The following is a 230004-nucleotide window of genomic DNA, read 5'->3' on the forward strand; positions in this document are numbered from 1 at the left end:
GAGCCTCCCCATGAAGCATCACGATCAGGTTGCCGACGCCTTCGGCTCGACCGCCGCTGCCTATTTGACGAGTCAGACCCACGCCACCGGCGCCGATCTGCGGACGCTGGCCGAATCGATCGCCGCGACGCCGGGGGCGACGGTGCTCGACATGGGTTGCGGCGCGGGGCACGCGAGTTTCGCGGTTGCGCCGCACGCCAAAGAGGTCGTCGCGTACGACATCGCGCCGCAAATGCTGGCGACCGTCGAAGGCGCGGCGAAGGATCGCGGCCTTGCCAATATCCGCACGCAGCAGGGCGCGGCCGAAACGCTGCCGTTCGACGATGATTCGTTCGACTGGGTCATCAGCCGGATGAGCGCGCATCACTGGCACGACGTGCCGCTCGCGCTCGCCGAAGTGCGGCGGGTGCTGAAGCCGGGCGGCAAGGTGCTGTTCGTCGATATCGCGGGCATCGACCATCCTTTGCTCGACACGCATATCCAGGCGATCGAAGTGTTGCGCGACGGCTCGCATATCCGCGATTACCGCGCCGACGAATGGGTCGCCTTGTTCGAAGCGGCGGGATTCAACGCGTCGATCCGCGAGCGCTGGCGGATCGACATCGAGTTCAGTTCATGGGTCGCGCGGATGCGCACGCCGGAGCCGCGCGTGGTGGCGATCCGCTCGCTGTGGAGCAGCGCGCCGGACGAAGTGCGCGAGTATTTCGACGTGCAGGAAGACGGCTCGTTCAAGCTCGACGCGTTGATGGTCGAAGCGCATTGAGCGCGTTGCGCGAAAGCGCGGCGGCATGAAAAAACGGCGGGGTACCGAATCCGGTAGCCCGCCGTTTTAGCGTCGAACGCGTGGACTTCATTCAGCCCGCGCGAAACAAGGCGCGCTGATTGAAGCCACCAACAAAGCTCAACCCGTATTGCGCAACCCCGCCGCAATCCCGTTGATGCTCAGATGAATCCCGCGTCGCACGCGCACATTGTCATCACCTGCGCGGTGACGCTTGAGCAATTCCACCTGCAGGTGATTCAGCGGATCGAGATATGGGAAGCGATTCTTGATCGACCGCGCGAGCAGCGGGTTCTCCGCAAGTCGTTCAGCCTTGCCGGTGATCTCCGACAACACCTTCGACGTGCGCTCCCATTCCGCGACGATCCGCTCAAACACGTGCTTGCGCAGCTTCTTGTCCGACACCAGCGCCGCGTAACGCGAAGCGACGGCCAGGTCGGTTTTGGCGAGCACCATGTCCATGTTCGACAGCAGGTTCGAGAAGAACGGCCACGACTTGTGCATCTTCTTTAGCAGCGTGAGACGGCGCGCGCGTTCGGCGTCGCTCGGCGCGCTATCGAGATGCGCGGCCACCGCGCTGCCGAAACCGTACCAGCCGGTCAGCAGCAGACGGCATTGCCCCCACGAGAAACCCCACGGAATCGCGCGCAGATCTTCGATCTTGCGTTGCTTCGGGTCCTGCAGTTTGCGCGAAGCGGGCCGGCTGCCGATGTTGAGTTCGGCGATTTCCGCGATCGGCGTCGACTCGAAGAAGTACTCCTTGAAGCCCGGCGTTTCGTACACCAGCGCGCGGTAGGAGGCCATCGCCGCGTCGGACAGCTGCTGCATCGTTTCTTCGAACGCGGGCAGGTCGGACGGCGCGTTGCCGTGCGGCAGCAGCGACGCTTCGAGCGTGGCGGCCACGACCGTTTCCAGATTGCGCCGGCCGATGTCCGGGTTGCCGAACTTGCTCGCGATCACTTCGCCTTGCTCGGTCAAGCGGATCTGACCGTCGACGGTGCCCGGCGGCTGCGACAGGATCGCCTGATACGTCGGACCACCGCCACGGCCGACGGTGCCTCCGCGTCCATGGAACAGTCGCAGCGTTACGCCGCGTTCGTTGAACAGCGAGACCAGCGCGAGTTCGGCACGATACAGCTCCCAGTTCGACGTAAGGAAGCCGCCGTCCTTGTTGCTGTCCGAATAGCCGAGCATGACTTCCTGCTCGTTGCCCTGATGTTCGATCAATGCATCGACACCCGGCAGCGCGATCAGGTCGCGCATGATGTGCGGCGCGTTGCGCAAATCGGGGATCGTCTCGAACAGCGGAATCACCATCAGGCCCGCACGCGCCGGGTCGTTCGCATCGCCCAGACGGCCGTGCAGCAGACCGGTTTCCTTTTGCAGCAACATCACTTCGACCAGATCGCTGACCGTTTCCGTGTGCGAAATGATGTAGTTGCGCACCGCGCGCGCACCGAACTTCTCGCGCGTGACACGCGCTTCTTCGAGCACGCCGAGTTCGCTCTTCACGAGATCGGAATACTCCGCGTACGGCAGACGCAACGAGCGCGGCTGCGCCAGTTCCGCGAGCAGCACGTTGAGCTTGTCCTGTTCGGAAAGCGCCGCGTAGTTTTCTTCCACGCCCGCGCGCTTGAGCAGCTCCGCAATCACCGCCTCGTGGATATCCGAGCTTTGGCGCAAGTCGATGCTCGCCAGATGGAAGCCGAACACTTCGGCGGCACGCGCGAGCGGCGACAGACGCGGCGCCGCGAGCGGCGCGCCGTGATGTTCGGCAAGCGAATCGATCAGCACGTGCAGATCGCGGACGAATTCCGCCGAGTCGTCATACGGCTTGGCGCGCACCGGCGCAGCGCCGCGACCGGCGCTGCGTACCGGCACGCTGCCTTCGCCCAGACGCACGCGCGCGCTTGCCGCGAGCCGCGTGTACATGCCGATCAGCGCGCGTCGATACGGCTCGTCCGTGCGATGCGGCGACTGGTCGGGGGAGATGTCAGCGAGTTCTTTCAGCGCGTCGCTCGCGCCCGCCAGCAGGTTCGACACGGACAACTCCGCGCCGAGCTTGTGCACCTGCTCCATGTAGTGCTCGAAAATCACCGCGGCCTGGCGGGTGATCGCGTTCTCCAGCGTTTCGGCGGTGACGTTCGGATTGCCGTCGCGGTCGCCGCCAATCCAGCTACCCATCTGGAAGAACGGCGGAAGACGCGCGTCGATGCCGTGCTCCTTCAGCGCTTCTTCGATATCGGCGTACAGCGCGGGAATTTCTTCGAGGAAGGTCGCGCGGTAGTACGACAGCGCGTTCTCGATCTCATCGGCGACCGACAGACGCGAATCGCGCAGCATGCGGGTCTGCCACAGCGACGTGACGCGTGCGCGCAGCATCGCTTCGTTGTGCGCGCGTTCGCGTTCGGTCAACTGCTGGTCACGCTCGGCGAGCAGACGCGCGACGTCGTGCTCCGCGTCGAGAATGCTTTTGCGCTGCACTTCGGTCGGGTGCGCGGTGAGCACCGGCACGATCAGCGCGTCGTTGAAGAACTGCTGCAACACGGGCGTGGCCGCCGCGTTCGCTTCGACGAGCCGTTCGAGCGCATGGGCGATCGTGCCCGGTTGCGAGGTCGAACCGGCCAGCGCATGAATCCGGTGACGGCGATTGCGGTGACGGTCTTCAGCAATATTCGCCAGATGCGAGAAGTAGCTGAACGCGCGCACCACGCTGACCGTTTGCTCGGGGCTCAGCGAGCGCAGCTTCTTGTCGAGCGTCTGCGCGGCGGCGTTGTCGTCTTCACGACGGAAGCGCACGGCGGTTTGACGAATCGTTTCGACGACGTCGAACACCTCGTCGCCTTCCTGTTCGCGCAGCACGTCGCCGAGCAGGCGTCCCAGATAGCGGATGTCCTGGAACAGCGGGTGATCCTTGTCCTCGCGCGTGCGGCCATTGCCCTTCGGCGCGGCGGCGGACAAAGGCGCGGCGCTTTCCGTCGACACGGCCTGCAGCTTCGGCGCTTTCGCGGCCTTGGGCGCGGCAGCGGCGTTCGCGACGGCTTGGGTCTTCGTCGATGCGTCGGCTTTAGCCGGTTTCTGTGCTTTCACAGCCTTCTCGGCTTGCGAGGCTTTCACCGCCTTCACCGCTTTAGCGGGTTTGACGGCTTTGGCAGGCTTGGTCGTCCTGACCGGCGTGGAGGTTTTCGCGGCCTTGGGCGCTTTCGCAGCCTGGGCATTTTTACCCGTCCGTTTGACGGGTGTCGAAGCGACGTCGGCCGCCTGGGCAGCGGCGGAAGCGGAGGGCGCTGCGGCGGCGTCGGCCGCGCGAGCGTTGGGCGATGCAGTGTTGCGGCGGGCAGGGCGCGCCGATCCGGAAGACGTCACGATGGGTTTCCTCGGGGAAGCCAGGGTCTGTTAAGTGATGAACTGCTACTGCGGAACTGCACTATGAACTGCAATAGGGACTACACCAGGAACAGCATGACGCGGAAGGTGACGATGGCGTGAAGCCGGAGAGGGGTTGTCGTGCCTGCATGCAGCGCGTGCACACAGGGCGGGACGTCAAGCAGGACCAAACCGCGTGACCTGCTGCACATGCTCGCGTGCGGCGCTTTGCGTATTCACGCAACGCGCGCCGCATTGCATCATCCCGCCTGCTGGAGCCCGGTGCGCGAACGACCGTGCGTGAACAGACCGGGATGGGGCACGCGCATGCTGCGCGAGGCCCGTCTCCTCCATCGATACCGCGCCGGCACGGCGCTCCGCTGTGTCTTCGGACACAAGAGCGCGTGCTAACATTGATTGTTATTACATCCCGTCATTCGATCAGCAAGCTAATGAACACCGAGACGTTTTCTACGCCACCCCACACGCTTGTGATTGCGTCGCGAGAGAGCCGCCTGGCCATGTGGCAAGCGGAGCATGTGCGATGTGCGCTGCACAAATTATATCCATCTTGTGACGTAAAAATCCTCGGAATGACGACACGCGGCGATCAAATTCTCGATCGCACGTTGTCGAAGGTCGGCGGCAAGGGCCTGTTCGTCAAGGAACTGGAAGCCGCACTGGCCGATGGCCGCGCCGATCTCGCCGTCCATTCGCTGAAAGATGTGCCGATGGAACTGCCGCCCGGCTTCGCGTTGTCCACCATCATGGAGCGCGAAGACCCGCGCGACGCATTCGTCTCCAATGAGTACGACTCGCTGGCCGCGTTGCCGGAAGGCGCCGTGGTCGGCACGTCGAGCCTGCGCCGTGAAGCGATGCTGCGCATGCGTTATCCGCACCTCGAAGTGAAGCCGTTGCGCGGCAATCTGGATACGCGTCTGTCGAAACTCGATCGCGGTGATTACGCGGCGATCATTCTGGCGGCGGCTGGTTTGAAGCGTCTCGGTCTGGGCGAGCGCATCCGCGCGTTGATCGATCCCGAAGACAGCTTGCCCGCTGCCGGTCAGGGCGCGCTCGGCATCGAGATTCGCGCCGATCGCGCGGACCTTGCCGCATGGCTCGCGCCGTTGCATCACGAACACACGGCGGCTGCGGTCGAAGCGGAGCGGATGGTGTCGCGCTCGCTCGGCGGCAGTTGCGAAGTGCCGCTCGCCGCGTACGCGAGTTGGCATGACGGCGCGCTGCATCTGCGTGGCATCGTTGCGACGACCGATGGTCAACGCGTGTTGAGCGCGCAGGCATCGGCGCCTGCACCGACCGTCGAACGTGCGCTCGCGCTCGGCAAGGAAGTGGCGGACGCGCTCGAACAGCAAGGCGCGATGGACATCGTCCGCGCACTCAGTACTGCCAGCGGTCCCGCTGCGGCGTCCGGCGAGTGATGGCGGCCAATCCTCCAGGCAACACCGCATCCTCCGCGAGCCGCGCGGCGTTCACGGTCGTGATTACGCGACCGGCCGGTCAGTCGAGCGAACTGATCCGGCAACTGAACGCGGCCGGCGTTGCCACGCTCGACTTCCCGCTGATCGACATCGCACCCGTCGCCGACGACGCGCCATTGCGCGCCGCGCTCGCCTCGCTCGAACGCTATGCGCTGGTCGTGTTCGTCTCGCCGAATGCCGTCGATCAGGCGTTTGCCCGCAGCAACGAAATCTGGCCGCACGCGCTGCCGATCGGCGTAGTCGGTCCGGGCAGCGTGCAGGCGCTCGCGCGTCATGGCGTGGCCGCGCCCGCGCATCAGATCATCAGCCCGGCTTCCGGTTCAGAAGACGAATCGGCGAGCTTCGACTCCGAAGGCCTGTTCGCGGCCATCGACGCGTCGCTCGGCGCGGCGAGTCTCGAAGGCAAGCGCGTGCTGATCGTGCGCGGCGACGGCGGCCGCGAATGGCTCGCTGACCGTCTGCGCGAAGCGGGCGCGGAAGTCGAAGCCGTCGCGGCTTACCGGCGCCTCGTGCCGGAACCGTCGATCGGCGGCTGGGCGCGCGTCCACGAATTGCTGGCCGGCGCGCCGCACGCGTGGCTGCTGACCAGTTCCGAAGGCGTGCGCAATCTGCACGAACTCGCGCAAGACCATCTCACCGCCGACGAAATCGTCCAGTTGAAGCACGCGCCGCTGGTTGCGCCGCATCCGCGAATCGCACAGACCGCGCGGGCATTGGGTTTTGATAGGATGACGGTGTCCGGCGCAGGCGACGAGCGCATTGCCCGCGCACTGCTTGCCGCTGTTCCGCCTGCTGCTGATCCATCCGTTGCTCCGCCCGTCATTCAACCGGTATCGTCCGACCCGGCTCATTCACCGGCTTATTCACCGGCTCATTCACGCATGACTGAAACGAACGCATCCACGAACGCTTCACCCCAGCCGGCCGCAACCACTCCGTTGCCGCCGAATCAACCCTTCACTCCCTACGAAGCGCAAACGCGCCGCAGCGCGAGCGGACCGCTGCTGTGGGCTGTCGTCGTGATCCTCGCTTGCGCGGCGGGCGGCGGCGGGTTCGTGCTGAACCGCAAGCTCGAACGTGCCGAGCAGCAACTCGCGCTACGCCAGCAAGCCAACGACACGCAAACCAACGAACTGCGCATCAAGACCGATCAGGCGCTGGCCACCGTGCATCAATCGGATTCGCAGGTCGCGCAACTCGAAGGCAAGCTCGCCGATGCGCAGACCGCGCAGCAGGCGCTGCAACAGCAATACGCCGATCTCGCACGTAATCGCGACGACTGGACGCTCGCCGAAGTCGGGCAGATGTTGTCCGCTGCGAGCCAGCAGTTGCAACTCACCGGCAACACGCAACTCGCGCTGTTCGCGCTGCAAAGCGCGGACACGCGTCTCGCCGCGTCGGACAGCCCGCAGGCGGTTGCGGTGCGCAAGGCGATCGCGCAGGACATCGACAAGCTGAAGGCTGCGCCGTCCACCGATCTCACCGGTATGGCGATCAAGCTCGACAATGCGATTGCGCAGGTCGACAGCTTGCCGCTGTCGGGCGAAGCGCAGATCGCGCATGCGACGCCGCACGCGGCGACGTGGGCCGATACCGCGAAGGTGGCGGCCGCCACCGGCAAGCCGCGCTGGGAAGTGTGGTGGCATGAAGTGACGTCGGGCATCGGCGAGCAGATCACGAGCCTCGTGCAAGTGCGCCGCATCGATAACGCCGACGCGATGCTGGTCACGCCCGATCAGGGCTATTTCCTGCGCGAGAATCTGAAGCTGCGTCTGCTGTCGGCGCGTCTGGCGCTGCTGTCGCGCAACCAGGACACGCTGAAGTCCGACCTGCAGAGCGCGCAGAACTCGTTGACCCGCTACTTCGACAACTCGTCGGCGCAAACCAAGACTGTGCTCGATCTGGTCAAGCAGGTGGATGCCGGTTCGGCTGCGGTCCAGTTGCCCGATCTGAGCACGAGTTTGCAGGCGGTCAGTCAATACCGGAGCCGAGGTTAATCATGGCGATCCGGGGACTCTTATGGCTGGCGTTGCTGTTCGCGATTGCCGTCGCGCTGGCGGTGGTCGGACGCTTCGACACGGGGCAGGTGCTGCTGATCTATCCGCCGTACCGCGTCGACATTTCGTTGAATCTGTTCGTGGTCGGGCTGGTGGTGCTGTTCATCCTGCTGTATGCGCTGTTGCGCATCGTCCGCAATATCTGGCGCATGCCGCAGCGCGTGGCCGCTTACCGTGCGCGCTCGCGGGTCGCCAAGGCGCACGCGGCGCTGCGTGATGCGATCGGCAATCTGTACGCGGGGCGTTTTTCGCGCGCTGAAAAAGCCGCGAAAGATGCGCTCGCGAATGGCGACAACAACGGTGCAGCCGGTTTGATCGCGGCGACGGCCGCGCATCGTATGCATGAATATGCGCGGCGTGATGAGTGGCTGTCGCAGATCAATGAAGCCGACTGGCAGGATGCGCGTCTGATGGCCACCGCCGACATGCGCGCCGATGGCCGCGACGCGGACGGCGCACTGATTGCGCTGACCGAAATGCAATCGCAGGGCTCGCGGCGCATTCACGCGCAGCAGATCATGTTGCGCGCGCAGCAGCAATTGAAGAACTGGGGCGAAGTGCTCAAGCTCGTCAAGACGCTGGAAAAGCGCGAGGCGATTCATCCGGCGGTGGCGGTGCGGTTGCGTCAACTGGCGGCGGAAAATCTGCTGCGTGACCGTCGACATAATGCGGATGCGCTGCTGGAATTGTGGAACTCGCTGTCGGCGACCGAGCGTCATTCGCCGCGTCTGGCCGATCTCGCTGCGGAATTGCTGGTGGCGCTGAATCGACCGCAGGAAGCGCGCAAGATTGTCGAGGAAGCGCTGGCGCAGAACTGGGACGCGCGCCTGTTGCGCCGTTATCCGGATACGACTGGCGGTGATGCGTTGCCGCTGATTCAGAAGGCCGAAGGTTGGCAGAAGGATCGTCCGGAAGATGCTGATTTGCTGTTTGCGTTGGGGCGGTTGTGTCTGCATCAGCAGTTGTGGGGCAAGGCGCAATCGTTCCTTGAGCGCGCGCTGAAGCTGGCGGATAACGAGACGCTGAAGATTCGCTCGCATCGTGCGTTGGCCCGGTTGCATGAGCAGCTTGGGGATAGCGATAAGGCTAGCCAGCATTATCGTGAGAGTGCGTTGGCGATGAATGTGGTTTGAGTTTTCAGGTTTTGAGGTTGGCGAATTGCGAGTTGATTTGCTGATTCTTTGATTCGTTATTCAGTTGATGGGATGGCCGCAGCGGGTGCTGCGGCCATTTTTTTTGTGCATTTGGTTTTGCGGTTATTGGCTTTTCGTTTGCTTGCTGTTTGCTGTTTGCTGCTTGTTCTGTCGCGCTTGATGGATCGCTTAGTGCTGCGCGGTGGACGGTTGTTGCACGGGCGAGGAGGGCAGCTTGATCGCGCGTTTCGCGGACGGCTTTTTGTTGAGCGAAGCGTTCGTGTCTTCGATGGACGCTTTGGCAATCTTCGATGCGTCGGCCAGCAAGTTTGTCGCTTGATGCGCCGTGAGACGGCTGCGCGGGACGCCCTTCGCGTCGAGCGCAATCACCTGGAACAACTCGCGCTCGCATTCGAGATCCCGCTGATACTGTTCGGCCGTGTCCACCAGTAATTCGAGCAAGGTCTGACGACGTTTTCTTTCGTCGTGTGTGAACGCAGGATTTCTAACTATCGATGACGCAAGTGTGATCAACGTGTCCAGTTGACTCAACTGCCGGTCGCATAAATCGAATGCGGACAGGGCGAGTTTCTCGTATTGGATGGCGTCGACTGGCGGGCGTGAAGCGGGTTGATTCTTGACGGACCTGGACATGGTGCGATCTCCCTGTTGCTTCGATGGGGAGCCCGGACACTGGCCTTGCTTTTGTGGGAAGAAGGGGTGAGCGGGCACGAAGTAGGGTTAGCAGACCGGCGTTCCAACATCCCGGCGAGCCTTGCGGCTCCCCCACCAAGGCCCGCCCATTGAAATATAGACGTGCAGAGGTAGACGCACGACCTGCCTGGGCAGGTGTGCGGTTGGAACGTCAGGCTGCTAAACCTGGTCGCTGGGTGTTTCCCGACGACTTGGTAATTATAAGGGAATGGATCTGTCTTAAATTTAGTCGAGGGCGCTAAATGTTGGGATTGGCCGATTGGATGAGGGGGAATGGGGCGGCGAGGGAGATTGGTCGGGGCGTTGCCTATCTCTTCCGCAATTTCGCAGATGGCTTAATGCCTTTTGTGACTCGGGGCAATCCATCCGTATCGACTTGTTTAGTGCTAGGGATCGGCCAACACGGAGGACCGACGTCGACCCGTTGCGGCCGTCCGGGTTTTTTGAGCAACGTCTGCTCTGCAGCGGAAGCGGTCGTCAGCTAGTTGTGATGACAGGGCGCGCGCACGCATAGCATGATCCGTTGACGGCGCCCTCTGGCCGACTGTCCCCATATTCTGCGACAATCGGTCCATCAATGGAGGGTTTCAAGTGGCAGACAAACATCCGTACATGTCGGGCTCCGGTGGGGTCACCCAGCTTACGACCCAACTGCGACGTAGCTTTCCCGCAGTCGTTACGGCCGACACACTGAAGAAGTTGGGAATCGCGCCTAACAACGAAACGTACGTCCTGAACATCCTCAAGTTCATCGGCGTGCTCGATGCAGAGAATAAGAAGACGGCAGCAGCGACGCCCATCTTCAACCAGCACAACGACAGCGACTTCCAGGAGCAGTTCTCCAGGCTGGTGGGACAGGCATACCACGAGTTGTTCGACCTGCATGGTCCTGATGCCTGGGGGTTGCCGATCGACAAGCTCATCGCGTTCTTCCGAAATCACGACGGGACGAGTGACATCGTCGGAAAGAGGCAAGCATCCACGTTCCAAGCTTTGGCGCGCATCTCCGGCAGGGCCGTGGATGAGTCGGAGCCAGCCAAATCATCGGGTTCCGGAGCCGCGAAAGTTGTAAAGAAGGTGGCTCCTGCGAAGAAGGCCACCACTTTCACTGAGAAGACCGCAGCGCCGCCACCTGCACCGGCTGGTGCCCACTCGTCGGCCTCCGCTCCAGCACTGAACGGCGGTGCCTTCAACAACGCTAACGTAGGGCTCACGGTGCGCATAGAGATCAATTTGCCACCTGGCGGAGATCAGGACACGTACGACGCTATCTTCAAGAGCATTCGCGCAAACCTGCTGAACGGGCAATGACAACGGCATTTGAGATATTCGAGCAAATCGTTCGGCGCACCAAAGCGCCAGCGATCACTGCACCCACAGACGCGACCGAGCAACCCATGAGCCCGCTTCATCCTTTCGAACTGCGCAACGTCCATCCGGGCATGCCAGCGAAGGTTCGGAAGCTGTTCGATGATGGGCATGGCGCCGAGGCGACTTTCCATGCCTTTAAGTTCGTCGAGAAAGTTGTTCAGAAGCACAGCGGCTCCCGGGAGATCGGGCGCAAGCTAATGATGAACGTGTTCGGCAAAGCGACCCCTATGATCAAACTCAATGGGCTTGCCAACCCGAGCGAAGAGGACGAGCAAGAGGGCTATCAATTCATGTTCGCAGGTTCCGTTGCAGCGATCAGGAACCCAGGCGGACATGAGATCACCCTGAGCGACGATCCAGATGTCTGCTTAGACCATCTGGCTTTTGCTTCATTGTTGCTCCGGAGACTTGAACGAGCGGGGTACAAATGAGCGTAGGCAATGGACGCCGTGTTGATCCTGTCATGGCTCGTTGCGAACTTCCTCGCATGAAGACGCGAGACGAAGGATGTGGGTCTTCTCCTATTTCCGGAGCGATCGTTTTAAGCCGCTGCGCCGATCAAGGGCAAACAGCCTATAGCGGATACTCGGATTTTATTTTCCAATGAGGGTGCTTATCGAAACCGAGCGTTTGAAGGCGGTAGGTGAGTCGCGGTTTTAAACACGAACCGAGAGCCCAGCGGCAAATCACCGAAGGGCCGACGATGCAACTTTACTTGTTAGCCATCCTCCCTGACACACTAACCGCAAGCAACCCCCCAAGCACCATAAACGCAGCCAACGTAAACATCCCCGAATCATTAGCCTATGTAGCTTGCTTAAGCCACCCCACCGCATAAGGACTCAAAAACCCCGCCAGATTGCCAATCGAATTAATCATCGCAATCCCAGCCGCCGCGCCTGTCCCTGCCAGAATCGCCGTCGGCAGATTCCAGAACAGCGGCAGGGTAGTCAGAATGCCCATCGTCGCAAGCGTCAGCGAGGCCATCGCCAGCACGGTGTTATGCGCCCACACGACCGACAGCACCAACCCCACCGCCCCAGCAAACGCAGGCAAAGCAATATGCCAGCGCCGCTCGCACCGCCGATCCGCACTACGCGCCACCAGCACCATCGCGACAACCGCCGCCGCAAACGGAATCGCGGACAACAGTCCGATCATGAACGCATCGGTCACACCCGTCGCCTTGATGATCGTCGGCAGCCAGAAAGCTCATGCCATACAAACCCATCACGAACGAAAAGTACGTGAGACTAAACATAAGCACCCGCCCATTCGTGAGCACCTGACGAACCGGCATGTCATGCGTGGTCGATTCCTCTGCCGACACATGACGCTCGAGCATTTTCTGCTGTTCCTTCGTTAGCCACTTCGCGTTCGCGATTCGGTCATCGAGCATCGCAAACACCAGCACGCCGACGATGATCGACGGAATACCTTCGTCAGTCTCCGCAGCGGGTATTGCTTGGCCTGCTATTGCCGTTTCGTTGCTTGCAAATTCTATGTATCTATCGATCTTACGTGCCTGAAGTCAACACGGTGTTTAGGAGTTATCCGATAGGTAAAGCAGGAATGTACCCAATAGGATGCTTGAAAAACATTCAAGTAGAAAAATTGGGATAGCTATGAAAAGAAATAAAAATTTCAAAGTAGCAATAAGCCTCGCAACACAACTGCAGGCCGCATCCGTGCTTTTCACGATTGCGTTAGGAGCAAGTGCAGATACAACTTGCTTCCCACTTTACGCAAAGTCTGGCGCCACACCGGGTACGCCGAGTTGCAAGCTCACCGTTGCCAGTAATACGCCAGTTGGGTTAGGCAACTATAACTGCATCGATGACCTTGCGTTGATAGATCAATGGTGCAACACCCCTCCAACACCAATTGACGAATCTACGCCCGATGACTCCTGTCCGGTGGCGGATCCAGTGCTGCCAGCCAAAGGAGTTGTCGCGCTTTCCGAAGTCGATTTCCAAAGTGGCGGCGCATCACCCATCGTGTTCTCGCGAGTCTATCTTTCGCAGCCCTACGACAAGAATCAGACGCTGATGGGGAGCAACTGGGTTAGCAACTGGCAACGACGGATTGATCTGACTGGCGCCAATGCGAGTGTGCCGCATATCGTCGCCTATCGAGGATTCTGGCAACCTGTGACCTTCAAGTTGAGCGGGGGAGCGTGGGTTGTACCAGGAAATCCCGGTCTCACTCTCACGAAATCCGACGACGGATTCTATTACTTGAAAGACGAGCAACGTGGTACGACAGAGGGTTACTCGGACACCACGGGCATGTTCTATACCGAGACAACACGCACGGGCGAGCTTCGCGAGGCTTATTACGATGGACCGCGGTTATCGGAGATTGTCCAGCGACCGGTCGATAGCGCAACAAGCACAGCACAAAACAGATTGGTGCTCAGTTTCGCCTACGACACGAGTGGCCACATCATTGCTGTAGTGCCTCCTAGCGGGAACGCGGTACATTATTCGTACGATGCGAAAGGGAATCTTGCTTCGGTTACTCCACCCTACGGGACGCTCCGTCAATATTTCTATGAAGACGTGCGTTTTTCTAATGCACTGACAGGCGTAACGGACGAATCCGGTTCTCGAATTGCAACGTGGAATTACGATGCCAGCGGTCGCGTAGCCTCGGTCACGCATCCGGATACCACTCGCAATGCTTCGCTGAGCTATGGTTCTGGCACGACAACAGTGACAGACCTGTCTGGTACCAGTACGTATAGCTTCAGTACTTCAGATACGTTGCGCCCGATTTCGATTACCACGCCTGGCGGTGCCGTATCGCGCGCGTGGGATACAGCGGGCAATCTGAAGCAGCGAACGACGCCTGACGGCAACACGCAGTACACATGGGACAGCGCTAACCGGCCAATCAAGGCATTTGCTACGGTCGCTGGGGTGAAAACCGTCACGACAATCGAATATTCTGATGGCAGTTCCCTGCGCCCTCATTTGGTCGCTACGCCAGGCAAAGTACGCGCGTTCGTCTATGACTCAAACGGTAACGTCACGGGTTATGCAGAGCGACAAACAACTGACCTGACAGGCGAACAGGGGATGCAGGCGATCGCGACGGGCAGCCAGTTGGTCGTTGGCGCACGCTACGACGGTGCAAACCGCCTTTTGTCGGCTACGGTAACCCAGGACGGCAAGACAGTAGAAGACTGGACCTACACGTACGACGCAAGGGGCAACATTGCATTAACCCGGGATGCCGTGTCGGGTTGGCAGATGAAAACGGTGGACCGCAGCAACGAAGATCGCGCGAAAACTATCGCGAGTAGTAGTGGTCAGGCAGACATTACTTACGATCCCCGCGGTCGCGTAACGAGTTTTACCTATGATGAACCGGCCGGCATTATTAATGGCGGTCTAGCTCGCAAGTTGCAGGTGGATTACGAATATGGTCCGGACGGCGGGGTGTCAACACGCACTGGGAAGGTGTCAACGAACGGAGGATGGTGGCAAACGATTAGCGATGCCGAATTAGACGCATGGCTCACTAACTGGGAATTGGGTAATGATCCCGTTTCGCCGCAGGCTAACCTCACAGGAGTCCGATCAAGCGCTGATGCCTATGTTCCAAGCCTCTGCGTTGAGTGCTATATGGCGTGGAAAGCTAACTTGACGGGCAAACTTTATAGTGGGGAGTTAACCGAGGTGCTTCCGCAGTGGGGCGAGAAAACGGAACTGATGCTGAGCGATCAGTCGCAGGTGCCATATCCGACTCTTATGCCAGATGTGGCCGCTTCCGCAAAGCGGTCAATGCTTTACAGTTCGCTCTTCCAGGGAGGAAGCACAGCGGGCGGGATGGTAAAGTGCAGCGGTCGAGAATCTCACGAATCACGATGTTTTGACCAATACGAGACGGATCTGGATTTTTGTAGACTGGTGGCTAAACCTAGAGGCGATCGAAACTACGCGCTGTGTAAAGCCAATGCTTTTGACAGATATCAACAATGCAGGGGATATTAATGGTTAATCACCCGCCCTATACAGTGGTTCTAACGTACGCTGACGAGCCCCATCAGTTGACGATTCAAGCGGTCGATTCGGCTTTGATAGCTCCGCTCGTCTCGGGGAAAATGGCAGTGCCGTTTTTTCTCGATGAAGAAGAATTTGGCTTCGATGACGAATTGGCTCGGCAGCTAGGCGTTGCAATGCTTAATCTGATTGCGGCAGGCCGACCCGAAGTCCAAAAGCATCTGAAGCTGACGCAGCATCCAATCGAGAGGCCGTCGAAAGAGTGATTGGCCGTTGGTCGCGCTCGCCGGAAGGAACTCGGTGAGCGCGACGGTATAGCTGGATGTTTGCAGTTACGACGAACGTGTCAGGATGTACGCTAAAAAGCTCGCAACAAGTACGACTCCAGCACAATAGAAGATTGGCTTGTTGCGAAGAAAATCCAGACTGGAACGAGGCTGCCTGTTCTGGCCATCAAGGTCCCAATAGTCGATTCCTGGATCGCCCGTGATGTTAATCACAATCAAAATCGCAGACCCGATAAACAGCACAGCGACAATTATTAGCAAAGGGGTCGACATTCAGTGCGCTCAGCTAGTTTCTGATCCAATCAATAAAAACGGGAATTTCTTCCTGGTAGGCATCGTTGACGCTTTCGCCAACCATACCACCGATGTTGCTTCCGATGAGCACTACAGCCGCAGCGCAGATCGGCTCCGCAGGACCGCAAACAAACGACGCGGCCAAACTGGCAACCGTCCCCCCAATCATCCCGCCTGCAATGATGCTTCCTTGACGAGCTGCTTCGCGCACGCGGTCCTTTGCACCGACTATCTCGCCTGTTGCAAGAATTGCCGTGAATAGAATGGCTACCCTTGCCTGAACCTGCAACTTGCGAACTTTCGCAGTGACTTCAGTATTTCCACCGCCGGCCTTCGATAACGTCGTGTAATAGACCGCCGCTCGCTGTTCATCCGTCAACTGACTGAAGTTTTTACCGTAAAGCGACTGCGCGTATTTATCGAGGTAGTAGTCGAACCCTCGCGACTTGAGCTTTATCACCTCAGCCTTTGCGACGCCTACAGCGGACGTATACTTTCGGTACTCAACGAAGAGTTTGTCGCGCAGTTGGCTGCAATACTCCGCACCTTCCTTGACAGTCATGTGGCCACTTTCAACTTCTTGTCGGACCTGGTTCGAAATCGCACGGATGTGTCGAGTGTATTGTTGACGCACGCTATTGTCGCTGATGGCATTGGCAGCAAAGGTCGTTGCGATCGCTTCGTAGTCCGATATCGCGGCGTCAAGGATAGCGCTTGTAAGATCGTGCGTTTTATTCGTCTCAAACGAGCCGTTCGCAACGTTTTGATTATTCTCTTTGTCCACGGTGAGTTATCCAAGAATTGCGGCTAGCAATTTTTCTGTCACGGCGGACCCGCCGTTGCTATCGTTTTCTAACAGTACGTCGAGTGTTTTGCAGGCTGAGGCGTTAGGTCGATGGAAAACGATGCGATTCTGGGAATCCACGACGCCCTTTGCGACAGAACCATCCGAGAATTGCGCCCTGCATTTCAGACCTTCACAGCTACCGCGATCTTTGAGCTCGAAGCGGACCCAGTGTTCGCTTCCATGTCCGCTATCGATAGGCGTTGCAGATGCAGGAACCGCCCCACCGTTCGACTCAAAGCCCATGTGCATCGCGCTTTGCCCTGCCACCATGATTGGCAGCGGATAGCATTTGCACACGCACAGGTCGTCCTCGAGTGCGAGCTGTTTGCCCATCACCTCACCTGGCCAACGCTGCCCCTTCGCGGCGATTTTTCCAGTGCTCTTGCACGCAGGGCAACTCACGGCTGCACCGACAAAGGATACTTGTTTCCCATCCTGCAAAATCTGCGGTATGCCTTCGACAATAGTCCCGCCGACCGATGATTTATCGCCGATTCTAAGATAGTGACGGTTCATGGTTCGAAATATCTTATTAAAACGGAATCAATACCACCGTTGGAACCCATAGGCAATGAAACGCTCTATTTCGCGTGGAGAATATGCGAACTGGTTATTGATATCAGGCGCTTGCGTTTGAACAAATCGAAAAGATGTGGCGAGCCGATCACTTTGGACGCGGTTTTTAGAATGGCAGCCGTTGACGAGATGGTATGCGCGCCGTCGGCCAAGACGAAGTAGGCCGATTCGACCGACTGTTGACGACTAACGCGCCGTTCAAACGTGATGCTGTAATTGAGAGCGGAAGTTCTTTACGGCCGAATCTTCTTTGATGCGTTTTGGCTCAGTTCGACAGTGGTCATTCGAAAAACGAATTTGCGAGCAACAATGGACGCGGTAAGCTAGAAGACGCGCGAGACAGAGTTTCACTTAAGCTAAGAAGCTTTACGTCAAAAGGATAATTGTCTTCGATCCTGCTCGCAGTTGGGTGGAATGGATTCCTGACGAATTACGATCAATCGAGAGCTTTTTTGTGTAATAAGGAGATTTTAATTTATGGCGGAGCGAAAACGCGGAACGTCTATCTATTCCGACGCGGACATTTACAAATGGTTGGCCGATCAGAAAGAGTCTGTCCGCCTTCTCGACAAGTTTGGTCTTGAGTTTGAGCGGCGAGTTCTGACGGATGGGCGAACAACTGCGCGGATGTCTATTTCTTACGTCTCTCCGCACACAGAGGGGAAATGGCTTGGGAAGGAGCGGCGCTATAGCTGTGGGACGTTTCCGACTGATTCGATCGAAGGTGCGCATCTCCAGATTGGAAAGATGGACGCGCTACTAGCGGAGGGCATCGATCCGAATGATGAACGGGATGGCGGCCGTCCCAGAGTGGGCGACGGAATGGGCCCAGAGGGGAAGAGGGGCGGAGGCTCTGGCGAGTGATAACGTCTGGGGCGTATGACCTCTCGCTGTTGTGTAGCCGTTACGGGAATGTCTAAAAGCCGCATCCTAAGAAGGTCATGTCACGGCCGACTGCTGCCTCATGCCTTTGACGGGAATAGGTCGGCATTCGTTAAAGTCAATGTCGCAACAAGTGGTCGTTCTTTCGGCACACCAATGGAGAACTTCGGCAGAAGATTACCGCCGCTGCCCGCGACTCAACCCTCTCTTCTGTGTCTACCATTCAACTTTCTCTCGGTTTTTCGCCGCTTGCATAGCCGACATATCCGCCCAAAATTGAGGCAACTACTGTCAATGCAAACCAAGCAATGAAGAATGTGTTTTCTGCCGTACGGGAAGCATCGAACAGGCTCCCTTCTCCATGCAAAACGAAAATACCGAACAGATACAGGCCAACCCACGCAAAGGCGGTAGTCAAGACTGCTCCTACGGCGATACCTACGACGATTTTTACCAGTTTCATTTCAAGCGAAAGAGAGGAATCGTTTTTTGATCTTCGGAAATCTAATTTGCGAATTGAACTCGCATCAACGCAGAGCCTCTTCGGGGAAGTACTCGCGGAGCGCGTGCGTTAGCCCCCTCACTTATTAACCATCCGCGCCGGCACGCTAACCGCAAGCAACCCCCCAAGCACCATAAACCCCGCCAACATAAACATCCCCGAATCATTAGCAGCAGTAGCCTGCTTCAACCACCCCACCAGATAAGGACTCAAAAACCCCGCCAGATTCCCAATCGAATTAATCATCGCAATCCCAGCCGCCGCGCCCGTCCCCGCCAGAATCGCCGTCGGCAGACTCCAGAACAGCGGCAGGGTAGTCAGAATCCCCATCGTCGCGAGCGTGAGAGAGGCCATCGCCAGCACGGTGTTATGCGCCCAGACAACCGACAACACCAATCCCAAGGCACCAAAAAAAGCCGGCAAAGCAATATGCCAGCGCCGCTCGCGCCGACGATCCGCACTCCGCGCCACCAGCACCATCGCCACAACCGCCGCCGCAAACGGAATCGCCGACAACAGCCCAATCATGAACGCATCGGTCACGCCCGTCGCCTTGATAATCGTCGGCAGCCAGAAGCTCACGCCATACAAACCCATCACGAACGAAAAGTACGTGAGACTGAACATCAGCACACGCCCATTCGTGAGCACCTGCCGAACCGGCATGTCATGCTTGGCCGATTCCTCCGCCGCGACATGACGCTCGAGCATCTGCTGCTCTTCGCGGGTGAGCCACTTCGCGTTCGCAATCCGGTCATCGAGCATCGCAAACACCAGCACGCCGACGATGATCGACGGAATGCCTTCGAGCAGAAACAGCCACTGCCAGCCATGCCATCCGTTCAGCCCGTTAAAGCTCTTGAGGATATAACCGGACACCGGTCCGCCGATCACCCCCGATAACGCAATCGCCGTCATGAACCAGGTGGTCATGCGCCCGCGCCGGTGTGACGGGTACCAGTAGGTGAGGTACAGGATGATGCCGGGGAAGAAGCCCGCTTCGGCGAGACCGAGCAGGAAGCGCATCACGTAGAACATGGTCGGCGTGGTGACGAACATGGTCAGCATCGAGATGAGGCCCCACGACACCATGATCCGCGCGATCCACACGCGTGCGCCGACCTTATGCAGAATCACGTTGCTCGGAATTTCGAAGATGAAATAGCCGACGAAGAAAATGCCCGCGCCAAAGCCGTAGACCGCGTCGCTCAGACCCAGGTCGCTGGTCATCTGCAGCTTCGCGAACCCGACGTTCACGCGATCCAGATACGCGACGATGTAGCAGAGCATCAGCAACGGCGCGAGCCGCCACGTGACCTTGCGATAGGTCGCCTCTTCGAAAGAAGAAGAGGGCGCGCCCGCCTCGGGACGGTGCAGCGGATTGGCAGGACTAGCCATGGTGTCTCCTCATGCAGGATGAGTGATTTTTATGGAATGGACCGACCGCAGTCGATCGATTCTAGCCGCGCTGGGTGATTTGGATCACGAATCGAGAGTGGGGGAAAACACTGAGGTAGACGAGCGCGGCGCAAAGGGGAACTCGCTCGGGATTCTGTGTGGATGGATAGGAAGCGGTGGGTTTCGTCGTTAGCCGGTGCGGGTCCGGTACTTCTCGCCTATCCGATAGGCAGAAAAGATGCCGCTCGCTGCTCGGCAGCCCGGCCCCCGACTTGTGGCGACTAGAAGGTCGATCGTCGGAGCAACGTCCAACGACCGAAAGTAGAGTGCATGTGCGCGAGCGGGCGATCCATGCGTCGCCTGTCAATGCGCCTGGGTCGCTCCCGGTTGCGCCGCGGTCGCCTGATGAGCCATTTGCGGCAGGTCCAGCGACGACGCGCCAAACTCGCTGACACACGACTCGGCATAGCTGCTCAACTTCGCCTTTGTCCATGCGGCGCCGTTGCCAGTGAGCGTGTCGTAGTCGGGCATATCCGGCGAATAATCCGGCACCTGCTTGCACAGCCCTTCCGCGAGCACAGTTTTGGTATGCGCGTCGATGAGGCGGATCCTGGCCGCGTAGATCAGCCGATAGGTACCCCAGTGGTCGGGGAAGTAGGCGTATGCCCAGTTGACCGTGTGGCTATCCATGATCAGGTCGCTGTCGGGATACTGCGCGACGATGGCGTCGATCGCATCCGTCGTGAGCGGTTTGACGTCGCTGGTCGCCTTGACTACGACCGCGTATTTCGTCGCCATCTCTTGTGCGAGGCCATTGCCGATTGCGACTGCCGGGTCGGCGATCTGGTTGCCGTGAATGAAACTGCGGCCTTCACTGATCATGAGACCCGCGCCGATTAGGCCCAACGCGGCCTTGCCCGGCGTCATCGCGGTGAAGCCGGGGCTTTCGTAGGCATCGACGACGACCGTCTTGCCGTGCAGTGCCGCCGCGCTGTCCTGCGAAATGCTTTTTGGCTGCACTGAAACGCAGCCAGTCAATGCGGCTAAAGCGGAAATGGAAACCATACAAGCTGCGAAGCGCCCTTTCATCGAGTTTTCCTTGTTGTCAGTGTGTTGTTGTCCCCAGCGCGGGCATGGTCGAGTTAAGCACCACGCTCGATAAGTCGAACCTTCATACCGATAGTGATTACGGCATGCCATCGCTAGTCTTGAGAAATAAGCGGAATGCATTGCGATGAGAGTCGAGTAAATACAAGCGTCCGCACCAGAGAATTCAGCGCGTCCGTGTCGTCCAGCATTCCAGCAGCGGACTCAACGATCAGCAGAAAAAAACGGCGGCGAGATGCAAATCGTTGCGACGAATGGAAGCGACACCTCACGCTTTATGCCATTCCGATACGAAGCTTCCCAGGCAGAGTTAAGCGGGGATCCGGCAAAACGGGTTGGCGACTGGATGGGGATGTATAGATTTATGTTCTTCGGCTCAGATGTGTTCGGGGTGAAAATAGGCGATTGCCTTAAGGACTTGGCAGTTGGCTGACGTGCCCGTTGTTCTGGACGAATAAGGTCGCTTGATTGGCCCGATCGCTCTAGCGCGGCGCATTCCTATTGCTCGTGGCGCTCGGCCCAGGAATGGGCCGACTGCAGTCGATCCATTCAAGCTACGTTGACTGGTTTGGATCACGAATCAACAGCGAAAAAAACGACCGAAAAAAAGCAAGGGCGGCACAAAACATCACCACCCTCACACGACCTCTGTAGAGCGCTAAACGCACCGCCCCCCATCCACTTCAAGACACACACCCGTAATAAACTCCGCCTCATCCGAAGCCAGATAAAGCGCCGCATTCGCAATATCCTGCGGCGTCGAAAATCTTCCGAGCGGAATCCCCGCCAGAAACTTTTGACGATTCTGCGGCGTGTCTTCAACGCCCATGAATTCGGATAACAGCGCGGTTTCACCAATCACCGGATTCACGCAGTTCACGCGAATGCGGTCCGGCCCAAGTTCTACAGCAAGCGACTTGCTCGCGATAATCACCGCGCCCTTGCTGCCGTTGTACCAGACGAGCCCCGGCCTCGGCCGCACGCCCGCCGTCGACGCAATATTGATGAAGCTGCCGCCGCCTTGCTGGCGGAAATACGGCACGAACTCCTGCACGCTCCAGTAAATGCTTTTGACGTTCACCGCATACACGCGGTCGAACTCGGCTTCGCTCACTTCGAGTACCGGCTTGTTGCGATGCGTGGTCCCCGCATTGTTGACGACGATCTGCACGCTGCCGAAGTCGTCGAGCGCGGCCTCGCGCAGCGTGCGCCAGTCCGCCTGCTGCGCGACGTTGCCCGCCACCGCAATCGCCTTGCCGCCAGCCAGCGCAATCTCGCTCGCCACGCGCTCGGCGGCCGCGCCGTTCAGATCGTTGACCACGACGTTCGCCCCCTCGCGCGCATAGGTCTTCGCGATGCCTTCACCGAAACCCGAGCCGCCACCCGTGACGATGGCCGTTTTACCTGTCAACCGCATGATGTCTCCGTTGTTTGTTGTGGATGGTGCTGCGTTGCTTCACGTTACGTCGAACCGCGCGCGCGTTTAGCCGTGCCGGATCGCGATAGTCTTCAACACGGTGAATCCGTACAGCGCTTCAAAGCCTTTCTCACGCCCATGGCCCGAATGCTTGACGCCGCCGAACGGCAATTCGACGCCGCCGCCCGCGCCATAGTTGTTGATGAACACCTGCCCCGAGCGCAAGCGCCGCGCGAGCCGCATTTGCCGCGCACCGTCGCGCGTCCAGATGCCGGCGACCAGGCCGTACTGCGTGCCGTTGGCTAACGCGAGCGCTTCGTCTTCGTCGCGGAAGGACATCGCGGCGAGCACCGGGCCGAACACTTCGTCGCGTGCGAGACGGTGGCTCGCAGGCACGTCGCGCAATAACGTGGGCGCTTGATAGAAACCGCTTTCCGGCGCGTCGGCAATCACTTCGCCGTGAGCCGCCATGGCGATGCCGTCGTGCTGCGCGTCGGACAGAAAATCCCACACGCGTTGTTGTTGCTTGGCGTTGATCAACGGCCCGCAGTCGAGATCGGCTTTCGATGGGCCCACACGCAACGCATGAAACGCGTTGCCCAGGCGGTCGAGCAGCGGTTCGTAAATGGCCTGGTCGATCAGCACGCGACTGCCCGCCGAACAGGTCTGCCCGGCGTTCTGCACGATGGCCGAGATCAGCACGGGCAGGGCGGCGTCGAGATCGGCGTCGGCGAAGACGATTTGCGGGGATTTACCGCCCAGTTCGAGCGTGACCGGCACATGGTTCTCGGCGGCCATTTGCGTGACGAGCTTGCCGGTTTCTGGCGATCCTGTGAAGGAAATGTGGTCGATGCCGGGATGCTTCGCGAGCGCCGCGCCCGCTTCATGTCCGTAGCCGGTGACGATGTTCAGCGCGCCCGCAGGCAAGCCTGCTTCGGCGGCCAGTTCGGCGACGCGCAACACGGACAGGCACGCATCCTCTGCCGGTTTGACGACGCACGCATTGCCGGTGGCAAGCGCCGCGCCGACGCTGCGGCCGAAAATCTGCATCGGATAATTCCACGGCACGATATGGCCGGTCACACCGTGTGGCTCGCGGATGGTCAGCACCGTATAGCCGGTCTGGTAGGGCAGCGTTTCGCCGTGCAACTTGTCGGCGGCACCTGCATAGAACTCGAAATAGCGGACGAGGGCGGCGGCGTCGGCGCGTGCCTGCTTGAGCGGTTTGCCGGTGTCGCGTGCTTCGAGTTGGGCCAGTTCTTCCTGGCGGGCGGCGACCAGCATCGAGAGCCGGTAGAGGATCCGCCCGCGTTCGGCGGCGCTCGCCGCGCCCCACGGACCTTCGAACGCGCGGCGCGCGACGTGGACCGCGGTGTCGATATCGGCGGCGGTGCCGCGTGCGAGTTGCGCGAAGACCTGTCCGTCGGACGGATCGAGCACGCCGATCGTCTCGCCGCCCGAGGCGGCACACCACTCGCCGCCGATGAAGTGTCGTGCTTCTTCCATGCTTGCTCCTTGAGTGTTGCGGGTAGCGCGCAGCGGGGTTCAGCCGCGCGATGTTCACAAACCAGAGGCACAATCGAGAAAAGCCGTGCAAAAAAGCTGTCGGAAACGCTTAATGATTATCGGCCGATCCCGCGACGGATGCCATCGGCCGATTGGCTATAATGGCGTGTTCCGCAATGTCCGGCCGCCACGCTGCTGTTCGCCGCAACATCGAGTCTGGGCCCCGCCCGCTTCAGGTTTGCCCGAACGCACGCGCAGCAAGCCGTGTTCCGATTTTCATCTTCTGATCAGAGAGCGCTCATGAGCTTCAATAACGTACCCGCAGGCAAAGACCTTCCGCAAGATTTCAACGTCATCATCGAAATCCCGGCGCAAAGCGATCCGGTCAAGTACGAAGCTGACAAGGAAACGGGCCTGCTTCATGTCGACCGTTTCATCGGCACCGGCATGCGCTATCCGGCGAACTACGGTTACATTCCGCAAACGCTGTCGGGCGACGGCGACCCGGTCGACGTGCTGGTGCTCACGCCGTTCCCGCTGCTGGCAGGCTCGGTGGTTCGCGCACGCGCGCTCGGCATGCTGCAAATGACCGACGAATCGGGCGTGGACGCGAAGCTCGTCGCCGTGGCGCACGACAAGGTCTGCCCGATGACCGCCGACCTCAAGTCGATCGACGACGTCCCGGCGTACCTGAAAGACCAGATCAAGCACTTCTTCGAGCAATACAAGGCGCTGGAGAAGGGCAAGTGGGTGAAGGTCGAAGGCTGGGCAGGCATCGAAGCCGCGCACAAGGAAATCACCGAAGGCGTCGCGAACTTCAAGAAGTAAGCACGCGTGAGGTTGGCCGAATGGCCGACTAGCAAAGCGATCTAAAAAGCCGCACGATTCCGCAACGGACGTGCGGTTTTTTCATGGCGTTTTCAACGTGCTCATCTAACCTCGTTCGTGTCCAAAGCAGGCTGCCGGCATGAGGAGTGCGCGTGCATAGACGCCATGCATAAAGAAGATGAACCGAAGGCATTTTTATATTTAGGGGTTAACCCTTAATATATGCCGCACAGCCATGCGGAGTCGTGCGCGGCTGATCAAAACATAGCAACAACGCCAAACGCAGCGCCCATGCAGCGCGCGATACGGCTATCAGGAGAACACTGTCCGGATGATGAACCGAAAGCTTCACCCGTCGTCGCCACGCTGGTCGAACCGGCTGTACAGGATTGCGACGACGATCTATCGCAAGCGTCCGGTATGGATGGTGTCGTTCTCCGCGAGCGAGGCGAGTCTGTCTGAAGGGCTGAGAGCCGCGTGTGCGTCGACGGCCATGCTCGCGGTGGGCAATGTGCTGCACGATCCGATCTTCGCGTGGGCCGCGATCGGCGCGTTCTGGACCTGTCTCGCCGATGCCGCCGGTTCCAACCGGGCCCGTTTCGCGTCGATGATGGGCTTTGCGCTGCTGTCTACGTTGTGCGGCGGCATCACCTCTTTTGCGTCGGGCTCGAGCGCTGTATTCGCGGCACTGGCGGTGCTCGCGTTCACGACACTCGGCGCATTCGGCCGCATCTGGGGTGCAGCCACCTCGCAGGTGACGATCCTCGCGGCGACCGCCTGCGTGGTCATGGTCGACCGGCCGATGCACAGCGTTCGCGCGGGCCTCGCGTTTCTCGGCGTGTATCTGGTCGGCTGCCTGTTTGCGATCGCGCTGAGCCTGACCGTGTGGCGCATTCATCCGTTCGGCGCGAGCCGGTCGTCGTTGCGCACGGTGTATCTGCGGCTCGCCGACATTGCACTCGACAGCGCGCGTCTGCTCGAACAACGCGCTATTCCACGCGATTGGGCCACCCACGCCGCCAAGTTCCGCGCCGATGCCCGTGCTGCATTGGAGCGGTCGCGCAAGTTACTGGCAAACGTGCCTCCATCGAGAACAGGCAGTCGCGAAACCTACGACACCTTGCTCGGTCTTCTCACCGACAGCGAAGCGCTGTTCGCGTATCTGATCGCCGTCTCGGGCGCATGCGAACGCGCTCCCGCCGACGCATGGCGCGCGAAACGCGCAGCCCGATTGCTGGGCGCGATTGGCGAGGTGCTGCGCGGTATCGGCGCGGCGGCGGGTGAAGGCCGCTTCGAGCGTCTAGCCGATTTCCAGCGACGTCTGCGCCGACTCGCGCAACGGCTCGAAAACGCGTTGATGGAACCGGTAAAGCTGAAGTCCGACTTCGAACTGGTCGACTTCGCGCCCGCTTACGAGCAGCCTGCGAAGTGGACGGAGAGCGCCGCCCGCCTGATGACGTGGATCGTCTCCACGCTCAAGGCCAATCAGTCGTGGCAATCCGTCGGCTTGCGCCATGCGGCGCGCGTCGGCGTGACGACCACCACCGGCTTTCTCGTGATCCGCGCGCTGGGGTTGCCGTTCGGCTACTGGGCGACCATGGCGACGCTGCTGATCCTGCAGCCGTCGATTGCGGCGACCTGGCCGCGCAGTATCGAGCGCGCGGCGGGCAGTATTGTCGGCGGTGTGCTGGCGGCGGCAATCGGTTACGCGATTCATTCGCCGCTCGGCATTTCGCTCGCCGTCTTCCCGCTGGTGATGGCGACGATGGCGCTGCGTCCCGTCAGCTACAGCCTGTTCGTGCTGTTTCTCACGCCGACCTTCGTGCTGGTCGCCGACTTCGCGACGCCAGGCGCGAGCGAATTCTCGTTTGCAATCACGCGGCTCGGCAATAACGTGCTCGGCTGCGTGCTCGCTTTGCTGGCCACGTTCTACCTTTGGCCGACGCGCGAGAAAGTCGACTACCGCGCGTATCTGGGCAAAGCGGTACGCGCGAATCTCGCGTATCTGCGGGCTGCGCTGGAGTCGCCGCGCCGCAGTGAGAAGGAGATGGAGCAGTTGCGTCGCGCGGCGGGTCTTGCCAGCAACAACGCGGAAGAAGTCATCGGACGGATTCGTTTGGAGAAGCTCGAAGATTCGATGGTCGATACGGTGACGCTGACGGTGTTGAGCCTGTCGCGCCGGATGGCGGGGACGGCCACGCAATTGCGTCTGACTACGACGCGGCGCGAGCGTCACGATGAACTGATGGCATGGGTCGCGGCAATGAGTGCCGATATCGACGCCGCGTTGAACCGTACGCTAAAACCGGTCCGGCACGAGCTTCCGGCACGTGAGAATCTGACGTCGCTCGAAGCGGATGCAGTGGGCGAAATGGCGCGGATGCACCGCTTGCTTACCGAGCGGATGCGTGAGGCGAGGGGGTAAGGTTGAGCGGCGGCAGGGGTGTTGCCGCAGCGTCATGATGCGCGGGGGCGCTTCCGCGGTTTTTCAGTTGCCGGTGCTTCAACACACTCCCTGTGCTTTGACTCGCTTCCGCGTTTTGATGGGCGCGGGTGCTTGACAAGCGCTGTCGCTTCGAGCGGCGCCAATGCATCAACAGGCTCTGCCGCTTCGTCAACCTCCGCGACTTCAACAACCTCAGGCGCAGGCAACACCGACTCCAACGTCCTCAACCCCGCCGCCAGTGCGCGCTTATCGACCGCCGTCAGCCGCTTCACCCAATACTCCGCGGTCGACGCCTTCGACCGGTCCGCGAGTTCAAACGACGCCAGCACCCGCACCGGCTTGCGCGAGCGCGTATAACGCGCGCCTTCGCCGCTCGCGTGTTTATCGAAACGCGCCTGCACGTCGGTGGCGATGCCCGTATAGATGCTGCCGTCCGAGCATTCGAGCAGATAAAGAAACCACGCCATAAATGCGCTTCAGCCTTTGAACGGATTGTGTTCGCGCAGCTCGTCCACGTACGCGTGGATGCTGTTCTTTTCGTTATCGAGGAAGTGGCCCACCGCATCGGCGAAAGCGGGATGCGCGAGCCAATGCGCGGAACGCGTCACCGTGGGCAGGAAACCTCGCGCCATCTTGTGCTCGCCTTGAGCGCCGCCTTCGAACACCCCAAGCTTTTCCTCGATGCAGAATTCGAGCGGCTGATAGTAAGCCGTTTCGAAGTGCAGACACGGTACATGTTCCAGCGCGCCCCAGTAACGGCCATACAACGTGCCGCCGTTTTTCCCATCGCGCTGATACACCACGAGCGAACTCGCAATCGGCTTGCCCTCGTATTCCGCGATCACGAGCAACAGGTTTTCCGGCATCGACGCACCGATCATCCGGAAGAAGTCGAGGTTCAGATACGGACTCGAAAAGTGCTCGCGATAAGTCTGCCGATAACACTTGCTGAAGAAGCGCCAGTCCGCGTCCTGAATATCTTCGCCGCGAATCCGGCGCATCGTCACGCCCGCTTCCTGCACCTTGCGACGCTCCGCGCGAATGTTCTTGCGCTTCTTCTGTTCGAGCGTCGAGAGGAAATCGTCGAAGTTGCGATAGCCGTCGTTGAGCCAGTGAAACTGCACGCCTTCACGCTGCATCATGCCGAGACCGGTCAGCGCGTTCGCTTCGGTCTCAGTCGGAAACAGCACATGCAGCGACGACACGTCGGCCTGTTCGGCAAACGCCATCAGCGTGGCCGCGAGATGGCGCAATGCATGCGTATCCGCGGACAGTAACCGGTTGCCTTGCACCGGCGTGAACGGCACTGCGCACAGCAGCTTCGGGTAGTAGGGCAGACCGTTGCGTTTATATGCATCGGCCCAGGCCCAATCGAACACATACTCCCCATACGAGTGCCCCTTCAGATACACGGGCGCGGCCGCTACGAGCTTGTCCGTGCGCGGATCGGTGAGCGTGACGAATTGCGGCGCCCAGCCGGTATCGGCGACCGCGCATCGGGTCGCGTGCAGCGCGCTCAGGAACTCGTGCCGCAAAAACGGCGTGGGTTGCGACTGTTGCGCGAGGAGGGCGTTCCATTCGGCGGCGTCCACCTCGGAGGGCGACGCGAGAATGCCCGTGCGATAATCAAAGCGTTCCTGGTTCAATCTGTGTGACTGTTCCGAATGAGCGACGCGGTGCGTTTCAGGCCTTTCAGGGGCCATCAAATGCTGCGTCGTTTGTTTATCCGATTTGTCCGTTCCTTCGAACTAACCAGCTGCGGTACTCGCAAGCCTGTGTCGCTTGCCCGTCGATCCTGCCATGAAGACCCGAATCGCTCTTGCTCAAATCAATGTCACCGTCGGCGATTTCGCCGGCAATGTCGCGAAGATTGTCGCTGCCGCGCGCTTAGCGCACAACGATGGTGCGAAGCTGCTAGTTGCACCTGAACTCGCGCTGTCCGGCTATCCGCCCGAAGATCTGCTGCTGCGCCCCGCGTTCTACACCGCGAGCGCCGCCGCGTTGGCCGACCTCGCCGTGCAACTCAAACCGTTCACCGGCTTGCATGTGATCGTCGGCCATCCGCTCAGAGACGTAGCGCACGGCCATGGTAATGCAAACGCGCCGATCGAGCGCGGCGTGCCGCCGGTCGACACGTTCAATGCGGCGTCGCTGATCGTCGACGGGGAAGTGAAGGGCACCTATCGTAAGCAGGATTTGCCGAATACCGAAGTGTTCGACGAGAAGCGCTATTTCGCGTCCGACCCGCAGCCGTTCGTGTTCGAACTCGACGGCGTGAAGTACGGCGTGGTGATCTGCGAAGATGCGTGGCATGCATCGGCCGCGCAAATGGCAAAGGCGGCCGGCGCGCAAGTCGTGCTGATTCCAAACGGCTCGCCTTATCACCTGAACAAGGAAGCGGTGCGCTTCGACATTCTGCGCGCGCGGATTCGCGAGACCGGCCTGCCGATGGTCTATGTGAACATGGTCGGCGCGCAGGACGAATTGGTGTTCGACGGCGGTTCGTTCGTGCTCGACGCACAAGGCGAGCTGGTCGCGAAGATGGCGCAGTTCGAAGAAGCGACCGCGATTGTCGAATTCGACAACGGCACACCGCTGCGTGCGGGAATCGCGCCGGAGCAGTCGCTCGAAGCGCAGGTGTACGCCGCGCTCGTGATGGGCGTGCGCGACTACATCAACAAGAACGGTTTTCCGGGTGCGTTGATCGGCCTGTCGGGCGGCGTGGATTCTGCGCTCGTGCTCGCGGTCGCGTGCGACGCGCTCGGCGCGGATCGCGTGCGGGCGGTGATGATGCCGTCGCGCTATACCGCCGACATCTCGACCACCGACGCCGCCGAGATGGCTCGCCGCGTCGGCGTGCGCTACGACGAAATCGCGATTGCGCCGATGTTCGACGCGTTCCGTGGCTCGCTCGCCGAAGAGTTCGCTGGCCGTGCCGAAGACGCTACCGAAGAGAACATCCAGGCCCGCATCCGCGGCACGTTGCTGATGGCGCTGTCGAACAAATTCGGTTCGATCGTTCTGACCACCGGCAACAAGAGCGAGATGGCAGTCGGCTATTGCACGCTTTACGGCGACATGGCGGGCGGCTTCGCGGTGATCAAGGACATCGCGAAGACACTGGTCTACAAGCTGTGCCATTACCGCAATCAGGCCACCACGTTCAGCAAGCAGGACGTGATCCCCGAGCGGATTCTGACGCGCGCTCCGTCGGCGGAGTTGCGTGAGAACCAGACCGATCAGGACAGCTTGCCCGAATACGACGTGCTCGACGCGATCATGCGCATGTACATGGAAGAAGATCGCTCGCTCGCGGAAATCATCGCGGCGGGCTATGCGGTCGACGACGTGAAGCGTGTCACGCGGCTCATCAAGATCAACGAATACAAGCGTCGTCAGGCGCCTATCGGCATTCGCGTCACGCATCGCGCGTTCGGACGCGACTGGCGTTATCCGATTACTTCGCGCTATACCGAACCGGTTGAATGAGCGTCGGCATTACGCGTACCGCGCGTGAAGCCAAACTCGAAGCAAACCCGAACCACGCGCCGGATTGCCGCAATGTATCCGGCGCGGCGTAGAATAAAAATCATCCATTTTCCTTTCACTCTTCCTATCACGAGACGAGGTTCGCCATGAAGCGCATCACTGCAGTCATCAAACCGTTCAAACTCGACGAAGTGCGCGAGGCGCTCGCTGAAGTCGGCCTGACCGGGCTGACCGTTACCGAAGTCAAAGGCTTTGGCCGCCAGAAAGGGCATACCGAGCTCTATCGTGGTGCAGAGTACGTAGTCGACTTTCTGCCGAAGGTGAAGATTGAAGTCGTAGTCGCAGACAACCAGTGCGATCAGGTGATCGACGCGATCATCGGCGCAGCGCGTACGGGCAAGATCGGCGACGGCAAGATTTTCGTCGCGGAAGTCGAGCGCGTGATCCGTATTCGTACGGGCGAAGAAAACGAAGCAGCGGTTTGAAGCGCCTGACTTCGCAATAGCGTTAAAGCAAAACAGACGCACGGTTTATTTTCGCCGATACGAACTCCCGCGCACCGATCCGGTGCGGTGAATTCAAAGTCGGCGGAATAGTGGAATAAAACCGTGCGCTGAAATAAAAAACGGTGCAATACCCTTGCGGACATTGCACCGATACGCGCCTCTCGCAGCAGCGTGAAAAAGATTCTTCTTGAAGAAGTCTTGATTGTGGTGCCCCGAAGAAACTTTCTTCGGGGCCCATCGTTCGATTAGAACGAGTGTTGGATACCTGCGTACACGCCGGTTTGAGCGTGACCCGGCAGCGGGTTGTCCGTTGCAGCGTTCGTGCCCGGATTGTTCGCGTTCAGGCCGAAGTTTGCATTGCGGCTGTTTTGTGCCGTAGCAACCTGGATGTCAAGCAGCGTGCGCTTGGACAGGTTGTACGAACCGCCGACCGTATAGATCGTCGCATTGCCGCCGCCATTGTTCGCGTTCACGTGGTACACCGCTGCGATAAGAGCTGCAGCCGGCGTTGCTTGCCACGTCACACCGCCCCATTCGTGGTCGAGGGTAGTCGGTTGGCCCGGCAGAACACCGGTAGCACCCGCCGAACGGACAGCCTGGTAAGCAGCCTGAACCTTGAACTGGCCGAGGAACACGTTGACCAAAGCCGAGTATTCACGCGATGCCGAGAACACGCCGCCGCCTACGTTAGCCGCGTTGATGTCGCCGACTTGCGGGCCATACAGACCGCCGTTGGCCGGATTGCGGATTTCGTCATACAGACCGCGAACCTGGAACAGCGAGTTCGTGTAGGTGATCTGTGCGCCAGCTTCGCGACCTTGAGCGGTCGAGCCATTGCCGTTCCAGCTCGTTGCGTTCGACAGAGCGTATTGACCGTAGAAGTCAAAGCCTGCGATCTTCGGCGACTGGTACGCGAAGTTGTTGCTCGATTGCGGCCAGTTGCGGCCACGAACCAGCGATGCCGACGACCAGTTGGATTGACCGAACGGGTCAAAGTCCCACACGCCGTTCGAGATGAAGAGCATGCGGCCCATCGTGAACGTACCGTATGCGTCGTTCGACAGACCAACAGTTGCCCAACGATTGAAGAGACCGCCGCCGCCAGGACCTGCGCCCGTCATCGTGTTGAACGAGCCTTCCAACTGGAACAGAACCTTGTTGCCGCCACCGATGTCTTCAACGCCCTTCATACCCCACAGGCTCGTACCCCAGTCGCCGCTTTCTGCTTTCCAACGGTTGGTGCTTTGAGTTGCCGCACCAGTACCGCCGCCGCTCGGAACACCCGACATGTACTCGATGCCTGCATCAAGGCGGCCATACAGCGTCACGCTGCTTTGGGCGTGTGCAACAACGCCAGCTGACATCAGCGCCGCGGCGAGCAAAGCTTTCTTCATCTTCTCCTCCATACCCTGTCAAAAAGTAAACCCAGTACTGCGAATGGTGCTCGGACGCAAACAACGCCGAACAGAAATCGGTACGTACCAGGGAGATTAGCGGGTGGATTGGGTCTCCTGCCGTGACGTGTAGCCTTGGGGCTATCTAGTCGTCATGCCGATCCCTCGCCGACCGGTTCTCCTCTGTGCTTTGAAGTAAAACTACTTTTAATCAACTTTGTTTTGCTACTTTGGTTACTAATTTATCAAAAATACACTTCTATGGGAGAAGAAATTAGTACCTGTCGGAGAGGGTGTCTCCAAATTGCAATAGGAATGTGCGCAATGACCCGTTGCCACATCCCCGGAAAGCGCTTAAATCCTTATCCAATAAGGGATTGATGCTTCTGGGATGGCAATCTTAAGGATTGTCACTATTGACGCTTCCGAAACGGCGGAGTAAGGCGGGGAGAGGGTAGAAAAGGTTCGCGAGGAGCGATTTTTGGGCATCGAAATACCCAGAATGCATAGGGAAACGAAACAAAAAAGGCGCTCGAAAGCGCCTTGTAATACTACTTCGACTACAGCCCAAATAGCGGGCTTGTAGTCATATTCGAGTCGATTTTATTTGAGGCTGCCGGAAAGGAATTGCTTAAGGCGTTCGCTTTTCGTGTTGCCGAATACTTCGTCAGGATGGCCCTGTTCTTCAACGCGGCCTTGATGCAGAAACATCACGTGATTCGATACGTTGCGCGCGAAAGCCATCTCGTGCGTGACGACGATCATCGTGCGGCCTTCTTCGGCGAGCGTCTGCATGACCTTCAATACTTCGCCGACCAGTTCGGGGTCGAGTGCGGAAGTCGGTTCGTCGAACAGCATCACGTCGGGTTGCATCGCGAGCGCGCGCGCAATCGCCACACGCTGCTGCTGGCCGCCCGACAGATGCGACGGGTACTGTTTTTCCAGACGCGGCGCGAGTCCCACTTTCTCGAGATATTCGCGCGCGCGTTCTTCGGCTTCCTTGCGCTTCAGACCCAGCACATTGATCGGCGCCTCGACGATGTTCTCGAGCACGTTCATGTGCGACCACAGGTTGAAATGCTGGAACACCATCGACAGCCTGGTGCGCACGCGTTGCAACTGCTTCGGGTCCGACACGCGCAGCGCGCCGTTCTTGCCGATCTGCGTGCGGACTTCCTCACCGTCGACGAAGATGCGGCCCGAGTTCGGCTGTTCGAGAAAGTTGATGCAGCGAAGCATCGTGCTCTTGCCCGAACCGGACGAGCCGATCACGCTGATCACATCGCCGGCATTCGCTTTGAGCGACACGCCTTTGAGCACTTCGTTATCGCCGTATTTTTTGTGAAGCTCGTCGACGAAGAGCTTCTGCTTCTTGGTGTTCATCAGGGTCCTTGACGAGCTTACTTGCAGAGGGCTTATGGCCCAGGGTTACTTGCCTTGCGGCCGCAGGTAAGCGAGCCAGCGACGCTCGGCGCGGCGGAATAGCCACACGAGCGCAAAAGAAATACAGAGATAAAGGAGCGCGGCGAGACCGAATGCGTTGAACGACTGATACGTAGCCGAGTTCACGTCGCGTGCAATCTTGAGGATGTCCGGCACGGTCGCGGTGAACGCAACGGTGGTGGCGTGCAGCATCAGGATCACTTCGTTGCTGTAGTAGGGCAGTGCGCGGCGCAGCGCCGACGGCAGAATCACACGGCGGTACAGCGTGAACGACGACATGCCGTACGCACGGGCCGCTTCGATCTCGCCATATGGCGTGGCCTTGATCGCGCCGGCGAAAATCTCGGTGGTGTATGCGCAGGTGTTCAGCGTGAACGCGAGCAGCGTGCAATGCATGCCGTCGCGGAAAAACGCATTGGTCAGTTCGTTATTGCGGATGATTTCGAGGCTGTACAAACCGGTATAGCAAAGCAGCAACTGCACGTAGAGCGGCGTGCCGCGAAAGATGTACGTATAGAGCCACACGAGGCGGGAGAGCCACTTCTTCTTCGACACGCGCGCCACCGCGAGCGGCACCGACAGGCAGAAGCCCAGTCCGATCGACACCACCAGCAGCCACATCGTGATCGCGAGGCCGGTGAAGCGGTAGCCGTCGGTGAAGAGATAATTGCGCCAGTATTCCTGGATGATCCCGATCATAGATCCGCCTTTCGCACGCCGGTCGAATAACGCTTTTCGAGGTACATCAGCACGAAGTTCGACACTGTGGTGATGACGAGATAGATCGCCCCGGCAAACAGGGTGAAGAAGAAGAACCGCAGCGTGCCCTTTCCGGCGTCCTGCGACGCCTTGACCACGTCGGCGAGACCGATGATCGACACCAGCGCCGTGGCCTTGACCATCACCTGCCAGTTATTGCCGATGCCGGGCAGCGCGAAACGCATCATCTGCGGGAACATCACGCGGGAGAACACCTGCCAGTTGGTCATGCCGTACGCCGCGCCCGCTTCGAGCTGACCGCGCGGCACCGCGAGAAACGCGCCGCGGAACGTCTCGGTGAAGTACGCGCCGTAAATGAAGCCGAGCACCGCGACGCCGGCCACGAACGGGTCGATGTCGATCTGGTCCCAGCCGAGCAGGTCGGTCAGGTTGTTCAGCCAGATCTGGATGCTGTAGAACAGCAACAGCATCAACACCAGATCGGGCACGCCGCGCACGAGCGTGGTGTACACCGTACCGATGCCGGACGAAATTCGATTCTTCGACAGTTTCGCCGCCGCGCCGAGCAGGCCCAGCACGAAAGCGAACACCAGCGACAACACCGCCAGTTTGACGGTTTGCCAGGTGCCGTTGAGAAGCAGCGGGCCGTAGCCTTGAAGGAACATAGGGGGTCCTTGACGATGCGTTCGCGACACACCGCGAAAGACGCGGCCAGCTCTGCGCCGCGTGGGCGGCGAGCCGGGGCTCGCGTGCTTCGCGGCGCACAGCGCACCGCTGTGCAAATCATGACTGCATGGACGTTGCCGGCCTTGCAGCGCGCTTGGTGGACTCTCGTCCCGAACCTGGTTTGAATCTACTGCTGACGACTGTATTACGAAGCCCCGGGAAAGCCCATGCGGGCGAGCCCCGAGTGTCGCGGATGCTGCGTGTTACCTGTCACGTGCTGCTGTCGCCGGAGTTGCGCCTGGCCGGTTTGCGAGCGGACGCTGCCGGTGGCGAAGGCGCAATCTCCAGGTTCACCGTCCAGGATAAATATCGAAGTCGAAATACTGCTTCTCGATCTTCTTGAACGTGCCGTCCTGATGAACCTGAGCCAACGCCTGATTGAACATCGCCTTCAGGTCGGTATCGCCCTTGCGCAAGCCGATGGCCGTGCCTTCGCCGATCGTCTTCGGGTCCTTCACTTCCGGGCCGGCCCACGCGAAGCCTTTGCCGCGCGGCGTTTTCAGGAAGCCGGCGTCGGCCTGCACTTCGTCCTGCAACGCAGCGTCGAGACGGCCGGACGCGAGGTCGGCGTACACCTGATCCTGATTCTGGTAGGGCACCACGGTCACGCCCTTCGGTTCCCACCAGGCTTTTGCGTAGGCTTCCTGGGTCGAACCCTGCTCGACGCCGACGGTTTTGCCCTTCAGCGATGCAGCGGTAGGCAGCAACGGCGAGCCTGCTTTGGCGATCATGCGGGCCGGGGCGTCGAACAGCTTGTCGGAGAAGTCGATCTGCTCACGGCGCTTGTCCGTGATGGTCAGCGACGACACGATCGCGTCGAACTTCTTGCCCTTGAGCGCCGGGATGATGCCGTCCAGATCCGATTCGACCCAGACGCACTTCACGTTCATTCGTGCACACAGTGCGCGGGTCAGATCGGCGTCGAAGCCGACCACGTCGCCGCTCGGCGCCTTCGATTCAAACGGCGGGTAGCTGGCGTCCACGCCGATGCGCACGGTTTTCCACTCTTTCGCCATCGCGCTGGTGGCCACGAACGCAAGCGCCACGCACAGTGCGAACTTCTTCATGTTTCTCCTGGATCAAACTGATCGTCGTGATGGCTCGAACTCGACGACCGCCGGCGTTTCGCCGACCGTCGCTATTCTAGGCGGTCAAAATTGTCGTGCCGCGCGGGATGCGCCCGGGTGCCGCCGACGGCTTTCCGATGCATCAAGGAAGCCTGGGGTGGGTCGCAAAGCCCGGTGCGATAAGGCTGCGCCGCCGCTGCGATGTTGCTGCGATCTCGTCGCGACCGACCTGGCTAGACTCCGTCGGCGCGCGGTGAGCGCCCACGCGTATCGAAAAGCGCGGTATTTTACCCGAAGAGCGGCGGGGCGCCAGTCTGGTGCGCGGGCGATGGCAAACTCGTGGCCGCGCTCGTTGTGTATGCGCGACGCCGGGCGCTTTGCGGCGGCTATCGGGGCGTCTCTCGGGGCGGCGTTTTGTCCGCAGCCGTGACGCCGGGGGCCGCGAGGTGTCGGCAACCTTGTCTGCGTTTGAGACCGTTTTCGACCGGACAAGCGAAGCGGCCCACTAGCCGCCGCCCGATTGCACGGATTTATAGGACGGTCCGGTGCGTTCTCGCCCGATTGTTTAGCGCGGCCGCTGCCCCTACATTCTCGACATCGCTATTTAACTATCAGATTGGGAGCCCCACCATGATCGAGATTCGCCGTTCCGAAGACCGCGGCCACGCCAACCACGGCTGGCTCGACTCGTATCACAGCTTCTCGTTTGCCGATTACCGTGATCCGCAGCACGTTCATTTCGGGCCGTTGCGGGTGATTAATGAAGACCGTATCGCCGGTGGCGAAGGTTTCGGCACGCACGGCCATCGTGACATGGAGATCGTCACGTACGTGCTCGAAGGCGCGCTGGCGCACCGCGACAGCATGGGCAACGGTTCGACCATCCGTCCCGGCGACGTGCAGCGCATGAGCGCGGGCACGGGCGTGCAGCACAGCGAGTTCAATGCGCTGCCGGACGACACCACGCACCTGCTGCAGATCTGGGTGATTCCGAAGCGCGCGGGCGACCAGCCCGGCTACGAGGAAAAGCGTTTCGATGCCGCAGACAAGCGAGGCCGCCTGCGGGTCGTCGCTTCGCCCGACGGCCGCGAAGGCTCGGTGACGATTCACGCGGACGCGTCGATTTATGCCGGGCTGATCGACGGTACGGAAAGCGCCACGTTCACGTTGCCGAAGGGACGTCTCGCGTATGTGCACGTGGCGCGCGGCGCGCTGACGGTGAACGGCCAGGCGCTCAAGGCCGGCGACGCCGCCAAGCTCAGCGAAACCGATCTCGTCACGCTGGAGAAGGGCGAGGACGCGGAAGTGCTGCTGTTCGATCTCGGCGAGCTTAACGGCTGAGCATGCCGTTCATCGCGTGAGCGATGAACCATGACGCTAAAGCGGCGCGAACCCCGGCCTGCCGGATCGATGCACAAACAGAAACGCCACGGAAAATTCCGTGGCGTTTTTGCATTCGCCGGACGGCTGCGGAAGCCCGCCCGGCGTTGCAGGAAAACCGCTTATTAGTTCGCGGCCGGCGCCGACGCTGCGCCCTTATGATCACGATGTTCCCAGCGTTCGCGCATATGCTCGTGACGCGATTCCATCTTCGCAAAGCGCTGCTTCAACGCCGTGCTGACGGTAGTCTTCTGCTGGTCGTTCAGGCCGTTGTAGAACTTGAGCCACGCGTCGGTGGTTTGCTGGCGCAGTTGCGCATCTTTCTGCTCGACCTGCTGATGCGCGGCGGCCATGGCGTTCAGATCCAGGATCGGCTGTTGCTGCGCAGCCTTAAACTGGTCCTTGATCTGCTCGTGATTGGCGCGCATGGCTTCGTGACCCTGCTTCATCGTGTCGAGCGCCGCTTGCCACTGCTTTTCCTGATCGGCGTTCAGCTTCAGCTGGTCGTGCAACTGGGTCAGTTGCTTCATGAAGTGGCCGTGCCAGCCGCCGGGGCCGCCGTGACCCGCCTGACCGGCAGGCTGGGCGGCATAGGCGGCGCCAGCGCCAATGGCGAGGGCGGTGGCGGCAACGGCGAGAACGCGCGACATCTTTTTGGTGGACATGTAAGGCTCCTTGTAATGGAATAGCCGACGATGCAACCGGTAATGTGTTTCGGCCTGCATTCGGTAAGACACAGCGTAGAGAAGCCCGGTCATCGCTGTGTTACGCGGCGTGCCACCGCTATTACGGAGAATTACGTGCGCCTTTCACCGTAACACCCGGTAACCCTTGAAGGGTGCTGGTTAACAAAAACCATTCCTGCTGCGCGTTAAACTTCAATCCATGGCTACTCAAATACTTGTTGTCGACGACGACGTCGAATTGCGCGATCTGCTGCGCGACTATCTGGCCCGTCAGGGCATCGAAGTGTCGGTGCTGCATGACGCGGGCTCGCTCGAGCGCAGGCTCGAACGCGAGCGCCCGGATCTGATCGTGCTGGATCTGATGATGCCGGGTGTCGACGGCCTTACGGCGCTGCGCAAACTGCGCGCGTCGGGCGACGATATCCCCGTCATCATGCTTACCGCGCGTGCGGACGACGTCGACCGGATCGTCGGGCTGGAACTCGGCGCCGACGACTACCTCGGCAAGCCGTTCAATCCGCGCGAGCTGCTGGCGCGCGTGCAGGCAGTCTTGCGGCGGCGTCGCACGTTGCCGTCGGCGGCGGCGCCGGAACAGCGCGAGCCGTTCAACTTCGGCCGCTTCACGCTCGACTTCCAGTCGCGCACGCTGCATCTGGAAGACAAGCCGCTCACGCTGTCGGGCAGCGAATTCGCGCTGCTGAAGATCTTCGTCAATCACCCCATGCGCACGCTCACGCGCGAACGCCTGCTCGAACTGCTGCACGGTCCCGAATACGACGGCACCGACCGCGGCATCGACGTGCAGGTGTGGCGACTGCGCCGCATTCTCGAAACCGATCCGTCCACGCCGCGCTTTATTCAAACTGTGCGCGGCCGCGGTTACGTGTTCGTCCCTGACGGCGAGCAGCATGCGTCGGCCCATTGATTCGCTGTTCGGGCGGCTGGCGCTATTAGTCGTCGCTGTATTGCTGCTGTCGCATTTCGCGTGGTTCTCGCTGATGCGCCTCGAGCGTTCCCAGCAGCAGACACGCTACGCGGTCGAAGAAGCGACTTTTCTCGTCGAGGCGGTGCGTCAACACGTGGTCCGTTCGCCGGATCTGCCGTTGCCGTCGCGAGTGAAGCTGGTCGATCCGGCGAGTGCCGAGGTGCCACCGGAGGGCTTGGAGATGCCGCCGCCGCTCGAACGTTTCGTCGAGGACGTGCGCGATCGCATGCCGGCCGGCACGCAGGTGCGGGTTGGTCAGCCGGGCAAGCCCCCTGAGTTGTGGGTGCGCGCCGCGACCGATCACAGCTGGATCGTCGTGCCCATGCAGCCGTTGCGCATGCCGCGTTCGCTCGACCGCACGGTGTTGTGGCTCGTCATCATTTTCTCGTTCGCGGTCATGGCGGCGCTGTTCGCCGCGTGGGCGTTACAGCAGCCGTTGCGTAATCTGGCTCAGGCGGTGGCGCGTTTCGGCCGTGGTTTGCCGGTGCCACCGGTGCCGGAACGTGGTCCGCGCGAACTGCGTCAACTGACGCATGGCTTCAATCAGATGGTCCAGGAAGTGGCGCGCACGGAAAACGACCGCGCCGTGATGCTGGCGGGCGTCGCGCACGATCTGAAAACGCCGCTCGCACGTTTGCGGCTGCGTGCCGAAATGATGGACGAAGTGAAGATGCGCGACGGCGTGGTGCGTGACGTCGATTCGATGACACATATCGTCGAACAGTTTCTGGTGTTCGCACACGACGGCGCGGATCGCAGCGAGGCTGTCGAAGTGGATGCGCAGTGTGAACGCGTGGTGCGTAGTTATCGCGCGGTCGCGGCCGGTGCGCCGACCGTGCTGACCAGGCTCGATGCGGGACCGGGGTTTCTGTTGCCCGCCGCCACGCTCGACCGGATTCTGTCGAACCTGCTCGACAACGCACATGCGTATGGCGCTCCGCCTGTGACGGTCGCCACGGCGCGCACATCGCAAGGTTTTACGCTGTCGGTGAGCGACAACGGCAAGGGCATTGCTCCGCAGGATCTGATCAACGCCAGCCGGCCTTTCGTGCGGCTTGACCCGGCGCGCGGCGGCAATGGACATAGCGGGCTGGGTCTTGCCATCGTCGAGCGGCTGGTGCGGCGTGCGGGCGGGGAGTGGGAGATCGGTAACCACGACGGACGTGGTCTGCGAGTCCTGATGAGCTTTCCGTTCGAGGTGGTGCCGCGAGTAACGGCTGCGTCGGAAAATGCCTGGTAGGTCAGGTTGCCTATTGGCGGCGGCAGCCAAGGTATCAAATAAAACCGTACCTGAAACCTGTTAGATGCCGACTGGTGCAGGCGCTACGCGTCTGCACCTTTTCACTCGATATCCGGACGCAACGTCCGGATGTTTTTCACCGGGCCGGGCCCAGTGCGTCAGTCTGAAAACAGCGTATTCAACGCGTTTGCCGCGTCGCTATCTACCGTATTCCACGTCACTGTTTCGGCCTCGAAAATATAGTGCGTGGTGTATTTGCCGAGGCGCGCCAGTATCTCCTCCTGAATCAATTCCGGCGCGACGGCCAGTTTCAGATACCACGCCGTCGACGACAGGCGCGTCTGGAACGCACCATATTCAGCCAGCAGATGGTCGAATGCGTCGGCGTCCTGATCGCGACAGACGATCACCAAATTTCCCTTCATGCGAATCTCCCGTTAGAGCGGTAGCGGCAACCTCGATATCAAGGTCGATGATACCTGCTTCATTACGGGAAGCCCGGCGCGGATGCCTGCTTTGTGTCAGCTTCTGCACCAAGCGGAACTCCGCCCGCGCGCAAGGATATCTTGCGGTGAACGTAGCCTCACCATACGCTCGCCGCCGTGCGGGCGGGCGGGGCGGTGTCGTCGGGCGGCAGCGCTTCGGTGCGGTCGCGGCCGCCCGTCTTGGCCGCGTAGAGGGCGGTGTCGGCGCGGCTCATGATCCGCTCGGGCAGATCGTCGGGCGACAGTTCGGTGATGCCGATGCTCACGCTCAAGCCGACCGACGGCGGCAGCTTTGGCGAAGGATTCGCCTTCAGACGCAGCCGCAAGCGTTCGACCACGTCGCGGCCGGCGGCGAGATCCGTGGCCGGCAGCAGCAGGCCAAACTCTTCGCCGCCCAGCCGCCCGATCGAGTCGGCGCTGCGCAGCTCCGCCCGGCAGGTGTCGACGAAATGTTCGAGCGCGCGGTCGCCGGCGGCATGGCCGAAGCGGTCGTTGATCTGCTTGAAGTGGTCGAGGTCGGCAATCGCCATGCACAACGGCTCGTGGTTTGCCCGCGCGCGCTCGATCTCCCGGCGCAACAGGTCGAGAAAATAGCGCCGTGACAATGCGCCGGTCAGCGCGTCGTGACGCGCTTCCGCTGCAAGCAGCGTGTTGGCCGATTGCAATTGTTCCGCAAGATCGCGGGTCGCGCGATGGTGGCGGCGCTCGCGCACGTACGACACCGTGATCACCCACGCCAGCGCGACAGTCCCGGCCAGCGTCAGGAAAACCAGCAAATGATCGCGCTTATGATTGCGCAGCAGTTCAGGCCAGGCCGCGAGCGGATCGACCAGGTGCGCCGAGAGCCCCGAGTTCAGGCCGCTGCGGGTTTGATACAGCGACGGCGCGGGCTGCTCGGTCATGCCGAACAGTTGCCCGGCGACGGCCGCGGGCACCCACGGTGCCTCTTCCCGAACCTGCGTGTCGACACGAATCTCCATGTCGGGGAACACGTCGCGGCGATAGATCAGCTTGCGTTCGGCGGCGCTCATCTGCGTGACATGTGAGTGAGGCAGCATGTGGCCTTCGAGTTCGCTGTCGTGCGCCATGATGATCACGCCGTTGTCGTCGGAGACGAAGGTGCCCTCGTGCGCGACCCAGTGGCGCAAGCGGGCGATGCCCACCTTCGCGACCACCACGCCGACCAGCAGACCCTCCGCATAGACCGGCGCGGCGATGAAGATACCCGGCTCGCCGCTCGCGCGGCCCACGCCGTACGCCTCGGAAAACGCGCCGAGCAATGCATTCGTCAGGTAGGCGCGCGTGCGCATGTCGATGCCGACGAACGAGCGCTCGGCTGCCTGCGGATTGTTGATCGAGTCGCTCGACGCCACGCAGACGCCGTTGGCATTGACGAGCCAGATCTGGTCGAGTCCGGAGAAGCCCTGCGCGTCATGCAGAAAGTTGCTGACGGTGGTCATCTGCCGGTCTTTTAACAACGCGGCGCGCAGAGCGGGTTCCGCCGCCTCGTTGTTCACGGCATAATTCTGGGATTGCACCAGGGCCCGCTGGACCACGTCCATTTCGGCCATGGTTGCGGGGATGGCGCGAGACATGGCGAGGTCGCTGGCAATCACCTCTCCCATGTTGTCGACAACCGACGTGGACATTTGCCGCTGCGTGCGCAAGGCGGCGTCCAGCTCTTGCTGTACCATCCGGTCCGCGACCATGCCCGCCACGAACCAGCAACCCAGCACGATCAGCACGAAGCTGATCGGACCGGTTACCTGGCGCAAGGTTGTCCTGTTCATCGACCCTCTGATCCGTCTGGCTGTGACATGCAACAAGCTCAATCGTGGCAGCGCGCTGGCGCTGTGCCGACTCTGTGGAAGCGGCTGACCATACGCCGCCGCCGTGGCCCCGGATAACTGCTGGAAGAGGCGCATCGTTTCGTGATTTTAACCGCCATGGGGCCAGACGCCACCGTTATTGCGGGAATGCGAACTATCGTTGGCGCGTCTATATAGACATCAACGGCAGTCTGGCCGTCCGGCTGAAGGCCGGTGAGTGTCGCGGTCAGCCGGTCGTGGCTTTCGCGCTAGCCGCGAGATCCGGCAATGTGGCTGACGCGCCACGCTCCATGCATCGCAGAGTGATTCAGCGACGCGGCTCCAGACCGGTTTGCCGGACGTAGCCCGCGATTTATCGCGATTTGCCGCGAAAGGTTGTGCCTGAAACATAGGATGGTGTAGTGTCGTGCCGTCCAAAACGAGGAAAGCTCGCCGGCCTACGGGCGGCGCCTGCGGCGACAGTAGCCCGGGGTGATGGAGTGGTGGCGTGACCGGCTTGAACAGCCTGTTGCGCGTCCGTCCGTGACCGGTCCACGTGTCTCCAACGCTAACGATTTACCGCGCACACGCGTTTTGCCATGCATGATTTCAGCTTTCCGGACCGATCTTCAGACCGCCGCGCCAAAGCCGCGGGCTCCTTCGACCAGAACAACACCAGCACCGAAGGGGAGGGCCTCTGATGGATTTCAGTTTTAACCTGAAGCGCACCGCGAATGCGTCGGCATGGCGGGTGTTGCCCAATCGCTGGGACTTCGTCGCCTTTCCGCTGATCATCTGCATTATTGCCATGGCGGCGATCGGCTTTCACGAGACGCTCGCGCCGATGTCGGTGCTGAAGACCCAGGCCATTTCGCTCGATCCGTCGAACCTGCCTGAATATGCAATGCGCACCACGCTGCGCATGCTGGCGGCGATGGTCGCGTCGCTGATCTTCACGCTGATCTACGGCACGCTCGCTGCCAAGAGCCGCCGCGCCGGGCTCGTGCTCGTGCCGATTCTGGACATCCTCCAGTCGGTGCCGGTGCTGGGCTACATTTCGTTTACGGTCACGTTCTTCCTCGCGCTGTTTCCGGGCCGCGTGCTAGGCGCCGAGCTCGCGGCGATCTTCGCGATCTTCACGAGTCAGGCGTGGAACATGACGTTCAGCTTCTATCAGTCGCTGCGCACGGTGCCACGCGATCTGGACGAAGTGTCGCGCGGCTTTCATCTGACTTCGTGGCAGCGCTTCTGGAAGCTCGAAGTGCCATTCTCGATGCCGGGCCTCATCTGGAACATGATGATGTCGATGTCGGGCGGGTGGTTCTTCGTGGTCGCGTCCGAAGCCATCACGGTCGGTAACAACACGATCACGCTACCGGGCATCGGCGCGTATCTGGCGCAGGCGATCGAGGTCAAGAATCTGCACGCGATCGGCTGGGTGATCCTCGCGATGACCGTCGTGATTCTCGCGTACGACCAATTGCTGTTCCGTCCGCTGGTCGCGTGGGCCGACAAGTTCCGCATGGAAAACACCAGTTCGGGCGACGCGCCGGAGTCGTGGCTGCTCGACCTGATCCGCCGCACGCGTCTGATTCACCGTCTGCTGGTGCCGGTCGGCTGGATGTTCGCGAAAGCGGCGCGAGTGCGCTTCCAGTTGCCGGCGTTCAGCGCGCCGCGCTTCCAGATTCCGCAACGCGAGAAAAGCTCGAAGCTCGGCGATATCGTCTGGGCCGCGCTGGTGCTGCTCGCCACGGTCTATGTGGTGTATCGCGTGGTGCTGTATGTGCGTACCGGCGTGTCGCTCGAAGAAGTCGGCCATGTGCTGGTGCTCGGCCTGATCACGCTGCTGCGCGTCGTGGTGCTGATCGCGATTGCGTCGGTGATCTGGGTGCCGATCGGTGTGCTGATCGGTCTGCGTCCGGCGCTGGCTGAAAAGATCCAGCCGCTCGCGCAGTTCCTCGCCGCGTTCCCGGCGAACCTGCTGTTCCCGGTGTTCGTGATCGTGATCGTGCGATTCCATCTGAACCCGGACATCTGGCTGTCGCCGCTGATCGTGCTCGGCACGCAGTGGTATATCCTGTTCAACGTCATTGCCGGTGCCAGTTCCTATCCGAACGACTACCGCGAGGCGGCCAAGAATTTCCACATTCGCGGCTGGCAATGGTGGCGTCAGGCGATGCTGCCGGGCATTTTCCCGTACTACGTGACCGGCGCGATCACCGCGTCGGGCGGCGCGTGGAACGCGAGTATCGTGGCGGAATTCGTCCAGTGGGGCGATACCAAGGTGGCGGCGCACGGCCTGGGCGCGTACATCGCGCAGACCACGGCGGCCGGCGACTATCCGAAGATCATTGTGGGCATCGCCGTGATGTCCCTGTTCGTGACGCTGTTCAACCGTCTGCTGTGGCGCCCGCTGTTCGCGTACGCCGAAGCCAAGCTGCGGCTTGATTGAGCGTCTCTGAACCTGTCGCTTGGCGCCAGGCTACCCGAGCGAGTTGAGACGCGAAGGCAGCCTGGCGTGTTCATGAGAAATATGAAGGCATAACGCGATGCAAAATCCTAAAGCTGCTATCACCGCCGCGCCGATCCAGACGCCGCCGAAGCCGCCGCGCCTCGGCGAAGAGATCCTGCGCGTCAAGGACGTGTGCCGTGGTTTCAACAAGACGCAGGGCGAACTGCTCGTCCTCGACGACGCGAATCTGTCGTTGCGCGAGGGCGAGATCGTCGGTTTGCTGGGCCGCTCCGGCTCGGGCAAGTCGACGCTGCTGCGCATCATCGCCGGTCTGATCGAACCGACCGACGGCGAAGTCACATATATGGGCAAGCCGCTCGACGGCCCCGCGAAGGGCGTCGCGATGGTGTTCCAGACCTTCGCGCTGTTTCCGTGGCTGACCGTGCTGCAAAACGTGGAAGCGGGTCTTGAAGCGCAGGGTGTCGGCGCTGCCGAGCGGCGCACGCGCGCACTGGCCGCGATCGACCTGATCGGTCTGGACGGGTTCGAAAACGCGTATCCGCGCGAGTTGTCGGGCGGCATGCGTCAGCGCGTCGGCTTTGCGCGCGCGCTGGTGGTCGATCCGACGCTGCTGCTGATGGACGAACCGTTCTCCGCGCTCGACGTGCTGACCGCCGAAACGCTGCGTACCGACCTGCTCGATCTGTGGACGCAAGGTCGTATGCCGATCAAGTCGGTGCTGATCGTCACGCACAACATCGAGGAAGCGGTGTTCATGTGCGACCGGATTCTGGTGTTGTCGTCGAATCCGGGGCGGGTGGTGGCCGAGATCAAGGTGCCGTTCAAGCATCCGCGTAACCGTCTCGACCCGGCGTTCCGCAAGCTGGTCGACGACATCTACGCGAAGATGACCGCGCGTCAGACCGACGAAAAGACCAAGAAGGGTCTCGAACTGCACAGCTGGCTGCCGCATGTGTCGACCAACCTGATGGCCGGTCTGATCGAAACGCTGGCTGCCGCGCCGTACCACGGCCGTGCGGACATGCCGGAAATCGCGCGTTCGCTGCATCTCGAGGTGGACGATCTGTTCCCGGTGGCCGAAGTGCTGCAACACCTCGGTTTCGCGGATATCCGCGAGGGTGACATTTTCCTGACGCCGCCCGCGCGCGTGTTCTCCGAGTTCGGCACGCAGGAACGGAAGATGATGTTCGCCGAGCATCTGCTGCGGCACGTGCCGCTGGCTGCGCGAATCAAGAAAGTGCTGAACGAACGGCCGGGGCATCGCGCGCCGCGCGTGCGCTTCGAGCAGGAACTGGAAGATTTTCTGTCCGACAGCGCGGCGGAAGAAACGCTGGACGCGGTCATCAACTGGGGCCGTTATGGCGAGATTTTCTCGTACAACGACCAGACCGAAATCTTCAGCCTGGAAGACGTGGAGTCTTAACCGCTGAATTAGCGAGAGCGGCTGAGCGCGCCTCGCGAAGAAACTGCGAACGATAAAAAAAGCGGCAAGGGAAACCTTGCCGCTTTTTTGTTGCACACCGCTTATTGCAGATTGCCCCAGCGTTCGACCGCCGGTTCGGCGGACGCCCACTTCCAGCCCTTGTCCTGCTGACACGCAGCGGCCGTGAACCAGGCTTCGTGCGCATCGGGGCCGTCGCCGTCGCGTACTGAGAACACGAACTCCTTGCACAGCGCGAGCGACGAACCGAACGCGCGGATCACCCGCACTTCGCCGTGGCCGTTCTCGATCGGCAACGTGTGCTTGACCGACCACGGACGCGTTTCGCCGACCGGCATGTCGCCCGCGAGCGCCGCGATCAGGTCCTGCTGGTCCTTGTGCATGCTCTTCATATAGCGCGCGACCGCTTCGTCGGTTGCCGCCTGCACGGCAATGCCGACGCCGATCGCGACGGCCGGATTCGACGTGAAGATGCCCGACGCGACACCCGCCGCCGCACCGCTGGCTGCTCCGATCGACGTGCAGCCGCTCGTCATCAGGCTTGCACCGACGCAGATCGCGCCCGCTGCGATAAGCCGCAGCCGGTTGCCGGAGATCCCGGCGAGCCGGGCATGCGCAGCCCGGAATGGGCCGCCGAAAGAAGACTCAGGTGAGTTGCCCCGCGAGTTCCCGAACGACTCTCTGAGCGATTGCCGAAGCGAAAGCGCCCTCATTGCAGCGCACCCCAGCGTTCGGTGGCCGGTTCGGCCGACGCCCATTTCCAGTTGTCGCCATCGCGGCAGATCGATGCGACATAAAACGCGCTGCTGGCCGGCACATTCTTGGTGGCGGTCGTGTCGACCGAGAAGACGATTTCCTTGCAGTCGAGCGCGCCGGTGCTGATCGCGCGGCTGACGGTGACGCGGCCATGCTCGTCGTCTTCGATCGGGAAGCTGTGGGTCACGCTCCACGGCGCCACTGCGCCCACGGCGAGCGGACCCGCGATCTTCGCGATGCCGTCCTGAGTATTGCGATGGACCACGCGCTCCGAATACTGCACGCCCGCCCGCGCGGCCGCTACTGCGCCAAGGCCGATGCCGGTCGCCACGGCTGCGTTGCTGGTGACCTTGCCCGCCACTGCCGCACCGGCGACACCCGCGCCCGCCACGGCGCCTTCCGAATAAAGCGAGCTACATCCGCTCAATGCCGACGAGAGCGCCAGCACTGCCGCGACGACCAACGTTGCATTGGGACGTCCGCGTTTGGCCGTCTGATTTGTCCAGCCGGCCCACATCATCTTTTTTTGCATTTCCCTGTCTCTGCCCGTGCAAGTGCCTTTCAATTCACGCCGCGCTAATCTGTGAATGAGCGGCACATCGATCCAATACGCTGCCGCATTTTGCAGCATGCGATTTGTAATTGGCAGAAGAAAAATGCAAAAAATTGCAAAACATAATGCGGAGAAAATCGGTTTCTGTTTATGTCCGCGAATATTGCCTAGTGATGCGAAGCAATTTCCTGGCTACCGTTTTTATCCGTAAAAGCTGCAATATTGTGATGAGAGTACGCTGTACTCGCGCGGGGAAATCGCGCGAGCACTCAGTAGAGTTGACCGCCTTGAACTGATTTTCCGAGTATTTGCCGCTTATTGTTCGGCTTCTTCTTCGGCGCCTTCATCGCCGTATGCGCTCAATCTGTTGTAAAGCGTTTTCAGACTGACGCCGAGCGCTTTGGCCGCACGCCGTTTATCGCCACCGCAATATTTGAGCGTGCCGAGAATAATCTGCTTTTGCGCATCGGCGAGTGGCGTGCCGATCCAGACGCTCATTGCGTCGCCTTGGGTCACGGCTTTTTTCACGCGCGACGCCAGGTGCGGATGCGGCAATTCAACGGTTTTTTCCGCGAGAATGAACGCGCGATAAACCGCGTTTTTCAATTCGCGAACATTGCCGGGCCACGACCAGGTGCGCAGCGTTTCGATCGACCGTTTGCTGAAACTCTTGCTGGCGCCTTCCTGTTGATTCAACTGCGCCAGGAAGTGTTGCGCGAGCAGTTCGCGGTCGCTTTCACGTTCGCGCAATGGCGGCGCGCGCAACGGGAAAACCGCGAGCCGATACATCAAATCTTCGCGCAGACCATTCTCTTTCACGGCGACGGCCGGATCGCGATTGGTCGCGGCAATCACGCGCACGTTGCCGCTAATGAGTTCGTTGCCGCCGACCCGATAGAACGTGCCGGTTTCCAGCGCGCGTAAAAGTTTGACCTGACGCACGGGCGCCATTTCGGTGATTTCATCGAGGAACAGCGTGCCGCCGTTCGCGTGTTCGAAGTAGCCGACGCGCCCTTGAACCGCGCCGGTGAAGCTGCCTTTTTCATGGCCGAAAAGTTCGGCTTCGATGAGTTCGTCGGGAATCGCGCCGCAATTCACGGCGACGAATGCCGCGTCCTTGCGGCTGCTTTGATCGTGAATCGTGCGGGCAATCAGTTCCTTGCCGGTGCCTGATTCGCCGATGATCAACGCGGTCGCGTCGGTGCACGCGACGCGCTCGATCTGCTCGTACAGATCCAGCATCACCGGCGACGAGCCATACAGCAGACCGTATGATTTCAGTCCCGCGATGCCGTCCGCGACGCGCTGCTTCGCCTTTGCCGGGCCATTGTCGCCGGCGGAGACGGTGGGCGAGTCCAGATCGATTGACGCCATAAACGGGGAGTCCTGTGCAAATAAATGTCGTTGTTGCGGCGCGCAGGCCTTGGAAAGAGACGAGTGACCTGTGCAGCCAATATCTCACAAAAGTTGATTTAACCACTTCGATGCGGTTTCCGGCAATCGAAGTCACGATCGACGAAATACATTGCTGTGCGATCGGTCGAAAGTGCCGGATCGGGGTTTTGAGCCGCAATTCAGTGACGTATTTACCGGGCACGTCGTTTGCGTGATCCACCCGACACGCGTGTGCTTTTTCGCTTGCCTAAAGCGAACAGGTACAGGGCAAACATGCATCACTGCGAGTTGCCTGCACGCACGCTGACCCTGCTGAACCGGATAAGGAGCGAATGATGACTGACACCACGCAACAGCTCGCACTCGGAGGCCAGAAAATTGTCGAGGATTTGCGGGTGCTGCTGAAGGACTCGGAAGAAATGCTGCGGCTCGCCGCGAACGTGCCGGGAGAGGGCGTCGGCGTGTTGCGCGACAAGCTGGGCACGCACGTCGAGACGCTGCAGTCGGCGCTCGGCGATGCACAGGAGAACGCGCAGCGCCGCTATCGCGCGGCGACCATCACCACCGAGCGCTATGTGCGGCACAACCCGTGGCGCGCGATCGGCATCGCGGCGGGCGTCGGCTTTGTGCTGGGCGTTCTGACTGCGCGCTGAGGCGCCGTTCGGCACCTACCGGCTTCCCGCTTCACGACCTTAAGGAGTTCACGATGGCACGACCCAAAATTGGCATCTTCGGCGCGTTGATGGCGCTCGGCGGCTTTCTGGCGGTCCGCTACGTGCAGCACAAGCGCGCGGCTCACTATCCCGTCGCGCGGGAGTTGAACCGCTGGGAGGGCGAAGGCGGCGCGGTCGCAGCACCGGCGCCGTCCGCACCGGCGGCTAGCCTGACTGCGGAAAGCGCCAGCCCCGGCGCACATGGTGCCAACGGGTCGGCGCATGCGAACGGCGACGGCCACGCGTGGCCATTTCCGCGTAGCTGATCGGGTGCCTTCGGGCGGCGCTCAACATGCAGACGTGCTGCGCTCCGTCGATTGTAAATTTGACGCCTGTCGGCTGATATGCATTGCTGATTTATCTCAATAAGGCCGTATAATGGGTAAATAGACAACAATAAGGCGAAAATAGCCGAGTGTTTCCCGGTTATTGTTGCAATATTGGATTAAGTCGACGGCTTGGCGAAGTGCGGTTCGATCACTATGCATTTGTTTTCCTGAGCGCATCCAGGACCCGCGCGACGCCGCCGCTCCCGCTTTTGAACATGCGAGTTCGCATGTTTTCCACCCACGCTTGCAGGCTTTCGAGACGCGATGCCACATGTACTGATTGTCGATGACGATGCCGGTACCCGCGAGGCGCTTTCCGCCATCATCGGGGAAGACGGTCTGACTACCGCCACCGCGGGCGATTTGCGCGAAGCGCGCATTCAACTGGTCCGGCAGATGCCGGATGTTGTCTTTACCGACCTGAAGCTGCCCGACGGCAGCGGGGTCGATCTGTTCGAAGATCTGGACCCGCGTTCCGGCGTGGAAGTGATCGTGATTACCGGCCACGCGACCGTGGAGTCGGCAGTGAACGCGCTGAAGATGGGCGCCACCGACTATCTGGTGAAGCCGATCAACATGCAGCGCGTGAAGGCGATCCTGTCGCGCCTGCCGCGTGCCGGCGACCTGAAGGCGGAAATCGGCACCTTGCGCGGCGAGCTGCGCCGCATGGGCCGTTTCGGTCTGATGCTCGGCAATTCGCCGGCGATGCAGGAGGTCTACGACCAGATCGGCCGCGTCGCGCCGACGGCGGCCTCGGTGATGCTGGTCGGCGAGTCCGGCACCGGCAAGGAAGTCGCCGCGCAGACGCTGCACGAACTGAGCTTGCGACGCAAGCATGCGTTCCTCGCCGTGAACTGCGGCGCGATTTCGCCGAATCTGATCGAGTCGGAAATGTTCGGCCATGAGCGCGGTTCGTTCACCGGCGCGGATCGGCAGCACAAGGGTTATTTCGAGCGCGCGAACGGCGGCACGCTGTTCCTCGACGAAATCACCGAAATGCCGATCGAATTGCAGGTGAAACTGCTGCGCGTGCTCGAAACCGGCATGTTCATGCGGGTCGGCACGACCAAGGAAATCGAAACCGACGTGCGTCTGATCGCGGCGACCAACCGCGATCCGGAGCAGGCGGTGCTGGAAGGCAAGCTGCGTCTGGACCTGTATCACCGGCTGAATGTGTTTCCGATCAGCCTGCCGCCGTTGCGCGATCGCGGCAAGGACGTCGAACTGCTCGCGCAGGCGTTCCTCGACGAACTCAACGAGCGCCACAGCACGAAGAAGCATTTCCCGGCGGCCGTGAAGGACATGTTGATGTCGTATCCGTGGCCGGGCAATGTGCGCGAACTGAAGAATTACGTGCAGCGCGCGCACATCATGTCGGGGACGGATTCGGACAGCACCGCGACCGTGCCGTTGCAGATCACGCTGTCGAAGCCCGCTGCAGGCACGGCAATCACGATTCCGTTCGGCACCTCGCTCGCCGAGGCGGATCGTCAGCTGATTCTGGCGACGCTCGAACAATGCGGCGGCGTGAAGACGCGAGCTGCGGAGATTCTCGGCATCAGTCTGAAGACGCTGTACAACCGCTTGGTGGAATACGGCAACGACGCGCGTGAAGACGGCGAGTCCGCCGAGGAATCGCGAGCGCTGTGAGGCGCTGACATTTCACGCGCGCTGCGTTAAGTCTTCCGCCGTGCCCCGCTGCCGGGGCGGCATCGTAACGGCACACGCCTTGCTGCGTTTCAGTGGAACGCAAAGACGAGGATAAACAATATGCCGGACTACGCTGCCGCTCCCGCGCTTCCCCTTTCGAAGCGCGCCCATCGTCCTGAACCGGTTGAACCGCCGTCGGAACCGCCGGTTCCTGCTGAGCCCGACACCTTCCCCGGACCCGCGCCGGTACCTATCGAACCGCCGGGACCCACCCCTCCGCCGATCGGCGATCCTCCGCCGCAGCCCACGCAGACACCGCAAGCCGGTGCGCGTCCGTCAAGCCGAATGCAACTCTGACCTGTCAGCTTCGCTGCATCGCGATTTGATGCAGCGAATTTATGTATTTGTTACAAAGCCGGCGCATCTTTTACCGGCAATTTACCGTCCGTATTTCTAGACTGTATTGATGCCGCTAAATCTGCGGCGGGCTTCCCGTGGAGGCATCGATCATGAGACATCCCGCACTGCGACGCTCGGCGCGCCATTCGAAGCGCGACTCCCGGCCGGGCAGCAGCAAGACCGAACCGGCCGCGTCGCCGGACCCGGCCATGCAGAACCGCGTCGCGCCCGATGCGCCGCCCGACGGCGAACACAATCAGGGCGGCGTCCGTCCTGAAGGGCTGGAGTACCAGCGCGACCTTGGCTCGGAACAGGATGCCTGACGCCGTTCAGGCGTTCGCCGGGCGGTTTTGACGAACGGTGAGCCGGCCAGTTTCAAGGCTCCTGTTTTCGTCATACAAAGCAGAAAAAACTTCTTCGCGATCTGACGATGTCGCGCGTTTTTGCTCGCCCGTCACATTTGCATACATTTTTATTTCCAATATCTCAATAAACGGCACGCGACTTGCATGCACCTTTTTGGCACATATCCGAATGCAACGAAACAACTGAACTAGGTGGAGCACCAATGAGCAGACTGATCGTGGTATCGAATCGTGTTGCGCCGACCCAGGAAGGGCGTCCCGCCGCGGGCGGCCTGGCGATTGGCGTGCTGGACGCGCTAAAGGAAACCGGCGGAGTCTGGTTCGGCTGGAGCGGCGAGACGGTCAGCGAGCCGACCGCACCGGTGATCGAAAAGCAGGGCAACGTGACGTACGCGACCGTTGGCCTGACCAAGCGCGACTACGACCAGTATTACCGCGGCTTTTCCAACGCGACGTTGTGGCCGACTTTCCATTACCGCAACGACCTGTCGCGTTATGACCGGCAGGAATATGCGGGCTATCAGCGCGTCAACGCGACGCTCGCGAAGCAGCTCAAGGAGTTGCTGAAGCCCGATGACATCATCTGGGTGCACGACTATCACCTGCTGCCGTTCGCGCGATGCCTGCGCGAGCTGGGCGTGAAGAATCCGATTGGCTTTTTCCTGCATATTCCGTTTCCGGTGCCGGAAGTGCTGCGCACGATTCCGCCGCACGAAGAGCTCGTGAAGGCGATGTGCAGCTACGACGTGATCGGCTTTCAGACCGAGGCGGATCGTCAGTCGTTTGTCGATTTCATCGAGCGCGGACAACACGGCACGTCGAGCGAAGACGGCATGGTGCACGCGTATAACCGCTTCCTCAAAGTGGGCGCGTATCCGATCGGGATCTATCCCGACGCGATTGCGAAGGCCGCCGAGCAGTTCACCGACCGCAAGCCGGTGCGCAGCCTGCGCGACGGCATGCGCGGACGCAAGCTGATCATGAGCGTCGACCGGCTCGATTATTCGAAGGGATTGGTGGAGCGCTTCCAGGCTTTCGAGCGCCTGCTGCTGAATGCACCGGGTTGGCACGGACGCGTATCGCTTGTGCAGATTGCGCCGCCGACGCGCGCGGACGTGACGACCTATCAGCGGATTCGTCAGACGCTGGAAGGCGAAGCCGGGCGTATCAACGGACGCTTCGCGCAACTCGACTGGACGCCGATTCAGTATCTGAACCGCAAATACGAGCGCAATCTGCTGATGGCGCTGTTCCGTCAATCGCAGGTCGGCTATGTGACGCCGCTGCGCGACGGGATGAATCTGGTCGCGAAGGAGTACGTTGCATCGCAAGACCCGGCCGATCCGGGCATGCTGGTGCTGTCGCAATTCGCGGGTGCGGCCGAGCAGTTGCCGGGCGCGCTGGTGGTCAATCCGTTCGATCTGTCGCAGATGGCCGAGGCGCTCGAACGCGCGCTGTCGATGCCGCTCGCCGAACGTCAGGCGCGGCACGCGGACATGATGGCGCCGATGCGGGAGAACAATCTCTCCGTGTGGCGCGATACGTTCCTCGCCGACCTGCGCAATGTCGCAACGGCGTCTTCGGTGGCGGCTAAAGCGGTAAAGCTCGCTGACGTGACGGCATCGTCGTAACGGAGTTCGCGCCGGTCGCTGTGGGATGGCGAGCGGCGCGCATGCTGTCACGTCTTTAGCAAAAAGAGAAGAAGGGCGCGAATCGTTTTTAGCGATTTCGCGCCCTTCTTTTATCTGTGTGCCGCGGATCGGGGCGAACGCTTGTCAGGCGGCTCGCGTTTTACCTTGCTGCACGATGCGCATCATGCTCACGACCGCCGCCACGGCCGAAAATCCTGCGGCCACATAGAGCGCAATGAAGGTGCCGTTTTTCGGCGCAATGCCGAAGATCAACGCGACCAGCGCCGCGCCGAGCGTCTGTCCGGTCAGGCGCGCGGTGCCGAGCATGCCGCTCGCGCCGCCGCTGCGCTCACGCGGCGCCGACGACAGAATCGTGCGATTGTTCGGCGACTGGAAGATGCCGAAGCCCACGCCGCACAACGCCATGCGCCACGCAATCTGCAACGGCTCCGGGTGCGGGCCGAGCATCGCGAGCAGTAGCAGGCCGACAGCGAGCGCGGCGAGCCCTGCGCCGCCTAGCCAGCCCGATGAAATCCGGTCCGACAGCACGCCCGCAATCGGCGCCGCGATGATGATGACCGCAGGCCACGGCGTCATCAGCAGACCGGTTTCCACTTGCGACATGCCGAGCGTTTCCTGCAACAGAAACGGCAACGAAACGAAGGCCAGCATCTGCGCGCAAAACGAACACACCGACGTGCCGATCGATAACGCGAACACGGGAATCTTCAGCAGGTCGATCGGCAGCAACGGCGCGGCTTGCGTCAATTGACGCCGCACGAAGAAGTAGCCGATCACCAGCGCGGCGATGAACGCGATGGCGATCAGGCCGAGACGCTCACCGTGACCGAGGCCGTCGATGGCGAAAATCAGCAGCCCGAACACGAACGCATTCATGACCGCGCTGAGGTAGTCGTACGGCGATTCGTGACCGGGGTTCATCGGCAGCGCCTTGAAGCCGCCGATGATCGCCGCGATGCCGATCGGCACGTTGATCGCGAACAGCCACGGCCAGGTCGCCACCGCCAGCACGCCCGACGCGACCGTGGGTCCGATTGCCGACGACACGGCGACCACCATCGCGTTGATCGACACGCCGCGTCCGAGTTGCGCGGGCGGGTAGATCATCCGCACCAGCGCGGTATTCACGCTCATGATGCCCGCCGCACCGAAGCCCTGAACGACGCGCGCAAGTGCAAGACTCTGCAGCGACGTGGACAACGCGCAGCCGAACGATGCAGCCGTGAACAGGATCAGCCCGCCCAGATAGATGCGCCGGTAGCCGATCCGGTCGCCGAGCGAGGCGAGCGGCAGCAGCGAAATCGTGATCGCCAGTTGATAGGCGTTGACGACCCAGATCGAACTCGCCGAGCTGGCGTTCAGCGTGCGCGCGATGGTTGGCAGTGCGACGTTGGCGATCGCGCTGTCGAGCACGGCGAGCGTCAGCGCAAGGGCAATGACGAGCATCGCCCAGTAGCGTTGCGGAACGGGCAGACCCTGTTCGCTATGGTCGGGCGGTGCGTCGGCGGAGGTGGCGGCTGACGTGTCTCTGGCGTCGTTGCGCGAAGGTTGGGCTTGCATCGATTGTTTGATTTGTGATGGTACGGTTCGACGCTCGGGCGACGGGCGGCGCGCATTGCCCGTCGTGGTGAAAGCGCAGCGTTGTTGCGGATGAAGCTGCCGGCCGGGTTATTCGCGCAGGCTGGCGTGAGGAAGCCTGCGAGATGTGCGTGATGTCCACACGCCGGCAACTTGCGTCACGTTTCTACTTCAATTCGTACAACCCGGTGTGGGTGGTCGAATCCAGTTCGTTCAGATGCGTCATGAAGCGCGCCACCGCATTGGTGGTCTCCGGATTGACCGGCAGATGCGGCACCTTCAGCGCATGCAGCCGGAAGATGTAGCGATGCGCCTTGTCGCCACGCGGCGGCGCGGCGCCGCCAAAACCGACCGTGCCGTAATCGTTGTGCATTTGCAGCGCGCCTTGCGGCAGTAGCGAACCGTCTGCTTTGCCCGCGTTGCGCGACAGCGAGCGGGCGTCGGCCGGGATGTTCACCACGACCCAGTGCCAGAAGCCGCTGCCGGTCGGCGCGTCGGGATCGTGAACGGTGAGGGCGAAGCTTTGAGTGTCGGGCGGCGGTGCGTCCCACTGCAACGCGGGCGAGATGTTTTCGCCATCCACGCCGAATGCCTTGTCGTGATATTCGTGGGCTTTCGGCATGAAGCCGTTGGTGGGAAATTCGTCGGACCAGAGACGGAAATCAGCCATGATGTGCCTCCCTTGTTGATTGGTTCTGGGATCGTCGGGGCACAGCGGATTTGCAGTGGGCCAGCGTCGCGTTGGCGATTGTGGCGTCGCGCAAAAGTGCTCCGAATTAGCCAATCGAGTGTATCACCAGCGGCTTTCGGAGTCGCTCCAGATGGGCATTCACGACAGCGACGCGCGGCGCAAGTCGGCCACCGGTTATGCCGCTGTGTTCAGCCGCGTTCCTCGAACTCCGGCGCGTCGCTTCTTAGCCATTCGACGAGTCGCTGCAATACTCCTTCGATATCGCGATTGGCGCCCCGCAATGCGCATTCCCACACGACGCCGACGCGCCAGCCGTCAGCGAGCAATGCGTGGTGAACCTTGTCGTCGTTAGTGCGGTTGCGGCCGATCTTGTCGCGCCAGAACTCGGGCCGCGTCTGCGGCCATTTGAAAAGACGGCAATCGTGACCGTGCCAGAAACAGCCATGCACGAGCACCACGGCACGATAGCGCGGCAGCACGATGTCGGGCCGTCCCGGCAGATCTCGCACGTCGAGACGAAAGCGGAAGCCCTGCCGATGCAGCAGGCTGCGGATCAGGATTTCGGGCTTGGTATTGCGTCCGCGAATGCCGGACATCATCCGGCTGCGGGTCGCGCTATCGACGATATCGACCATGTTCAGCGCCGCGATAACGCATGGCCGCGTTCAGTGGCAGCGACGGCGGCGAACCGCTCACGCGTACAGCGACAAAGCTTGCTTCGAACCATGACGGGTTTCCTCGGCGAGCAGGGTTTGCACATGCGGCAGCATGATGCGCGCCACTTCGCGCATCACCGGCATCACGACGCTGTTGCCGAACTGCCGGTACGCCTGCGTATCGCTGACGGGAATCCGGAAGGTGTCGGGAAAGCCCATCAGCCGCGCGCACTCACGCGGCGTCAGGCGGCGCGGACGCGCCGACTCGCCTTGATACACCAGGATCTCGGAGCCGTCCTTGTGATAACGCGCCGACAGCGTACGCGTGACGCTGTCCGGGTATGCCATACCGAAACCGAAGCCATTGCCCGCCGCGCGATGCTTCGCGGCGTAGTTCTGCAGATACGTCCAGAGGTTGGCAGTGAGCGTGTACTTCGGCTGCACACGCCGGGCGGCGTGGTCGAAGAAGCGGTCGTGGTCCCACGGCAGCACGGGCTCGCTGCCATCCGTGCGATGCAGGATCGAACCGAGACGCGGGCCGCTTTCCGGCAGTTGCAGGTCGTCCCACGAGAAATCCGTCTTGCCGCGAAAGCCGACGATGATGATCCGCTCACGGTGCTGCGGCGTGAAATGCTGGCCATCGATCACGCGGTAATGCACTTCGTAGCCGAGTTCGTCGCGCAGGGTTTGCACGATCACGTCGAAGGTACGGCCTTTATCGTGCGAGAGCAGGTTCTTCACGTTCTCCAGCAGGAACGCAGCGGGACGCTTCGCCGCGATGATCCGCGCGACATCGAAAAAGAGCGTGCCTTGAGTCGTGCATTCGAAACCATGCGGGCGGCCCAGCGCGTTTTTCTTGCTGACGCCCGCAATCGAAAACGGCTGGCACGGGAAACCGCCGAGCAGCACATCGTGGCTCGGCACTTCTTCGGCGGGAAACGAAACGATGTCGCCGATCAGCGCGTGTTCGTCGCCCGCGGGGTAGTTCTCGCGATAGGTGCGGGTGGAAAAATCGTTCCACTCGCTAGTGAAGACGCACTCGCCGCCGTGCGCTTCGAAGCCCATTCGGATTCCGCCGATGCCCGCGAACAGGTCGATAAAGCGGAATTGCGCGTTGCCGTTGCTGTCGCCCTTTGCGCGCGCGCCCTGATAAAGCAGATCGCGCAACGCGGGTTCCAGCATGGCCGGGCACGGCGTTTCGCCTTTTTCCCAGCGACGCACCGTCTTGATGTCCTTGCCGACGTGCGCGGCGATTTCGCGTTGGGTAAAGCGGGTACGCGCTTGCCGGAGCAGGTTGAGCGGGGAGGCGACGGTCACAGAAGTCCTTGCTGGGAATTTTTGCGGACATTATGACCTAAGGTCGTCCCGTTTTCTGTTTTTTCAGGGCAAGGCGGCAGAAAATTTCCCGTAAAACTCGGTGAAAAAAGGGGCAGGGCGACTAAACCGGCTTGTCACAATTGCGCGTGTACGCTTGCGAGGTGACGCGAATCCCTGCGTTGCGACGTGTTAAGGCCGCGACCTGGATCGCGGCCTTCTTTTTATACGGGGCAAATGGCTGGGGAAGGGCGGCAGGTCGACGCGCAGAGACCGGCGACGCAGCATCGCGCCGCCTGAAATCAAGCGTGGAAGTCAGTCCGCAAACCCGCCTGAAAATCAGGCAGGATGGCGCGCGCTCGATGAGAGCTGCGGCGCAAGTGCCGACGCAGCGGGCGGAGGCAGCGTGTCCCATCGAGGCTCGGGCTCCGCTTCGAACTGGCGCAGTTGAAGCAGGAGGCTGTCTATCGCGCAGAGTTGCGGATGCGAGAGGTGGCAGGCGTCGAGCAACTGGAACAGACGCTGGCGCCAGTAGGCGACCGGCAAGATCGGGCCGCCCAGGTCACCGTGTAAAGCTAACCGCATCACACGCGTAATGTGCGCGATGTCGTGATCGATCAGCGCGATTTGGGACGACCCGGCAAGCGTATTGAGTTTGCGATCCATAGCTCCTCCATCGCTGTATTACGGCACTGCCCGACGGGACTTTAGGCCCTATTTAAATTTTTTTTGAGGCCTGCCGTGGCCGATAAATCCGCGGTGAACGAGCCATCAAAGAGGCGCGGGCACAGCCGTTGCTCGATAGGGATACTGGCGTAATGTCGCGCTGGCATTCCAAATAGTGGAGCCGAACATGAACAAGGACCAGGTGAAGGGCGTGGCCGAACAGGTCAAGGGCAAGGTCAACGAAGCGATTGGTAAGGCTACGGACAACCCCGGCAAGGAATTGAAGGGCGACTTGCAGCAAGGCGCGGGCAAGGTGCAGAAGGCCTACGGCGATGCGAAGGAAGACGCGAAAGACAACGCGAAGCGCAACGCGCCGTAATCGGGCTGGCGATCGTCGGGCGCACGCTTAGTGTGATCGCCCGTGATCGAAGCCGGTCGCCCAGGGCGACAAAAGAGGTGCTTCGGCACCTCTTTTCTTTTTCGCGCGATCGCGCAACGGTGCAATGGATAGCCTGATGCGCATTGGATAGTTTTCGGGTCGCGACGCCTGGGAGTAACCCGGCATTGGCTTGGGGAGCATTCCTTGTGCGGTGCGTCGCCCTTTAGACTTGGCGCATCCCACACGGAGGTAGCGCCAATGACACCCGAAAAAGTGCTTTCGATGTTCGAACGGCAGTACCTGGAGGGCAAAGCGCCCGTCGATCTTGAACCGACCTGCGCGAGCTATGCCACGTGGTTGTCGGTGGCGTGGGAGCTGCTCGACGGCGAGCAGAAGACGCTGCTGCTGACGGTCGGCGCGGCGTTGTGGCGTGAAGGCTATAACTCGCGTGCCGGGACGGCGACTAAAGATTTGTGGTGATGCCCGCTATCGGCGGTGAGCCGGCCGCGATTGGCTGGCGGGTAGCGCGTGGAATATTTTTGCAAAAATTCCAGTGCGGATTCCAACGCGGCACGTGCGCCGTGCATTGCCGGAAGCAGTCTCCGACGCGTTGCGCCAAGTCGGTTTATATTGGGCGATTCCGTTTTTACCCGCACAACTCACGCTCAAAGGTGCCCCCGTCTCATGACCGATTTATCCGCGTTTCCGATCACGAAGAAGTGGCCTGCCGCCCATCCTGACCTGCTTCAGCTTTACTCGCTGCCGACGCCGAACGGCGTGAAAGTGTCGATCATGCTCGAAGAAACCGGTTTGCCGTATGAACCGCATCTGGTGCGCTTCGACACGAACGATCAGATGACGCCGGAGTTTCTATCGCTGAATCCGAACAACAAGATTCCGGCGATTCTCGATCCGAACGGGCCGGACGGTAAGCCGCTCGCGCTATTCGAATCGGGCGCGATTCTGCTGTATCTGGCGGAAAAAAGCGGGCAATTGATTCCGCAAGATACCGCCGGGCGCTATGAGGCGATTCAGTGGGTGATGTTCCAGATGGGCGGCATCGGTCCGATGTTCGGCCAGCTTGGCTTCTTCCACAAATTCGCAGGCAAGGAGTACGAAGACAAGCGTCCGCGCGACCGTTATGTGGCTGAATCGAAGCGTCTGCTCGGCGTGCTGGATCGGCAACTCGAAGGGCGTGACTGGATTCTCGGCGACGCGTATTCGATCGCCGATATCGCGACTTTCCCGTGGGTGCGCAACCTGGCGGGCTTTTACGAAGCGGGCGAACTCGTCGGCATTCAGGACTTTCCGAACGTGACGCGTGTGCTGGCGAAGTTCGTTGCGCGTCCGGCGGTGGAGCGGGGTTTGAATATTCCGCGACGTCCGGCCTGAGCGGTCGGTTCAGTCGCGCGGATCACCCTGATTCCGCGCGACGCTCGCATGCCGGTCACTCGCCGCCGCCACGCAATGTGCGGCGGTTAGCGCGAATCAATGACATCTTTGTGACCGGCTCGAAATAAAAGCGATCGTCCGAATCCGGCGATCCATTCCCCGGCGCGCCGGAAAACAGTGGGTTAACCTTCTTTCGACTGGCCGCGATATGCTCAGGCATTTTCGTTCCAGCGCAGTCCGTGCGGTGCGCGATGCCGGCAAACGCGCGGCCATCGTCACGATTTCATTTTCGACGGATACATTGCTGAATCCGCGAATCGGGACGGGAAGCGAACCTTCAATGATCTATGAAAGCTGATCTGCTATTGCAAACCTACGGTGCGGATTCGACCGGTATGGTGTGCGGCTTCCTCTTTACTCCCACGCTCGCCGGGCGCGCGGTCGACGCCGACGAGGTCGCCGAATGGCTTCGCGAGCAGGAAGCGAACGGTACGAGCGGCGTGAACGGCCCGGCGAACGAGACCGGCGAATTCTTGTGGCTGCACTTTAATCTGGCCCACAGCGCGAGCGAGCGCTGGATGAAAACGCAGCTCGAATTGCCCGAGGGTTTTTACGACGCGTTGCGCGAAGGCTCGCATTCGACGCGTATCGAACACGCGGACGGCGCACTGCGCGCGGTCGTCAACGACGTGATGTTCAATCTGGAATTCATCCCGTCCGACATCGCGACATTATGGATTTACGCGAATCAGCGGATCATCGTCACCGCGCGTCTGAAGCCGCTGCGTTCCGTGGACCGCCTGCGCGCGTCGGTCCGCGAAGGCGAGGTCTTCAGATCGCCGACCGAACTGCTGGTTCATCTGATGCGCGATCAGGCCGACCTGCTGGTGCAGATCGTGCGGCGCACCAGTACCGATGTCGACCGGATCGAAGACCGCTTCCTGTCGCAGCGTCCGACGCAGAACCGTCTCGATCTCGGCGCAATGCGCCGGACGCTGACCCGTCTGCAACGCATGCTCGCGCCCGAGCCCGGCGCGATTTTCCGGCTGCTGGCGAGGCCGCCGCGGTGGCTTCATCCCGAGGACGTGCAGGACTTGCGCGAATCGACGGAAGAGTTTTCGGTCGTGCTGTCGGACGTCGCCGGGTTGATCGAGCGGGTCAGGCTGCTGCAGGAAGAAATCATTTCGCGGCTCGAAGAGCAGAACAACCGCACGCTGTTCACACTCACGCTCGTGACTGTTCTGGCGATGCCGATCAACATCGTCGCGGGATTTTTCGGCATGAACGTCGGCGGCATTCCGCTCGCGGAAAATCGCCACGGCTTCTGGGTGATGGTGCTGCTGGTCGCGGGCTTCACCGGGCTGGCCGGCTGGTGGGCGTTTCGCCGCCGCAAGGAACAGTAGGCGCATGACGCGGCACGTCTGAGTTCCGGCACGGTTTGCATTCGCGCGCAACGTCAAACTCGCGGCGCTGGCACAATCGACAGGATCTTCGTTCCGTCCGGGAATCTTCATGTCAACCGCCGCCCCGCGTTCGTCGCGTATCGGTCCGCTGTTCGCGCTGTTTCCATTCATGCGCCCTTACGCCGGGCGCTGGGTGCTCGCATTCATCGCGCTCGTGACATCGGCGGGCGCGACGCTCGCATTGCCGGTGGCGTTCAAGTATCTGATCGATCGCGGCTTTGCCAGCGGCGACCGGACTCACATCGACCGCTATTTCATCGCGCTGTTCGCGGTGTCGCTGATTCTCGCGGCCGCTACGTCGGTGCGTTTTTACCTCGTGTCCTGGCTTGGCGAGCGCGTGACGGCCGACTTGCGGCGAGCGGTCTACGACCACGTGCTCGGCATGAGTCCGCAGTTCTTCGAAACGACGCAGACCGGCGAGGTGCTGTCGAGGCTCACCACCGACACCACGCTGATCCAGGCGGTAGTGGGCACCAGCCTCTCGCTGGGGCTGCGCAATTTCTTTCTGCTGGTCGGCGGCGTCGCGATGCTGGCGGTGACGAGTCCCGTGCTGTCGGCCTACATCATCGTCACGTTGATCGTGGTGATCGCGCCTATCGTCATCTTTGGACGGCGTGTGCGACGGCTCTCGCGTGCCAGCCAGGACAAGGTGGCGAACGCGAGCGCGCTGGCCGGCGAGGTGCTCAACGCGATGCCGACCGTGCAGTCGTACACGCAGGAGCCTTACGAATCGAAGCGCTTTGCGGGCGCAGTGGAGGTCGCGTTCGACACGGCGCTCACGCGCATCCGGGCGCGCGCGTGGCTGACGGCCGTAGTGATCGTGCTCGTGTTCAGCGCCATCGTGTTCGTGCTTTGGCTTGGCGCGCAGGCCGTGCTGGCCGGACGCATGACGGCGGGGCAGTTGTCCCAGTTCATCCTGTACGCGGTGTTCACGGCAGGCGCGGTAGGTGCGGTTGCCGAAGTGTGGGGCGATCTGCAGCGGGCCGCCGGGGCGACCGAACGACTGCTGCAATTGCTGGCGGCGCGCTCGCCGGTCGTCGAGGCCGACACCACGATCGCATTGCCCACGCGCGGACATGGCATCCGCTTCGACAACGTCGGCTTTTCGTATCCGTCGCGCGCGGGCATTGCGGCGCTCTCCGCGCTTTCACTCGATGTCCGCGCCGGTGAACATGTGGCGCTGGTCGGGCCGTCCGGTGCCGGCAAAACCACGTTGTTCCAACTGCTGCTGCGCTTTTTCGATCCACAATCGGGGACCATTCTGATCAACGGTGTGTCGACGCGTGACGTGCCGCTGGTCGAGTTACGCCGCGAGATCGGCGTCGTGTTGCAGGAGTCGGTGATCTTCTCGGGCAGCGTGCTCGACAACATTCGCTACGGCGCGCCCGATGCCACTTTCGAGCAGGTACAGCAGGCCGCGTCGATGGCCGCGGCGGCGGGCTTTATCGAAGAACTGCCGGAGGGCTACGACACGTTTCTCGGTGAGCGTGGTGTGCGTCTGTCCGGCGGACAGCGTCAACGCATTGCGATTGCTCGCGCCATCCTGAAGAATCCGCCGATCCTGCTACTCGACGAAGCCACCAGCGCGCTCGACGCCGCCAGCGAGCGTCTCGTGCAGAAGGCGCTGGACAATGCCGCGCAAAATCGCACGACGCTGGTTATTGCGCACCGACTCGCGACAGTGCAGCAGGCCGATCGCATTGTCGTGCTGGAGCATGGGCGTATCGTCGCGCAGGGGCGTCATACGGAGCTTCTGCAAAGCTCTCCGCTGTATGCGCAACTGGCTGCGTTGCAATTCGGCGAGCCGCTCGTGCGTACGGAGCAGGGCGGCACCGTGCCCGATCACGCCGACTCGGCTTGATAGAAGATTTTTAACGCGTTTATCACACCACTCGATATGTCCACGAAAGATCAAACATTCTCCGAGAACCTTTTTTCGTACGGCACGCTGCAACTCGAACAGGTGCAACTGGCGACCTTCGGCCGGAAGCTCAACGGCCGCGCCGACGACATGCCCGGCTACTCGCTCACCCTGCTGAAAATAGAAGACCCCGACGTCGTTGCGACTAGCGGCAAGACGCATCATCCGGTGGTTGCTTACAGCGGCAATCCGGGCGACAAGGTGAGCGGCACGGTTTTCGCGATCACGCCCGAAGAACTTCAACATGCGGACGACTACGAAGTCGACGCGTATCGGCGCGATCGCGTCGTACTCGCGTCGGGCGTATCGGCATGGGTTTATGTCGACGCTGCATCGCCGCGTCGGGAATAGTCGATCGGGTTGGCTGCGGCAGGGCGGGTTTGTTTAAAGGAATCTACGTCACCGATTGCGGTTCTGCCGTATTACGAGATACATGTTTGTGCGCGTGCGCTGAATACCGCGAATCAGAATTAAGGTGCTGTACCATGAGGCCTTTCGAATTTTGACGGGTGGAAAGGCGTGGTTGGTTTCAGACGGTTCGAATCTATTCAGGCGCTGCGCGCGCTCGCGGCGCTGGGCGTGGTCGCATTCCATACAAACGGTAACGTCCTCGCTTATGGATGGCTTCCACATTTCTTCGCGCGCGTTTCACGTTTCGGCGAAATAGGCGTCGACGTGTTCTTCGTGATCTCCGGTTTCATCATGGTGTTTGTGACGCATGAGCAGCCTGCCGGGATTGCTTCTGCCAGATCATTCATCGCCGCGCGCATTTCCCGAATCGTTCCGCTTTACTGGCTACTGACATTACTGTTCATTCTGCTGCTCGTTATTGTTCCCAATGCTTTTGGTAATGCGCACTTCAATGCGTGGAATGCATTAACGTCTTTCGTATTTTTTCCGTCGCTCAATTGGGAAGGCATTACCGCGCCGGTAGTCGGAGTCGGCTGGACGCTGAACTACGAGATGTGGTTCTACCTGGTGTTCGCCATCGCGATGTGCGCAACGCGACATCGCGTGCTCGCCGCAGGAACATTTCTCGCGCTGACTTCGTCGTTGCGATTGCTGCCGGATGGTGGCGTGGTCCACCAGTTCTATACGAATCCGATCGTTCTGGAGTTTGTGTTCGGTTGCTGTGTTGGCGTGTTCTATACGTCGGGACGCACGATCCCGTTGCCGGTGGCGCTGGCCTTTTTGTTTGTCACCGCGGCGGCGGTTACGTTGTTAGCACCGACTTTGACGGAGACCAACCGCTTTCTCAAGTTCGGTTTGCTTGCACTCGCCGTGTTTATCATGGGGCTGTCGCTGGAAAGCAGAGTGCGTTGGAACGCGTGGCTCGAACGTATCGGCGACTCGTCTTATTCGCTGTATCTCACGCATGTTTTTTCGGTGCCGATTGCGGTCAAGGTGCTGAGGATGGTGGATCAGCAGCACCGGATATCGGGCGACGTTATTTGCGTCGTCGTGGTGCTGATTTCGACGGTTGTGGGGTTGGCGTCGTATCGCTTTCTGGAGCGGCCGTTGGGGAGGTTGGTGCGAGGGGGAATGGGATTGCGGAAGGGGAGGGCTTGAATGTGCGAAAGCCCCTTAAGCGTGAAGGAGGACGTGAACCTGTCCTTCATTTCGTATAGTGCCGTAACGCGAGCCGAAAGCGGCGCGGACGAAAAGTCCAATGTTGAAAATCATTGCATTGCCGACTCCGCCATTGCTGCACTCACGTCAACATAGGTGCCCGCTGCCAGTAATTGTCCCTGCCACGCTTACGGTGCAATCGGGGAGCACGACTTTATTGCGGGACCTGCAGGCGTAAGATCAAACCCGGTCTCACTGCAAGGCCCGCCGTTAATTGTCTCTTCCCGCTCAATTCGACGCGGACTTCGTTGCCTCTGTTATTGGGGATGAGTGTGAATGCGTTGATTGGGACGGACGCGAGTGGTGCGGTTCACAAAATCTTTCCATTCGGGTCAAACTCATCAAGATCTGCCGCCGCCTTCATCCGGTCGATAGATCTCGCCGCCAGCGTTAGTTCTTGTCGCGCAGCGGCCAATTTATTTCCGCTCATACGTCTCTCGGTGATCACGAACACGCAAACGTCAGTTCCGCCTCTTGCGGCGTCCACCCCCGGACGCCGTGCGTCTGCATGTTTATCTGATGCATCTGCTTACCTTGGCCGGTGCAGTATTCGTCCGCGCGCTTCAGGCTAGTCGCTTTGATCTCTCCCCACGGAGTCATGCCTCCGCGGACTTGCGTCGTGACGGTGTAGCGCCCGTCGCCGGCCGGCGTCACGTCAGTGATGGTCGTGCATGCTGTGAGTATAGTCAGGCTCGCGAGAGCCATTTTTGTTTTCATGGTGGTCCTTCGAATTGCTCGACTCCGAGGGCAAGCCTCCCCCTGGATGCGTTAAGCGCTTTGCGGCGTGCCGCCCCTTATTTACGCTTCTCGTAGTGATCGTGTGTGCGCGGGTTGCTGTAGTGGCCGCCCTTGTGCGATGAGCCATGACCGCCGGCATAGTGCCCACCTCGGGCATAAGCGACTGTAGAAGTCACGCAGGCGATAGCGATAAATGCGGCGATGATTTTTTTCATTGGTCTCTCAGCGTTGTTATTTATATGCGTTATTCTTCGGCCGACGCTGACAAAACTTTAGCGGGCGAATTACAAACTCCTCGCGCGCATTACAACTGTCTCGATTCCGCGGGGGAAACGTCGCGCTCCCGGGCATTGCCTATCAAGTTATCAAGTTTCCGATCGCGCTGACGATAAGCCTCGACATGACCCAATTTTTCTCCAACGGCGTAGCCGAGAGCGTGGGCTACGGCATCGCAACCGAAATAGCGACCGTCGCGGCCGACCTTCAAACCGATTCGAAGCGGATGATCGGAGCAGGAATTCCTGATTTGCCTTCGATGGGTCGGTGAGACACCAACCTGGTCATCACTAGCTGGAGTGCTGGAGGTTTCGGGAAATTCTCCGGCAACGACTCATTGTCCAGCCCCGCGGTTCGTGGGTGCAAGCCAACGGAAAGATGAGAGCGACTTTCCATTGAACCGGCACTCAGCCTGTGCGGATACAACGGTCGAATTGCGCTGATCTTCCATCTTGCCGCTCACGGTAACAGTGCTTCCGTCCGGCGATGTCTCGATGTGCGTTACAGACACCAGCGCCGGCTCAGCATGCGCCTGCATTGTCTGCTCACACTGGTCAGTATTCTTCTCGGCCACTGTCGCGCAGCCGCTGACCAAGGCGGCAACGAACGTCGCAGCGATTACCATAGTGCCGGGCCTTCTCATTTCTGATCCTTTCAATTTGTACGGGTTTTCGTGATTACGCCGAATTCTGGCGCTGAGATGATGCCTCAGTGCAGCGGCCAGTGCCACGGGTAGTAAGCCTGAGCAATGCGTGTGGACGGGGAATTTTTCGCTATCGCCCGTCGCTCACAACCCGAAGTCAGGAAGGAATGAGAGCTGAAATCTCAGGATGGACGATGCCGGTGATATTTGAACCGCGCCTCTGCCGGCTGGGCGTTCGAAGACTGACCCTTGACGTTTCCGAGGCAGCCGTCGTAGTTGGTTTCCGGAGGGCGCCAGATTGTTAATCGATGGGCGCCGTTAGGCATCACCTCGAGATACAGCCTCTTGCCGTCGGCGAGGCGATATGTTTTTTCCGCTGGCTTCGCCTTGCGGATTTAGAGCTCATTTAGCGGGGCGATCTGCTTGGGCATCGTTTGGGAGCATCGGAAGGATGGCCGCACCGATGCCACCAAGAAGTTTGGTTTGTATTGGACAACCTTGGCAACGACGACAGCAAAAAGCCCCGCAGCGCAAGGCATACGGGGCTTTTCTGGGCAAACTTGGGAGAGGCTGGGAAGGTAGTTGGTCCCCCTGACAGGAATCGAACCTGTATCTAGCGCTTAGGAGGCACTTGTTCTATCCATTGAACTACAGGGAGATGGACCAAACCGGAACAATCACCGCATCCCGACGCGAGACAAAGACTGCGAGGACGGGCAACTCCGGATTCACCAGCGAGCGCAGAGTATATCAAACGAGCCTGAGCGCGAGGAGGGCCGGAAAGTCCTGCGCCCACTACTCGCAACCATCGCCCAAAAAACAAACGGCCCAGAGGCTTGCACCTGCTGGACCGTACCGACCGACCTCCGCGACACGCCATTCACCCGGCGCGCCCGTTCAAGTCAAGCCAGATCAGAACTCCACGACGGCAAATTCCGCCTTGCCCACGTCGCACAACGGGCAGCGCCAGTCTTCCGGAATCGCGGCGAAGCGCGTGCCCGGTGCAATGCCTTCTTCGGGCAAGCCTTCTTCCTCGTTGTAGATCCAGCCGCAAATCAGGCAGACCCAGCTCTTATATTCAATCAAATCAATTACATCGCTCACGGCGTACTCTTCTCTAGTCAATGCATGGCCCGCATAATCTGCCCCTTTTTTGGGCAACGCGGCAACCCGCAATATTACCGGAATTTGTCAATTCGACCGCAAACTGCCGATGCGGCACCGCCGCAACGCGTCCTCGACAACTCCGACCCACTGGACGAATCTCGCCATACACACCGTGTATGCTTTGATCCGCAGCTATTGGTTGGACAGGCGCGGGCCGCGCCTGGCATGCATTGCGACCATCGGTCCCAGGCAGCGGCAAGGTCGGCGGCCGAACCGGTCCGCGCATGACTTTCGTTTCCCAAAGGAGAAAAACGATGTTTAAAAACAAATGGTTGGCTAGCGCAGCATTGGCCGGACTGCTCGCCGTCTCAGGCGTGGCGCAGGCGGCAGGCGTGTCTTTTGTGCAGCCGGCAGACGGTGCAACGGTCAGCAATCCGGTACACGTCGTGTTCGCGGTCGAGGGCATGAAAGTCGCGCCGGCCGGAACAGTGACGGAAGGCACGGGCCATCATCATCTGCTGATCGACGGTAAGGGCTTGCCCAAGGGCGAGGTCATTCCCGTTAGTGACAAATCGCTGCACTTCGGCAAGGGTCAGACCGAAACGGATCTGACGCTGCCGCCGGGCGACCACACGCTGACGCTGCAATTCGGCGACGGCGCGCATCGGTCGTATGGTCCCGAAATGAGCAAGACCATCACGGTGCACGTGAAGTAAATCGCCGGATTCAACGGCCGGGCGGGTGCAAACGCCGGCTGGCTGTGCTTTGCGTCAAGACAGACAAAGCCGCTGTCGCGCTGATTGCGCGGCCGGTTCACGCTTCTCAAGCCGGCCGTCGGCCTATATCTTCCGGCAGACAGGCACCCGGGCGCGCGCCCGGTACAATGAGCAGTTCCGATTCATCGCTGTCTTCTGCCAATTTCTCCATGTCGCTTTACACCATTACCGGGGCCCAACTGGCGTTCGGTCACGTCGCGTTGCTCGATCACGCGGATTTTTCTCTCGAAGCGGGCGAACGCGTCGGGCTGATCGGCCGCAACGGCGCGGGCAAGTCGTCGCTGCTGACGATCGTCGCCGATCTGGCGAAGCCCGACGACGGCCTCGTCACGCGTCAGCAGAATCTGACCACGGTCTACGTACCGCAGGAGCCGGAGTTCGATAAGGACGACACCGTGTTCGACGCGGTCGCCGCCGGTCTGACGCACGCCCGTGCTTTGCTGGACGAATTCGACGTGGTTGCCAACCAGCTCGCGGACGAGCCGGAAGGCGCGGAACACGACGCGCTGATGTCGCGCATGAACACGCTGCAATCGTCGCTGGACGCCGCAGATGCGTGGAACTGGAGCACCCGCGTGGCCACCACGCTGCAGCAGATCGGCCTGAATGGCGAATTGCGCGTCGGCTCGCTGTCGGGCGGCATGCAAAAGCGCGTGGCGCTGGCGCGCGCGCTGGTCGTGCAGCCCGACGTGCTGCTGCTCGACGAGCCGACCAACCACCTCGATTTCGACGGCATCCGCTGGCTCGAAGAATTGCTGGTGTCGCTGCGTACCGGCCTGCTGTTCATTACCCACGACCGCGCGTTTCTCGACCGCGTCGCCACGCGCATCGTCGAACTGGATCGCGGACGTTTGCTGTCGTATCCGGGAAATTTCTCGGCGTACCAGGAGCGCAAGGCGCAGCAACTGGAAATCGAGCGCGTCGAAAACGACAAGGCCGACAAGCTGCTCGCGCAGGAAGAAGTGTGGATTCGCAAGGGCGTCGAAGCGCGCCGCACGCGCAGCGTCGGCCGTATTGCGCGGCTCGTGGAGATGCGCAATCAGCGCGCCGAACGCCGTAACGTGCAGGGCAACGTCAAGCTCGACGTCGGTCAGGGCGAGAAGTCGGGCAAGATCGTCGCCGAGTTGACCGATGTCACCAAACGCTACGGTTCGCGCACGGTGGTCGACAACTTCACCGCCACGGTCATGCGCGGCGACAAGATCGGCTTCGTCGGTCCGAACGGCGCGGGTAAAACCACGCTGCTCAAGATGATCCTCGGCGAACTTCCGCCGGACGAAGGCACGGTGCGCGTCGGCACCAATCTGCAAGTCGCTTATTTCGACCAGATGCGCGCGCAGCTCGATCTGGAAAAGAGCCTCGCGGACACGATCAGCCCCGGCAGCGAATGGGTCGAAGTCAACGGCCAGAAGAAGCACGTGATGAGCTATCTCGGCGACTTCCTGTTTGCGCCGGAACGCGCGCGTTCGCCGGTCAAGTCGCTGTCGGGCGGCGAGCGTAACCGTCTGCTGCTCGCACGTCTGTTCGCGCGTCCGGCCAACGTGCTGGTGCTCGACGAACCGACCAACGACCTCGACATTCCCACGCTCGAACTGCTCGAAGAACTGCTCACCGAATACGACGGCACGGTTCTGCTGGTCAGCCACGACCGCGCGTTTCTGGATAACGTCGCGACGTCGGTGATCGCGTCGGAAGGCGAGGGCAAGTGGCGCGAGTACGTCGGCGGCTTCACCGACTGGCAGATTCAGCGCGACCGCTCGCAGAAAATGGCGGTGGAAGCGCAGAAGGAAGCCAATAAGGAAGCGGTCAAAGAGTCGGCGCCCGCCAAGGATGCTGGAGCAGGCCGCAATGTGCAGCGCGGCGCGAAGCTGTCGTTCAAGGAGCAGCGCGAACTGGAGGCTCTGCCCGGGCAAATCGCTGCGCTGGAATCCGAGCAGAAAACTATTGGTGCTCAACTCGAGGACGGTTCGGTTTTCGCCAAAGACCCGAAGGAAGGCACGCGGCTGACCGAACGCTACGCCGCGATCGACGAAGAGCTGCTGATCGCGCTGGAACGTTGGGACGAGCTGGAAAAGCGGCGCAAGTGATGTAGACGGCGCGTGGGTGGCCCTGCGCGCGAATCGAGTGGCGAAGGTGGGTTGTAGGCAGAGTGGTGTTGGCGCGGCCCGATTGCAGGTTTGCAGTCGGCGCTGCGAAAGCTGACGCAGTGTGCTGGCGTCGTAGCAGGCATCTGGTTGGTGCAGAGACGCGCGAGCACAGCAGCGGCAGTTGAACAGCGGGCGAACGACGGCACGCGGCTGCGAGGCCACTCAGCGAAATCCGGCAAAGGTCTACGCCCCTAAAAACGGCAATGCGAAAGAGCAAGGGGCAACAACACGCACGTTGCAAGCGTAGCGACACGCCCCGCAAGACAGCGCCGAAAGACCGCACAACCTTTGCCGTCAAACCCGTATCCGAAATCGCAAATCAAGCCGCCCGGAGCGCCATTCGACCCACCGGGCCTTATCCAAACGGCTAATTCCGCGCATCGTCAATTGCCGCCTGATTCGAAATCAGTAAAATACCCCGCGAACAGGCTTCCCCGGCGTTCGCACCGATTGTCGGCATTCGACGATTGCCGCTCGGCCCGAGTCGACGTTGAACGGGCGCACACCGGTTCCACTTCGCCGTCGAGCGCGCCAACGGGAAGCCGCGCGACAAACAGTTTGCCCGCACTGCGGGCACTCCACCTAACCCCGTTGTTTCGTTTCGCTTTTTTTGAAAACTCAACGCATTGTCCACGGACTTATGAACAGGACCTGTGGACAACGATGAACCGACGCACCCGAGTCAACCATGTCTACGAAAAAGCCAAACGCCGCGTATAGCGAAGCGTCGATCAAGGTGTTGAAGGGCCTCGAGCCGGTCAAGCAACGGCCCGGGATGTACACCCGCACCGAAAATCCGCTGCACATCATTCAGGAAGTCATCGACAACGCGTCGGACGAGGCCCTCGGCGGCCACGGCCGGCAAATTACCGTCACGCTGCACGCCGACCATTCGGTCTCGGTCGAAGACGACGGCCGTGGCATTCCGTTCGGCCTGCATCCCGAAGAGGGCGTGCCGGTCGTCGAAATCGTTTTCACGCGCCTGCATGCAGGCGGCAAGTTCGATAAAGCCGCCGGCGGTGCCTACACGTTCTCGGGCGGCCTGCACGGCGTCGGCGTGTCGGTCACCAACGCGCTGTCCACTCGCCTCGACGTCACCGTGTGGCGCGACGGCAAAGTGGCCGCGCTGAGCTTTGCCAATGGCGACGTCGCCAAAGAACTCGAAGTTCGCGCCGCCGCGAAGGGCGAAAAGAAATCCGGCACGCGCGTCACCGCGTGGGCCAATCCAAAATATTTCGACTCGCCGAATCTGCCGCTCGGCGAACTGCAACGTCTGCTGCGCTCGAAAGCGGTGCTGTTGCCGGGCGTCGAAGTCACGCTCATCAACGAGAAAACCGGCGAGCAGCAAAGCTGGAAATACGAAGACGGTCTGCGCGGCTATCTGCTCGAAGGCATGAACGGCAGCGATCTGCTGATCCCGCTGTTCGAGGGTGAGCGTTACGCGGAAAGCTCGCGTTCGAGCGAAGAAACCTTCGCCGAAGGTGAGGGCGCGGCATGGGTTGTCGCGTGGAGCGAGGAAGGCACGCTGATGCGCGAGTCGTACGTGAACCTGATTCCGACGCCTGCGGGCGGCACGCACGAATCCGGTTTGCGCGACGGTCTGTTCCAGGCGGTCAAGAGCTTCGTCGAGTTGCACAACCTGCAGCCGAAGGGCGTGAAACTGCTCGCCGAAGACGTGTTCGCGCGCGTGTCGTTCGTGCTGTCGGCGAAGGTGCTCGATCCGCAGTTTCAAGGGCAGATCAAGGAGCGTCTGAATAGCCGCGACGCGGTCAAGCTGGTGTCGTCGTTCGCGCGTCCGGCGCTGGAGTTGTGGCTGAATCAGCACGTCGAGCACGGCAAGAAACTGGCTGACCTCGTCATCAAGCAGGCGCAGGCGCGCACGCGCGCCGGGCAGAAGGTCGAGAAGCGCAAGAGTTCGGGCGTGGCCGTGTTGCCGGGCAAGCTGACCGATTGCGAATCGACGGAAATCGGCCGCAACGAACTGTTCCTCGTCGAGGGCGACTCGGCGGGCGGCTCCGCGAAAATGGGCCGCGACAAGGAATATCAGGCGATCCTGCCGCTGCGCGGCAAGGTGCTGAACACGTGGGAAACCGAGCGCGACCGGCTGTTTGCGAACAACGAAGTGCACGACATTTCGGTGGCGATCGGCGTCGATCCGCATAGCCCGGACGACAAGGTCGATCTGTCGAATCTGCGCTACGGCAAGATCTGCATTCTGTCGGACGCGGACGTCGACGGCTCGCACATTCAGGTGCTGCTGCTCACGCTGTTCTTCAAACACTTCCCGCAACTGATCGAGCGTGGGCATGTGTGCGTCGCGCGTCCGCCGCTGTTCCGCGTCGATGCGCCCGCGCGCGGCAAGAAGCCCGCGCAGAAGCTCTACGCACTCGACGAAGGCGAACTCGAAGCGATCCTCGACAAGCTGCGCAAGGACGGCGTGCGCGACACGCAATGGTCGATCAGCCGCTTCAAGGGCCTCGGCGAAATGAGCGCGGAACAACTGTGGGACACGACGATGAACCCCGACACGCGCCGTCTGCAACCGGTCGCGCTGGGCGATCTCGACTACGACGCGACGGTCGCGCGCATGACGATGCTGATGGGCAAGGGCGAAGCGGCGTCGCGGCGTAGCTGGCTCGAAGAAAAGGGCAACGAAGTGGAAGCGGATATCTGAGCGTGGTTTTTTAGCGGGCCTCGAAGCCCGCTCCCCGCACTCAAATTCAAACCAGACTTCAAGCCAAACACGGATACGGAATCTAGATGGACGACGATAACTCTCTCGACCTTTTCAACGAGCCACCGCCCCCGGAAGGCGACTTCCTGACGCTCGGCAACTACGCGGAACGCGCGTACCTCGAATACGCGGTCAGCGTGGTCAAGGGCCGCGCGTTGCCGGACGTGTGCGACGGCCAGAAGCCGGTGCAGCGCCGCATCCTGTTCGCGATGAACGAGATGGGCCTCGCCGACAACGCGAAGCCGGTCAAGTCGGCGCGCGTGGTCGGCGACGTGCTCGGTAAATATCACCCGCACGGCGACCAGTCGGCGTACGACGCACTGGTGCGTCTCGCGCAAGACTTTTCGATGCGCTATCCGCTGATCGACGGCCAGGGCAATTTCGGCTCGCGCGACGGCGACGGCGCGGCGGCGATGCGGTACACGGAAGCGCGTCTCACGCCGATCGCAAAACTGCTGCTCGATGAAATCAACCAGGGCACGGTCGATTTCATGCCGAACTACGACGGCTCGTTCGAGGAGCCGAAGACGCTGCCCGCGCGTCTGCCGTTCGTTTTGCTGAACGGCGCATCGGGTATCGCGGTGGGCCTGGCGACGGAAATCCCGTCGCACAATCTGCGCGAAGTCGCGGCTGCGGCGGTTGCGTTGATCCGCAATCCGAAGCTGTCGCACGCGGAGTTGATGCAGTTCGTACCGGGTCCGGATTTCCCGGGCGGCGGTCAGATCATTTCGAGCGAAGCGGAAATCTCGGCGGCGTACGAAGCCGGTCGTGGCAGCCTGAAGGTGCGTGCGCGCTGGAAAATCGAAGACCTCGCGCGTGGCCAGTGGCAACTGGTGATCACCGAATTGCCGCCGAACACGGCCGCGCAGAAGGTGCTCGAAGAAATCGAAGAGCAGACCAATCCGAAGATCAAGCTCGGCAAGAAGACGCTCACGCCCGAACAGTTGCAGACCAAGCAGACCATGCTCGGTCTGCTCGACGCCGTGCGCGACGAGTCCGGCAAGGACGCGCCGGTGCGCCTCGTGTTCGAGCCGAAGTCGAGCCGTATCGATCAGACCGAGTTTGTGACCTCGCTGCTCGCGCATACGAGCCTGGAGTCGAACGCATCGCTGAACATGGTGATGGTCGGCGGCGATGGGCGGCCGCGTCAGAAGGGCTTGAGCGAGATCCTCAACGAGTGGATCGCGTTCCGCTTCGCGACGGTCACGCGTCGCACGCGTCATCGTCTGTCGAAGGTGGACGACCGGATTCATATTCTCGAAGGGCGGATGATCGTCTTTTTGAATATCGACGAAGTCATCCGCATCATTCGCGAATCCGACGAACCGAAGGTTGCGTTGATGGCCGCGTTCGGTTTGTCCGATCGTCAGGCCGAGGACATTCTCGAGATCCGCTTGCGTCAATTGGCGCGGCTCGAAAAGATCAAGATCGAGAAGGAACTGTCCGAACTGCGCGACGAAAAGGCCAAGCTCGAAGACCTGCTCGGCAGCGAGTCGGCGATGAAGCGTCTGCTCATCAAGGAAATCGAAGGCGATGCGAAACAATATGGCGACGAGCGCCGTACGCTGATCCAGCAGGAAAAGCGCGCAACGTTCGAAGCGCGCGTGGTCGACGAACCGGTCACGGTGGTGGTGTCGCAGAAGGGCTGGGTACGCGCGTTGAAGGGCCACGGTCTGGATACGGCGGGCTTCACGTTCAAGGCTGGCGACGGGCTGTACGCGGCATTCCAGTGCCGTACGCCGGACACGCTGGTCGCGTGGGGCAGCAACGGGCGGGTCTATTCGGTCGCGGTGGCGTTGCTGCCGGGCGGTCGCGGCGACGGCGTGCCGGTCACGTCGCTGATCGAACTGGAGTCGGGCAGCCACCTGATGCATTACTACGCAGCGTCCGCCGATCAGGCGTTGCTGCTGGCGTCGAGCAACGGCTTCGGCTTTATCGCGAAGGTTGGCGATATGGTCAGCCGCGTGAAGGCGGGCAAGTCCTTCATGACGATCGACGCCGGCGCCGCGCCGCTCGCGCCGATGCCGATGCTGCCGGACGCGACGCAAATTGCATGTCTGTCGTCGGGCGGACGTCTGCTGGTGTTCGGTCTCGACGAGATGAAGACGCTGTCGGGCGGCGGACGCGGCGTCACGCTCATGGCGCTCGACGACAACGAAACGCTCGCGCAGGCACTGGCTATCAATCAGGCGGGCGTCGTGTTGATCGGCACGCGTCGCGGTGGTCGCGTGGACGAAGAGAAGCTCACCAGCGCCGCGCTCGCGCCGCATGTCGGCAAGCGTGCACGCAAGGGGCGTACGCCGGAGAGCAAGATGAAGCTCGACGGGATGCGTCCGGTCCTGGCGAATTGACAAAGCCTGACGTGAAGCACGGCGGGCGTCTGCTAGCATGCGGGGCGCTTGCCGGGCTGATGGTTTTGGGGCAAAGGTCATTGCCATTGCCGTTATCTTTGCTATTACGCTGCATCGGCATGCAACAAAAAGCGTGTAGAAAATACGGGGAGCAGCGCTGCAACATCGGGGCGCGCTGCAATAACAATTAAAGAATCCACTGGAAAGCCATGGGCACCCGGAACTGCCGGCACAGCGCGCGGTCGAACGCGCTCAAAGCCGCTGTTAATATCAATCGTCCCAAGCGGTTGTGGTGTCGTCGGGAGAGGAAAACAAAATGAATAAAGCTATCGAACTCGCGCTCTTTCTCCATCTGCTCGCGGTTGCAGTGTGGGTAGGTGGGATGATCTTCGCGCACTTCTGTCTGCGCCCGGCGATTGCCGATCTCTCGCCGCAATTACGCCTGCCTTTGTGGGAATCAGTGTTTGGGCGCTTCTTCAACTGGGTTGCCGCCGCGGTTCTGATTATCCTGTTGAGCGGCGGTTTCCTGCTGATGCAATTCGGCGGCGGTCACGCCACCTGGCCCCTGCATGCAATGGCCGGCCTCGGCATCGTGATGATGCTGATTTTCGGGCACATCCGTTTCGCCGTTTTCCCGCGTATTCGCCGCGCAGTGCAGGCGCAAAAGTGGCCGGACGGTGCGCAGGCGGTTGGCACGATCCGGCGTCTGGTGCTGATCAATATCGTGCTCGGCGTGGTGACGATCGGCGTCGCAGTGCTGTCGCGTGGGTTCTGAGATTTATGTTTGAATCGGCGCGCTGTTTTGCTCAAGGCAGCGTGCCGAACGTGAACCACAAACCGCACACCACGGCGACCGTCGCATAGACCGCGTACACCGGCACCTTCAGTTTCGCGAAGCACATGCCGGAGAACAGCGCGGTCACCAGATAGACCGGTTTGAAGGGCACGTGTGCGGCAATCCGCAACACGGCCACGGCGAGAAACGCGGTCGTGACCGCGCGCAAAATCCGCATGCCGTGCTCGAAGCGCGGATTCGTCTTCAACTGATGCAGATGCCGTTGCGCCAGTACGACCAGGCAGCCCGACGGCACGAATAACGCGAGCGTTGCAATCAGCGCGCCCACCCAACCGTCCACCAGATAGCCGAAGAACGGCACCACATTCAACAGCGGTCCCGGCGATAGCGGCGACAGCGAAAACGCCAGCGTGAAGTCGTTATCCGATACGCCGATTGCCGGCGTGACGAATAGCGTCTTCAGCACCGGCAGCGCTGAAAATCCGCCGCCGAACAATGTCATGCCGGCTCCCGCGAGACGCGGCCACAGCAACGCGAGGTCATAGCGATGCGGCAGCGGCAGCGCGAACACTATCAACAACATGCACAGCGCCGCGAGCATCTGCCAGTCGCCGCGTTTGAGCGACACGACAAGGCGTGCATGGCGAATCGGACTGACCACCCAGCCCGCGCCGAATGCAGCGCCGAGCATCGCGACATAAGCGGCCGGACTGCGCGCATAGAAAAGCGCCACGCAACCGAGCAGCGCGGCGAGCCATTCGAGTTTGCCGCGCACCAGCGTGCGCGTCTGCTTGTACCAGGTGACGGCAATCAACGTGGCCAGCACGACGCTGAAGTGATTGAGCAATGTTTGCGATGCGGCGGCGCGCACGAGTGGCGTGCGGTAGAAGATCGCGAACAGCGTCATCAACGTGAAAAAGGGCAGCACGCTCGCAATGCCCGCGACCCACGCGCCGGCGCGTCCGCGCAGCGCGTGCCCGAGCTGCACGGCGACGTTGCATCCGACCGGGCCGGGCACCATCCATGCAAGCGCGATCAGATCCGAGAACGCGACGCGCGACAGGCGTCCCTCGCGTTCGACATAGTGGTGTTCGAGTTGCGCCATCAGCGCAAGGCCGCCCCACGACAACGCGGACAAACCGAGCACGACGCGAAATAGCGTCCATAGCGGCTCCCGTTCACCTCGTTTCGCGGCATCCTGGCTCGTGATCGTCTGCATGGCGTCACGGGAGCCCGGCACGCGGGCGGCCCGCCCTTTGGGATCATCGTCGTGTGACGCAAGATGGTCGCATCGCTGGCGGCCGGCGTCACGCTGTCAACCTTACAGCGTGAATGTAGCCGGTTTTATGACGCAGCGGTACAGAACGAAAATGACCGAAAAGAGAGGCTGGGTGCTCAGCTATTGGTGCTGGATACGCTGCTCGTATTGTCGGTTTCCTGGGCGGCCGACTGGCCAGTCATCCCGCATACACCGAAGCGTTCGAGCAGTGCCGGAATCGCCTCGACCGGGACCGGACGAGAGAAAAGGAAACCTTGCGCCTCGATATGGCCGAGCGCGGCGAGCCACGCAATCTGCTCTTCGGTTTCGGTGCCTTCGACCACCACCGTGAGCCCGAGCGAGCGCGCCAGATTGACGATTGCCGTCACCATCACGCAGACGCTGCGGTCGCCGGGAATCGCCTGGACGAACGAACGGTCCACCTTCAGCGTATCGACCGAAAAGCGGTTCAGATAGGACAGCGACGAATAGCCGGTACCGAAATCGTCGAGCGCGATTCGCACGCCGAGGCGTTTCAGCGCGAAGATTTTCTCGGAGACGAGTTCCGGGTATTCCATCATCGCCGTCTCGGTGATTTCGAGTTCCAGGCGGCGCGCGGAGATGCCGGTTTCCTCGATGGCGCGCGACACGGTCGAATACAGGTCGCCGCGCCAGAACTGCACCGCCGAAATATTCACCGCCAGCGACAGCGTGTCGTAGCCCTGCTGCTGCCACAGCGCAAGTTGCTGACACGCGGTCTCGATCACGAAGTCGCCGATCGGCACGATCAGCCCGGTCGATTCGGCAACCGGAATGAACTCGTTCGCCGGAATTAACCCGTGTTGCGGATGATTCCATCTGGCCAGCGCTTCGAAGCCGGTAATGCAACGACGCGTCAAATCGATCTTCGGCTGATACGCGAGAAACAGTTGCCCTTCGTTGAGCGCGACACGCAATTGCTGCTCCCAACGCATCAGATGATCCGCTCGGTGCGACAGTTGCGGTGAATAGAACTGGTAGCAGTTCTTGCCCGCGTCTTTCGCGCTGTACATCGCGAGGTCGGCCTTTTTCAGCAGGTCGATTTCGCTTTCGTTCGCGACCGAGTAGAGCGCGATGCCGATACTCGCATGCAGCACGAACGAACTGCCGCGTACTTCGAATGCGGTGGCGAAGGCTTCCGCCGCCGCTTCGGCCAGCGTGACCGCGCGCTTCTCGACGTCGTCGCCTTTGATCACGACGACGAACTCGTCGCCGCCGATGCGACTCAACGCGCCTTGCTCGCCGACCGCGCTGGCGAGCCGGGACGCGGTCATTTGCAGCACGATGTCACCGGCGTTGTGGCCGAGCGTGTCGTTGACGGTCTTGAAGTTGTCGAGGTCGATAAAGAGGATCGCGAGGCGGCCCAGGTTGGCCGGTTGCGCCACGTCGTGCCGCAGCGTTTGCAGCGTCGCGTAACGGTTGCGCAAGCCCGTGAGCAGATCGTATTCGACCAGGTGCGTCATCTCGCGCTCGCGGCCGAGCAGCTTGCCGATCAAACCCGTGGCGACCGCGAAGAAGCTCAGCATGGCGAGTGAGATGAAACCCGCCATCAGCAGATAGACGTCGCGCGTGTGGTTGTAGTCGGCGAATTCTTCGGCTTGCGAAAGACCCACCAGCACGCCGAGCGGATAACCGTCGATATGCCGGTACGACACGATACGCGTGACGTTGTCGATCGAATCGACGTAGGTGCCCGACACGTGTTCCGAGGTCGGATAGGTGCCGCTCGCCGTGAACACGCCGTTCGCGCTTTCGGCGCCGCCGGTGCGCCGCGCGAGCACGGTGCCGTTGTCCGAGATCACCGCGATGACGCCGTCATGGCCGATCGCCGCGTTGTTGTAGAAGTCGCTGGTGAAATAGCTGGGGTCTTCGGACACCACCACGACGCCCGCGAACGAGCCGTCCGGGTGATTCAGACGACGCGTCATCTGCAAGGTCCAGTGGCCGGAAATGCGGCCGAGCACGGGCTTGCTGATATACAACTGATCGTCGTTCTCGTGCTCGTGGACCTTGAAGTGCTCGCGGTCGGACAGATCGATATGTTTCGGATTGAGGTCGGTCGTGTTGGAGATCAGCGTGCCGTGTTCGTCGATCAGCGATACCTGCACCAGCGTCTCGCTTTGCACGACGCCTTTTTCGACCGTGCTCGCGAGATCGAAATGATCCGGCGTTTTCTCGAACTCGTATTTGACGAAGCGGGTGATCTGGTCGACCTGGTGAATCGCCTTGATCGTGTGCTGCTCCAGCGCCGCAGAAAGAATGGCAGAAGACGCCATTGCTTCACGATAAGTGGCTTCTTTTTCGACCGACAGACGCGCGAAGATCACGGTCCAAAGCAGGATCAGGACCAGTACGCCGAGCGCGGGAATGACAAGCAAAGCTCGTCTGCGCGATACGGCCGGATCGCGGCGAGGTTTGGCTTCGCGCTGCTCGGAGAAGCGTGATTGACTCATCGGGAGGCCCGTGCCTGGGTGCCGGCCGGTTGCAAACGCGCTAGCAACGACTGCGCTGGTTTCATGGATGGCTGCATCGTGACCGGGGTGCCGGAACTGCTGAGCAGGAGGAGTGGCGCCGTGGCTGACCGTCCATAGGTCATAGGGTACGTTTCGATCTTACTTAATGACACTGGATTAAGGAAGCGTCCGCGCATCGGGTATACGCGGGCGCAACAAACCATCCCGTTCGGCTGGGTTCACAACAGCGCGACAGGTCTTGATGCGGCAAACCCGACAGTCGTTTCAAGTGTTTCATCGGTTCAGTGTTAAGGGGTGCCAGGTCTGTCGCGGGTCTCTTGCAATGCGCGACGCATCAATTGTCAATTGTTAAAACGCAATGTTGAAACGCGGGGCCGATACGATTCAGGCTGTCTCGCTTACGGCAGCCGTATCGTGCCGTCGACAATCGTTACCGACGCGCCGCCGATCCACGTTTTGTCGCGTGCGTCGTCGTAATGCACGGAAACCTGGCCCGCGCGTCCGAGTGCCGTTCCCTGACGCGCGGTGTAGTGCGTGCCGGGGCGTCGCTGTTGCATGCTCAGAAGGCCGGCGAGCGCAGCGTTGGCACTGCCGGTAACGGGGTCTTCACCAATACCGAAGCCGCCGCCCGCCATCAGGCAACGCACTTCGAAAGTCGCGGGGCCGTCGGCGTCGTGCGGGCCGTAGACGGCGAGCCCGTGGGTGTCGACGGAGTGAACGATGTCGGCGAGCGCCGCGGAATCGGGGTCGAGTGCGAGGCAATCGCGCGCGGAATTGACGCGCACGACGAGCCACGGTGCACCATTGTCGACCGCGCAGGGCTGTGCGCTGAAGTCGATTGCGTCGCTACGTAAAGCCTTAGACAGCGCCGCATAACGATCTTCGGCCAACGGCGTGACTCGCGCAGGCGGCGCGGCGAAGGCCCATGCGTGATTCGCGGCATCGGCGGAATCGGTGAGCGCTTCCAGTTCAATGAGACCTTTCGCGCATTGCTGCACCAGCTTGCCTGCCTGCTTCGGCTGATACCCGCTTTCGAGCAACGCATGCGCTGTGCCCAGCGTCGGATGACCCGCGAAAGGCAATTCACCGTGCGTCGTGAAAATGCGTACGCGATAGTCGGCGGCCGGATCGGTCGGCTTCAACAGAAAGGTCGTCTCGGACAAATTGGTCCAATGCGCGATGGCTTGCATCTGTTCGGCATCGAGCGAGTCGGCGTCGAATACGACGGCGAGCGGATTGCCCTTGAAGGGCACCGACGTGAACACGTCGACCTGTTTGAAGCGAACGATGTGGGCGGGCATGGCGCGGTCCAGCGAATCAGACGGTGAATAGATTCGCGGATTCTATCTGCTGGGACGTGAACAGACCACCTCGTCACAAAAGCAAAACGCGTCGCGGGTGACTGGCACCGCGCGACGCGTTCTGAAGGATTGCCGGGCAAGCCGTCAGCTTATGCTGGCCGCATTGCCTTCGTGGCTTTCATTAGGCGAACTTCTGATCCCGTTTCTGACTCGACTTAAGCGACTTCCGCGATCATCTCAATTTCGACGCACGCGCCGAGCGGAATCTGCGCGACGCCGAATGCCGAGCGAGCGTGCTTGCCTTGCTCGCCGAACACATCGGCAACCAGTTCGGACGCGCCGTTGGTGACCAGATGCTGCTCGGTGAAGTCCGGTGTCGAGTTGACGAGGCTCATCAGCTTGACGATGCGCGTGACGCGGTTCAGGTCGCCCACATGCGCGTGCAGCGTGGCGAGCAGGTCGATGGCGATGGAGCGTGCCGCGACTTTGCCTTCTTCGGTAGTCAGCGTGGCGCCGAGCTTGCCGGCCCAGACCTTGCCGTCTTTCTTCGCGATGTGGCCCGACAGGTACACCGTGTTGCCGCTTTGCGCGCTCATCACATACGCGGCTGCCGGCGCACCGGCGACGGGCAGTTCGATGCCCAGTTCCTTGAGCTTGTCGTAAACGTTCGTGTTAGCCATGTTGCGTCCTTGATCGGTAAAGGGTTCGTTCGGTTTGGTTCGGGCGAAGGGCGATGCTTAAGCGTGTAAAAACACGCTTAAACCTTCGCGCGGATCAGCGCGGCGATACGCGACACGCCTTCGTCGATCTTCGCCGGGGGCACCGTGACGAACGACAGGCGCAGCGTGTTGTTCTGCGCTTTATCGGCGAAGAAAGGCGCGCCCGGCACGAACGCGACATTCTGCGCGACGGCTTCTTCGAGCAGCTTCATGGTGTCGATCTGCGCGGGCAGCGTGACCCAGATGAACATGCCTCCTTCCGGCCGGTTCCAGCTCACGCCTTCGGGCATATAGCGTTCGAGCGACGCCAGCATTGCCTGGCATTGATCGCGGTACAACTCGCGGATGGTCGGCACGTGCGTGTCGAGGAAGCCGTCCTTGATCACTTCGTGCACGATGCGCTGCGTGAAGCTCGGCGTGTGCAGATCGGTGGCCTGCTTGGCCTGCACGAGTTTGAAGATCAATTCTTCCGGCGCGATGATGAAACCCACGCGCAAGCCGGGCGCCAGCACCTTCGAGAACGAGCCGAGGTAGACGATATGATCCGGCGCCATCGACAGCATCGTCGGCAGCGGTTCGCCCGCGTAGTCGAGCGCGCCGTACGGATCGTCTTCGATCACCGGGAACGGTGCGGTCTTCGCGAATTCGGCGAGCGCCATGCGGCGTTCGAGCGGCAGACGGCGGCCGGTCGGATTCTGGAAGTTCGGCTGCGAGTACAGGAGGCGCGCGTCGGCGGTCAGTTCGGGCGTCAATGCCGACGGGATCAGACCTTGTTCGTCGGTGGCCACCTGCACGTACTTCGGCTCGTACATCGAGAACGATTGCAGCGCGCCGAGGTAGGTCGGCGTTTCGACCAGCACCGGGCTGTCCGGGTTGACCAGCACCTTGCCGAGCAGGTCGAGCGCCTGTTGCGAACCGGTGGTGATCAGCACTTGGGTCGGGCGAATCTGCGCACCATTGACCGAATAGCGCTGCGCAATCCACTCGCGCAGCGGCGCATAGCCTTCGGTTGCGCTGTATTGCAGCGCTGCGGCGGGCGTGTCGCGCAGGATGCGGTCGGCGGCTTCGCGCATGCGTTCAGCGGGGAAGGTGGCCGGTGAGGGCAGGCCGCCCGCGAACGAAATGACTTCGGGCCGTTCCGTGACCTTCAGAATCTCGCGAATCGCGGAGCTGGTGAGTTTGCGTGCGCGTTCGGAAAATTGCCACGTGGGGGCTTTCAAGTCGCTTTGGTCCATGCTCTCCTCTGCTGGTATCTCTGGAACCGGTCAAAACTGCAATTATCGCGCGAGTTGACGACCCGCGCGCGCTGTCTTATTTGAGGGTCCGTAGACCTTCGGGTGTTTCGAATTCGGCGACGAGCGCTGGAGCGCCGTCGGTGGGCTGCAAATCGAGCAGGTGAGCGGCGCCGAGCCACTCGAGTTGCATCCCGATCAGGTCGGCTTGCGGATGCGAGCCTTTCAATGCTTTCAGCGCAATGCCCGTTTCCGGCAATGCCGTCGACGGATGCCGCAGCGAGTCCCACTGGATCAGCGAAGGCAGGATTCCGTCGCCGGCGCCTTGCCACGCGGGGAAAGCGCCGTCTTCCGGGACCGATAGGCCCCAGGTGAAATCGCCACGCGTCATCGGCACGACCGGCGCAATGCGCTGCGGATACTGCGTTTGCCACGTCGTCAGCTGCTTCGGCCGCTCGACCCGCGCGACCCAATGCGACAGGTACGGTCCTCGTTCCAGCCTGGCGTGCGTTGCCGGGTCGTCCAGCGCGAACAGGCGGGGACGGGGTTGGTCCGCCTTAGTCGCGCCATTTGCCGCGCCGGTTGACGACGAAGCCTCCGGATCGATCGCGATCACTTCCAGATACACGCCGCCCCACAGATTCAGCAGGCGGTTGTGGGTGCGCATCAGCGGATGCGCGCCACCGCCCGCCGGGGCGACGCCAAGCGTATCGGCGACGTACTGCGTGCCCTCATCGAGGGTGCGGGCGGAAACCACGAGGTGATCGAGGCGAAGCAGATGAGCGGTCATGACGGAGCGAGGAAACGGTTTTCTGCGGAAATCCGGTGCGCGCCAGATGTAGCGGCAGCGCTGCCGGGGCCGTAAGCATAACCGTTTGCCGGATCGGCGGGCCATGCGGATGGCATTGATCCGGGTTTGCCGGATCGTTCGCGGGAGCCCAAACCGTTGTCCGGCCGGCATTTCCGCTGCATTGCCATCCTCTGTTGTCTCAAATGTAGCGGCGCGGACCTGCACAGTAACGGTACAATCGATTCGATACTATTCGGTACAGTTGGAGTCACGCCATGTCCGTCTCGCTTGCCCAGATTCCTGTTCCGCACGACACCACCTCGATGACGCTGGTCGAGCAACTCGTCCAGTGGGCGCGTCGCCGTATCGAGGAGCGCGTGTTCCGCCCCGGCATGCGCATGCCATCGATCCGCAAGCTCGCGCTCGACAAGCACGTGTCGCGTTTCACGGTGGTCGAGGCGTATGAGCGGCTGGTCGCGCAAGGCTATCTGGAGTCGCGGCGCGGTTCCGGGTTTTATGTGCGCGAGCGGCTGGGCGGCTCGCCGGTGACGGAAATCCCGCGCGCGCCCGAGGCGGCGCCCGCGCCGACCACGATCGACGTCGTCTGGCTGCTGCGCAACATGCTGTACACCGGCGCGCGTCCCGAGCGCAGTCCGGGGCTGGGTTATCTGCCGCCGCGCTGGCTCGATGGCGATCTGATCACCAACGCGCTGCGCACGCTGGGACGGCAAAGCGGCGCGCAGATGCTCGGCATCGGCACGCCGCAAGGCTTTTTGCCGCTGCGCCAGCAATTGCAGACGCGGCTCGAAGAACTGGAAATCGGCGCATCGCCCGATCAGATCGTGATGGTGTCCGGCATCACGCAGGCCATCGATCTGATCTCGCGCATTTACGTGAAATCGGGCGACGCGGTGATCGTCGGCGATCCGGCGTGGTTCCAGATGTTCGGCCGTTTCGCGTCGCAAGGCGCGCGGCTGGTCGGCATGCCGTACACGCCCGACGGCCCGGACCTCGACGCGCTCGAATCGCTGGTGCAGACGTGGCGGCCGAAAATGCTGGTGATCAATTCGGTGCTGCAGAACCCGACCGGCACGTCGCTGACGGCAGCTCAGGCGTTTCGAATCCTGCGCCTTGCCGAGGCGTACGACTTCATCGTCGTCGAGGACGATATTTATGGCGACCTTTGTCCGCCGAGCGCACCCGGCACGCGTCTCGCAAGTCTCGACCAGCTCAAGCGCGTGATCTACCTCGGCAGCTTTTCAAAGACACTCGCGCCGAACCTGCGGGTCGGCTTCATCGCGGCCGCGCCCGAGGTGGCCACCGAGGTCAGCAATCAGAAGATGCTGGTCGGCATGACGAGCCCGGAACTCAACGAGCGCGTGCTGTACAAGATCCTGACCGAAGGGCATTACCGGCGGCATGTGGAGCGGGTGCGCGCACGGCTCGACAGCGTGCGGGAAAAATCGATCCGCATGCTGGAAAAGACCGGCATGAAGCTCTTCATGACGCCGACAGCCGGCATGTTTTTGTGGGCCGATACCGGCGTCGACGCTGGCGCGCTGGCGGCAGCCGGTCACGAAGCCGGCTTCCTGCTGACGCCCGGCAGCCTGTTCTCGCCGCAACAATCGCCGACCACGTGGATGCGCTTCAACATCGCAAACTGCGGCGACCCTGAACTGGCGGCGTTTCTGAGCCGCTATATCGACAACGTCATCCGTCGCGCCTCTTGAAAACGTGTTGGATTGTCCCCAGTTAGGCGAACAATCCGGCGGCCCCGCGTGCTTTAGCGGCCGGCCAGCCGGCGGCGGGGCAGTCCGGCCGCCGCTGTCCGGCATGCGCGGTTGCGCAATCGCGTGCGGACAGCCAGCATCGAACGGCGCCTGAACACCACGCCTGACCTGAACCCTATTTGCAACAGAGAGGAAGTCCGACCATGGCACAAGAAACCATGAGCTTTCAGGCAGAAGTTAAGCAACTTCTGCAACTGATGATCCATTCGCTGTACAGCAACAAGGAAATTTTCCTGCGTGAGCTGATTTCCAACGCCTCCGACGCGGCCGACAAGCTGCGTTTCGAAGCGATCGAAAATAGCGCGCTGTACGAGAATGATCCGAATCTGCGGATTCGCGTGTCGTACGACAAGGCCGCGCGCACCATCACGCTCGACGACAACGGCATCGGCATGAGCCGAGACGAAGCGATCGCGAACCTCGGCACGATCGCGCGCTCGGGCACCAAGGAATTCTTCGGCAAGCTCTCCGGCGACCAGCAGAAAGACGCAGCGCTGATCGGCCAGTTCGGCGTGGGCTTCTATTCGGGCTTTATCGTCGCCGACAAGATCACCGTCGAAACGCGCCGTGCCGGTTTGCCGGCCTCGGAAGGCGTGCGCTGGGAAAGCGCGGGTGAGGGCGACTTCGCGGTCGAGCAGATCGAGCGCGCCGCGCGCGGTACGACCATCACGCTGCACTTGCGCGCGGATGAGGATGAACTGCTGTCGTCGCATCGGCTGAAGTCGATTATTCAGAAGTACTCGGACCACGTCGCATTGCCGATCCTGATGCAAAAGGAAGAGTGGGACGCGGAAAAGAGCGAGATGGTCACGAAGGACGAAGACGAGACCGTCAACCAGGCCAGCGCGCTGTGGACCCGTTCGAAGAACGACATCACCGAAGAACAGTACAAGCAGTTCTATCAGCATCTCGCGCACGATCATCAGGACCCGCTCACGTGGACGCATAACCGCGTCGAAGGCCGCAGCGAGTACACGCAACTGCTGTACGTGCCGACTCACGCTCCGTTCGACTTGTGGAACCGCGATCATCGCGGCGGCCTGAAGCTGTACGTGAAGCGTGTGTTCATCATGGACGACGCCGAGCAATTGCTGCCCACGTACCTGCGTTTCGTGAAGGGCGTGGTCGATTCGAGCGATCTGCCGCTGAACGTATCGCGTGAAATTTTGCAGGAAAGCCGCGACGTCAAGGCGATTCGCGAAGGCGTGACCAAGCGTTCGTTGTCGATGCTGGAGGAACTGGCGAACTCGGATAACGATGCCGACAAGGCGAAGTACGCCGGTTTCTGGACGGAATTCGGCCAGGTGCTGAAGGAAGGCATCGGCGAAGATCACGCCAATCGCGAGCGGATTGCGAAGCTGGTGCGCTTTGCGTCGACGCATACTGAGACGCCGGAGCAGAGCGTGTCGCTGGCCGACTACGTCGCGCGGATGAAGCCCGAGCAGTCGAAAATCTACTACGTCACCGCCGACACATGGCAGGCCGCGACCCACAGCCCGCATCTCGAAGTGTTCCGCAAGAAGGGCGTGGAAGTGCTGCTGCTGACCGATCGCGTCGACGAGTGGATGCTGTCGTTCCTGAACGAATTCGACGGCAAGCCGCTGCAAAGCGTGGCGCGCGGCGACCTCGATCTCGGCGCGTTGAACGACGAGGAAAAGCAGGCGCAGGAAAAGGTCGGTGAAGAGTTCAAGCCGCTCGTCGAAAAGATGAAGGAAGCGCTGAAGGACAAGGCCAAGGACGTGCGTCTCACGTTCCGTCTGACCGATTCGCCGTCGTGTCTCGTCGCCGACGACAACGAAATGAGCGGCTACCTGCAGCGCATGCTGAAGGCTGCGGGTCAGCAGGCGCCGTCGGCCCACCCGATTCTCGAAGTGAATCCGGAACACGCGCTGTTGAAGGGCTTGCACACGGATAGCGCGAACTTCGACGACTGGTGTCACCTGCTGTTCGATCAGGCTTTGCTTGCCGAAGGCGGCGCGCTGGAAGATCCGGCGAGCTTCGTGAAGCGCACGAACGCGTTGTTGCTGGCACGTGCGGGTTGAGTACCTGAGTGTTTGAGTGAGAGCGGGCGTCGCCGTAGTGACGCCTGTTGCTTGCGATAAAAAATGCGCTGCTTCGGCAGCGCATTTTTTTTGGCCTGACTCCTGGCTTCTGGCTGACTTTTGCCTGGCGAGACTCAAGCCAGCGCAGAAGCCGACATTACTCAGCGTGCGGCAGACGCTTGCCCCTGAACATGGCGAACTTGCGAAAGCACGCAGCCGGCGAGTTCCTTTGCCTCGTAGCAAGCGTTTTTGTCCGCCAGTATTTTCGCCGCGAGACTGCCGATTACCTTGCTGGTCTGCCTCGACGTGTGATGTTGCGCTAACGCAGACCCAGCCAATTCTTTTTCTTCACGCGAAGCGTCTGTACGCAGTAGAACAATGGCAGCGAGATGAGCAAGATGATCAGAGGTTTCTGGCAGATTATTTATATTCAAGCTGGGCTCCAAAGTTGTGTTGTCGAAGTGTTCGGTGATTAAGTGCTGCTCTCAGTTACTTGAATTAAGTATGGTTAGCTAAATAAAATTTATCAAAAATGGACCTCTCGCCACGCGTTTCAGATTGCGCCGCGAACGGCTTGTGAGTTACTTTTTGCCCATCAATGTATCCACCGATTCACCGCGCACGATGATCTCCGTGCGACGGTTCAACGCGCGTCCTTCAGGCGTATCGTTGCTGGCGACCGGGTTGTTGTACGCGTTGCCTTTGGTTCGTACCCGGTCGATCGCCACGCCTCGCTCTACGAGCGCATAACCCACCGAGGTCGCGCGCGCTTCGGACAGTTGCTGGTTGTATTCGAGCGTGCCGACGTTGTCGGTATAGCCCTCGACGACGATCGGCTTGCGGCTGCGCTGTAGCAGCACCGCCGAGCGATTCACGACCGCCGTCGCGTCGCCGCGCAGATCGGACTGGTTGAACTCGAACAACGCGGATTCGGGCAGCTTGACCGCGACACCTTCCGCGACAGATGCCACTTCGATACCCACCGCCTTGTTCAGCGAGGTCTCGGTATCGCGATTCAGCGGGGCCGCGCATCCGGCCATCAATACGGCCGACAAGGCGCACGCCGTTACGCTCAGGACTGTTCTCATGTTTTTTCTCCTTTTATTCGATCACGTGGCGAGCCACTCGATTGCGGGCGATCCGCCGGATTGGTCAAGCACGACGGTTTTATCGTGGGCCGGGCGGAGAGGGGAATCAGCGATATCTGAAAATGGCGTACGGATTGCGGAGGGCTAACGCGTGTAATTTGCGCATACCTCCCCGGTTGAAAATGCTGCCCGGAAGACTTGCTGGAAGGTTCGGAGCAGCCGATGACGCAGGCGAAAATTCCACTGGGAATCGCGCCGTTATAATCCGATACCATGTCTATCCGTTTCGATGCCGCCGACGCCCACTGGCGCGTTGCGCCCTTACCCGGCCTGAGTGCCGCCCAGAAAGACTGGCTGACTCGCGGCGGCTCACTAACCGCGCATTTGCGTGCGTTAGGCCCGGTCGCCGTGCGTGTCACACGCGAATGTGTGGCGCTCCCATGGGCCGACGAATGCGCCGCACTCGGCATTACGCCGCGCGCGCCTGTGTGGGTGCGCGAAGTGGTGTTGTCGGTCAATGGTGTGCCTTTCGTCGCCGCTCATAGCGTGACGCCGCATGCGGCGAGCGTCGGCGTTTGGCAGGCTACGCGGCGCTTGCGCACGCGTCCGCTCGCCGAGCTTCTGTATAGCGACAGCAGCGTCGCGCGTTCGGCTCTGGTGAGCCGCAAGGTAACTGCGCGGCATCCGTTATATCGGTTGGCTGCGTGTGAAATTGGCGACGTGTCGCCGCAGGTGTTGCTTGCGCGCCGCTCGGTTTTCGAACGACACCGCGCACCGTTGATGGTGACCGAATGCATGTTGCCGGCGCTGTGGGCGCATCTGGCCGTGTCAAGTGAACTGAGGAGCTCGCACGAAGGTGTTGCTTCACTGGCGCATGCCGCGCATCCACGCATGCGCGAACACGGTCGCTCGCTTGAGCACACGGCTTCGCGTGCGCATTCCGCGCCGCGCAGTTCCGACGGGCGAGGCCGCTGATGTTGCGTGGCTTTCCTCCCGTCGTCGCCGCAGATACACATACGCTGATTCTAGGCAGCTTCCCCGGTGAAGCTTCATTGGCGGCGACGCAGTACTACGCGCATCCGCGAAATCAGTTCTGGCGCCTGCTAGGAACAGTGCTGGGTGAAGCGCAACTCGTCGAACTTGCCTACGAGGAGCGCTTGCGGCGCGTGCTGGCTCACGGCATCGGTGTATGGGACGTGCTTGCCGCGTGTGAGCGCGAAGGTAGCCTCGATGCCGCGATCCGCAACGCAAGTCCCAACGATTTCGCGTCGCTTCGCGCGCACGCGCCGAAGCTCACGAAGGTCTGCTTCAACGGCAAGACAGCGGGGCGCTTTGCGCCCGTGATCGGCGCGGCGGGTTACGACACGCTGGTGCTGCCTTCGTCGAGTCCGGCAAATGCGATGCTTTCGTTTGAGCAGAAGCTGGTGCTGTGGCGTGCCGTCGTCGAGTGACGGCGCGCTAATTCCGACCAGAAGTTGCGAGCGAAGAGGTCCAACGGTGGACCTCCTCTCGCAAGCCTGTACTCCAATCGAAGCCGCTATCCGGCGTGTATCAGAACGTCAAAGCCGAGGAGATAGACTGCACCGCCGCCTTGTTCAGAAAGATATAAAAGTTCTGTGCCGTCGTGCTTCCGGCCGGGAAAAGGGAGAGGGTTGTACCGTCTTTCATCAGCGCACCCTCGAAGATCTCGCCGTTGTTTTGATACAGAACCCGGTACTCGGGTGTCGCAGTATTCATCAGCGTGTTGGCGACCCATGCGCGAATGCCGCCTGCGAGCGTGACGATCTGGCCGTCGCTCAGGTTATAGGTCTTGCCGTCGTTCGCGCTGGTAAAGGGGAAAAACGCCTCCAGTGTCGAGATCGTCGTGCTGCATGGCGTGATGTTGTTTCCCGTGGTGGCGGGCGCTACGCAATCGCCGACGAAAACAGTGTCGCCTACCACCTGCCGGGTCACCTTCATGTATGCCGCGCCCGCTTGCCATGTCGCCGATTTGTTGTACAGCGAAGAGCCATTGACCGTGTTCGTGATGAGGCCCAATGCGCTGTCGTCGAATAGCTCCGACGGCGAAGCCGAAATTGCGCCGGACAAAGGAACGTTGGTGTAGTTAGTGCCGAGTAACGTCATCGTGACGGTCTTGCCGTCGGTGGCGTAGTCGGTTTCCTGAACGTTGTCGCCCACATAACTCACCTGAACCTGAGCCGGAATGGCTTCAGTCACCACTGCCCCGTTCACCAGATAACGGTCAGGAGTCAGCGTTGGCACGGCAAATCCCGACGCCACCGTCGACATACCTGTCGTCAACATTTGTGGGCCGCTGGTCGCGGGGCTTTGCGGCAAACTCGAATCTTGCGTGAAGAGCGAACTGCTCGGACTCACCGTCAACGCACCCGTAGACGAACTTGAAATAAGCAGCGAGCCGCGCAGATAATGCGCGCCGCCATTGCTGGCCAGCGTGAAACTCTCGTAGTTCTGCTGGACTGCACTCAGGTTGGCCGGTGTCGTGGCCGCCGAACCGCTGCTACCGCCGCCACCGCATGCGGTGAGTGAGAGTACTCCGATGAATGTCACGGCCAGAGCAACGTGCGTGGAAATTTCTTGCAATTTTATTTTCGGGGCTTTCATTTTGATTGTTTTCCTGATCGATGCCGTTTCTTGAGTCGGCTTTGCATGATGAATGCGGCGAGATAGCGTAATTTCGCGGCCATGCTACCCGAGCGCACAGCAGATTCGACACAGCGATCGAATGAAGCCTGTTACGAGAAATTTCGAGATCTTTTGTCGGAAACCAGATGCCTCACTAAATCCTTTTAGCGCTCATGCATTTACAGCGAGTTGCCGTGTTTAACCGTATTTGCAGGCCGCGTCCCTGGCCGCTCGTCGGCGTGATGCCCGATGAATATCGCGTTGCATAAACGCTGCATGGACTTCGCTTGCGAAGATCATGCGTGGCGAATCGCTTCACAGTATCGTGCGTAAAAACGCACTCGCTTTGCGCTACGAGCGGAGCAAACGCGAAGCCTTCACCTCCACCTCAAAACCCAGCCCCGCCCCCGTCGAATGCTATGCTCTCGTTCGACCAAAAATTGCGTTTCCAACGCGACATCCTCACATGACGAACTTGATCAAACGCGCTTCGGCCGAGGCGCGTGCCTTCCGTAGCCGCGACGCGGACAGCGTCGGCGGAAAACAGAAAACCGCTAAATCCGTGCAAAAGGCTGCGCAGAAACCGGCGCGCAACAGCAAACGCGCGTTGCACGACGACGATCTGCAAGACGCGCCGCAAATCGAAACGCCGCGCAAGCCGCGTTTTGCGCCGGTGACATTCTCGGAAGAAGGCGGCGTGCGTTTCCTGCATTTCGGCACGGAATGGGTACAAGGGGCGATGCGTTTGCGCAAGCCCGATCACATCGAACTCGAATACGCGCAGCAGATGATGGCCTGGCTGCTGTTCATCGAAACGCCGAAGCGCATCGTCCAGCTCGGTCTGGGTGCGGCGGCGCTGACCAAGTTCGCGTACCGTTTCCTGCCGGATGCGAAGGTCGAGGCGGTCGAAGTGAACCCGGCCGTGGTGATCGCTGCTCACGCGATGTTCGGCCTGCCGCAGGACGACGCCCGTCTGACCGTGCACGAAATCGATGCATGGGACTTCGTCAACGACCGCGCGAATCACGGCACGATCGGCGCGTTGCAGATCGACGTCTATGACGCGACCGCGCGCGGCCCGGTGCTCGACAGCGTCGGCTTCTACCGCGCGGTGCGCGCATGTCTGACCGATGCGGGCGTGGTGACGGTGAATCTGTTCGGCGATCACCCGAGCTTCGTGCGCAACATGAAGCGTCTGAACGAAGCGTTCGACGGCCGCGTGGTCGCGCTGCCGGAAGTGCACGACGGCAACCGCATCGCGATTGCGTTCTCGGGACCGGCGCTCGACGTGCCGTTCAGCGCCCTGCAAACGCGCGCGAAGCTGATCGAAGCGGAACTCGGCCTGCCGGCGCGCAAGTGGATCAAGGGTCTGCAGGAATCGACGGGGCAGAACGGCGAGTCGTTCTCCGTCTGAATGTCTGAGCGTCTGATTCCATGATCTCCGGCACTGCCGGGCAGCCTGCAACGGGCTGTCCGGCAGGCACCTCGCCGCTTTGCACCACCCTCCGCCGTATCCGCGCGACGCCTTCCAGGCGAGCTTCCCGCGCATCGAATTCCCCGCCTTCAATCGTCAACGAGCCTTGTCAAAAGCACGGTTTCGCCAAGGGTCGTCCCTGCTTGACCGCGCATTTGCGACTCCTATACTCTTTCGAAGCTTTCGGGGCGCCCGTGGCACCCGCGGGGCGGCCCTCAGTGTGGGATCCACCTCCCGTCGAACACGGGCCGACATTTCAATAATACGAAGAGGAGACGTCATGGCTCACGACGCCGACGCCAACAAGGCCAGCAAGCACTGGCTGTGGCTGCTGCTGTTGCCCTGGATTGCGATGATCTGGGTGCCGTCGTACAACAGGATCGAACCGCAACTGTTCGACTTCCCGTTCTTCTACTGGTACCAGCTTCTGTGGGTGCTGATCAGCGCCGTGATCACGGCGCTCGTGTACTTCAAGACCAAGACGCGTTCCCGTACCGACGGCCGCACGCAGGGAGGCGCACGATAATGAACGCCACCGCAACCTTTGTCTTCGTCCTCTTTTTTATCGGCGTCACGATTCTCGGTTTCGTCGCGGCCCACTGGCGGCGCGGCGACCTCGCGCATCTGGAAGAGTGGGGTCTGGGCGGCCGCCGCTTCGGCACGATCGTCACCTGGTTCCTGCTGGGCGGCGACCTGTACACGGCGTATACGTTTATTGCCGTGCCGGCGCTGGTGTTCGGCGCGGGCGCCACGGGTTTCTTCGCGCTGCCGTACACGATCCTGATCTATCCGTTCGCGTTCGTCGTGTTCCCGAAACTGTGGAGTATTGCGAAACGTCACGGCTACGTGACATCGGCGGACTTCGTGTCGGCACGCTATGGCAGCCGGATGCTCGCTCTGGCGATCGCGCTGACCGGCATCGTCGCGACCATGCCGTATATCGCGTTGCAACTGGTCGGGATCGAAGTGGTGATCGGCGCGCTGGGTTTCGACACCACGGGCTTTGTCGGCGATCTGCCGCTGATCATCGCGTTCGCGATTCTCGCGGCGTACACGTACACATCGGGCCTGCGCGCACCGGCGATGATCGCGGTGGTCAAGGACATCCTGATCTACGTGACGATCTTCGCGGCGATCATCGTGATTCCGCCGCAGCTGGGCGGCTTCGGTCACATTTTCGGCGTCGTGCCGCCGGCCAAACTGCTGCTGAAGTCGCCGGATGTGTCCAGCCTGAACGGCTATAGCGCGTACGCGACGCTGGCGGTCGGCTCGGCGCTCGCGCTGTTCCTGTATCCGCATTCGATCACGGCGGTGCTGTCGTCGAAATCGGGTAACACGATCCGCCGCAATATGGCGATGCTGCCGGCGTACTCGCTGGTGCTTGGCCTGCTCGCGCTGCTCGGCTTCATGGCGCTCGCGTCGGGCGTGAAGGACATGCCGGAATTCGCGCCGTACTTCAAGGCGTTCGGCCCGAACTTCGCGGTGCCCGCGCTGTTCCTGCACTTCTTCCCGTCGTGGTTCGTCGGCGTCGCGTTCGCAGCAATCGGGATCGGCGCGCTGGTGCCGGCGGCGATCATGTCGATTGCGGCCGCGAACCTGTATACGCGCAACGTGCACAAGGAGTTCATCAACCGCAACATGACGCACGAGCAGGAGACCAATGTCGCGAAGCTGGTGTCGCTGATCGTCAAGGTCGGCGCGGTCGCGTTCATTCTCGGTCTGCCGCTGACGTACGCGATCCAGTTGCAACTGCTCGGCGGCATCTGGATCATCCAGACGTTGCCGGCCATCGTGCTCGGTCTGTTCACGCGCGTGCTCGACTATCGCGGCCTGCTGATCGGCTGGGCGGTCGGCATTGCCACCGGCACGTGGATGGCGATTTCGCTGAAGCTGGCCAGCTCGATCTTCACGATTCACCTGTTCGGCATGGCGATTCCGGGCTATGCGGCGGTGTGGTCGCTGATCGTGAACCTGGTGGTGTCGGTCGTGGTGAGCCTGCTAGTGCGCGCGTTCGGCATGAAGCGCGCCGAAGACCGCACGCGTCCGGAGGATTATCTGGACGTGGTCGAGGGCTGATCTTTATCGTCTGAGCCGATTCTGTTTGGCCAGCTGTTTGCATTGCCCTGTTTGATCATGGCGCGCTGACGATACAACGCGACACAACGCCCGCACGCGAAAGCGTGCGGGCGTTTGTTTTTGTCGATACGGAAGTCCGCGCGCGGATTGCTTTACGTGTTGATCGCAACTGTCTATCCGGACGGCTCGGGCGTCGCAGCGTTTGTCTTTACCTCGCACTCCAGGGCACGATAGCGAAACCGTCCCTCACCGCGTCCGACGCGCCGCCATGGCCTCTGCCGATTCCCGCACCGTGATTCCACGCCGTTCGGCGCTCAGCCGGGCGGTCCGCGCGGTCACCTCGCCGTATTACCGCTATCGGCACGCGAAGGTGCTGCACAGTCTGCGCGTCGGTCTCGCCATGCTGTTTTCGATCCTGGCGACGACCGGCATCGATATTCCGCACGGCATCTGGTCGTCGGTGACGCTGCTGGTGGTGATCGGCGGCTTGCAGCATCACGGCAATATCCGCAAGAAAGCGGCCGAGCGCGCGGCCGGGACGCTGCTCGGCGCGACCATCGGGCTGGTGCTGATCGTGCAGCAGAATCTGATCGGCTCGCTGCCGCTCACTTATGTGCTGATGTCGATCGTCGCCGCGATCTGCGCGTGGTTCGCGATCGGGTCATCGGGCTATATCGGGCTGCTGACGGCCATCACGATGTGTATCGTCGCGGGGCACGGCGACAATCTGATCGACGTCGGCCTGTGGCGCACGCTGAACGTGCTGATCGGCATCGTGATCGCGCTGGCGTTTTCGTTCGCGCTGCCGCTGCACGCGACCTATTCCTGGCGCTACGGGCTCGCGGCGAATCTGCGCGAATGCGCGTCGGTCTACGCGCGGCTGATCGACGGCGGCACGATCAGCGAGGAAGAGCAGGTCAAACGCTTTCTGCTGATCAACAAGCGGCTGGTGCAATTGCGCTCGCTGATGCCGTCGGTGGCGAAGGAAATCGACGTACCGCAGTCGAAACTGGAGGAAATTCAGCGGCTGCATCGCTCGGTGTTGAGCGCGCTGGAATTGCTCGCGACCGGTCCGCTGATGCACGCCGACGCCGCCGCGCGCGCCGCGTATTCAGCGCAATGCGGCGTCGAAGTTCGTGCGGTGCGTGGCATTCTGCTGGCAATGGCGCGCGCACTGCGCTTCGGCCGCGTCACGCATTACAGCATTCCGGCTGCGTCGCCGCTCGCGCAGCATCACGCGGATCTCGCGTTGACGCTGCCGCCCGATCTGCAGGGGCCGTACTGGCTTGGGCAGCGGCTCGCGGAGCAGGTGGACCGGCTGCGCGCGCTGTTGCTGGAAACCGAGCCGAACTGGAACATCGAGCGGCATTCGCGGACTTTGCTTAAGGTTTAGGCGGGCGCGGAGTCGGGGCGGTCGGGTTCCGACACCATCCACATCAGCCCGAAGCGGTCGACCAGCATGCCGAAGCCGGTGCTCCAGAAGGTCGGCTGAAGCGGCATGACGACCTGGCCGCCGTCGGCGAGCGCATCGAAATATTTTTTCGCGGAGGCCGCGTCGTCGGCGGTGAGCGCCAGGCTGAAGCCGCTCATCCTGTCGTTCGGATCGCAATTGCCGTCGGACGCCATCCAGTTGGTCGAGCCCACCTGCACGCTCGCGTGCATGATTTTTTCTTCGAGACCGGGGCGCTGGTTCTGCGCGTCGGGCGGCGCGTCCTTGTAGCGCATCTTGAAGGTCACTTCGGCACCGAGCTTTGCGCTGTAATACTCGAGCGCCTCTTCACAACGGCCGTTGAAAAACACGTAAGGCTGAACGTACATGATCGTCTCCCGTTATTGGGTCAGCAGCGCCGGGCTCCTCGCCTGATGGCAGCGGGGAAGGGCGTGCAGACGATTGTAGTCGTCCGTTGTCGTGGGGATTGTGACGTTATTGCGTAGGGTGGCGGGGGCAGAGGCTGGCGTCCACCGACTGTGCGGCAGAGGCAACTAACGGCTTTGGCGCAAGCGTCTGCGAACGGCGAGCGGGTTGGCGCAGACTTAGATAGTTCTTGCTCCGCCGTGCAGCGTCCGAGCGCTGCCTGAAACGACAAGCGGCCCGGAACCATACAGTTCCGGGCCGCTTGTTTCGATCTTCGCCAGCACAAAGCGCTATCGAAATCTGGGTGCTTACACCAGCCGCGAAGTCCGAATGACCGGCGTACGGCGCTAGCGCTTACCGCAGCGCGTCAATCAGCTTCTCCAGCTTCACGGCATCGGCGGCAAATGCGCGAATGCCTTCAGCCAGCTTTTCAGTTGCCATCGCCTCGTCGTTGACGAGGAAACGGAACGACGATTCGTCGACCGGCACGCGTTCGATGCTCGCGTCATTCGACATTTCCGGCGACAGCTTGCGCTCCACCTTCTCGGTGCTTTCCTGCAGTTTTTGCAGCAGATCCGGGCTGATGGTCAGCAGATCGCAGCCAGCCAGTTCCAGAACCTGACCGGGCGTACGGAAGCTCGCGCCCATCACCTCGGTCTTGTAGCCGAACTTCTTGTAGTAAGCGTAAATGCGACGCACCGATTTGACGCCCGGATCGTTCGCGCCGCCGTCTTTCGCTTCGTCCCACGCGCTGCCGGCGTTCTTCTTGTACCAGTCGTAAATCCGGCCGACGAACGGCGAGATCAGTTGCGCGCCCGCTTCCGCGCAGGCTGCGGCCTGGGCCAGCGAGAACAGCAGCGTCATGTTGCAGTGGATGCCTTCCTTCTGCAGCACTTCGGCCGCGCGGATGCCTTCCCACGTCGACGCCAGCTTGATCAGCACGCGTTCGCGGCCGATGCCGTGGTCCTTGTACAGCGCGATCAGTTCGCGGCCCTTGGCGATCGACGCTTCGGTGTCGAACGACAGGCGCGCGTCGACTTCGGTCGACACACGGCCCGGGATGATCTTCAGGATTTCGGTGCCGAAGGCGATCAGCAACTGGTCGATGATTTCGCCGACCGGCTTCGTCGAATGTGCCTTGACGGTCTTTTCGAGCAGCGGCTTGTAGTCGTCCTTCTGGACCGCTTTGAGAATCAGCGACGGATTGGTGGTCGCGTCCTGCGGCTTGTATTGGGCAAGCTGCTGGAAGTCGCCGGTATCGGCGACGACGGTGGTGTATTGCTTGAGTTGGTCGAGTGCGGTTGTCATGTTCGAGCCTTCAGGGCGCGCTTGCGCCGTGGTTCAGGAGAAATGAGGTCGCCGCCTGACTGACTGGACGAATCAGCGACGGCGGCCGCGGGTCACGCTGCAGCATTCCCACAATCTGGCCGGGAACGCTGACGGATGCTTCTATTCTATGGCGGATCGCCTGAACCGGTATTGACAGTTGGACTCGGCGATCCGTTCAAACGGATTTTTGGGTGGCACAGCGGTACAGCCGCTAGCGCGGGCAAGCCTGCTCACGCGCGACGCGCATTCAACACCAGTTGCGTCAGCACGCCCGCGACGAGCCCCCAGAACGCCGAGCCGATCGACAGCAAGGTCAGCCCCGACGCCGTCACCATGAACGTCACCAGCGCCGCTTCGCGCTGCTTCACGTCCTGCATCGCGTTGGCGAGGCCGCTCATGATCGAGCCGAACAGGGCCAAAGCCGCGACCGACACAACCAGCGCCTTCGGCAGCGCGGCGAACAACGCGGCAATCGTCGCGCCGAAAGTCCCGGCGATCAGATAGAAAATGCCGCACCAGACGGCGGCGGTGTATCGCTTGTCGTGGTTTTCGTGCGCTTCGGGGCCGGTGCAGATCGCTGCCGTGATCGCGGCAAGATTGATGCCGTGCGAGCCGAACGGTGCGAGCAGCAGCGACGCGATGCCGGTGGTTGAAATCAGCGGCGCTGACGGCGTGGTGTAGCCGTCGGCGCGCAGCACGGCGATGCCCGGCACATTCTGCGAGGCCATCGCCACCACGAACAGCGGAATGCCGATGCTCACGCTGGCCGCCACCGAAAACGCCGGGAAGGTGAACACCGGGTGGGCCAGCGCAACGTGAAACCGGCTGAAATCGAGCAGCCCGAGGACACCCGCGGCCACCGTGCTGACCACCAGCGTCGTCACGATTGCATAGCGAGGGGCGATCCGCTTGATGATCAGGTAAGTGAAGAACATCACCAGCACGAGCGCGGTCTGGAACTGCGCAGCGCGGAAAATCTCGATGCCGATCTCGAACAGAATCCCGGCCAGCAACGCCGACGCGATACCCGCCGGAATTTTCTTCATCAGCGTGTCGAACCAGCCGGTCAGGCCGACCACCGTCAACAGCACCGCGCAGACGATAAATGCGCCGATCGCCTCCGGGTACGACACATGCGGCAGCGATGAAACCAGTAGCGCCGCGCCGGGCGTCGACCAGGCAATCACGATCGGCGCGCGAAAGCGCAGCGACAGCCCAATCGTGCACACGGCCATGCCGATCGACAGCGCCCAGATCCACGACGAAATCTGCGCATCGGTCAGATGCGCGGCCTGGCCCGCCTGGAACATCAGCACGAGCGAACTCGTGTAGCCGGTCATCATCGCGACGAAACCCGCGACGATGGCGGACAGCGACGTGTCGGCGAGTGGATTGATGCGTTTGGGCGGCGTGGCCGCTGGCGACAGCTCAGGCGATGAAGATGGACTCATGCAGATGTTTTCTTATAGTCGAGAATTAAACGTGACCCAAACGTGATGCGAAACCTGACCTGAAGCCCCTGATCCAAAGCGAGGCCCAGGCTATTTGCTCAGAACGCGCATCGCGGTTTCCAGCCCGGCAAGCGTCAGCGGATACATCCGCTGCCCCAGCACTTCGCGGATTGCGCTGACCGACTGCCGGTACGCCCACAAACCTTCCGGCTCGGGATTGAGCCACGCAAAATGCGGGAAGTGGTCCGCGAGCCGGCGCAGCCAGACTGCGCCGGCTTCGGCGTTGTTGTACTCCACCGAGCCGCCCGGCTGCAGCACTTCATAGGGGCTCATGGTCGCGTCGCCGACGAAGATCAGCTTGTAGTCGGGCGTGAATTTGTGCAGCAGGTCCCAGGTCGGCATCCGTTCCGCGTGACGGCGGCGGTTATTTTTCCACAGGAAGTCGTAGACGCAATTGTGAAAATAATAAAACTCGAGATGCTTGAACTCGGCCTTGGCTGCCGAGAAGAGCTCTTCAGTGCGCTTGATGTGGTCGTCCATCGAGCCGCCCACATCGAGCAGCATCAGCACTTTCACCTTGTTGTGCCGCTCCGGCACCATCTTCAGATCGAGCCAGCCCGCGTTCGCGGCGGTGCTGCGGATCGTGTCGGGCAGATCGAGCTCTTCGGCCGCGCCTTCGCGGGCGAAGCGACGCAGACGGCGCAGCGCGACCTTGATATTGCGCGTGCCGATTTCGACCTGATCGTCGTAATCGCGATACGCGCGGGCTTCCCACACTTTCACGGCGGTGCGGTTGCCGCCCGCATCGCCGCCGATGCGCACGCCTTCCGGGTTATAGCCGCCGTTGCCGAACGGCGACGTGCCGCCCGTGCCGATCCATTTGCTACCGCCTTCGTGACGCTCTTTCTGTTCGTCGAACAGTTCCTTCAGGCGTTCCATCAGCTTGTCGAGGCCGCCCATCGCTTCGATCTGCGCTTTTTCTTCCGGCGACAGATCGCGTTGCAGCTTCTTTTTAAGCCAGTCGAGCGGCACGTCGAAGGCGAGTTCCGACGCCTGCGCGACGCCGTTGAAATACGCGCCGAACGCCTGATCGAACTTGTCGAAATACTGCTCGTCCTTGACTAGCGTGATGCGTGCCAGGTAATAGAACTCGTCGAGCGACGGCGCGATCACGTTCGCTTTGAGCGCTTCGAGCAGCGTCAGATATTCCTTGACCGACACCGGCAGTTTGGCGGCGCGCAACGAGTAGAAGAAATCGATCAGCATGCTGGGTCCCATGCGAGATAGTTGCCACAGCGGCGACGGGCGAGCGGCGCTGTGTTCACACCGGCTGGCGGTCTGGATTGCGTTGCCGCCGACTGGTCTCGCCAGTCAGCGGTCGATCGTGGTCAACGCGATCCGAACCGCTGGCCAATCACTGCTCAACGGTTATTGCGGTTCATGAAAATCAGCCGCTCGAACAGGCCCACGTCCTGCTCGTTTTTCAGCAACGCGCCGTGCAGCGGCGGAATGATCTGCTTCTGATCCGACGAGCGCAGCGCTTCGGGCGGAATGTCTTCGGCGAGCAGCAGCTTGAGCCAGTCGAGCAATTCCGACGTGGACGGCTTTTTCTTCAACCCCGCCACGTTGCGCAGTTCGAAAAAGCTCTGCATGGCCGCGGCGAGCAGGTCCTTCTTGATGCCGGGGTAATGCACCTCGACGATCTGCTGCATCGTCACCGGATCGGGGAACTTGATGTAGTGGAAGAAGCAGCGGCGCAGGAACGCATCCGGCAGCTCTTTTTCGTTGTTCGACGTGATGATCACGAGCGGGCGCTTTTTCGCGCGGATCAGCTCGTGCGTCTCGTACACGTAGAACTCCATACGGTCGAGTTCGCGCAGCAGGTCGTTCGGGAATTCGATGTCGGCCTTGTCGATCTCGTCGATCAGCAGCACGACTTGCTCGTCCGACTCGAACGCCTGCCACAGCACGCCCTTGACGATGTAGTTGCGGATGTCCTTGACGCGCTCGTCGCCGAGTTGCGAGTCGCGCAGACGCGACACCGCGTCGTATTCGTACAGACCCTGCTGGGCCTTGGTGGTCGACTTGATATGCCACTGCAATAGCGGCATGCCGAGCGCGGCGGCGACTTCTTCGGCGAGCATGGTCTTGCCGGTGCCGGGTTCGCCCTTGATCAGCAGCGGGCGCTTCAGCGTCATCGCGGCGTTGACCGCGAGCTTGAGGTCGTCGGTGGCGACGTACTGCGATGAGCCTTCGAAACGCATGGCGAGGTGCTCTTTTTTGGAAAAAACCCAGTATAAGTCAGAAGACCTGTTGCCTTGAAACCGGCTCGCGTATGGTATGACCCGCGATGTGGCGTGCGATGTCGTCCGCGCCGGGGCATGCGGAAGCGGATGTATCCATGGCAAATTGGGCGTTGCCGTGGGTCTGCCGGCTGGCATTGCCACGATTCGCAAAGCGTTCGGGAGGCGTGCCGCGTGAGCTGCCGAATGAGCTACTGAATCGCATCGAATACAGGCAGCGGGTAAACGCTGTATGAGTGCGCTGCGTGGGCGTTTTGCGCGGCTCGGCGAAGCCGGTCGGCGGCTGCTTTAGTCGGACGAAAAACCTTGCCTGGCGGGACTTTCGCGGTAAAACGGCCGGTCCTGCGGCAAGGCTTTGATGAGCCGCCCCCGCAGCCCCGCCCGGTGGACGTTCGGAGCGACAGCGCGGTACAATTAGCCCGATTTTTTTGGCCTGCGTGGCTACCCTACAAGAAGAACGGCGTGGGTCGTTGCCTTTCCGGGCGCCCGTCTCCCCTCAAGCCAGGTTACATGCTATGAATAAATTCGTTGGCAAAAACGTTGTGATCGTTGCGCTGTCGGTATTTGGGGGCTTCGCGGCCAGTGCGCAGGCAGCGGATGTCGTAGGTAACGCCAAGGCCGGCCAGAGCAAAGTCGCGATGTGTATCGGCTGCCACGGCATCCCCGAATATCGCACGGCGTATCCCGAGGTGTACCGCGTACCCATGCTGGGCGGCCAGAATCAGGCCTACCTCGAAAACGCGTTGCATGGCTACAAGAAGGGTGACCGGCACTTCGAGACCATGCATGCCATCGCCGTCACGCTGTCGGATCAGGACATCGCCGACATCGCTGCTTACTACGCGGCGCAAAATTCCTCTTCGAAAAGCAATCCCGACAAGTGATCGGCGTCGGTCACCCGGCTATAACTATTCGCGGGATAGGAGAATTCATGATTAAGCCACAACAGGCACTCCACACGGTGTTCAAGGCTGCATGCGCGTCGGCGGTAATGATGGGGCTGGGCGCAGCGAACTTCGCGCACGCTGCCGACGCCGGCAACGGCAAGGTGCTGGCCGACAGCCACAACTGTGCGGCATGTCACGGCGTCAACCTGAACAAGCCGGTCAGTCCTGAATATCCGAAGCTGGCGGGACAGCATTCCGACTATGTCTACTGGGCGCTGCGTCAATACCAGATGGGCAACGGCAATCCGCACCTCGGGCGCAACAACGCGATCATGCAGGCGCAGGTGCAGAGCCTTTCGCCGAACGACATGAAAGATATCGCGGCTTACATCGAATCGCTGAGCGGCGATCTGGTGCAGAAGAAGTAACGGCGCTGCGCGTTTTGCGCGTGCTTTTGGATTGAGCCTCGGATTGAAAACACCTCGCTTCGGCGAGGTGTTTTGTTTTGGGAGACTTGGGACGGTTTTGGCTTTGGACAAGGAGTTTACTTTCGACCGCTGCACGTTTTTCATGACGCCACGGCCTGAGTCTGTATCGGACGGTGCCGCTGGCTGACGGTGTCGTGGCCGTCATTCCTGGAGCTAAAGCTAAACCCTAACTCTTGCGCGCCAGTGTGCCGCCGAGCGGCGGCCATACACTTGCCGACATTGCCTTTCCCGCGTCCGCAACCGCTGCTCGCTTCATCAATCGCGCGTGGCGCGGCGTTCGATGCGTTGCAGATAAGCATCCGTATCCGGCGGCGTACCGGTGCGCTGCGCTTCCCAGATGGTCTCGCCGAGGCAATCCATGATCGCGTGCTGCGCTTCGTGAGTCGAGCCGAGGCGAGCGGCGAGGCGCTCATGCGCCGCGCGAATGCCCGGCGGCTGGTCGATCGACAACTGTTCGGTGATGGCCAGATGCATCGACAGATGCAGGAACGGGTTCGTCTGACCGCGTTCCGGCGAGTAGTCCTGCGCTTGCGCGGCGCCGCCGTCGCTCAGGTCGGCGTGATATTCGGGATGTTCGACGATCCAGTCGGCGGCAATGGCCTCCAGCGGCGTCAGAATCTCGCCTTTGCGCTGTTTGCGCCAGGTGTCGGTGAAAAAGAGACGAACTTCGTCGCGGCTGGGATTAAACATCGTGGGACCGGTGCGTATTTAAGTGGAATGCTTTGAGCGCAACGCATGCGCGAGCAGGTGGATATTTTACGCCGGGGTGGTGGAGGCTGCTGGAGCCGCCAGCCCCGGCATTCTCGTTCTCAAAGATCCGGCGGCGGCGTTTTCGGCTTGAACTCGCAAAGCGGCTCGATCGCGCAATGCCAGCATTCCGGCCTGCGCGCCCGGCACACATAGCGGCCGTGCAAAATCAGCCAGTGGTGCGCATCCTGCTTGAACTCGGCGGGAGTGAATTTTTCCAGCGCCGCCTCGACCGTGCGAACGTCTTTGCCCGGCGCGAGCCCGGTTCGATTGGCAACCCGAAAGATGTGCGTATCGACCGCGATGGTCGGATGGCCGAACGCCGTATTCAGGATCACGTTAGCCGTTTTCCGCCCGACCCCCGGCAGACTTTCGAGCGCCTCGCGATCTTCCGGCACCTCGCCACCGTACTGGTCGAGCAGAATCCGGCACGTTGCGATGACATTCTTCGCCTTGGTGCGATACAGCCCGATCGTCTTGATGTAGCCGGTCACCCCTTCTTCGCCGAGATCGAAAACCTTCTGCGGCGTGTTCGCGACCGGGAACATCTTGCGCATCGCCTTGTTGACCGACACGTCGGTGGCCTGCGCCGACAGCAGCACGGCGATCAGCAATTCGAACGGTGAGGTGTACTCAAGCTCGGTGGTCGGATGCGGATTCAGGCTCTGAAGCGTTTCGTAGATGGCGCGGCGTTTGTTCGCGTTCATGCGGAGCTGGAGTTGACGGGCGACTAGCGCGGGTTGGACGGTTTGTCGGCATCGCCGTTGCCTTCGGCGGTGAGTCCGAGACGGCGGCGGCGCGCTTCGGCGGCGTCGATCTGAGCCTGCACGTCGGCGCTGACCTGATCCGTATTCCGCGGACCTTGGCCCTTGGCCGCCAACTCCTCTTTCTTTTTGCGAGCACGTTCGAGCGCGGCCTGGATGATCGCGCGTTTCTTCGCTTCGGCGTCGTCGGCGGCGGGAGCGTTGCTCGGCGCCGCAGCTTCGGCGGTTTGCGTGGCGCATGGACTCAACACGGGGGCGTCGGCAGCCGTACCGGCTCGCCGCGCCGCAGCACGGGCTTCTGCGGCTTCGCGTTCGCGAGCAAGACGCGCTTCGCGCTGGTTGTGGCGAGTGCGCGCAGCGTCGGCCTGGCTCTGGCTCCATGCATCCCAGCCGGTTGCGTCGCCGGTGACCGGCGGCATCGAAATACAATCGACCGGGCAGGGCGGCACGCACAGATCGCAACCGGTGCAGAGTTCGGCGATAACGGTGTGCATCTGTTTCGGTGCACCAACTATTGCATCGACCGGACATGCCTGCATGCACAACGTGCAGCCGATGCAAACCTGTTCGTCGATAACCGCCAACGGACGCGCCCGTTCGACGCCATTGGCGGAATTGAGCGGAATTACCGGTTTGCCGAGCAATGCAGCAAGACGCGCGACGCCCTCGATACCTCCGGGCGGGCACTGGTTGTAATTGGCTTCGCCATTTGCGACGGCTTCGGCGTAGGGACGGCATGCGGGGTAACCGCACTTCGTGCATTGCGTTTGGGGCAGCAGATCTTCAATGCGATCCGCGAGTATTTGTATGTCTGTCACGGTCACGACGTGGGGTTCGGCTTGCGGCCGCACAGCTTGAACTAAATGGCACATTATCGCCGATTTCCCCAATTGCCATCCGCAATCCATGTGCCATAATCGAAGCGCTTTTTCGAAAGACCGCAGAAGGGTGTCCCCCAACCATGGCGCGCCCGTTCAGTGCTGCCGGTGCAGGTCCGAGGAGAGACCGGCGGCACGACCCGGATAACGCGGCTCACGAAGACGATGCCACCATGAATCAGCCGAAAATCAAAAGAGATCCTGAAGGCACGAGGCGCCGCATTTTGCTTGCGGCGGCCGAAGAGTTTGCAAATGGAGGGCTATTCGGCGCGCGCGTCGATCAGATCGCCCGCCGCGCGGAAACGAATGAACGAATGCTGTATTACTACTTCGGTAGTAAGGAGCAGCTTTTCACCGCTGTTCTCGAGCATGCTTTTAGCGCGCTCAACGAAGCCGAACGTACGCTCGAACTGAGCGGCTCTGCGCCGGTCGAGGCGGTCACGCGTCTTGCGCATTTTGTTTGGGATTACTACCGCGATCATCCCGAGTTGCTGCGTCTCATCAATAACGAGAATCTGCATGAAGCACGCTACATGCAGAAATCGACGCGCATCCGCGAAATGATCTCGCCGATCGTCGCCACGCTCGGCGGCATCCTCGAACGCGGTCAGCGTGCTGGGTTATTTCGCACAAACGTCGATCCGTTGCGCTTTTACGTGACGCTGTCGGGCATGGGTTATTACATCGTGTCCAATCGCTTCACGCTCGAGGCAACACTCGGCCGCGACTTCAGCAGCCCCGCCGAACGCAGTGAAGTGATCCAGATGAATACCGAGTTGCTGCTCGCGTATCTGTTGCGAAAGTAAAAGGGTGGGGTGAAGACGCCGCTAACGTGTGCGAGTTTTAAAGCGGCATTAATTTGCGGGTAATTCGCAATAAGCGCACAGTCGACACGCCACGAACCTGCAACGTTCGCAAACAACAACGGCCTCGAAAGAGGCCGTTGTGCAAATTGCTGCTCGCGGTATCACCTGGGATTTACTCAGGCTTCGACTTTTTCCTTCGCAACCTTGGGCGCCTTATTGTGCTCAAGGATGAACTCGCGCAATTGCGGATAAATGATGGTGCGCCAGCGGCGTCCCGAGAAAATGCCGTAGTGCCCGCATTTTTCCGCAGTGAAATGGCGCTTGTCCTGCTCGGGAATGCTGGTGCACAAGTCGTGCGCGGCATAGGTCTGGCCGTCGCCGGAAATGTCGTCCAGTTCGCCTTCGATCGTGAAGAGCGCGGTTTTCGTGATGTCCTGCGGCCGCACGCGTTCGCCGGACACGTCCCACGTACCTTCGGCAAGACGGAATTCCTGGAACACCACGCGGATCGTGTCGAGGTAATAGTCCGCGTCCATGTCGAGCACGGCGTTGTACTCGTCATAGAAGCGGCGATGCGCTTCCGCGTCGTCTTCGTCACCGCGCAGGAGGCTCTGGTAGTAATCCCAGTGCGACGCTGCGTGACGCTCCGGATTCATCGCGACAAAACCGGTGTGCTGCAGGAAGCCCGGATAAACCTTGCGGCCCACGCCCGGATAGTTGGGCGGCACCGTGAAAATCACGTTGTTCTCGAACCATTCGTACGAGTGCTGCGTGGCGAGCGAGTTGACCGAAGTCGGGCTCTTGCGGGCGTCGATCGGGCCACCCATCATCGTCATGGTGCGCGGCGTGTCTTCGCCGCGGCTCGCCATCAGCGAAATAGCGGCGAGCACCGGCACGGTCGGCTGACATACCGAGATCACATGCAGATTCTTCGCGCCGATGTGGCGGATGAATTCCTGAATGTACGCGATGTAATCGTCCAGATGAAACTCGCCGGCTTCGAGCGGCACCATGCGCGCGTCGATCCAGTCGGTCAGGTAGACCTTGTGGTCTTGCAGCAACGTGCGAACGGTGTCGCGCAGCAGCGTGGCGTGGTGTCCCGACAACGGTGCGCAAACCAGCACGACCGGTTCATCTTTCAATTGGGTAACAGCGTCGCTGTCGTCGGCGAAACGCTTGAAGCGCATCAGGCGGCAGAACGGCTTTTCGACGATCGTCTGTTCGATGATCGGAATGTTATGGCCGTCTTTGACAATCTGATGGAGGTTGAACTCGGGCTTTTCGTAATCTTTACCCAGTCGGTAGAGTAGTTCGTACCCGGCTGAGAGGCGCGTGGCGCCCGGCACATAGGCTAGAGGACTGGCAGGATTCGCGAAGGATTTTGACGCGGCCTGGGCCCAGGCGGTGAGCGGGCTCAACATTGCCCGCTGGAATTCATGCAGTTGGTAGAGCATGGGTGCTCCGTTTTAAGCGGTTCGCATGGGGCTTCGCAAACACGCGTGAGGCGTTGTGGCGGGCCAAATTTGGTTGTGGGCACATTGATTTTCGGCCGACAGTCTGATCGATCATATCGAACTCAGCGTACTTGTGCAATGCAGCAATTTGCATGCGGCGCGCATGCAAATTGTCACTAAATCATGCTACTGACGATGTTGCTGCGCCGCTATCAGGGCTTGCCTCAGCCTTAAGTTCGTCTTCCATCGTGCCGCTATGGGGCGGCTGGCCCGTCGCCTGCGCCATCTCCTGTTCGTGCTTCATCAGGTTCAAGCCAGTGTGCACCAGCGCCACATGCGAGAACGCCTGCGGGAAGTTGCCGACCAGGCGCTTCGCAGCCGGATCGTACTCCTCGGCGAGTAGCCCGACATCGTTGCACAGCGCGAGCAGCCGCTCGTACATCGCGATGGCTTCGTCCATCCGGCCTTGCAGCGCGAGGTTGTCCACCATCCAGAACGAACACGCGAGAAACGTGCCTTCTCCGGGCGGCAGGCCATCGTCGTATTCGGTGGTGCGGTAGCGCATCACGAAGCCGTCGTGCATCAGATCACGTTCGATCGCCGCCACCGTGCCTTTCACTCGCGGATCCTGCGGCGGCAGGAAGCCGACCATCGGCATCAGCAGCACGCTGGCGTCGAGTTGGTCGCTGCCGTAGAACTGCGAGAACGCATTGAGATCGGCATTCCATGCCTTCTCGCAGACTTCCGCGTGGATCGTGTCGCGGGTGGCGCGCCACTCGTCGAGCGGGCCGTCGAGTTTGAACATCTCGGCCGAACGGATCGCGCGATCGAACGCGACCCACGCCATCACTTTCGAGAACGTGAAATGCCGGCGGCCGCCGCGCGTTTCCCAGATGCCTTCGTCGGGCTCCCGCCAAATCGTGTCCAAGTGTTTCAGCAGCGCGCACTGCACGTTCCACGCCGTGTCGTCCGCCTGCAAGCCGCCGACGCGCGCCAGATGCAGCGCGTTCATCACTTCGCCGTAGACGTCGAGTTGCCGCTGGCCGACCGCGTTGTTGCCGATGCGCACCGGGCTCGCGCCCTGGTAGCCCGGCAGCCAGTCGATTTCGAATTCGGGCAGACGCCGCTCGCCCGCGATCCCGTACATGATCTGCAACTGCTCGGGCGCGCCCGCCATCACGCGGCCGAGCCAGCTTCGCCATGCGCGCGCTTCGTCGTAATAGCCGCCGCGCATCATCGCGAGCAGGGTGATGGTGGCGTCGCGCAGCCAGCAGTAGCGGTAGTCCCAGTTGCGCGTGCCGCCGAGCTGCTCCGGCAGCGACGTGGTGGGCGCGGCGACGATTCCGCCGGTCGGCTCGTAGGCAAGCGCCTTCAGCGTGATCAGCGAGCGGCGGATCGGCTCGGCCCAGCGGCCTTCCACCGTGCCGCGCGCCGACCATTCGAGCCAGTGATTCTCGGTGCGCGCGAGCGATGTGTGCGGATCGCGCGCGGGCGGAATACGCAGATGCGACGGCGCATACGCCAGCGCGAACGGCACGCGCTCGCCCTCGCTCACGGTGAATTCGGCGATGGTTTTCATGTCCTCGCCGCGCAACTCGACCGGCGTGCGCAGCACCGCGTTATCCGGCCCGACGATCGCCTTAATGCCGCTGTCGTGCTTCAGACGGTCGACCCACGGAATCGAAAAGCCGTAGTCGAAGCGCAGCACCAGTTCCATCTTCATCTTCACGGTGCCGCGTTTGCCGACGACAATCCGCACCATCTCCGACCACCCGTTACCCGGCGGCATGAAATCGATCAGCGTGACGGCGCCTTCGGGCGTGTCGAAATCGGTTTCGAGAATCAGCGTTTCGCCGCGATAGCGGCGCGTGATGGTGGGTGGCGTATCCGAGACCGGGGAGATCAGCCAGCGGCCGTTGTCGGGGGTGCCGAGCAGGGCCGCGAAGCACGCGCCGGAGTCGAAGCGCGGCCAGCAGAGCCAGTCGACGGAACCGTCGCGGGAGACGAGCGCGGCCGTGTGGCCGTCGCCGATGAGCGCATAGTCTTCGATAAGTGCAGGCATGGATAAGCGTATCGGTTATGACGCGCGGCGCGAACCGCGGCGTCTCGGTCATGGTTATTACGGGACTCGCACGATGCGCTTTGGTTCGTTCTGTTTTTTTGAAGCAATGCGGCAAAACGCGAGTTGGTAATCTTTAAATCCACTGCCTACAATCGGATTTCAAGCCGATGCCCGGAGCCTTCCGGATCACGCCCGGCCTTGCCCATGGCGCATGCAGACGCCGTTTCCGAGGACGAAAGCTATGCTGAACCCATCGAAAGCCGATTGCATCAAGATTCTCTCCGCCGCTAGCGAACTGAACGACGATTCGATGTTGCCGCTCGATTGCGGCCGCCTTGGCCTGAGCCGCAACGGCATGCTTACTGCGGCCGCTTTTCTGATCGAGCGTGCGTGCTTCCGGCGCTATCAGGAAGGTGGGGGTCATTATGCCGTCGGCGGATTGTCGTTGCAGGGGCGGTTGCGGCTCGATCAGTTGTCGAACGGCTGACCGGCCGCACAAGCCGGGCCGGGGAGCGCGGACAGGCCGATAAGGGCACACCCGGCACGCCGCTGAGCCGGCACGTTCGCCGCGAGTGCGCTTGCGCTTGTCGTGAGCGCGTTTCATGGCGCGCATTCGCCGGTTTTTTCCCGCTGTATTCATGGCTGCTGCAAGCGGCCTGCTTTGTCACGACCGTTTCCTGCGATTCAGAACGATTCAGAACGATTCGGACCCGCACCGGGCCGACCCCGCGCCCGGTTGCGTTCCTTGCGACTGTCTTTCAGTTCGTGGCGCCGAAGGGCTGCGCGCAACGGTCCGTCGTCGCCCGGAAGTGTGCTCAGAAGTGCGTCGACCCCACGCCGAAGATCCCGATGATGCCGATGATGATCAGATAGAGCGCGACGATGTAGTTCAACAGACGCGGCATGACCAGAATCAGAATGCCGGCGATCAACGAAACGAGCGGGCCCAGGCTGAGTGTGACGTTCATGAAGACTCCCGTAGTGTGATTCGCGTAAGGACGCGATTGACGCGATTGAAAAAATTCCCCATCAGACGGGGCAATGGCTACCCATGCATACCCGATGTATAAGCCGGTATCGGTAGCCGGTTTCGCTGCATGATCCTACCTGCGCTTTTATACTTGCCACGATAAGAACAAACGCTCGACTCACCGCGCGGCAGACCAGAGACACCATTACAACCGCTTGTATCCAATACCTGATGTCCAGGAGGTCCTATGCTTCGTAGTCGTCGTGCCGCTACGCGTGCCGTTTCGAGTTCTCTTTCCGCTGCCACCGCGCAATCCGCTTCGTTGCGGGCGGTGCGGCCCGCGCCTCTGCGTTCCGCCCGTTCGATGATAAAAGGTTTCGCGCTGCTGGTCTCGCTCGTGGCAACTCACGCGTTTGCGCAAGATTCCGGCCCGGTCCCCGCCGACGGTGTCTATGACATGCTGGTCGGCACCTACACCGCAGGCAAGAGCGAGGGCATCTACGTCTATCACTTCGATACGAAGACGGGCGCGGCGACGCGGGTGTCGGTGGCGCAGACGGTCAATCCGTCGTTCCTCGTGGTGAGCCGCGATCGTCATTTCGTCTATGCGGTCAACGAACTGCCCGGCGACAACGGGCCGGCCACGCAACGCGGCGGCATCAGCGCGTTCCGTTTCGATGCCGCGCAGGGGCAACTGTCGTTCATCAACAAGGTGTCGTCTGACGGCAATGATCCGTGCTACCTGAGCTTCTCGCCGGACGGCAAGTATCTGCTGACCGCGAACTACTCGGTGGCAGCCGATCCGGGCGGCAGCTTCGCGGTGTTTCCGTTGCAGGCCGACGGGCAGGTGGGCACGTCGGTGCTCACGGTGCATCACGAAGGCGGCGGTCCGGTGAAGGGGCGTCAGGACAACTCGCACGTTCACTCGACCGTGTTTTCGCCCGATGGACAGTACCTGTTCGCGCAGGATCTCGGCGTCGACAAGCTGTTCTCATATCGCTACACGCCCGATGGTGACCACGGTCCGTTCGCACCGACCGACTGGCGCTATACCCCGCAGAAGGCGGGCACGGGGCCGCGTCACCTGATCTTCGGCAAGGACGGCAAGCATGCGTATCTGACGAGCGAGCTGGCGGGCACGGTCACCACGTTCGATTACAAAGACGGCAAGCTCACCCAGGTGCAGGCGCTGTCGTTGTCCGAACCGGGCTTCAAGGGGCAGGTGGGGGCGGCGGCGATCCATCTGTCGCCGGATGGGCGTTTCGTGTACGCGTCCAATCGGGGCGACGCGAACGAGATCGTGATCTTCTCCGTCGATCCGGCCAACGGGCATCTGAAGAAGATCGGCCATCAGTCGAGCCTTGGAAAATCGCCGCGTGAATTCGCGATCGATCCGACCGGCAACTGGTTGATCGTCGGCAATCAGAATAGCGATACGGTGTATGTGTTCAAGCGCGATCAACAAAGCGGCCTGCTCGATCCGACGCCGGCGCAGCACTTCGAACTGGGTTCGCCGGTGGATTTCAAGCTGGTGTCGCCGTCGTGATGTTGCAGGTGGTGGGCGCGCGGAATCCTGCCGCACTCACGACATGAAAAACGGGCCGCTCACTGGTGTGAGCGGCCCGTTTTCCTGAGGCTGGCGGTTGCGGTTCAACGGGCGTTCTTCGCGCCATTGCCATTGTCGTTCTCTGTTCATCGCATGAGCTGAACAGAGAACCTTCCGCTGGCTACGTCTTCATTCCGCAGGCCCCGGCGCGAGCACTTCGCGGCTTCCGTTGATGCTCATCGCCGATACGAGGCCGGCCGTTTCCATCTGTTCGACCAGTCGTGCCGCGCGGTTATAGCCGATGCGCAATTGCCGCTGTACCGACGAAATCGACGCGCGCCGCGTGCGGACGACGAACGCGACCGCTTCGTCGTACAGCGGATCGGCTTCCGCATCCGTCGATTCGCCGAACAGATCCTGCGCCGCGCCGCCGTCGGTGGCCGGACCGTCGAGAATGCCTTCCTCGTATTGCGGCTCGCCGAACTGCTTCAGATACTCGACGATCCGATGCACTTCCTCGTCGGCGACAAACGCGCCGTGCACCCGTTGCGGATAACCGGTGCCGGGCGGCAGGAACAGCATGTCACCCTGACCGAGCAGCGACTCCGCGCCCATCTGATCGAGAATCGTGCGCGAGTCGATTTTCGACGACACCTGGAACGCGACGCGCGTCGGAATATTCGCCTTGATCAACCCGGTGATGACATCGACCGACGGCCGCTGCGTCGCCAGAATCAGGTGGATGCCGGCGGCGCGCGCTTTCTGCGCGAGACGCGCGATCAGTTCTTCGATCTTCTTGCCGGCGACCATCATCAGGTCGGCCAGTTCGTCGATCACGACCACGATCAGCGGCAGCGGCGCGAGCGGCTCGGGCGCGTCGGGCGTCAGCGAGAACGGATTGCCGAGCTTCTTGCCCTTGGCTTCGGTGTCGCGAATTTTCTGATTGAAGCCTGCGAGATTGCGCACGCCAACTGCGGACATCAGCCTGTAGCGCTTTTCCATTTCGCCGACACACCAGTTCAGCGCGTTCGCGGCGAGCTTCATGTCGGTGACGACCGGCGCGAGCAGATGCGGGATGCCTTCGTAGACCGACAGCTCCAGCATCTTCGGGTCGATCATGATCAGGCGCACTTCTTCGGGCGTTGCCTTGAAGAGCAGCGAGCAGATCATCGCGTTGATCGCGACCGACTTGCCCGAACCCGTCGTGCCCGCGACCAGCATGTGCGGCGCTTTGGCGAGATCGGCGACGACCGGATGGCCGGTGATGTCCTTGCCCATCGCGAGCGTCAGTTGCGAATGCGAGTTCTGATAGACGCTGGCCTCGATGATTTCGGACAGACGGATGGTCTGCCGTTTCGCGTTCGGCAATTCGAGGCCCATGCAGGTTTTGCCGGGGATCGTTTCGACGACGCGGATCGACGTGAGGCCGAGACCGCGCGACAGATCCTTCATCAGGCCGACGATCTGACTGCCGCGCACACCGAGCGCCGGTTCGACTTCGAAGCGCGTGATGACCGGACCCGCCGATGCGCCGACCACCGTCACCGGCACCTTGAACTCCTGCAGACGCTGCTCGATCAGCACACCGGTCTCGATGAGCTTTTCTTCGGAGACGGGTTCGATGTCGGTATCGGCGGGCGCGAGCAGGTCGAGCGTCGGGAGTTCGACCATCGACGCAGCCGGTGCGCGGAATTCGAAGCCGTTAGTGGGCGCGTGGCCGCGCATCGGCGGACGCTGGGTGGGGGCAGGGGGCTCGGCGGCTGCTTCTGCCGCGTGTTCCGGTTGCGGTTCGGCGTGCGCCGCTACCGGCGGCTCGGTGGCTGTAGCAGGGGCAGTGGTTGGTGTTAATGCCGGTGCTTGCGCCGACGCTAGCGCTGCACCCGGATAAGTTGCGGCGATGGGCGCGGGTTCGGCTGTAGGAGGTATTCCGTTTGCTGTGTTTGTTGTGTTTGCTGCGTGAGCTGGGTGTGCTGCCTCCGCTACAGATGCGGTCGGCCCAGCGAAAGTTGTCGGCATCACCGGTGCAGTGAATGCTGCAGGGATGGCCGGAGCAGTCGGCACAGCCGGGATAGCAGTAACGACCGGCATGACCGAAGGAGTCGGAATGCCTGACGCAGCTGGAACAGACGGGATCGCGGGAGCAGCCGGAACATTTGAAGCAGCCGAAGCAACGGGGGAGGCAGGAGCAAACGCAGCCGCCGGTGCAACTGGGATAGCCGGATCAACTGGAGCGGCGGGATCAGTCGGCATATCCGAAGCGGTCGGAACTGTCGGAGCCGTCGGGACAGCGAGAGTAGTCGGAACCGCCAGAGCTCCTTGAACAGCCGAAACCGCAGCAGTCACTGATGCAGCCGGAATCGCCGGAGCAGCCGGAACCATAGGATCTACGGGCGTTGCCGTGCCTGCCGAAGCAGCCGAAGCTACAGGGGCTGTCACGCTAGCCGATTGAGTCGGATTTAGCAGAGTTGCCGGAGTCACTGGCGCGGCAGCAGTTGTCAGCGGTGCCGGTGGCGTCGGCTCGGCCGTATCCAGCCGTAATGATGGAATCGCCGAGCCATCGGAGGTATCCAAAGCACTTGGTGTCACTTGTGGCATCGGCGCTCCCGGAGCCACGGAGGCTGTCGGTATGGCCGAAGCTGCTTGCGTCACCGCATCGACTGGGGTCACCGGATGCGCGGGCGCGAACGAAGTCGCCGGCGTGGCCGTGGTTGCTGAAGCCACACGACCCGCGGAAGCCGAAGCCACCGGAGCCGCTGGATTCACCGGAGCCACCGGAGCGACTGAAGCCACCGAAGCCACCGAAGCCACCGAAGCCACCGGAGCCACCGGGACCACCGGGACCACTGGATTCACCGAAGCCTCGAACGCCGAGGGCGCCCCAACTGACGCGTCCACATTTGCACGCTCAACGACGCGGCCCCGCTCTTCATCGACAACGGTCGGCGCAGGACGTGCGGCCTGGATCGCAACGTCACGGAAGCGGAACACGTTCGACGCCTGCGCAGCAACGTCCGGCGACTCGCCGGCGATGGTGTCCACAATCGGCGCAGCCAGCGATTCCAGTTCGCGCGGTGATTCAGACGTCTCTAACGCACTCGCTTCTTCCGATGCCTCCATCATTGCCGCGACGCTCGGCAATGCAGGGGGAGCCGGCATGTCCGACTCATGCAAAGCAGCGGACTCACCCGCATTCGTGGCATGCAGCGGCGTCATACCGTGCATTGGGAGTTCGCCTTCGCCGGTTACGCTGGCGTGCTGAACCGTCGAAGCGTTCGACGTCCCCGCAACAGGCTGCGGCGTAACGGCTGCGATATGGGTTTCCCAAGGCGCAAGCGTTTTATCGGCGATGTCTTCCGCGGCTCGCGCGGACGTTTGCATCGTCACCGGATTCGTGATGTGCGGTTCGGCTGCCAGCGTGGTTCCAGCCGAATCCGTTGGCGCGGCAGCGGTCGAAGGCGTGACGGCAGTTGCAGCGACGACGGGCGAATGCACCGGAGCGTGCATAACCGGCGGTTCAACGTTGAACTCAGGCGGAGAGTTGCTTTCGATAGGAGCGGTCGAAATCGTCGCCCCATCTTCGGGCGATGGCGCATCCGGCTGTGCATCGTCGGCTTGCAACTGGGCCGCGAAAATCTGGAACGGCGTCGTTGGAGCGGCGTGTGTCGGCGCGGCAGATGCAATCGAGGCTACGGAAACAACGGGCGCAACCGGTGCAACGGACTCAACCGGCACAACCGGCGCAGCCGCAAATGCACCGGAGGCATCGGACGCAATTGGAGTGACCGCTGTCGGCACAACAGATGCAACCCCAAATGCATCAACATCAGCCCGTGCCGCCTCAGCATCGGCAAACACCGATTCGACTGCCGCAGCCGCTGTCGCAGGTGCCACCGGCGTCGGAAGATGGATGACCGGCGGCTCGATGGGCCATTGGACTACGGGCTCTTTGCTGATCTCAAATGCCGCAGGTTCAGACGCGGCATCCATGTCTGTCTTTTCGACCTGCGGCGCTTCGATTGCCACCGGCTCGACCGGCAACGGCGACGACGACAGAGAATCTTCCGGCGCGTGCACAGCAGCATGTTGCAAAGGAGCGCTCACGCTCATCGCCGCAGCAGGCTCGCTAGCCCCAGCCCCGCCCACCAGCGAATCCCCACCCACCAGTCTCGCGTCGAACACGGTCTCGCCGCTCGTACCGGACGCCATCATCGCGTCTTCCGCCGAGCGGTTGCGCGCCAGGCTCACGCCGGCCAGATCGGTCCAGCGAGCGGCATTTTCCGCGATGCTGCGAAGGGTTTCCTGAACGCTCGCGGGCGGCGTGACTTTCTGGGTCGCCGCCATGGACCGCGTATAGGCCGGAGCCGTCCGCCGTGTTCCCCCGGGCGAGTTGATCGCACCCGAAGACGCCGCAGTCTGGAACGGCTGACGAGACGCGATAGCCCGGTTAGCCGGAGCCGTCCCACCAGTGGGGGAGCCCAGAATCGATGTCGGGCGGCTAGCCTGGGCCGCTCTCGCCATCGCCCCTGCATTGCTGGACAACGCGCCAGAGGCAGCGCGTGCCGCTGTCGACCCATGGATGGTTCGCGCCGCAGCGGCAACTGCCGCAACTGGCGCAATTGTCACCGGGGCCGCCGCGGTCGCACTCGCCGCGCCTGCCGTGGCGGCCAGTCCTGCCGCACCGCCCAGCGCCGCCGCTTGCCTTGGCTCGCCAGCCGTGCGGCGTCCAACCTGCAGCGCGGCCTCGCGGATCGCGGCCGCTGCCGCCTCACGTCCCGCCGCCGATCCGCTCGACGACGCAGGCGCACGCGGTACCGGATCGCGCAGCCAACCCGCGGGCGCAACCGGCTCGGTCGGCATGAACGGGGTTTTGTCCGCGGTCATCGCGGATGTCGGATTCATTGTGTTCATCGGCTCGCGACGCGGCGCATTCATCGCGCCCGTGCGCAGCACTGGCTCGGCCTGAGCCGTCTGACTGCTACGTGGCGCCGCAGCGCCAGTCCGCCAGTTGGCTCCCGCGCCGCGCGCCGTTGCGTCCATACCTGCCGCGCTCGCGCCAGCGCTGCCGACGCCCGCAGCGCCACCCGCCCCGCCAACGCCCGCAGCCGCACCGCGTCCACCGGCAGGCGGTCGCCAGACCGTAGGCCGTGCATACCGGCCATTGCTTTTCGGCGCCATCGTATTGGTCGCCGGAGACACGTGCGACGGCACGCCGTCGTCGATACTGCGATGCCGCCGCGCTTCCTCGTCGCGCCTCGCCAGACCACGCGACAAACCCAGGCCGAACGCACCATCCGCCCACGCAGCAAAATCGCGCCAGCGGAAATCGATCAGCCAGGGCAGGCTGATCAGGAACAGCGCCAGCGCCGCGAACGGCGTGCCGATATGGCCCAGCAGATGACCCAGCCCCGCAGCCAGCGCGTGACCCAGGCCATTGACGCCGACCAGGTTGATCAGCGACGCCTCCAGCGTGCAGCTCGCCAGCATCACGCAGACGAAGCCGAGCCACAGCCGGATCGTGCCAGGCCCGCGCAAGCCTGCGCCGCCCGGCAGCACCGACTTCACGAGGCGCCACAAAAGAGGAATAAACCAGACGGCCGACCCGCCGAACCAGCCGAAAACTACCGTGTGCATACTAGACATCAACGAATGACGGACGCGCAATAACGCAATCCGTCGAGATTAAACCGCGAAGCCCGCTGCTTCGAAGGTCGGCGCAAGTATGCTTGCGCCCAATCGGAAAGCGGACCGGTGTACGACTCGCCGCCACAAAAACGACGGCTGGGGAACAGCGGCATTGCCATCGGCGGCGCCGTCGCCACTATGACCCGGCAATCCGCCGTTTGATTCCGCGCCGCCTACTTGGTGCTGCTGTCGAACGTCAGCGTGTCGCCGTTTTCGAGCACCAGTTGCATCTGCTGCGGCGGACGCATCTGCACGCCGGTTCGATCGATATGCGTCAGCGCATCCAGAAACGCGCTCTCGATTTTTCCGCCCGGCGTCATGCACGCCATGCGCGTACCGCCCAGCGCGCCAAAGCTCAGCTTGCCGTCTTTCAGCGCGTACGAACCCATGAAGCGGTTGCAGCCGGAAAAGCCGCTCGCGTGGCGCTGGCCTTTATCGGTGGACAGCTTGAGCGTGATCGGGCCGCCCTGATCCGCGGACGGAATCGCGCGCACCGTGCCGTCCGCCTGCTTCCACGCGCTCAGCGTCCAGCTGGTGTCGTCGAGCAGCTGCGCGGCGGCGGGGTTGAACGGATCGGGCGCGGCGGCCTCGGAATCGGGGTGTTTGGGCATTGCACAGGCGCTCAGCAGCGCAGCGACGCTCAGCGCGGCGATGGTCGCGCGCGCATAGGGAGTGAAGCGCGCAATACGTCGCGCGGAGGAGCTTTGGAGCATGACGTCGTTCCTCTTCAAACAGGCGAAGGCGTAAGGGTAACGCACTAAGCTCGCCGCACGCGAGCCCGACGGCGAGCGGCGAAGCTTTTGTGAGTTAACGGCAGCGGCGGCAGGCAGCGCAGCCTTGCGCGCCGCCGTCGCATCCTTACGCGCGGATGAAATGGCAGTGTTGATCGACAACGTCGATCACACATTGACCACGCGCGGCGAGCGGTCCGCGGGTCGTCTGTGCCCGGCTGCGTCGACCTGGCAGGGCGGTTTTTTCTGCACGCGACGACCAGGCGCAAAAGGAAAGCAAAAAGGAAAGCAACCGTTGCCGGGCGCGTCTGGAAACCGGCCGTACACGAAGGCTGAACACAGCCTCAGCATGGGTGCGCATCGGGGTGGGCATGTTAACATCGCGTTCTAACCAATCCCACCCTCATCCGACTTTTTTCTGGAGCACCCATGCAGATCGGCCAACGGATCGGCACCCCCCTTTCTGAATCCGCCACGCGCGTCATGCTGCTCGGCGCCGGCGAGCTCGGCAAGGAAGTGATCATCGCGCTGCAACGGCTGGGCGTCGAAGTGATCGCCGTCGACCGTTACCCGAATGCGCCGGGCCACCAGGTCGCGCATCGCTCGCACGTGATCGACATGACCGACCGCGCCGCGTTGCGTGCGCTGGTCGAGCAGGAACGCCCGCATCTGATCGTCCCCGAGATCGAGGCGATCGCCACCGACGCGCTCGCCGCCATCGAAACCGACGGTCTCGCCGAAGTGATCCCGACCGCGCGCGCCACGCAACTCACGATGAACCGTGAAGGCATTCGCCGTCTCGCTGCCGAGGAACTCGGCTTGCCGACCTCGCCGTACGCGTTCGCCGACTCGCTCGACGAATTGCGCGCGGGCATCGCCAAGGTGGGCTACCCGTGCGTGGTGAAACCGGTGATGTCGTCGTCGGGCAAGGGCCAGTCGGTGCTGAAGAGCGACGCCGACGTCGAACCCGCCTGGCAGCACGCGATGGCGGGCGGCCGCGTGAATCACGGCCGCGTGATCGTCGAAGGCTTTATCGACTTCGAATACGAAATCACGCAACTGACCGTGCGCGCCATCGACCCGGCGAGCGGCGAAGTCAGCACGTATTTCTGCGACCCGATCGGCCACGTGCAGGTAGCGGGCGACTACGTCGAATCGTGGCAGCCGCAGCCGATGAGCCCGCTCGCGCTCGAACGCTCGCGCGAAGTCGCGCACAAGGTGACGGCGGCGCTCGGCGGCCGGGGCCTGTTCGGCGTTGAACTTTTCGTGCGCGGCGATGACGTATGGTTTTCGGAAGTCAGCCCGCGTCCGCACGACACGGGTCTGGTCACGCTGGCTTCGCAGCGTTTCTCCGAGTTCGAGTTGCACGCCCGCGCAATCCTCGGTTTGCCGGTCGATACGTCGTTACGGGCGCCGGGTGCGTCGGCGGTGATTTACGGCGGGCTGGACGAGGCGGGCATCGCGTTCGAAGGCGTCGCGGCGGCGCTGGCGGTGCCTAATGCGGATCTGCGTCTGTTCGGCAAGCCGGAAAGCTTCGTCAAACGCCGCATGGGCGTGGCGCTCGCAACCGGCGAGAACCTCGACGAAGCACGCTCGCGTGCGAAAGAGGCTGCGGCTGCGGTGCGGCCCGTATCGGCGAAATAAGGCCTGGCGGCGCGCTGACAAAGCCCGGGCCGCCATCGATGCATGACCCGCGCGCGGCACGTTTGCCGCGCGCGCAATCTGGATGTCGGAGCCGGTCAGGCTCTGTGGAGTCGAGGTGCGTATGTCGCTGGAATCCCGCAAGACAATGCGGCGCGGTATGGTGGGTCGGCTCGGCACGCTCGGCGCATTGCTCGCGCTGTGCTCGGCGATCAGCGGATGCGGTCTCGCTGCCGCGCCGTGCCGGATCGCCTCGGCCGGTTTGAAGATCGTGCCGGTGGTGGGGCACGTCGCCGCCGCGCCGACCGATGCATGCGCAGGCGTGATCGATCCATAAATCAGCCTCCAGCGGGCCACGCGCGCTCGCTGTTCAAGGCGCGGCGCCGGACGTTTGACACGCAGCAACACTCGAGGCATCTCATGACGAAATGGCTTGTTGCAACAATTACGGCGGCCGGTTTCACCGCACTCTACGGGAGCGCCTGCGCTGCGCCCCTACAGCTTTCCGAACTCCAGATCAAAGACCGTCAGTCGCACAAATACACCTGTGCGACCGGCAAGATTCTGCACGTCACTTACTGGAACACGTCGAACGGACAGAGCTTCGCGCTCGTGCCGGTGAAGGGCAAACCGCTGCTGTTCGTCAACGTCATGTCCGGCTCCGGCGCGAAATATCAGGCCGGTAGCTACACCTGGTGGACCAAGGGACCGCGCGCCGATCTGTACGACGCGATGAACGGCGAAAACGCTTCGCCGATATTGTCCGACTGCGTCACCATCGTTCGCTAGACATGATGCGGCGGCTCTCTTCCTCCCTGCCGCCGTTCGCTGATTTCCGTTTGCTCCCGTCTCATGCCAGCCGCGCGGCATTGCCCGGCTGCGCGCAGCCTTTTTACCTCAGGAGTAAGCTGTCCCGCGTGGCATTCGCCATGCCGTCATGCCATGCCGCGCGCTGTCCGCGTGGCCGTCGTCGTCTTCGATCGTCCATCCCCGGACCTTAACGGACGGGCTCGCAGCCCCGTCGGTATCATCAAGCGAGACTCTCAATGAAAGCATCGGACCTGTTCGTCAAATCGCTGGAAGCTGAAGGTGTCGAGTATGTGTTCGGCATCCCCGGTGAAGAAAATCTCGATCTGCTCGAGTCGCTGCGCCGCTCGAAAATCCGTCTGATTCTCACGCGTCACGAACAGGCCGCCGGCTTCATGGCCGCCACTTATGGACGGCTGACCGGCCGTACGGGCGTCTGTCTGGCCACGCTCGGCCCCGGCGCGACCAACTTCGTCACCGCCGCTGCATACGCGCAACTGGGCGGCATGCCGATGCTGATGGTCACCGGCCAGAAGCCGATCAAGTCGAGCAAGCAGGGCCATTTCCAGATCGTCGACGTGGTGCGGATGATGGAGCCGCTCACCAAGTACACACGTCAGATCGTGTCGATCAGCAATATTCCGGCGGCCGTGCGCGAGGCGGTGCGTCAGGCCGAAGAGGAGCGCCCGGGCGCCACGCACCTCGAGTTGCCCGAAGACGTCGCGCACGAAGAGGGCGACGGCAAGCCGATTCCGAAGAGCTACAGCCGTCGTCCGGTCGCCGAGGAAAAAGCCGTTGCGCGCGCGGTCGAGGCGATCACTCAGGCGAAGCATCCGCTGCTGATGATCGGCGCGGGCGGCAATCGCAAGACCACGACGAAGATGCTGCGCGAGTTTGTCGACCAGATCGGCATTCCGTTTTTTACGACGCAGATGGGCAAGGGCGTGATCGACGAATCGCATCCGATGTGGCTCGGTAACGCGACGCTGTCCGATGGCGACTTCGTGCATCGCGCGATCGATCACGCCGACTGCATCATCAACGTCGGTCACGACGTGATCGAGAAGCCGCCGTTCTTCATGCGCAGCGGCGACGCGGGCGAGAAGACGGTGATCCACGTGAATTTTCTCGGCGCGGAAGTCGACACGGTGTATTTCCCGCAGATCGAAGTGGTCGGCGATATTGCCAATGCGGTGTGGCAGCTGAAGGAGAGTCTGAAGGAGCGCCAGGAGCATTGGGATTTCACGCGTTTCAAGGAGATCAAGGCGCACTTTGAGGCGCATCTGGTGAAGGGGCAGCACGACGAACGTTTCCCGATGTATCCGGTGCGGATCGTCAATGACGTGTACGAGACCACGCCGGTGGACGGTATCGTGTGTCTGGACAACGGCATGTACAAGATCTGGTTCGCCCGCTATTACCGCGCGCACGAGCCGAATTCGCTGCTGCTCGACAATGCGCTCGCGTCGATGGGCGCGGGTTTGCCGTCGGCGATCGCCACCAAGATCGTGCACCCGGATCGCAAGGTGATGGCCGTGTGCGGCGACGGCGGCTTCATGATGAATTCGCAGGAACTGGAGACGGCGGTGCGTCTGCGGCTCGATCTCGTCATTCTGATCCTGCGCGACGACGCGTTCGGCATGATCCGCTGGAAGCAGGAGAACATGAATTTTCCCGATTACGGGATGACGCTGAACAATCCGGATTTCGTCGCGTACGCGGAAAGTTATGGCGCGAAGGGGCACCGGATCGAATCGGCGGATCAGTTCGCGCCTTTGCTGCGCGAATGTTTCGTGACGCCGGGCGTGCATGTGATCGATCTGCCCATCGACTATTCGGATAACGAGCGCGTGCTGAATCGCGAGATCAAGCGGTTGTCGGCGCAGCTTTGAGTTCAAGGAGAAGGAGTCATGTTGAAGCAAACCTACCCGTACTACCTGGCGAACGAAGCGGTGGCGGCCAACACCGATCTCGAAGTCACCGATAAATTCAGCGGCGAAGTGGCAACGCGCGTCGCGATGGCCGACGCGGCCGCGATCGACAAGGCCATCGGCCACGCGGTCGACGCGATGCCCGCGATGCGCGCGTTCCCGCCGTTCAAACGGCAGGCGGTGCTTGAACATTGCGTCGCGCGGTTTCGCGAGCGCTACGACGAACTGGCGCTTGCGCTGTGCATCGAGGCGGGCAAGCCGATCAACGACTCGAAGGGCGAGGTCACGCGGCTGATCGACACGTTCAAGGTGGCTGCGGAGGAGAGCGTGCGGATCGACGGCGAGATCATCAATCTGGAAATTTCGCCGCGCGCGAAGGGATATCACGGGTATGTGAAGCGCGTGCCGATCGGGCCGTGTTCGTTCATCTCGCCGTTCAATTTTCCGCTGAACCTGACCGCGCACAAAGTGGCACCCGCGATTGCCGCGGGCGTGCCGTTCGTGTTGAAGCCGGCGAGCCGCACGCCGGTCGGCGCACTGATCATGGGCGAGATTCTCGCGGAAACCGATTTGCCGAAAGGTGCGTTTTCGATTCTGCCCGCGCATCGCGACGGCGCCGATTTATTCACGACCGACGAACGCTTCAAACTGCTGTCGTTCACCGGTTCTCCGGCGGTCGGCTGGGATCTGAAGGCGAAGGCCGGCAAGAAAAAGGTGATTCTGGAGTTGGGCGGCAACGCGGCGGCGATTGTCGACGGCGATCAGGGCGAGAAGCTTGACTACGTGGTCGACCGGCTCGCGTTCGGCGCGTTCTATCAGTCGGGGCAAAGCTGTATTGGCGTGCAGCGGATTCTGGTCCACACGAAACTTTATGACGCGCTGCGCGAGAAGTTGATCGCGAAAACGAAGTCGCTCGTGATGGGCGATCCGAAGAACGAAAAGACCTTCGTCGGGCCGATGATCTCCGGGTCGGAATCGAAGCGTCTCGCCGGATGGATGGACAGCGCGGTGCAGGCGGGCGCGAAGATCGTCGCGGGCGGCAAGGTGGACGGCGCGATGTTCGAGGCGACGCTGCTCGAAGGCGTGAAGCGCGACACGGATCTGTATCGCAAGGAAGCGTTCGGGCCGGTCGCGATTCTGGAGCGTTTCGACGATTTCGACGCCGCGCTGGCGACGGTCAACGACAGCGACTTTGGGTTGCAAGCCGGCGTGTTCACGGATTCGCTCGCGCATGCACACCGCGCGTGGGACATGCTCGACGTGGGCGGCGTGGTGATCAACGATGTGCCGTCGTTCCGGGTCGACAACATGCCGTACGGCGGCGTGAAGGATTCGGGGCTGGGGCGCGAGGGCGTGCGCTACGCCATCGAGGACATGACCGAGATGCGGTTGATGGTGATGCGGGAGACGTGGTGAGGGGAGGGGGCGTTCTGGGCTTGGGCAGCTACCTGGTCGCTCGCCGTCTCACTGGCGCCAGGTCGGACCCTGGCGCAGCAGGATGCCTATCCATAATGGTGTCAAATGCTGTCACGTTACTGTCGTGTGCGCGCACTACGCTCGCGAAAGGACGGCACGGCCAGAAATACACCCTGCATGAACTGGCACTTTGATGCCAAATCCGGGCGTTCCGGGGCCGGTTCGCCCCGGCTTTTCACCCGCCTACGCAGAAACGCAGCACATGCGCCATGAGTGTTTTTGCTGAAGTGCTACAATACCGGCCTTTCCGGCGGGTGTTTCCGCCGGCCGGAGCCGGCCGCAGTTTTCCCGTAATACTGACGGGTCCCGTGCGGAACGCCGTGGCTCCGCCTTCATCACGATGCCCTCTGCGGTTCCGACCGCTGCTGCGCGCACCGCGCCAAGCGCATTTTTAGCGAAAGCCACCATGTCCGACACAGCCGTCACGCCCAGCACTGCGACTTTTGATCAATTCGGTCTCGCGCCCGACATCCTGAAAGCCGTCAAGGAATCGGGCTACACCACGCCCACGCCGATCCAGGCGCAGGCGATTCCCGTCGTGCTGGCCGGCCGTGACGTGATGGGCGCTGCCCAGACTGGCACCGGCAAGACCGCGAGCTTCTCGCTGCCGATCATCCAGCGCCTGCTGGCGCATGCCAGCACGAGCGCATCGCCCGCCCGCCATCCGGTGCGCGCGCTGATCCTCACGCCGACCCGCGAACTCGCCGACCAGGTCGCCGCGAACGTGCAGTCGTACGCGAAACACACGGCGCTGCGCAGCGCCGTGGTGTTCGGCGGCGTGGACATGAATCCGCAATCCGAGCAACTGCGCCGCGGCGTCGAAATTCTGATCGCCACGCCAGGTCGTCTGCTCGACCATGTGCAACAGAAAACCGCGAATCTCGGCCAGGTGCAGATTCTGGTGCTCGACGAAGCCGACCGGATGCTCGACATGGGCTTCCTGCCGGACCTGCAGCGCATCCTGAACCTGCTGCCGAAAGAGCGTCAAACGCTGCTGTTCTCGGCCACTTTCTCGGGCGAAATCAAGAAGCTGGCGGCGACCTATCTGCGCAATCCGCAGACTATCGAAGTCGCGCGCAGCAATTCGACCGCGACCAACGTTACGCAGATCGTCTACGAAGTCGCCGAGGGCGACAAGACCGGCGCGGTTGTCAAACTGATTCGCGATCGCAGCCTCAAGCAGGTGATCGTGTTCTGCAACAGCAAGATCGGCGCGAGCCGTCTGGCGCGCAGCCTCGAGCGCGACGGGGTGGTCGCGACCGCGATTCACGGTGACCGCTCGCAGAACGAGCGCATGCAGGCGCTCGAAGCATTCAAGCGCGGCGAGATCGAAGCGCTGGTGGCGACCGACGTCGCCGCGCGCGGTCTGGATATCGCTGAATTGCCGGCCGTGATCAACTTCGACCTGCCGTTCAACGCGGAAGATTACGTGCACCGCATCGGTCGTACCGGCCGCGCAGGGGCGTCGGGCGACGCGTTGTCGCTGTGCAGCCCGAACGAGCGCAAGCAGCTTGCCGATATCGAGAAGCTGATCAAGCGTCCGCTGGACGTGCAGCGTCTGACCGTCGACACGCCTGTGCGTCATCACCATGAAGAGCGTGCGCCGCGTCGCGAGCGCAGCACCGAAGGGCGCGAGGGTCGTGAAGGCCGTGACGAGCGCGGTAGCCGCCGCCGTACGGGTGCAACGTCGTCGGGTTCGTTCGATCGGCCGCATCATCATCGCGCGCAGCCTGTGGACGACTTTTTCCTGAAGCCGTATGAGCCGTCGCCGGCTTCGGTTCGCAAGGTTGAAGAGGCGAATGCTGCTTCGGCGGCTCCGCAGAAATCGGGTTCCAAGCAGCCGCTGGCTGCATTGCTCGGCGGGTTCGGCATGCCGCGGAAGTCGACTTCGTCTTCCTGATTGTGGTTGCGAAGGCCTTTGAACGCCTTCGAACATCTGTAAAACGCTTCGGCGTATCGAGCGCTTCGCGGTTTCACCGGCGAGGCGCTTTTAGTTTCCGATGTTCATCCGCGTGTCCATCCGTTTGGCCCATGCAGCCGTTGCGGCTTTGTAAAAGCTGTCGAGCGTTGCATGGTCCGAAGCGGCCAGATCCAGTCCCAGATGCCGCGCTGCAGCGCCCAGTGCTTCCAGCGGATTTTCCGTGTCCAGCGCGGTTGCGCCGTTCTGCTTGCTGAGCTTCTCGCCGTGCTCGTTCGTGACGACCGGCACATGCAGATACTGCGGAGTCGGCACGCCAAGGCAATGCTGCAGATAAATCTGCCGCGCCGTCGAATCCATCAGATCCACGCCGCGCACGATATGCGTGATGCCTTCATCGGCATCGTCGACCACGACCGCTAGTTGATATGCCCATTGATCGTCCGCCCGCCGCAGCACGAAATCGCCGACTTCAGTGGCCAGGTTCTGCGTCTGCTCGCCTTGCCAGCGATCTTCGAAGGTGATTGCCGCGGCGTCGCCATCCGGCACACGCAGACGCCACGCACGCGCGGGCTTGCCGTTGAGTCCATGACGGCAAGTGCCGGGATAGGCGAGGGTCGTATTGCGCGCGTGCACGTGCAGCAGCGAATCGGCGATTTCCTTGCGCGTGCAGCCGCACGGATAGATCGACCCGGTGGACTTCAACTGCTCCAACACCTGCGCGTAGCGCGGCATGCGCCCGCTTTGCCAGACCGGCGTTTCGTCGGCGTGCATGCCGAAGCGTTCGAGTGTTGCGAGGATATCCTCGGCGGCACCCGGCACAGTGCGAGGGCCGTCGATGTCTTCGATGCGCACGAGCCACGTGCCCTCATGTGCACGCGCGTCGAGCCAGCTGGCAAGCGCGCTGACCAGCGAGCCGAAATGCAGCGGCCCGGTAGGTGACGGCGCGAAGCGCCCGCGATAGGTCATGGTCGAGCGGCCCGCAACGCACCTAACGCCGCCATCACGCGGCGCGCGTTGCCTTGCTGTCCGGATGGCATTCCGGACACGTCTTGCCCGCCACGTACATGGGCGATTGTTGTGCGTCGGGCGGCACCACGGCCCGGCAGCCGAAGCACTGCACGGTCGCGGTCGGCTCCAGTTGCGGATTCAGCGCGGTGCGGTAATCGAACACGAAGCAGTCGCCGTGATAGTGCGCGCCGCCCACTTCCTCGAAGTACTTCAGAATGCCGCCTTCGAGCTGATACACGTTCTCGATGCCGACTTCCTTCATGTGGATCGCGGCCTTCTCGCAGCGAATGCCGCCGGTGCAGAACGACACGACCGTCTTGCCCTCGAGATCGGCGCGATTGTTCTCGATCACCTCTGGAAATTCGCTGAATTTCGCGATGCGGTAGTCGAGTGCGTTGTCGAACGTGCCGACATCCACCTCGAACGCGTTACGCGTATCGAGCATCACGACCGGGCGGCCCTCGTCGTCGTGACCGCGGTCCAGCCAGTGCTTCAGCGTAGGTGCGTCGACGAACGGCGCGCGGCCGAGTTCCGGCTTGATGGCCGGCTTTTTCATCGTGATGATTTCGCGCTTGAGTTTGACCAGCATGCGCGTGAACGGCTGCTTCTCCGAAATGCTTTCCTTGAATTGCAGCGACGCGAATTTGCCCTCGAACAGCGGATCGTGGCGGATGTAGTCGATGAAAGCGTCGGTGTTGTCGCGCGTGCCCGCGACGAACAGGTTGATGCCTTCCGGCGCGAGCAGAACGGTGCCGCGCAGGCCGAGCGCATTGCAGCGTTCGGTGACCGGCGCGCGCCATGCGGCGGTGTCTTCAATGGTCGCGAAATAGTACGCGGAGAGATTGACGATACTCATGTGTGTCCAGCGGTAAGAAGTGGCCGGCGTCGCAGAGAGCGGCGCGTATTCAGGCGCTCGCGTTCAGACCCCGCATTGGGAGTCGGCCCGGCGCGGCCAAGTCGAAATAGGCGAAACCGCTATTATCCCTCAACCTGACGTTTTCCCCGACCCGGCCAAATGGCCAGGGGTTTGCGCTAGAGCAAAGCGCGCACTAACTTGCGGAAAAAATTGCCGCGAACGGCTGTGAGTAACGTCCGCAGACATGTGATTAAAGTGGCTGCGGTGCGGTGACGCATCGGTGCCCCAGGCCGAACGGCCAACGTGGCGTTCCGGCCTGAAAACTCCGCGAGGCTGGAGTTACAATGTCGCCCATGTCAGATCCCCGCTTCGTTCATCTCCGCGTCCACTCCGAATTCTCGATTGCCGATGGCATCGTGCGCCTTGACGACGTCGTCAAGGCCGCGGCCAAAGACGGTCAGGGAGCGCTCGCCCTCACCGACCTCGGCAACGCGTTCGGCCTCGTCCGTTTCTATAAGGAAGCCCGTGGCAAAGGGGTCAAACCCATTGCCGGCTGCGACGTCTGGATCACCAATCCCGACGACCGCGATAAGCCTTCCCGTTTGCTGCTGCTGGTCAAAGACCGGCGCGGTTACCTGAATTTGTGCGAATTGCTGAGCAAGGCATCGCTCACGAATCAATACCGTGGACGCGCGGAAGTCGAAGCAGGCTGGCTCGAATCCGGTCTCGGCGAAGGTCTGCTCGCGTTGTCCGGTGCACAGCAGGGCGACGTTGGTCTCGCGCTTGCCGCAGGCAATGAAGAAGCGGCGAAGCGCAATGCGCTGCATTGGGCGAAGGTGTTTCCGAACGGCTACTACATTGAGTTGCAGCGCAGCGGTCAGCCGGGCGGTGAGCATTACCTGCAGCAGGCGGTTGCGCTGGCGGCGTCGCTGAAATTGCCGGTGGTCGCCACGCACCCGATGCAGTTCATGACGCCCGACGATTTCACCGCGCACGAAGCGCGCGTGTGTATTTCCGAAGGCGACATTCTCGCGAATCCGCGTCGCCAGAAGCGCTTTACGGGTGACCAGTATTTCCGCACGCAGGAGGAAATGGCTGCGCTGTTCGCGGACATTCCGTCGGCGCTCGCCAATACGGTCGAAATTGCAAAACGCTGCAATCTCACGCTCGAACTCGGCAAGCCGAAACTGCCGCTGTTCCCGACGCCCGACGGCATGTCGCTCGACGACTATCTCGTGCAGTTGTCGAAAGAGGGCCTCGAAAAGCGTCTCGAACAGCTTTATCCGGACGAAGCCGAGCGCTCTGCACAGCGCGAGACTTATTACCAGCGCCTCGATTTCGAGTGCGGCACGATCATCAAGATGGGCTTTCCGGGCTACTTCCTGATCGTTGCGGACTTTATCAACTGGGCGAAGAACAACGGCGTGCCGGTTGGGCCGGGCCGGGGTTCGGGCGCGGGCTCGCTGGTCGCTTATGCGCTCGGCGTGACCGACCTCGATCCTTTGCGCTACAACCTGCTGTTCGAACGTTTCCTGAATCCGGAACGGGTCTCGATGCCCGACTTCGACATCGACTTCTGCCAGCACGGCCGCGATCGCGTGATCCAGTACGTGAAAGAGAAATACGGCGCGGACGCGGTGTCGCAAATCGCGACGTTCGGCACGATGGCGGCAAAGGCGGCGGTGCGCGACATCGGCCGGGTGCTCGATCTCGGCTACATGTTCACCGACGGCATCGCGAAGCTGATTCCGTTCAAGCCCGGCAAGCACGTCACGATTGCCGACGCAATGAAGGAAGAGCCGCTGTTGCAGGAGCGCTTCGACAACGAAGACGAAGTGCATCAACTGCTCGAACTCGCGCAGCGCGTGGAGGGCCTCACGCGTAACGTCGGCATGCACGCGGGCGGTGTGCTGATCGCGCCGGGCAAGCTGACCGATTTTTGTCCGCTATACACGCAGGGCGACGAAAGCGGCGTCGTGAGTCAGTACGATAAGGACGACGTCGAAGCCGTCGGTCTCGTGAAGTTCGACTTTTTGGGTCTGACCACGCTGACCATTCTGGATTGGGCCGAGCGCTATATCCGCCGTCTCGATCCGTCGAAGCAGGACTGGTCGCTCGGTCAGGTGCCGCTCGACGATCCCGCGTCGTTCTCGATCCTGAAGAAAGCGAATACGGTCGCCGTGTTCCAGCTGGAAAGCCGCGGCATGCAGGGCATGCTGAAAGACGCGCAGCCCGACCGTTTCGAAGACATCATCGCGCTGGTCGCGTTGTACCGTCCGGGCCCGATGGACCTGATCCCGAGCTTCTGCGCGCGTAAGCATGGTCGCGAAGTGGTCGAGTATCCGGACCCGCGCGTCGAATCTGTTCTGAAAGAGACCTACGGCATCATGGTCTACCAGGAGCAGGTGATGCAGATGGCGCAGATTATCGGCGGCTATTCGCTGGGCGGCGCCGACTTGCTGCGTCGCGCGATGGGTAAGAAGAAGGCCGAGGAAATGGCCGAGCATCGCGAGTTGTTCCGCCAGGGCGCCGCGAAGAACGGTCTGACCGCTGAGAAGGCCGACGAAATCTTCGACTTGATGGAGAAGTTCGCGGGCTACGGCTTCAACAAATCGCACGCGGCCGCGTATGCGCTGCTCGCGTACTTCACCGCGTGGCTGAAGGCTCACCATCCGGCCGAATTCATGGCGGCGAATATGTCGCTCGCCATGGACGACACTGACAAGGTCAAGATCCTGTTCGAAGACTGTCTGACGAACAAGATGGCCGTGTTGCCGCCGGACGTGAACCAGTCCGCGTATCGCTTCGAGCCGGTCGCGGAACCTGACGGCAAGAAGTCGAAGACGATCCGTTACGGTCTCGGCGCAATCAAGGGTAGCGGTCAGAACGCGATCGAAGAAATTCTGCGCGCGCGTGAAGACGGTCCGTTTATCGACATTTTCGATTTCTGCAACCGGATCGACCGGCGCGTCGTCAATCGCCGCACGATCGAGGCGCTGATCCGCGCCGGGGCGTTCGACACGTTGCACGCGAATCGCGCGCAACTGATCGCATCCGTTTCGCTCGCGATGGAAGCCGCCGAGCAGGCGGCCGCGAATGCGTCGCAGGCGGGCCTGTTCGACATGGGCGACGCGCCGTCGCAAGGTCATGAACTGGTCGACGAGCCGGAATGGCCGGAAAAGAAGAAGCTGCAGGAAGAGAAGGCCGCGCTCGGCTTCTATCTGTCGGGCCACCTGTTCGACGCTTACAAGAGCGAAGTGCGGCGCTTCGTGCGTCAGAAAATCGGCGAGTTGAAGGAAGGGCGCGACAAGCTGGTCGCGGGCGTGATCGCGTCGATGCGCACGCAGATGACCCAGCGCGGCAAGATGCTGATCGCGCTGCTCGACGACGGCACGGGTCAATGCGAAGTGACGGTCTTCAACGAGACGTTCGAGGCGCACAAGCATCTGTTCAAGGAAGACGAGTTGCTGGTCGTCCAGGGGCAGGCGCGGAACGACGCGTTCACGGGCGGCATCCGCTTTACCGTCGAAACGGTGATGGATCTCGGCCGCGCGCGCTGCCGTTATGCCGAGGCCGTCAAGGTGCAGATGAACGGCAATGCCGACGCGCTGGCATTGCGTCGCGTGCTCGAAGCGCATAGCGCGGGTAAGGACGAGCCGCAAGCAGCGGCGCCGGCGGTTTCGTCGCGTGGCGGCGGAGGCGGGCGTAATGGTGGCGGGTATGGTGACCGTCAGCGTCAGGCGGTGCAGATTCCTAACGGGCTGGCGGTGCAGGTGGTTTATCGCAGCGAAAACGCCGAAGGCGAGATGCGCCTGGGCGACGCCTGGCGCGTGAAGCCGACCGACGAACTGCTCGCGGCGTTGCGCGGTGAGTTTGCAGGAAGCTCGATCGAGATTGTTTATTGACGGTGGGCGGGTTGGTCGGGGCGGTGTCCGTGTCTGTGTTTTCGCGCGGACCCGGACTTCGGCTCAGGCTCAGGCTCAGTCTTTACAGACTCAGGTTCGAGTGAGGTAATAGGCGAGGTAAGGACTTAGTGGCTTATTCCGGCTCCGGTGCGTTCCACGCGTAGCGCCCGGGTCTGCAAGGGGGCAAACCGCGTTGCCCCCACGCTCCTCAACCCACCTCACCGCTATCCCTTCTCCCCCAACCGCGCCAGCTTCAAAAACCGGTAATACACCGTCTCCGCATTGAATACCGCGATCATGAAACCCGCGCGGCCGTCCAGAAAGCCGCGCCGTAACAGGTAGGTCCGCACGAACGCCCACGCACCGCGTCCGAGCGCCTTGCCGAAGCTGCCGCGCTTGCCTGCCGCATGACGTTGCTGCGCGCCCGCCGTCGAATAGGCGTCGAGCTTGCGCAAGACGCCTTCGAAGTCCTCGTACGAGTAGTGCATCAGCTTGCCAGTCAGACGCTGCGCGGGCGTGTCGAATACCAGGCGCTCGTGTACCAGATCGTCGGAGAAGCGCGCCGCGTCACGTTTGAACAGACGCGGGATCCAGTCCGGATACCAGCCGCTGTGATGAATCCAGTGTCCGCAGAAGCTCGACAGGCGGTCGACGGCGTAGACGTCGGCGGTAGGCGTGATGAGCGCTGCGCGGATCGACGAGGCCAGTTCCGGCGAGACGATTTCGTCGGCGTCGATGGAAAGAATCCAGCTTGTGCTGAGCGCAGCTACCGCGCGGTTTTTTTGCGGGCCGAAACCCGGCCAGTCGGTTTGCTCGATCACGCGCGCGCCGTGTGCGCGGGCGATGTCGGCGGTGCCGTCGGTGCTGCCGCCGTCGATCACGACGATCTGATCGGCGAACGCCACGGCTTGCAGGCATTCGGCCAGTCGCGCCGCCGCGTTTTTAGTGATGATGGCGACGCCGAGTGTGGTTTCTTGCATACCTGAAGTACGTGGGAGCGTGGAAAACGGGACTAAACGACGAAGTGGCGGGTGCCAGCAGGTGGGAGTTGATCAGCCTCAATTAAGCCGAAAAGTGCCTCCGCCGACGGTTTTCGCGAGTATACACAGCGCAGTGCTACCGGCGTTACGCCAGCTCGCCAGGATGCGAGTCGGAATACGGGCCGGGAATGCCCGCCCATGCCGGGTCGCGAGCCCGCGCAAGTCCGCACCGTTCGCGGCCATCACGCCATCCCCAACCGTTTACAATGGCGTCTTTTGATACCCCACCCGGTGGACATCCCGCCCGCCGCGTGGTTGCTGTCCCGCATTCACAGAGGATTCCTTGAGCGCGAAGTCTACGTTAAGCAAAACCATCGGTTCCGGCGAGGGTTCGTCACCTGCCGTCGTCATGAGTCGACTTTGGCCGTATATCAAACCGCTGATCTGGATTCTTCTCGGCGCGATTATCGCAATGGCCGTCAGCGCCGCCACGGACGCGGCGATCCCGGCATTGCTCAAGCCGCTGCTGGACAAGGGCTTCGGCGCGCATGCCAGCGGCAAGACCAAGTGGTTCGTGCCGGCGGCGGTGATCGGCCTCGCACTGGTGCGCAGCCTGTCGCAATACGCGTCCGGCTATCTGCTTGCCTATGTGACGAACAAGATCCTGCTTGAGCTGCGCCTGAAGATGTTCAGCCGCATGATCCACACGAGCGTAGCGTTCTTTCAGCGCGAAACCGCGAGTACGGTGATCAACGCGATCGTCTTCGAGGTGAACCAGATCCTGAACGTGCTGCTGAGCGTGCTGGTCACGCTGGTGCGCGATTCGCTCACCGTGATTTTTCTGCTCGGCTATCTGTTCTATCTGAACTGGCGTCTGACGCTGATCGTCGCGGTACTGCTTCCGGCGATCGGCTGGCTGGTTGGCAAGATCAACCGCCGGCTGCGGCGCCTCAACCGCGAGCAACAACTGCTAACCAATCAACTGTCGTACATCGTCGAGGAATCGGTGGGCGGTTATAAGGTCGTCAAGGTTCACAACGGCCAGCAATACGAAATGAACCGCTTCGAGGCAATGAGCAAGCTTCTGCGCGGCTACGCGATGCGCGTATCCGTGTCCGGCGGCCTCGCGCAACCGTTGACGCAGTTCCTCGCGTCGATCGCACTGGCCGTCGTGATCACGATCGCGGTCGTGCAATCGTCGTCGGATCAGACCACGGTCGGCGGCTTTGTCGCGTTCGTCACGTCGATGCTGCTGATCATTTCGCCGCTCAAGCATCTGATGGACGTGAACCAGCCGCTGCAACGCGGCATGACGGCGTGCGAGCTGATCTTCGGTCTGATCGACGAGCCGTCCGAGCCGGAAGGCGGCGGCAAGCCGCTCGATCGCGCGCGCGGCGAAGTGGAGTTCCGCGACGTGACGTTTACGTACGGCGCGAACGCCACGCACAATCGCCACACGCTCGAGCAGGTGTCGTTCAAGATCGCGCCGGGCGAAATGGTCGCGCTGGCGGGGCCGTCGGGCAGCGGCAAGACCACGCTGGTGAATCTGCTGCCCCGCTTCTTCGATCCGACCGGCGGCGCAATTCTGGTCGACGGCGTTGCGATTCCCGAATACGACCTGCACGCGCTGCGCAGCCAGATCGCGATGGTGAGCCAGGACGTCGTGCTGTTCAACGACACGGTCGCGAACAACGTCGCGTACGGCCAGGTGGCCGACGCGGAGAAGGTCAAGGCGGCGCTGCGCGCGGCCAACCTGTGGGACACGGTCGAAGCCATGCCGAACGGCATCGAGACGCTGGTCGGCGACAACGGCATGATGCTGTCGGGCGGTCAGCGGCAACGTCTCGCCATCGCGCGCGCGATCTACAAGGACGCGCCGATCCTGATTCTCGACGAAGCCACGTCCGCGCTGGATTCCGAGTCCGAGCGTCACGTGCAGGCCGCGCTGGAAACGCTAATGAAGGGCCGCACGACGCTGGTGATCGCGCATCGGTTGTCGACCATCGAGCGCGCCAACCGGATTCTGGTGATGGAAGCCGGGCGTATTGTCGAAAGTGGCAGCCATCGCGAGCTGCTGACGCAAGACGGGCTGTATGCGCATTTGCACCGCATCCAGTTCCAGCAGAACGCGGCTTAAGTTCGCAGCCCGCCATACGGAGACCGGGGAGGCGAACCTCCCTGGCGCTCCCACCTAAGCGGCAACCTCAGGCTTACCCGTTGCGGATAACTGCGTGCGGATCGCGTTCATGATCTCCGTCGGCGCGATCTCGTCGACGTCGCCGGTGCTCTGAATGCCGATCGAATGGCACTGTTCGGTCAGGCGCAGATAGGGCGGCTCGCGATCTGAAAACAGCGAGACGCTCGGCGTCGGCGTGGAATGAGCGACGTGCATCAAGCCGCCGTCCGCGCCCACGAAGAGGCTTGCCCGCGCCGCCATTTCGCGCGATTGCAGCAAGCTCAACTGCCCGACCAGCGAACTGATCGTCAGCGTGCCGAAGGTCCGTTTCAGCAGATCTTCGGCGATGGCCAGGCCATTGTCCGACCCGAGCAGCACGACGTGCTTCGGCATGCCGCGCTCATCCGACCGGTCGATGAGGTCCAGCAACGCCCCCCAATGCCGGTAAGTCCGGTTTGCATCGAGCCCGCCCACGGCGAGCGCCAGAAACTTGCTGCCCGGCAGAAACGCGCGCACCGATTCACGCGTGGACGCCTTCGCCGCCAGATAGGGCTTGCTCATCGACACGATGCTGGCGTCCGGATACCCCAGCCCAAATGCGTGATTGACCGCGGCGTAGCTGAAGGTGGTCTGGTTGCGGTCCGGTCCATAGAAGTACTGGAACAGGCACACATACGGCAGATGCCGGAACTGCCGCGCCTTCAGCTTGATGGACGGCAGGTTGTATTCCGACATCACGATCGCGTCGTAGGTGCGGCCGGAAAGTTGCTGTAAGTCGGAATAGACGTTCTGAAAAATATCGTCCTCTTCGAACAGCTTGTGCAGGTTCGGCAGCGTGAACAGGTCGATGTCGACGCCCCGGCCCTTCAGCAGCGCGCGGCCCGACATGTCCATCGTCGCATCGCCGAAATTGCGTTTGCCGGTGTAGATCCACAGCAGCCGCCTCACTTTGGCGGTGCTTTGGAGTTCGAGGCGGGTCTGGCCGCGCCAGCGGAGCAGCAGGTGCTTGTGAAGATACTTCTTGACGATCTTCGCCCGCGAAGTCTTACGCAGAAACACCTCGGGCTCGTGCGCCACGCCCGCCCAGGGAATGCGCACGGAGCGGTCGACGGCCTTATCCACGGCTTTTTTCAGTGCGGCAGGCGCGCTGCGGTAGAGCGCGCACATCAATCGGTTCATTGCTCGGAATGGCAGAAATTCGGGTTTCGCCGCCGATGAAACGCGCGCCGCGCGGTGACGTCGGCGGTGCGCGGCGGCGGAATGAGGAGTTTCGTATGCTACCAGCCCGTGCCAGCCTGGTGGCGGCCGGATATCGGCCCGCGCCCGCGTCGCAGCGGTGCGGAAATGTCTGTGCGATTGGCGTGCGGCAGCAGGTTGCGAGCCCGGCACATTAATCGGATAAGGTCGGGAACCCGGTACAATGGCGGGGCCATCGTACCCGGTCGAGCGTCAACTGACACAGCGGCCGGTTAAATTTATAAGACATGTCGACGCCCGCCAAAATATCTTCTCTGAGCGTCAACTCACGAAGCCTGCTACCAGCGTTATTCCTGCTCACGTATCCGTCGGCCAGCCTGCTGATACACGGTGCAGGCAGTGCGTTGTCGATTGCGGCCGCGCTCGTTTCACTCGGTCTTCTTTTTGCCCCCAATAGCTGGACCGGCCTGCCGTCGTTCAAGTGGGACCGTACCGATCTCGCGCTGTGCATCGGCACCGCGTGTCCGTTTTTCGCCGTGCTGCTTGCAGGGGTCTGGCACGGCGCGGTCGTTGCCAACACGCTGGATTCGCCTTCCCGTTTCTTTGCCGCCGCACCGTTCTTCCTCGTGTTGCGCCGCAGCTTGCCGCGCACGCTCGCGTGGAGCGATCTGTCGTTCGCGCTGGCCGCGCTCGTGTCGCTCGGCATTCTGCTGATCGTGCCGCGCGATTGGGGCTTCGGCCGGCTCGGCAGCGATTTCCTGAACCCGATTCATTTCGGCGATATCGCCCTCGTCATGGGCGCACTGTCCATCCTGTCGCTGAACTGGTGGCACAAGGACGGGCTGATCGTGCGCCTCGTCAAGGTGGCGGGTCTGTTCGCCGGGTTGGCCGCGTCGCTGATGTCGGGTTCGCGCGGCGGCTGGATCGCGATTCCGATCGTGGCGGCGATGGTTTTCTATCTGCGCAGCCGCGGCAAGTCGCGTAAATGGAAGGTGGCGTTTCCGCTCGTCATCGTGGCGCTGCTGGCTGGCGTCTACGCGTTTTCGCCGACCGTGCGCGACCGTGTCGGCGATGTGTCGTCGGACCTCGTGAAGTACACGCACGGCGACAAGGACACGCCGATGGGCATCCGGCTGCAGTTGTACGAGGCGGCGGCCCGCATCGTCAGGAGCCATCCGGTGCTGGGTCTGGGCGGCGACGGCTTCCGCAACAGCATGCAGTCGTTTGCGAAAGAAGGGCTGCTCACGCCCGCCGCCGCGCAACTGGGGCGCGGCGAAGTTCATAATCAGATGTTTGCGTACATGACCGACTACGGGATGGTCGGCGGGCTTGCGGTGCTGGCCATTTACATCGTGCCGGGCATCATCTTCTGGCGGCGTCTGAACGCGCCGGCCTTGCCCGCGCGCCGTGCCGCGCTGATGGGACTAACCTTCATCGTGTCGTTCTGGATCTTCGGGCTGAGCGTCGAAACCTTCGATCTGAAAATGACGGTGTCGGTGTATGCCACGGTCATCGGCATTCTTGCCGCGTGCTGCGCGTATGCGGACAAAACCTGTGCTATCGCCGCAAGCGGAACCGGAACCGGAACCGGAAAGGCAACCGAACCGGCTCCCGCTCCGGCCTCGGCGAGCGCACCCGGCCGTTCAGCGCGCGACTCCACTCAATGAGACTTTCGATCCCTCCATGTTCAGTATCCTGATTCCGAGCTGGAACAATCTGCCGTATCTGAAGCTGTGCATCGACAGCGTCCGCCGTCACTCGGCGTTCGACCACGAGATCATCGTGCACGTCAACGACGGCTCGGACGGCACGCTCGACTGGGTTCGCTCGGAGGGCATTCGCCACACGATGAGCCAGGGCAACGTCGGGGTCTGCCTTGCGCTGAACGACGCGGCGCGGCTCGCCACGCGCGACTGGATTCTGTTCCTGAACGACGACATGTTCTGTACGCCGGGCTGGGACCTCGCGTTCGAGGCGAGCCTGCGCTCGCTCGGGCATTCGTCGGCGTATCTGTCGTCCGTGCTGATCGAGCCGACCGACACCGGCAATGTCAACGTGACTGCGGCGAACTTCGGCACGGGTCCCGACAATTTCGACGAAGCGGGTTTGCTCGCCTACGTGGCGGGCATGAAAGCGGCCGATCGCAACGGCGTGGCGTTGCAGCCGATGCTGATCAGCCGTCAGTTGTGGCATGCGGTAGGCGGCTACAGCATCGAGTTCGGACCAGGCATGAGCAGCGACGACGATTTCCTGATGAAGCTGTGGCTCGTCGGTTGCCGCATGTTCCGCTCGGTCGGCGCGAGCCGCATTTATCACTTCGGCTGCAAATCGACCGGACGTATCCGCCGTAATCGCGGTGGCCGCGAGTTTCTGATGAAGTGGGGCATTTCGCAGCGCGATTTCACGCGCGACTATATCCGGCAGACCGCCAGCGCGGCGCCTGGCAGCTTGTCCAATGTGCCGCGCGCGCCGTTCAAAAGCCGTTTCAAGCGCGTGCTGTACGCGCTGGGCCGTTATCCGTTCGAAGACCTCGAAGGTTGGGAACCCGATCTGCCGGCCCGGCTCACGTTCAACAAGCCGTTCGACGGGACGCCCGACGATCAGAGCGGGCGCAACTGATCCACGTCGCGCCTGGGCGGCACGATCCGCCTGCGCGCGTCATTCGTTGCCCGTCACCCGTCACCCTTACGGAATTGCCATTCGATGTTCTCAATCATCATCCCGACCTGGAACAACCTGCCTTATCTGCGCCTCGTGATCGAGAGCCTGCGACGTCATTCGACGCACTCGCATCAGATCATCGTGCACGTCAACGACGGCTCGGACGGCACGCTCGCGTGGGTGCGCGACGAGGGCATCGAGCACACGGCGTCGCCGGGCAATATCGGCATCTGCCACGCGGTCAACATCGCAGCGGCGCGCGCCACGCACGACTACATCGTCTACATGAACGACGACATGTACTGCTGCCCCGGCTGGGACGACGCGCTGGTCAAGCGCCTCGCGCAGATGCCGGCGGACAACCTGTTCATGCTGTCCGGCACGATGGTCGAGCCGGTCGACTCCGGCAACCCGTGCGTGGTCGTGCAGAACTTCGGCCGCGACGTGGAGAATTTCCGCGCCGAGGAACTCGTCGCCGCCACCCCGAAGCTGGTGCGCGCCGACTGGCGCGGCGCGACGTGGCCGCCCACGCTCGTGCATCGCGACTGGTGGTTCAAGGTCGGCGGATATAGCAGCGAATTGAGCCCCGGCATGAGCAGCGACAACGATTTCTCGATGAAGCTGTGGGACGCCGGCTGTCGTGTGTTCGTCGGCGTCGGCGACAGTCTCGTGTATCACTTTCAGCAGAAGAGCACCGGCAAAGTGGTGAAGAACGACGGGCGTCGTCAGTTCCTCAACAAGTGGGGCATGACGCAGGCGACCTTCGACCGCTACTTCCTGCGACGCGGCACGGCCGTGGAAGGCGGGCAGGCGGTGAGCGAGCCTGAGCGCACCGGCCGTCTGCGGCGCGCGCTGCTCAAATCGCGGATCAAGCGGGCATTTAGCTGAGGGTTACTCCTCGCGCGCATTGCACCCGCATTGCACGCATCACACGCCGCCGGTCACCAGCGGCAGCACCGTCAGATCGGGATGCGTGCCTTCCACGATGCTGCGTCCTACGTGAACCGCTTCGTAGAGCGCATCGTCCTTGCTGGCGAAGCTCTCTTCGCCGTCCGCGTGAAACGGCACCGCGTGGCCCGGAATGGCCGGATCGGCGCCCGGATGACAGACATACCCGGCATACGTATAGCGCGCCGGTGGTGCCGACGCCGCGTGGGCGGCATCGGGCGGGTCTTTCTGAAGCGTCACGACGTGAATCTCGAAGCCCTCATAGTCCACCGTCTGCCAGGGTGCGGTTTCGTCGGCCATGGCCGCCTCCGTCTTGGTCGCGTGCCTGTCAGAAAGTCTAGGCGATTTGCATGCACAACGCGGCCCCGGACGGATACGGCAAAACCACTATGGCTTGATCGCACCGAGCTGTTTGAGCAGCGTGAGGTTGTCCTCCAGGTGCCAGTTTTCGACGATACGGCCGTCTTTCACGCGGTACAGATCGAACGCCTGAAAATCGACTTTCTGGCCGCTGCCTTGCAGATTCTGAAACTGGCCCGTGAAGTGTCCGTAGAAATGCAGGTGGACCGATGCGCGGTCGCCGGCCACCACGAGGTCGTCGATTTCCGCGTGCAGGTCGGGCACTGCCGCCCTGAATCCCTTCGATGCCGTCAGCGGCCCTTGCGGACCCTGCGGCCGGCCGTCCGGCAACGTCCGGTCGACAAACTCGGGCGACAGCGCAAGCTTTGCCCAGGCTTCGTCGCCGGTATTCCAGAAGGCGGCATAGCGCCGCGCGGTTTGCACGACCGCTTCGCTTTGCGCGGACGTGGTATCGAAAGCGACGTGGTGCGGGACGGGCAGAGCGGTGTCGTCCGTCGCACTTGCGGCATGCGCACTGGAAGCCGCGAGAGCACCGGCGAGACCGACGGCAAGCAGCGCGTGGCGGGCGATCCGGGAAAGTTGGGCGGTAGACATGGCGTTCTCCAGAGAAGCTGATTCGGTGAATGAAGTTGATGAAACGCATTCTCCGGCTAACGATTACATTTGATAATTAGTCTATCGTTTAAAGGATTTTCATTTGAAATTTGAAAATCTCATGCAATTTCGTTACCAGCATTCGAGCGCGCCCGGCTCTTCCGTCAGATAGAATGACGCGCTTTGCCCGGAAACGACCTCGCCCATGTGGTTCAAAAACCTTCAGCTTCACCGTCTTCCCGCTCCGTGGTCCGTCACCCCCGAACAGATGCAGAAGTGGCTCGCGCCGCACGCGTTTGCGCCCGGCAATAGCGTCGAGATGCAAAGCCACGGCTGGGCGTCGCCGCGCGATAACGACTCGCTCGTGTACGCGCTCAACGGCCAGATGCTGCTGGTGTTCCGCGCCGAAAAGAAACTGCTGCCCGCGTCGGTCGTCACCCAGGTGACGAAGGAGCGCGCGCTCGAACTCGAAGATCAGCAGGGTTTCAAACCTGGCCGCAAGCAGATGCGCGAACTCAAGGAGCAGGTCACCGACGAACTGCTGCCGCGCGCGTTCAGCATCCGCCGCGATACGCGTGTGTGGATCGATTGCAAAAACGGCTGGCTGGTGATCGATGCGGCGTCGCAAGCCGTTGCCGACGAAGTGCGCGGTCTGCTGGTGAAATCGATCGATCAGTTGCCGCTCGGCACCGTGCGCGTCACGCAATCGCCGGTCGCGGCGATGACGGAGTGGCTGCTTTCCGGCGAAGGCCCCGCGGGCTTCACGCTCGACCAGGACACCGAACTGCGTTCGCCCAACGAGGGCAACGCCACCGTGCGCTATGTCGGACATACGCTGGACGCCGACGATATGCGCCGTCATATCGAAGCCGGCAAGCAGTGCATGCGGCTCGCGATGACGTGGAACGACCGCGTGTCGTTCGTGCTGACGCCGTCGCTGACGATCAAGCGCATTGCGGCACTCGACGTGCTGAAGGAAGCGAGCGACCCCACCGCGCAGAATGACGACGAGCGTTTCGACACCGACGTCACGCTGATGACCGCCGAACTCGACCGCATGCTGACCGATCTGCTCGACGCGTTGGGCGGCGAACAGGGTGAGGCGATGCCGCAAGCTGCGGCGGCCTGATTCGCCGGAGCATCGCGAGATCGGGCGAGGCGGCATGCCATCGCGTCCGCTGCCGGTATTCTGAATGTGGTTAAGATGACGTTCGGAAGTGCGTACCGGTCACGGAGGGCTTGCGATGGTCCGTCTCGTCATGATCCTGCTGGGCGTCGATTACCTGCGCACTCGCTGGAGATCGTTGCAGATCGTCGGCTGGGTGAGCCTGGTGCTCGGCGTCGTAGTGTTCGTCGACGCCCTCGATAACGCGCTTTATTTCCCGATTACGCCATTTGCGTTGTTGCTGCTGCTCGAAGGCATCGGCACGCTCGCGGTCGCCTGGACCGGCATGGGCGGGCAGCGCACGCTGCGCTACGTGAAGGGTCTCGCGTTCTGCTTCGCGGCGGCGCTGATTCTGGCCGGTCATCATCACGGCAACTTCATTCTGTCGATGATTTTCGGCACGCTGTTTCTGGCCGACGGCGTGCTGCAAATCGTCTCTGCCCGAGTGGTGCGCTACCGCACGTGGCGGCTCGCGGTGGCGGGCGGCGCACTCGAAATCGCGCTGGCGATTTTCTTCTTCCAGCCTTTTCCCACGCATTACGTCGGCACCGTGCCGTATTGCCTCGGCCTCGGCCTGATGTTCGGCGGCTGGAATCTGATTCTGCTGAGCACGCGAGTGCGGCGGCTCGCGTCGAATCCGGCGGTCGCGTCCGGCGATGCACACGCAACGGTCGGCTTGACCACGCGAGGCGTTCCGCTCAAAACCGAATGGGACGGCCCGCCCGCCGCCGACGAAGCCGCGCTTACCGTACACGTGTGGACGCCGGTCGGCTCCGCCAAAAGCGAAGCGCGGCGGCAACTGATCGTCGACCGCTATATTGCAGCGGTGGATCGCAACGGCGTGATCTCGACCGGCCATGCCGCGCTCGAATCGCCCGAGGGCATCTACATCAGCCTGTACCCGGGTGTCGAAATCGATCGCTCTCCCGACGACTTCACGCGGCTTTTGCGCGCCACCCGCGAGAACGACGTGCCGGGCGTTTTTCAGCCCGATTACGCGACTGAATCGAAGGCGTGGTGTCCGTCGACGATTCAGGTGCGCATCCGCAATTACGATCCCGAGCGCCTGCGCCGTTTCTGGGACGCGTATCGACAGGACACGACTTATAACCTCACGCATCGCAACTGTTCGAGCACGGTCTCGCGCGCACTGGAAGCCGCGATCGAGGGCGCGTCGGCGCGCGTATGGGGCAGTCTCGGCGGATGGCGGCCGTTCTGGCGCGTCGTCACGACACCGGAGTTGTGGGTGGCCGCGCAACTGCGCAAGCGCGCGGCGACGATGGCGTGGACGCCCGGTCTCACGCTCGACTATGCGCGTGCGTTGAGCATGCTGGCCGATCCGCGGCCTTCCGGCTGGGTCAGGATGGCGCGGCTCGCTGTGCGGCGGATGATCAGTTCTCGGCAGCAGTGGCGCGACGAAGCGCGTCACGCGCCCGCCGCGCAGGAAGCGACAGGCGGCGCGCGAGGCAGCGTGCAAGAGTGAGCGGAGGAGGCCCGGCCGTGGTGCAGCGTGGTGCGAAATGACGCACCACGGTGGCGGGATCTGCCCAACATCGATGTCGCATCAAAAACGGCAATCGCATCAACGGCTTGCAGGTTTTGCCGGATAGTTATGCACAGATTTGCGAACAGATTCTGTTGATAACTTCCGCGCGTTGCGCAGTTATCCAGATGAACGCTGCAAATGAATATGGCGGGTGTAAGCTGGCCCGTCGTTTTCCCGATCGAGGCTGAGCACCTTCGAGTCCCGTGGTGGTTCGCTGTCGTTCGTCAGCCTTCCCAGGCCCACGCCTTGCTGCACGAATTTCATCCGCTGCGGCAGCGGCATTCGACGCATCCGTCGCGCAGCGCGTCCGCCAATCTGTGATGGCCGCGCGTTTCCAGAATTCCCAAACAGAACAACGCAATCGACCGCGTGCCAAATACCCCGTTTGCGCGGATGTCCACTCACGTCGACATCGTGCGAACGGGAAGCATCAACCGAACGTTTCAATTAGGGGCGCTGCGATGAAATTGCGCGTTGGCTACGAACTGGTCTACGAGTGCGTGCAACCGACGCCGATGTTGTTGATGCTGAACACGCACTTTTCGCACGCGAAAGAGATGCTGAGTCCCGATCTGCTGATGGTCGATCCGCCGTTGCCGATCAGCCAGTATCGCGACGGTTTCGGCAACCTGTGCAGCCGGCTTTTTGCGCCGCCCGGGAAAATTTCTTTCTCGACCAACGCAATGCTCGAGGTGTCGTCCGAACCGGAGCAGCGGCCGCCGTTTATCGAGCAGCATCCGGTCGAAGCGTTGCCCAACGACACGTTGATGTTCCTGCTGGGCAGCCGCTATTGCGAAACCGACCTGCTGTCCGAATTCGCGTGGCAGACCTTCGGCTCGCTGCCGCTCGGCCGCGTCCGCGTCGATGCGATCTGCGAGTACGTACACAACCACATCCAGTTCGGCTACGACTTTGCGCGGCCCACCAAAACCGCGTGGCAGGCGTGGCAGGAGCGGCGGGGCGTGTGCCGCGACTACGCGCATCTCGCCGTGGCCCTGTGCCGGGCGATGAACATTCCGGCCCGCTATTGCACCGGCTATATCAGCGATGTCGGTCTGCCGCCGCCCTACGCACCGATGGATTTTGCCGCGTGGTTCGAGGCGTATATTGGCGGATGCTGGCAAACTTTCGATCCGCGCAATCACGCGCCGCGCACCGGGCGGGTATTGATGGCGCGGGGCCGGGACGCCGCCGACGTCGCGATCAGTAACACGTTCGGGGCCACGCAGTTGCTGAAATTCACCGTGGTGTGCGAGGCGATATAGTTTTTTGCCGCACCGCAAACCTAAAGTTTCGGGAGAGAAATGCCGACATGTTCGGCATCGACCTTGCATCGTCAACCGATTTACGAACACCGACTCACGAACAGCATGATGTCCCGCAATCTGGCCGCTGCATCGGCGGCAATTTTTCTCGCACTGCTGGCGCCGCCGGCCTCTCAGGCCGCGCCGCTCGGACTGGCCTCGATCAACGTCAGTCTGACGGTGCAGGAAGCCTGCATCGTTCAATCTGCCGACGGCGTGATCGACGCATTGAATCAGCCGGTCGTGTCGTGCCTGCATGGAGCGCCGTTCCAGATCGGCCAGGCCGGTTTCGATCCGCTTGTCTCCGTCGATCCCGGCGCGGCCCGGTCGGAGCCAGTCGCCTATGCCGCCACCGGCGACGCCCAGCAAACCGTCTGGACCGTCAATTTCTAATACAAGCCAGGTCGCCCGTCCTCAGAAGCTGATCGTCGCGGTAATCGAGTCGCTGTAGCTGCCGGGCATCGGCGTGCTCTGCGCCGGTACGAGCCCGTACACGCTGATCGACACCGGATTGCCCGTGCCGGTGCCGGTTGCCATCGAGGTGCCCGCACTGCCGTTCCCCCACGCGGTCGCGTGTCCCGAATCCACGTAAAGCTGGTAATTCACCGCGCCGCCGCCGCCCGAGCGCTGCATCTGACGGGCGGCGACGTTGTTGGTCGAGCCGCCGCTCAGCGCGATCTGGAACGCATCGCCATTGGTGCAGCGAGCCGTGATCGCGCCGGTCGCGCTCAACGCGGACTTAAGCACGCCGCTTGCGGTAAACGCGATGTTCGTTGCGCTGATCAGGCAATTGTTGGTCACCATTGCGGTGACATTGAATGCGCCGCCGGCGCTGCTGGTCGTCGCGCCGGCGCATCCCGGCGACAGAAGCAGGAAGAACGCGTAATTCACCGTGAGCTGCGAGTCGAGGTCCGAATAGGTGGTGGTGCTGTTGCCGGTGGTCGGCACGGTCGGCTGGTTCGAGGCGACCTGGCCGTAGTAATTCACGGTCGTCGAGGTCGTCACGCCGGTTAACGGTTTGTCGAGAATCAGCGAAATCGGCGTGGTGCCGAGTGCGGTCGATCCCCACGCGATCGAGTTGTTGGTGTCCTGATACAGGCCGTATTGCAACTGGTTGCTGCCGCTCAGCATCGAGCGGACAACCGGGCCGGCCATGTTCAGGCAGACCTGCACGCTGGGCAGCAGCGTGACCGAGGGCCATGTGCATTGAACGAGAATGCTGCCGGTTGCGGACACCGGGCTAAGCGCGATCGGGCTGACACTGCCGAAACTCAGCGCGGACGGCGTCGCCGAGCAGGTTTGCGCGCTGGCGGCGCGCGGCAGCAGGCCGAGTAGCGCGCACAGGCCGAGCAGCACGACGAGACGCAGCACGGCCCGTCTCATTGCGCCGCCGAGGTGGTGGCTGCGGGCGGTGCCGTCCGCGCGGGTTGGGCTTCGCTGCCGGATGCACGGCTGGTTGCTCCGGCGCGGCAGGTCAACGGGCCGATGGTCGGCAGCGTGCCGTTGGCGGGGCGCTCGTAGGTGAATTCGACAGCGCATCGCACGGCGCCGTGGCCGTCGCCGTCACCGCCGTTTTCGATCTCCAGATGGTTGTCCCGCTGCAGCTTCTCGATGAACGTCAAACCGTCATAGCCGACGATCGTGTCGGCGCCGCTTTCCACGTGATGCACGCGGGTGCCCGGCGGCATCAGCTTGCCGTCCGCCTCACGCAAAATGATCGAAGCCGCGCTGTAACGCGACATGCGGAAGCTCGCCAGCACCCCCGCGTGCGACTTCGGCACCAGATCCATCGAAACGGAAGCAATGCGCGCGTCGGCGGGAAGATTCATGCTGTCGATCGCGACCTGGTTGTGCTGGTACGCGTTCAGATCAGGAATCAGCAAATGCCCCCCGCTGTCGGTCGTGCCGATTACGCGGTTTTCGTGCAGTACCGGCACGTTCGGGACGCCGTCGGTGGACACCAGCGCAAAGCCGTCGTCGATCCGGCGGGCCGGCTGCACAGTGCCGTCCATGAACACCACGGCGCCGCTCATGTCGAGCGACGCGCTCGCCTGCCGGTCGATGTCCTGCGCGATGGCTGTCACCTCGCCGTATTTGCCGAGATATTGCCCTTGCGCCTGCCGGTACGGTATCGCGCCCGTTCCGCCTGCCTGCACGCCCCAGCCCCAGCCGCCCGCGTAATCGGGTGGCCGCTGCGCATTGAGGTTGTAGGTGGACTGGCCGTTCTGCCGGCCCACGCTCGTGTTGATCGCGGTGTTGTTGCCGAGGCCGAAGCTCGCGGTCAGAAACACGCCTTGCGAATCGTGCTGGAGAAAATCCTTGTAGGTGCTCAACGTCAGCGACGCGAGGTTGCCGAAGTTCACCGTGTACGACAGCGAGCCGATCCGCGAAGAAGGAATGCCCGGGAAGCGGTAGCCGATGTAGCTGAGCGACACCGTCTGACGGCTGAAGAAAGGTAGCGCCAGCGTCACCCGGTCGGTGGCGGTGGGCACGGGGGTGCCGTCGCGTGCGCCGAGGTCGCCGTAGTTGCCATAGGCGCGCAAGGTCTGCGCATCGATCGAGAAGTGCGGCTCGATCAGTTGATAGCCGATGCCGACCTGGGTGCCGTTCAGCTTGCCCGCGCTCCCCGACACCGAACCGCTGACCACGCCCGCCATGCCCATCCGCACCAGCCCGCCCGCGCCTGCGTTGACGAGTCCGCCGGTGGCTTCGGCGTGGCCTTCCAGCGTCAGCGAATCGGTGACGCCGCGCCTTGCGGTGACGCTCACCGCCGGACGCGGATCGTACGAAAACGAATCGACACCGTAATTGCGGCGCAGGAAACCCGCTTCGAACGAATAGCTCGACAGACCTGCAGCCAGCATGCGGGTGTCGACATAGAGCGGCAGCGTGGTCGAAATCGTGCGGCCTAGCGCGTCGTGCGTGATCACCGTCGCTTCGCCCGCGCCGGTGATGCCCGGCACGTTGTTGACGATGAACGGTCCGCTCGGCACGTTGCCGGTGAATTGCCGCACGTTGTTGATATACAGATCCACCGCCGACGGCACCACAGCGGTCCCCGACAGCGACTGCAGGGGGAAGGTCACGAGGTCGGGGCGCAGCGCGAAGTTGCTGCGCCACTGGAAACCGGCGATCCGAAACGAGCGCGTCCAGTCGAGCGACGACGAGATGGTGTCGCCGATCTGCGTGGTGCTGAGCGTCGCGGGGTTGGACATGCTCCACGACGTGTCGTAGCGGACGTAGCGGTGCAGGTCGCTGTACAGGTACGCGATGCCGGTGTTGCTCAGCACGCCGGTCGGGTCGAAATAGCGTTCTTCGCTCCACAGCGCGAGTTGCGCATTGGATTGAGTCTGGGCAAACGCGTCGTAGTTGATCAGAAAGCCGCGCGACGAGGTCGCGTTCGGCGTCTGCGTCAGCTCGCGCGTGTCGAACGTGTACGGCTTGCGGATCGCGTCGGGCACCAGCAGGTCGATGCTTTGCGCGGCTGCGTCGTAGTGGTAGCGCAGGCCCGCGATCTGGTCGAGTTCGAGCGATGCGCTGTCGGCGGCGCCGAGCTTGTCGGTGGCGATGCCGATGTCGCTCAGGTCTTTCGCATTCGCGCTGAGCTTGCCGTCCTGCTCGCGAAAGCGTGAGATCAACGAAGTGCGCTGGCCGTTGAGCATAACTTCGAGATACAGGTCACGGCCCGCTACGGCGCGTGCTGAGGTTTTGATTGCGGCGGGTTGGGTGCTGGGTCCGCCGAGGTCAATGCCTGCCGGGACGCCTGCTGCAGCACTCGCCGCGACAACCGCTCCCGTTGCAACACCCGCCGCGACGCGCGCATCGACGCCGGTATCCGCGAATTGCAACGGGGCTTGCGCGGCGGCCCGCTGCGCACCCAGCAGATAAAGCAGTGTCGCGAGCGCAATGGCATGCGGCCTCCATCCATGACGTTTTTGCCGTCGTGTCATTCTCATTGGTTGCGTGGCGCTGCATCGTGTCCGTTCCTATGGGCGCAGCGCGGTCGAATTCCGCAGCCGGCCTCGCCTGACGACGGGCGAGGAGGCCAGCCGGTGTCGGGCGCGTACTCACTCGACTGCCACGGCGGCTTCGGCCGGCAGCGAGTTGACTGCCGCCCGCACCTTCAGCGGACCGCTCTGCGCGACGTTGTCCGGCAGCGTGACCTGCCAGTGCCGTTCGCGTCCGGCGAGCGCGTAGCCGAGCAGGCCCTTGTTGATCGGATAGGCGTTGCCGGCGTGATCGATCAGCTGCACGGCGGCGATCTGCGCGCGCTTGCCGCCCGCGTTGTCGACGCGCAGCGTCCAGTGCTGGGCGTCGCGCGACAGATGCCAGGACAGCCGGGGCTGACCGGTATCGACGGCGGGTTCGACGAACACCGGCACCGAGTAGCGCAAGCGGATCGTCACGCCGCTGGTCGGCGCGGTGTCCGGTTCGGGCAACTCGTCGATCAGCACGCGATACCCCTGCTCGGCGGAGGTGGGCGCGGGCATGGTGCGGACCAGCCGTACCAGTTGATCGGCATGCGCGGCGATCTGGATCAGCGGCGGGCTGGCGACGAGCTCCTGGGTGGGCGTGAGTGTGTCCTCACCGTCCGCCTGATCCCAGCGGAACACGCGCACCTGGCCGAACAAAGGCTTCTCGCCAGGATTCTTCAGCGTGATGCCGGTCGCGTTCGCCTCGGCCGGCAGATCGACCATTACCGGCGAGATCTGCAGCGTCGCGGCGTGGGCGGACAGCATGCCCAGACTCCACGCACACACACTGGCGACGAGTCGCCGGCGTAGCGCCCTCTGGTTCCGCGTCGCGCTCATGGCGCTCGCGCGGCCCGTCAAAAGTAGACCGTGGCGGTGACGGTGGTCTGATAGGTATCAGGCTTCGGGGTGGATTGCGCGGGCACCTGACCGTACACGGTGATTGGCTGCGCCGTGCCGCTGCCCGTGCCGCTGACCGTGTTGGTGCCCTGCGTGTTGCCCCACAGCACCGTGTGGCCGGCGTCCTGGTAAAGCCCGAAGCCCACGGTGGTGGTGGTGTTGCCGGTGGCCGTGCCGGCCATCAGCCGGGCGGTCACCGACGAACCGGTGACCGTGCCCGCGTCGAGCCCGACGTTGTACGGCGTGGTGTTGGTGCAGGTGACCGAGACCGTGGTCTGCTGGTTGATGGCGGTGGCGAGCACGCCGTTGCTGCCGAAGTTCAGCGGCGTGGCGGCGATCGAGCAGTTCGCGTTGAGCGTGAGTGTGACGGTGAAGGTGGCGATCGCCGTGCCGTTGGAGTACGTCGCGGCGCTCGCGAGCTGCAACGGCAAACCGAACGTCAATGCGACGATCAGTCCGGATGACAGCAATTTTCGTTTCATTGTGCAACCTCTCTCAGGCTCCCGGAACACCGGTTTTCCATTTTCATGGTCATCCTGAATCGGGTCGCCGGACGGCGCGCTCAATTGCGGACGATTTCCATGCTGGATAATTGAATTGTGATTGGTGCTATTTGGTTTTATTGCGATTACTGAAATCAGTCTACACACACTTTTTGGTTCATACAAATTATTGCGCGTCGTCATTGAGACGTGAGTGCCATGCGGGATATAGGGTTGACACCGATTCAGCAACGCGGAGGGGTAAATGTTTCTTAATCACCGTCATGCGAAAATACCGGAATCAAGGTAATTTTTTCTAAACAGCATGAGTGCCGGATATCGAAAGATCGTTTAATTAATGGGTAAATATGCGATTGGAATGGCTATTAAAATGCGGAATGACTTGATTCGCGATATTGAAAAGGGCGTTTGAATGGCGAGTGGCGGAGTCTGCCGCTTTTAATGAAGAACTACAGATAAAACAGAGACGCTGTCATTTTCCGGGCGCCATTGCGTGCCTGCGCCGCAACAGCATTGAGCCGACTGTCACCGCCATGCCGATGCCGCCCATCGTCAGCGCAAGTCCCACGATCAGCGGGCCGGTTTGCGTGCGAGCCGGAAACAGCGTGACCAGCAAGCCGGCGAGCGGCTGCGTGAGGTTGTTCAGCAGGATTACAACGCCGGTCGTCTTGCCGAAGTCCTGTGGCGGAATGATCCGCTGACGCGCGCTGCGGATGTAGACGTTGAACATCTTGTCGAAGCCGACGATCAGCAGAAAGCCGAGCGCGTAACCCCACGGCGCGGCACTCGCCCCGGCGATCACGCCGCCCACGCAGATCGACACGAACGCGACGCGGCCGAGCGTGCGTGCCGGCCACGCGGTGCGCGCGATGGTCAGCAGAATCAGCACCGTGGCGACCGCGCCCGCAGTTTGCAACACCGCGTAGTAGCGGTTCGATTGCGCATGGAAGCCGGTGACCATCGCGGCCGAGGTGGCGAGTGTCACGCCGATCACCAGATTTTCGGCCGCCGCGAGCAGCACGATCTTTTTGAGGCCAGGCAGCATCGCCACGTGGCGCAGCGCGATGCGCAATGGCAGGCTCCAGTGTCCTGCGGGGCCGGGCGGCAGCCGGTTGCCGGTGAAGCCGCTCGCGCGTTGCCACAGGAACAGCGCGCCGTCGGCGAGAAGAAACAGCAGGCCGGTGGCCGCGACCACCCATGGCCAGCGCCATAGGCCGAGCAGCATCGCGGCCAGCATCGGACCGAGCACGAAGCCCAACTGGTCGGCGAGTTGTGAGTAGGCGAGTACGCGTTGAAACTGTTGCGTGCTGAAGATTTGCGGCAGCATGACTTCGCGCGCGACCAGCCCCTGGCTCGTCAGCACGCCAGCTATCGCCGACAGCGCGATCAGCCAGCCGATCCCGCCGAACAGTGCGTAGCCGAGCATCCCGCCGAAACACACGAGCGCGCGCACGGTCTGACTGACCCGCATCAGCCGAAGCGGCGAGACGCGGTCGCACAAAGCGCCGAAGAAGGGGAACACCAGGTAGCGCGGCAGCGTTTCGATGAAGAACGCCAGGCCCGACCACGAGACCTGGCGTGTCGTCTGGAATACGACTAGCGGGACGAGAAAGAGCAGGATCTGATCGGCGAGACGTGCGACAAACAGCGAGCAGAAAAAAGCCTGATGGTTGACGCGCACCGTGAATGTCCCGCCGCTGATGAATAGAAATGAGCCCGACTACGGGCCGAGACCGATCCTATCAAAGTTGGCTGGAACAGGAAGGCCGGACCGGCTCGCCTATTCACCCCGATACGCACGCTCCAGTTGCGCGAGATCGAGCTTGACCATCTTCATCATCGCTGCCATCACGCGGCTCGCTTTGGCGTCGTCCCGGTCGCGCAGCATGTCGCCGAGCGAGTCGGGCACGATCTGCCAGGAAATGCCGAAGCGGTCCTTCAACCAGCCGCATTGCCACGGCGAACCGCCGCCTTCGGTGAGCTTCGTCCAGTATCGGTCGACCTCTTCCTGCGACGCGCAATGCACGAACAGCGAAATGGCGGGCGTGAAGGTGAATTGCGGTCCGCCGTTTAGCGCCATGAACTCCTGACCCTCGATCTCGAACGTGATGGCGAGCACCTTGCCCTTGGGCCCCGGACCCGCTTCCGGGTAATGCATCGTGGTGACGATTCGCGAAGCGGAAAACACCGACATATAGAACTCTGCAGCCTCTTCGGCATTGCCGTTGAACCACAGACACGGCGCAATCTTTTGCATGACGTTCCTCCTGCGGACCGGCGCATGGGCTGCACCGGTCCGCGAGTTATTTCATCGCCGAGGCCATGGCCTGCTGGATTTCGTCCGGGCTCATGTCGCGCGTGTGGGTGGCGAGCGACCAGCGATGACCGAACGGGTCCAGCAACTGGCCGTAGCGGTCGCCCCAGAACATGTCGGTGACGGGCAGCGTGACGGTCGCGCCGGCATCGACGGCCTGTTTGAAACTTGCGTCGACGTCCTGCACATAGTGGTGGATCGTGACCGGCGTGCCCTTCAGCGTGGCCGGGCCGAACGCCTGGTGCTCGGGCCATTCGTCGGTCAGCATCAGCATGGAGTCGCCGATTTTCAGGCACGCGTGCATCACCTTGCCGCCGGGACCGGGCAGACGGAACTGTTCGACGGCGTTGAAGGCTTTCGTGTAGAACGCGATGGCTTCTGCGGCGTTCGCGCAGATCAGGTACGGCGTGAGCGAATGCATCCCGTCCGGGATCGGTTTGACAGCGGGGCTGGTCATGACGGCGACTCCTTGAAGTAGCAGATTCACAAGTTAAAGACCGGCTGCGTGAGGTGAGTCAGTGGCGCGCCAGGCCTTCAACATTACGACGACTACATGACCGTTGAATCGACACTCCGGAAAAAATATTTTCCGGAGCGCGCCGGTTTCGCGAGCCGCGACCCGCGTCCGCTTCAGCCCGCCGGGTTGTCCTCGTCGGATGGCGTGGCGGACGGCGCCGTCGGCGCACCGTCCGGCGTGCCGAGAATGCTGATCTGGAAGATCGGCGTGGCCGCCAGCGATTGCAGCGTGGCGTCCTCGGGAATGTGTTCGAACAGCGGCAGGATCACCGAGCCGCCGATCACCGCGCGCCGGCTGTCGTCGGCGGGCCGCAGGCCCCACACGTCCTGATAGACGACCGGCACTGCGACGCCATTGCGGGTCGTGTTGCCGATATACAGCATCACGTGGCCGCCGATATAGATCAGCGTGCGCAGCGGCACGCCGTGTTGCGCGAGGTAGTCGAGCCGTTGCGCGGGCGTCGACGCAGACAGATCGGTCATGCTGCCCGCGTTCATCTGCGTCGACGAATGGCGCGGCAGCCACACGCCGAACACCGCGAAGATGCTTTGCAGTTCCGACGAACAGTCGTTGTAGAAACCGCTGTTGCCCCAGCCGTACGGGCGGCCGATCAGGGTTTTCATCAGCATGGCGAGGTGACGCGGCGTGGCGGCGAGCGGCATCGGCGCGATTTGCGTGTCGTTCAGCGTTGCACTGCGGATGATCGCGTGGCCGTCGACGTCGCGAGCGGGGACAAGCACGGCGAGCGGGACGTCTGTATTGTCCGCCGACGCCTGCTGCGGTTCGCCCTTGACGGAGGACAGCGGCAACATCGTCCCGGCGGGCGCGTCGAAGCGGAACACGCCACGGCTGTCGCGCACCGGCGCCGAAGCCACGGTCACCGCGCCGAGCGATCGGACCGTCGCCGCGCGCCACGTGTCGACGAAGCGGTCGTCCGCGAGCGCGACGTTTTCGCTGCGCACCCAGCCCTGCACATCGGGCGTCTGCACGTAGGACCATGCGCCGTCGACGCTGCCGCCCAGCACATACAGCGGCGTGCCCGGCCGCACCGCCGAAATCTGCAGATTGTCGAACGGGTAGCCTTCGCCGGCCAGACGGTGATCGTAGAACGACGGGTCGAGGGTCGGCAGTTCGCGCACCAGCAGGTTGCCTGAGGCGATGGCGCGCCGCTCGGGCTGATAGACCGGGTTCTGCGTAAATTGCCCGACATTCATGTTGCGCGCGATCGTGTCGATCCACGCCTGGTCGTGCGGACGGAAATTCTCCCCGTAGCCGAGCGCCGCGCCGCTCTTGCCGCTGTTGTCGAATCGCTCGATGCGCCGCTGCTGCAGCGCGGCAATGTCGGCCCCTTGTTGCCGGAAGACGCGCATCGTCACGTAAGCGGCATTCCACGGCGACGCCGCAGTCGTGCCGGTGCCGAAATAGCGCGCGTACAACGCCAGGAAGTGCGCCTGCTGATCGGCGGGACTCAGGAACGGACGGTCGTAGGCCGGGCTGTCGGGGTCGAGCCAGTGGTCCACGTTCTGGTCGTAACCGGCGATCGGGAACAGCGAGACGGTATCGACGGGAACGCGCGCATCGCGCGTCGGCGACGGGTTGCCACACGCGGCGAGGGTCGCGAGGGCGCCGCCCAGCATGGCGGCGCGGCAGACATGCGGCCACCGGACGGACGCAGCAAACGACGCAGACGACGCAACTGAAAAGGCAAGACGGCGGGACAGGGCGGCGACGGACATGACGTATGACGTTAGGCGAAGTAGTTCCAGGGGCACGATGATACGGTGTCCGCACACCGGCGACGTGTTGCGCGGATGCCGCGTAATGAACCTATAGATACAACGTTTATATGGTTTCATCGGGGTTCGTCGAATTTTCACAACAGCGGCCGCACGCTCGTGCCGGACCGCCCAGCCCGCCAGATCGGGATCAACCAGGAGCACACCATGCAAACCAGCGCACGCAACCAATTCGCCGGCGAAGTCACCGAAGTCAAACACGGCGCCGTGAACGACGAAATCACGCTTCGCACTCAGGACGGTCTCGAGATCGTCGCGATCATCACGCACGGCAGCGCGACGTCGCTCGGACTCGCTGCGGGCAAGAAGGCGTTTGCGCTGGTCAAGGCATCGTCGGTGATCGTGATGGTCGATGTCGCGGCGCATCAGGTGTCCGCGCGCAATTGCGTTGCGGGAACCGTGTCGGCGGTGACGAAGGGCGCGGTGAACGCCGAGGTCACGATCAGCGCGGGCGGCGCGCAGATCGCGGCGATCATCACGAACGAGAGCGTCGAGCGTTTGGGCCTGGCGAACGGCAAACCGGCGACCGCGATTTTCAAGGCGTCGAGCGTGATCATCGGGGTGGATTGAGGTCGATCGAGCTTCGGGAAACGGCGGCGCGGTTTGTCCGTTAGCGTGGTCGGCGGCTGATGACACGCGTGGATAAAGGCACGCGTAACTGGCGTTTCCCGCAGGAAAGAGGACGGCATGCGCGATTTTGATCCGCGTGAACGAAACCGGCGCTTGCTTTAAACTGCACGCCTCGCTGTTCCTCTTTCCGCTTTCATCACGGACACCGTCATGTTCGAAGTTTCCTCTGCCTCGCATCTGTCCAAAGCCGCTCAATACGAAGAACTGGTCGCCCAGGCGCGCTCGCTGCTCGCCGGTGAAACCGACTGGATCGCCAACGCCGCGAATTTCTCCGCGTTCGTATTCCATTCGCTGAGCGACCTGAACTGGGCCGGTTTCTATTTTCACGACGGCCGCGAACTGGTCGTCGGCCCGTTCCAGGGCAAGCCCGCGTGTGTGCGCATTCCGCTCGGCAAGGGCGTGTGCGGCACGGCCGCGCAAACCCGCGAAACCCAGGTCGTGCGCGACGTGCACGAGTTCCCCGGACACATCGCGTGTGATTCGGCGTCGCAATCGGAAATCGTCGTGCCGCTGGTTGCACCGGATGGCACGCTGATCGGCGTGTGGGACGTGGACAGCCCGGTCGTCGCGCGTTTCGACGACGAAGACGCGAAGGGCATGGAAGCGCTGTGCGCGGTGTTCATCGAAGCGGCGTTGCCGCGCGGTGCGTCAGTGGCGTAAGGGTTTGTGTTGGGGCGTCCCTGAAGGGCGTCCCAACGACACACGTCGCGCAATTGGCGTACACCTCAACGGCGCCCATGCACGTTCATACATAGACTAGATGCCGTTCAGGGGATGGGTCGGCGGACCTCATCCCGTTATCGTTTCTCCACGCGCTCGGCCCACCCGATGAGCGCGACAAACCCCACAGGTTCTGGAGACACGCATGAGTTCCGCCACTGCATCCGCCACCGCGACCACCGCCACCGCTGCGAGCAATAACACCTCGCCGCTGACCTTCCAGCGCTCCCCCGCGTTACCCCGCAACTGCACGTTCGAAAGCCACGACTGGGAGATTCTCAGCCGCTACTGGCATCCGGTCGCGTTCGCCGCCGACGTCGCGGATAAACCCATTAGCGTGACGCTGCTCGACGAACCGCTCGTCGTGTTCCGCTCGAACGGCGAACTGGTGAGCGCGCGCGATATCTGCCCGCATCGCGGCGCGCCGCTGAGTCAGGGATGGGTCGAGCAGGGCAACATCGTGTGCCCGTATCACGGCCTGGCCTACGGCAGCGACGGCAAGTGCAAACACATTCCGTCGCAAACGGGCGGCCCGATTCCCGAGCGCCTGCATCTCGTCACGTACGCGACCCAGGAAGCCTACGGGCTCGTGTGGGTGTCGCTGGGCGGCGGCACGGAGCCGCTGCCCAGCTTTCCTGACTGGGACGACCCCGCGTTCCAGCAGATCCTGCCGCCGTCGATCGACATCAACGCATCGGCCGGACGTCAGACCGAAGGCTTTATCGACGTCGCGCATTTCGCGTGGATTCACCACGACAGTTTCGCGGATCGTCACAACCCGGTGGTGCCGCAATATTCGGTCGAGCGGCGCGACGGCGGCATGCGCGCGGAGTACGTGAGCACCGTCAGCAACTTCCCGAAGTCGATGCAGCATCGCGCGCCTGACGGCTTCTTGTGGCGTCGCCATTTCGAGGTGGACGTGCCGTTCTTCGCACGTCTGACCGTGCAGTTTCCAGAAAACGGCCGTCTGTCGATTCTGAATGCCGCGAGCCCGGTGTCCGCGCGCAAGACGCGTCTGTTCGTGCCGATCGTGCGCAACTTCGACAAGGATCTGCCGCTCGACGACGTCTACGCATTCAACCGCCAGGTGTTCGAGGAAGATCGCGCGATCGTCGAGCAGCAGCGGCCTGAAGACTTGCCGATCGACCGCACGGCCGAAGCGCCGATCCTCGCGGACCGCTCGTCGGGCGCATACCGCCGCGCGCTGGCCGAGATCGGTCTCGGCCAGGCGTATGTGCGCTGAACCTGCACGACCATTCTGGAGAGATGCGATGAGAGTATGGGAATGTGTGATCTGCGGCTTTCGCTATGACGAAGCGCTAGGGTTGCCTGAAGCGGGCATTGCGCCGGGCACGCGCTGGGAAGAGGTGCCGGACGACTGGTTGTGTCCCGACTGCGCCACCGGCAAACACGACTTCGATATGCAGGTGATCGCATGACGGCCGTCATCGAGAAGGAAACGCAGCAGCCGGTGGTGATCGTCGGCACCGGCATGGCCGGTTACACGGTCGCGCGCGAACTGCGCAAGCTCGACAGCCAGGTGCCGATCGTGATGATCAGCCGCGACCACGGCAGTTTTTATTCGAAGCCGATGTTGTCGAACGCGCTCGCGATGAAGAAAGAGCCGCATATGCTGGCCACGTTCGATGCGATGGCGATGGCCTCGCAACTCGGCGCGTGGATTCGCGTGCGTCAGAACGTCGAGCGAATCGTGCCGGACGAGCACGTGCTGGTCGTCGAGAACGCGTTGCTCGGCTACAGCAAACTGGTGCTCGCCACGGGAGCCGACCCGCGCCGTTTGCAGGTGCCGGGCGACGGCGCCGCCGATGTGCTGTCGATCAACGATCTCGACGATTACGCGCGGTTCCGGCTGGCGCTCACGCGTTGCCGGTCGGTGGCGATTCTCGGCGCAGGGCTGATCGGCTGCGAGTTCGCCAACGATCTGGCGGCCGCCGGTTACGCGGTGAATCTGATCGATCCCGCGCCCACTCCGCTGGTGCGTCTGTTGCCGCAGCAGGTCGGCGAAATCTTCGCGCATGCGCTCGATCGGGGTGGCATTCGCTTTCATGCCGGCCGTAGCGTGCAGCGGATCGACCGCACGTCGGACGGCTACCGATTGAGTTTCGCCGATGGCGAGCCGATCGACGCCGACCTGGTCGTGTCGGCGATCGGACTGGCGCCGCGTACGTCGCTGGCGGCAGCGGCTGGTCTCGACATCGAGCAGGGCATCCGCACCGATGCGTGGTGCCGCACCAGTGCGCCGGATATTTACGCGTTGGGCGATTGCGCGGCGATCGACGGCAAAGTGCAGCCGTACGTGCTGCCGATCATGCACGCGGCCCGCGCGCTGGCGCGTACGTTGACGGGCGAGCCGACGCGTGTCGCGTTCCCGGTGATGCCGGTCACGGTGAAGACTCCCGCGAGTCCGGCGGTGGTCGTCACGCCCGAAGCCGAGGGCGCGTGGTCGATCGAAACCGGCGACGCCGCCGCAGCGCATGCTGCACGTGCGGTGTGCCGCGATGCCGCGAGCGAACGGCCGTTGGGTTTTGCGCTGCTCGGCGCGGCAATCGAAGGCAAGGCTGCGCTCGTCAAAGCGATGACCGCAGCAGAAACGAACCCGCTATAAACAACGGGTCCCGGTGATCACGACAACTTCCGTCTGACCGACCTCACCGTGTAATCGTTCGACGCCTGAGAGGGCCTGTCACCTCGAAGAAATCCGATGATTGCGTTCACGCCGCAAGCTCCGCGCTTGCGGCTTTTTTATCGCCAGCGAAAAAATCGATCAGGATGCCAGATCTTTCGCAACAGTCGCGATCAGCCGGCGCAGCCAGATCGCCGCGACGCTGCGATGCGTGCGATCGTGCCAGAGCTGATAGTAGGTGAGCGCGCGCGGTTCGCCCGGAACCGGCTCGATCCGCAGCGGCAACAGCTTCGTGTAGTGCGTGGCCAGCGCGCGCGTGGTCGTGAACAGCAGGTCGGAGCGCGCCAGCACATAGGGCGCCATGCCGAAGTAGGGCAGCGTCGTCGTGACCGTGCGCGACAGGCCGTTGCGCGCGAGTTCGACATCGATCGTGCCCCATGCTGTCGTGTTGCACGTCGTCACTGCGAGGTGATCGGCCTCTTCATAAACGGGCTTGCTGAGCCGCCCCGCTTTGACCGGATGACCGTTGCGCATCACGCACACCAGTTCGTCCTTGCACAGCGACTGCAAATGCAGATGCTCGGGCGGCGTGCTCCAGTTGCCGATCACGAGATCGAGAAAGCCGCTTTCGAGTCCGTGCTCGTAGCCGCCATCCACCATCATCAGATGACGGAATTCGAGTTTCGCGTGCGGAGCGTCGCGATGAAACGCATCGACGACGGCCGGCACGAAGAACGCGTCGAGATAATCCGGCGAGCCGATCCGGAAAGTCTGGCTGGTAGTGGCCGGATTGAACGACGCCGTGGGATGCAGGATCGATTCGATGCTGTTCAGCGCCTGCGCGGCGGGTTCGATCAACGTTGTCGCGTGCGCGGTCAGCACCATGCGGCTGCCGCTGCGCACCAGCAGCGGATCGCCCGTCATCTCCCGAAGCTTGCGCAACGCGACGCTGACCGTGGGCTGCGATTGCCCGAGCAGGCTCGCGGTGCGCGAGACGCTCGATTCGGTCAGCAGCGTATGCAGCACCTTCAGCAGATGCGAGTCGATGACTTCCCTGGACATGAAATGCGGGACTCTGTGCCGCGCGGTCCACGTAATAGGAACGGCGCTTTTATCGGAGAAACTGCGGGCGAACAGCAGCGGAAACGTGTTCGAAATATATGCACGGATATAGCGGTCGTCAATCCGGCGCGGCCCCGCTAAGGGTTTCTGATCGCATGTCGAAAGGGTGTCGAACAGGCATCCAGCCTCGGTGCGGATTGACTTATTCCTCGTGGAATATTCCCGCCATAGTATGCACGTTATGGCGCGCGTGACCGGATTGGGATCGGCTTAAACCAATCGGGAATAACACCAGGCGAAACGATTGGCGCAACACGTGCCCGAGCAATGCGGCCGAATGGCGCGTGAAAGCCGCTATCATATGAACGATAAGGACCGTTGGTACCGCCGTCAGGGATTGTTGAGCGGAAATTTCCAGGCTGTTTGCCGCGTGCGCTTCGAGTATCAGGATCACGCATAAACGCTCTCAAAACTCAGGAAAATTAAAGGCTGGCGCGATGCAAGACCCTCAATACGCCGAAGCGCAAAAGCGCGCTGCCGCGCTTGCCGCAGCGCCCTACGGCATGTTCATCTGCAGCGCCGACGGCATCTTCGAGGCCGTCAATACCGCTTTCGAAAAGCTGACAGGGTTGACGGCCGACGAAATGGTCGGGCTTCGTACCTTCGAGTCGCTGCACGATCCCGCCGAACTCGCGAAGCGCCGCGCCGAATTGCCGTCGCTGGCAACGATCTGTTCGCGCTATGAAGGCGAGTGGACCTATATGCGGCGCAATAGCGCGCCGATTCGCGTGGTGCTCGCACTGGCTCCCGTCGTCGGCGATGGTTCACCAGCCTGCACGCCAGGCAGTCGGCCCGAACGCTATGTCGGTATTGCAATCGACATGACGCGTTATGCGCAATCCGAAGCACGCCTCTGGTACGTCGCTCATCACGACGGCGTGACGCGTCTGCCGAATCAGACGCTGTTCACCGAACGTCTCGAACTGATGATCGCGCGTTGCGAGCGCAGCAGTAGCGGCTTTACGGTGCTGATCGCGGAACTCGACCACCTGCGTAAACTCCGCGATGCGCTCGGACTGCACGCCGCCGAACTCGTGCTGCAGATCGTCGGCGAACGGCTGCGCGGGCTGTTTCCCCACGACGGCACAATTGCGTCGATCGGCGGCACGCAATTCGCGCTGCTGATCAACGATTGCGGCCCGCACGCCGACGCTTTCGCAGACGAGGCATTGGACCGCATAGCCGAATCGATCGATTATGGCGGCACGCCGCTGAGCATTACCGCGAGCATCGGCATCGTCGCGTATCCGGCCGACGGCCTCGATGCGCCCACGCTGATGCGTCGCGCGGGCGTGGCGTTGTCGGCGGCGTCGGCGGTCAGCGGCAATGCGGTGAAACGCTTTTCCGCCGCGCTCGAAGGTCAGGCCGCGCGCCGCTTCGAACTGGAAACGATGCTGCACGAAGCGCTCGAACGTCAGCAATTGCATCTGGTTTATCAGCCGCAGGTCACGCTCGCGACGGGCCGTATCGCGCAGGTTGAAACGTTGCTGCGCTGGAATCATCCGCAACGTGGTTTGATCAGCCCGGTCGAGTTCGTGCCGGTTGCGGAAGAGTCGGGCCTGATCGAGCAGATCGGCGAATGGGTGATCCGCACCGCGTGTCGTGATGCCGGCAAATTGCTGCGGCAGGCGGGCACGTTGCCGCGTTTCGCGGTGAACGTGTCGCCACAGCAGTTCCGGCGGCGAGATCTGTTCGAAATGATTCGTGAAGCGCTGGAAGATGCCGCGCTTGATCCTTCTTATCTCGAAGTCGAAATCACTGAGGGTGCGCTGCTGGGAGATACCGAGCAGGCGCTGAAAACGCTGCACGCGTTGCGCGAATTGGGCGTGGAAGTCGCTGTCGACGATTTCGGCACCGGTTATTCGAGCCTCGCGTATTTGACGCGCTTTCCGTTGAATCGCCTTAAAATCGATCGCTCGTTTGTGACGGGCATGACGACCGATCCGCAGAGCGGGGCGCTGGTCGGGGCCATCATCGCGATGGCGCATGCGCTCAAGTTACGGGTGACGGCCGAGGGTGTCGAAACAGCGGAGCAGGCCGCGGCACTCGAAGCGTTGAGTTGTGACGAAGCGCAAGGGTTCTGGTTTTCGCGGCCCATCACGATTACGGCCTTGCTGAATGTTTTAAAACCTTTAGGCGCTGTTTGACAGGCAGTCGTTGCATCCGTTTTGACGTGATTAGCGATCCGTATCAAAGTGCTGCTGCTTGAAAAGCCGTCTGCCATGCGGGCGGTCCGCATTTTTCTTTCCTATCCCCGTTTTCCCACGCCGCGCCAATTTTTCCGCTTCCCGCTGCGAGCAGGTAGAAATGACATGTGCCTGACCATCTGCTTCGGCCCTGCACGCCACACGCCCTATATTTCTTCCAGCAGCGGTCGGGAACATATCCTGCTGCTCCGTCCTTCAACGGAACTCTTTCCGCAACGGAACGAAGACTCGCGATGAACGATCTCCTTGCCCGCATAGTGCATTTTCAACCGTCGGTGCTTGTCACGATGACGCACGACGCCCTTCATATCGTCCTGGCGCTGTTGATCCTTGTGGTCGGCTGGTGGCTGTCGAACCGGGTCGGCGCGCTGTTCGCGAAGGCGCTCGCGCGTACCCACGCGGACCCGACGCTCGCGCCGATGCTTGCCGCCATGGGCACCTGGGCAGTGCGTGTGCTCGTATTCATCGCGGCGCTCGGCGAGGTCGGCATCGCGACCGCCAGCGTGCTCGCCGTGCTCGGCGCAGCGGGTCTCGCGATCGGTCTCGCGTTGCAAGGCACGTTGCAGAATATCGCTGCCGGCATGATGTTATTGCTGCTGCGCCCGTTTCGTGTCGGCGACGTGATCGAAGGCAGCGGCGCAGCCGCCGGGATCGTGCGCGAGGTCGGCTTGTTCACCACGCGCATCGAGCGCGGCGACGGCAACGCGGTGTTCGTGCCGAATAGCCAGATATGGAGTAATCCGGTGATCAACTACAGCAGCGGCGGCACGCAGCGAATCGAGGTCGAAGTCGAACTGGCGCAGCGCAAGGATGTCGACGCCGCGATCGGCGAATTGAAAAAACTGGTTGCCGACGAGCCGCGTGTATTGAGTGGCTCGACGCTCGCGCCGATGGTGACGGTCTCGGATTATCCCGACGATGGCGGTGCGAAGTTGCGCATTGCCGCGTGGGTGCGCACGCCGGACGCATCGCTTGCAACCGACGATCTGCACGAGCACGCGCAGGCCGCGCTCGAACAGGCGGGTTGTCCGGTGGCGGCCTGATCTGCGGCTTGTCGTCAACACAGGCCGACGCCCGACGAGACGGAAAAACGCCCCCATCCCATCATAAAAAGCTCTTCGCGCGCGACGCGATCCTTGCAAATCCCTTGTCGCGCCGATAAACGGGCACCTCTATAATCGGACTCTGCTCATTCATGTTGAACCGGACTCACTTGATCGACACATCTGAATCCGCTGGCCGCTCATCGAGCGAAAAAGACAGCACGCCTGGCGTGATCGCCGCGTTGCGCGACGCCACAGCCGAGCGCCATGAATTGCTCCACGAAATCATGCCGCTGTCGGTCGATAGCGTTGCATTGCGCGATTACCTCGCTCACCTGGCAATCTTGCGCGACTGGCTCGAACCGCTCGACGCATGGCTCCAGACTTTCAACGACGGCCCGCAGTCGCCGGCACTCCCTGCAAGCATGAACCGGCTCGCATTGATCGACGCCGATCTCGCGAATGCGTCCGTGAGTCCGCGCGATCTTGCCGGGATCGACGAGATTGCATCGGCGGGCCGCGCGCGTCGCTGGAGCGGGCCGCAGAGCGCCGCTTATCGCTGGGGCGTCTGCTATGTGATCGAAGGTTCGCAGTTGGGCGGCGCAGTCCTGTACGCGCGCCTGAAGGAGCGCCTCGCACCGCATCCGCTCGGCTATCTCGACGCGGGCCGCGACACGCTCGGTCCGCGCTGGCGAGCTTTTACGCGCGCCATTGCCGCCGAAGTGCAAACCCCCGTTTCGATTGACGAAGCGTGCCGCGGCGCGGCCGACGCCTTCGACCGTCTGATCGAACTCGCGCAGCGTCCCGCCGGGGCTGCCTGCACGAGCCTCGCCTGAGCGTTCCGGGATTCCGTTCATGGATAGCTTCCGCCAGAATCCTCCCGCGTCCACGTTTGCACTCGACGCCGCCGCCGTCTTCGATCTGCTGCCTGAAGCCTATGTGATCCTGAATCGCCGCTATGAGATCGTGCTCGCCAACGCGCGTTATCTCGATCTGACCGGACAGTCGCTGATTGATCTGCAGGGCAAATCGATTCTCGACACCAACCAGTTCGGCACCGCCGAACAGCGCGACGCTCGCCGTACGTGGCTGACTACCGCGTTGCGCGAACTGTCGGGCGCGCAACCGAAATGGTCACCGCTGTTTCGCTACGAGATGCCCGTGCATCAGGACGACGGAGCCGGTGAAGAAGAGAGCGCCGGGCAGCGGGTGCCGCGCTACTGGAAGGTCAAGGCGAGCCTGCTCGCCGCATCGCCGGGTCAGGGCGAACCGGGGAACCTGAGCGGTCACATCGTGCTGCGTGTCAGCGAAGTCACCACACAAATCTCCGACTACGAACGCGACCAGCGCGAGCGTGCAAAGCTGCGCTCGCAGGCGCAGTTACGCCTGCTTCTCGCCGACGAAGCCCGCGCGCAGTTGCGCGAACATCAGGAACGCTTTCAGCTCGCGATGGCGTTTTCGCAACTCGGCGCGTGGGAACTCGATCCGGCCACCGGCGTGATCGAATGCACCGATCAATGCAAGACCAATCTCGGCCTGGGTCCGACGTCGGCTTTGTCCGAGCAGCGTCTGTTCGAGCAGATCGTGCATCCCGAAGACCGGGACCGTCTGCGCGCGGCAATGAATCAGGCGCTGGCCGCGCACGAACATTTCGAAGTCGACTACCGGATCGGCTGGGCGAGCGGGGCGATCCGCTGGATCCTCGTGCGCGGTACAGGCCGCTTTCTGCCGGACGGCACGTTGAGTTCGGTGATCGGCTTCACGCTCGACATCACGTCGCGCAAGGAAGCGGAACTTGAGCAGCGCGAGATCGCCGCGAGCGAGAAGCGGGCGCGCGAACACAGCGAACGGCTCGCGATGGCGATGGATCATTTCGTCACGACCGTCAGCCACGAGTTGCGCTCGCCGCTGTCGGCGATCATGTCGTGGACCGATTTGTTGCAACGTTCCGCCGACCCCTCGCATGTGACGCGCGCGACCGGCGTGATCAGCCGCAATGCGCGGCAGCTTTCGCATATGGTCGACGACCTGCTCGACAGCGGCGCGATCGTCACCGGAAAACTGTCGGTGACTCTGCAACCGGTCGATCTCGGCGCACTCGCCGGGATCGTCGCCGAAGACATGCGCATGCATGCCGAAGCCAAGGGGCTGACGCTGATCGCCGACGATCTCGCATCCGTGATGGTGCTCGCCGACGAGAACCGGATGAAGCAGGTGGTGTGGAATCTGGTGTCGAACGCAGTGAAGTTCAGCGCGAACGGCACGATCAGTCTGTCGGTGCGGGCCGTGGGCGAGCGCGTTGAACTGGCGGTGCACGATACGGGTGCGGGTCTCGATGGCGACTCGCTGGAGCGCATTTTCGAACGCTTTCAGCAGTTCAGCGCGAACGGGTCAGGGCGTATCGCCGGTTTGGGCTTGGGGCTGTGGCTCGTGAAGAATCTGCTGGATCTGCACGGTGGGACGATTTGCGCCGAGAGTCCGGGTGTGGGGCAGGGCTCGACGTTCAGGGTCACGCTGCCGGTGTATCGCTGATCGAACCGCTTTTTGAGCGGCGCAAGCATCAGGAAGGAAGGCTGACAGCGCCTGCGCTTCCAGGCGCTGACGCGCGCCGGATCAACGCGGGTACGGCGGCGGTTCGTTCAACACTGCCCAGAACATGCCGAGATCGTTGATCGCGGCCATGAAGTCGTCGAACGCGACGGGCTTCACCACATACGCATTCACGCCGAGATCGTAACTGCGCAGCAAATCGCTTTCTTCTCGCGACGACGTGAGCATCACCACCGGAATGCGCTTAAGGCCGTCATCGCCGCGTACTGCCTTCAGCACTTCGTGACCGTCGATTTTCGGCAGTTTCTTGTCGAGCAAAATCACTGCCGGATTTTCATCCGCGCGATCCGCCCATTGTCCTTCGCGGCGCAGGTATTGCAGCGCCTCTTCGCCGTCCCGCAGCGACACGACCGGATTCGCGAGGCGCGTTTTTTCGAGCGCGATCAGCGTTAATTCCACGTCGTTCGGATTGTCTTCCACCAGCAGGATCGGTCTTAACACGTTGTTTCCTTCATTTTGATTCATCTTTTGAGTCCTTCGGCACGGGGCGGAAACGCTTGCCCGGTGACAACGCAGTCAGTCGCGCCACGGCCGCCGCCGCGGATTCCTCGCCGTCGCTCGGGTCGGCGACGAACACATGCGGAAGAGAAAAATATACCGCCGTGCCCTGGTCGATTTCACCGGTTGCCCAGGTTTTACCGCCATGCCTTTCAATGATGCGTTTGACACCAGCAAGGCCGATGCCCGTCCCCTCGAATTCTTCCACGCGATGCAGGCGCTGGAACACGCCGAACAGTTTATCGACGTAGCGCATGTCGAAACCCACGCCATTGTCCCTGACGAAAAACACGTGCTGGCCGGCAAGTTCGCCTGTGCCCGCCTGGCGGCCGATTTCGATCACCGCATGCTCGCGGGTCGAGGTGAATTTTACAGCGTTCTCGATCAGATTCCGGAGCACCACGTGCATCAGCACGGCGTCTGCGTTGACGTGGCCGAGTTCGTCGATACGCCACGTAATCGAGCGCGCGGGCGCGTCCTTGATCTCGTCGGCGGCGAGCGCTTCGGCCATTGTTTTCAGATCGACCGATTGCGGACGCAGCGCCGCGCGACCCATCTGTGAGAACGCGAGCAGGTCGTCGACGAGTTTGCCGCCGAACCGCGCCGACGAAATGATTCGCTCGACGAAATGACTGCCGCGTTCGCTCAGTCGTTCGCTTTCCAGTTCACGCAACAGATCGGCGAAACCGACGATGTGCCGCAACGGTGCGCGCAAATCGTGCGACACCGTGTACGAAAAGCCTTCAAGTTCCTTGTTCGCGCGACCGAGTTCGAGCGCCAGTTGCGCGAGTTCCTCGGCGCGGCGCAGCACGATCCCGAGCAACGCCGTGCGGAATTCGACGGCGATTTCGAGTTCGGCCGGACGCCACGCGAGCGAGCGGCCGCGCACCGTGTCGGTCCACACATCGAAACTCTTGCGCGGCGACAGCGAGTCGGCCAGGCCCGCGAGTTTCACGCGCGGGTCGCCGGCCCATTTGATGGTCTGCACGACTTCCTCGCGGAACCACAGCACGTAATTGCGGAACAGCTTCGAAATCGACACCGCGAGCAGCCCCGCGTAGTCAGGATGCGGCGGCAGGACGGTACAGGCGGTGGCGAGCGTGTCGGTGTCGAAGGTTTCGTCCACTTGCGTGTCGAGCCATTCGACCAGCTTCGTCACCTCCGCTTCGTGCGGCGTCGTGCCGACCAGCAGAATGCGGCCGTCGAACACAATCGCCGCGCCGGTCGATGCGGTCAGCCCAAGCAGTTCCTTCGGATCGTTGGCGAGCGCGTCGGTGAAGCTCTCGCTATTGGCCATGGTCGCGAGCAGCCGCGCGAGCGTGCGGCGCAATTCGAGCCGGTACTCGGCCTGCGCGTGATCTTCTTTCGCTTCGATCTGCAACGACAGCACCTGTGCGATGTGCTCGCACGCGGTACGCACTTCGAACGGCGGCACGCGCGCGCTGTCGTGATGACACGAAATCAGCCCCCACAATTTGCCGCGTACAACAATCGACATCGACATCGACGAAAACGTGCCCATGTTCTTCATGTACTGCACGTGGACCGGCGAGACGCTGCGCAGCGACGCGTAAGTGAGATCGGTAAGCTTGCCCGTCGACGGATGCAGCGGCGGCACCAGCGGCGTGGGCTGGTAGTCGGCATCCGCAATCAGACGGATGCGGTTGCGCACGTAGAGCGCGCGCGCCTGCGCCGGGATGTCCGAGGCCGGGAAGTGCTGGCCGTCGTACGACGCGTAACCCGGCTCGATATGTTCCGCGATCACCTGGCCGCTGCCCGTGTTGTCGAAGTTGTAGACCAGCGTGCGGCCATAACCGGTGATGCGCTGCACTTCGTCGGCGGCGAGTTGAGCGAGACCCTCGACCGTTTCGATGTCCTGCAGACGGTTGATGAACGTGCGCACCAGCGGATACATCGACGCGAACACGTCGCTCGTGCCGCGCGCGGGCTCCAGTTCGACGAACGCGATTCCCTGATGCCGATGCACGATGACCGCGAACGGCTTGACGCGCGCAGCGGCGCCGTTCGCGCGCGGGTCGTCCATCGAGCCGATGTAGAGGGGGATGCCTTCTTCCAGATGCGAGGCCAGCGCTTCGACAACGCGTGCCGCCCATTCGTCGCCGACAATGTGAGCAATCGGCTGGCCCAGCGCGTGTTCTGCGGGCGAACCGGTGAGGGCCGCGACATTCGCGCTGACCTGCAGCAATGTGCCGTCTTCGGCGATGCTGAACAAAAAGCCGTGCGGCTGGATGCCGCCGGGAATGTGGATGGGCTCTCTCGCGCAGTCAGCTTCGACTGCCGAAGACGCGGAAGATGTCAGGTCTGCCATGCGTGCTCCAGGAACAGTACGCTGCATTTTCGCATAGGGGGCCGGGGCGTGTTCTGGCGGCGTTGTGATTGGGACAGCGGAAGTTCGCGGGCAGCGACGTGGGCGTGATGTCACGCCTTTGTTTTTTTGTCGCCGCGTGGGTGCCGTGTTAGCTGCTCTTATGGTGCGTTTATCTCGCAAGTAGCTTTGCGCGGTCGCCGTGCTTCGACCTCGGTATTGCACGCCTGCGTTGGCCGCGCAAGCCTCATTCCCCGCGCGGATGCTCAAGAAAAAATCGCAGCATTTCCGCCGATGCATCCGGGCCCGCCGGGTCCGTGTACGTGCCGCGCTGGCTGCCGCCGGACCATGCGTGGCCCGCACCGTGGATCGTCCAGTTTTCCGCTTCGACACCGTTCGACGCGACGAGCTTTTGCACCGTGGCGTTGTGTGCGCCGCGTGCCGTTGACGATGGCGCGGAGACCGTCGCGGAGCCTGCATCGAACGATGCGAGAAGCTGCGCTGCATTCGACGGATGAACCGTTTTGTCCGCGTCGCCGTGAAACACGATCAGCGGACGCTGTGGCGCTACGTTTGCACGATGACGGGGCGTCTTGCCGCCCTTCATCGCGGCGAGCGCCGAGGGCAGGTCTTTCGCGCTTCCGTATGCGAGTCCCGAATGGACACCGGCCGCCGCGAACAGATCGGGCGAGGTTTTCAGCATGACGTCCGCCATCGCGCCGCCCGCCGACAAACCCGCCACATAGACGCGCGCCGGATCGATCCGGTAGTGCGCCATGACTTCACGCGTGATGCCCGCAATCAACGACGGCTCGCCGTGATCACGCTGCTGATCCGCAGGCTTGAACCAGTTCCAGCATTTCGAATGATTGGCCGATTGCGGCTGAACCGGATACGCGACGATGAACCGCTGACGCTCGGCCAGTTCGTTCATGCGCGTGCCTGCCGCGAAGTCGTCGGCGTTCTGCGTGCAGCCATGCAGCATCACGATGAGCGGTACGGGTTCGTCTTTGTAGCCGGTCGGCACATACAGCTTGTATTGACGCTGGCCCGCGCTGTTGGTGAAGGTGTGCGTGCTGACGGTGCCGGGCGATTCGGCGTCGATGGTGAAGGGGTCGTCGGTGTGCGGGCCGGGCTTCGTGTGGCTTTGCGCTTCGGTCCACGCTTGCGCCCAGTTGCTCGCGGACGGCGGGGTGAACGGCGGCGGCTGCGTCTGAGTGTGGACCGGTGGGACATGAGCGCCGCCTAGCGCGCGTTGAACGGCGGCGGTCGCTTCATGAGGGCCTTTCGTGCGCAATAGCTCGAAGGCGTCCTTCATCGATTTCAGGAAATCTTTGTTCATGGGGAGGTTCGTGTCCGTGGTGTTGGTTTGCGTCGGCGAGGCGGCGGTGGTGGCGTGCGCGTAGGGCTTCTGCTTCAGCGGATGCGCCCCTTGAGCGCCGCCTTGACCGCAGGCGACGCGTGAAACGCGCCGAGCACCACCACCGATGCAATCGTCGCAACGGCGAGTTCGGGCGATACGTCGGCGGCGATGCTGGCCAGCCCCAGCACATGGACGTCGAACTGCTCGTTTGCGGCCTGGGCCGCTTCGAGGTCGCGTCGTGAGAAATGCTGTAGACCGAGCACCATCGCGCGCCGCGTCACGGTTTCGGTGACGACCTGCGCGTGTACGGCAAGCTGATTGCGGATCGCGGTTCGGATCAGGTCGGTTCGGGTCGAGTAAAAGCCTTCTTCGACTAGCAGATCGATCTGACCGAGGTCGATCGGGCCGAGGTTGATGGTGATTTTTTCGGTCTCGCCGCCTTTGGGGCGGGAGGTGTCGACGAGATTGAGTTTGGGCATATTTTCGAGAGATAGATAGCTTGGCGCCATCCAATTAACATCCATTGGGATGGTTATACGCCTCTCGTGGGATGGCCGTCAAAGGGAAAATTTGGGGTCGGGAGGGGCGAGGCGAGGCGAGGGTAATTGACACGGATGTGCAGGCGCCGCGTCACCGGGCGCGAGTGGCTTGACGTTTGTTGAACCCCCTACCTGGGACACGCTCAATGACCATGTCCACCGTGGCCGCCTCCATGGCCTCCGCCATGGCCGCCGTAGTAGCCACCAAAGCCGATGCCGACGCCGACATCGATTGACGGCGCGGCGTAATAGCCCGGATAGCCCGGAGGGTAACCGTAGTAACCTGGAGCGGTCTGATAGACGGGCCCGGGATCGTAGCCGTAGCCATACGGTGGTGCGACGACGCAGCCAGCGAGACTGGCCGATATGACGACGATGCTGATCAATCGGATCATTTTCCCTCTCCCGTTATGACGGAGCGTCGCTCTGAGCACGCTTAACAGACAGGAGAGCAAAGGGCGGTCCTGATGAGCGGCGTAGGCGCGCTGCGTTAATTTCTTGTCGTTCTCGCCGCCTGCTTCTGCACTGTCGTGAGAAAGTCGCGCCCACTTTGATACGCGTCTTTGCGGTACATCATCCAACGTTGCGATGCGTCTGTTTTCAGTTCAGTACCGCGCATTACCTGGTCCCGTATCTAGCGACGGGGTCAACCTGACAAATCGTTGAGTGCAGTTGTTTTTGGAATACGCGAGCTACGCGATTTGGATCGAAGCAAATGAAAAAGCCGACCCATTTGGGTCGGCTTCATGTGGAGGAAACCTCATTAACCTGATTCCTGGAAACGATCGGCACCAAAGCCTGCCAGTCATTTCACATGAACATGGCTAATCGTCAATCGAGCTACATCAGCACAATATCGTATTGCTCCTGACTCAAATTCGATTCCACCTGCAACGACACCGGCTTGCCGATAAAGTCGATCAACATCGCCAGATGCTGCGACTCTTCCTCGAGGAACAGATCAATCACCTGCTGAGAAGCCACCACTCTGAATTCACGCGGGTTAAACTGCCGCGACTCGCGCAGAATCTCACGCAGCACGTCGTAGCAAACCGTTCGCGGCGTCTTGACCTGGCCCTTCCCCTGACACACCGGGCAAGGCTCGCACAACACATGCGCGAGCGACTCACGCGTGCGCTTACGGGTCATCTCCACCAGCCCCAACTGCGAAAAACCATTCACAGTTACTCGCGTCCGGTCACGAGACAGCGCCTTCTTCAATTCTCCCAATACCTGGTCGCGATGCTCGACGTTTTCCATATCGATGAAGTCGATAATGATCACGCCGCCCAGATTCCGCAGCCGCAATTGCCGGGCAATCGTATGCGCTGCTTCAAGGTTGGTTTTGAAAATCGTGTCGTCGAAATTACGCGCGCCGACATAGCCGCCGGTATTCACGTCGATGGTGGTCATCGCCTCGGTCTGATCGATCACGAGATAGCCGCCCGACTTCAGATCGACCCGGCGCGACAACGCGCGCTGAATTTCCGCCTCGATGTTGTACAGATCGAATAACGGCCGCTCGCCCGTGTAGTGATGCAGCTTCGACGACACCGCCGGCGTAAATTCAGCCGCAAAATCGGCGAGCATCTGATACGTCTCGCGCGAGTCGACCTGAATGCGCGATGTTTCGTCGTTGACGAAATCGCGCAGCACGCGTTGCGCCAGATTCAGATCCTGATAGAGCAGGCTGGTGGGCGGCATGCGCTGACCTTGCGCAACGATCGTCGCCCACGTCTTGCGTAAATACGCGACGTCGCCGGCCAGTTCTTCACTGGTCGCATCTTCAGCAATCGTACGAACGATATAGCCGCCTTTCTCGTCGGCGGGCAACACGGCGGTCAGACGCTTGCGCACGGCGTCGCGCTCGGCTTCGCTCTCGATCTTCTGCGAGATGCCGATATGCGGCTCCTGCGGCAGATACACCAGCGTGCGCCCGGCAATGCTCACTTGCGTGGACAGCCGCGCGCCCTTCGTGCCGATCGGGTCCTTGACGACCTGGACCATCAACGTCTGACCTTCGAAGACGATCTTTTCGATCGGCTGATGCGGTGCCTGATGTGCAGGTTCACCAGCAATACGTGGATGCCAGATATCGGCGACGTGAAGAAACGCGGCGCGTTCGAGGCCGATGTCGATAAAAGCGGATTGCATGCCCGGCAGAACACGAACGACCTTGCCGAGATAGACATTGCCGACGCGCCCGCGCGACAGCGTTCGTTCGACGTGAAGTTCCTGGACGGCGCCTTGCTGGACCAGCGCGACGCGCGTTTCCTGCGGCGTGACATTGATCAGGATTTCTTCATTCATGATGTTATTTTAGAAGTCGATGCGCGCTGCACGCAGGAGGGCAGCGGTTTCAAAAAGCGGCAAACCCATGATACCTGAATAGGACCCGTCGATATGACCGATAAACTCGGCTGCGCGTCCCTGCACGCCGTAAGCGCCCGCTTTGCCGAGGGGTTCGCCGCTTGCCACATAGCGACGGATCGCATCTGCGTGCAGTGCAGCAAAACGCACCTTCGACACCGATAACGCGGCGGGCAGCAACGAGCCTTGCGCATCGACCACCGCGACGGCGGTCAGCACTTCGTGATCGCGGCCCGCGAGGCGCGTGAGCATCGCGATGGCGTCGTCGGCATCGACGGGCTTGCCGAGAATCGCGTCGTCGATCGTGACGGTTGTGTCTGCAACCAGGATTGGCCGCGCAGCGTGGCCGCCTGCGACGAGCCGCTCGCGCGCCGCGTGGGCCTTCGCGATGCACACCCGCTGCACGTAGTCGTGTGCGCGTTCGCCGGGCAACTCAGCTTCGAGCGCTTCGGCATCTTCATCGGGACGCGGCAGCAGCCGTTCATAACGCACGCCGAGCTGTTGCAGCAACTCCTGGCGGCGGGGGCTTTGCGAAGCGAGGTAGACGAACGGATGCAGCGAGTCGGCGGACGTGGGCATGAACGGGTCTCGAAAGATGGGCGGGTTGCGTGAGCGCGCGTGTCAGCGCATGAAGGGCGCGCGAGGTGTCGGCGATGAACGTGCGCCAGGTACGATGGATGCGAAGGTGCGCAATCCATCGCACCGGTCAGGCGTCGATCGGCGCGACGGAGAGGATCAACACGGAGATCGACGCCGGAGATCGGCGCAAAACAGCGACACGCGCGTCGGTGCGGCGTCAGCAGCAAAACTGGAAACGCCTGGCCAACGCCACGCTTTTTCAGCCTCGCCGCGTGATCCGCTCACACGCGATGATAGGGGTGATTTTGCGTGATGGTCCACGCGCGGTAAAGCTGTTCGGCGAGCAGGACGCGGACCATCGCGTGCGGCAGCGTGAGGCTCGACACGCGCAGCAGCATGTCGGCACGCGACTTCAGGTCAGGATCGAGCCCGTCGGCACCGCCGATCAGGAACGCGACGTCGCGGCCGTCCTGCTGCCAGCCGGGCAACGCGGTCGCCAGTTGCATCGTGGTCCAGTCCTTGCCGCGTTCGTCGAGCGCGACGATGCGCGCGTTCTTCGGCAACGCGGCTTCGATCTTCACACGCTCGGCGGCCATCACGCTCTCCGCCGACCGCCCCGACGAGCGCTGCTCGGGCTTGATTTCGCGCAGCTCGATGCGCAGTTCGGGCGGCATACGCTTCGCGTATTCGTCGAAGCCGGTGGCGATCCAGTCGGGCATCTTGTGGCCGACGGCGAGGATGTGCAGTTTCATCAGCGATGCAATGAAGGAGGGAGCCGCGATCTTTACGGGCGATAGCCGGCCCGCAAAGTCCGCTGATCTGGGCTTACTTGCGCTTGGCCGCAGTCTTGCGCGCCGGCTTCTTCGCAGCAGCTGCTTCGCCGTCTTCGTCCTCTTCCTCGTCGTCGGGCTCGCTCGAACGCGCGCCGCCGAACGGATCGGGCGTGGACAATTTCAGGCGCACCGGCTTGTCACCCCAGATTTCTTCGAGGTTGTAGTACTGGCGCAGCGCCGGTTGCAGGATGTGGACGACTGCGTCGCCGCAGTCCACCAGCACCCATTCGCCGACGTCGTCGCCTTCGGTGCTGATGACGTCGCCGCCTGCTTCTTTCACGCTGTCGCGCACGTTCGAAGCCAGCGCCTTGGTTTGCCGGTTCGACGTGCCGCTCGCGACGATCACGCGATCGAACAGCGAGGTCAGGTGGCTGGTGTTGAACACCTTGATGTCTTGCGCCTTGACGTCTTCGAGAGCGTCGACGATCACGCGTTGTAGTTTGCGAATATCCATGGGGTTACCGGTGGTACAGATGATGTTGAAGAATATAGTCCCACACCGCAGTGGGGACATGGCTCGCCGCCTGGTCTTGCTGTTCGCCGCCCGCGAGGGCTAGTTGCTGGCTCACCTGTTCGCGCAGATGCGCGCGAATTTCGGTGGCCGAGACGTTGAACGCAAGCGTCGTATCGATCAGCAAGTGGCCGCAGGGCGTAGCTTGCAGAACGTCGACGCGGGCACGGCGCGCGTCGATTTCTTGAGCGACCACCGGAGGTATCGACGCAAGATCGAAACCGGGCCGGGTGGCCGCGCAGATGTGGGCGAAGTCGAACAGATGCTTCCAGTCGCGCCATGTGTCGAGGTGCACGAGCTGATCCGCGCCCATCAACAGCGCGATCGAGGCATCGTCGCCTTCGCGTTCACGCCAGAGCTTCAGCGTGTCGAGTGTGTAAGTCGGGCCGTCGTGATCGATTTCGTCGGTCGCGACCCGCACCGTGACGCCCGGCAGCACGAGCGACGTAGCCGCCGCGCGCGTCATCGCCAGACGATGCACGGCGGCCGTCACGTCCGATTTCTGCCACGGCTGGCCGGCCGGCAGCAGCACCAGTTCGGTCAGTTGCAGCACGTCGGCGAAACGCCGCGCGAGCGCCAGATGGCCGTCGTGGATCGGGTCGAAAGTGCCGCCTAGCAGACCGATCCGGCGAGGCAGGGCAACAGGGTGAGCGTTCGGCTTCAGGTGAAGATCCTTTGTCGTGGCCACGGTGAGCAGGCTGCGGGCGAACCGCGCCTTGTTACACCCACTCGCGCGGCACGAGAAAATCGCTATAAAGACGCGCTTCCGGCGTGCCCGGCTCGGGCTGCCAGTTGTAGCGCCAGTTCACCACAGGCGGCATCGACATCAGGATCGATTCCGTGCGGCCGCCGCTCTGCAATCCAAACAGTGTGCCACGGTCGAAGACCAGATTGAACTCGACGTAGCGGCCGCGCCGGTATGCCTGGAAGTCGCGCTCGGCCTCGCCATACGGAATGTTGCGGCGCTTTTCGATGATCGGCAGGTACGCTTTGAGAAATCCTTCGCCGACGCTTTTGAGCATCGCGAACGATTGATCGAAGCCCGGCGCCGAGAAGTCGTCGAAGAAAATTCCGCCGATTCCGCGTGGTTCGTTACGGTGCTTGAGGAAGAAATACTCGTCGCACCAGCGCTTGAACTCAGGGTACAGGTCCGCGCCGTACGGTTGCAACGCGTCGCGGCAGGTGCGGTGAAAGTGCTGCGCGTCTTCCTCGTAGCCGTAGTACGGCGTCAGGTCCATGCCGCCGCCGAACCAGAACACCGGCTCTTCGCCAGCCTTGGTCGCGATCAGCAGACGCACATTCATGTGCACGGTCGGGCAGTGCGGATTGTGCGGATGCAGCACGAGCGACACACCCATCGCCTCGAAACCGCGCCCGGCCAGTTGCGGCCGGGCCGCGCTGGCCGAACCCGGCAATGCGTCGCCGGCGACATCCGAGAAACCGATGCCCGCGCGCTCGAAGAAGTTGCCGCCTTCGAGAATCCGCGTGCAGCCGCCGCCGCGCAACTTCTCGCTGGGGGCGCGCTGCCAGGTGTCGGTTGCGAACGGCTGGCCGTCGAACGCGCCGAGCGTGTCCGCGATTTGCGTTTGCAGGCCTTGCAGCCAACTGCGCACAGCCTGTGCGTCGTAGCTCGAATCGGTCATGAATGCAGATGCTGAGGGCGGCACGCTGAACGTGTCGCGGGTTCTTCGTGAAGGGCGACGGCCGGGTCTTCGTCAGCGAGGATTGGCGAAGACGGGGCCGTACGGTGTTTCGCGCGGGCCTGCGTGGTGCTTGCTGCAGGCCCGGGACCTGGCCGCACCGGCGAACCCGCGGTGTCACCGGCTATAACCCGCGGTCGCAACCCGGCGCGAAAACCCGCAGTGTAGCGCCGTTGACGCGACACGCGGGTGAGCGGGGTGTTGGCTTACTGCTTGCCTTCGGTCTTCGCGTCGTGCTTGCGGCCGATCGCGCGGTAGCCGATGTCGCGACGATACTGCATGCCGTCGAACGAAATCTGGTTGATCGTTTCGTACGCGACCGATTGCGCGGTACGTACCGAATCCGCCAGACCGACTACGCACAGCACGCGGCCGCCGGAGGTGGTCAGCTTGCCGTCGGCGAGCGTGGTGCCGGCGTGGAACGTGACCGAATCGGCCGTCTCAGCCGGAATGCCGTTGATGCGGTCGCCCTTGCGCGGCGTGTCCGGGTAGTTGTGCGCGGCGAGCACGACGCCCAGCGCGGTACGCCGGTCCCATTCGAGTTCGACCGTGTCGAGCGTGCCGGCAATCGCCTGCTCGACGACCTTCGAATAGTCGCCCTTCAGACGCGCCATAATCGGCTGCGTTTCGGGGTCGCCCATACGGCAGTTGAATTCGAGCGTTTTCGGGTTACCTTGCGCGTCGATCATCAAACCGGCGTACAGGTAGCCGGTAAAGCGGATGCCTTCCTTCTCCATGCCGCGCACCGTCGGCAGGATGATTTCGCGCATCACGCGGGCGTGCAGTTGCGGCGTGACGATCGGCGCGGGCGAGTAAGCGCCCATGCCGCCGGTGTTCGGGCCCTGGTCGGCGTCGAGCAGGCGCTTGTGGTCCTGGCTCGAAGCGAGCGGCAGCACATGCTTGCCGTCGACCATCACGATGAAGCTGGCTTCTTCGCCCGCGAGGAACTCTTCGATCACGACACGCGCGCCGGCGTCGCCGAGCTTGTTGTCGGACAGCATCATGTCGACCGCGGCGTGCGCTTCTTCCAGCGTTTGCGCGACCACCACGCCCTTGCCGGCGGCGAGGCCGTCGGCCTTGATCACGATCGGCGCGCCCTTGGCGTCCAGATACGCGTGCGCGGCGGCGACGTCGGCGAAGGTTTCGTATTCGGCGGTCGGGATCGCGTGGCGCTTCATGAAGGCCTTCGCGAAATCTTTCGAGCTTTCGAGCTGGGCGGCTTCCTTCGTCGGTCCGAAAATCTTCAGACCGCGCGAGCGGAACAGGTTGACGATGCCGGCTGCCAGCGGACCTTCCGGGCCGACCAGCGTGAAAGCGATCTGTTCCTGTTCGACGAAATCGGCGAGCGCTGCCGGCTCGGTGATGTCGATGTTGCGCAGACGCTCGTCCTGGGCGGTGCCGCCGTTGCCCGGAGCAACGTAGACGAGCTGAACCCGCGGCGATTGCGCGAGCTTCCATGCGAGTGCATGTTCGCGACCGCCGGAACCGACGACGAGTAACTTCATGTGAATCCCCGAGACTTAAAAACCATAAACGGCTGAAGCGCGAAGCTCAGCCGTGCAATGAACAGCGATAACGCGTGAAGGCAGCAGGCAGGCAATCATGCAGGCAATCAGGCAGCAGAGCAGCAAAATTCGCGCTAGCTTCACCCGCACTGGCTAACCGGCGGACGCAGCCCGGACCAACCTTGATGGATGCTGCGAAGGGTTCGCGCAGCAGCGCGGCAACCCATTCTGCAACGCCCGCTCAGCAACGACGCGAGGGCCAACCGGCCGGCATGGCGCGGTTCAATGCGAACCCGCGCGCCACGCCTGGCCGGAGCACGCTCACTCGTCGGCGATCGCGGCGTTTGTATAGACTTCCTGCACGTCGTCCAGATTTTCCAGCGCGTCGAGCAGTTTCTGCATTTTCACCGCGTCGTCGCCGGTGAATTCGACTTCCGTCTGAGGTTTCATCGTCACCTCGGCCAGCTCGGCCTTGAAGCCCGCAGCTTCGAGCGCGGTCTTCACCTTCGGGAAATCGTTCGGCGGACACAGCACTTCGATACTGCCGTCTTCGTTCGTGACGACGTCGTCGGCGCCGGCTTCGAGCGCGGCTTCCATCAGCTTGTCTTCGGCGGTGCCGGGCGCAAACAGGAACTGGCCGACGTGATCGAACATGAACGACACCGAGCCGTCCGTGCCCATGTTGCCGCCGTTCTTCGAGAACGCGTGACGCACTTCCGCGACCGTGCGGGTGCGGTTGTCGGTCATCGTGTCGACGATCACCGCCGCGCCGCCGATACCGTAGCCTTCGTAGCGGATTTCTTCGTAGCTCGCGCCGTCGACACCGCCCACGCCGCGCTGGATCGCGCGGTTGACGTTGTCTTTCGGCATGTTGGCGTCGTACGACTTTTCGACGGCGAGCCGCAGACGCGGGTTCGAGTCGATTTCGCCGCCGCCCATGCGGGCCGCGACCTGAATTTCCTTGATGAGCCGCGTCCAGACCTTGCCGCGCTTGGCGTCGGCCGCTGCTTTCTTATGCTTGATGTTGGCCCATTTCGAATGACCCGCCATACATTTCTCCGTCGCGCGCGCCCGCAGGGCGCACGCATAGTGCAATTGTCGTTGCGATGTCGGGCGCTCGCGTTTTATGCGATTTCCGCGCGCCTCGATGTCAAAACCGTCTCTTGATGAAGCCGCCTGTGAGACTGTCCGGTTGCCGCCGATTTGCAGGGCCCCGATTTGCAGGCCGTTTCCCAGGCAGCCGGTGAGATCCAGGCCGGTGCTGCCCGTACAGCCCTCAAGCCCGCGCGCTTGCCTGAACGGGTCCCAGCCAACGGAACCGGCAGTCGCTGGCGCGGTGAGCCGGGCGGCTCGCATGCGGCGAACACGGCGCTGGCCGGACAGGCCCCGGGTTGGCGCGCAACGCGCAACGCGGTGATGGGCGGCGGAGCGAACGGTTCTGGGACCGGTGGTGCCGAGGGCTTGCCAACGAGGCAGCCGTACGTGCTGCAACAGAAGCAAAAAGGGTGCAAAAAGCTGCGGTTGAAACCGGTAAAGCTATGGCGGTGCCAATCAAGCCGCTTCTGGAGCGGATTCGAATTTTATCACGCCGAAGGGGGGCGGCAGAGGGGAACGTAGCGGGAAACAACGCGGAAAGTGTGCGGAGAGAATCCGGACGATGGCCGCCCGGCCGCCTTCGAAGCATTTCGCCAGCCCGTTTCGGGCTGTAGTCGGGATCGCGCCCGCAGGCGCGATCCCGGCCGGGCCGGTCGGCCCAACCTCAGTTTTTCGTTCCGAACAGGCGGTCGCCGGCGTCGCCGAGACCCGGCACGATGTACGCGTGCTCGTTCAGGTGCGAATCGAGCGACGCCACGTACAGCTTGACGTCCGGATGCGCGTCCTGGAACACCTGCACGCCTTCGGGCGCCGCCACCAGCGCGAGGAACATGATGTTCTCGCCGGCCACGTTGCGGCGCTTGAGCACGTCGACCGCGTGCACGGCCGAGTAGCCGGTCGCGACCATCGGATCGCACAGGATGAACACGCGATCTTCGAGATCCGGCAGACGCACCAGATATTCGACCGGCCGGTGGTCGTCGGCGCGATATACGCCGATGTGGCCCACCCGCGCCGACGGCACCAGTTCCAGCAGGCCGTCCGACATGCCGATACCGGCGCGCAGCACCGGCACGATCGCGAGCTTCTTGCCGGCGATCACCGGCGCGTCGATATCGACCAGCGGCGTGGTGATCGGGCGCGTGGTCATCGGCAGATTGCGGGTGATTTCGTAGCCCATCAGCAGCGTGATTTCGCGCAGCAGTTCACGGAACGTGCGGGTCGAGGTGTCCCGGTCGCGCATATGTGACAGCTTGTGCTGGATCAGCGGGTGATCGAGGATGAAAAGATTGGGAAAACGGCTGTCCTGGGTCATGGCGGGGGCGCAAGCTGCGCAAGAGGGATCATCGGATTCGGTTCGGCGTGCCGCCCGGCCCGCCAAGCGGCTGGCTGGCGGACGCGCCACGGCGCAAGTTTACCGAAAGAGTGCAGTCCGAAGATACCGGAGATTGAAGCGGCCCGGCGCAGTCCGGCACCGATTCTTCTAGAATCGGGGGAAACTTTGCCACCCAGGCGCGCCAATGCGCCGGAACACCGCCTCAAGGACACACACAATGGACATGGGAATCGCAGGACGCACCGCGCTGGTTTGCGCGGCCAGCAAGGGCTTGGGACGCGGTTGCGCGGAAGCGCTCGCCGCCGAGGGCGTCAATCTGACGATCGTCGCGCGCACCGCCGAGACGCTGGAAGCGACCGCCGAGGAAATCCGCAAGCAGAGCGGCGTGGAAGTCAAAACCGTCGCGTGCGACATCACTACGCCCGAAGGCCGGGCCGCGGCGCTCGCCGCCTGTCCGCAGCCGGACATCCTCGTGAATAACGCGGGCGGGCCGCCGCCGGGCGACTTCCGCGACTTCTCGCACGAGGACTGGATCCGCGCGCTGGAAAGCAACATGCTGACGCCGATCGAGCTGATCCGCGCGACCATCGACACGATGAGCGCGCGCGGCTATGGCCGTATCGTCAACATTACGAGTTCGGCGGTGAAGGCGCCGATCGACGTGCTGGGTCTATCGAACGGGGCGCGCTCGGGGCTGACCGGCTTCGTCGCGGGGCTGGCTCGCAAGGTCGCGCCGACCGGCGTGACGATCAACAACCTGCTGCCGGGCCTGTTCGACACCGACCGCATCGCGGTCACGTTCGAGGCGCAGGCGCGCAACCAGAACATTTCCGTCGACGACGCTCGCAAGCAGCGCATGAAGACGATTCCCGCCGGGCGCTTCGGCAACCGCGACGAGTTCGGCCGCGCGTGCGCGTTCCTGTGCAGCACGCATGCCGGGTATATCACCGGGCAGAACTGGCTGATCGACGGTGGCGCCTATCCGGGCACGTTCTGACGCGACGCGCCTGAACGGATGCGGTCCGGCGCGGCGATAGAGCGGCGGCGAGCAGCTAGAGGCGTTCAGGCGCATTCGTCGTGCACGCGCAAAATCACGCGTGCGAAAAAAGGCGGCGCTAAAAAGCGCGGCCGGCAGCAATTAGTAGAAGCAGCTTCACGGCATCACCACAACAACGACAATCACACAGGTTCCAGGAGTCTTACGTCATGACCACCCGCATTGCGCTGATCGCGCACGATCACAAGAAGGACGACATCGTCAAACTGGCCGGCGAATACGTCGATACGCTCCGGCGCTGCGACATCCTCGCGACCGGCACGACTGGCGGACGCATCGCCGACGCGCATGGCCTGACAGTCGAGCGCATGTTGTCGGGCCCGCATGGCGGCGATTTGCAGATTGGCGCGCAGCTCGCGGAAGGGCGCGTGGACATGGTGATCTTTTTACGCGATCCGATGACGCCGCAGCCGCACGAACCGGACATCAACGCGCTGGTGCGCGCGTGCGACGTGCACAACATTCCGTGCGCGACGAATATCTCGACCGCGCGCATGGTGCTCGACGTGCTGACGCTGCGTTTGAGCGAGCAGGTCTGACCCGACGGCGCGGGTTCGCGGCGCGTCCGGGCGCACATCTGAACAACACAATCCGAACGACACCTCACATCAAGGAGACATGATGACGAAAGCAATCCGATTCGATAAGCCCGGCGACCCCGAGGTGATGAAATGGGTCGACGTCGAAGTGGGCGAACCCGGCGCGGGCGAGATTCGCATCCGGCAGACGGCGGTCGGGCTGAACTACATCGACGTGTATTTCCGCACCGGTCTGTATCCGCTGCCGCTGCCCGGCGGGCTCGGCATGGAAGCGGCGGGTGAAGTGACGGCTGTGGGCGAGGGCGTCACCGGTCTGAAAGCGGGCGACCGCGTGGCCTATGTCGCGCGTCCGCCGGGCGCGTATGCGCAGGAGCGCGTGCTGCCGGCGCTGCAGGCCGTCAAGGTGCCCGACGCCTTGAGCGACGAGCAGGCGGCCTCGGTGATGCTGCAAGGTCTCACCGCGCAGTATCTGCTGCGCCGCACTTATCCGGTGAAAGCGGGCGACACGATCCTGATTCAGGCCGCGGCGGGCGGCGTCGGTCTGCTGGTGTGTCAGTGGGCCAAGGCGCTGGGCGCGACGGTGATCGGCACGGTCGGTTCCGACGAGAAAGCCGAGATCGCGAAGGCACATGGCTGTGACCATGCAATCGTCTATACGCGCGAGAATTTTACGAAGCGCGTGCGCGAGATCACCGACGGCGCGGGCGTGCCGGTGGTGTACGACTCGATCGGCAAGGACACGTTTACGGGCTCGCTCGACTGCCTCGCGCCGCTCGGCATGTTCGTGAGCTTCGGCAATGCATCGGGTCGTTTGCCGCCGATCGATTCGTCGGAATTCGCCGGACGCGGCTCGCTGTTCTTTACGCGCCCCACGCTGTTCACGTACATCGCAAAACGCAGCGACTACGAGGCGATGTCGGCGGAACTGTTCGACGTGCTGGTGTCGGGCAAGGTGAAGACGAGCGTGAATCAGCGTTATGCGCTGGCGGATGTCGGACAGGCACATGCCGATCTCGAAGGCCGCAAGACGACGGGTTCGACGGTGTTGATGCCGTAAAAACAGGCCGATGGCGCCGGCGCGATCTTCAACTTCCTGATAAGTCGCCGGCAGGGTAACGCGATGTGCGAATGGCGGCCACCACCCGTACCACGAGCCACCTGCGCCAAGCTTTAATTTCCTGCTTGCACATCCCAAGGCCGTTCCATCTCCCGATGGAACGGCCTTCTTCGTTTACGCGATTTTTACGCGCGCCCCCCGTTCTTTGACCAGCCCTTTAGACGCTTCGGCATACCGTTCCATTTATCCAAAGTCCGTCAATGGAGAACAAAAATGGATGTGCTGTATGTCGGGGGGCTCGTGCTGTTTGCCGCGCTGACCTTTGCGTTGATCGCCGGCTGCGAGAAGTTGATGCAGTTCCGTCGTGGCCAGGGAGCACGGTCATGAACTGGATTCTATGGTTGTCCGGCGCGGCCACCGCGCTGCTGTTTGCCTATCTGGTCTATGCGCTGTTGCGCGCGGAGGACATTGAATGAACTCGAACAATGTCCTCCAGGCGGGGCTTTTCATCGTCGTGCTGCTGGCCGCCGCCGTGCCGGTGGCCCGCTATCTGAGTGCGGTGATGGATGGCAGCTCGCGCGTGGTCCGCTTCGGCGGCCCGCTCGAACGTTTGCTGTATCGCGTCGCGGGAGTCGATCCATCGCAGGAAATGGGCTGGAAGCACTACGCGATCGCCACTATCGCGTTCAATGTGATCGGCGTGCTGTTTCTTTACGGGCTGTTGCGCGTGCAAGGCTGGCTGCCCGCGAATCCGCAGCAATTCGGCCCGATGACGGTCGACGGCGCATTCAACACCGCGATCAGTTTCGTCGCCAATACCAACTGGCAGGACTACACACCCGAGCAGACTGTCAGCTATCTGACGCAGATGCTCGGCCTGACCGTGCAGAACTTCCTGTCCGCCGCCACCGGCATCGTGGTGGTGATCGCGCTGATTCGCGGCTTCGGGCGGCACACCGCGCAAACCATCGGCAACTTCTGGGTCGACATCACGCGGGTGACGCTTTACGTGTTGCTGCCGATGTCGATGATCGTCGCGGCTCTGTTGATGAGCCAGGGCGTGATCCAGAACTTCAAGGCCTATCAGGACGTCCCGACGCTGCAAACCACCAGCTACGCCGCGCCGAAACTCGACGCGCAAGGCAATCCGGTGAAGGACGCGAAGGGCAACGCGGTCACGGTCGATACGCCCGTCAAAACGCAGACCATCGCGATGGGCCCGGTCGCCTCGCAGGAAGCGATCAAGATGCTCGGCACCAACGGCGGCGGCTTCTTTAACGGCAACTCGGCGCATCCGTTCGAAAACCCGACGCCGTTCTCGAACTTCCTGGAAATCTTCTCGATCCTGATCATTCCGGCCGCGCTCGCACTGGTGTTCGGACGCATGATCGGCGACCGCAAGCAGGGCGTCGCCGTGCTCGCGGCGATGACGATTGCGTTCGGCGTCTGCGTGTTCGGGGAAATCAGCGCGGAGCAAAGCGGCAATCCCGCGCTGACCGCGTTGAACGTCGATCAATCGGCGAATGCATTGCAGTCGGGCGGCAATGCGGAAGGCAAGGAAACGCGCTTCGGCATCGCGCAATCGGGCATCTTCACGGTCGCGACCACGGCGGCTTCGTGCGGTGCGGTGGCGAATACGCACGACTCGCTGACGCCGATCGGCGGCCTCTACCCGATGCTGCTGATGCAACTCGGCGAAGTGATCTTCGGCGGCGTGGGCTCCGGGATTTACGGGATGCTCGTGTTCGCGTTGCTCGCCGTGTTCGTCGCGGGGCTGATGATCGGCCGCACGCCCGAATACGTCGGCAAGAAGATCGAAGCGTACGAAATGAAGATGGTGTCGATCGTCGTGTTGCTGACGCCGCTGCTGGTGCTGGTCGGCACGTCGATCGCGGTGCTCACCGACGCGGGCAAGGCCGGTATCGCCAACCCGGGCGCGCATGGTTTCTCCGAAATCCTCTACGCGTTCAGCTCGGCCGCGAACAACAACGGCAGCGCGTTTGCGGGGCTGTCCGTGAATACGCCGTTCTACAACTGGCTCACTGGCATCGCGATGTGGTTCGGCCGCTTCGGCACGATCATTCCGGTGCTTGCAATCGCCGGCTCGCTTGCCGCGAAGAAGCGCATCGGCGTGACCGGCGGCACGTTGCCGACGCATGGTCCGCTGTTCGTCGTGCTGTTGCTCGGCACGGTGCTGCTGGTGGGTGCGCTGACGTATGTGCCTGCGCTCGCGCTTGGCCCGGGTGTCGAACATCTGATGATGATGGGTGCGCATTGATGCTGCCCAGACGGCCCATGGTTGAAAACGCGGTTGAAAAGCGCAAACGGGATATTCGAGGATTCAATGACTGAACATAATGCAACCAGGTCCATGTTCGACCCGGCGCTGCTGCGCCCGGCGATCGTGGACTCCTTCAAGAAACTCACGCCGCGCACGCAGTTCCGCAATCCGGTGATGTTCTGCGTGTACATCGGCAGCATTCTGACGACCATTCTGTGGGTCGCCGCGCTCGGCGGCCAGGCCGAGGCGCCCGCCGGTTTCATTCTGGCGGTGACGTTGTGGCTGTGGTTCACGGTGCTGTTCGCGAACTTCGCGGAAGCGCTCGCCGAAGGGCGCTCGAAAGCGCAGGCGGCATCGCTGCGCAGCGCGAAAAAAGACGTGATGGCGAAGAAGCTCAACGAGCCGCATCCGAAGTCGCCGATCCGCATTCTGACGGCTTCCGATCTGCGTAAAGGCGACGTCGTGCTGGTCGAAACCGGCGACGTGATTCCCGCCGACGGCGAAGTGATCGACGGCGTTGCGTCGGTCGACGAATCGGCGATCACCGGCGAATCCGCGCCGGTGATCCGCGAATCGGGCGGCGACTTCTCGTCGGTGACGGGCGGCACGCGCGTGCTCTCGGACTGGATCGTGGTGCGAGTCACCGCTAATCCGGGCGAGGCGTTTCTCGACCGGATGATCGCGATGGTCGAAGGCGCGAAGCGTCAGAAGACGCCGAACGAAATCGCGCTGACCATTCTGCTGGTCGCGTTGACCATCGTGATGCTGCTGGCCACCGCCACCTTGCTGCCGTTCTCGATGTTCTCCGTCGAAGCCGCCAAAGCAGGACATGTGGTGACGATTACCGCACTGGCCGCGCTGCTCGTGTGTCTGATTCCGACCACCATCGGCGGATTGTTGTCGGCGATCGGCGTGGCCGGCATGAGCCGGATGATGCAGGCCAACGTGATCGCGACGTCGGGCCGCGCGGTCGAAGCGGCCGGTGACGTGGACGTGCTGCTGCTCGACAAGACCGGCACGATCACGCTCGGCAACCGTCAGGCTTCGCAGTTCGTGCCGGCGCCTGGCGTGACCGAAGAAGCGCTCGCGGATGCCGCACAGTTGTCGTCGCTGGCGGACGAAACGCCGGAAGGCCGCAGCATCGTCGTGCTGGCGAAGCAGCGTTTCAATATCCGTCAACGCGATATGGCAACGCTGCACGCCGTGTTCCTCGCCTTCACCGCGCAGACGCGGATGAGCGGCGTCGATATCTCACCCCAAGGGACTTCCTCCGGGGCGCCGAATCGCGAAATCCGCAAGGGTGCAGCCGACGCCGTGAAGCACTACGTCGAAGCCAACGGCGGCCGCTTCCCGACCGAAGTCAGCAACGCAGTCGCCGAAGTCGCACGACGCGGCAGCACGCCGCTCGTAGTCGCCGAGAAAGTCGAGCAGGGCGCGCGCGTGCTCGGCGTGATCGAGTTGAAGGACGTGGTGAAGGGCGGCATCAAGGAGCGCTTTGCCGAGTTGCGCAAGATGGGCATCAAGACGGTGATGGTGACCGGCGACAACCGCCTGACCGCAGCGGCCATCGCGGCTGAAGCCGGGGTCGACGATTTCCTCGCCGAAGCCACGCCCGAAGCGAAGCTCGCCACCATTCGCGCGCATCAGGCCGAAGGCCGCCTCGTCGCGATGACCGGCGACGGCACCAACGACGCCCCCGCGCTCGCCCAGGCCGACGTCGCGGTTGCGATGAACACCGGCACGCAGGCCGCGAAAGAAGCCGGCAACATGGTCGATCTCGATTCGAATCCGACCAAGCTGATCGAGATTGTCGAGATCGGCAAGCAGATGCTGATGACGCGCGGCTCGCTCACCACGTTCTCGATTGCGAACGATATCGCCAAATACTTCGCGATCATTCCGGCCGCGTTCGCGACCACTTATCCGGCATTGAATGCGCTGAACGTGATGCATCTGGCGACGCCTGCGTCCGCGATCATGTCGGCGGTGATTTTCAACGCGCTGATCATCGTGCTGCTGATTCCGCTGGCGCTCAAAGGCGTGCGCTATCGCGCGCTCGGCGCGGCGATCCTGCTGCGCCGCAATCTGCTGATTTACGGCCTGGGCGGGATCGTCGTGCCGTTCATCGGCATCAAGCTGATCGATATGGTGCTGGCCGCGTTCGGCTGGGTCTAACCGCACTGGAATCAAAGGGAACTACCCATCATGAAAAATCTGTTCCGTCCGTTGACCGTGATCTTCGCGGTGCTCACCGCCGTCACCGGACTCGCTTATCCCGCCGTGATGACGGCAGTCGGTCAGGTGGCTTTCCGCGATCAGGCCAACGGCAGCCTGCTTGAACAGGACGGCAAGGTGGTCGGCTCGCAACTGATCGGCCAGCAGTTCGACGCGCCGCAGTACTTCTGGGGACGTCTGTCGGCAAGCAGCCCGATGCCGTATAACGCGCTCGGTTCGGGCGGCTCGAATCTCGGGCCGACCAATCCGGCGTTGCTCGATGAAGTGAAAGGCCGGCTCGACGCGTTGAAGGCCGCCGGGACCGATATGTCGAAGCCCGTTCCCGTCGATCTGGTGACGTCGTCCGGCAGCGGTCTCGATCCCGAGATCAGTCCGGCTGCGGCCGCGTATCAGATCGAACGCGTGGCGAAAGCGCGGCAGCTCGCGCCGAACGACGTGCAGGCGCTGGTCGACCGGTATACGACCGGCCGTCAGTTCGGCCTTCTCGGCGAACCGCGCGTGAACGTGCTGAAGCTGAATCTCGCGCTGGATGAGATGAAGCGAGGTTGAACGTCGAAGCTCGTGAAAGGCGGTGTCTGCGTGATGCCGCCTTTGCCTTTTTGGCCGCTTACCCTGCACGGCAGCATCGCTGCACGAACCCGCACAGCACGCTATTTGCGAGGCGGCGTTCGCCGTGCCACCATGCACACACCGCCGCCCGCTCGCCTATGACAACCATCCAGCATGAACCGCCCCGATCCTGACGAACTGCTCGACAAGCTGCAACGTGACGAAGAAAAGCGTCAGCGCGGCAGGCTGAAGATTTTCTTCGGCGCGTCGGCGGGCGTGGGCAAGACCTACGCGATGTTGCAGGCCGCGCGCCGCCGTCACGACGAAGGCGCGGACGTGCTGATCGGCATCGCCGAAACGCATGGCCGCAGCGAAACCGCTGCGCTGCTCGACGGGCTCGACGTGCTGCCGCTCGCGCATATCGACTATCGCGGCCGCAAGCTCGGCGAGTTCGATCTCGACGCCGCGCTCGAGCGCAAGCCGCAACTGATTCTCGTCGACGAACTCGCGCATTCGAACGTGCAGGGCGCGCGCCATCTGAAGCGTTGGCAGGACGTGTATGAACTGCTCGACGGGGGCATCGACGTTTATACGACGGTCAACGTCCAGCATCTGGAAAGCCTGAACGACGTGGTCGGCCAGATCACCGGTATTCGCGTATGGGAGACGGTGCCCGACCGCGTGTTCGATCACGCCGACGAAGTCACGCTGGTCGATCTGCCCGCTGAAGAACTGCTCGACCGGATGCGCGACGGCAAGGTGTATCTGCCGCAGCAGGCCGAGCGCGCAGTGCGCAATTTCTTCCGCAAAGGCAATCTGATTGCGCTGCGCGAACTGGCGCTGCGCCGCACGGCGGATCGCGTCGATGCGCAGATGCGCGAGTATCGCGCCGACCGCTCCATTCAACGTATCTGGCAGGCGCGCGAGCGTTTGCTGGTGTGCGTCGGCCCTGGGCCCGAGGCGCCCGCGCTGGTGCGCGCGGCGGCGCGGCTTGCCGCGAGTCTCAAGGCCGACTGGCTCGCCGTCTATGTCGAAACCCCCGCGCTGCAGCGTCTGCCCGACGCGCGCCGCGAACGCACGCTGAACGCATTGAAGCTCGCCGCCGAACTCGGCGCCGAAACCGCGACGCTCGCGGCTGCCGATGCGCTTACCGCGCTGATCGGCTATGCGCAGGCGCGCAACGTGTCGAAGCTGGTGGCGGGCGCGTCGTCGCGAACCGGGGTGCGGCGCTGGCTGCGCAAGCCGCTTGGCGAGCGCATCGCGGAGCAGACCGGCGACCTCGATCTCACGCTGATCCGCACGTCGTCGTTACGCGCCGACGGCGAGCATCGGCAGTTGCTGAACACCACCGCGAACGCCTGGCGCGAGGCGCTGAGCGCGGCGCGCGAACGCCGTTCGCCGCCGCGTGCGTACGGCATCGCGCTGGCGATCTGCTCAGGCATTACGGTGCTGGCGAGCCGCCTGATCGACCACATCGATCTGGCGAACCTCGTGATGCTGTATCTGCTCGGCGTGATTTTTACCGCCGTGAAGCTGGGCAGAGGACCGGGCGTCGTGCTGTCGTTTCTCAGCGTCGCCGCGTTCGATTTTTTCTTCGTGCCGCCGCGCATGTCGCTGTCGGTGTCCGACACGCAGTATCTGCTGACGTTTTTTGGCATGCTGCTGACTTCGCTCGTGATCAGCCATCTGACGTCGAGCCTGCGCCGTGAGGCGAGTGTCGCGCGACGCCGAGAGCAGCGCACCGGCGCGATGTACGCGATGGCGCGCGAACTGGCGGCGGCGCTGACCACCGAGCAGATCGTCGGGATCGGCAGCCGGCATGTGAGCGAAGTGTTCGGCGCGCGCGTCGCGATCCTGTTGCCCGACAGCGCGGATCAGGTCAAACAGAAAATCGAGGACCCGGACGCGGCGATCACGCTCGAAGGCGAACTGCTCGATAGCGACGTCGGCCAGTGGGTCTACGATCAGCAGAAGCCTGCCGGGCGCGGCACCGACACGTTGCCCGCCGCGAGCGCGCTGTATCTGCCGCTGAAGGCGCCGATGCGCACGCGTGGTGTGCTCGCCGTCGTGCTGCGCGACGAGCGCGAACTGGACGTGCCCGAGCGGCAGCGCATGCTCGACGCGTTCGCCGCGCAGATCGCGCTGGCGCTGGAACGCGTGCATTACGTCGATATCGCGCGCGACGCGCTCGTCAATATGGAATCGGAGCGGCTGCGCAACTCGCTGCTGTCCGCGATCTCGCACGATCTGCGCACGCCGTTGACGACCATCGTCGGTTTTTCGTCGATGCTGGCGCAATCGCGCGAGGCTCATCCCGGCGCGCAACCCGGCGACGACCTGGTCGAAGCGATTCACGAAGAAGCTTTACGGATGACGGGCATCGTCACGAATCTGCTCGATATGGCGCGGCTGCAGGCAGGCAGTCTGCAACTGAATCAGCAGTGGACGCTGCTCGAGGAAACCGTCGGCGCCGCATTGCGCGCGTGCAGGCGCGTGCTGGCGGGTCATCCGGTGCAGGTGAAGCTGCCCGCCGATCTGCCGCTGCTGCATCTCGACGCGGTGCTGATGGAGCGGCTCTTTTCGAACCTGTTCGAAAACGCCGCCAAATACACCGCGCCGGCTTCGCCGTTGACGATCGGTGCGCAACGGCTGGACGCGGACGGCCGCGCGCTGGTCCGCGTGACGGTCGACGATAACGGCCCAGGTTTGCCCGCTGGCATGGAAGCACGCGTGTTCGAGAAATTTACGCGCGGCGAGAAGGAATCGGCGAAGCCGGGCATCGGTCTCGGCCTTGCGATCTGCCGCGCGATCGTCGAAGCGCACGGCGGTACAATCGGCGCGCTCAACCGGATCGCCGCGGATGGCCGCGTGGAAGGCGCGCGCTTCTGGTTCACGCTGCCGGTCGACACGCCGCCCGATGCACCAGAGCCGCTGGAAGACGAAGCGATTGAACCGCTGGTTCATGCTGAACTGGGCGCCGTGATGCGCACCGATGCCGATGTCGCGCAACCTGCGGCTTCCAGCCACACCTCACCCCACAACCCGCTTTCCAAGCCTACCCATGAGTGACCCGAGCATCACGGTCGTCCTGATCGAAGACGAAAAGCAGATTCGCCGCTTCGTGCGCACGGCGCTGGAAGGCGAGGGCATCGTCGTGCACGACGCCGAAACCGGCAAGCAGGGTCTCGTCGAAGCCGCGACGCGCAAGCCCGACCTGGTTATCGTCGATCTCGGCCTGCCTGACACCGACGGCCTCGACGTGATCCGCGAATTGCGGGGCTGGAGCGAGTTGCCGGTGATCGTGCTGTCGGCGCGGACCCAGGAAAGCGAAAAAGTCGCCGCACTCGATGCCGGTGCGGACGACTATCTGACCAAACCGTTTGGCGTCTCCGAGTTGCTGGCGCGAATCCGCGCGCATATGCGCCGGCGCAACCAGGGCGGCGCGAACGAATCGCCGCAGGTGCATTTCGGCGCGGTCACGGTCGACCTCGCTTTGAGGCAAGTGACGCGCGACGGCGCGGCGATCCATCTGACGCCGATCGAATACCGGCTGCTTGCGACGCTCGTGCGTCATGCGGGCCGCGTGCTGACGCACCGACAGTTGTTGCGCGACGTGTGGGGGCCGTCGCATGTCGAGAGTTCTCACTATCTGCGCATTTACATGGCGCATCTGCGCGGCAAGCTGGAGCGCGATCCGGCGCAACCGGAGCATATCGTCACGGAGACGGGAGTCGGTTACCGGCTGGTGGGCGCGGCTTAATGGCGTTTAACGGCGCTTCAACACCGATTTAACCGCTGCGATATAGCGGATTCCCGCGCCAATTCAGCACACATTTCATTTTGATATAATTACGTTTCGTAAGGACGACCTTACGCATCTGTCACAAACGGGGACGGCCCCATTTTCATTCTGGAGCGGTCTCATGTCCTGGTTTCTGCTGCTGATTGCCGGTTTGCTCGAAGTCGCGTGGGCGGCCGGCCTCAAAACTTCCGAAGGTTTCACCCGCTTGTGGCCGTCCGTGTTCACGGTCGTGACCGCGCTCTGCAGCTTCGCGCTGCTCGCCGTCGCGATGCGCCAGTTGCCGCTCGGCACGGCCTACGCCGTGTGGACGGGGATCGGCGCGGTCGGCGCGTTCATCTTCGGTATCGTGATGATGGGCGAGGCGTTGACGGTCGCGCGGGTCGCTAGCGCGGCGCTGATCGTGATCGGTCTGATCGGATTGAAGCTGTCGTCGGGACACTAGGTTTTAGTATTTGCCTGATCAGGCAAATCGATTAATCCCAGGAAAATACAACTGGCATGCCAATCGGTATGTCGGTTGTATGCCGATTTAACCGCGCTACTTGAAGCCACCAATTAATTACTCGCTGCGGCCGGTGAATTAACGTGGCTATAATGAGATGGAATACATCTGACGTTGCCCGCGGCCACTTTGGCGCGGCCGGCTTGGCGCGGGTCTGACGACTTCGACGCGGGCTTTATCCGACCCGCCCGTCGAAGCGCCCGGCACGCACAGCGCGCCTGGAGGCGGCCATGCTTGAATCACTTTCGCTCGCTGCGGGTCTCTCATGGGGCAGCGGCCTGCGCCTCTATCTGACGGTCCTGCTGGCCGGCGTGTTCGAACGCCTCGGCCTCATCCATCTTCCCGATACGCTGTCCGCGCTGTCGTCGCCGTGGGTGATCGGCGTGGCGGCGGTGCTGACCGTCACCGAATTTCTCGCCGATAAAATTCCCGCGTTCGATTCGTTATGGGATGCGGTTCATACGTTCATTCGCATTCCGGCGGGCGCGGTGCTGGCCGCCGGTGCGCTCGGTCACGCCGATCCGGCTCTGCTGACGGTTGCCGCGCTCGCGGGCGGTACGCTGGCGGGCACCGCGCATCTGGCGAAAGCGGGCACGCGCGCGCTGATCAATCTGTCGCCGGAACCGGTGTCGAATGTCGTGACATCGACCGCTGAAGACGGTCTCGTGGTTGGCGGCATGCTGCTGGCGCTGTTCGTGCCGCTGATCTTTCTGGTTTTGATGGTGGGCTTCCTGATGCTGGCCGGCTGGGCGTTGCCCCGGCTCTGGCGCGGCGTGCAGGGCGGTTTTCGCGGCATGGCGACCCATATGGTGTCGCGTTTTGCCAGGAGCAGGCACGATTGAGCGATACGGTACGGGGTTCCACGGCGCGCGCTAACGCGGGGTCGAAAGCGGCGCGTCGTTTTGGCGGCATGGATCTGTTGCGCCAGGCTATCCGCATGACGGCGCGCGACTGGCGCGCGGGCGAGTTGACGATGCTGCTGCTGGCGCTGGTGCTGGCCGTCGCGGCTTTGTCGAGTGTCGGCTTTCTGGCCGACCGCTTGCATCAGGGGCTGGAGCGCGACGCGCGGCGCATGATCGGCGCCGATTTCATCGTCCGGGGGGATCATCCTGTCGATCCCGTGTTCGCCGGACAAGCCAAAGCGCTGGGCCTGAACACGGCCAGTACGGCGATCTTTCCCAGCATGATCAACTCGACCGGCGCGCAGCCGGTGTCGCGGCTGGCCGCGGTGAAGGCGGTGTCGGACGGCTATCCGCTGCGCGGCGCACTGCGGATTACGTCCGCGCCCGGTTCGGCGGATCATCCCGCGCAATCGATTCCGTCGCCCGGCACCGTGTGGGTCGACCAGGCGTTGCTCGACGCGTTGAAACTGCATGTCGGCGATCCGGTGAAGGTCGGCAATCGCAGCTTCACGATCGGCGCGGTGATTACGCGCGAACTCGATCGCGGCTTTTCGTTTGTCAACTTTTCGCCGCGTCTGATGCTGCGCGCCGACGAAGTCCAGTCGACCGGGCTGATCACGTTCGGCAGCCGCGTGACTTACCGGCTGCTGGTGGCGGGCACGGATGAATCAGTGGCGCGTTTCGCGCAGTTCGCGCACGACAAGGTGGACGGCGGCAAGATGCGCGGCGTCGCGCTCGAATCGTTGCAGGACGGCCAGCCGCAAGTGCGTCAGACGCTCGATCGCGCGAGTCATTTCCTCACGCTCGTGTCGTTGCTGACCGCGCTGCTGGCGGCGGTCGCGATCGCGATGGCCGCGCATCGGTATATGCGCCGTCATCTCGACGGATGTGCGGCGATGCGCTGTCTCGGCGTCAGCCAGGCGGCGCTGCGCTCGCTGTTCACGCTGGAATTCGTCGGGCTCGGTTTGATCGGCGGCGCGCTGGGTGTGGCGCTCGGTTTCCTCGGCCATCTCGCGTTGCTGACCTGGCTTGGTTCGCTGATCGACGTCGCGCTGCCTTACCCGACTGCATGGCCCGCGCTCGAAGGCATCGCCGCCGGCCTCGTGCTGCTGCTCGGCTTCGCTTTGCCGCCGCTGTTGCCGCTCACGCGTGTGCCGCCGGTGCGCGTGCTGCGTCGTGAGTGGGGCGAAGCGGGGCGCACCGCATGGGCCGCGTACGCGCTCGGCATCGTGCTGTTCGCTGCGCTGCTGGTCGTCGCGGCGGGTGAGTTGAAGCTCGGCGGAATCGTCGCGGGCGGCTTTGCGGGCGGGCTGCTGGTGTTCGCGTGCGTCGCGCGGCTGGCGCTGTGGGGCGCGGCGCGTTTCGTGCGCAGCGAGCGCGTGAATGCGGGAATCGGCTGGCGTTACGCGCTGGCGTCGCTCGAACGGCGCAGCAGTGCCAGCGCGTTGCAGATCACCGCGCTCGGCATCGGCCTGATGTGTCTGCTGCTGATCGCGATGACGCGCGACGACCTGGTCGCGGGCTGGCGCAAATCGACGCCGCCCGATGCGCCGAATGAATTCATCATCGACATTCAGCCGGATCAGCGTGACGCGGTTACGCATTTTCTCGACGCGCACGGCGTGCCCGGCACGGTGCTCGCGCCGATGGTGCGCGGGCGTTTGACAGCGATCAACGGCAAGCCGGTCAATCCCGATTCGTTCAAGGGCGACGACGCGAAGCGTCTGGTGGACCGCGAATTCAATCTGTCGTACACGACGGAATTGCCCGACGACAACCGGATCGCGGGCGGAACCTGGTACGGCGATACAAGCACGCCGCAGATTTCGATCGAGCAGGGGCTCGCGAAGCTGATCAACGTGAAGCCCGGCGACACGCTGCGCTTCGACGTGACCGGCATGCAGATCGACGCGCCCGTGACGAGTGTGCGCAAGCTCGACTGGGGCTCGTTCAGGGTCAACTTTTTCGTGCTGATGCCGCCCGCCGCGTTGAAGGATTTTCCGGCGACGTTCATCACGAGTTTTCATCTGCCGCCGGAAAAGCAGTCGACCATCGACGGCCTGATCGCCGCTTATCCGAATCTCACGGCCATCGACACCGGTCCTATCCTCGCGCAGATTCAGCGCGTGTTGCAGCAGGTGATCGGCGCGGTGCAGTTCCTGTTCGCGTTCACGCTCGCGGCGGGCGTGCTGGTGCTGTACGCGGCGCTGGCCGGCACGCGCGATGAGCGTATGCGAGAATCCGCGCTGCTGCGGGCGTTGGGCGCGTCGCACCGGCAGATCCGGGCGGTGCAGATTGCCGAGTTCGTCGCGGTCGGCGCGCTGGCCGGTTTGATGGCGGCGGTCGGTGCGCAGATTATCGGCTGGGTGCTGGCGACGCGCGTGTTCGAGTTTTATCTGAGCTTCGATCCGTGGATGCTGCCGGTTGGGATTGCGGCCGGCGTCGCGTGCGCGGGTGTCGGCGGGTGGATGAGCTTGCGGCATGTGCTGGCGCGGCCCGCGTTGCAGTCGTTGCGGGATGCGTGATACGTGACGGGTTTGACGGGATGCGCGAAGGCTGCTGGTCAGCTCGCATGACGCGGTTGCGTAGATTTTCTTTCTGGTTGTTTTTAGGTTGACGAGCAGGTTATGAGCGATTTGAACGACGAAGTGACCACGGCAAAGCCGACGGCCTTCGATCTGGTGGGCGGCGAGGCGCGCGTGCGCGAACTGGTCGACCGTTTTTACGACCTGATGGATCTGGAAGCGGATTTCGCCGGAATTCGCGCGTTGCATCCTGAATCGCTCGACGGTTCGCGCGACAAATTCTTCTGGTTTCTGTGCGGCTGGATGGGTGGGCCGGATCACTACATCAGCCGGTTTGGTCATCCGCGATTGCGCGCGCGGCATATGCCGTTTCCGATTGCTTCGAGCGAGCGCGATCAGTGGCTCAGGTGCATGGCGTGGGCGATGGAAGACATCGGTCTCGACGAGTCGCTGCGAGAACGTCTGCTGGCCTCGTTCTTCGAAACCGCCGACTGGATGCGCAATCGCAATGGCTGAACCGGAGCCGGAGTCGGGCGATGCGTGTCATGGGATGTCGGCGGATTATGCCGCGCTCGCCCCGGACGCCCGCGCGGTTCTGGATTGCTGGTTCGGCGAGCCGGGTTCGCCGGGCTTCGGCGAAGAGCGCAAGCTCTGGTTTTCGCGCAATAACGCGTTCGATGCGATGTTGCGGGAGCGCTTTGGTGCGCTGATCGACGTGGCGAACGAGGTGGAAAGCGTCCCGACGAAAGCCTCGACGCTCGACCACTGGCAAGCCACACCACTCGGTGCATTGGCGCTGATCATCGTGCTGGATCAATTCTCGCGAAACTGTCACCGCAATACGCCGCGCGCGTTCGCAGCCGATCACCGTGCATTGCAGGTCGCGCAACGGCTGATCGCGAGCGGCGGCGACCGGTTATTGCCCAGCGCGCACCATCGTGCGTTTGCTTATCTGCCGTTCGAACACGACGAAACGTTGGGCAGCCAGCACGAATCGCTGCGATTGTTCAGGCAGCTGGAAGCGGAGCCGGGCGGCAAATCGTACTACCGGTTCGCCGAGCGGCACGCGGCGGTCATCGAACGCTTTGGACGTTTTCCACATCGGAATGCAGTGCTTGGGCGGGTATCGACCGATGAAGAGATCGCTTTTTTGCGCAAGCCCGGATCGTCGTTCTAGCGTTGCCCGCATGATCCGTTAAAACGGATCGATTCTCTGCGTTCCGATTAATCGTTGCCCGTGTCCGTCGTGCTGTCCGGCGTACGCACGAACACCCGCAATAGCTCGTCAGTGTCGCCAGGACGCGCGCCGGACCAGAAAAGACGCCACTCGCCTGCCGGTGCCTTTGTCGTGCCACGGTGGCTTTCCACGATCAGCCAGGTACAGGCGGTACTGCGAGTATCCGCAGTCGGCTGATGCTCGATGCCGGTGTAGTAGTAAAGCATCGGCGCTTCGGATTCGCCCAGGCCGGAACTGGCCATACAGTCGCCGTCGTTCCATTCAATATCGGTTTTCGCGGCCAATTCCCTGAACACCGAGCGATAGCTCTTCGCATAATCAAGCCAGGGCAACAGCAGCGTGCTGACCAGCCCCCACGCCAGCATCGCGCCTGCGCACCAGCTCAACGCGCCGCGCCATTTGCCCGCGAATCTGAAAACCGGCAGGAGCCACAGCCAGCCGAACGTCATCAGCAACGCGGCGGCGAGCAGGCCGGGTCTGACCGGCGACACCCAATCCAGCGGCAACCAGCGGCCGAGCAGATGCAGCGGCGCATGCGTATTCGCCGGACTGCTGACGATCGACCAGATGATCCACGCGAGCGCGGCCACGCTGCCGAAGAACACACGGCTCGTCATGTCCCAGGTCGTGTGCAGACGCTGTGGCAGTCGCTCGATACCTTCCGTGGCCAGCAGCGCAAGCGGCGCGATAAACGGCAGGATGTAGAGTTCGCGCACTGTCGCCGAGCTTTGCAGCACGGCGAAACCGATGCCCGCGAAGATCGCCGGCAACGCCACGCGCGGATCGCGCCAGCGCCGCCACGCTCCACCAGCCAATGCAGCCAGCGCGAGCGGTACCACCGGGAAACCGACGCTCAGCACAGTGCGCAACACGAACAGACGGCTCTCGTTTTCCGACCCGAGTTCGGCGACCGAAAAGCCGAAGAAGCGTCCGACGTTGTTGTCCCACAGCCAGACTTTGAAGAGCGTCTCCGAGCGCAGATAGAAGCAGACCGGCCAGATCAGCGCGAGCGGCGCGCAGACCAGCGCGGCGACACCGAGCGCTCCGGCAAAGCTACGGCTGCGGCAAGCCGGATACAACGCGATCACGGCGACAGTGGTCGCGCCGAACACGAGCGGCGCGAACAGACCCTTGGCGAGCAGCGACACGCCCACGCCTGCGCCGAACATCGTGGCGGCACTGAGGAGCGCGTGGCGTCGTCTGAATGGGGCAGGGAAAGCGCGTGTGGCGTCCGCGTTCGCGGTGTCGTGCAGATGCACGAGCACCAGCTCGAATAGTCCGCAGAAGCCGAGCGCGGCACCGGCCATCAGCGCGACGTCGGTCATCATGTCGTGCGCGTGTTTGACGACGACGAGCGTTCCGCCGAACAGCGCGAGCGTGCCGATCACCCGCAGGTCGAACCAGCTCGACGCGGCCACCGCGCGGCGGGCGACGCGTGCCGTGTAGTAGACGGCAAGGCCGGCGAACAGCGCACTCGCTAGACGTGCCGCATCGTGTAACGGCAGGTAGCGGCCGAACATCCACGCGAGGCCGGCGGCGACCCAATCGTAGAGCGGCGGTTTTTCGACGAACGGTTGACCCGCGTTGGTCGGCACGACCAGGTCGCCGGTATCGAGCATGTGCTGGACGATGCCGAACGTGTACGTCTCATCCTGTTTCCATGGCTCGTGGCCCAGCGTGCCGGGCAACAGCCACGCGCACAGGACCGCCAGCACGACGAACCACTTCAACGGACGCCATGTTGCGAGTGCGCGCCAGCGGCGCGCGCCTCGCCTATCCGAATCGGCTGGGGTGGCTGGCGCGGCGGGAGCGGGGGAAGGAGCCGGCGCAGGTGCCATCGCCGCCGTGTAAGCGCCGATGTTGTCCGTGCCCTGGCCGGCTTTCGGCGCAGGAAGGCCGTGCGCTGCGTCGTGCGTATTGCCGGCAGTGACTGCCTGTGCGGATGGGGTTGCCGCAGCGTGGCTTGCTAGCCACGGCGCGGACGGCTTTTCTTGCATGGAAGACATCTCTGATTTCTGTGCGCGGCGGCATGAGCCGCATACTTTGTTCTGATCTTTTATCGCGAGCGATCCGCCCTGATTCGCCGCGATTGTAGCCTCCAATTATTACCGTTGATTACATAAAATGCGCCGTATATCGACGCTATAGGCGTGCGCACGCACGCTCCTCGTCAGATAGACGGGAAATCGTAGTGCGGAGCGGGGAATGCGCGGCGGCTGGCCGCGCGAAAGAACTGTTGCGGAGTGGTGTGTGAGGGGTGTGCCTAGCGCCCACCCGCGACGTCGAGTATTGCGCCCGTGACGTACGAAGCCGCATCGCTCAGCAGCCACACAATCGACTGCGCGACTTCATCTGCGCTGCCGGGGCGGCCCAGCGGCGTCGATGCGCCAAGCTGCGCCGCGCGATCCGGCTTGCCGCCGCTCGCGTGAATTTCCGTGTCGATCAGCCCGGGACGCACCGCATTCACGCGCACGCCGCGTGGTCCGAGTTCTTTGGCGAGTCCGAGCGTCATCGTGTCGATTGCGCCTTTTGAACCGGCGTAGTCGACGTATTCGTTCGGCGAGCCCAACCGCGCTGCCGCCGACGACACATTGACGATCACGCCACCCGCACCGCCACGATCCGTCGACATACGACGCGCCGCTTCGCGCGCGCAGAGGTACGCGCCGAGCACGTTGACGTCGAATACGCGCTTGAGTCGCGCGAGGTCCATATCGGCAAGCTGACTCGACGGCGCGACGATTCCGGCGTTGTTGACGAGCGCATCGACCCGGCCGAACGTCTGCTGAACTGTGTCGAACATCGCGAGCACGTCGGCTTCGTTCGCGACGTCGCCCGGAATCGGCAGTGCGCGGCCACCGGCTCGCTCCACTTCGGCGACGGTTTCCTGCGCGGCGGCGCGATTCTGCGCGTAGTTCACGCCGACCGACCAGCCCTGCGCGCCGAGCAGACGTGCGCACGAGCGGCCAATGCCGCGACTTCCACCGGTGATCAGAACGGCTTTCGTCATCGCTACCTCGTTGTTGGGAAGGGGCTTGCGGTTTGTGCGGACTGCGCAGTGCAGCTTGCCTGCGGTCGAACTCGGCGAGTGAGAATGAGCGCCGCTCGTAATACGGCTCGCGACAGCGTTGAGAGCCGTATTGCGATCAACTCACGCGAGGTCTGAAGCGCTCATGTTTCGCGCGAGATAAGGCAGATCAAGACATCACACGTCGACTATGTCGCATCAAACTGCGTCGCGCCTGATCGCCCATTTGTCTGCTGCGGGTGGCTGATAACCTTGCAGCTTGCCGATCAGCGCGGCAGGGTCTGCGTCGACCTGAAGGATGTCGAAATACGCCTTGCGCATGAAGCCTTCGTCGACCGTGTGCTGGAGCAGGTTGATCAGCGGATCGTAGAAATTGTCGATGTTCAGCAGCGCCACCGGCTTCTGGTGATAGCCGAGTTGCGCCCACGTGTACACCTCGAAAAACTCTTCGAGCGTGCCCACGCCGCCGGGCATCGCGACGAACGCGTCGGACAGATCCGCCATCATCTTCTTGCGGTGATGCATGTCCGGCACGACGTGCAACTCGGTCAGCCCGTTATGGCCGACTTCCTTGTTGACCAGCAACTCGGGGATCACGCCGATCGCGCGGCCGCCCTCGGCCATGACCGTGTCGGCGATCACGCCCATCAAGCCGACCTTGCCGCCGCCGTAGACCAGCGCGAGATCAGCTTCGACCAGCGCGCGGCCGAACGCGCGCGCGGCTTCCGTATAAAGAGGCTTGGCCCCGTTCGCGGAGCCGCAATACACACATACCGCCTTCATGCTCAACTGTCCTTGGGTTCGTTGCGGGGCGCGGCGCCTTCCTTGGGCGGCAGGTAGTCGTAAAACTCGCGCTTGGGCAGCTTGCCGGACACGAGGTCGTCGAAAAGCTGCCGCGAGCGGCCGCGCAGATAAGGCGCCATCAGCGACACGATCTGCACGCTCACCTGATGCAGCTCCGCGCGAATCGCTTCCTGCTCGTTGTATTTGCGCGGATTCATCACGAACTGATACGACAGCCAGTACGTGCCGATCACGCCGACGTTGGTCGCGATAACCTGCATTTCTTCGGGCGTGACGACCATTTCGCCGTCGGCGATGAGCTGCTCGCAGAACTGGCTCGCAAAGCGCACCTTGTGGCTGATGATCTGCTTGAAGTGCGTTTCGAGCGTGCGGTTGCGCGCGAGCAGGTCGTTCAGGTCGCGATACAGGAAACGGTAACGCCAGGTGAAGTCGACCATGTACTGCAGATACGACCACATTTCGTCGATGGTCGCGCGATGGTCGTCGGGGAAACGCAGACGCTTTTCAATCTCCTGCTCGAACTGGCTGAAGATGCTGTTGATGATGTCGTCTTTATTGCGGAAGTGGTAGTACAGGTTGCCTGGACTGATTTCCATTTCCTCGGCGATGGTCGTCGTCGTGACGTTCGGCTCGCCGATTTCGTTGAACAGCTTCAACGAGAGTTCGAGAATCCGTTCGCGCGTGCGGCGGGGAGGTTTGGCTTCCATGTCGTCCGGCCCTGGTTACGCCGGGCTGTGCGCGTGGCGGCATGCCGCTGCTGCGTGATCCGCCCGGACGCGGTTGGTATATAGGTCTGTCGGACGATTATAAACCGAGCGTTCTGATACTCAGGGTTTTCGTGCGCCGAATAAATTTGGGCGAGACGAAGCCGCGCGGGCATGCGCTTCTGGGGCTTTTCTGAGCGTGCGATTGCGAACCGATGTGCGCGGCAGGCGGCGTGGTTCGATGATCAAACCTCGGCCAGATCGCGCAGGGCACCCCTCAGAACCACGCGCCGACCCAGCGCACCACGAGCGGTCCGACGATCAATCCCCACGTCATCAGACACATGCCGAGCGCTACCATCACCGCCGCGCTGCCGAGGTCTTTCGCGCGGCGCGACAGTTCGTGACGCTCGAGCGAAATGCGGTCGATTGCTGCTTCCACGCTCGAATTCAGCAACTCGACGATCAGCACCAGCAGCACCGAGCCGAGCAGCAGCACGCGCGATACCGGCTCGACCGGAACCAGCACGCCGCACGGAATCAGGATCGCGGCGAGCGTGAGCTCCTGGCGAAACGCGCTCTCCTCGCGGATCGCCACCTGGAATCCGGCGAGCGAGTTTTTCATCGCGTGCCACGCGCGGGTGAGGCCGCGATTGCCCTTGTACGGATTGAAGGGCAGCGGGGCGAGGGGATCGTCGGGGCTGAGCGGTTCGTGCTGGGTGTCGGTGGCGTGGTCTTGACCTTGACCTTGCCCCTGACCGAGCGAATCGCCGTTGGCCTTGTGCGCGGCATAAGCGATGCCCGCGCCGTTGATGCCGTTTATCCCGTGCGCATGTTCTGCATGAGCGGCATGCTCCGGCGCGCCGGCTTCGCTGACATCGTCGAACGGCTCGATGCTGGCGGTCTCGCCGCCAGCGCGGCCGGCGCGTCTCACTGTGGATGAGTTGCTTCGCATGGACGGCTGCGCGCGCCGCGTCATGCGGCGGCGCTTTCCTCGCGATACGACGCATGCGGCAGCGGCTTCAGATGTGCGGCGAATTGCGCCGATGCCGCCGCCCACGAGAATCGCTCCGCCCACGCGCGTGCATGTTCGCGGTCGATCTTCAGTGCTTCGAGACAGGCTTCGCGCAAATCCTCGTTCATCGCGCCCGCACCGCCGTTTTCGAGCACGTCGATCGGACCCGTGACCGGATAAGCCGCGACCGGCGTGCCGCACGCGAGCGCTTCGAGCAGCACGAGGCCGAACGTATCGGTGCGGCTCGGGAACACGAACACATCCGCGGCCGCATACACCTTCGCCAGTTCGGCCTGCGTCAGCACGCCCAGATAGTTGACCTGCGGATAACGCGACTTCAGTTCGGCGAGCGCCGGACCTTCACCCGCCACCCACTTCGAGCCCGGCAAATCGAGCTTCAGAAACGCTTCGACGTTTTTCTCGACCGCTACCCGCCCCACGTACAAAAAGATCGGACGCGCGGAGTTGAGCACCTTCGAGTCCATCGGATGAAAAATTTCGAGGTCGACACCGCGCGTCCACAGCACCACGTTCGTGAAGCCGAACTTTTCGAGGTCCTGCTTGACCACCGGAGTCGGCGCCATCACGGCTAGCGACGGCTTGTGGAACCAGTGCAAAAACTTGTACGTCGCCGACAGCGGCATGCCGAAGCGCGCCTGCACATATTCCGGAAAACGCGTGTGATACGCGGTCGTGAACGGCAGCTTGTGACGGATCGCGTAAGCGCGCGCGGCCATGCCGAGCGGGCCTTCGGTGGCGATATGCAAAGCGTCGGGCGCGAATTCGTCGATCCGTGCGCGCAGCTTGCGCCCCGGCAGCAGCGACAGACGAATCTCAGGATAAGTCGGGCACGGAATCGTTTTGAATTCGAGCGGCGTCAGCAACTCCACCCGATGACCCAGCGCGATCAGTTCGCGCGTGGTGTTTTTCAGCGTACGCACGACGCCGTTGACCTGCGGTTCCCATGCATCGGTGACGATCATGATCTTCATCGGTTTCGGCCCATTCAGTTTTAGGTGGAACTACGCAGTCACTCGGGCCTTTTGCGCGCCGGCTTCCGGGGAGCGCATCACGGTCCAGTAAATCACTTTGAGTTCGCCTTCGTACGTCTCGACGAGCGCCGACAGACTTTCGACCCAATCCCCGTCGTTGCAATACAGCACGCCGTCGATGTCGCGCATCTCGGCTTTATGAATGTGTCCGCAGACCACGCCGTCGCAACCGCGGCGGCGCGCTTCGTCGGTCATCACGGTCTCGAACGACGAGATGAAGTTCACCGCGTTCTTCACCTGATGCTTCAGGTATTGCGACAGCGACCAGTACGGGAAACCGAGCCGGTTGCGGATCCGGTTGAACCAGCGGTTCAGGACCAGGATCATCGTGTAGAGCGTGTCGCCGAGGTAGGCGAGCCACTTCGCATGCTGGATCACGCCGTCGAACAGATCGCCGTGCACGATCCACAGGCGCTTGCCGGCGAGCGTCGTGTGAAACGCTTCGCCGCGCACGTGGATGTCGCCGAACGCGAGGTCGCAGAACTGGCGCGCGGCTTCGTCGTGATTGCCGGGCACGTAGATCACCTGGGTGCCTTTACGCGCTTTGCGCAGCACCTTCTGCACGACGTCGTTGTGCGCCTGCGGCCAGTACCAGCCTTTTTTCAACTGCCATCCGTCGATGATGTCGCCGACGAGATACAGATATTCCGACTCGTTATGACGCAGGAAATCGAGCAGATAGTTAGCCTGGCAACCGCTCGATCCGAGATGGATGTCGGACAGCCAGATCGTACGGTAACGATGTGGATCGGCGTGTTCGTCTTCGGGATGACTGGCGTTGGCGTCTAGCGGCGGCGTCACCGGCAACGGCAAGCCGTGACTGGGGGAGGGTTCCGGGAGGAACGCGACGGAGTCGACGCTCGGGCCGGTCTGGCGGAACAGGGAAGTCGCGGACGTTTTGGGGTCCATGGCTCACGCGTCGAGTTGCAGTGCCCGTATTGAGCCAAGCGCGCGTGACTGCGCCGTGACAGTCATGAGAAGTTCTTATTACTGTCGGCCGGGTGGTCGACGAAAAGGAGGACTCAGCGATTCACGCTGACGATGCGGGTACCGGCGAGGCGGTCGTGCAGGAATTGACGTTGCGGATCGAAGCGGCCGGTGGCGGCCCACAGCACGAACCAGATGCCGGCGATCACCAGCGTTTGCGGCAGCCGCAGACCGAGCAACGGATGCAGCGCGAGCGGCGGCAGGAACCACAACCAGGCGAGCACGTAGCGGGCGATTGCCCGGGTGGTGGAGAGTGGCGAGCCGTCGGCGGCGACTACCCGCAGGCGCCAGGTTTTCATCGGCAGGGTCTGGCCGCTGTGGGTCCAGAACCACACGAAATACACGCCGACCACCAGGCCGATCCACGCCGCGAGCAGGTTGTGATGGGTGAGTCCGTTGCGTTGCTGCGTCAGCGTGCTGAACAGATAACCGGCGATAAACACCACGCCGAACAGGATCAACGCTTCGTAGAGCAGCGATGCAAGCCGCCGCCGAACGGTCGGGGCGATGCCGGACGGATCGGCGGGCAGGGTCGAGGTCGTAAGAGGCTGGGACAAGATGGCGGCCCGCTCAGGAGCCTTTGAAAATCGACGGCGCCTCGGCAGGCGAAACCGGCGTGGGCGTAGCGGGAACGAAGCTGCCGGGGGCAGCCGTGGCCGGCACGCCCGAGGCCGCGTTCTGCGAGGACTCGGCCGCTGCTGCGGCGCTGGCGGCTGCAACGCCGCTCGCGCCTGCGCCATGCTCGCGCGCGTTGACGATCCGGTCGAGCCCCTTGATTTCGTTATGGCCCGACGGCGGCGCGCTGACGACGCTCGGCCGCCGCTTGTGCTCGCTGGCGGCCAGCTTTTCCTTCTGTTCCGGCGACAACTGCTGGTACGCCTTCCACGCGTTCTGGCGGGCCTCGCGCGGCAATTCCTTCGACACCTGATAGTTTTCACGCGCAACACGGCGTTGATCGGGCGTCATGCGCACCCATTCGCTCATCCGGTCATGCAGGCGCTTTTGCGCATCCGGCGACATCTTCGGATAACGCGATGCGATCTTGATCCATTTGCGTTTGCGCTCGTCGCTGAACGAATCCCACTGCGCCTCGAAAGGCGCAAGCGCGATATGTTCTGCCGACGTCAGGCGCGACCATGCCAGCGGACTATTGCTGCCAGGCAGGCCGGGTAATTCGACGGCGAGAGTGGGGGCGGGCGCCTTGCCCGTGGCATTGCTGCCGGCCGTGGCGCCGCTGGCGGGTGACAGGTTCGGATAAAAGCGCGGATACGTCGCGGCGAACGACACCAGGGCCGCGATCGTGCATCCGAATACAACGGCCAGGCCGCGCTTGTAACTCACCCGAAGAATCTCCCGCTCAGTGGGCGCGTGAAAGGTACGCGTTGAAACCGTGGTCGAGATAGGCATTGAGCGGCAGGTCGTCGCTAAGCATGGCGGCATCGATATCGGCGAGTTCGGCGGTGCGCTGCTGGTCTTCCCAGTACGCAATGCCGATCAGACTCACCACCAGAGCGGCGAGCGGCCACGCAAGCGCGAAACGGCCCAGCTTCGAGCGGCGACGCTGCGGGAGTTCCGGTTGCGACAGCCCGGTCGGCATGCCGACGCCGGCAAAAGCGGGCACGAACGCCGGTGCGGCGACCGTTTCGGGCTTCTTGCGGGCGAGCGCAGCACGGCGCGCCGCAGCGAGCCGGTCGACGGTGGCGGGAGTCATGCTGGCGGCGTTTTCGTCGAGTGCGCGGCGCACCTGGCGGGCGAACTCAAGTTCTTTGGTTTCGAGGGAGCTCATAGCGTGATTCCTTTGGCCTTGAGCGCTTGCGCCAGCGTGTGGGTAGCTCGCGAACAGTGCGTTTTCACACTGCCTTCGGAGCAGCCCATCGCGGCGGCAGTCTCGGCGACATCCATATCTTCCCAATAACGCATGAGAAACGCCTCCCGTTGACGTGCCGGCAATTTTTGGATCTCGTCGTCGATCAGTTGCAACACCTGTTCGCGTTCGAGTTTTTGCTCATTGCTCTCGGCGCCCGCCGAGCCTTGCTGGGCTTCGAATGTTTCCAGCGGATCGAATTCGTCGTCGTCGGCGTTGCCCAGCGACGAAAACAGACTCACCCAGGTATTGCGTACTTTCGCACGACGGAAATAGTCGTGCATCGCATTCTGCAGAATACGCTGAAACAGCAGCGGAAGCTCGGCTGGCGGACGATCGCCGTATTTTTCGGCGAGCTTGATCATCGCGTCCTGCACGATGTCCAGCGAGGCGTCGTCGTCCCGCACGGCGTAGACCGTCTGCTTGAATGCGCGCCTTTCGACGCCCGCCAGAAAGTCGGCGAGTTCCTTGTCTGATGCCATCCGTTGGGGGTCGGCGCAGCGAGCGTGCGCGTAATCGGTCGAAAAATGTCGTAAAGCTCGCGGATGCTAACAAACTTTTGTAACCCCTGGGGCGAAACATGTCCTGGCTTGCATTTGCATAACAGGATTGCGCCGGAATTACAGCCAGGGAGGATTCGGGGGCAGGGCGCTGAGGCAATATTTGCTTGACCGCGCGCCCATCTGCAGATATCTTCGCTGGTTCGCAACATAAGTGAGTTGTCTCAATTGAGGTGTGGCCCAAGAAGCTCACCTGTCAACTGGACGCGCCGCTTGAACCCGAGTCACGAGCCCGGCAGAGAGCACCCGATCAATTTTTTGCCGAAAATTCGAAAGGTGAATAAATGAATATGCCCAGCGCGGAATTCTCCACGTCGGATACGACCCCCCAACACGAAGCTGACTCTATCGGCGCCACCGTGCTCATGAAGGCACTGGCCGACGAAGACGTCGAATTCATCTGGGGCTATCCCGGCGGCTCGGTACTCTACATTTACGACGAGCTGTACAAGCAGGACAAATTCCAGCACGTCCTCGTGCGCCACGAACAGGCCGCGGTCCACGCAGCCGACGCCTACGCGCGTTCCACCGGCAATGTCGGTGTGTGTCTCGTGACCTCCGGCCCCGGCGTCACCAATGCGGTGACCGGCATCGCCACTGCCTACATGGATTCGATTCCGATGGTGGTGATCAGCGGCCAGGTGCCGACTGCCGCGATCGGTCAGGATGCGTTCCAGGAGTGCGATACGGTCGGCATCACGCGTCCCTGCGTGAAGCACAACTTCCTCGTGAAGGACGTGCGCGACCTCGCCGCTACCGTCAAGAAAGCGTTTTACATTGCCCGTACCGGTCGTCCCGGCCCGGTGCTGATCGACATTCCGAAAGACGTGTCGAAAGCGCCTTGCCAATACGAGCCTGTCAAGAGCGTGACGCTGCGTTCGTACAACCCGGTTACCAAAGGCCACTCCGGTCAGATCCGCAAGGCGGTTTCGCTGCTGCTGTCGGCGAAGCGCCCGTATATCTACACCGGCGGCGGCATCATTCTCGCGGACGCATCGCGCGAACTGAACCAGTTCGCCGACCTGCTTGGCTACCCGATCACCAACACGTTGATGGGTCTGGGCGGCTACCGCGCGAGCGACAAGAAATTCCTCGGCATGCTCGGCATGCACGGTACCTACGAAGCCAACATGGCAATGCAGCACTGCGACGTGCTGATCGCCATCGGTGCGCGCTTCGACGACCGCGTGATCGGCGACCCGGCGCACTTCGCGTCGCGTCCGCGCAAGATCATCCATATCGACATCGATCCTTCCTCTATTTCCAAGCGCGTCAAGGTCGACATTCCTATTGTCGGCGACGTGAAGGAAGTGCTGAAAGAGCTGATCGAGCAGTTGCAGACGGCCGAACATGGCCCGGACACGGCGGCATTGGCCGACTGGTGGAAGGACATCGAAGCCTGGCGCGCGAAAGACTGCCTGAAGTTCGATCGCAAGAGCGACATCATCAAGCCGCAGTACGTGGTGGAAAAGGCGTGGGAACTGACCGACGGCAATGCCTTCGTGTGTTCCGACGTCGGCCAGCACCAGATGTGGGCTGCCCAGTTCTATCGCTTCAACAAGCCGCGTCGCTGGATCAACTCCGGCGGTCTCGGCACGATGGGCTTCGGTCTGCCGGCGGCGATGGGCGTGAAGATGGCGCACCCGGACGACGACGTGCTCTGTATCACGGGCGAAGGCTCGATCCAGATGTGTATCCAGGAGCTCTCGACCTGCAAACAGTACGAGACGCCCATCAAGATCATTTCGCTGAACAACCGCTATCTGGGCATGGTGCGCCAGTGGCAGCAGATCGAATACAGCAAGCGTTATTCGCATTCGTACATGGATGCATTGCCTGATTTCGTGAAGCTTGCCGAAGCGTACGGCCACGTCGGCATGCGTATCGAACGCACGGCCGATGTCGAGCCGGCGCTCAAGGAAGCACTGCGCCTGAAAGATCGCACTGTGTTTCTCGATTTCCAGACCGATCCGACCGAAAACGTCTGGCCGATGGTTCAGGCCGGCAAGGGCATCACCGAGATGCTCATGGGTTCGGAAGATCTATAACGGCGGTTCGCACGGGCTTATTCAGTTAAGTCCAGCGCCGGCTTCGTCACGCACGTCTTCAAAAAAGGCGCAGGCGAACGAAGCGGCGCAGAACCACTCGCGGATATCGACAAAACATCTGGAAGAAGCGAAACATGAGACACATCATTTCAGTCCTGCTGGAAAACGAACCGGGCGCGTTATCACGCGTGGTTGGTCTCTTCTCGGCACGCGGCTACAACATTGAAACCTTGACGGTGGCTCCGACCGAAGACCGTTCGCTGTCGCGCATGACCATCGTCTCCATTGGCTCGGACGACGTGATCGAACAGATCACGAAGCATCTGAACCGCCTTATCGAGGTGGTGAAAGTGGTCGACCTTACCGAGGGCGCCCACATCGAACGCGAGTTGATGTTGATCAAGGTGAGGGCGGTCGGCAAGGAACGTGAGGAGATGAAGCGGATGTCGGATATTTTCCGCGGCCGCATCATCGACGTCACCGAAAAGACCTACACGATCGAACTGACGGGCGCGGCCGACAAGCTCGACGCCTTCATCGAAGGGCTCGATTCCACGGCCATTCTCGAAACGGTCCGTACGGGCAGTTCGGGCATCGGACGCGGCGAGCGCATTCTGAAGGTCTGACGCGCGTCACGATCGGACGGCCGGGCAATGCCTGCAGCAACCCGATAAGCCCGGCCAGCAACACACCATTCGCAGTATTTGAATTTCACTGAATCATCGAATTTAGCCAAGGAACTGACATGAAAGTTTTCTACGACAAGGACGCCGACCTCTCCCTCATCAAGGGCAAGCAAGTCACCATCATCGGCTACGGCTCGCAAGGCCATGCTCACGCGCTGAACCTGAAGGAAAGCGGCGTGAACATCACCGTTGGCCTGCGTAAGGGCGGCGCATCGTGGAGCAAGGCTGAGAACGCCGGCCTGCAAGTCAAGGAAGTGGCAGAAGCCGTCAAGGGCGCAGACGTCGTCATGATGCTGTTGCCGGACGAGCAGATCGCAGAAGTCTACGCAAAGGAAGTGCACGCTAACGCCAAGCAAGGCGCAGCGCTGGCATTCGCGCACGGCTTCAATGTTCACTACGGTCAGGTGATTCCGCGTGCCGACCTCGACGTGATCATGATCGCGCCGAAGGCACCGGGCCATACGGTTCGCGGCACCTACTCGCAAGGTGGCGGCGTGCCCCACCTGATCGCTGTTGCGCAAGACAAGTCGGGCGCAGCACGTGACATCGCTCTGTCGTACGCTGCGGCGAACGGCGGCGGCCGTGCCGGCATCATCGAAACGAACTTCCGCGAAGAAACGGAGACCGACCTGTTCGGCGAACAGGCTGTTCTGTGCGGCGGTACGGTCGACCTGATCAAGGCTGGTTTCGAAACGCTGGTTGAAGCTGGCTACGCGCCGGAAATGGCGTATTTCGAATGCCTGCACGAACTGAAGCTGATCGTCGACCTGATCTACGAAGGCGGCATCGCGAACATGAACTACTCGATCTCGAACAACGCCGAATACGGCGAGTACGTGACGGGTCCGCGTATCGTGACGGCTGAAACGAAGAAGGCGATGAAGGCTGTGCTGACCGACATCCAGACGGGCGAGTACGCAAAGAGCTTCATCATCGAAAACAAGGCTGGCGCACCGACGCTGCAATCGCGTCGCCGTCTGACGGCTGAACACCAGATCGAAACGGTCGGTGCAAAGCTGCGTTCGATGATGCCGTGGATCGCTGCGAACAAGCTGGTCGACCAGTCGAAGAACTAAGCATTGATTGCTGAAGTCCGGCGCATGATGTGCTGCTAGCGCAGCGCCGTCACGCCCGGAAAGATCAAAAAGCCGCCCAGGAGTGCTGAACCCTGGGCGGCTTTTGCTATCCTACGGTTTTACAAAAATACAGAAGCCATCCATGAATTACCCTCATCCGATCATCGCGCGAGAAGGCTGGCCGTTCATCGCCATCGCGGCCGTTGTTGCATTACTGGTTCACGCCTTCGCGGGGTTCGGTTTTGCGTGGCTCTTCTGGCTGATCCTGATCTTCGTCGTGCAGTTCTTCCGCGACCCGGCCCGGCCGATCCCGACCCAGGCGAACGCCGTGCTGTGCCCGGCCGATGGCCGCATCGTCGCAGTCGAAACCGCGCATGATCCGTACGCCAACCGTGAAGCGCTGAAGATCAGCGTGTTCATGAATGTTTTCAACGTTCACTCGCAACGTTCGCCGGTAGACGGCGCGATCTCCAAGGTCGAATACTTCCCGGGTGCGTATCTGAATGCAGCGGTGGACAAAGCGTCGACCGAAAACGAACGCAATGCGGTCGTGATCGAAATGGCGGGCGGTCAGACGGTGACGTCGGTGCAGATCGCCGGTTTGATCGCGCGGCGCATTCTTTGCTACGTACGCGCAGGTGAGCCGCTTACCCGTGGCCAGCGTTACGGATTCATCCGGTTCGGCTCGCGTGTCGACGTGTATCTGCCGCTGGGCAGCCGTCCGCGTGTGTCGATCGGCGAGAAGGTTTCCGCGTCGTCCACGATCCTCGCTGAACTCTAAAGCGGCATACAGGAGGTTTCCGAATGGCCGCATTCAAACCGCGTCGACCCCGTAACAGCGGACAGCTGCCGCGTCCGTTCCGCCGTAACAAGCCGATCGTGGCGGAGTCGTCGGCTGTCGATAGCCGGCGCGCGCAGCGTCAGCAGTTCCTGAGAAAACGCGGCATTTATCTGCTGCCGAATGCGTTCACCACGGCCGCGCTGTTCTGCGGTTTCTTCGCGGTCGTGCAGGCCATGAACGTGCGCTTCGAAATCGCGGCGATCGCGATTTTCGTGGCGATGGTGCTCGACGGCATGGACGGTCGCGTCGCCCGCATGACGCATACGCAAAGCGCGTTCGGCGAGCAGTTCGACAGCCTGTCGGACATGGTGTCGTTCGGCGTGGCGCCTGCGCTGGTGATGTACGAGTGGATCCTGAAAGACCTCGGCCGCTGGGGCTGGCTCGCGGCGTTCGTCTACTGTTCGGGCGCGGCTTTGCGGCTCGCGCGCTTCAATACGAACATCGGCGTGGTCGACAAACGGTTCTTCCAGGGCATGCCGAGTCCGGCTGCGGCGGCGCTGATCGCTGGTTTCGTGTGGCTCGCCACCGACAACCGCGTGCCGCTCAAGCTGGTGTGGCTGCCGTGGGTCGCTTTTGTGCTGACCATCTACGCAGGTGTGACGATGGTGTCGAACGCGCCGTTCTACAGCGGCAAGGCGCTCGATGTCCGGCATCGCGTGCCGTTCGGCGTGATTCTGCTGGTGGTGGTCGCGTTCGTGCTGGTGTCGTCCGATCCGCCGCTGATGCTGTTCGGCCTGTTCGTGCTGTACGGTCTGTCGGGCTACGTATTCTGGGGTTATCAGGCGTTGCGGGGCAGGGCAAATCCGGCGCGTTCGGTCGCGCACGACCGGTAGCCGCGCACGCAGCGTCTACTGTTCCCGTAGTAAGAAACGGCAGCCTTCGGGCTGCCGTTTTTCGTTTGGATTCGGTCGAAAAAGCCCTTTCAGCGCTCTTTTCACGCGGGATCGACGCTAATTGCACGGTGTTGGGAATGCCGTTATAGTCGTTTGAGGTGTTTGTGCAGGCTCCCGCCTGGGCCTTGTTGCAAGCCTCGCGGCAAGTGTCTACGAGGCGATTGGCCGCAGCAAGCCGAGCCAGTGCCGGTGCCGACGCGTGGGCACGCAGTTGCATGATGCTCGTCCGCGCCGTGCCGGGGCACCACGCCGACTGCCGTGCCTGTCCTGATGCTCGCCATTTGCCATCCGCCTGCTACATTCGCGGACGGGCGTCGCCGGTGGTTATGTGAATCGCCAGGCTCCAAAATCCGCTCCCTACAATCGAACGGCTCCCCAGGAGTTCCGACATGTCCGACAAACTGATCATATTCGACACCACGTTGCGTGACGGCGAGCAATCGCCCGGCGCATCGATGACGAAAGAGGAAAAAATCCGTATCGCGAAGCAGCTCGAACGGATGAAGGTGGACGTGATCGAAGCCGGCTTCGCGGCCAGTTCGAACGGCGACTTCGACGCGATCCAGACCATCGCAGGTCTCGTGAAGGACAGCACGGTCTGTTCACTGGCCCGCGCGAACGACAAAGACATCCAGCGCGCAGCCGACGCGCTCAAGCCCGCCGATCATTTCCGTATCCACACGTTCATCGCGACGTCGCCGCTGCATATGGAGAAGAAGCTGCGCATGACGCCGGATCAGGTGTTCGAGCAGGCGAGGCTGGCGGTGCGTTTTGCCCGCAAGTTCACCGACGACGTCGAGTTTTCCCCGGAAGACGGCAGCCGCTCCGACATGGACTTTCTGTGCCGCGTGCTGGAAGCGGTGATCGCCGAGGGCGCGACCACCATCAACATCGCGGATACGGTCGGTTACGGCGTGCCCGAACTCTACGGCCAGCTCGTGAAAACGCTGCGTGAGCGCATTCCGAACTCGCACAAGGCGGTGTTCTCGGTGCATTGCCATAACGACCTCGGCATGGCGGTCGCGAACTCGCTGGCCGGGGTGCAGATTGGCGGCGCGCGGCAGGTCGAGTGCACGATCAACGGGCTCGGCGAGCGCGCGGGCAACACGTCGCTCGAAGAAATCGTGATGGCGGTGAAAACGCGCAAGGATTACTTCGGCCTCGATATCGGACTCGACACCACGCAAATCGTGCCCGCGTCGAAGCTGGTATCGCAGATCACCGGTTTCGTCGTGCAGCCGAATAAGGCGGTGGTCGGCGCGAACGCGTTTGCGCATGCGTCCGGCATTCACCAGGACGGCGTGCTGAAGGCGCGCGACACCTACGAAATCATGCGTGCCGAAGACGTCGGCTGGAGCGCGAACAAGATCGTGCTCGGCAAGCTGTCGGGCCGGAACGCGTTCAAACAACGCCTGCAGGAACTCGGCATCGCACTGGATAGCGAGGCGGAACTGAACTCGGCGTTCGCGCGCTTCAAGGAACTGGCTGACCGCAAGTCGGAAATTTTCGACGAAGACATCATCGCGATCGTCACGGAGGAATCGGCCGAGGCGCAGCAGAAAGAGCACTACAAGTTTCTGTCGCTATCGCAGCATTCGGAAACCGGCGAGCAACCGCACGCGAAGATCGTGTTTTCGGTGGAAGGCAAGGAGATCACCGGCGAAGCGCGCGGTAACGGTCCGGTCGACGCCACGCTCAACGCAATTGAAACGGAAGTGGGCAGCGGGTCGGAACTGCTGTTGTACTCGGTGAATGCGATCACCACTGGCACGCAGGCGCAGGGCGAAGTGACGGTGCGCTTGTCGAAGAGCGGGCGCATTGTTAATGGCGTGGGCACCGATCCGGATATCGTCGCGGCTTCGGCGAAGGCGTATATCTCGGCGTTGAACAAGCTTTATTCGAACGTCGACAAGCTGAATCCGCAACGCTCGGAGTGATGCATCCGCCGTGCGCGATGTGACTGCGATGCGCTGAATGTGAAAAGCCCCGCGCCGGTCAAGGCGCGGGGCTTTTTGCTTTGCCGCATCGGTCGGTGTCGGGTTGGAGCAAACGCTCAGAACAACGCGCGCCGATCCGGATCGTGCAGCGGATCAGGCGTTTTCTGCGTCAGCCGAACAATGCCCTGTTCGTCGAAATAGAAGCTGTACATCATGTACCAGACGTTGTCTTCGAGATAGCGGTAAGTCCAGACCTCACGCTTCATCAGCGGAAAATACGCTGTTTCGACCGGGCGGCCGAAGTTGACGAGCACGTCGCTCTTGGTCCATTTGCCGATTTCCGCCCGGTAAAACTCATTGGGCTGCAGCACCTGGCGCACATTCACGATCTTGCCGGCTGCATCGATATCGGCGGCGGTGGTGGTTTCGCCCATTGGCTGGGTCGGCCACATCAGACGCTTGCCGCCATTCGGCAGGTCGTAAGTTTCGCGCGGCGGCCCGAGGCGCGCGACGATCGTCGATGCGTCGGCGCCTTGCTGGTATTGCTGCCAGGGCTGGACGCAGCCCGCAAGCGTCAGTGCGCTCAGGCAGACGAGCGCCGCGCGGCGCAGGCGTCCGAAGGCAGGCGCCTTGGTCGAGCCCGCCGGAAAGGGGTGGCGGTTGAACATATATTCCTCCGATGGCATCCAGGTCGCAGTTTTTATCATCGAGACGCATTATTTTGACACGCGCTGCGGCAAAAGAGCCGCGCTTCGTACAGGCTGGCCGCAAAGTACGGTAACGGATGCGGCGGCTTGCTTATTCCGTCCGGGTCGTCCTATGATCCGCGCTTTGGCGATTCCAGCGGGGCAGTGACGATGACGAAGTGGCAACAGGCGGCAGCAGCGGCGCTGGTGGCGATTTCAATGGGCGGGGTGGCGCACGCGGCAGCGGGGGCGGCGGCAAATTCGCCTGCAAGCGAGGCTGCGAACCGATCCGTCTCAGGCAAGCCCGGCGGCAAACCCACGGGAACACCGATCCAGCTGGCGTTGATCGAAGGCATGTCCGGCCCGTTCGCGAACGCGGGCGCGGCGGTCGAGCGCAATCTGCGTTTCGGCGTGGAACAGGTGAACGCGCAGGGCGGCGTGAAGCTCGCCGACGGCGCGCATCCGTTCGAACTGGTCGTGCTCGACAGCAAAGGCAGCACCGAAGAGGCGCTCACACAACTGCGCGCGGCTGCCGACCGCCATATCGGCTACATCATGCAGGGCAACAGTTCAGCGGTGGCCGCCGCGCTGATCGGCGCGATCGACAAGCAGAACAGCCGCGAGCCGGGCAATCGCGAGCTGTTCCTCAACTATTCCGCCGACGACCCCGCGCTGACCAACGCCAGTTGCAGCTTCTGGCATTTCCGTTTCGACGCACACGCGGGCATGCGGATGGACGCACTGGTCGACGTGATCCAGCGCGATAAAGCGGTGAAGAAGGTGTATCTGCTGAACCAGGACTACAGCTTTGGTCATGACGTCAGCAGCCTTGCGCGGTCGACGCTGGCGACGAAGCGCCCCGATATTGCGGTGGTCGGCGACGAATTCCATCCGATTGGCCGCGTAAAGGATTTCGCGCCCTATATCGCGAAGATTCGTGCCAGCGGGGCGGACGCCGTGATCACCGGCAACTGGGGCAACGACCTGACGCTGCTGGTCAAAGCGGCGCGCGAGCAGGGGCTGGACACGAAGTTCTACACCTTCTACGGCAACAGCCTGGGCGCGCCGGCTGCCTTGGGAGACGCGGGCGTCGGCCATGTGATTGCGGTTGCCGACTGGCATCCGAATGCGGGCGGCGCAGCCTCCGACGCCTGGTACGCCGCGTTCCGGGCCCGTTTCCCGGCTGCGCAGGACGACTACCCGGTGTTGCGCATGCCGCTGATGATCGAGACGCTCGCCGCGGCCATGAGCCGCGCCGGCAGCGCGGACCCGACTGCAGTGGCGCGCGCGCTCGAAGGCATTCGCTTCGACAACGGCTTCCACGCTTCGTGGATGCGCGCCGACGACCATCAACTGATTCAACCCCTTTACGTGATGCAGATGGACAAAGCCGGCACGCCCGGCGTGCATTTCGATAATGAAGGCTCAGGCTACGGCTTCCGCACGGTGCTGGCTTTGCCGGCCGATCGCACTGTTTTGCCGACCGTCTGCAAGATGCAGCGTCCCTGACGCGCGTGGCACGCAGGTGCCTCGCACGATCCGGCCAGCGGGGTTCGCGGCCGGATCGTGCTGTGCTACAATACGCGTCCCGTTGTAAGGCAGTGTCGTCTCGATGTGAGGCTCGCTGGCTGGCAAACGGGGTAATCCACGGCACGGCCTTTCTTCCGTGACCGCCTGTCTAGTTCTTAAGGAAATCGACATGTCCGCAGTTGAAACAAGCAAGAAGTCCGAAGTCGTTGCGCAATTCGCACGCGCAGCTAACGACACCGGCAGCCCCGAAGTTCAGGTCGCGCTGCTCACGACCCGCATCAACGAACTGACCGTTCACTTCAAGGCTCACTCGAAGGATCACCACAGCCGCCGCGGTCTGCTGCGCATGGTGAGCCGCCGTCGTAAGCTGCTCGACTACCTGAAGGGTAAGGACGCGGATCGTTACCGCACCCTGATCGAGAAGCTGGGTCTGCGTAAGTAATCGGCCAGTCGTTCAGCAAGATGCCTGTGTCAGTTCCACTGATACAGGCATTTTGTTTTTGCGCGGTGCGCTTCATGTGACGCGCATTGCCTGCCATTCGCAGTAGCGTGCCGGTTCATGCGGCGGAGGCAGGAAAAAGCAGGGCAGGCAGTAGAAAAAAGCAGTAGAAAAAGCAGCAAAACAAGCAATACGGCCGGGCTTCAGGGGCGGAGCTTTGTGTCATTCCAGCGGTTCGCGCGCGTACTCGACGTAGGGCGTGGTTCTCTGGAATGGCATAACACTACTCTTCCCATGTGGCGCCGGTCCTGGCGTTGCCGCGCCGCTTCTGGTTCGCGCGGCACTACGATGAGGAAAAGCAATGACTATGTTCAATAAGATCGTCAAAGAGTTCAAGTGGGGACAACACAACGTTCGCCTCGAAACCGGTGAAGTCGCCCGTCAGGCGAGCGGTGCGGTGATCGTCGACATCGAAGACACCGTCGTGCTGGCAACCGTGGTCGGCGCTAAAACGGCCAAGCCGGGTCAGGACTTCTTCCCGCTGACCGTCGATTACCTCGAAAAAACCTACGCAGCCGGCAAGATTCCGGGTGGTTTCTTCCGCCGCGAAGGCCGTCCGTCGGAAGGCGAAACGCTGACCTCGCGCCTGATCGACCGTCCGCTGCGCCCGCTGTTCCCGGAAGGCTTCTACAACGAAGTCCAGGTCGTGATCCACGTCCTGTCGCTGAACCCGGAAATCCCCGCTGACATCCCCGCGCTGATCGGCGCGTCGGCGGCACTCGCCGTGTCCGGTCTGCCGTTCAACGGCCCGGTCGGCGCAGCACGCGTGGCCTACATCAACAACGAATACGTGTTGAACCCGACGCGTCCGCAAATGAAGGAATCGGCGCTCGACCTGATCGTCGCCGGTACGGAACGCGCGGTGCTGATGGTGGAATCGGAAGCGCAGCAACTGAGCGAAGAAGTGATGCTCGGCGGCGTCGTGTTCGGTCACGAGCAAATGCAGATCGCGATCGACGCGATCCACGAACTCGTCCGTGAAGGCGGCAAGCCGGAATGGGATTGGCAGCCGGCAGCGAAAAACGAGCCGCTGATCGCACGCGTGGGCGAACTGGCACAAGCCGATCTGCTCGCGGCTTACCAGATCCGCGACAAGCAGGCACGTTCGGCCAAGCTGAAGGAAGTCTACGCAGCGACGTCGAAGAAGCTGGAAGAAGACGCAGCCGCAAGCGGCACGGTAGCAGCGGACAAGGCGACCGTCGGCAATGTGCTGTTCGACATCGAAGCGAAGATCGTCCGTACGCAGATCCTGAACGGCGAGCCGCGTATCGACGGCCGCGACACGCGCACGGTTCGTCCGATCGAAATCCGTACCGGCGTGCTGCCGCGTACCCACGGTTCGGCACTGTTCACGCGCGGCGAAACGCAGGCGCTGGTGGTGGCCACGCTGGGCACGAAGGGCGACGAGCAGAACATCGACGCGCTCGAAGGCGAGTACCGCGAACGCTTCATGCTCCACTACAACATGCCTCCGTTCGCAACCGGCGAAACGGGCCGCGTCGGTTCGCCGAAGCGCCGTGAAATCGGTCACGGCCGTCTGGCCAAGCGCGCACTGGCTGCATGCCTGCCGAGCGCCGACGAATTCGGCTACTCGATTCGCGTTGTGTCGGAAATCACGGAATCGAATGGTTCGTCGTCGATGGCTTCGGTGTGCGGCGGCTGCCTCGCACTGATGGACGCCGGCGTGCCGATGAAGGCGCACGTCGCCGGCATCGCAATGGGCCTGATCCTGGAAGGTAACCGCTTTGCAGTTCTGACCGACATCCTCGGCGACGAAGATCACCTCGGCGACATGGACTTCAAGGTGGCGGGTACGGAACAAGGCGTGACCGCGCTGCAGATGGACATCAAGATCCAGGGCATCACGAAGGAAATCATGCAGGTCGCCCTCGCGCAAGCGAAGGAAGGCCGTATGCACATCCTCGGCAAGATGACCTCGGCGGTGTCGGGCGCGAACACGGTGCTGTCGGACTACGCACCGCGCATGATCACCATCAAGATCAATCCGGAAAAGATCCGCGATGTGATCGGCAAGGGTGGTTCGGTGATCCGCGCGCTGACCGAAGAAACCGGCACGACGATCGATATTTCGGACGACGGCGTCGTCACCATCGCCAGCACGAGCAGCGAAGGGATGGCCGAAGCGAAGAAGCGTATCGAGAACATCACGCTGGAAGTCGAAGTGGGTCAGGTGTACGAAGGCACCGTGCTCAAGCTGCTCGATTTCGGCGCGATCGTGAACATCCTGCCGGGCAAGGACGGTCTGCTGCACATCTCCGAGATCGCCAACGAGCGTATCAAGGACATCAACGACTACCTGAAGGACGGCCAGCAAGTGAAGGTCAAGGTCATCCAGACGGACGAAAAGGGCCGCGTGCGTTTGTCGGCCAAGGCGTTGCTGAACGACGCGCCGCAAGGCGAGCCGACGCCGCAGTAATGCGGTAGCGGGACAACGGCCGGCAGCGTGCATACGCGCCGGCCGTTTTTTATGCAGGGTGGATTGCGTTGCAGACGCGTGCGAATGGAGACAAGCGGGTACTCTATTTGTATGGAGCGCGTTGTCGAAGGTTAGACGATTGCGCTTCGTGATCGGCAGGCCGCGAACGTGCGACGGGTGTGCAACGCAATCCAATCTTGGAGTTGACGCAGATGAAAGCGATCGAAATCACCGAATTCGGTGCGCCGGAAGTCCTCAAGCTCGCCGAGCGGCCCACGCCGCAGTTGAAGGCGGGCGAGGTGCTGATCAAGGTGGCGGCTTCCGGTATCAACCGTCCGGACGTGTTCCAGCGCAAGGGCGGTTATGCGCCGCCGCCCGGTGCATCGGATCTGCCTGGCCTGGAGGTGGCGGGTGAGATTGTCGGCGGCACGATCGACGAAAAGAACAATCCGTTCGGTCTGAAGATCGGCGATCGCGTCTGCGCGCTGATGGCCGGTGGCGGTTACGCGGAATATGCGAGCGCGCCGTTGCTGCAATGCTTGCCGGTGCCGGCGGGTTTGTCGGATATCGAGGCGGCTTCTTTGCCCGAGACGTTCTTCACGGTGTGGAGCAATGTGTTCGACCGCGCTCAGCTCGGCAAGGGCGAAGGCGCGCCGAACGAAACGCTGCTGGTGCAGGGCGGCTCGAGCGGCATCGGCGTGACGGCGATCCAGATCGCGCATGCGCTGGGTTTTCGGGTGTTCGCGACTGCAGGGTCGGACGAAAAATGCCGCGCCTGTGAGGCGCTGGGCGCCGAGCGGGCGATCAACTACAAGACTGAAGATTTCGTCGAAGTCATCAAGTCGCTGACCAACGATCGCGGTGTCGACGTGGTGCTCGACATGGTCGCCGGCAGCTACGTGCCGCGCGAACTCACGGCGTTGGCTGACGGCGGCCGCATCGTGGTAATTGCGTTGCTCGGCGGGGCGAAAGCGGAACTGAATCTGAACGACATCTTGCGTCGCCGTCTGACGGTGACCGGTTCGACGCTGCGTCCGCGGCCGATCGAATTCAAGGCAAAAATTGCCGCGCAATTGAAAGAGCAGGTGTGGCCGCATCTCGAAGCGGGCCGCATCAAGCCGGTGATCTATCGCGTGTTTCCCGCTGCGCAGGCCGCCGAAGCGCATGCATTGATGGAAAGCAGCACGCACGTCGGCAAGATCGTGCTCGCTTGGGGTCAGGATAGTTGACACGGTCGGTTTGACCCGATCCACCCCACGCAGTAAAATTGCGCGTTTTGCGCACGCCGAATGAATCCGAAAGGCGGACTGTAAGCGCAAACAAAGTCCGCCGCCAAGACAAGACGAGACGATGTCGAAACAACAACGAGCCAAGCTGGTAGTCGGTAACTGGAAAATGCACGGGCGTCTCGCCGCCAATGCCACGCTGTTGCAGGCTGTATCGCAAGGCGCGGGCGAATTGCCGGCCGACGTGCGCGTCGGCGTGTGTGTGCCGAGCCTTTATCTGGCGCAAACCCAGTCGTTGCTGGAAGGTGGTCGTGTCGCGTGGGGCGTGCAGGACGTGTCTGCGTTCACGCACGGCGCCTATACCGGTGAAGTGGCTGCGCCGATGGTCGTGGATTTCGGCGCCACGCTCGCGATTGTCGGGCACTCGGAACGTCGCGCCTATCATCGCGAAAGCGCTGAGCTGGTGGCGGTGAAAACGCAGCGCGCGCTGGAAGCGGGTTTGACGCCGATCGTCTGCGTCGGTGAAACGCTCGAAGAGCGCGAAGCCGGATCGACCGAGCAGGTAGTTGGTTCGCAACTCGACGAAGTGCTGGCGAAATTGTCGGTGCAGGAAGCGGCCCGCCTGGTCGTCGCGTACGAGCCGGTCTGGGCGATCGGCACGGGCAAGAGTGCATCGTCGGAGCAGGCTCAGGCCGTTCACGCGTTCCTGCGTGCGCGCCTGGCGGCGAAGGGCGAGGCAGTAGCGGATGTGCCGTTGTTGTACGGCGGCAGCGTGAAACCGGAGAACGCGGAAGAGCTGTTCCGTCAACCGGATATCGATGGCGGCCTGATTGGCGGCGCGTCGTTGAAAGACCAGGATTTCCTGGCGATCTGCAAGGCGGCGGCCGCAACGAGCGTCGCCGGTTAAGCAGGGCGCTTTGGTGGTGACTCCATCCCGTGCAACACAGCGTGTCGCGCGGTTAAATAAAGACTCAGGTGAGTGTGATGCTGTATTTGAAAACATTGATTATCGTCGTTCAGCTGTTGTCGGCACTTGGGGTCATCGGCCTTGTCTTGCTGCAACACGGCAAAGGCGCCGATATGGGCGCTGCTTTTGGTAGCGGCGCATCGGGCAGTCTGTTCGGTGCGACTGGCTCGGCAAACTTTTTGTCGCGTACAACCGCAGTGCTCGCAGCGGTATTTTTTGTCACGACGCTGACGTTGACGTACCTCGGCGCATATCGGTCGAAGCCTTCGGCAGGCTTGCTGGGCGCGGCAGTGACGGCTCCGGTTGCGGCCTCGGCAGCACCGTCGGCCTCTGCGCCGGTCGCAGGTTCGGCTGCCCTGCCGGCATCGCCTGCATCGGTCCCGGCTACCGACGTACCGAAATAAATTTCGCGGCAATTTGTCTCTTGTGCGTTGAACAATCTGTTTAAACAAGTTACAATCTAAGTCTTGAAGCGATTCGCGGGTTACAAGTTGTTTTCCCGGATTGCATGCAGTGCCGACGTGGTGAAATTGGTAGACACGCTATCTTGAGGGGGTAGTGGCGAAAGCTGTGCGAGTTCGAGTCTCGCCGTCGGCACCAAAATGTTATCTAAATGCCAGCCGCTTGCTTCAGCTTCGGCTGGCATTTTTCACTTCTGGGCACGGCTTAAGTAGGGCTTGTGGCATGTGCGTTTCGGAAGTGATTTCGCGGCAGGAGTGCTATGCTCCTGTCGGCACTCAGAACCGAACCAACCGATTGAGGATTGTCTTGAACCTCGCAGCCTATTTCCCCGTCTTGTTGTTCCTCATCGTAGGCACCGGTTTAGGCGTAGCGCTGGTCAGTATCGGTAAGATTCTTGGTCCCAACAAGCCCGATACAGAGAAGAACGCACCGTACGAGTGCGGCTTCGAAGCATTCGAAGATGCGCGCATGAAGTTCGATGTTCGCTATTACCTCGTCGCCATTCTCTTCATCATTTTCGACCTTGAAACCGCATTCCTTTTTCCGTGGGGCGTAGCTCTGCGCGACATCGGCTGGCCTGGCTTCATGGCAATGATGATTTTCCTGCTCGAATTCCTGCTGGGCTTCGCCTACATCTGGAAGAAGGGCGGCCTCGACTGGGAATGATGGATTAATCGCCGGTTTGCGTGGGTGGCCAAGGCTTGCCGCCCCGTCTGGAGTGGAAAGCAAATGAGTATCGAAGGGGTCTTGAAGGAAGGGTTTGTCACCACGACGGCTGACAAACTGATCAACTGGACGCGCACCGGCTCCCTGTGGCCGATGACGTTCGGTCTGGCGTGTTGTGCGGTCGAGATGATGCATGCGGGCGCTGCCCGTTATGACCTTGACCGCTTCGGCGTGGTGTTTCGTCCGAGTCCGCGTCAGTCGGACGTGATGATCGTCGCCGGCACGCTGTGCAACAAGATGGCGCCCGCTCTGCGCAAGGTCTACGACCAGATGGCTGAGCCGCGCTGGGTAATCTCGATGGGCTCGTGTGCGAACGGCGGCGGCTATTACCACTACTCGTATTCGGTAGTGCGTGGCTGCGACCGGATCGTTCCGGTTGACGTTTATGTGCCGGGTTGTCCGCCGACTGCGGAAGCGCTGGTGTACGGCGTGATCCAGTTGCAGGCCAAGATTCGCCGCACCAACACAATCGCCCGTCAATAAGGCCAACGCCTCCCCCACAATATGGCAAGCAAACTCGAGACCCTGAAAGCGAACCTCGAGGCGGCCTTTGGCGGCCTCCTGTTGAGCATCAACGAAGCAATCGGTGAAGTGACGATCGTCGTGAAGACGGCCGACTACCTCAACGTTGCAACCCGTCTGCGCGACGACCGTTCGCTCGGTTTCGAGCAATGCGTCGACCTTTGCGGCGTCGACTATCAGACCTACGCCGACGGCGCTTACGACGGCCCGCGTTTCGCGGCCGTTCTCCATTTGTTGTCGGTGCAGAACAACTGGCGTCTGCGCCTGCGCGTGTTCGCACCCGATGACGAAGTGCCGATCCTGCCGTCCGTCGTTGAAATCTGGAATTCGGTCAACTGGTACGAGCGCGAAGCATTCGACCTGTACGGTATCGTCTTCGAAGGTCACCCGGATCTGCGCCGCATCCTGACCGACTACGGTTTCATTGGTCACCCGTTCCGTAAAGATTTCCCTGTCTCCGGTTACGTCGAAATGCGTTACGACCCGGAAGAAAAGCGCGTCGTCTATCAGCCTGTGACGATCGAGCCGCGGGAAATTACGCCGCGCGTGATCCGCGAGGATCGCTATGGCGGTCTGAAACACTAAGAGAACGCCATGGCAGAGATCAAGAACTACACGCTCAACTTCGGTCCTCAGCATCCGGCTGCGCACGGTGTGTTGCGCCTCGTGCTGGAACTCGACGGTGAAGTCATCCAGCGCGCCGATCCGCACATCGGCCTGCTGCATCGCGCGACTGAAAAGCTCGCCGAAACCAAAACATTTATCCAGTCCGTGCCGTACATGGACCGTCTCGACTACGTGTCGATGATGGTCAATGAGCACGGCTACGTGATGGCGATTGAGAAGCTGCTCGGCATCGAAGTGCCGGTGCGCGCGCAATACATCCGCGTGATGTTCGACGAAATCACGCGCGTGCTGAACCACTTGATGTGGATCGGCGCGCACGCGCTCGACGTCGGCGCGATGGCGGTGTTTCTGTACGCGTTCCGCGAGCGCGAAGACCTGATGGACGTGTACGAAGCGGTATCCGGCGCACGGATGCACGCGGCCTACTACCGTCCGGGCGGTGTCTATCGCGATCTGCCGGATGCGATGCCGCAATACAAGGCATCGAAGATCCGCAATGTGAAGGCATTGTCGAAGATGAACGAGAACCGCCAAGGTTCGCTGCTCGACTTCATCGACGACTTCTTCACGCGCTTTCCGAAATGCGTCGACGAATACGAAACGCTGCTGACCGACAACCGGATCTGGAAGCAACGTCTGGTCGGTATCGGCGTGGTGAGCCCGGAACGCGCGCTGCAACTCGGCATGACCGGTGCAATGCTGCGCGGCTCGGGTATCGAGTGGGATCTGCGCAAGAAGCAGCCGTACGAAGTCTATGACAAGATGGATTTCGACATTCCGGTCGGCGTAAATGGCGATTGCTATGACCGCTATCTGGTTCGCGTCGAAGAAATGCGCCAATCCACGCGAATCGTGAAACAGTGCATTGAGTGGCTGCGTAAGAATCCTGGCCCCGTAATGGTCGACAATCATAAGGTTGCGCCGCCGTCGCGCGTCGGTATGAAGTCGAACATGGAAGAGTTGATCCACCATTTCAAGCTCTTCACCGAAGGCTTCCACGTTCCGGAAGGCGAGGCATACGCGGCGGTCGAGCATCCGAAGGGCGAGTTCGGTATCTACCTGATCTCGGACGGCGCGAACAAGCCGTATCGCCTGAAGATCCGCGCGCCGGGCTATGCGCACCTGTCCTCGCTGGATGAAATGGCGCGCGGTCACATGATCGCCGACGCCGTGACGATCATCGGCACGCAGGACATCGTGTTCGGCGAAGTGGATCGCTAGGACGTATTCAGCGGTGCGTGTTTCGGATTGAGTCGAAGCGCGTGTCAAGCAAAGGAACGCCGGGTCTGTCGCAGCTTGAAGTAAGCGACGGGTTTTCGTTCGGTAGGAATTGAAAGAGTCGTGTCTGAAAATGATCTCAGCTGAAGGCCTGAAAGAAATCGATCGCGCGATCGGGAAATACCCCGCCGATCAGAAACAGTCCGCCGTGATGTCGGCGCTGGCCGTTGCTCAGGAAGAGCATGGCTGGCTGTCGCCCGACGTCATGCAGTTCGTCGCGGACTATCTCGGCATGCCGGCAGTCGCCGTGCAGGAGGTAGCTACCTTCTACACGATGTACGAGACCTCGCCGGTCGGCAAATACAAGATCACGCTCTGCACAAACCTGCCGTGCCAACTCGGCCCGGACGGCGGTGCCGAAGGCGCCGCGGAATATCTGAAGCAGAAGCTCGGCATCGACTTCGGCGAAACCACGCCCGACGGCAAGTTCACCCTGAAAGAAGGTGAGTGCATGGGTTCGTGCGGCGACGCGCCGGTGATGCTGGTGAACAACCATCGCATGTGCAGCTTCATGAGCCGCGCGAAGATCGACCAGCTGCTCGAGGAGCTTTCGAAATGACGGCTTTACACGATCGTCACATCAAACCGCTGATTCTCGCTGGCCTGAACGGCGACAACTGGCATCTCGAAGACTATGTGGCGCGCGGCGGTTACGCCCAGCTGCGACGCATTCTGGAAGAGAAGATTCCGCCGGAGCAGGTGATCGCCGACGTCAAGGCGTCGGGTCTGCGTGGCCGGGGCGGTGCAGGCTTCCCGACCGGTCTGAAGTGGAGCTTCATGCCGCGTCAGTTCCCTGGTCAGAAATATCTCGTCTGTAATTCGGACGAAGGCGAACCGGGCACGTTCAAAGACCGCGACATTCTGCGCTTCAATCCGCATGCGCTGATTGAAGGCATGGCCATTGGTGCGTATGCAATGGGCATCACGGTCGGATACAACTATATACACGGCGAAATTTTTGAAGTCTACCGTCGCTTTGAGCAGGCGCTGGACGAAGCTCGCCGCGCCGGGTTCCTCGGCGAAAACATCATGGGCTCGGGTTTCTCGTTCGAGCTGCATGCGCACCACGGTTACGGCGCCTACATCTGCGGCGAAGAAACCGCGCTGCTCGAGTCGCTGGAAGGCAAGAAAGGCCAGCCGCGCTTCAAGCCGCCATTCCCGGCGAGCTTTGGCGTGTACGGCAAGCCGACCACGATCAACAACACCGAGACGTTTGCCGCAGTGCCGTTCCTGCTGGCAGTCGGTCCGCAGAATTACCTTGAAATCGGCAAACCGAACAATGGCGGCACCAAGATTTTCTCGGTATCGGGCGACGTCGAACGTCCGGGCAATTATGAAGTTCCGCTCGGTACGCCGTTCGCGACGTTGCTGGATCTCGCCGGCGGCATGCGCGGCGGCAAGAAGATCAAGGCTGTGATTCCTGGCGGTTCGTCGGCTCCGGTGATTCCGGGCGAGATGATGATGAACACCGACATGGACTACGACTCGATCGCCAAGGCTGGCTCGATGCTTGGTTCGGGCGCGGTCATCGTGATGGACGAAACGCGTTGCATGGTGCGTTCGCTGTTGCGTCTGTCGTACTTCTATTACGAAGAGTCGTGTGGTCAATGCACGCCTTGCCGCGAAGGCACGGGCTGGCTGTACCGCGTCGTCCATCGTATCGAGCATGGGCTCGGCCGTCCTGAAGATCTGGATCTGCTGAACTCGGTCGCGGAAAACATCATGGGCCGCACGATTTGCGCGCTCGGCGATGCAGCGGCCATGCCGGTTCGCGGCATGCTCAAGCACTACTGGGATGAGTTCGAATACCACGTCGCGCACAAGCATTGCCTGACCGGCGATCATGCCGGGCACGCAGCGGCGTCGGAAACAGTGGCTGCCTGACTGAGTAGACAAGCACCAGACGAACACGTCAACCGCGGGATTCATCGGCTGAAACGGGCGAT

General features: G+C 62.1%; 200 protein-coding genes, 2 tRNA genes and 2 pseudogenes. 107 read left to right on the forward strand and 97 right to left on the reverse strand.

The window, feature by feature from the left end; all coding sequences use genetic code 11:
- Nucleotides 1-10: 10 nt before the first annotated feature.
- On the forward strand, nt 11-763 hold the full coding sequence (locus tag BLS41_RS05370) for a class I SAM-dependent methyltransferase (protein WP_074763354.1): 753 nt from the start codon (nt 11-13) through the stop codon (nt 761-763).
- Nucleotides 764-901: 138 nt separating this feature from the next.
- Here the strand turns inward: BLS41_RS05370 and ppc are convergent, their stop codons facing one another.
- A complete protein-coding gene (gene ppc / locus BLS41_RS05375) occupies nt 902-4147 on the reverse strand; it encodes a phosphoenolpyruvate carboxylase (protein ID WP_074763355.1) in 3246 nt (1081 codons plus the stop codon).
- A 452-nt stretch (nt 4148-4599) separates the two neighbouring features.
- Between ppc and hemC the strand changes: the two genes are divergently transcribed.
- The 3 genes from hemC to BLS41_RS05390 are packed head-to-tail and all read left to right on the forward strand — an operon-like array spanning nt 4600 to nt 8836.
- The gene (gene hemC, locus BLS41_RS05380; protein ID WP_074763356.1) at nt 4600-5586 is read left to right on the forward strand and encodes a hydroxymethylbilane synthase; all 987 of its coding nucleotides are present in this window, start codon (nt 4600-4602) and stop codon (nt 5584-5586) included.
- Nucleotides 5586-7643, forward strand: coding sequence for a fused uroporphyrinogen-III synthase HemD/membrane protein HemX (hemDX, locus tag BLS41_RS05385; protein WP_074763357.1), 2058 nt, complete (start codon nt 5586-5588; stop codon nt 7641-7643). The genes hemC and hemDX overlap by 1 nt, the downstream gene beginning before the upstream one ends.
- Nucleotides 7644-7645: 2 nt before the next feature.
- Nucleotides 7646-8836 (forward strand): heme biosynthesis protein HemY, encoded by a 1191-nt coding sequence (locus tag BLS41_RS05390; protein ID WP_074763358.1) that lies wholly within the window; start codon nt 7646-7648, stop codon nt 8834-8836.
- 189 nt (nt 8837-9025) lie between these two features.
- Here the strand turns inward: BLS41_RS05390 and BLS41_RS05395 are convergent, their stop codons facing one another.
- Entirely contained in the window at nt 9026-9490 is a 465-nt protein-coding gene (locus tag BLS41_RS05395; protein WP_074763359.1) for a hypothetical protein, read from the reverse strand.
- A 651-nt stretch (nt 9491-10141) separates the two neighbouring features.
- Between BLS41_RS05395 and BLS41_RS05400 the strand changes: the two genes are divergently transcribed.
- Together BLS41_RS05400 and BLS41_RS05405 are read left to right on the forward strand one after the other, a co-directional pair.
- Nucleotides 10142-10861, forward strand: a complete 720-nt coding sequence (locus BLS41_RS05400) for a DUF5343 domain-containing protein (RefSeq protein ID WP_143026220.1) — start codon at nt 10142-10144, stop codon at nt 10859-10861.
- Nucleotides 10862-10947: 86 nt separating this feature from the next.
- Entirely contained in the window at nt 10948-11352 is a 405-nt protein-coding gene (locus BLS41_RS05405) for a TIGR02391 family protein (RefSeq protein ID WP_216350601.1), read from the forward strand.
- A gap of 280 nt (nt 11353-11632) precedes the next feature.
- Here the strand turns inward: BLS41_RS05405 and BLS41_RS05410 are convergent.
- Nucleotides 11633-12362, reverse strand: a pseudogene (locus tag BLS41_RS05410) (MFS transporter); the annotation flags it as partial.
- A 145-nt stretch (nt 12363-12507) separates the two neighbouring features.
- Between BLS41_RS05410 and BLS41_RS05415 the strand changes: the two are divergent.
- Entirely contained in the window at nt 12508-14919 is a 2412-nt protein-coding gene (locus BLS41_RS05415; protein ID WP_253189623.1) for a DUF6531 domain-containing protein, read from the forward strand.
- 56 nt (nt 14920-14975) lie between these two features.
- Nucleotides 14976-15194: a hypothetical protein gene (locus BLS41_RS05420; protein ID WP_253189624.1), complete on the forward strand. Its 219-nt coding sequence runs from the start codon at nt 14976-14978 to the stop codon at nt 15192-15194.
- Nucleotides 15195-15501: 307 nt separating this feature from the next.
- Here BLS41_RS05420 and BLS41_RS05430 read toward each other — a convergent pair whose 3' ends face one another.
- The 7 genes from BLS41_RS05430 to BLS41_RS05465 form a co-directional block, all read right to left on the reverse strand.
- Nucleotides 15502-16293, reverse strand: coding sequence for a hypothetical protein (locus tag BLS41_RS05430; RefSeq protein ID WP_074763365.1), 792 nt, complete (start codon nt 16291-16293; stop codon nt 15502-15504).
- 6 nt (nt 16294-16299) lie between these two features.
- The gene (locus BLS41_RS05435) at nt 16300-16872 is read right to left on the reverse strand and encodes a PAAR domain-containing protein (RefSeq protein WP_074763366.1); all 573 of its coding nucleotides are present in this window, start codon (nt 16870-16872) and stop codon (nt 16300-16302) included.
- Between the two features lie 1165 nt (nt 16873-18037).
- Nucleotides 18038-18232 carry a hypothetical protein gene (locus BLS41_RS38270; protein WP_143026221.1) on the reverse strand — a complete coding sequence of 65 codons (195 nt, stop codon included), beginning with the start codon at nt 18230-18232 and terminating at the stop codon, nt 18038-18040.
- Nucleotides 18233-18394: 162 nt separating this feature from the next.
- Nucleotides 18395-19714 carry an MFS transporter gene (locus BLS41_RS05445; protein WP_074763368.1) on the reverse strand — a complete coding sequence of 440 codons (1320 nt, stop codon included), beginning with the start codon at nt 19712-19714 and terminating at the stop codon, nt 18395-18397.
- A gap of 363 nt (nt 19715-20077) precedes the next feature.
- Nucleotides 20078-20944, reverse strand: a complete 867-nt coding sequence (locus tag BLS41_RS05450; RefSeq protein WP_143026222.1) for a hypothetical protein — start codon at nt 20942-20944, stop codon at nt 20078-20080.
- Nucleotides 20945-21479: 535 nt separating this feature from the next.
- Nucleotides 21480-22238, reverse strand: a complete 759-nt coding sequence (locus BLS41_RS05460; protein WP_074763371.1) for an SDR family oxidoreductase — start codon at nt 22236-22238, stop codon at nt 21480-21482.
- A 66-nt stretch (nt 22239-22304) separates the two neighbouring features.
- Nucleotides 22305-23744 (reverse strand): aldehyde dehydrogenase family protein, encoded by a 1440-nt coding sequence (locus tag BLS41_RS05465; protein WP_074763372.1) that lies wholly within the window; start codon nt 23742-23744, stop codon nt 22305-22307.
- Nucleotides 23745-24044: 300 nt separating this feature from the next.
- Here BLS41_RS05465 and ppa point away from each other — a divergent pair, with 300 nt between their 5' ends.
- Complete coding sequence (gene ppa, locus BLS41_RS05470; protein WP_074763373.1) at nt 24045-24572, forward strand: inorganic diphosphatase; 528 nt, start codon at nt 24045-24047, stop codon at nt 24570-24572.
- A 331-nt stretch (nt 24573-24903) separates the two neighbouring features.
- The gene (locus tag BLS41_RS05475; protein WP_074763374.1) at nt 24904-26997 is read left to right on the forward strand and encodes an FUSC family protein; all 2094 of its coding nucleotides are present in this window, start codon (nt 24904-24906) and stop codon (nt 26995-26997) included.
- A gap of 35 nt (nt 26998-27032) precedes the next feature.
- Here the strand turns inward: BLS41_RS05475 and BLS41_RS40280 are convergent.
- Nucleotides 27033-27485 (reverse strand): annotated as a pseudogene (locus BLS41_RS40280) (GIY-YIG nuclease family protein); the annotation flags it as partial.
- Between the two features lie 9 nt (nt 27486-27494).
- Nucleotides 27495-28664 carry a GNAT family N-acetyltransferase gene (locus BLS41_RS05485; protein ID WP_074763375.1) on the reverse strand — a complete coding sequence of 390 codons (1170 nt, stop codon included), beginning with the start codon at nt 28662-28664 and terminating at the stop codon, nt 27495-27497.
- A 154-nt stretch (nt 28665-28818) separates the two neighbouring features.
- Between BLS41_RS05485 and BLS41_RS05490 the strand changes: the two genes are divergently transcribed.
- Together BLS41_RS05490 and glnK are read left to right on the forward strand one after the other, a co-directional pair.
- Nucleotides 28819-30507, forward strand: coding sequence for an NAD+ synthase (locus BLS41_RS05490; RefSeq protein WP_074763376.1), 1689 nt, complete (start codon nt 28819-28821; stop codon nt 30505-30507).
- A gap of 146 nt (nt 30508-30653) precedes the next feature.
- Nucleotides 30654-30992, forward strand: coding sequence for a P-II family nitrogen regulator (gene glnK / locus BLS41_RS05495; protein WP_074763377.1), 339 nt, complete (start codon nt 30654-30656; stop codon nt 30990-30992).
- A 266-nt stretch (nt 30993-31258) separates the two neighbouring features.
- Here the strand turns inward: glnK and BLS41_RS05500 are convergent, their stop codons facing one another.
- From BLS41_RS05500 to BLS41_RS05520, 5 genes are all read right to left on the reverse strand, one after another.
- The gene (locus tag BLS41_RS05500; protein ID WP_074763378.1) at nt 31259-32407 is read right to left on the reverse strand and encodes a porin; all 1149 of its coding nucleotides are present in this window, start codon (nt 32405-32407) and stop codon (nt 31259-31261) included.
- A gap of 603 nt (nt 32408-33010) precedes the next feature.
- Entirely contained in the window at nt 33011-33790 is a 780-nt protein-coding gene (locus tag BLS41_RS05505) for an ABC transporter ATP-binding protein (protein WP_074763379.1), read from the reverse strand.
- Nucleotides 33791-33835: 45 nt separating this feature from the next.
- Nucleotides 33836-34549, reverse strand: coding sequence for an ABC transporter permease (locus tag BLS41_RS05510; RefSeq protein WP_074763380.1), 714 nt, complete (start codon nt 34547-34549; stop codon nt 33836-33838).
- On the reverse strand, nt 34546-35235 hold the full coding sequence (locus BLS41_RS05515) for an ABC transporter permease (protein WP_074763381.1): 690 nt from the start codon (nt 35233-35235) through the stop codon (nt 34546-34548). The genes BLS41_RS05510 and BLS41_RS05515 overlap by 4 nt, the downstream gene beginning before the upstream one ends.
- 351 nt (nt 35236-35586) lie before the next feature.
- Nucleotides 35587-36363 carry an ABC transporter substrate-binding protein gene (locus tag BLS41_RS05520; protein WP_074763382.1) on the reverse strand — a complete coding sequence of 259 codons (777 nt, stop codon included), beginning with the start codon at nt 36361-36363 and terminating at the stop codon, nt 35587-35589.
- A 630-nt stretch (nt 36364-36993) separates the two neighbouring features.
- On the opposite strand from BLS41_RS05520, the gene BLS41_RS05525 reads away from it, so the two are divergent.
- The gene (locus tag BLS41_RS05525) at nt 36994-37704 is read left to right on the forward strand and encodes a pirin family protein (RefSeq protein WP_074763383.1); all 711 of its coding nucleotides are present in this window, start codon (nt 36994-36996) and stop codon (nt 37702-37704) included.
- A gap of 164 nt (nt 37705-37868) precedes the next feature.
- Here BLS41_RS05525 and BLS41_RS05530 read toward each other — a convergent pair whose 3' ends face one another.
- A complete protein-coding gene (locus tag BLS41_RS05530; RefSeq protein ID WP_074763384.1) occupies nt 37869-38408 on the reverse strand; it encodes a Spy/CpxP family protein refolding chaperone in 540 nt (179 codons plus the stop codon).
- Nucleotides 38409-38628: 220 nt separating this feature from the next.
- On the opposite strand from BLS41_RS05530, the gene BLS41_RS05535 reads away from it, so the two are divergent.
- Both BLS41_RS05535 and BLS41_RS05540 read left to right on the forward strand, forming a co-directional pair.
- A complete protein-coding gene (locus BLS41_RS05535) occupies nt 38629-39354 on the forward strand; it encodes a response regulator (RefSeq protein ID WP_007175815.1) in 726 nt (241 codons plus the stop codon).
- On the forward strand, nt 39338-40654 hold the full coding sequence (locus BLS41_RS05540; RefSeq protein ID WP_074763385.1) for an ATP-binding protein: 1317 nt from the start codon (nt 39338-39340) through the stop codon (nt 40652-40654). The genes BLS41_RS05535 and BLS41_RS05540 overlap by 17 nt, the downstream gene beginning before the upstream one ends.
- Before the next feature lie 158 nt (nt 40655-40812).
- Here BLS41_RS05540 and BLS41_RS05545 read toward each other — a convergent pair whose 3' ends face one another.
- Together BLS41_RS05545 and BLS41_RS05550 are read right to left on the reverse strand one after the other, a co-directional pair.
- Nucleotides 40813-41079, reverse strand: a complete 267-nt coding sequence (locus BLS41_RS05545) for a double-stranded DNA-specific endonuclease (protein ID WP_074763386.1) — start codon at nt 41077-41079, stop codon at nt 40813-40815.
- Between the two features lie 158 nt (nt 41080-41237).
- On the reverse strand, nt 41238-42929 hold the full coding sequence (locus BLS41_RS05550) for a sensor domain-containing diguanylate cyclase (protein WP_074763387.1): 1692 nt from the start codon (nt 42927-42929) through the stop codon (nt 41238-41240).
- Between the two features lie 718 nt (nt 42930-43647).
- On the opposite strand from BLS41_RS05550, the gene BLS41_RS05555 reads away from it, so the two are divergent.
- Entirely contained in the window at nt 43648-45399 is a 1752-nt protein-coding gene (locus BLS41_RS05555; RefSeq protein WP_074763388.1) for an ABC transporter permease, read from the forward strand.
- Nucleotides 45400-45496: 97 nt separating this feature from the next.
- Complete coding sequence (locus BLS41_RS05560; protein ID WP_074763389.1) at nt 45497-46843, forward strand: ABC transporter ATP-binding protein; 1347 nt, start codon at nt 45497-45499, stop codon at nt 46841-46843.
- Nucleotides 46844-46944: 101 nt separating this feature from the next.
- On the opposite strand, the gene BLS41_RS05565 is transcribed toward BLS41_RS05560, so the two are convergent.
- From BLS41_RS05565 to BLS41_RS05575, 3 genes are all read right to left on the reverse strand, one after another.
- On the reverse strand, nt 46945-47397 hold the full coding sequence (locus BLS41_RS05565) for a hypothetical protein (protein ID WP_253189625.1): 453 nt from the start codon (nt 47395-47397) through the stop codon (nt 46945-46947).
- Between the two features lie 173 nt (nt 47398-47570).
- The gene (locus BLS41_RS05570; RefSeq protein WP_074763390.1) at nt 47571-48149 is read right to left on the reverse strand and encodes a hypothetical protein; all 579 of its coding nucleotides are present in this window, start codon (nt 48147-48149) and stop codon (nt 47571-47573) included.
- 336 nt (nt 48150-48485) lie between these two features.
- Complete coding sequence (locus BLS41_RS05575; protein WP_074763391.1) at nt 48486-49544, reverse strand: sigma-54 interaction domain-containing protein; 1059 nt, start codon at nt 49542-49544, stop codon at nt 48486-48488.
- Between the two features lie 356 nt (nt 49545-49900).
- On the opposite strand from BLS41_RS05575, the gene BLS41_RS05580 reads away from it, so the two are divergent.
- The 6 genes from BLS41_RS05580 (at nt 49901) to otsA (ending at nt 54652) form a co-directional block, all read left to right on the forward strand.
- Nucleotides 49901-50218: an ElaB/YgaM/YqjD family protein gene (locus BLS41_RS05580; protein WP_074766304.1), complete on the forward strand. Its 318-nt coding sequence runs from the start codon at nt 49901-49903 to the stop codon at nt 50216-50218.
- A gap of 53 nt (nt 50219-50271) precedes the next feature.
- Nucleotides 50272-50544 (forward strand): hypothetical protein, encoded by a 273-nt coding sequence (locus BLS41_RS05585; RefSeq protein WP_074763392.1) that lies wholly within the window; start codon nt 50272-50274, stop codon nt 50542-50544.
- Nucleotides 50545-50871: 327 nt separating this feature from the next.
- Nucleotides 50872-52257, forward strand: coding sequence for a sigma-54-dependent transcriptional regulator (locus BLS41_RS05590; RefSeq protein ID WP_074763393.1), 1386 nt, complete (start codon nt 50872-50874; stop codon nt 52255-52257).
- Nucleotides 52258-52377: 120 nt separating this feature from the next.
- A complete protein-coding gene (locus tag BLS41_RS39510; protein WP_074763394.1) occupies nt 52378-52614 on the forward strand; it encodes a hypothetical protein in 237 nt (78 codons plus the stop codon).
- 152 nt (nt 52615-52766) lie between these two features.
- Nucleotides 52767-52979, forward strand: a complete 213-nt coding sequence (locus BLS41_RS05600; RefSeq protein ID WP_074763395.1) for a hypothetical protein — start codon at nt 52767-52769, stop codon at nt 52977-52979.
- Between the two features lie 245 nt (nt 52980-53224).
- On the forward strand, nt 53225-54652 hold the full coding sequence (gene otsA, locus BLS41_RS05605; protein ID WP_074763396.1) for an alpha,alpha-trehalose-phosphate synthase (UDP-forming): 1428 nt from the start codon (nt 53225-53227) through the stop codon (nt 54650-54652).
- A 144-nt stretch (nt 54653-54796) separates the two neighbouring features.
- Here the strand turns inward: otsA and BLS41_RS05610 are convergent, their stop codons facing one another.
- The 5 genes from BLS41_RS05610 to BLS41_RS05625 all read right to left on the reverse strand — a co-directional run bounded on the left by BLS41_RS05610 (nt 54797) and on the right by BLS41_RS05625 (nt 59578).
- The gene (locus tag BLS41_RS05610) at nt 54797-56233 is read right to left on the reverse strand and encodes an MFS transporter (RefSeq protein WP_074763397.1); all 1437 of its coding nucleotides are present in this window, start codon (nt 56231-56233) and stop codon (nt 54797-54799) included.
- Nucleotides 56234-56417: 184 nt separating this feature from the next.
- Nucleotides 56418-56921: a YbhB/YbcL family Raf kinase inhibitor-like protein gene (locus BLS41_RS05615; RefSeq protein ID WP_074763398.1), complete on the reverse strand. Its 504-nt coding sequence runs from the start codon at nt 56919-56921 to the stop codon at nt 56418-56420.
- 209 nt (nt 56922-57130) lie between these two features.
- Nucleotides 57131-57577 carry a very short patch repair endonuclease gene (locus BLS41_RS39345; RefSeq protein ID WP_216350602.1) on the reverse strand — a complete coding sequence of 149 codons (447 nt, stop codon included), beginning with the start codon at nt 57575-57577 and terminating at the stop codon, nt 57131-57133.
- A gap of 57 nt (nt 57578-57634) precedes the next feature.
- Nucleotides 57635-58915: a DNA (cytosine-5-)-methyltransferase gene (gene dcm, locus BLS41_RS39350; protein ID WP_216350603.1), complete on the reverse strand. Its 1281-nt coding sequence runs from the start codon at nt 58913-58915 to the stop codon at nt 57635-57637.
- Between the two features lie 336 nt (nt 58916-59251).
- Nucleotides 59252-59578, reverse strand: coding sequence for a hypothetical protein (locus BLS41_RS05625; RefSeq protein WP_074763399.1), 327 nt, complete (start codon nt 59576-59578; stop codon nt 59252-59254).
- Nucleotides 59579-59765: 187 nt separating this feature from the next.
- Here BLS41_RS05625 and BLS41_RS05630 point away from each other — a divergent pair, with 187 nt between their 5' ends.
- From BLS41_RS05630 to BLS41_RS05640, 3 genes are all read left to right on the forward strand, one after another.
- Nucleotides 59766-59957 (forward strand): CsbD family protein, encoded by a 192-nt coding sequence (locus BLS41_RS05630; RefSeq protein ID WP_074763400.1) that lies wholly within the window; start codon nt 59766-59768, stop codon nt 59955-59957.
- Nucleotides 59958-60215: 258 nt separating this feature from the next.
- Nucleotides 60216-60437, forward strand: coding sequence for a hypothetical protein (locus BLS41_RS05635; RefSeq protein WP_074763401.1), 222 nt, complete (start codon nt 60216-60218; stop codon nt 60435-60437).
- Between the two features lie 204 nt (nt 60438-60641).
- Complete coding sequence (locus BLS41_RS05640) at nt 60642-61349, forward strand: glutathione S-transferase N-terminal domain-containing protein (protein ID WP_074763402.1); 708 nt, start codon at nt 60642-60644, stop codon at nt 61347-61349.
- 55 nt (nt 61350-61404) lie between these two features.
- Here the strand turns inward: BLS41_RS05640 and BLS41_RS38910 are convergent, their stop codons facing one another.
- Nucleotides 61405-61569 (reverse strand): hypothetical protein, encoded by a 165-nt coding sequence (locus BLS41_RS38910; RefSeq protein WP_171910197.1) that lies wholly within the window; start codon nt 61567-61569, stop codon nt 61405-61407.
- Between the two features lie 127 nt (nt 61570-61696).
- On the opposite strand from BLS41_RS38910, the gene BLS41_RS05645 reads away from it, so the two are divergent.
- The 4 genes from BLS41_RS05645 to BLS41_RS05660 all read left to right on the forward strand — a co-directional run bounded on the left by BLS41_RS05645 (nt 61697) and on the right by BLS41_RS05660 (nt 66302).
- Nucleotides 61697-62752 carry a transporter gene (locus BLS41_RS05645; protein WP_074763403.1) on the forward strand — a complete coding sequence of 352 codons (1056 nt, stop codon included), beginning with the start codon at nt 61697-61699 and terminating at the stop codon, nt 62750-62752.
- A gap of 109 nt (nt 62753-62861) precedes the next feature.
- Nucleotides 62862-64673 (forward strand): ABC transporter transmembrane domain-containing protein, encoded by a 1812-nt coding sequence (locus BLS41_RS05650; protein ID WP_074763404.1) that lies wholly within the window; start codon nt 62862-62864, stop codon nt 64671-64673.
- 36 nt (nt 64674-64709) lie between these two features.
- Nucleotides 64710-65084: a gamma-glutamylcyclotransferase family protein gene (locus BLS41_RS05655; protein WP_074763405.1), complete on the forward strand. Its 375-nt coding sequence runs from the start codon at nt 64710-64712 to the stop codon at nt 65082-65084.
- A 168-nt stretch (nt 65085-65252) separates the two neighbouring features.
- Nucleotides 65253-66302 (forward strand): acyltransferase family protein, encoded by a 1050-nt coding sequence (locus tag BLS41_RS05660; protein ID WP_074763406.1) that lies wholly within the window; start codon nt 65253-65255, stop codon nt 66300-66302.
- Between the two features lie 504 nt (nt 66303-66806).
- On the opposite strand, the gene BLS41_RS05665 is transcribed toward BLS41_RS05660, so the two are convergent.
- Both BLS41_RS05665 and BLS41_RS38915 read right to left on the reverse strand, forming a co-directional pair.
- Nucleotides 66807-67079 (reverse strand): hypothetical protein, encoded by a 273-nt coding sequence (locus BLS41_RS05665; RefSeq protein ID WP_074763407.1) that lies wholly within the window; start codon nt 67077-67079, stop codon nt 66807-66809.
- A 77-nt stretch (nt 67080-67156) separates the two neighbouring features.
- Entirely contained in the window at nt 67157-67315 is a 159-nt protein-coding gene (locus tag BLS41_RS38915) for a hypothetical protein (protein ID WP_171910198.1), read from the reverse strand.
- Nucleotides 67316-67500: 185 nt separating this feature from the next.
- Here BLS41_RS38915 and BLS41_RS38920 point away from each other — a divergent pair, with 185 nt between their 5' ends.
- Nucleotides 67501-67647: a hypothetical protein gene (locus tag BLS41_RS38920; RefSeq protein WP_171910199.1), complete on the forward strand. Its 147-nt coding sequence runs from the start codon at nt 67501-67503 to the stop codon at nt 67645-67647.
- 955 nt (nt 67648-68602) lie between these two features.
- On the opposite strand, the gene BLS41_RS05675 is transcribed toward BLS41_RS38920, so the two are convergent.
- Nucleotides 68603-68677, reverse strand: a tRNA-Arg gene (locus BLS41_RS05675).
- Between the two features lie 254 nt (nt 68678-68931).
- Nucleotides 68932-69123, reverse strand: coding sequence for a rubredoxin (locus BLS41_RS05680; RefSeq protein ID WP_074763409.1), 192 nt, complete (start codon nt 69121-69123; stop codon nt 68932-68934).
- A 317-nt stretch (nt 69124-69440) separates the two neighbouring features.
- Here BLS41_RS05680 and BLS41_RS05685 point away from each other — a divergent pair, with 317 nt between their 5' ends.
- From BLS41_RS05685 to BLS41_RS05705, 5 genes are all read left to right on the forward strand, one after another.
- Complete coding sequence (locus BLS41_RS05685) at nt 69441-69842, forward strand: DUF4399 domain-containing protein (protein ID WP_074763410.1); 402 nt, start codon at nt 69441-69443, stop codon at nt 69840-69842.
- A gap of 209 nt (nt 69843-70051) precedes the next feature.
- The gene (locus BLS41_RS05690; protein WP_074763411.1) at nt 70052-71989 is read left to right on the forward strand and encodes an ATP-binding cassette domain-containing protein; all 1938 of its coding nucleotides are present in this window, start codon (nt 70052-70054) and stop codon (nt 71987-71989) included.
- A 748-nt stretch (nt 71990-72737) separates the two neighbouring features.
- Nucleotides 72738-74723, forward strand: a complete 1986-nt coding sequence (parE, locus tag BLS41_RS05695) for a DNA topoisomerase IV subunit B (RefSeq protein WP_074763412.1) — start codon at nt 72738-72740, stop codon at nt 74721-74723.
- An 86-nt stretch (nt 74724-74809) separates the two neighbouring features.
- On the forward strand, nt 74810-77134 hold the full coding sequence (parC, locus tag BLS41_RS05700) for a DNA topoisomerase IV subunit A (protein WP_074763413.1): 2325 nt from the start codon (nt 74810-74812) through the stop codon (nt 77132-77134).
- A 316-nt stretch (nt 77135-77450) separates the two neighbouring features.
- Nucleotides 77451-77909: a CopD family protein gene (locus tag BLS41_RS05705; protein ID WP_074763414.1), complete on the forward strand. Its 459-nt coding sequence runs from the start codon at nt 77451-77453 to the stop codon at nt 77907-77909.
- A 31-nt stretch (nt 77910-77940) separates the two neighbouring features.
- Here the strand turns inward: BLS41_RS05705 and BLS41_RS05710 are convergent, their stop codons facing one another.
- The 6 genes from BLS41_RS05710 to BLS41_RS05735 form a co-directional block, all read right to left on the reverse strand.
- Complete coding sequence (locus BLS41_RS05710; RefSeq protein ID WP_074763415.1) at nt 77941-79149, reverse strand: chromate transporter; 1209 nt, start codon at nt 79147-79149, stop codon at nt 77941-77943.
- Nucleotides 79150-79325: 176 nt separating this feature from the next.
- A complete protein-coding gene (locus BLS41_RS05715) occupies nt 79326-81680 on the reverse strand; it encodes a bifunctional diguanylate cyclase/phosphodiesterase (RefSeq protein ID WP_074763416.1) in 2355 nt (784 codons plus the stop codon).
- Nucleotides 81681-82099: 419 nt separating this feature from the next.
- On the reverse strand, nt 82100-83002 hold the full coding sequence (locus BLS41_RS05720; protein ID WP_074763417.1) for a PhzF family phenazine biosynthesis protein: 903 nt from the start codon (nt 83000-83002) through the stop codon (nt 82100-82102).
- Nucleotides 83003-83217: 215 nt separating this feature from the next.
- Nucleotides 83218-83682 (reverse strand): RidA family protein, encoded by a 465-nt coding sequence (locus tag BLS41_RS05725; RefSeq protein WP_074763418.1) that lies wholly within the window; start codon nt 83680-83682, stop codon nt 83218-83220.
- Nucleotides 83683-83759: 77 nt separating this feature from the next.
- A complete protein-coding gene (locus BLS41_RS05730) occupies nt 83760-84956 on the reverse strand; it encodes an aminotransferase-like domain-containing protein (protein ID WP_074763419.1) in 1197 nt (398 codons plus the stop codon).
- Between the two features lie 76 nt (nt 84957-85032).
- Nucleotides 85033-85743, reverse strand: coding sequence for a VOC family protein (locus BLS41_RS05735; RefSeq protein ID WP_074763420.1), 711 nt, complete (start codon nt 85741-85743; stop codon nt 85033-85035).
- A 275-nt stretch (nt 85744-86018) separates the two neighbouring features.
- On the opposite strand from BLS41_RS05735, the gene BLS41_RS05740 reads away from it, so the two are divergent.
- Nucleotides 86019-87473, forward strand: coding sequence for an aminotransferase-like domain-containing protein (locus BLS41_RS05740; protein WP_074763421.1), 1455 nt, complete (start codon nt 86019-86021; stop codon nt 87471-87473).
- 203 nt (nt 87474-87676) lie between these two features.
- On the forward strand, nt 87677-89575 hold the full coding sequence (gene htpG / locus BLS41_RS05745; protein WP_074763422.1) for a molecular chaperone HtpG: 1899 nt from the start codon (nt 87677-87679) through the stop codon (nt 89573-89575).
- A gap of 161 nt (nt 89576-89736) precedes the next feature.
- On the opposite strand, the gene BLS41_RS05750 is transcribed toward htpG, so the two are convergent.
- Both BLS41_RS05750 and BLS41_RS05755 read right to left on the reverse strand, forming a co-directional pair.
- Nucleotides 89737-90009 carry a hypothetical protein gene (locus tag BLS41_RS05750; protein WP_143026223.1) on the reverse strand — a complete coding sequence of 91 codons (273 nt, stop codon included), beginning with the start codon at nt 90007-90009 and terminating at the stop codon, nt 89737-89739.
- Nucleotides 90010-90156: 147 nt separating this feature from the next.
- Nucleotides 90157-90663: an OmpA family protein gene (locus BLS41_RS05755; RefSeq protein WP_074763424.1), complete on the reverse strand. Its 507-nt coding sequence runs from the start codon at nt 90661-90663 to the stop codon at nt 90157-90159.
- A gap of 273 nt (nt 90664-90936) precedes the next feature.
- Here BLS41_RS05755 and BLS41_RS05760 point away from each other — a divergent pair, with 273 nt between their 5' ends.
- A complete protein-coding gene (locus BLS41_RS05760) occupies nt 90937-91638 on the forward strand; it encodes a chorismate--pyruvate lyase family protein (protein ID WP_074763425.1) in 702 nt (233 codons plus the stop codon).
- A complete protein-coding gene (locus BLS41_RS05765) occupies nt 91638-92114 on the forward strand; it encodes a DNA-deoxyinosine glycosylase (protein WP_074763426.1) in 477 nt (158 codons plus the stop codon). Before BLS41_RS05760 ends, BLS41_RS05765 begins: the two co-directional genes overlap by 1 nt.
- A gap of 100 nt (nt 92115-92214) precedes the next feature.
- On the opposite strand, the gene BLS41_RS05770 is transcribed toward BLS41_RS05765, so the two are convergent.
- The gene (locus BLS41_RS05770) at nt 92215-93264 is read right to left on the reverse strand and encodes a hypothetical protein (protein WP_253189626.1); all 1050 of its coding nucleotides are present in this window, start codon (nt 93262-93264) and stop codon (nt 92215-92217) included.
- Between the two features lie 508 nt (nt 93265-93772).
- Here BLS41_RS05770 and BLS41_RS05775 point away from each other — a divergent pair.
- The 4 genes from BLS41_RS05775 (at nt 93773) to BLS41_RS05790 (ending at nt 98249) form a co-directional block, all read left to right on the forward strand.
- Nucleotides 93773-94720 carry a class I SAM-dependent methyltransferase gene (locus BLS41_RS05775; protein ID WP_074763427.1) on the forward strand — a complete coding sequence of 316 codons (948 nt, stop codon included), beginning with the start codon at nt 93773-93775 and terminating at the stop codon, nt 94718-94720.
- 340 nt (nt 94721-95060) lie between these two features.
- Nucleotides 95061-95306, forward strand: a complete 246-nt coding sequence (locus BLS41_RS05780) for a DUF3311 domain-containing protein (RefSeq protein ID WP_074763428.1) — start codon at nt 95061-95063, stop codon at nt 95304-95306.
- On the forward strand, nt 95306-96856 hold the full coding sequence (mctP, locus tag BLS41_RS05785; protein WP_074763429.1) for a monocarboxylate uptake permease MctP: 1551 nt from the start codon (nt 95306-95308) through the stop codon (nt 96854-96856). The genes BLS41_RS05780 and mctP overlap by 1 nt, the downstream gene beginning before the upstream one ends.
- Nucleotides 96857-97124: 268 nt before the next feature.
- On the forward strand, nt 97125-98249 hold the full coding sequence (locus BLS41_RS05790; protein WP_074763430.1) for an FUSC family protein: 1125 nt from the start codon (nt 97125-97127) through the stop codon (nt 98247-98249).
- Here the strand turns inward: BLS41_RS05790 and BLS41_RS05795 are convergent.
- From BLS41_RS05795 to BLS41_RS05815, 5 genes are all read right to left on the reverse strand, one after another.
- Nucleotides 98246-98674, reverse strand: coding sequence for a VOC family protein (locus BLS41_RS05795; RefSeq protein ID WP_074763431.1), 429 nt, complete (start codon nt 98672-98674; stop codon nt 98246-98248). The two genes, BLS41_RS05790 and BLS41_RS05795, sit on opposite strands and share 4 nt — an antisense overlap.
- Before the next feature lie 391 nt (nt 98675-99065).
- Nucleotides 99066-100019, reverse strand: a complete 954-nt coding sequence (gene tal, locus BLS41_RS05800) for a transaldolase (RefSeq protein WP_074763432.1) — start codon at nt 100017-100019, stop codon at nt 99066-99068.
- A gap of 251 nt (nt 100020-100270) precedes the next feature.
- The gene (locus tag BLS41_RS05805) at nt 100271-101491 is read right to left on the reverse strand and encodes a benzoate/H(+) symporter BenE family transporter (RefSeq protein WP_074763433.1); all 1221 of its coding nucleotides are present in this window, start codon (nt 101489-101491) and stop codon (nt 100271-100273) included.
- A gap of 90 nt (nt 101492-101581) precedes the next feature.
- Entirely contained in the window at nt 101582-102757 is a 1176-nt protein-coding gene (locus BLS41_RS05810) for a vWA domain-containing protein (RefSeq protein WP_074763434.1), read from the reverse strand.
- A gap of 155 nt (nt 102758-102912) precedes the next feature.
- Nucleotides 102913-103755, reverse strand: coding sequence for an AAA family ATPase (locus tag BLS41_RS05815; protein WP_074763435.1), 843 nt, complete (start codon nt 103753-103755; stop codon nt 102913-102915).
- A 554-nt stretch (nt 103756-104309) separates the two neighbouring features.
- On the opposite strand from BLS41_RS05815, the gene BLS41_RS05820 reads away from it, so the two are divergent.
- Together BLS41_RS05820 and BLS41_RS05825 are read left to right on the forward strand one after the other, a co-directional pair.
- Nucleotides 104310-104678 carry a c-type cytochrome gene (locus BLS41_RS05820; protein WP_074763436.1) on the forward strand — a complete coding sequence of 123 codons (369 nt, stop codon included), beginning with the start codon at nt 104310-104312 and terminating at the stop codon, nt 104676-104678.
- Between the two features lie 47 nt (nt 104679-104725).
- Complete coding sequence (locus BLS41_RS05825; RefSeq protein ID WP_074763437.1) at nt 104726-105109, forward strand: c-type cytochrome; 384 nt, start codon at nt 104726-104728, stop codon at nt 105107-105109.
- A 315-nt stretch (nt 105110-105424) separates the two neighbouring features.
- Here BLS41_RS05825 and BLS41_RS05830 read toward each other — a convergent pair whose 3' ends face one another.
- The 3 genes from BLS41_RS05830 to rsxB all read right to left on the reverse strand — a co-directional run bounded on the left by BLS41_RS05830 (nt 105425) and on the right by rsxB (nt 107504).
- On the reverse strand, nt 105425-105859 hold the full coding sequence (locus tag BLS41_RS05830; protein WP_074763438.1) for a DUF1841 family protein: 435 nt from the start codon (nt 105857-105859) through the stop codon (nt 105425-105427).
- 119 nt (nt 105860-105978) lie between these two features.
- A complete protein-coding gene (gene nth, locus BLS41_RS05835) occupies nt 105979-106623 on the reverse strand; it encodes an endonuclease III (protein WP_074763439.1) in 645 nt (214 codons plus the stop codon).
- A gap of 23 nt (nt 106624-106646) precedes the next feature.
- A complete protein-coding gene (rsxB, locus tag BLS41_RS05840) occupies nt 106647-107504 on the reverse strand; it encodes an electron transport complex subunit RsxB (RefSeq protein WP_216350604.1) in 858 nt (285 codons plus the stop codon).
- Nucleotides 107505-107731: 227 nt separating this feature from the next.
- Between rsxB and BLS41_RS05845 the strand changes: the two genes are divergently transcribed.
- Nucleotides 107732-108364 carry a TetR/AcrR family transcriptional regulator gene (locus tag BLS41_RS05845; protein WP_074763440.1) on the forward strand — a complete coding sequence of 211 codons (633 nt, stop codon included), beginning with the start codon at nt 107732-107734 and terminating at the stop codon, nt 108362-108364.
- Nucleotides 108365-108540: 176 nt separating this feature from the next.
- On the opposite strand, the gene BLS41_RS05850 is transcribed toward BLS41_RS05845, so the two are convergent.
- Both BLS41_RS05850 and BLS41_RS05855 read right to left on the reverse strand, forming a co-directional pair.
- Nucleotides 108541-109818 (reverse strand): polyhydroxyalkanoate depolymerase, encoded by a 1278-nt coding sequence (locus BLS41_RS05850; protein WP_074763441.1) that lies wholly within the window; start codon nt 109816-109818, stop codon nt 108541-108543.
- Nucleotides 109819-109999: 181 nt separating this feature from the next.
- Nucleotides 110000-111880 (reverse strand): glycoside hydrolase family 15 protein, encoded by a 1881-nt coding sequence (locus BLS41_RS05855; RefSeq protein WP_074763442.1) that lies wholly within the window; start codon nt 111878-111880, stop codon nt 110000-110002.
- A gap of 241 nt (nt 111881-112121) precedes the next feature.
- Between BLS41_RS05855 and BLS41_RS05860 the strand changes: the two genes are divergently transcribed.
- On the forward strand, nt 112122-112367 hold the full coding sequence (locus tag BLS41_RS05860; protein ID WP_074766310.1) for a hypothetical protein: 246 nt from the start codon (nt 112122-112124) through the stop codon (nt 112365-112367).
- A gap of 328 nt (nt 112368-112695) precedes the next feature.
- On the opposite strand, the gene BLS41_RS05865 is transcribed toward BLS41_RS05860, so the two are convergent.
- Complete coding sequence (locus BLS41_RS05865; RefSeq protein ID WP_074763443.1) at nt 112696-112848, reverse strand: DUF3096 domain-containing protein; 153 nt, start codon at nt 112846-112848, stop codon at nt 112696-112698.
- Nucleotides 112849-113097: 249 nt separating this feature from the next.
- On the opposite strand from BLS41_RS05865, the gene BLS41_RS05870 reads away from it, so the two are divergent.
- Complete coding sequence (locus BLS41_RS05870; protein WP_074763444.1) at nt 113098-114396, forward strand: lactonase family protein; 1299 nt, start codon at nt 113098-113100, stop codon at nt 114394-114396.
- Nucleotides 114397-114585: 189 nt separating this feature from the next.
- Here the strand turns inward: BLS41_RS05870 and BLS41_RS05875 are convergent, their stop codons facing one another.
- Entirely contained in the window at nt 114586-120027 is a 5442-nt protein-coding gene (locus BLS41_RS05875) for a DNA translocase FtsK (protein WP_074763445.1), read from the reverse strand.
- A gap of 224 nt (nt 120028-120251) precedes the next feature.
- On the reverse strand, nt 120252-120791 hold the full coding sequence (locus BLS41_RS05880) for an META domain-containing protein (protein WP_074763446.1): 540 nt from the start codon (nt 120789-120791) through the stop codon (nt 120252-120254).
- Nucleotides 120792-121238: 447 nt separating this feature from the next.
- Between BLS41_RS05880 and purT the strand changes: the two genes are divergently transcribed.
- From purT to BLS41_RS05915, 6 genes are all read left to right on the forward strand, one after another.
- Nucleotides 121239-122453 (forward strand): formate-dependent phosphoribosylglycinamide formyltransferase, encoded by a 1215-nt coding sequence (gene purT, locus BLS41_RS05890; RefSeq protein WP_074763448.1) that lies wholly within the window; start codon nt 121239-121241, stop codon nt 122451-122453.
- A 121-nt stretch (nt 122454-122574) separates the two neighbouring features.
- Entirely contained in the window at nt 122575-122787 is a 213-nt protein-coding gene (locus BLS41_RS05895; protein WP_074763449.1) for a DUF6726 family protein, read from the forward strand.
- An 83-nt stretch (nt 122788-122870) separates the two neighbouring features.
- Nucleotides 122871-123239 carry an MliC family protein gene (locus BLS41_RS05900; RefSeq protein WP_074763450.1) on the forward strand — a complete coding sequence of 123 codons (369 nt, stop codon included), beginning with the start codon at nt 122871-122873 and terminating at the stop codon, nt 123237-123239.
- A 257-nt stretch (nt 123240-123496) separates the two neighbouring features.
- Nucleotides 123497-125149, forward strand: a complete 1653-nt coding sequence (locus tag BLS41_RS05905) for an acetolactate synthase large subunit (protein WP_074763451.1) — start codon at nt 123497-123499, stop codon at nt 125147-125149.
- An 18-nt stretch (nt 125150-125167) separates the two neighbouring features.
- Nucleotides 125168-126604, forward strand: a complete 1437-nt coding sequence (locus tag BLS41_RS05910; protein WP_074763452.1) for an aldehyde dehydrogenase family protein — start codon at nt 125168-125170, stop codon at nt 126602-126604.
- Nucleotides 126605-127070: 466 nt separating this feature from the next.
- Nucleotides 127071-128564 (forward strand): DEAD/DEAH box helicase, encoded by a 1494-nt coding sequence (locus BLS41_RS05915; RefSeq protein WP_074763453.1) that lies wholly within the window; start codon nt 127071-127073, stop codon nt 128562-128564.
- A gap of 90 nt (nt 128565-128654) precedes the next feature.
- Here the strand turns inward: BLS41_RS05915 and gluQRS are convergent, their stop codons facing one another.
- Both gluQRS and BLS41_RS05925 read right to left on the reverse strand, forming a co-directional pair.
- Nucleotides 128655-129551: a tRNA glutamyl-Q(34) synthetase GluQRS gene (gene gluQRS / locus BLS41_RS05920; RefSeq protein WP_074763454.1), complete on the reverse strand. Its 897-nt coding sequence runs from the start codon at nt 129549-129551 to the stop codon at nt 128655-128657.
- Nucleotides 129552-129585: 34 nt separating this feature from the next.
- Entirely contained in the window at nt 129586-130449 is an 864-nt protein-coding gene (locus tag BLS41_RS05925) for a sulfurtransferase (protein WP_074763455.1), read from the reverse strand.
- 344 nt (nt 130450-130793) lie between these two features.
- Between BLS41_RS05925 and dnaE the strand changes: the two genes are divergently transcribed.
- Nucleotides 130794-134354 (forward strand): DNA polymerase III subunit alpha, encoded by a 3561-nt coding sequence (dnaE, locus tag BLS41_RS05930; protein ID WP_074763456.1) that lies wholly within the window; start codon nt 130794-130796, stop codon nt 134352-134354.
- Between the two features lie 224 nt (nt 134355-134578).
- Here dnaE and BLS41_RS05935 read toward each other — a convergent pair whose 3' ends face one another.
- Nucleotides 134579-135334, reverse strand: coding sequence for a glycosyltransferase family 2 protein (locus tag BLS41_RS05935; RefSeq protein ID WP_074763457.1), 756 nt, complete (start codon nt 135332-135334; stop codon nt 134579-134581).
- Between the two features lie 343 nt (nt 135335-135677).
- Between BLS41_RS05935 and msbA the strand changes: the two genes are divergently transcribed.
- Nucleotides 135678-137471, forward strand: a complete 1794-nt coding sequence (msbA, locus tag BLS41_RS05940; RefSeq protein ID WP_074763458.1) for a lipid A export permease/ATP-binding protein MsbA — start codon at nt 135678-135680, stop codon at nt 137469-137471.
- Nucleotides 137472-137525: 54 nt separating this feature from the next.
- Here the strand turns inward: msbA and BLS41_RS05945 are convergent, their stop codons facing one another.
- Nucleotides 137526-138677, reverse strand: a complete 1152-nt coding sequence (locus BLS41_RS05945) for a glycosyltransferase family 9 protein (protein WP_083379979.1) — start codon at nt 138675-138677, stop codon at nt 137526-137528.
- A 317-nt stretch (nt 138678-138994) separates the two neighbouring features.
- On the opposite strand from BLS41_RS05945, the gene BLS41_RS05950 reads away from it, so the two are divergent.
- From BLS41_RS05950 to BLS41_RS05960, 3 genes are all read left to right on the forward strand, one after another.
- Nucleotides 138995-140374 (forward strand): O-antigen ligase family protein, encoded by a 1380-nt coding sequence (locus tag BLS41_RS05950; protein WP_083379933.1) that lies wholly within the window; start codon nt 138995-138997, stop codon nt 140372-140374.
- A 16-nt stretch (nt 140375-140390) separates the two neighbouring features.
- Nucleotides 140391-141326, forward strand: coding sequence for a glycosyltransferase family 2 protein (locus BLS41_RS05955; RefSeq protein ID WP_074763460.1), 936 nt, complete (start codon nt 140391-140393; stop codon nt 141324-141326).
- An 84-nt stretch (nt 141327-141410) separates the two neighbouring features.
- Nucleotides 141411-142256: a glycosyltransferase family 2 protein gene (locus BLS41_RS05960; RefSeq protein WP_074763461.1), complete on the forward strand. Its 846-nt coding sequence runs from the start codon at nt 141411-141413 to the stop codon at nt 142254-142256.
- 39 nt (nt 142257-142295) lie between these two features.
- Here the strand turns inward: BLS41_RS05960 and BLS41_RS05965 are convergent, their stop codons facing one another.
- Both BLS41_RS05965 and BLS41_RS05970 read right to left on the reverse strand, forming a co-directional pair.
- Entirely contained in the window at nt 142296-142616 is a 321-nt protein-coding gene (locus BLS41_RS05965) for a hypothetical protein (protein ID WP_074763462.1), read from the reverse strand.
- Nucleotides 142617-142703: 87 nt separating this feature from the next.
- The gene (locus BLS41_RS05970; RefSeq protein WP_074763463.1) at nt 142704-143270 is read right to left on the reverse strand and encodes an ester cyclase; all 567 of its coding nucleotides are present in this window, start codon (nt 143268-143270) and stop codon (nt 142704-142706) included.
- Nucleotides 143271-143475: 205 nt separating this feature from the next.
- Between BLS41_RS05970 and BLS41_RS05975 the strand changes: the two genes are divergently transcribed.
- Together BLS41_RS05975 and BLS41_RS05980 are read left to right on the forward strand one after the other, a co-directional pair.
- Nucleotides 143476-144399 (forward strand): recombination-associated protein RdgC, encoded by a 924-nt coding sequence (locus tag BLS41_RS05975; RefSeq protein WP_074763464.1) that lies wholly within the window; start codon nt 143476-143478, stop codon nt 144397-144399.
- Between the two features lie 115 nt (nt 144400-144514).
- Nucleotides 144515-145918 (forward strand): HdeD family acid-resistance protein, encoded by a 1404-nt coding sequence (locus tag BLS41_RS05980; RefSeq protein WP_074763465.1) that lies wholly within the window; start codon nt 144515-144517, stop codon nt 145916-145918.
- A gap of 180 nt (nt 145919-146098) precedes the next feature.
- Here BLS41_RS05980 and BLS41_RS38925 read toward each other — a convergent pair whose 3' ends face one another.
- The gene (locus tag BLS41_RS38925) at nt 146099-146263 is read right to left on the reverse strand and encodes a hypothetical protein (RefSeq protein ID WP_171910200.1); all 165 of its coding nucleotides are present in this window, start codon (nt 146261-146263) and stop codon (nt 146099-146101) included.
- A 179-nt stretch (nt 146264-146442) separates the two neighbouring features.
- Between BLS41_RS38925 and BLS41_RS05985 the strand changes: the two genes are divergently transcribed.
- Both BLS41_RS05985 and BLS41_RS05990 read left to right on the forward strand, forming a co-directional pair.
- Complete coding sequence (locus tag BLS41_RS05985) at nt 146443-147246, forward strand: transglutaminase-like domain-containing protein (protein ID WP_074763466.1); 804 nt, start codon at nt 146443-146445, stop codon at nt 147244-147246.
- Nucleotides 147247-147354: 108 nt separating this feature from the next.
- Complete coding sequence (locus BLS41_RS05990) at nt 147355-147678, forward strand: hypothetical protein (protein ID WP_171910201.1); 324 nt, start codon at nt 147355-147357, stop codon at nt 147676-147678.
- Between the two features lie 21 nt (nt 147679-147699).
- Here the strand turns inward: BLS41_RS05990 and BLS41_RS05995 are convergent, their stop codons facing one another.
- The 8 genes from BLS41_RS05995 to BLS41_RS06030 all read right to left on the reverse strand — a co-directional run bounded on the left by BLS41_RS05995 (nt 147700) and on the right by BLS41_RS06030 (nt 157127).
- Nucleotides 147700-148668, reverse strand: coding sequence for a Csu type fimbrial protein (locus tag BLS41_RS05995; RefSeq protein WP_074763468.1), 969 nt, complete (start codon nt 148666-148668; stop codon nt 147700-147702).
- The gene (locus BLS41_RS06000) at nt 148665-151235 is read right to left on the reverse strand and encodes a fimbria/pilus outer membrane usher protein (protein WP_253189627.1); all 2571 of its coding nucleotides are present in this window, start codon (nt 151233-151235) and stop codon (nt 148665-148667) included. The genes BLS41_RS05995 and BLS41_RS06000 overlap by 4 nt, the downstream gene beginning before the upstream one ends.
- A 117-nt stretch (nt 151236-151352) precedes the next feature.
- On the reverse strand, nt 151353-152024 hold the full coding sequence (locus tag BLS41_RS06005; protein ID WP_074763469.1) for a fimbrial biogenesis chaperone: 672 nt from the start codon (nt 152022-152024) through the stop codon (nt 151353-151355).
- 89 nt (nt 152025-152113) lie between these two features.
- On the reverse strand, nt 152114-152638 hold the full coding sequence (locus BLS41_RS06010; RefSeq protein WP_074763470.1) for a Csu type fimbrial protein: 525 nt from the start codon (nt 152636-152638) through the stop codon (nt 152114-152116).
- Between the two features lie 493 nt (nt 152639-153131).
- Nucleotides 153132-154340: an MFS transporter gene (locus BLS41_RS06015; RefSeq protein WP_074763471.1), complete on the reverse strand. Its 1209-nt coding sequence runs from the start codon at nt 154338-154340 to the stop codon at nt 153132-153134.
- Between the two features lie 99 nt (nt 154341-154439).
- Nucleotides 154440-154916, reverse strand: coding sequence for a VOC family protein (locus tag BLS41_RS06020; RefSeq protein ID WP_074763472.1), 477 nt, complete (start codon nt 154914-154916; stop codon nt 154440-154442).
- A 46-nt stretch (nt 154917-154962) separates the two neighbouring features.
- On the reverse strand, nt 154963-155430 hold the full coding sequence (locus tag BLS41_RS06025; protein WP_074763473.1) for a VOC family protein: 468 nt from the start codon (nt 155428-155430) through the stop codon (nt 154963-154965).
- 173 nt (nt 155431-155603) lie between these two features.
- Complete coding sequence (locus BLS41_RS06030; RefSeq protein WP_074763474.1) at nt 155604-157127, reverse strand: SH3 domain-containing C40 family peptidase; 1524 nt, start codon at nt 157125-157127, stop codon at nt 155604-155606.
- A 306-nt stretch (nt 157128-157433) separates the two neighbouring features.
- Between BLS41_RS06030 and BLS41_RS06035 the strand changes: the two genes are divergently transcribed.
- The 5 genes from BLS41_RS06035 to BLS41_RS06055 all read left to right on the forward strand — a co-directional run bounded on the left by BLS41_RS06035 (nt 157434) and on the right by BLS41_RS06055 (nt 161262).
- Entirely contained in the window at nt 157434-157856 is a 423-nt protein-coding gene (locus BLS41_RS06035; RefSeq protein WP_074763475.1) for a TOBE domain-containing protein, read from the forward strand.
- Between the two features lie 210 nt (nt 157857-158066).
- Nucleotides 158067-158576 (forward strand): GAF domain-containing protein, encoded by a 510-nt coding sequence (locus BLS41_RS06040; RefSeq protein ID WP_074763476.1) that lies wholly within the window; start codon nt 158067-158069, stop codon nt 158574-158576.
- Nucleotides 158577-158781: 205 nt separating this feature from the next.
- The gene (locus BLS41_RS06045; protein ID WP_083379935.1) at nt 158782-159879 is read left to right on the forward strand and encodes an aromatic ring-hydroxylating dioxygenase subunit alpha; all 1098 of its coding nucleotides are present in this window, start codon (nt 158782-158784) and stop codon (nt 159877-159879) included.
- A 28-nt stretch (nt 159880-159907) separates the two neighbouring features.
- On the forward strand, nt 159908-160075 hold the full coding sequence (locus tag BLS41_RS06050) for a rubredoxin (RefSeq protein WP_074763477.1): 168 nt from the start codon (nt 159908-159910) through the stop codon (nt 160073-160075).
- Complete coding sequence (locus BLS41_RS06055; RefSeq protein WP_074763478.1) at nt 160072-161262, forward strand: NAD(P)/FAD-dependent oxidoreductase; 1191 nt, start codon at nt 160072-160074, stop codon at nt 161260-161262. The genes BLS41_RS06050 and BLS41_RS06055 overlap by 4 nt, the downstream gene beginning before the upstream one ends.
- 159 nt (nt 161263-161421) lie before the next feature.
- Here BLS41_RS06055 and BLS41_RS06060 read toward each other — a convergent pair whose 3' ends face one another.
- Entirely contained in the window at nt 161422-162342 is a 921-nt protein-coding gene (locus tag BLS41_RS06060; protein ID WP_074763479.1) for a LysR family transcriptional regulator, read from the reverse strand.
- A 497-nt stretch (nt 162343-162839) separates the two neighbouring features.
- On the opposite strand from BLS41_RS06060, the gene BLS41_RS06065 reads away from it, so the two are divergent.
- From BLS41_RS06065 to BLS41_RS06080, 4 genes are all read left to right on the forward strand, one after another.
- On the forward strand, nt 162840-164549 hold the full coding sequence (locus tag BLS41_RS06065; RefSeq protein ID WP_074763480.1) for a putative bifunctional diguanylate cyclase/phosphodiesterase: 1710 nt from the start codon (nt 162840-162842) through the stop codon (nt 164547-164549).
- A gap of 293 nt (nt 164550-164842) precedes the next feature.
- Nucleotides 164843-165652, forward strand: coding sequence for a mechanosensitive ion channel family protein (locus BLS41_RS06070; protein ID WP_074763481.1), 810 nt, complete (start codon nt 164843-164845; stop codon nt 165650-165652).
- A 170-nt stretch (nt 165653-165822) separates the two neighbouring features.
- Nucleotides 165823-166488 carry a biliverdin-producing heme oxygenase gene (locus tag BLS41_RS06075; RefSeq protein ID WP_074766316.1) on the forward strand — a complete coding sequence of 222 codons (666 nt, stop codon included), beginning with the start codon at nt 165823-165825 and terminating at the stop codon, nt 166486-166488.
- A 19-nt stretch (nt 166489-166507) separates the two neighbouring features.
- Complete coding sequence (locus BLS41_RS06080; RefSeq protein ID WP_074763482.1) at nt 166508-168184, forward strand: sensor histidine kinase; 1677 nt, start codon at nt 166508-166510, stop codon at nt 168182-168184.
- An 81-nt stretch (nt 168185-168265) separates the two neighbouring features.
- Here BLS41_RS06080 and BLS41_RS06085 read toward each other — a convergent pair whose 3' ends face one another.
- From BLS41_RS06085 to upp, 14 genes are all read right to left on the reverse strand, one after another.
- The gene (locus tag BLS41_RS06085; protein WP_074766318.1) at nt 168266-168703 is read right to left on the reverse strand and encodes a response regulator; all 438 of its coding nucleotides are present in this window, start codon (nt 168701-168703) and stop codon (nt 168266-168268) included.
- A gap of 10 nt (nt 168704-168713) precedes the next feature.
- The gene (locus tag BLS41_RS06090) at nt 168714-171089 is read right to left on the reverse strand and encodes an ATP-binding protein (RefSeq protein ID WP_074763483.1); all 2376 of its coding nucleotides are present in this window, start codon (nt 171087-171089) and stop codon (nt 168714-168716) included.
- Nucleotides 171090-171333: 244 nt separating this feature from the next.
- Nucleotides 171334-172428: an extracellular catalytic domain type 1 short-chain-length polyhydroxyalkanoate depolymerase gene (locus BLS41_RS06095; RefSeq protein ID WP_074763484.1), complete on the reverse strand. Its 1095-nt coding sequence runs from the start codon at nt 172426-172428 to the stop codon at nt 171334-171336.
- 74 nt (nt 172429-172502) lie between these two features.
- Nucleotides 172503-172928, reverse strand: a complete 426-nt coding sequence (locus tag BLS41_RS06100) for a CopG family transcriptional regulator (protein WP_074766320.1) — start codon at nt 172926-172928, stop codon at nt 172503-172505.
- Nucleotides 172929-173131: 203 nt separating this feature from the next.
- Nucleotides 173132-173383 carry a hypothetical protein gene (locus BLS41_RS06105; protein ID WP_074763485.1) on the reverse strand — a complete coding sequence of 84 codons (252 nt, stop codon included), beginning with the start codon at nt 173381-173383 and terminating at the stop codon, nt 173132-173134.
- Between the two features lie 445 nt (nt 173384-173828).
- The gene (gene rng, locus BLS41_RS06110) at nt 173829-175298 is read right to left on the reverse strand and encodes a ribonuclease G (RefSeq protein ID WP_143026226.1); all 1470 of its coding nucleotides are present in this window, start codon (nt 175296-175298) and stop codon (nt 173829-173831) included.
- A 9-nt stretch (nt 175299-175307) separates the two neighbouring features.
- Nucleotides 175308-175937, reverse strand: coding sequence for a Maf family protein (locus BLS41_RS38275; RefSeq protein ID WP_143026227.1), 630 nt, complete (start codon nt 175935-175937; stop codon nt 175308-175310).
- A gap of 281 nt (nt 175938-176218) precedes the next feature.
- Complete coding sequence (gene rlmH, locus BLS41_RS06115; RefSeq protein WP_074763486.1) at nt 176219-176689, reverse strand: 23S rRNA (pseudouridine(1915)-N(3))-methyltransferase RlmH; 471 nt, start codon at nt 176687-176689, stop codon at nt 176219-176221.
- 73 nt (nt 176690-176762) lie between these two features.
- Nucleotides 176763-177224, reverse strand: a complete 462-nt coding sequence (gene rsfS, locus BLS41_RS06120; protein WP_074763487.1) for a ribosome silencing factor — start codon at nt 177222-177224, stop codon at nt 176763-176765.
- Between the two features lie 4 nt (nt 177225-177228).
- Nucleotides 177229-177969: a nicotinate-nucleotide adenylyltransferase gene (locus BLS41_RS06125; RefSeq protein WP_083379937.1), complete on the reverse strand. Its 741-nt coding sequence runs from the start codon at nt 177967-177969 to the stop codon at nt 177229-177231.
- 31 nt (nt 177970-178000) lie between these two features.
- Nucleotides 178001-178924 (reverse strand): oxygen-dependent coproporphyrinogen oxidase, encoded by a 924-nt coding sequence (gene hemF / locus BLS41_RS06130; RefSeq protein ID WP_074763489.1) that lies wholly within the window; start codon nt 178922-178924, stop codon nt 178001-178003.
- Between the two features lie 263 nt (nt 178925-179187).
- Nucleotides 179188-180486 (reverse strand): phosphoribosylamine--glycine ligase, encoded by a 1299-nt coding sequence (purD, locus tag BLS41_RS06135; RefSeq protein ID WP_074763490.1) that lies wholly within the window; start codon nt 180484-180486, stop codon nt 179188-179190.
- Nucleotides 180487-180807: 321 nt separating this feature from the next.
- Nucleotides 180808-181536 carry a YebC/PmpR family DNA-binding transcriptional regulator gene (locus BLS41_RS06140; RefSeq protein ID WP_074763491.1) on the reverse strand — a complete coding sequence of 243 codons (729 nt, stop codon included), beginning with the start codon at nt 181534-181536 and terminating at the stop codon, nt 180808-180810.
- A 709-nt stretch (nt 181537-182245) separates the two neighbouring features.
- The gene (upp, locus tag BLS41_RS06145) at nt 182246-182896 is read right to left on the reverse strand and encodes a uracil phosphoribosyltransferase (RefSeq protein ID WP_074763492.1); all 651 of its coding nucleotides are present in this window, start codon (nt 182894-182896) and stop codon (nt 182246-182248) included.
- A 238-nt stretch (nt 182897-183134) separates the two neighbouring features.
- Between upp and BLS41_RS06150 the strand changes: the two genes are divergently transcribed.
- The 15 genes from BLS41_RS06150 (at nt 183135) to BLS41_RS06220 (ending at nt 199543) form a co-directional block, all read left to right on the forward strand.
- Nucleotides 183135-183914, forward strand: a complete 780-nt coding sequence (locus BLS41_RS06150; protein WP_074763493.1) for an SDR family oxidoreductase — start codon at nt 183135-183137, stop codon at nt 183912-183914.
- A 209-nt stretch (nt 183915-184123) separates the two neighbouring features.
- Complete coding sequence (locus BLS41_RS06155) at nt 184124-184513, forward strand: methylglyoxal synthase (RefSeq protein ID WP_074763494.1); 390 nt, start codon at nt 184124-184126, stop codon at nt 184511-184513.
- 82 nt (nt 184514-184595) lie between these two features.
- Nucleotides 184596-185570 (forward strand): quinone oxidoreductase family protein, encoded by a 975-nt coding sequence (locus tag BLS41_RS06160; RefSeq protein ID WP_074763495.1) that lies wholly within the window; start codon nt 184596-184598, stop codon nt 185568-185570.
- 273 nt (nt 185571-185843) lie between these two features.
- On the forward strand, nt 185844-185957 hold the full coding sequence (locus BLS41_RS06165) for a hypothetical protein (RefSeq protein WP_007175652.1): 114 nt from the start codon (nt 185844-185846) through the stop codon (nt 185955-185957).
- On the forward strand, nt 185954-186046 hold the full coding sequence (gene kdpF / locus BLS41_RS06170; protein ID WP_007583461.1) for a K(+)-transporting ATPase subunit F: 93 nt from the start codon (nt 185954-185956) through the stop codon (nt 186044-186046). Before BLS41_RS06165 ends, kdpF begins: the two co-directional genes overlap by 4 nt.
- Complete coding sequence (gene kdpA, locus BLS41_RS06175; RefSeq protein ID WP_074763496.1) at nt 186043-187848, forward strand: potassium-transporting ATPase subunit KdpA; 1806 nt, start codon at nt 186043-186045, stop codon at nt 187846-187848. Before kdpF ends, kdpA begins: the two co-directional genes overlap by 4 nt.
- Before the next feature lie 66 nt (nt 187849-187914).
- Nucleotides 187915-190026: a potassium-transporting ATPase subunit KdpB gene (kdpB, locus tag BLS41_RS06180; protein ID WP_074763497.1), complete on the forward strand. Its 2112-nt coding sequence runs from the start codon at nt 187915-187917 to the stop codon at nt 190024-190026.
- A 30-nt stretch (nt 190027-190056) separates the two neighbouring features.
- Nucleotides 190057-190635 (forward strand): potassium-transporting ATPase subunit KdpC, encoded by a 579-nt coding sequence (gene kdpC, locus BLS41_RS06185; protein ID WP_074763498.1) that lies wholly within the window; start codon nt 190057-190059, stop codon nt 190633-190635.
- Nucleotides 190636-190809: 174 nt separating this feature from the next.
- On the forward strand, nt 190810-193704 hold the full coding sequence (locus BLS41_RS06190) for a DUF4118 domain-containing protein (RefSeq protein WP_074763499.1): 2895 nt from the start codon (nt 190810-190812) through the stop codon (nt 193702-193704).
- Nucleotides 193697-194395 (forward strand): two-component system response regulator KdpE, encoded by a 699-nt coding sequence (gene kdpE, locus BLS41_RS06195; protein WP_074763500.1) that lies wholly within the window; start codon nt 193697-193699, stop codon nt 194393-194395. The genes BLS41_RS06190 and kdpE overlap by 8 nt, the downstream gene beginning before the upstream one ends.
- 163 nt (nt 194396-194558) lie before the next feature.
- The gene (sugE, locus tag BLS41_RS06200) at nt 194559-194879 is read left to right on the forward strand and encodes a quaternary ammonium compound efflux SMR transporter SugE (RefSeq protein ID WP_074763501.1); all 321 of its coding nucleotides are present in this window, start codon (nt 194559-194561) and stop codon (nt 194877-194879) included.
- 290 nt (nt 194880-195169) lie between these two features.
- Entirely contained in the window at nt 195170-195781 is a 612-nt protein-coding gene (locus BLS41_RS06205) for a DUF4126 domain-containing protein (protein ID WP_074763502.1), read from the forward strand.
- Complete coding sequence (locus tag BLS41_RS06210; RefSeq protein WP_074763503.1) at nt 195778-198366, forward strand: ABC transporter permease; 2589 nt, start codon at nt 195778-195780, stop codon at nt 198364-198366. The genes BLS41_RS06205 and BLS41_RS06210 overlap by 4 nt, the downstream gene beginning before the upstream one ends.
- Nucleotides 198367-198468: 102 nt before the next feature.
- Nucleotides 198469-198882 carry a group II truncated hemoglobin gene (locus BLS41_RS06215; protein WP_074763504.1) on the forward strand — a complete coding sequence of 138 codons (414 nt, stop codon included), beginning with the start codon at nt 198469-198471 and terminating at the stop codon, nt 198880-198882.
- Nucleotides 198875-199543, forward strand: coding sequence for a DUF924 family protein (locus BLS41_RS06220; protein ID WP_074763505.1), 669 nt, complete (start codon nt 198875-198877; stop codon nt 199541-199543). Before BLS41_RS06215 ends, BLS41_RS06220 begins: the two co-directional genes overlap by 8 nt.
- A 47-nt stretch (nt 199544-199590) precedes the next feature.
- Here BLS41_RS06220 and BLS41_RS06225 read toward each other — a convergent pair whose 3' ends face one another.
- The 11 genes from BLS41_RS06225 to BLS41_RS06275 all read right to left on the reverse strand — a co-directional run bounded on the left by BLS41_RS06225 (nt 199591) and on the right by BLS41_RS06275 (nt 209539).
- Nucleotides 199591-201600 (reverse strand): ArnT family glycosyltransferase, encoded by a 2010-nt coding sequence (locus BLS41_RS06225; protein WP_074763506.1) that lies wholly within the window; start codon nt 201598-201600, stop codon nt 199591-199593.
- A 266-nt stretch (nt 201601-201866) separates the two neighbouring features.
- Nucleotides 201867-202613, reverse strand: coding sequence for an SDR family oxidoreductase (locus BLS41_RS06230; RefSeq protein WP_074763507.1), 747 nt, complete (start codon nt 202611-202613; stop codon nt 201867-201869).
- A gap of 216 nt (nt 202614-202829) precedes the next feature.
- Nucleotides 202830-203414 carry an LOG family protein gene (locus tag BLS41_RS06235; RefSeq protein WP_074763508.1) on the reverse strand — a complete coding sequence of 195 codons (585 nt, stop codon included), beginning with the start codon at nt 203412-203414 and terminating at the stop codon, nt 202830-202832.
- A gap of 2 nt (nt 203415-203416) precedes the next feature.
- Nucleotides 203417-204142, reverse strand: coding sequence for a TetR/AcrR family transcriptional regulator (locus tag BLS41_RS06240; RefSeq protein WP_074763509.1), 726 nt, complete (start codon nt 204140-204142; stop codon nt 203417-203419).
- A 274-nt stretch (nt 204143-204416) separates the two neighbouring features.
- Entirely contained in the window at nt 204417-205118 is a 702-nt protein-coding gene (locus BLS41_RS06245; RefSeq protein WP_074763510.1) for a diacylglycerol kinase, read from the reverse strand.
- Nucleotides 205115-206146: a glycosyltransferase family 4 protein gene (locus tag BLS41_RS06250; RefSeq protein ID WP_074763511.1), complete on the reverse strand. Its 1032-nt coding sequence runs from the start codon at nt 206144-206146 to the stop codon at nt 205115-205117. The genes BLS41_RS06245 and BLS41_RS06250 overlap by 4 nt, the downstream gene beginning before the upstream one ends.
- A gap of 30 nt (nt 206147-206176) precedes the next feature.
- Nucleotides 206177-207115 (reverse strand): UDP-2,3-diacylglucosamine diphosphatase, encoded by a 939-nt coding sequence (locus tag BLS41_RS06255; RefSeq protein ID WP_074763512.1) that lies wholly within the window; start codon nt 207113-207115, stop codon nt 206177-206179.
- A gap of 113 nt (nt 207116-207228) precedes the next feature.
- A complete protein-coding gene (locus BLS41_RS06260) occupies nt 207229-207750 on the reverse strand; it encodes an RDD family protein (RefSeq protein WP_074763513.1) in 522 nt (173 codons plus the stop codon).
- A gap of 13 nt (nt 207751-207763) precedes the next feature.
- The gene (locus tag BLS41_RS06265) at nt 207764-208534 is read right to left on the reverse strand and encodes a DUF3106 domain-containing protein (protein ID WP_074763514.1); all 771 of its coding nucleotides are present in this window, start codon (nt 208532-208534) and stop codon (nt 207764-207766) included.
- 16 nt (nt 208535-208550) lie between these two features.
- Nucleotides 208551-208979 (reverse strand): DUF3619 family protein, encoded by a 429-nt coding sequence (locus tag BLS41_RS06270; RefSeq protein WP_074763515.1) that lies wholly within the window; start codon nt 208977-208979, stop codon nt 208551-208553.
- On the reverse strand, nt 208976-209539 hold the full coding sequence (locus BLS41_RS06275; protein WP_074763516.1) for an RNA polymerase sigma factor: 564 nt from the start codon (nt 209537-209539) through the stop codon (nt 208976-208978). The genes BLS41_RS06270 and BLS41_RS06275 overlap by 4 nt, the downstream gene beginning before the upstream one ends.
- 362 nt (nt 209540-209901) lie before the next feature.
- On the opposite strand from BLS41_RS06275, the gene BLS41_RS06280 reads away from it, so the two are divergent.
- The 6 genes from BLS41_RS06280 (at nt 209902) to BLS41_RS06305 (ending at nt 217098) form a co-directional block, all read left to right on the forward strand.
- Complete coding sequence (locus BLS41_RS06280; RefSeq protein ID WP_074763517.1) at nt 209902-211665, forward strand: acetolactate synthase 3 catalytic subunit; 1764 nt, start codon at nt 209902-209904, stop codon at nt 211663-211665.
- A 134-nt stretch (nt 211666-211799) separates the two neighbouring features.
- The gene (gene ilvN / locus BLS41_RS06285; RefSeq protein WP_042327505.1) at nt 211800-212291 is read left to right on the forward strand and encodes an acetolactate synthase small subunit; all 492 of its coding nucleotides are present in this window, start codon (nt 211800-211802) and stop codon (nt 212289-212291) included.
- 119 nt (nt 212292-212410) lie between these two features.
- A complete protein-coding gene (gene ilvC, locus BLS41_RS06290) occupies nt 212411-213427 on the forward strand; it encodes a ketol-acid reductoisomerase (protein ID WP_074763518.1) in 1017 nt (338 codons plus the stop codon).
- Between the two features lie 142 nt (nt 213428-213569).
- The gene (locus BLS41_RS06295) at nt 213570-214208 is read left to right on the forward strand and encodes a phosphatidylserine decarboxylase (RefSeq protein WP_074763519.1); all 639 of its coding nucleotides are present in this window, start codon (nt 213570-213572) and stop codon (nt 214206-214208) included.
- 23 nt (nt 214209-214231) lie between these two features.
- Nucleotides 214232-215101 carry a CDP-diacylglycerol--serine O-phosphatidyltransferase gene (pssA, locus tag BLS41_RS06300; RefSeq protein ID WP_074763520.1) on the forward strand — a complete coding sequence of 290 codons (870 nt, stop codon included), beginning with the start codon at nt 214232-214234 and terminating at the stop codon, nt 215099-215101.
- A 449-nt stretch (nt 215102-215550) separates the two neighbouring features.
- Entirely contained in the window at nt 215551-217098 is a 1548-nt protein-coding gene (locus tag BLS41_RS06305) for a 2-isopropylmalate synthase (RefSeq protein ID WP_074763521.1), read from the forward strand.
- 116 nt (nt 217099-217214) lie between these two features.
- On the opposite strand, the gene BLS41_RS06310 is transcribed toward BLS41_RS06305, so the two are convergent.
- Nucleotides 217215-217766, reverse strand: a complete 552-nt coding sequence (locus BLS41_RS06310; protein WP_074763522.1) for a hypothetical protein — start codon at nt 217764-217766, stop codon at nt 217215-217217.
- A 189-nt stretch (nt 217767-217955) separates the two neighbouring features.
- On the opposite strand from BLS41_RS06310, the gene BLS41_RS06315 reads away from it, so the two are divergent.
- The 13 genes from BLS41_RS06315 to nuoF all read left to right on the forward strand — a co-directional run bounded on the left by BLS41_RS06315 (nt 217956) and on the right by nuoF (nt 229942).
- Complete coding sequence (locus BLS41_RS06315; RefSeq protein ID WP_074763523.1) at nt 217956-219293, forward strand: branched-chain amino acid ABC transporter substrate-binding protein; 1338 nt, start codon at nt 217956-217958, stop codon at nt 219291-219293.
- Nucleotides 219294-219483: 190 nt separating this feature from the next.
- Nucleotides 219484-219756 (forward strand): 30S ribosomal protein S15, encoded by a 273-nt coding sequence (rpsO, locus tag BLS41_RS06320; protein ID WP_074763524.1) that lies wholly within the window; start codon nt 219484-219486, stop codon nt 219754-219756.
- A gap of 358 nt (nt 219757-220114) precedes the next feature.
- Nucleotides 220115-222250, forward strand: a complete 2136-nt coding sequence (gene pnp, locus BLS41_RS06325) for a polyribonucleotide nucleotidyltransferase (protein ID WP_171910202.1) — start codon at nt 220115-220117, stop codon at nt 222248-222250.
- Between the two features lie 212 nt (nt 222251-222462).
- A complete protein-coding gene (locus tag BLS41_RS06330) occupies nt 222463-223479 on the forward strand; it encodes an NAD(P)H-quinone oxidoreductase (protein WP_074763525.1) in 1017 nt (338 codons plus the stop codon).
- Between the two features lie 121 nt (nt 223480-223600).
- On the forward strand, nt 223601-224383 hold the full coding sequence (gene tpiA / locus BLS41_RS06335; RefSeq protein ID WP_074763526.1) for a triose-phosphate isomerase: 783 nt from the start codon (nt 223601-223603) through the stop codon (nt 224381-224383).
- A gap of 77 nt (nt 224384-224460) precedes the next feature.
- Nucleotides 224461-224847 carry a preprotein translocase subunit SecG gene (gene secG, locus BLS41_RS06340; RefSeq protein ID WP_074763527.1) on the forward strand — a complete coding sequence of 129 codons (387 nt, stop codon included), beginning with the start codon at nt 224461-224463 and terminating at the stop codon, nt 224845-224847.
- A gap of 111 nt (nt 224848-224958) precedes the next feature.
- A tRNA-Leu gene (locus BLS41_RS06345) sits at nt 224959-225043 on the forward strand.
- Nucleotides 225044-225211: 168 nt separating this feature from the next.
- Entirely contained in the window at nt 225212-225571 is a 360-nt protein-coding gene (locus tag BLS41_RS06350; RefSeq protein WP_007175615.1) for an NADH-quinone oxidoreductase subunit A, read from the forward strand.
- A gap of 63 nt (nt 225572-225634) precedes the next feature.
- A complete protein-coding gene (locus BLS41_RS06355) occupies nt 225635-226114 on the forward strand; it encodes a NuoB/complex I 20 kDa subunit family protein (RefSeq protein ID WP_006052903.1) in 480 nt (159 codons plus the stop codon).
- 21 nt (nt 226115-226135) lie between these two features.
- A complete protein-coding gene (locus tag BLS41_RS06360; protein WP_074763528.1) occupies nt 226136-226738 on the forward strand; it encodes an NADH-quinone oxidoreductase subunit C in 603 nt (200 codons plus the stop codon).
- Between the two features lie 9 nt (nt 226739-226747).
- Nucleotides 226748-228001: an NADH-quinone oxidoreductase subunit D gene (locus BLS41_RS06365; RefSeq protein WP_074763529.1), complete on the forward strand. Its 1254-nt coding sequence runs from the start codon at nt 226748-226750 to the stop codon at nt 227999-228001.
- A gap of 130 nt (nt 228002-228131) precedes the next feature.
- Complete coding sequence (gene nuoE / locus BLS41_RS06370; RefSeq protein WP_074763530.1) at nt 228132-228617, forward strand: NADH-quinone oxidoreductase subunit NuoE; 486 nt, start codon at nt 228132-228134, stop codon at nt 228615-228617.
- Nucleotides 228614-229942 carry an NADH-quinone oxidoreductase subunit NuoF gene (gene nuoF / locus BLS41_RS06375; RefSeq protein WP_074763531.1) on the forward strand — a complete coding sequence of 443 codons (1329 nt, stop codon included), beginning with the start codon at nt 228614-228616 and terminating at the stop codon, nt 229940-229942. The genes nuoE and nuoF overlap by 4 nt, the downstream gene beginning before the upstream one ends.
- The last annotated feature ends 62 nt before the right edge of the window (nt 229943-230004 follow it).

This window comes from Paraburkholderia fungorum (genome assembly GCF_900099835.1).
Classification (GTDB): domain Bacteria; phylum Pseudomonadota; class Gammaproteobacteria; order Burkholderiales; family Burkholderiaceae; genus Paraburkholderia; species Paraburkholderia fungorum_A.

What these genes read in the sequence shown, in the direction of transcription:
- BLS41_RS05535 (WP_007175815.1), top strand. Translation starts at nt 38,629, where the DNA reads ATGGCTACTCAAATACTTGTTGTCGACGACGACGTCGAATTGCGCGAT.
- BLS41_RS05665 (WP_074763407.1), bottom strand. Translation starts at nt 67,079, where the DNA reads ATGAAAACAAAAATGGCTCTCGCGAGCCTGACTATACTCACAGCATGC.
- BLS41_RS06100 (WP_074766320.1), bottom strand. Translation starts at nt 172,928, where the DNA reads ATGCCCAAACTCAATCTCGTCGACACCTCCCGCCCCAAAGGCGGCGAG.
- BLS41_RS06055 (WP_074763478.1), top strand. Translation starts at nt 160,072, where the DNA reads ATGACGGCCGTCATCGAGAAGGAAACGCAGCAGCCGGTGGTGATCGTC.
- tal (WP_074763432.1), bottom strand. Translation starts at nt 100,019, where the DNA reads ATGACAACCGCACTCGACCAACTCAAGCAATACACCACCGTCGTCGCC.
- BLS41_RS05610 (WP_074763397.1), bottom strand. Translation starts at nt 56,233, where the DNA reads ATGCAAGCCCAACCTTCGCGCAACGACGCCAGAGACACGTCAGCCGCC.
- BLS41_RS38925 (WP_171910200.1), bottom strand. Translation starts at nt 146,263, where the DNA reads ATGCCGCTGCCGCAGCGGATGAAATTCGTGCAGCAAGGCGTGGGCCTG.
- BLS41_RS05715 (WP_074763416.1), bottom strand. Translation starts at nt 81,680, where the DNA reads ATGAGTCAATCACGCTTCTCCGAGCAGCGCGAAGCCAAACCTCGCCGC.
- BLS41_RS06050 (WP_074763477.1), top strand. Translation starts at nt 159,908, where the DNA reads ATGAGAGTATGGGAATGTGTGATCTGCGGCTTTCGCTATGACGAAGCG.
- BLS41_RS38920 (WP_171910199.1), top strand. Translation starts at nt 67,501, where the DNA reads ATGACCCAATTTTTCTCCAACGGCGTAGCCGAGAGCGTGGGCTACGGC.
- BLS41_RS05950 (WP_083379933.1), top strand. Translation starts at nt 138,995, where the DNA reads ATGTCGACGCCCGCCAAAATATCTTCTCTGAGCGTCAACTCACGAAGC.
- BLS41_RS05490 (WP_074763376.1), top strand. Translation starts at nt 28,819, where the DNA reads ATGAAGACCCGAATCGCTCTTGCTCAAATCAATGTCACCGTCGGCGAT.
- BLS41_RS06220 (WP_074763505.1), top strand. Translation starts at nt 198,875, where the DNA reads ATGGCTGAACCGGAGCCGGAGTCGGGCGATGCGTGTCATGGGATGTCG.
- BLS41_RS06295 (WP_074763519.1), top strand. Translation starts at nt 213,570, where the DNA reads ATGAATTACCCTCATCCGATCATCGCGCGAGAAGGCTGGCCGTTCATC.
- BLS41_RS05635 (WP_074763401.1), top strand. Translation starts at nt 60,216, where the DNA reads ATGACACCCGAAAAAGTGCTTTCGATGTTCGAACGGCAGTACCTGGAG.
- BLS41_RS05590 (WP_074763393.1), top strand. Translation starts at nt 50,872, where the DNA reads ATGCCACATGTACTGATTGTCGATGACGATGCCGGTACCCGCGAGGCG.
- BLS41_RS05520 (WP_074763382.1), bottom strand. Translation starts at nt 36,363, where the DNA reads ATGAAGAAGTTCGCACTGTGCGTGGCGCTTGCGTTCGTGGCCACCAGC.
- tpiA (WP_074763526.1), top strand. Translation starts at nt 223,601, where the DNA reads ATGTCGAAACAACAACGAGCCAAGCTGGTAGTCGGTAACTGGAAAATG.
- nth (WP_074763439.1), bottom strand. Translation starts at nt 106,623, where the DNA reads ATGAACGCGAACAAACGCCGCGCCATCTACGAAACGCTTCAGAGCCTG.
- BLS41_RS38910 (WP_171910197.1), bottom strand. Translation starts at nt 61,569, where the DNA reads ATGCCTGAGCATATCGCGGCCAGTCGAAAGAAGGTTAACCCACTGTTT.
- BLS41_RS05645 (WP_074763403.1), top strand. Translation starts at nt 61,697, where the DNA reads ATGAAAGCTGATCTGCTATTGCAAACCTACGGTGCGGATTCGACCGGT.
- BLS41_RS05875 (WP_074763445.1), bottom strand. Translation starts at nt 120,027, where the DNA reads ATGCACACGGTAGTTTTCGGCTGGTTCGGCGGGTCGGCCGTCTGGTTT.
- nuoE (WP_074763530.1), top strand. Translation starts at nt 228,132, where the DNA reads ATGATCTCAGCTGAAGGCCTGAAAGAAATCGATCGCGCGATCGGGAAA.
- BLS41_RS05915 (WP_074763453.1), top strand. Translation starts at nt 127,071, where the DNA reads ATGTCCGACACAGCCGTCACGCCCAGCACTGCGACTTTTGATCAATTC.
- BLS41_RS05895 (WP_074763449.1), top strand. Translation starts at nt 122,575, where the DNA reads ATGTCGCTGGAATCCCGCAAGACAATGCGGCGCGGTATGGTGGGTCGG.
- BLS41_RS05445 (WP_074763368.1), bottom strand. Translation starts at nt 19,714, where the DNA reads ATGGCTAGTCCTGCCAATCCGCTGCACCGTCCCGAGGCGGGCGCGCCC.
- BLS41_RS05965 (WP_074763462.1), bottom strand. Translation starts at nt 142,616, where the DNA reads ATGGCCGACGAAACCGCACCCTGGCAGACGGTGGACTATGAGGGCTTC.
- BLS41_RS06330 (WP_074763525.1), top strand. Translation starts at nt 222,463, where the DNA reads ATGAAAGCGATCGAAATCACCGAATTCGGTGCGCCGGAAGTCCTCAAG.
- BLS41_RS05515 (WP_074763381.1), bottom strand. Translation starts at nt 35,235, where the DNA reads ATGTTCCTTCAAGGCTACGGCCCGCTGCTTCTCAACGGCACCTGGCAA.
- BLS41_RS39345 (WP_216350602.1), bottom strand. Translation starts at nt 57,577, where the DNA reads ATGGTCGATATCGTCGATAGCGCGACCCGCAGCCGGATGATGTCCGGC.
- kdpB (WP_074763497.1), top strand. Translation starts at nt 187,915, where the DNA reads ATGACTGAACATAATGCAACCAGGTCCATGTTCGACCCGGCGCTGCTG.
- BLS41_RS05790 (WP_074763430.1), top strand. Translation starts at nt 97,125, where the DNA reads ATGGCCTCTGCCGATTCCCGCACCGTGATTCCACGCCGTTCGGCGCTC.
- BLS41_RS06095 (WP_074763484.1), bottom strand. Translation starts at nt 172,428, where the DNA reads ATGAACAAAGATTTCCTGAAATCGATGAAGGACGCCTTCGAGCTATTG.
- BLS41_RS05370 (WP_074763354.1), top strand. Translation starts at nt 11, where the DNA reads ATGAAGCATCACGATCAGGTTGCCGACGCCTTCGGCTCGACCGCCGCT.
- BLS41_RS06205 (WP_074763502.1), top strand. Translation starts at nt 195,170, where the DNA reads ATGCTTGAATCACTTTCGCTCGCTGCGGGTCTCTCATGGGGCAGCGGC.
- nuoF (WP_074763531.1), top strand. Translation starts at nt 228,614, where the DNA reads ATGACGGCTTTACACGATCGTCACATCAAACCGCTGATTCTCGCTGGC.
- BLS41_RS06160 (WP_074763495.1), top strand. Translation starts at nt 184,596, where the DNA reads ATGACGAAAGCAATCCGATTCGATAAGCCCGGCGACCCCGAGGTGATG.
- BLS41_RS05685 (WP_074763410.1), top strand. Translation starts at nt 69,441, where the DNA reads ATGTTTAAAAACAAATGGTTGGCTAGCGCAGCATTGGCCGGACTGCTC.
- mctP (WP_074763429.1), top strand. Translation starts at nt 95,306, where the DNA reads ATGAACGCCACCGCAACCTTTGTCTTCGTCCTCTTTTTTATCGGCGTC.
- BLS41_RS05945 (WP_083379979.1), bottom strand. Translation starts at nt 138,677, where the DNA reads ATGTGCGCGCTCTACCGCAGCGCGCCTGCCGCACTGAAAAAAGCCGTG.
- BLS41_RS05415 (WP_253189623.1), top strand. Translation starts at nt 12,508, where the DNA reads ATGCTTGAAAAACATTCAAGTAGAAAAATTGGGATAGCTATGAAAAGA.
- rng (WP_143026226.1), bottom strand. Translation starts at nt 175,298, where the DNA reads ATGAATGAAGAAATCCTGATCAATGTCACGCCGCAGGAAACGCGCGTC.
- BLS41_RS06315 (WP_074763523.1), top strand. Translation starts at nt 217,956, where the DNA reads ATGACGAAGTGGCAACAGGCGGCAGCAGCGGCGCTGGTGGCGATTTCA.
- BLS41_RS06305 (WP_074763521.1), top strand. Translation starts at nt 215,551, where the DNA reads ATGTCCGACAAACTGATCATATTCGACACCACGTTGCGTGACGGCGAG.
- BLS41_RS05855 (WP_074763442.1), bottom strand. Translation starts at nt 111,880, where the DNA reads ATGCCTGCACTTATCGAAGACTATGCGCTCATCGGCGACGGCCACACG.
- BLS41_RS05935 (WP_074763457.1), bottom strand. Translation starts at nt 135,334, where the DNA reads ATGCAAGAAACCACACTCGGCGTCGCCATCATCACTAAAAACGCGGCG.
- BLS41_RS05775 (WP_074763427.1), top strand. Translation starts at nt 93,773, where the DNA reads ATGACGAACTTGATCAAACGCGCTTCGGCCGAGGCGCGTGCCTTCCGT.
- BLS41_RS05525 (WP_074763383.1), top strand. Translation starts at nt 36,994, where the DNA reads ATGATCGAGATTCGCCGTTCCGAAGACCGCGGCCACGCCAACCACGGC.
- rsfS (WP_074763487.1), bottom strand. Translation starts at nt 177,224, where the DNA reads ATGGATATTCGCAAACTACAACGCGTGATCGTCGACGCTCTCGAAGAC.
- BLS41_RS05960 (WP_074763461.1), top strand. Translation starts at nt 141,411, where the DNA reads ATGTTCTCAATCATCATCCCGACCTGGAACAACCTGCCTTATCTGCGC.
- BLS41_RS06225 (WP_074763506.1), bottom strand. Translation starts at nt 201,600, where the DNA reads ATGCAAGAAAAGCCGTCCGCGCCGTGGCTAGCAAGCCACGCTGCGGCA.
- BLS41_RS05925 (WP_074763455.1), bottom strand. Translation starts at nt 130,449, where the DNA reads ATGAGTATCGTCAATCTCTCCGCGTACTATTTCGCGACCATTGAAGAC.
- kdpC (WP_074763498.1), top strand. Translation starts at nt 190,057, where the DNA reads ATGAAAAATCTGTTCCGTCCGTTGACCGTGATCTTCGCGGTGCTCACC.
- BLS41_RS05540 (WP_074763385.1), top strand. Translation starts at nt 39,338, where the DNA reads ATGCGTCGGCCCATTGATTCGCTGTTCGGGCGGCTGGCGCTATTAGTC.
- BLS41_RS06190 (WP_074763499.1), top strand. Translation starts at nt 190,810, where the DNA reads ATGAACCGCCCCGATCCTGACGAACTGCTCGACAAGCTGCAACGTGAC.
- BLS41_RS06250 (WP_074763511.1), bottom strand. Translation starts at nt 206,146, where the DNA reads ATGAAGATCATGATCGTCACCGATGCATGGGAACCGCAGGTCAACGGC.
- BLS41_RS05820 (WP_074763436.1), top strand. Translation starts at nt 104,310, where the DNA reads ATGAATAAATTCGTTGGCAAAAACGTTGTGATCGTTGCGCTGTCGGTA.
- ppa (WP_074763373.1), top strand. Translation starts at nt 24,045, where the DNA reads ATGAGCTTCAATAACGTACCCGCAGGCAAAGACCTTCCGCAAGATTTC.
- BLS41_RS05860 (WP_074766310.1), top strand. Translation starts at nt 112,122, where the DNA reads ATGCTGAACCCATCGAAAGCCGATTGCATCAAGATTCTCTCCGCCGCT.
- BLS41_RS38275 (WP_143026227.1), bottom strand. Translation starts at nt 175,937, where the DNA reads ATGCCCACGTCCGCCGACTCGCTGCATCCGTTCGTCTACCTCGCTTCG.
- BLS41_RS05830 (WP_074763438.1), bottom strand. Translation starts at nt 105,859, where the DNA reads ATGTTTAATCCCAGCCGCGACGAAGTTCGTCTCTTTTTCACCGACACC.
- otsA (WP_074763396.1), top strand. Translation starts at nt 53,225, where the DNA reads ATGAGCAGACTGATCGTGGTATCGAATCGTGTTGCGCCGACCCAGGAA.
- BLS41_RS39510 (WP_074763394.1), top strand. Translation starts at nt 52,378, where the DNA reads ATGCCGGACTACGCTGCCGCTCCCGCGCTTCCCCTTTCGAAGCGCGCC.
- BLS41_RS06025 (WP_074763473.1), bottom strand. Translation starts at nt 155,430, where the DNA reads ATGACCAGCCCCGCTGTCAAACCGATCCCGGACGGGATGCATTCGCTC.
- BLS41_RS05615 (WP_074763398.1), bottom strand. Translation starts at nt 56,921, where the DNA reads ATGGCTGATTTCCGTCTCTGGTCCGACGAATTTCCCACCAACGGCTTC.
- BLS41_RS05810 (WP_074763434.1), bottom strand. Translation starts at nt 102,757, where the DNA reads ATGCTGATCGATTTCTTCTACTCGTTGCGCGCCGCCAAACTGCCGGTG.
- BLS41_RS05865 (WP_074763443.1), bottom strand. Translation starts at nt 112,848, where the DNA reads ATGAACGTCACACTCAGCCTGGGCCCGCTCGTTTCGTTGATCGCCGGC.
- BLS41_RS05390 (WP_074763358.1), top strand. Translation starts at nt 7,646, where the DNA reads ATGGCGATCCGGGGACTCTTATGGCTGGCGTTGCTGTTCGCGATTGCC.
- BLS41_RS06365 (WP_074763529.1), top strand. Translation starts at nt 226,748, where the DNA reads ATGGCAGAGATCAAGAACTACACGCTCAACTTCGGTCCTCAGCATCCG.
- BLS41_RS06355 (WP_006052903.1), top strand. Translation starts at nt 225,635, where the DNA reads ATGAGTATCGAAGGGGTCTTGAAGGAAGGGTTTGTCACCACGACGGCT.
- htpG (WP_074763422.1), top strand. Translation starts at nt 87,677, where the DNA reads ATGGCACAAGAAACCATGAGCTTTCAGGCAGAAGTTAAGCAACTTCTG.
- BLS41_RS05575 (WP_074763391.1), bottom strand. Translation starts at nt 49,544, where the DNA reads ATGGCGTCAATCGATCTGGACTCGCCCACCGTCTCCGCCGGCGACAAT.
- BLS41_RS05475 (WP_074763374.1), top strand. Translation starts at nt 24,904, where the DNA reads ATGATGAACCGAAAGCTTCACCCGTCGTCGCCACGCTGGTCGAACCGG.
- BLS41_RS05735 (WP_074763420.1), bottom strand. Translation starts at nt 85,743, where the DNA reads ATGACCGCTCATCTGCTTCGCCTCGATCACCTCGTGGTTTCCGCCCGC.
- BLS41_RS38915 (WP_171910198.1), bottom strand. Translation starts at nt 67,315, where the DNA reads ATGAAAAAAATCATCGCCGCATTTATCGCTATCGCCTGCGTGACTTCT.
- parC (WP_074763413.1), top strand. Translation starts at nt 74,810, where the DNA reads ATGGACGACGATAACTCTCTCGACCTTTTCAACGAGCCACCGCCCCCG.
- rpsO (WP_074763524.1), top strand. Translation starts at nt 219,484, where the DNA reads ATGTCCGCAGTTGAAACAAGCAAGAAGTCCGAAGTCGTTGCGCAATTC.
- BLS41_RS06010 (WP_074763470.1), bottom strand. Translation starts at nt 152,638, where the DNA reads ATGAAACGAAAATTGCTGTCATCCGGACTGATCGTCGCATTGACGTTC.
- BLS41_RS06255 (WP_074763512.1), bottom strand. Translation starts at nt 207,115, where the DNA reads ATGGACCCCAAAACGTCCGCGACTTCCCTGTTCCGCCAGACCGGCCCG.
- BLS41_RS06270 (WP_074763515.1), bottom strand. Translation starts at nt 208,979, where the DNA reads ATGAGCTCCCTCGAAACCAAAGAACTTGAGTTCGCCCGCCAGGTGCGC.
- BLS41_RS06245 (WP_074763510.1), bottom strand. Translation starts at nt 205,118, where the DNA reads ATGACGCGGCGCGCGCAGCCGTCCATGCGAAGCAACTCATCCACAGTG.
- BLS41_RS05780 (WP_074763428.1), top strand. Translation starts at nt 95,061, where the DNA reads ATGGCTCACGACGCCGACGCCAACAAGGCCAGCAAGCACTGGCTGTGG.
- BLS41_RS06070 (WP_074763481.1), top strand. Translation starts at nt 164,843, where the DNA reads ATGAACGATCTCCTTGCCCGCATAGTGCATTTTCAACCGTCGGTGCTT.
- BLS41_RS05545 (WP_074763386.1), bottom strand. Translation starts at nt 41,079, where the DNA reads ATGAAGGGAAATTTGGTGATCGTCTGTCGCGATCAGGACGCCGACGCA.
- kdpE (WP_074763500.1), top strand. Translation starts at nt 193,697, where the DNA reads ATGAGTGACCCGAGCATCACGGTCGTCCTGATCGAAGACGAAAAGCAG.
- BLS41_RS05450 (WP_143026222.1), bottom strand. Translation starts at nt 20,944, where the DNA reads ATGCATTCCGCTTATTTCTCAAGACTAGCGATGGCATGCCGTAATCAC.
- BLS41_RS05825 (WP_074763437.1), top strand. Translation starts at nt 104,726, where the DNA reads ATGATTAAGCCACAACAGGCACTCCACACGGTGTTCAAGGCTGCATGC.
- BLS41_RS05910 (WP_074763452.1), top strand. Translation starts at nt 125,168, where the DNA reads ATGTTGAAGCAAACCTACCCGTACTACCTGGCGAACGAAGCGGTGGCG.
- BLS41_RS05650 (WP_074763404.1), top strand. Translation starts at nt 62,862, where the DNA reads ATGTCAACCGCCGCCCCGCGTTCGTCGCGTATCGGTCCGCTGTTCGCG.
- BLS41_RS06035 (WP_074763475.1), top strand. Translation starts at nt 157,434, where the DNA reads ATGCAAACCAGCGCACGCAACCAATTCGCCGGCGAAGTCACCGAAGTC.
- sugE (WP_074763501.1), top strand. Translation starts at nt 194,559, where the DNA reads ATGTCCTGGTTTCTGCTGCTGATTGCCGGTTTGCTCGAAGTCGCGTGG.
- BLS41_RS05795 (WP_074763431.1), bottom strand. Translation starts at nt 98,674, where the DNA reads ATGTACGTTCAGCCTTACGTGTTTTTCAACGGCCGTTGTGAAGAGGCG.
- kdpF (WP_007583461.1), top strand. Translation starts at nt 185,954, where the DNA reads ATGAACTGGATTCTATGGTTGTCCGGCGCGGCCACCGCGCTGCTGTTT.
- BLS41_RS06215 (WP_074763504.1), top strand. Translation starts at nt 198,469, where the DNA reads ATGAGCGATTTGAACGACGAAGTGACCACGGCAAAGCCGACGGCCTTC.
- BLS41_RS05500 (WP_074763378.1), bottom strand. Translation starts at nt 32,407, where the DNA reads ATGAAGAAAGCTTTGCTCGCCGCGGCGCTGATGTCAGCTGGCGTTGTT.
- BLS41_RS05985 (WP_074763466.1), top strand. Translation starts at nt 146,443, where the DNA reads ATGAAATTGCGCGTTGGCTACGAACTGGTCTACGAGTGCGTGCAACCG.
- BLS41_RS06040 (WP_074763476.1), top strand. Translation starts at nt 158,067, where the DNA reads ATGTTCGAAGTTTCCTCTGCCTCGCATCTGTCCAAAGCCGCTCAATAC.
- BLS41_RS05530 (WP_074763384.1), bottom strand. Translation starts at nt 38,408, where the DNA reads ATGTCCACCAAAAAGATGTCGCGCGTTCTCGCCGTTGCCGCCACCGCC.
- BLS41_RS05900 (WP_074763450.1), top strand. Translation starts at nt 122,871, where the DNA reads ATGACGAAATGGCTTGTTGCAACAATTACGGCGGCCGGTTTCACCGCA.
- BLS41_RS05585 (WP_074763392.1), top strand. Translation starts at nt 50,272, where the DNA reads ATGGCACGACCCAAAATTGGCATCTTCGGCGCGTTGATGGCGCTCGGC.
- BLS41_RS05990 (WP_171910201.1), top strand. Translation starts at nt 147,355, where the DNA reads ATGTCCCGCAATCTGGCCGCTGCATCGGCGGCAATTTTTCTCGCACTG.
- BLS41_RS06155 (WP_074763494.1), top strand. Translation starts at nt 184,124, where the DNA reads ATGACCACCCGCATTGCGCTGATCGCGCACGATCACAAGAAGGACGAC.
- BLS41_RS06030 (WP_074763474.1), bottom strand. Translation starts at nt 157,127, where the DNA reads ATGCTGGGCGGCGCCCTCGCGACCCTCGCCGCGTGTGGCAACCCGTCG.
- BLS41_RS06165 (WP_007175652.1), top strand. Translation starts at nt 185,844, where the DNA reads ATGGATGTGCTGTATGTCGGGGGGCTCGTGCTGTTTGCCGCGCTGACC.
- hemC (WP_074763356.1), top strand. Translation starts at nt 4,600, where the DNA reads ATGAACACCGAGACGTTTTCTACGCCACCCCACACGCTTGTGATTGCG.
- BLS41_RS05730 (WP_074763419.1), bottom strand. Translation starts at nt 84,956, where the DNA reads ATGGACCAAAGCGACTTGAAAGCCCCCACGTGGCAATTTTCCGAACGC.
- dnaE (WP_074763456.1), top strand. Translation starts at nt 130,794, where the DNA reads ATGTCGCCCATGTCAGATCCCCGCTTCGTTCATCTCCGCGTCCACTCC.
- BLS41_RS06150 (WP_074763493.1), top strand. Translation starts at nt 183,135, where the DNA reads ATGGACATGGGAATCGCAGGACGCACCGCGCTGGTTTGCGCGGCCAGC.
- upp (WP_074763492.1), bottom strand. Translation starts at nt 182,896, where the DNA reads ATGACCCAGGACAGCCGTTTTCCCAATCTTTTCATCCTCGATCACCCG.
- purD (WP_074763490.1), bottom strand. Translation starts at nt 180,486, where the DNA reads ATGAAGTTACTCGTCGTCGGTTCCGGCGGTCGCGAACATGCACTCGCA.
- BLS41_RS06080 (WP_074763482.1), top strand. Translation starts at nt 166,508, where the DNA reads ATGGATAGCTTCCGCCAGAATCCTCCCGCGTCCACGTTTGCACTCGAC.
- BLS41_RS05705 (WP_074763414.1), top strand. Translation starts at nt 77,451, where the DNA reads ATGAATAAAGCTATCGAACTCGCGCTCTTTCTCCATCTGCTCGCGGTT.
- BLS41_RS05955 (WP_074763460.1), top strand. Translation starts at nt 140,391, where the DNA reads ATGTTCAGTATCCTGATTCCGAGCTGGAACAATCTGCCGTATCTGAAG.
- BLS41_RS05600 (WP_074763395.1), top strand. Translation starts at nt 52,767, where the DNA reads ATGAGACATCCCGCACTGCGACGCTCGGCGCGCCATTCGAAGCGCGAC.
- BLS41_RS06240 (WP_074763509.1), bottom strand. Translation starts at nt 204,142, where the DNA reads ATGGAAGCCAAACCTCCCCGCCGCACGCGCGAACGGATTCTCGAACTC.
- BLS41_RS06020 (WP_074763472.1), bottom strand. Translation starts at nt 154,916, where the DNA reads ATGCAAAAGATTGCGCCGTGTCTGTGGTTCAACGGCAATGCCGAAGAG.
- BLS41_RS05630 (WP_074763400.1), top strand. Translation starts at nt 59,766, where the DNA reads ATGAACAAGGACCAGGTGAAGGGCGTGGCCGAACAGGTCAAGGGCAAG.
- hemF (WP_074763489.1), bottom strand. Translation starts at nt 178,924, where the DNA reads ATGACCGATTCGAGCTACGACGCACAGGCTGTGCGCAGTTGGCTGCAA.
- BLS41_RS05625 (WP_074763399.1), bottom strand. Translation starts at nt 59,578, where the DNA reads ATGGATCGCAAACTCAATACGCTTGCCGGGTCGTCCCAAATCGCGCTG.
- BLS41_RS06005 (WP_074763469.1), bottom strand. Translation starts at nt 152,024, where the DNA reads ATGCTGTCCGCCCACGCCGCGACGCTGCAGATCTCGCCGGTAATGGTC.
- BLS41_RS06280 (WP_074763517.1), top strand. Translation starts at nt 209,902, where the DNA reads ATGAATATGCCCAGCGCGGAATTCTCCACGTCGGATACGACCCCCCAA.
- BLS41_RS06360 (WP_074763528.1), top strand. Translation starts at nt 226,136, where the DNA reads ATGGCAAGCAAACTCGAGACCCTGAAAGCGAACCTCGAGGCGGCCTTT.
- BLS41_RS05550 (WP_074763387.1), bottom strand. Translation starts at nt 42,929, where the DNA reads ATGAACAGGACAACCTTGCGCCAGGTAACCGGTCCGATCAGCTTCGTG.
- BLS41_RS05970 (WP_074763463.1), bottom strand. Translation starts at nt 143,270, where the DNA reads ATGTCTACCGCCCAACTTTCCCGGATCGCCCGCCACGCGCTGCTTGCC.
- BLS41_RS05555 (WP_074763388.1), top strand. Translation starts at nt 43,648, where the DNA reads ATGGATTTCAGTTTTAACCTGAAGCGCACCGCGAATGCGTCGGCATGG.
- pnp (WP_171910202.1), top strand. Translation starts at nt 220,115, where the DNA reads ATGACTATGTTCAATAAGATCGTCAAAGAGTTCAAGTGGGGACAACAC.
- BLS41_RS05435 (WP_074763366.1), bottom strand. Translation starts at nt 16,872, where the DNA reads ATGAACCGTCACTATCTTAGAATCGGCGATAAATCATCGGTCGGCGGG.
- BLS41_RS06065 (WP_074763480.1), top strand. Translation starts at nt 162,840, where the DNA reads ATGCAAGACCCTCAATACGCCGAAGCGCAAAAGCGCGCTGCCGCGCTT.
- BLS41_RS06275 (WP_074763516.1), bottom strand. Translation starts at nt 209,539, where the DNA reads ATGGCATCAGACAAGGAACTCGCCGACTTTCTGGCGGGCGTCGAAAGG.
- BLS41_RS06090 (WP_074763483.1), bottom strand. Translation starts at nt 171,089, where the DNA reads ATGGCAGACCTGACATCTTCCGCGTCTTCGGCAGTCGAAGCTGACTGC.
- BLS41_RS05690 (WP_074763411.1), top strand. Translation starts at nt 70,052, where the DNA reads ATGTCGCTTTACACCATTACCGGGGCCCAACTGGCGTTCGGTCACGTC.
- BLS41_RS05655 (WP_074763405.1), top strand. Translation starts at nt 64,710, where the DNA reads ATGTCCACGAAAGATCAAACATTCTCCGAGAACCTTTTTTCGTACGGC.
- BLS41_RS05395 (WP_074763359.1), bottom strand. Translation starts at nt 9,490, where the DNA reads ATGTCCAGGTCCGTCAAGAATCAACCCGCTTCACGCCCGCCAGTCGAC.
- BLS41_RS05980 (WP_074763465.1), top strand. Translation starts at nt 144,515, where the DNA reads ATGGTCCGTCTCGTCATGATCCTGCTGGGCGTCGATTACCTGCGCACT.
- glnK (WP_074763377.1), top strand. Translation starts at nt 30,654, where the DNA reads ATGAAGCGCATCACTGCAGTCATCAAACCGTTCAAACTCGACGAAGTG.
- hemDX (WP_074763357.1), top strand. Translation starts at nt 5,586, where the DNA reads ATGGCGGCCAATCCTCCAGGCAACACCGCATCCTCCGCGAGCCGCGCG.
- kdpA (WP_074763496.1), top strand. Translation starts at nt 186,043, where the DNA reads ATGAACTCGAACAATGTCCTCCAGGCGGGGCTTTTCATCGTCGTGCTG.
- BLS41_RS05805 (WP_074763433.1), bottom strand. Translation starts at nt 101,491, where the DNA reads ATGAGTCCATCTTCATCGCCTGAGCTGTCGCCAGCGGCCACGCCGCCC.
- BLS41_RS05870 (WP_074763444.1), top strand. Translation starts at nt 113,098, where the DNA reads ATGCTTCGTAGTCGTCGTGCCGCTACGCGTGCCGTTTCGAGTTCTCTT.
- BLS41_RS05845 (WP_074763440.1), top strand. Translation starts at nt 107,732, where the DNA reads ATGAATCAGCCGAAAATCAAAAGAGATCCTGAAGGCACGAGGCGCCGC.
- BLS41_RS06045 (WP_083379935.1), top strand. Translation starts at nt 158,782, where the DNA reads ATGAGTTCCGCCACTGCATCCGCCACCGCGACCACCGCCACCGCTGCG.
- BLS41_RS05720 (WP_074763417.1), bottom strand. Translation starts at nt 83,002, where the DNA reads ATGCCCGCCCACATCGTTCGCTTCAAACAGGTCGACGTGTTCACGTCG.
- BLS41_RS05405 (WP_216350601.1), top strand. Translation starts at nt 10,948, where the DNA reads ATGAGCCCGCTTCATCCTTTCGAACTGCGCAACGTCCATCCGGGCATG.
- BLS41_RS05570 (WP_074763390.1), bottom strand. Translation starts at nt 48,149, where the DNA reads ATGCAAAAAAAGATGATGTGGGCCGGCTGGACAAATCAGACGGCCAAA.
- gluQRS (WP_074763454.1), bottom strand. Translation starts at nt 129,551, where the DNA reads ATGACCTATCGCGGGCGCTTCGCGCCGTCACCTACCGGGCCGCTGCAT.
- BLS41_RS05640 (WP_074763402.1), top strand. Translation starts at nt 60,642, where the DNA reads ATGACCGATTTATCCGCGTTTCCGATCACGAAGAAGTGGCCTGCCGCC.
- BLS41_RS05975 (WP_074763464.1), top strand. Translation starts at nt 143,476, where the DNA reads ATGTGGTTCAAAAACCTTCAGCTTCACCGTCTTCCCGCTCCGTGGTCC.
- BLS41_RS05580 (WP_074766304.1), top strand. Translation starts at nt 49,901, where the DNA reads ATGACTGACACCACGCAACAGCTCGCACTCGGAGGCCAGAAAATTGTC.
- ilvC (WP_074763518.1), top strand. Translation starts at nt 212,411, where the DNA reads ATGAAAGTTTTCTACGACAAGGACGCCGACCTCTCCCTCATCAAGGGC.
- BLS41_RS05725 (WP_074763418.1), bottom strand. Translation starts at nt 83,682, where the DNA reads ATGGCTAACACGAACGTTTACGACAAGCTCAAGGAACTGGGCATCGAA.
- pssA (WP_074763520.1), top strand. Translation starts at nt 214,232, where the DNA reads ATGGCCGCATTCAAACCGCGTCGACCCCGTAACAGCGGACAGCTGCCG.
- secG (WP_074763527.1), top strand. Translation starts at nt 224,461, where the DNA reads ATGCTGTATTTGAAAACATTGATTATCGTCGTTCAGCTGTTGTCGGCA.
- BLS41_RS05740 (WP_074763421.1), top strand. Translation starts at nt 86,019, where the DNA reads ATGTCCGTCTCGCTTGCCCAGATTCCTGTTCCGCACGACACCACCTCG.
- BLS41_RS05510 (WP_074763380.1), bottom strand. Translation starts at nt 34,549, where the DNA reads ATGATCGGGATCATCCAGGAATACTGGCGCAATTATCTCTTCACCGAC.
- BLS41_RS05460 (WP_074763371.1), bottom strand. Translation starts at nt 22,238, where the DNA reads ATGCGGTTGACAGGTAAAACGGCCATCGTCACGGGTGGCGGCTCGGGT.
- BLS41_RS05995 (WP_074763468.1), bottom strand. Translation starts at nt 148,668, where the DNA reads ATGAGACGGGCCGTGCTGCGTCTCGTCGTGCTGCTCGGCCTGTGCGCG.
- BLS41_RS06060 (WP_074763479.1), bottom strand. Translation starts at nt 162,342, where the DNA reads ATGTCCAGGGAAGTCATCGACTCGCATCTGCTGAAGGTGCTGCATACG.
- BLS41_RS05710 (WP_074763415.1), bottom strand. Translation starts at nt 79,149, where the DNA reads ATGCAGACGATCACGAGCCAGGATGCCGCGAAACGAGGTGAACGGGAG.
- BLS41_RS06310 (WP_074763522.1), bottom strand. Translation starts at nt 217,766, where the DNA reads ATGTTCAACCGCCACCCCTTTCCGGCGGGCTCGACCAAGGCGCCTGCC.
- BLS41_RS06000 (WP_253189627.1), bottom strand. Translation starts at nt 151,235, where the DNA reads ATGACACGACGGCAAAAACGTCATGGATGGAGGCCGCATGCCATTGCG.
- BLS41_RS05755 (WP_074763424.1), bottom strand. Translation starts at nt 90,663, where the DNA reads ATGAGAACAGTCCTGAGCGTAACGGCGTGCGCCTTGTCGGCCGTATTG.
- BLS41_RS05880 (WP_074763446.1), bottom strand. Translation starts at nt 120,791, where the DNA reads ATGCTCCAAAGCTCCTCCGCGCGACGTATTGCGCGCTTCACTCCCTAT.
- BLS41_RS05565 (WP_253189625.1), bottom strand. Translation starts at nt 47,397, where the DNA reads ATGACGAGCGGCTGCACGTCGATCGGAGCAGCCAGCGGTGCGGCGGCG.
- BLS41_RS05815 (WP_074763435.1), bottom strand. Translation starts at nt 103,755, where the DNA reads ATGCGTTTCGAAGGCTCATCGCAGTACGTCGCCACCGACGACCTCAAG.
- BLS41_RS06230 (WP_074763507.1), bottom strand. Translation starts at nt 202,613, where the DNA reads ATGACGAAAGCCGTTCTGATCACCGGTGGAAGTCGCGGCATTGGCCGC.
- BLS41_RS05505 (WP_074763379.1), bottom strand. Translation starts at nt 33,790, where the DNA reads ATGAACACCAAGAAGCAGAAGCTCTTCGTCGACGAGCTTCACAAAAAA.
- BLS41_RS05760 (WP_074763425.1), top strand. Translation starts at nt 90,937, where the DNA reads ATGTCTATCCGTTTCGATGCCGCCGACGCCCACTGGCGCGTTGCGCCC.
- BLS41_RS06235 (WP_074763508.1), bottom strand. Translation starts at nt 203,414, where the DNA reads ATGAAGGCGGTATGTGTGTATTGCGGCTCCGCGAACGGGGCCAAGCCT.
- BLS41_RS05905 (WP_074763451.1), top strand. Translation starts at nt 123,497, where the DNA reads ATGAAAGCATCGGACCTGTTCGTCAAATCGCTGGAAGCTGAAGGTGTC.
- ilvN (WP_042327505.1), top strand. Translation starts at nt 211,800, where the DNA reads ATGAGACACATCATTTCAGTCCTGCTGGAAAACGAACCGGGCGCGTTA.
- parE (WP_074763412.1), top strand. Translation starts at nt 72,738, where the DNA reads ATGTCTACGAAAAAGCCAAACGCCGCGTATAGCGAAGCGTCGATCAAG.
- BLS41_RS05560 (WP_074763389.1), top strand. Translation starts at nt 45,497, where the DNA reads ATGCAAAATCCTAAAGCTGCTATCACCGCCGCGCCGATCCAGACGCCG.
- purT (WP_074763448.1), top strand. Translation starts at nt 121,239, where the DNA reads ATGCAGATCGGCCAACGGATCGGCACCCCCCTTTCTGAATCCGCCACG.
- rlmH (WP_074763486.1), bottom strand. Translation starts at nt 176,689, where the DNA reads ATGAAACTGCACATCCTCGCCGTCGGCCACAAGATGCCCGACTGGATC.
- BLS41_RS06140 (WP_074763491.1), bottom strand. Translation starts at nt 181,536, where the DNA reads ATGGCGGGTCATTCGAAATGGGCCAACATCAAGCATAAGAAAGCAGCG.
- BLS41_RS05850 (WP_074763441.1), bottom strand. Translation starts at nt 109,818, where the DNA reads ATGCTCTACCAACTGCATGAATTCCAGCGGGCAATGTTGAGCCCGCTC.
- BLS41_RS06105 (WP_074763485.1), bottom strand. Translation starts at nt 173,383, where the DNA reads ATGATCCGATTGATCAGCATCGTCGTCATATCGGCCAGTCTCGCTGGC.
- BLS41_RS05465 (WP_074763372.1), bottom strand. Translation starts at nt 23,744, where the DNA reads ATGGAAGAAGCACGACACTTCATCGGCGGCGAGTGGTGTGCCGCCTCG.
- BLS41_RS05765 (WP_074763426.1), top strand. Translation starts at nt 91,638, where the DNA reads ATGTTGCGTGGCTTTCCTCCCGTCGTCGCCGCAGATACACATACGCTG.